At 55.2% G+C, this 230,686-nt stretch carries 204 protein-coding genes, 4 tRNA genes, 1 other RNA gene and 1 pseudogene (1 of these 210 cut by a window edge); 130 read left to right on the plus strand and 80 right to left on the minus strand.

Translation table 11 applies throughout. The features are described from left to right. Positions 1–201: 201 nt before the first annotated feature. The 3 genes from M8T91_RS04625 to M8T91_RS04635 are packed head-to-tail and all read right to left on the minus strand — an operon-like array spanning position 202 to position 1,714. A complete protein-coding gene (locus M8T91_RS04625; RefSeq protein WP_301417279.1) occupies positions 202–1,221 on the minus strand; it encodes a Vgb family protein in 1,020 nt (339 codons plus the stop codon). A 38-nt stretch (positions 1,222–1,259) separates the two neighbouring features. Continuing rightward, entirely contained in the window at positions 1,260–1,427 is a 168-nt protein-coding gene (locus tag M8T91_RS04630; RefSeq protein ID WP_301417281.1) for a hypothetical protein, read from the minus strand. 41 nt (positions 1,428–1,468) lie between these two features. After that, a complete protein-coding gene (locus M8T91_RS04635; protein ID WP_301417283.1) occupies positions 1,469–1,714 on the minus strand; it encodes a hypothetical protein in 246 nt (81 codons plus the stop codon). A 1,317-nt stretch (positions 1,715–3,031) separates the two neighbouring features. Here M8T91_RS04635 and M8T91_RS04640 point away from each other — a divergent pair. Continuing rightward, positions 3,032–9,208, plus strand: coding sequence for an RHS repeat-associated core domain-containing protein (locus M8T91_RS04640; RefSeq protein ID WP_301417285.1), 6,177 nt, complete (start codon positions 3,032–3,034; stop codon positions 9,206–9,208). Positions 9,209–9,928: 720 nt separating this feature from the next. On the opposite strand, the gene M8T91_RS04645 is transcribed toward M8T91_RS04640, so the two are convergent. Further along, positions 9,929–10,543 (minus strand): HAD family hydrolase, encoded by a 615-nt coding sequence (locus M8T91_RS04645; protein WP_301417287.1) that lies wholly within the window; start codon positions 10,541–10,543, stop codon positions 9,929–9,931. A 710-nt stretch (positions 10,544–11,253) separates the two neighbouring features. Here M8T91_RS04645 and M8T91_RS04650 point away from each other — a divergent pair. Further along, entirely contained in the window at positions 11,254–11,961 is a 708-nt protein-coding gene (locus M8T91_RS04650) for a SapC family protein (RefSeq protein ID WP_301417289.1), read from the plus strand. 205 nt (positions 11,962–12,166) lie between these two features. Beyond that, positions 12,167–12,403, plus strand: coding sequence for a hypothetical protein (locus M8T91_RS04655; protein WP_301417291.1), 237 nt, complete (start codon positions 12,167–12,169; stop codon positions 12,401–12,403). Here the strand turns inward: M8T91_RS04655 and M8T91_RS04660 are convergent. From M8T91_RS04660 to M8T91_RS04715, 12 genes are all read right to left on the minus strand, one after another. Beyond that, positions 12,370–12,444 (minus strand) — tRNA-Gln (locus tag M8T91_RS04660). The two genes, M8T91_RS04655 and M8T91_RS04660, sit on opposite strands and share 34 nt — an antisense overlap. Positions 12,445–12,481: 37 nt before the next feature. Further along, positions 12,482–12,558, minus strand: a tRNA-Met gene (locus M8T91_RS04665). A gap of 86 nt (positions 12,559–12,644) precedes the next feature. Further along, the gene (locus M8T91_RS04670) at positions 12,645–13,604 is read right to left on the minus strand and encodes a DMT family transporter (protein WP_301417293.1); all 960 of its coding nucleotides are present in this window, start codon (positions 13,602–13,604) and stop codon (positions 12,645–12,647) included. Positions 13,605–13,661: 57 nt separating this feature from the next. After that, on the minus strand, positions 13,662–14,753 hold the full coding sequence (ychF, locus tag M8T91_RS04675) for a redox-regulated ATPase YchF (protein ID WP_301417295.1): 1,092 nt from the start codon (positions 14,751–14,753) through the stop codon (positions 13,662–13,664). 203 nt (positions 14,754–14,956) lie between these two features. Beyond that, positions 14,957–15,565 carry an aminoacyl-tRNA hydrolase gene (gene pth, locus M8T91_RS04680; RefSeq protein WP_301417297.1) on the minus strand — a complete coding sequence of 203 codons (609 nt, stop codon included), beginning with the start codon at positions 15,563–15,565 and terminating at the stop codon, positions 14,957–14,959. Between the two features lie 5 nt (positions 15,566–15,570). Further along, the gene (locus M8T91_RS04685; protein WP_301417299.1) at positions 15,571–16,206 is read right to left on the minus strand and encodes a 50S ribosomal protein L25/general stress protein Ctc; all 636 of its coding nucleotides are present in this window, start codon (positions 16,204–16,206) and stop codon (positions 15,571–15,573) included. A gap of 192 nt (positions 16,207–16,398) precedes the next feature. Further along, positions 16,399–17,328, minus strand: a complete 930-nt coding sequence (locus M8T91_RS04690; RefSeq protein ID WP_301419012.1) for a ribose-phosphate pyrophosphokinase — start codon at positions 17,326–17,328, stop codon at positions 16,399–16,401. Between the two features lie 95 nt (positions 17,329–17,423). Next, complete coding sequence (locus tag M8T91_RS04695; protein WP_301417301.1) at positions 17,424–17,705, minus strand: hypothetical protein; 282 nt, start codon at positions 17,703–17,705, stop codon at positions 17,424–17,426. After that, a tRNA-Gln gene (locus M8T91_RS04700) sits at positions 17,674–17,748 on the minus strand. Before M8T91_RS04700 ends, M8T91_RS04695 begins: the two co-directional genes overlap by 32 nt. A 10-nt stretch (positions 17,749–17,758) precedes the next feature. Continuing rightward, positions 17,759–18,661: a 4-(cytidine 5'-diphospho)-2-C-methyl-D-erythritol kinase gene (gene ispE, locus M8T91_RS04705; protein ID WP_301417303.1), complete on the minus strand. Its 903-nt coding sequence runs from the start codon at positions 18,659–18,661 to the stop codon at positions 17,759–17,761. Positions 18,662–18,725: 64 nt separating this feature from the next. Beyond that, positions 18,726–19,367 carry a lipoprotein insertase outer membrane protein LolB gene (gene lolB, locus M8T91_RS04710; RefSeq protein WP_301417305.1) on the minus strand — a complete coding sequence of 214 codons (642 nt, stop codon included), beginning with the start codon at positions 19,365–19,367 and terminating at the stop codon, positions 18,726–18,728. Beyond that, the gene (locus tag M8T91_RS04715; RefSeq protein WP_301417307.1) at positions 19,351–21,153 is read right to left on the minus strand and encodes a tetratricopeptide repeat protein; all 1,803 of its coding nucleotides are present in this window, start codon (positions 21,151–21,153) and stop codon (positions 19,351–19,353) included. The genes lolB and M8T91_RS04715 overlap by 17 nt, the downstream gene beginning before the upstream one ends. A 235-nt stretch (positions 21,154–21,388) precedes the next feature. Here M8T91_RS04715 and hemA point away from each other — a divergent pair, with 235 nt between their 5' ends. From hemA to M8T91_RS04735, 4 genes are read left to right on the plus strand one after another with little or no spacing between them, the layout of a single operon-like run. Further along, complete coding sequence (hemA, locus tag M8T91_RS04720; RefSeq protein ID WP_301417309.1) at positions 21,389–22,666, plus strand: glutamyl-tRNA reductase; 1,278 nt, start codon at positions 21,389–21,391, stop codon at positions 22,664–22,666. After that, complete coding sequence (gene prfA, locus M8T91_RS04725) at positions 22,663–23,745, plus strand: peptide chain release factor 1 (RefSeq protein ID WP_301417311.1); 1,083 nt, start codon at positions 22,663–22,665, stop codon at positions 23,743–23,745. The genes hemA and prfA overlap by 4 nt, the downstream gene beginning before the upstream one ends. Before the next feature lie 39 nt (positions 23,746–23,784). Beyond that, entirely contained in the window at positions 23,785–24,636 is an 852-nt protein-coding gene (prmC, locus tag M8T91_RS04730; protein WP_301417313.1) for a peptide chain release factor N(5)-glutamine methyltransferase, read from the plus strand. Between the two features lie 30 nt (positions 24,637–24,666). After that, on the plus strand, positions 24,667–25,569 hold the full coding sequence (locus M8T91_RS04735; protein WP_301417315.1) for a cation diffusion facilitator family transporter: 903 nt from the start codon (positions 24,667–24,669) through the stop codon (positions 25,567–25,569). An 8-nt stretch (positions 25,570–25,577) separates the two neighbouring features. On the opposite strand, the gene M8T91_RS04740 is transcribed toward M8T91_RS04735, so the two are convergent. Then, positions 25,578–27,014: a succinylglutamate desuccinylase/aspartoacylase family protein gene (locus M8T91_RS04740; protein ID WP_301417317.1), complete on the minus strand. Its 1,437-nt coding sequence runs from the start codon at positions 27,012–27,014 to the stop codon at positions 25,578–25,580. 88 nt (positions 27,015–27,102) lie between these two features. Further along, positions 27,103–28,503: an MATE family efflux transporter gene (locus tag M8T91_RS04745; RefSeq protein WP_301417319.1), complete on the minus strand. Its 1,401-nt coding sequence runs from the start codon at positions 28,501–28,503 to the stop codon at positions 27,103–27,105. Between the two features lie 428 nt (positions 28,504–28,931). Between M8T91_RS04745 and M8T91_RS04750 the strand changes: the two genes are divergently transcribed. From M8T91_RS04750 to M8T91_RS04760, 3 genes are all read left to right on the plus strand, one after another. Beyond that, positions 28,932–29,561, plus strand: coding sequence for an HvfX family Cu-binding RiPP maturation protein (locus tag M8T91_RS04750; RefSeq protein ID WP_301417321.1), 630 nt, complete (start codon positions 28,932–28,934; stop codon positions 29,559–29,561). A gap of 47 nt (positions 29,562–29,608) precedes the next feature. Beyond that, positions 29,609–31,126, plus strand: a complete 1,518-nt coding sequence (gene rhlB / locus M8T91_RS04755) for an ATP-dependent RNA helicase RhlB (RefSeq protein WP_301417323.1) — start codon at positions 29,609–29,611, stop codon at positions 31,124–31,126. Between the two features lie 285 nt (positions 31,127–31,411). After that, the gene (locus M8T91_RS04760) at positions 31,412–32,560 is read left to right on the plus strand and encodes a hypothetical protein (protein ID WP_301417326.1); all 1,149 of its coding nucleotides are present in this window, start codon (positions 31,412–31,414) and stop codon (positions 32,558–32,560) included. A gap of 173 nt (positions 32,561–32,733) precedes the next feature. Here M8T91_RS04760 and M8T91_RS04765 read toward each other — a convergent pair whose 3' ends face one another. From M8T91_RS04765 to gatC, 6 genes are all read right to left on the minus strand, one after another. Continuing rightward, positions 32,734–33,825: a glycosyltransferase family 4 protein gene (locus M8T91_RS04765; RefSeq protein ID WP_301417328.1), complete on the minus strand. Its 1,092-nt coding sequence runs from the start codon at positions 33,823–33,825 to the stop codon at positions 32,734–32,736. A gap of 148 nt (positions 33,826–33,973) precedes the next feature. After that, complete coding sequence (cysZ, locus tag M8T91_RS04770; RefSeq protein WP_301417329.1) at positions 33,974–34,813, minus strand: sulfate transporter CysZ; 840 nt, start codon at positions 34,811–34,813, stop codon at positions 33,974–33,976. Between the two features lie 21 nt (positions 34,814–34,834). Further along, positions 34,835–35,134 (minus strand): PA4642 family protein, encoded by a 300-nt coding sequence (locus tag M8T91_RS04775; protein WP_301417331.1) that lies wholly within the window; start codon positions 35,132–35,134, stop codon positions 34,835–34,837. A gap of 77 nt (positions 35,135–35,211) precedes the next feature. Beyond that, a complete protein-coding gene (gene gatB, locus M8T91_RS04780; protein ID WP_301417333.1) occupies positions 35,212–36,663 on the minus strand; it encodes an Asp-tRNA(Asn)/Glu-tRNA(Gln) amidotransferase subunit GatB in 1,452 nt (483 codons plus the stop codon). 17 nt (positions 36,664–36,680) lie between these two features. Continuing rightward, positions 36,681–38,132, minus strand: a complete 1,452-nt coding sequence (gatA, locus tag M8T91_RS04785; RefSeq protein ID WP_301417335.1) for an Asp-tRNA(Asn)/Glu-tRNA(Gln) amidotransferase subunit GatA — start codon at positions 38,130–38,132, stop codon at positions 36,681–36,683. 71 nt (positions 38,133–38,203) lie between these two features. Continuing rightward, the gene (gene gatC / locus M8T91_RS04790; RefSeq protein ID WP_301417337.1) at positions 38,204–38,491 is read right to left on the minus strand and encodes an Asp-tRNA(Asn)/Glu-tRNA(Gln) amidotransferase subunit GatC; all 288 of its coding nucleotides are present in this window, start codon (positions 38,489–38,491) and stop codon (positions 38,204–38,206) included. 354 nt (positions 38,492–38,845) lie between these two features. Between gatC and M8T91_RS04795 the strand changes: the two genes are divergently transcribed. The 7 genes from M8T91_RS04795 (at position 38,846) to msrB (ending at position 48,574) form a co-directional block, all read left to right on the plus strand. Continuing rightward, complete coding sequence (locus tag M8T91_RS04795) at positions 38,846–39,880, plus strand: rod shape-determining protein (protein ID WP_301417339.1); 1,035 nt, start codon at positions 38,846–38,848, stop codon at positions 39,878–39,880. Between the two features lie 118 nt (positions 39,881–39,998). Then, a complete protein-coding gene (mreC, locus tag M8T91_RS04800; protein ID WP_301417341.1) occupies positions 39,999–40,841 on the plus strand; it encodes a rod shape-determining protein MreC in 843 nt (280 codons plus the stop codon). Next, positions 40,828–41,307 carry a rod shape-determining protein MreD gene (mreD, locus tag M8T91_RS04805; protein WP_301417344.1) on the plus strand — a complete coding sequence of 160 codons (480 nt, stop codon included), beginning with the start codon at positions 40,828–40,830 and terminating at the stop codon, positions 41,305–41,307. Before mreC ends, mreD begins: the two co-directional genes overlap by 14 nt. A gap of 95 nt (positions 41,308–41,402) precedes the next feature. Next, positions 41,403–42,014 (plus strand): Maf family protein, encoded by a 612-nt coding sequence (locus M8T91_RS04810; RefSeq protein WP_301417346.1) that lies wholly within the window; start codon positions 41,403–41,405, stop codon positions 42,012–42,014. Further along, positions 42,011–43,498 carry a ribonuclease G gene (gene rng / locus M8T91_RS04815; protein WP_301417348.1) on the plus strand — a complete coding sequence of 496 codons (1,488 nt, stop codon included), beginning with the start codon at positions 42,011–42,013 and terminating at the stop codon, positions 43,496–43,498. The genes M8T91_RS04810 and rng overlap by 4 nt, the downstream gene beginning before the upstream one ends. 48 nt (positions 43,499–43,546) lie before the next feature. Next, positions 43,547–47,764, plus strand: coding sequence for a YhdP family protein (locus M8T91_RS04820; RefSeq protein WP_301417349.1), 4,218 nt, complete (start codon positions 43,547–43,549; stop codon positions 47,762–47,764). A 276-nt stretch (positions 47,765–48,040) separates the two neighbouring features. Beyond that, positions 48,041–48,574, plus strand: coding sequence for a peptide-methionine (R)-S-oxide reductase MsrB (msrB, locus tag M8T91_RS04825; RefSeq protein WP_301417351.1), 534 nt, complete (start codon positions 48,041–48,043; stop codon positions 48,572–48,574). An 83-nt stretch (positions 48,575–48,657) separates the two neighbouring features. Here the strand turns inward: msrB and yjgA are convergent, their stop codons facing one another. The 12 genes from yjgA to M8T91_RS04885 all read right to left on the minus strand — a co-directional run bounded on the left by yjgA (position 48,658) and on the right by M8T91_RS04885 (position 58,166). Further along, on the minus strand, positions 48,658–49,197 hold the full coding sequence (gene yjgA / locus M8T91_RS04830) for a ribosome biogenesis factor YjgA (RefSeq protein WP_301417354.1): 540 nt from the start codon (positions 49,195–49,197) through the stop codon (positions 48,658–48,660). Between the two features lie 80 nt (positions 49,198–49,277). Then, positions 49,278–50,645: a magnesium transporter gene (gene mgtE, locus M8T91_RS04835; protein ID WP_436970322.1), complete on the minus strand. Its 1,368-nt coding sequence runs from the start codon at positions 50,643–50,645 to the stop codon at positions 49,278–49,280. 107 nt (positions 50,646–50,752) lie between these two features. Continuing rightward, entirely contained in the window at positions 50,753–51,022 is a 270-nt protein-coding gene (locus M8T91_RS04840) for an HPr family phosphocarrier protein (RefSeq protein WP_301417356.1), read from the minus strand. A gap of 25 nt (positions 51,023–51,047) precedes the next feature. Next, entirely contained in the window at positions 51,048–51,908 is an 861-nt protein-coding gene (rapZ, locus tag M8T91_RS04845) for an RNase adapter RapZ (RefSeq protein ID WP_301417358.1), read from the minus strand. Positions 51,909–52,047: 139 nt separating this feature from the next. Beyond that, positions 52,048–52,509 (minus strand): PTS IIA-like nitrogen regulatory protein PtsN, encoded by a 462-nt coding sequence (gene ptsN, locus M8T91_RS04850; RefSeq protein WP_301417360.1) that lies wholly within the window; start codon positions 52,507–52,509, stop codon positions 52,048–52,050. Positions 52,510–52,512: 3 nt separating this feature from the next. Continuing rightward, complete coding sequence (gene hpf, locus M8T91_RS04855; RefSeq protein ID WP_301417362.1) at positions 52,513–52,803, minus strand: ribosome hibernation-promoting factor, HPF/YfiA family; 291 nt, start codon at positions 52,801–52,803, stop codon at positions 52,513–52,515. 251 nt (positions 52,804–53,054) lie between these two features. Further along, on the minus strand, positions 53,055–54,515 hold the full coding sequence (locus M8T91_RS04860) for an RNA polymerase factor sigma-54 (protein ID WP_301417364.1): 1,461 nt from the start codon (positions 54,513–54,515) through the stop codon (positions 53,055–53,057). 152 nt (positions 54,516–54,667) lie between these two features. Continuing rightward, on the minus strand, positions 54,668–55,393 hold the full coding sequence (gene lptB / locus M8T91_RS04865; RefSeq protein ID WP_301417366.1) for an LPS export ABC transporter ATP-binding protein: 726 nt from the start codon (positions 55,391–55,393) through the stop codon (positions 54,668–54,670). A gap of 96 nt (positions 55,394–55,489) precedes the next feature. After that, positions 55,490–56,035 (minus strand): lipopolysaccharide transport periplasmic protein LptA, encoded by a 546-nt coding sequence (lptA, locus tag M8T91_RS04870; RefSeq protein ID WP_301417368.1) that lies wholly within the window; start codon positions 56,033–56,035, stop codon positions 55,490–55,492. Continuing rightward, the gene (gene lptC / locus M8T91_RS04875; protein WP_301417369.1) at positions 56,022–56,591 is read right to left on the minus strand and encodes an LPS export ABC transporter periplasmic protein LptC; all 570 of its coding nucleotides are present in this window, start codon (positions 56,589–56,591) and stop codon (positions 56,022–56,024) included. Before lptC ends, lptA begins: the two co-directional genes overlap by 14 nt. Next, positions 56,591–57,130: a KdsC family phosphatase gene (locus tag M8T91_RS04880; RefSeq protein ID WP_301417371.1), complete on the minus strand. Its 540-nt coding sequence runs from the start codon at positions 57,128–57,130 to the stop codon at positions 56,591–56,593. The genes lptC and M8T91_RS04880 overlap by 1 nt, the downstream gene beginning before the upstream one ends. Before the next feature lie 64 nt (positions 57,131–57,194). Then, the gene (locus M8T91_RS04885) at positions 57,195–58,166 is read right to left on the minus strand and encodes a KpsF/GutQ family sugar-phosphate isomerase (RefSeq protein ID WP_301417373.1); all 972 of its coding nucleotides are present in this window, start codon (positions 58,164–58,166) and stop codon (positions 57,195–57,197) included. A 595-nt stretch (positions 58,167–58,761) separates the two neighbouring features. On the opposite strand from M8T91_RS04885, the gene M8T91_RS04890 reads away from it, so the two are divergent. The 5 genes from M8T91_RS04890 to hisD all read left to right on the plus strand — a co-directional run bounded on the left by M8T91_RS04890 (position 58,762) and on the right by hisD (position 63,091). Continuing rightward, positions 58,762–59,415: an MlaC/ttg2D family ABC transporter substrate-binding protein gene (locus tag M8T91_RS04890; protein WP_301417375.1), complete on the plus strand. Its 654-nt coding sequence runs from the start codon at positions 58,762–58,764 to the stop codon at positions 59,413–59,415. 141 nt (positions 59,416–59,556) lie between these two features. Beyond that, positions 59,557–59,736, plus strand: a complete 180-nt coding sequence (locus tag M8T91_RS04895) for a BolA family protein (RefSeq protein WP_436970323.1) — start codon at positions 59,557–59,559, stop codon at positions 59,734–59,736. 42 nt (positions 59,737–59,778) lie between these two features. Next, positions 59,779–61,041, plus strand: coding sequence for a UDP-N-acetylglucosamine 1-carboxyvinyltransferase (gene murA / locus M8T91_RS04900; RefSeq protein WP_301417379.1), 1,263 nt, complete (start codon positions 59,779–59,781; stop codon positions 61,039–61,041). Positions 61,042–61,110: 69 nt separating this feature from the next. Next, on the plus strand, positions 61,111–61,752 hold the full coding sequence (hisG, locus tag M8T91_RS04905) for an ATP phosphoribosyltransferase (RefSeq protein WP_301417381.1): 642 nt from the start codon (positions 61,111–61,113) through the stop codon (positions 61,750–61,752). Positions 61,753–61,768: 16 nt separating this feature from the next. Further along, a complete protein-coding gene (gene hisD / locus M8T91_RS04910; protein ID WP_301417383.1) occupies positions 61,769–63,091 on the plus strand; it encodes a histidinol dehydrogenase in 1,323 nt (440 codons plus the stop codon). Between the two features lie 197 nt (positions 63,092–63,288). Here the strand turns inward: hisD and M8T91_RS04915 are convergent, their stop codons facing one another. Beyond that, positions 63,289–63,720, minus strand: coding sequence for a nuclear transport factor 2 family protein (locus M8T91_RS04915; RefSeq protein ID WP_301417385.1), 432 nt, complete (start codon positions 63,718–63,720; stop codon positions 63,289–63,291). A gap of 13 nt (positions 63,721–63,733) precedes the next feature. Continuing rightward, positions 63,734–64,876, minus strand: a complete 1,143-nt coding sequence (locus M8T91_RS04920) for a S1C family serine protease (protein ID WP_301417387.1) — start codon at positions 64,874–64,876, stop codon at positions 63,734–63,736. A gap of 301 nt (positions 64,877–65,177) precedes the next feature. On the opposite strand from M8T91_RS04920, the gene sat reads away from it, so the two are divergent. Continuing rightward, positions 65,178–66,368, plus strand: coding sequence for a sulfate adenylyltransferase (gene sat / locus M8T91_RS04925; protein WP_301417389.1), 1,191 nt, complete (start codon positions 65,178–65,180; stop codon positions 66,366–66,368). An 85-nt stretch (positions 66,369–66,453) separates the two neighbouring features. Here sat and M8T91_RS04930 read toward each other — a convergent pair whose 3' ends face one another. After that, on the minus strand, positions 66,454–66,894 hold the full coding sequence (locus M8T91_RS04930) for a Z-ring associated ZapG family protein (RefSeq protein WP_301417391.1): 441 nt from the start codon (positions 66,892–66,894) through the stop codon (positions 66,454–66,456). 381 nt (positions 66,895–67,275) lie between these two features. Here M8T91_RS04930 and zapE point away from each other — a divergent pair, with 381 nt between their 5' ends. The 9 genes from zapE to M8T91_RS04975 all read left to right on the plus strand — a co-directional run bounded on the left by zapE (position 67,276) and on the right by M8T91_RS04975 (position 75,664). Beyond that, complete coding sequence (zapE, locus tag M8T91_RS04935) at positions 67,276–68,400, plus strand: cell division protein ZapE (RefSeq protein ID WP_301417393.1); 1,125 nt, start codon at positions 67,276–67,278, stop codon at positions 68,398–68,400. A 121-nt stretch (positions 68,401–68,521) separates the two neighbouring features. Continuing rightward, positions 68,522–68,950: a 50S ribosomal protein L13 gene (rplM, locus tag M8T91_RS04940; protein ID WP_301417395.1), complete on the plus strand. Its 429-nt coding sequence runs from the start codon at positions 68,522–68,524 to the stop codon at positions 68,948–68,950. 15 nt (positions 68,951–68,965) lie between these two features. Beyond that, on the plus strand, positions 68,966–69,358 hold the full coding sequence (rpsI, locus tag M8T91_RS04945; protein ID WP_301417397.1) for a 30S ribosomal protein S9: 393 nt from the start codon (positions 68,966–68,968) through the stop codon (positions 69,356–69,358). A 296-nt stretch (positions 69,359–69,654) separates the two neighbouring features. Then, positions 69,655–70,254 carry a ubiquinol-cytochrome c reductase iron-sulfur subunit gene (petA, locus tag M8T91_RS04950; protein ID WP_301417399.1) on the plus strand — a complete coding sequence of 200 codons (600 nt, stop codon included), beginning with the start codon at positions 69,655–69,657 and terminating at the stop codon, positions 70,252–70,254. Continuing rightward, positions 70,251–72,452, plus strand: a complete 2,202-nt coding sequence (locus M8T91_RS04955) for a ubiquinol-cytochrome c reductase (protein WP_301417401.1) — start codon at positions 70,251–70,253, stop codon at positions 72,450–72,452. The genes petA and M8T91_RS04955 overlap by 4 nt, the downstream gene beginning before the upstream one ends. A gap of 106 nt (positions 72,453–72,558) precedes the next feature. After that, the gene (locus tag M8T91_RS04960; RefSeq protein ID WP_301417403.1) at positions 72,559–73,185 is read left to right on the plus strand and encodes a glutathione S-transferase N-terminal domain-containing protein; all 627 of its coding nucleotides are present in this window, start codon (positions 72,559–72,561) and stop codon (positions 73,183–73,185) included. Positions 73,186–73,212: 27 nt separating this feature from the next. Next, the gene (locus M8T91_RS04965) at positions 73,213–73,608 is read left to right on the plus strand and encodes a ClpXP protease specificity-enhancing factor (protein WP_301419016.1); all 396 of its coding nucleotides are present in this window, start codon (positions 73,213–73,215) and stop codon (positions 73,606–73,608) included. 138 nt (positions 73,609–73,746) lie between these two features. Then, positions 73,747–74,967: a GGDEF domain-containing protein gene (locus M8T91_RS04970; RefSeq protein WP_301417405.1), complete on the plus strand. Its 1,221-nt coding sequence runs from the start codon at positions 73,747–73,749 to the stop codon at positions 74,965–74,967. 73 nt (positions 74,968–75,040) lie between these two features. Then, positions 75,041–75,664 carry a Yip1 family protein gene (locus tag M8T91_RS04975; RefSeq protein WP_301417407.1) on the plus strand — a complete coding sequence of 208 codons (624 nt, stop codon included), beginning with the start codon at positions 75,041–75,043 and terminating at the stop codon, positions 75,662–75,664. A 32-nt stretch (positions 75,665–75,696) separates the two neighbouring features. Here M8T91_RS04975 and M8T91_RS04980 read toward each other — a convergent pair whose 3' ends face one another. Both M8T91_RS04980 and M8T91_RS04985 read right to left on the minus strand, forming a co-directional pair. Further along, on the minus strand, positions 75,697–77,616 hold the full coding sequence (locus M8T91_RS04980; RefSeq protein ID WP_301417409.1) for a M48 family metallopeptidase: 1,920 nt from the start codon (positions 77,614–77,616) through the stop codon (positions 75,697–75,699). 3 nt (positions 77,617–77,619) lie between these two features. Continuing rightward, positions 77,620–78,216, minus strand: coding sequence for a LemA family protein (locus M8T91_RS04985; RefSeq protein WP_301419018.1), 597 nt, complete (start codon positions 78,214–78,216; stop codon positions 77,620–77,622). A gap of 184 nt (positions 78,217–78,400) precedes the next feature. Between M8T91_RS04985 and M8T91_RS04990 the strand changes: the two genes are divergently transcribed. Continuing rightward, positions 78,401–79,591 (plus strand): acetyl-CoA C-acyltransferase, encoded by a 1,191-nt coding sequence (locus M8T91_RS04990; RefSeq protein ID WP_301417411.1) that lies wholly within the window; start codon positions 78,401–78,403, stop codon positions 79,589–79,591. A 107-nt stretch (positions 79,592–79,698) separates the two neighbouring features. On the opposite strand, the gene M8T91_RS04995 is transcribed toward M8T91_RS04990, so the two are convergent. From M8T91_RS04995 to M8T91_RS05010, 4 genes are all read right to left on the minus strand, one after another. Then, entirely contained in the window at positions 79,699–80,289 is a 591-nt protein-coding gene (locus tag M8T91_RS04995; protein WP_301417413.1) for a BON domain-containing protein, read from the minus strand. A gap of 3 nt (positions 80,290–80,292) precedes the next feature. Beyond that, positions 80,293–80,883: an SIS domain-containing protein gene (locus tag M8T91_RS05000; RefSeq protein ID WP_301419020.1), complete on the minus strand. Its 591-nt coding sequence runs from the start codon at positions 80,881–80,883 to the stop codon at positions 80,293–80,295. Positions 80,884–80,946: 63 nt separating this feature from the next. Then, positions 80,947–81,267, minus strand: coding sequence for a YraN family protein (locus M8T91_RS05005; RefSeq protein ID WP_301417415.1), 321 nt, complete (start codon positions 81,265–81,267; stop codon positions 80,947–80,949). A gap of 50 nt (positions 81,268–81,317) precedes the next feature. Further along, the gene (locus M8T91_RS05010; protein ID WP_301417417.1) at positions 81,318–83,195 is read right to left on the minus strand and encodes a penicillin-binding protein activator; all 1,878 of its coding nucleotides are present in this window, start codon (positions 83,193–83,195) and stop codon (positions 81,318–81,320) included. A 39-nt stretch (positions 83,196–83,234) separates the two neighbouring features. Here M8T91_RS05010 and rsmI point away from each other — a divergent pair, with 39 nt between their 5' ends. The 3 genes from rsmI to M8T91_RS05025 all read left to right on the plus strand — a co-directional run bounded on the left by rsmI (position 83,235) and on the right by M8T91_RS05025 (position 85,159). Beyond that, positions 83,235–84,089: a 16S rRNA (cytidine(1402)-2'-O)-methyltransferase gene (rsmI, locus tag M8T91_RS05015; RefSeq protein WP_301417419.1), complete on the plus strand. Its 855-nt coding sequence runs from the start codon at positions 83,235–83,237 to the stop codon at positions 84,087–84,089. 58 nt (positions 84,090–84,147) lie between these two features. Continuing rightward, positions 84,148–84,501: RNase P RNA component class A (gene rnpB / locus M8T91_RS05020), an RNA gene on the plus strand. A 340-nt stretch (positions 84,502–84,841) separates the two neighbouring features. Continuing rightward, a complete protein-coding gene (locus M8T91_RS05025) occupies positions 84,842–85,159 on the plus strand; it encodes a BolA family protein (protein ID WP_301417421.1) in 318 nt (105 codons plus the stop codon). Between the two features lie 106 nt (positions 85,160–85,265). Here M8T91_RS05025 and M8T91_RS05030 read toward each other — a convergent pair whose 3' ends face one another. Continuing rightward, on the minus strand, positions 85,266–86,003 hold the full coding sequence (locus M8T91_RS05030; RefSeq protein WP_301417423.1) for a TIGR04219 family outer membrane beta-barrel protein: 738 nt from the start codon (positions 86,001–86,003) through the stop codon (positions 85,266–85,268). Between the two features lie 953 nt (positions 86,004–86,956). Between M8T91_RS05030 and M8T91_RS05035 the strand changes: the two genes are divergently transcribed. Beyond that, positions 86,957–88,498 (plus strand): sigma 54-interacting transcriptional regulator, encoded by a 1,542-nt coding sequence (locus M8T91_RS05035; RefSeq protein ID WP_301417425.1) that lies wholly within the window; start codon positions 86,957–86,959, stop codon positions 88,496–88,498. 471 nt (positions 88,499–88,969) lie between these two features. Then, on the plus strand, positions 88,970–91,450 hold the full coding sequence (locus M8T91_RS05040; RefSeq protein ID WP_301417427.1) for a serine/threonine-protein kinase: 2,481 nt from the start codon (positions 88,970–88,972) through the stop codon (positions 91,448–91,450). Between the two features lie 361 nt (positions 91,451–91,811). On the opposite strand, the gene M8T91_RS05045 is transcribed toward M8T91_RS05040, so the two are convergent. Both M8T91_RS05045 and M8T91_RS05050 read right to left on the minus strand, forming a co-directional pair. Next, on the minus strand, positions 91,812–92,579 hold the full coding sequence (locus M8T91_RS05045; protein ID WP_301417429.1) for a hypothetical protein: 768 nt from the start codon (positions 92,577–92,579) through the stop codon (positions 91,812–91,814). A 73-nt stretch (positions 92,580–92,652) separates the two neighbouring features. Beyond that, positions 92,653–92,799, minus strand: a complete 147-nt coding sequence (locus M8T91_RS05050) for a hypothetical protein (protein ID WP_301417431.1) — start codon at positions 92,797–92,799, stop codon at positions 92,653–92,655. 96 nt (positions 92,800–92,895) lie between these two features. Here M8T91_RS05050 and M8T91_RS05055 point away from each other — a divergent pair, with 96 nt between their 5' ends. Beyond that, a complete protein-coding gene (locus M8T91_RS05055) occupies positions 92,896–93,516 on the plus strand; it encodes a hypothetical protein (RefSeq protein WP_301417433.1) in 621 nt (206 codons plus the stop codon). Positions 93,517–93,845: 329 nt separating this feature from the next. Here M8T91_RS05055 and M8T91_RS05060 read toward each other — a convergent pair whose 3' ends face one another. Then, a complete protein-coding gene (locus M8T91_RS05060; RefSeq protein WP_301417435.1) occupies positions 93,846–94,718 on the minus strand; it encodes a LysR family transcriptional regulator in 873 nt (290 codons plus the stop codon). A gap of 188 nt (positions 94,719–94,906) precedes the next feature. On the opposite strand from M8T91_RS05060, the gene leuC reads away from it, so the two are divergent. The 7 genes from leuC (at position 94,907) to truA (ending at position 104,890) form a co-directional block, all read left to right on the plus strand. Beyond that, entirely contained in the window at positions 94,907–96,355 is a 1,449-nt protein-coding gene (leuC, locus tag M8T91_RS05065) for a 3-isopropylmalate dehydratase large subunit (RefSeq protein ID WP_301417437.1), read from the plus strand. Further along, entirely contained in the window at positions 96,355–97,002 is a 648-nt protein-coding gene (leuD, locus tag M8T91_RS05070) for a 3-isopropylmalate dehydratase small subunit (protein WP_301417439.1), read from the plus strand. Before leuC ends, leuD begins: the two co-directional genes overlap by 1 nt. A 30-nt stretch (positions 97,003–97,032) precedes the next feature. After that, positions 97,033–98,091, plus strand: a complete 1,059-nt coding sequence (gene leuB / locus M8T91_RS05075) for a 3-isopropylmalate dehydrogenase (protein ID WP_436970332.1) — start codon at positions 97,033–97,035, stop codon at positions 98,089–98,091. 39 nt (positions 98,092–98,130) lie between these two features. After that, positions 98,131–99,246 carry an aspartate-semialdehyde dehydrogenase gene (gene asd, locus M8T91_RS05080; RefSeq protein WP_301417443.1) on the plus strand — a complete coding sequence of 372 codons (1,116 nt, stop codon included), beginning with the start codon at positions 98,131–98,133 and terminating at the stop codon, positions 99,244–99,246. Between the two features lie 186 nt (positions 99,247–99,432). Beyond that, entirely contained in the window at positions 99,433–100,428 is a 996-nt protein-coding gene (locus M8T91_RS05085) for an Asd/ArgC dimerization domain-containing protein (protein WP_301417445.1), read from the plus strand. A 198-nt stretch (positions 100,429–100,626) separates the two neighbouring features. Beyond that, positions 100,627–103,863, plus strand: coding sequence for a motility hub landmark protein FimV (locus M8T91_RS05090; RefSeq protein WP_301417447.1), 3,237 nt, complete (start codon positions 100,627–100,629; stop codon positions 103,861–103,863). A 133-nt stretch (positions 103,864–103,996) separates the two neighbouring features. Then, positions 103,997–104,890: a tRNA pseudouridine(38-40) synthase TruA gene (gene truA / locus M8T91_RS05095; RefSeq protein WP_301417449.1), complete on the plus strand. Its 894-nt coding sequence runs from the start codon at positions 103,997–103,999 to the stop codon at positions 104,888–104,890. A gap of 321 nt (positions 104,891–105,211) precedes the next feature. Here truA and M8T91_RS05100 read toward each other — a convergent pair whose 3' ends face one another. Then, positions 105,212–105,553 (minus strand): hypothetical protein, encoded by a 342-nt coding sequence (locus M8T91_RS05100; protein ID WP_301417451.1) that lies wholly within the window; start codon positions 105,551–105,553, stop codon positions 105,212–105,214. 8 nt (positions 105,554–105,561) lie between these two features. Further along, positions 105,562–106,337, minus strand: a protein-coding gene (locus tag M8T91_RS05105; RefSeq protein ID WP_301417453.1) for an IS5 family transposase whose coding sequence is annotated in 2 segments (ribosomal slippage) — positions 105,562–106,022 and positions 106,022–106,337 — 777 coding nt in all. Because the reading frame shifts where the segments join, the coding sequence is not laid out codon by codon here. A gap of 698 nt (positions 106,338–107,035) precedes the next feature. Between M8T91_RS05105 and M8T91_RS05110 the strand changes: the two genes are divergently transcribed. The 14 genes from M8T91_RS05110 to M8T91_RS05175 all read left to right on the plus strand — a co-directional run bounded on the left by M8T91_RS05110 (position 107,036) and on the right by M8T91_RS05175 (position 122,237). Then, entirely contained in the window at positions 107,036–107,647 is a 612-nt protein-coding gene (locus M8T91_RS05110) for a phosphoribosylanthranilate isomerase (RefSeq protein ID WP_301417455.1), read from the plus strand. Between the two features lie 181 nt (positions 107,648–107,828). Next, positions 107,829–109,046 carry a tryptophan synthase subunit beta gene (trpB, locus tag M8T91_RS05115; RefSeq protein WP_301417457.1) on the plus strand — a complete coding sequence of 406 codons (1,218 nt, stop codon included), beginning with the start codon at positions 107,829–107,831 and terminating at the stop codon, positions 109,044–109,046. Positions 109,047–109,138: 92 nt separating this feature from the next. After that, entirely contained in the window at positions 109,139–109,948 is an 810-nt protein-coding gene (gene trpA / locus M8T91_RS05120) for a tryptophan synthase subunit alpha (RefSeq protein ID WP_301417459.1), read from the plus strand. A gap of 160 nt (positions 109,949–110,108) precedes the next feature. Next, a complete protein-coding gene (gene accD, locus M8T91_RS05125) occupies positions 110,109–110,963 on the plus strand; it encodes an acetyl-CoA carboxylase, carboxyltransferase subunit beta (RefSeq protein WP_301417461.1) in 855 nt (284 codons plus the stop codon). Positions 110,964–111,045: 82 nt separating this feature from the next. Further along, complete coding sequence (gene folC, locus M8T91_RS05130; protein ID WP_301417463.1) at positions 111,046–112,329, plus strand: bifunctional tetrahydrofolate synthase/dihydrofolate synthase; 1,284 nt, start codon at positions 111,046–111,048, stop codon at positions 112,327–112,329. Beyond that, positions 112,298–112,951 carry an SPOR domain-containing protein gene (locus M8T91_RS05135; RefSeq protein WP_301417465.1) on the plus strand — a complete coding sequence of 218 codons (654 nt, stop codon included), beginning with the start codon at positions 112,298–112,300 and terminating at the stop codon, positions 112,949–112,951. The genes folC and M8T91_RS05135 overlap by 32 nt, the downstream gene beginning before the upstream one ends. Before the next feature lie 247 nt (positions 112,952–113,198). Beyond that, positions 113,199–113,693, plus strand: a complete 495-nt coding sequence (locus M8T91_RS05140) for a CvpA family protein (protein WP_301417469.1) — start codon at positions 113,199–113,201, stop codon at positions 113,691–113,693. A 43-nt stretch (positions 113,694–113,736) separates the two neighbouring features. Beyond that, positions 113,737–115,224: an amidophosphoribosyltransferase gene (gene purF / locus M8T91_RS05145; RefSeq protein ID WP_301417471.1), complete on the plus strand. Its 1,488-nt coding sequence runs from the start codon at positions 113,737–113,739 to the stop codon at positions 115,222–115,224. A gap of 98 nt (positions 115,225–115,322) precedes the next feature. Beyond that, positions 115,323–116,504, plus strand: a complete 1,182-nt coding sequence (locus M8T91_RS05150; protein WP_301417473.1) for an O-succinylhomoserine sulfhydrylase — start codon at positions 115,323–115,325, stop codon at positions 116,502–116,504. A 176-nt stretch (positions 116,505–116,680) separates the two neighbouring features. After that, positions 116,681–117,592, plus strand: a complete 912-nt coding sequence (locus M8T91_RS05155) for an AAA family ATPase (protein WP_301419023.1) — start codon at positions 116,681–116,683, stop codon at positions 117,590–117,592. 4 nt (positions 117,593–117,596) lie between these two features. After that, positions 117,597–118,574, plus strand: coding sequence for a DUF58 domain-containing protein (locus tag M8T91_RS05160; protein WP_301417475.1), 978 nt, complete (start codon positions 117,597–117,599; stop codon positions 118,572–118,574). Continuing rightward, the gene (locus M8T91_RS05165; RefSeq protein WP_301417477.1) at positions 118,574–120,604 is read left to right on the plus strand and encodes a transglutaminase TgpA family protein; all 2,031 of its coding nucleotides are present in this window, start codon (positions 118,574–118,576) and stop codon (positions 120,602–120,604) included. Before M8T91_RS05160 ends, M8T91_RS05165 begins: the two co-directional genes overlap by 1 nt. 3 nt (positions 120,605–120,607) lie before the next feature. Beyond that, entirely contained in the window at positions 120,608–121,849 is a 1,242-nt protein-coding gene (locus M8T91_RS05170; RefSeq protein WP_301417479.1) for an MFS transporter, read from the plus strand. An 88-nt stretch (positions 121,850–121,937) separates the two neighbouring features. Further along, positions 121,938–122,237 carry a DUF3175 domain-containing protein gene (locus M8T91_RS05175; RefSeq protein WP_301419025.1) on the plus strand — a complete coding sequence of 100 codons (300 nt, stop codon included), beginning with the start codon at positions 121,938–121,940 and terminating at the stop codon, positions 122,235–122,237. A gap of 29 nt (positions 122,238–122,266) precedes the next feature. Here M8T91_RS05175 and sppA read toward each other — a convergent pair whose 3' ends face one another. The 4 genes from sppA to arsC form a co-directional block, all read right to left on the minus strand. After that, positions 122,267–124,135 (minus strand): signal peptide peptidase SppA, encoded by a 1,869-nt coding sequence (gene sppA / locus M8T91_RS05180; RefSeq protein ID WP_301417481.1) that lies wholly within the window; start codon positions 124,133–124,135, stop codon positions 122,267–122,269. 85 nt (positions 124,136–124,220) lie between these two features. Continuing rightward, positions 124,221–124,568 (minus strand): DUF2069 domain-containing protein, encoded by a 348-nt coding sequence (locus M8T91_RS05185; protein ID WP_301417483.1) that lies wholly within the window; start codon positions 124,566–124,568, stop codon positions 124,221–124,223. Beyond that, positions 124,565–125,203, minus strand: coding sequence for an NAD(P)H:quinone oxidoreductase (gene wrbA, locus M8T91_RS05190; RefSeq protein ID WP_301417485.1), 639 nt, complete (start codon positions 125,201–125,203; stop codon positions 124,565–124,567). The genes M8T91_RS05185 and wrbA overlap by 4 nt, the downstream gene beginning before the upstream one ends. Then, positions 125,203–125,547 (minus strand): arsenate reductase (glutaredoxin), encoded by a 345-nt coding sequence (arsC, locus tag M8T91_RS05195; RefSeq protein WP_301417487.1) that lies wholly within the window; start codon positions 125,545–125,547, stop codon positions 125,203–125,205. The genes wrbA and arsC overlap by 1 nt, the downstream gene beginning before the upstream one ends. Before the next feature lie 127 nt (positions 125,548–125,674). On the opposite strand from arsC, the gene M8T91_RS05200 reads away from it, so the two are divergent. From M8T91_RS05200 to M8T91_RS05235, 8 genes are all read left to right on the plus strand, one after another. Next, positions 125,675–127,063 (plus strand): YihY family inner membrane protein, encoded by a 1,389-nt coding sequence (locus tag M8T91_RS05200; protein ID WP_301417489.1) that lies wholly within the window; start codon positions 125,675–125,677, stop codon positions 127,061–127,063. Positions 127,064–127,076: 13 nt separating this feature from the next. Continuing rightward, on the plus strand, positions 127,077–127,439 hold the full coding sequence (locus M8T91_RS05205) for a TlpA family protein disulfide reductase (protein WP_301417492.1): 363 nt from the start codon (positions 127,077–127,079) through the stop codon (positions 127,437–127,439). A gap of 117 nt (positions 127,440–127,556) precedes the next feature. Beyond that, positions 127,557–128,921, plus strand: coding sequence for an L-cystine transporter (locus M8T91_RS05210; protein WP_301417494.1), 1,365 nt, complete (start codon positions 127,557–127,559; stop codon positions 128,919–128,921). 183 nt (positions 128,922–129,104) lie between these two features. Further along, positions 129,105–129,653 carry a glycine zipper 2TM domain-containing protein gene (locus M8T91_RS05215; protein ID WP_301417496.1) on the plus strand — a complete coding sequence of 183 codons (549 nt, stop codon included), beginning with the start codon at positions 129,105–129,107 and terminating at the stop codon, positions 129,651–129,653. A gap of 64 nt (positions 129,654–129,717) precedes the next feature. Then, positions 129,718–130,035 (plus strand): PepSY domain-containing protein, encoded by a 318-nt coding sequence (locus M8T91_RS05220; RefSeq protein WP_301417497.1) that lies wholly within the window; start codon positions 129,718–129,720, stop codon positions 130,033–130,035. A 46-nt stretch (positions 130,036–130,081) separates the two neighbouring features. Beyond that, positions 130,082–130,756: a response regulator transcription factor gene (locus M8T91_RS05225; RefSeq protein WP_301417499.1), complete on the plus strand. Its 675-nt coding sequence runs from the start codon at positions 130,082–130,084 to the stop codon at positions 130,754–130,756. A 12-nt stretch (positions 130,757–130,768) separates the two neighbouring features. Next, a complete protein-coding gene (locus tag M8T91_RS05230; protein ID WP_301417501.1) occupies positions 130,769–132,121 on the plus strand; it encodes an ATP-binding protein in 1,353 nt (450 codons plus the stop codon). A 578-nt stretch (positions 132,122–132,699) separates the two neighbouring features. Next, a complete protein-coding gene (locus tag M8T91_RS05235) occupies positions 132,700–133,608 on the plus strand; it encodes a DegV family protein (RefSeq protein WP_301417503.1) in 909 nt (302 codons plus the stop codon). A 102-nt stretch (positions 133,609–133,710) separates the two neighbouring features. Here the strand turns inward: M8T91_RS05235 and M8T91_RS05240 are convergent, their stop codons facing one another. After that, complete coding sequence (locus M8T91_RS05240; RefSeq protein WP_301417505.1) at positions 133,711–134,070, minus strand: globin family protein; 360 nt, start codon at positions 134,068–134,070, stop codon at positions 133,711–133,713. Positions 134,071–134,367: 297 nt separating this feature from the next. Between M8T91_RS05240 and M8T91_RS05245 the strand changes: the two genes are divergently transcribed. The 4 genes from M8T91_RS05245 to M8T91_RS05260 all read left to right on the plus strand — a co-directional run bounded on the left by M8T91_RS05245 (position 134,368) and on the right by M8T91_RS05260 (position 138,662). Beyond that, positions 134,368–134,829, plus strand: a complete 462-nt coding sequence (locus tag M8T91_RS05245) for an HIT family protein (protein ID WP_301417507.1) — start codon at positions 134,368–134,370, stop codon at positions 134,827–134,829. 308 nt (positions 134,830–135,137) lie between these two features. Continuing rightward, the gene (locus M8T91_RS05250) at positions 135,138–135,947 is read left to right on the plus strand and encodes a GIN domain-containing protein (RefSeq protein ID WP_301417509.1); all 810 of its coding nucleotides are present in this window, start codon (positions 135,138–135,140) and stop codon (positions 135,945–135,947) included. A gap of 253 nt (positions 135,948–136,200) precedes the next feature. Further along, positions 136,201–137,523 carry a YcjX family protein gene (locus M8T91_RS05255; protein WP_301417511.1) on the plus strand — a complete coding sequence of 441 codons (1,323 nt, stop codon included), beginning with the start codon at positions 136,201–136,203 and terminating at the stop codon, positions 137,521–137,523. Continuing rightward, positions 137,520–138,662 (plus strand): TIGR01620 family protein, encoded by a 1,143-nt coding sequence (locus M8T91_RS05260; protein WP_301417513.1) that lies wholly within the window; start codon positions 137,520–137,522, stop codon positions 138,660–138,662. Before M8T91_RS05255 ends, M8T91_RS05260 begins: the two co-directional genes overlap by 4 nt. A 156-nt stretch (positions 138,663–138,818) precedes the next feature. On the opposite strand, the gene M8T91_RS05265 is transcribed toward M8T91_RS05260, so the two are convergent. Further along, on the minus strand, positions 138,819–139,319 hold the full coding sequence (locus M8T91_RS05265; RefSeq protein ID WP_301417515.1) for a hypothetical protein: 501 nt from the start codon (positions 139,317–139,319) through the stop codon (positions 138,819–138,821). 250 nt (positions 139,320–139,569) lie between these two features. On the opposite strand from M8T91_RS05265, the gene gorA reads away from it, so the two are divergent. Beyond that, positions 139,570–140,928, plus strand: a complete 1,359-nt coding sequence (gene gorA / locus M8T91_RS05270) for a glutathione-disulfide reductase (protein ID WP_301417517.1) — start codon at positions 139,570–139,572, stop codon at positions 140,926–140,928. Between the two features lie 150 nt (positions 140,929–141,078). Here the strand turns inward: gorA and M8T91_RS05275 are convergent, their stop codons facing one another. Next, on the minus strand, positions 141,079–141,432 hold the full coding sequence (locus tag M8T91_RS05275; RefSeq protein WP_301417519.1) for an HPF/RaiA family ribosome-associated protein: 354 nt from the start codon (positions 141,430–141,432) through the stop codon (positions 141,079–141,081). Positions 141,433–141,910: 478 nt separating this feature from the next. Here M8T91_RS05275 and M8T91_RS05280 point away from each other — a divergent pair, with 478 nt between their 5' ends. Further along, positions 141,911–142,900 carry a coiled-coil domain-containing protein gene (locus M8T91_RS05280; RefSeq protein ID WP_301417521.1) on the plus strand — a complete coding sequence of 330 codons (990 nt, stop codon included), beginning with the start codon at positions 141,911–141,913 and terminating at the stop codon, positions 142,898–142,900. A gap of 18 nt (positions 142,901–142,918) precedes the next feature. On the opposite strand, the gene thpR is transcribed toward M8T91_RS05280, so the two are convergent. Next, entirely contained in the window at positions 142,919–143,509 is a 591-nt protein-coding gene (gene thpR, locus M8T91_RS05285; RefSeq protein WP_301417523.1) for an RNA 2',3'-cyclic phosphodiesterase, read from the minus strand. Between the two features lie 150 nt (positions 143,510–143,659). Here thpR and M8T91_RS05290 point away from each other — a divergent pair, with 150 nt between their 5' ends. Continuing rightward, positions 143,660–144,127, plus strand: coding sequence for an Hsp20 family protein (locus M8T91_RS05290; protein ID WP_301417525.1), 468 nt, complete (start codon positions 143,660–143,662; stop codon positions 144,125–144,127). Between the two features lie 309 nt (positions 144,128–144,436). Here M8T91_RS05290 and M8T91_RS05295 read toward each other — a convergent pair whose 3' ends face one another. Beyond that, positions 144,437–145,423 (minus strand): GlxA family transcriptional regulator, encoded by a 987-nt coding sequence (locus tag M8T91_RS05295; RefSeq protein ID WP_301417527.1) that lies wholly within the window; start codon positions 145,421–145,423, stop codon positions 144,437–144,439. A 140-nt stretch (positions 145,424–145,563) separates the two neighbouring features. Between M8T91_RS05295 and M8T91_RS05300 the strand changes: the two genes are divergently transcribed. From M8T91_RS05300 to M8T91_RS05350, 11 genes are all read left to right on the plus strand, one after another. Continuing rightward, positions 145,564–147,423, plus strand: coding sequence for a beta-ketoacyl synthase (locus M8T91_RS05300; RefSeq protein ID WP_301417528.1), 1,860 nt, complete (start codon positions 145,564–145,566; stop codon positions 147,421–147,423). A 96-nt stretch (positions 147,424–147,519) separates the two neighbouring features. Then, positions 147,520–148,170 (plus strand): helix-turn-helix domain-containing protein, encoded by a 651-nt coding sequence (locus M8T91_RS05305; RefSeq protein WP_301417530.1) that lies wholly within the window; start codon positions 147,520–147,522, stop codon positions 148,168–148,170. A 255-nt stretch (positions 148,171–148,425) separates the two neighbouring features. Further along, complete coding sequence (fadB, locus tag M8T91_RS05310; protein ID WP_301417532.1) at positions 148,426–150,582, plus strand: fatty acid oxidation complex subunit alpha FadB; 2,157 nt, start codon at positions 148,426–148,428, stop codon at positions 150,580–150,582. A gap of 11 nt (positions 150,583–150,593) precedes the next feature. Continuing rightward, a complete protein-coding gene (fadA, locus tag M8T91_RS05315) occupies positions 150,594–151,769 on the plus strand; it encodes an acetyl-CoA C-acyltransferase FadA (RefSeq protein WP_301417534.1) in 1,176 nt (391 codons plus the stop codon). A gap of 180 nt (positions 151,770–151,949) precedes the next feature. Continuing rightward, a tRNA-Leu gene (locus M8T91_RS05320) sits at positions 151,950–152,034 on the plus strand. A 191-nt stretch (positions 152,035–152,225) separates the two neighbouring features. Next, positions 152,226–153,536, plus strand: coding sequence for a trigger factor (tig, locus tag M8T91_RS05325; RefSeq protein WP_301417536.1), 1,311 nt, complete (start codon positions 152,226–152,228; stop codon positions 153,534–153,536). Between the two features lie 188 nt (positions 153,537–153,724). Further along, complete coding sequence (gene clpP / locus M8T91_RS05330; RefSeq protein ID WP_301417538.1) at positions 153,725–154,366, plus strand: ATP-dependent Clp endopeptidase proteolytic subunit ClpP; 642 nt, start codon at positions 153,725–153,727, stop codon at positions 154,364–154,366. A 164-nt stretch (positions 154,367–154,530) separates the two neighbouring features. Continuing rightward, positions 154,531–155,817, plus strand: a complete 1,287-nt coding sequence (gene clpX, locus M8T91_RS05335; RefSeq protein ID WP_301417540.1) for an ATP-dependent Clp protease ATP-binding subunit ClpX — start codon at positions 154,531–154,533, stop codon at positions 155,815–155,817. A 261-nt stretch (positions 155,818–156,078) separates the two neighbouring features. After that, positions 156,079–158,484, plus strand: coding sequence for an endopeptidase La (gene lon / locus M8T91_RS05340; RefSeq protein ID WP_301417542.1), 2,406 nt, complete (start codon positions 156,079–156,081; stop codon positions 158,482–158,484). A gap of 256 nt (positions 158,485–158,740) precedes the next feature. Further along, positions 158,741–159,013 carry a non-specific DNA-binding protein Hbs gene (locus M8T91_RS05345; protein WP_301417544.1) on the plus strand — a complete coding sequence of 91 codons (273 nt, stop codon included), beginning with the start codon at positions 158,741–158,743 and terminating at the stop codon, positions 159,011–159,013. 119 nt (positions 159,014–159,132) lie between these two features. Then, the gene (locus M8T91_RS05350) at positions 159,133–161,016 is read left to right on the plus strand and encodes a SurA N-terminal domain-containing protein (RefSeq protein WP_301417546.1); all 1,884 of its coding nucleotides are present in this window, start codon (positions 159,133–159,135) and stop codon (positions 161,014–161,016) included. An 84-nt stretch (positions 161,017–161,100) separates the two neighbouring features. Here the strand turns inward: M8T91_RS05350 and M8T91_RS05355 are convergent, their stop codons facing one another. Together M8T91_RS05355 and gloB are read right to left on the minus strand one after the other, a co-directional pair. Further along, a complete protein-coding gene (locus M8T91_RS05355) occupies positions 161,101–162,669 on the minus strand; it encodes a LysM peptidoglycan-binding domain-containing protein (protein WP_301417548.1) in 1,569 nt (522 codons plus the stop codon). Between the two features lie 340 nt (positions 162,670–163,009). Continuing rightward, positions 163,010–163,819 carry a hydroxyacylglutathione hydrolase gene (gloB, locus tag M8T91_RS05360; protein ID WP_301417550.1) on the minus strand — a complete coding sequence of 270 codons (810 nt, stop codon included), beginning with the start codon at positions 163,817–163,819 and terminating at the stop codon, positions 163,010–163,012. Between the two features lie 177 nt (positions 163,820–163,996). Between gloB and M8T91_RS05365 the strand changes: the two genes are divergently transcribed. From M8T91_RS05365 to dnaQ, 3 genes are read left to right on the plus strand one after another with little or no spacing between them, the layout of a single operon-like run. Next, complete coding sequence (locus M8T91_RS05365) at positions 163,997–164,785, plus strand: class I SAM-dependent methyltransferase (protein ID WP_301417552.1); 789 nt, start codon at positions 163,997–163,999, stop codon at positions 164,783–164,785. Positions 164,786–164,836: 51 nt separating this feature from the next. Continuing rightward, positions 164,837–165,274 (plus strand): ribonuclease HI, encoded by a 438-nt coding sequence (gene rnhA / locus M8T91_RS05370; RefSeq protein WP_367317746.1) that lies wholly within the window; start codon positions 164,837–164,839, stop codon positions 165,272–165,274. 12 nt (positions 165,275–165,286) lie between these two features. After that, positions 165,287–166,021 (plus strand): DNA polymerase III subunit epsilon, encoded by a 735-nt coding sequence (dnaQ, locus tag M8T91_RS05375; RefSeq protein WP_301417554.1) that lies wholly within the window; start codon positions 165,287–165,289, stop codon positions 166,019–166,021. A 110-nt stretch (positions 166,022–166,131) separates the two neighbouring features. Here dnaQ and nhaB read toward each other — a convergent pair whose 3' ends face one another. Continuing rightward, the gene (nhaB, locus tag M8T91_RS05380; RefSeq protein WP_301417556.1) at positions 166,132–167,667 is read right to left on the minus strand and encodes a sodium/proton antiporter NhaB; all 1,536 of its coding nucleotides are present in this window, start codon (positions 167,665–167,667) and stop codon (positions 166,132–166,134) included. A 384-nt stretch (positions 167,668–168,051) separates the two neighbouring features. On the opposite strand from nhaB, the gene M8T91_RS05385 reads away from it, so the two are divergent. From M8T91_RS05385 to M8T91_RS05420, 8 genes are all read left to right on the plus strand, one after another. Beyond that, on the plus strand, positions 168,052–169,776 hold the full coding sequence (locus M8T91_RS05385) for a FimL-related protein (RefSeq protein WP_301417558.1): 1,725 nt from the start codon (positions 168,052–168,054) through the stop codon (positions 169,774–169,776). Between the two features lie 13 nt (positions 169,777–169,789). After that, on the plus strand, positions 169,790–170,644 hold the full coding sequence (gene nudC / locus M8T91_RS05390; RefSeq protein WP_301417560.1) for an NAD(+) diphosphatase: 855 nt from the start codon (positions 169,790–169,792) through the stop codon (positions 170,642–170,644). A 6-nt stretch (positions 170,645–170,650) separates the two neighbouring features. Further along, the gene (locus M8T91_RS05395) at positions 170,651–171,301 is read left to right on the plus strand and encodes a cation/multidrug efflux pump (RefSeq protein WP_301417562.1); all 651 of its coding nucleotides are present in this window, start codon (positions 170,651–170,653) and stop codon (positions 171,299–171,301) included. A gap of 83 nt (positions 171,302–171,384) precedes the next feature. Continuing rightward, positions 171,385–172,536 (plus strand): protease SohB, encoded by a 1,152-nt coding sequence (gene sohB / locus M8T91_RS05400; RefSeq protein WP_301417564.1) that lies wholly within the window; start codon positions 171,385–171,387, stop codon positions 172,534–172,536. A 305-nt stretch (positions 172,537–172,841) separates the two neighbouring features. Beyond that, positions 172,842–173,855 carry a YhdH/YhfP family quinone oxidoreductase gene (locus M8T91_RS05405; RefSeq protein ID WP_301417566.1) on the plus strand — a complete coding sequence of 338 codons (1,014 nt, stop codon included), beginning with the start codon at positions 172,842–172,844 and terminating at the stop codon, positions 173,853–173,855. Between the two features lie 282 nt (positions 173,856–174,137). After that, positions 174,138–175,400 carry a patatin-like phospholipase family protein gene (locus M8T91_RS05410; protein WP_301417568.1) on the plus strand — a complete coding sequence of 421 codons (1,263 nt, stop codon included), beginning with the start codon at positions 174,138–174,140 and terminating at the stop codon, positions 175,398–175,400. Between the two features lie 171 nt (positions 175,401–175,571). Then, on the plus strand, positions 175,572–175,715 hold the full coding sequence (locus tag M8T91_RS05415; protein WP_301417570.1) for a hypothetical protein: 144 nt from the start codon (positions 175,572–175,574) through the stop codon (positions 175,713–175,715). Positions 175,716–175,751: 36 nt separating this feature from the next. Then, positions 175,752–176,501, plus strand: coding sequence for a DsbC family protein (locus M8T91_RS05420; protein WP_301417572.1), 750 nt, complete (start codon positions 175,752–175,754; stop codon positions 176,499–176,501). Positions 176,502–176,547: 46 nt separating this feature from the next. Here the strand turns inward: M8T91_RS05420 and aspA are convergent, their stop codons facing one another. After that, positions 176,548–178,014, minus strand: a complete 1,467-nt coding sequence (aspA, locus tag M8T91_RS05425; protein WP_301417574.1) for an aspartate ammonia-lyase — start codon at positions 178,012–178,014, stop codon at positions 176,548–176,550. A 140-nt stretch (positions 178,015–178,154) separates the two neighbouring features. Next, positions 178,155–179,171 carry a type I asparaginase gene (locus M8T91_RS05430; RefSeq protein ID WP_301417576.1) on the minus strand — a complete coding sequence of 339 codons (1,017 nt, stop codon included), beginning with the start codon at positions 179,169–179,171 and terminating at the stop codon, positions 178,155–178,157. Positions 179,172–179,532: 361 nt separating this feature from the next. Between M8T91_RS05430 and M8T91_RS05435 the strand changes: the two genes are divergently transcribed. From M8T91_RS05435 to lysS, 9 genes are all read left to right on the plus strand, one after another. Continuing rightward, positions 179,533–180,867: a homoserine dehydrogenase gene (locus M8T91_RS05435; protein ID WP_301417578.1), complete on the plus strand. Its 1,335-nt coding sequence runs from the start codon at positions 179,533–179,535 to the stop codon at positions 180,865–180,867. An 86-nt stretch (positions 180,868–180,953) separates the two neighbouring features. Beyond that, positions 180,954–182,354, plus strand: a complete 1,401-nt coding sequence (thrC, locus tag M8T91_RS05440) for a threonine synthase (RefSeq protein ID WP_301417580.1) — start codon at positions 180,954–180,956, stop codon at positions 182,352–182,354. A 49-nt stretch (positions 182,355–182,403) separates the two neighbouring features. After that, on the plus strand, positions 182,404–184,131 hold the full coding sequence (recJ, locus tag M8T91_RS05445; protein WP_301417582.1) for a single-stranded-DNA-specific exonuclease RecJ: 1,728 nt from the start codon (positions 182,404–182,406) through the stop codon (positions 184,129–184,131). Between the two features lie 80 nt (positions 184,132–184,211). Then, the gene (locus M8T91_RS05450) at positions 184,212–185,123 is read left to right on the plus strand and encodes a DMT family transporter (protein ID WP_301417584.1); all 912 of its coding nucleotides are present in this window, start codon (positions 184,212–184,214) and stop codon (positions 185,121–185,123) included. A 34-nt stretch (positions 185,124–185,157) separates the two neighbouring features. Beyond that, positions 185,158–185,933, plus strand: a protein-coding gene (locus M8T91_RS05455; RefSeq protein WP_301415796.1) for an IS5 family transposase whose coding sequence is annotated in 2 segments (ribosomal slippage) — positions 185,158–185,473 and positions 185,473–185,933 — 777 coding nt in all. Because the reading frame shifts where the segments join, the coding sequence is not laid out codon by codon here. Positions 185,934–186,010: 77 nt separating this feature from the next. Next, positions 186,011–186,571 (plus strand): LysE family translocator, encoded by a 561-nt coding sequence (locus M8T91_RS05460; protein WP_301417586.1) that lies wholly within the window; start codon positions 186,011–186,013, stop codon positions 186,569–186,571. Positions 186,572–186,611: 40 nt separating this feature from the next. Then, positions 186,612–187,064, plus strand: coding sequence for a hypothetical protein (locus M8T91_RS05465; protein WP_301417588.1), 453 nt, complete (start codon positions 186,612–186,614; stop codon positions 187,062–187,064). A gap of 567 nt (positions 187,065–187,631) precedes the next feature. After that, positions 187,632–188,727 (plus strand): peptide chain release factor 2 gene (gene prfB, locus M8T91_RS05470; RefSeq protein ID WP_301419029.1). Its coding sequence is split into 2 segments (ribosomal slippage): positions 187,632–187,703 and positions 187,705–188,727, totalling 1,095 coding nucleotides; the frame shifts between segments, so codons are not numbered across the junction. Between the two features lie 72 nt (positions 188,728–188,799). Beyond that, positions 188,800–190,284, plus strand: coding sequence for a lysine--tRNA ligase (gene lysS / locus M8T91_RS05475; protein ID WP_301417589.1), 1,485 nt, complete (start codon positions 188,800–188,802; stop codon positions 190,282–190,284). 632 nt (positions 190,285–190,916) lie between these two features. Here lysS and M8T91_RS05480 read toward each other — a convergent pair. The 4 genes from M8T91_RS05480 to M8T91_RS05495 form a co-directional block, all read right to left on the minus strand. After that, a complete protein-coding gene (locus M8T91_RS05480; protein ID WP_301417591.1) occupies positions 190,917–191,927 on the minus strand; it encodes a lipid A deacylase LpxR family protein in 1,011 nt (336 codons plus the stop codon). A 241-nt stretch (positions 191,928–192,168) separates the two neighbouring features. Continuing rightward, positions 192,169–192,780: a TPM domain-containing protein gene (locus M8T91_RS05485; RefSeq protein WP_301417593.1), complete on the minus strand. Its 612-nt coding sequence runs from the start codon at positions 192,778–192,780 to the stop codon at positions 192,169–192,171. After that, the gene (locus M8T91_RS05490) at positions 192,780–193,526 is read right to left on the minus strand and encodes a TPM domain-containing protein (protein ID WP_301417596.1); all 747 of its coding nucleotides are present in this window, start codon (positions 193,524–193,526) and stop codon (positions 192,780–192,782) included. The genes M8T91_RS05485 and M8T91_RS05490 overlap by 1 nt, the downstream gene beginning before the upstream one ends. Beyond that, entirely contained in the window at positions 193,523–194,128 is a 606-nt protein-coding gene (locus M8T91_RS05495) for a hypothetical protein (protein WP_301417598.1), read from the minus strand. Before M8T91_RS05495 ends, M8T91_RS05490 begins: the two co-directional genes overlap by 4 nt. A gap of 82 nt (positions 194,129–194,210) precedes the next feature. On the opposite strand from M8T91_RS05495, the gene M8T91_RS05500 reads away from it, so the two are divergent. The 5 genes from M8T91_RS05500 to ung are packed head-to-tail and all read left to right on the plus strand — an operon-like array spanning position 194,211 to position 197,510. Next, positions 194,211–194,762 carry a YaeQ family protein gene (locus M8T91_RS05500; RefSeq protein ID WP_301417600.1) on the plus strand — a complete coding sequence of 184 codons (552 nt, stop codon included), beginning with the start codon at positions 194,211–194,213 and terminating at the stop codon, positions 194,760–194,762. Further along, positions 194,762–195,244 carry a YajQ family cyclic di-GMP-binding protein gene (locus M8T91_RS05505; protein WP_301417602.1) on the plus strand — a complete coding sequence of 161 codons (483 nt, stop codon included), beginning with the start codon at positions 194,762–194,764 and terminating at the stop codon, positions 195,242–195,244. The genes M8T91_RS05500 and M8T91_RS05505 overlap by 1 nt, the downstream gene beginning before the upstream one ends. Positions 195,245–195,255: 11 nt before the next feature. After that, positions 195,256–196,188: a YjiK family protein gene (locus tag M8T91_RS05510; protein WP_301417604.1), complete on the plus strand. Its 933-nt coding sequence runs from the start codon at positions 195,256–195,258 to the stop codon at positions 196,186–196,188. A gap of 9 nt (positions 196,189–196,197) precedes the next feature. Then, the gene (locus M8T91_RS05515) at positions 196,198–196,782 is read left to right on the plus strand and encodes a uracil-DNA glycosylase family protein (RefSeq protein WP_301417606.1); all 585 of its coding nucleotides are present in this window, start codon (positions 196,198–196,200) and stop codon (positions 196,780–196,782) included. Positions 196,783–196,784: 2 nt separating this feature from the next. Then, positions 196,785–197,510 carry a uracil-DNA glycosylase gene (gene ung, locus M8T91_RS05520; protein WP_301417608.1) on the plus strand — a complete coding sequence of 242 codons (726 nt, stop codon included), beginning with the start codon at positions 196,785–196,787 and terminating at the stop codon, positions 197,508–197,510. 503 nt (positions 197,511–198,013) lie between these two features. On the opposite strand, the gene M8T91_RS05525 is transcribed toward ung, so the two are convergent. The 7 genes from M8T91_RS05525 to agaR form a co-directional block, all read right to left on the minus strand. After that, positions 198,014–198,364 (minus strand): hypothetical protein, encoded by a 351-nt coding sequence (locus M8T91_RS05525; RefSeq protein ID WP_301417610.1) that lies wholly within the window; start codon positions 198,362–198,364, stop codon positions 198,014–198,016. Positions 198,365–198,660: 296 nt separating this feature from the next. Then, entirely contained in the window at positions 198,661–199,647 is a 987-nt protein-coding gene (locus tag M8T91_RS05530; RefSeq protein ID WP_301417612.1) for a hypothetical protein, read from the minus strand. Between the two features lie 168 nt (positions 199,648–199,815). Next, the gene (gene nagA, locus M8T91_RS05535) at positions 199,816–201,012 is read right to left on the minus strand and encodes an N-acetylglucosamine-6-phosphate deacetylase (protein WP_301417614.1); all 1,197 of its coding nucleotides are present in this window, start codon (positions 201,010–201,012) and stop codon (positions 199,816–199,818) included. Positions 201,013–201,025: 13 nt separating this feature from the next. Then, a complete protein-coding gene (locus M8T91_RS05540; protein WP_301417616.1) occupies positions 201,026–201,937 on the minus strand; it encodes an ROK family protein in 912 nt (303 codons plus the stop codon). After that, entirely contained in the window at positions 201,934–203,061 is a 1,128-nt protein-coding gene (locus M8T91_RS05545) for an SIS domain-containing protein (RefSeq protein WP_301417619.1), read from the minus strand. The genes M8T91_RS05540 and M8T91_RS05545 overlap by 4 nt, the downstream gene beginning before the upstream one ends. Before the next feature lie 14 nt (positions 203,062–203,075). Next, positions 203,076–204,350: a D-tagatose-bisphosphate aldolase, class II, non-catalytic subunit gene (locus M8T91_RS05550; protein WP_301417621.1), complete on the minus strand. Its 1,275-nt coding sequence runs from the start codon at positions 204,348–204,350 to the stop codon at positions 203,076–203,078. A 34-nt stretch (positions 204,351–204,384) separates the two neighbouring features. Continuing rightward, positions 204,385–205,155: a transcriptional repressor AgaR gene (gene agaR / locus M8T91_RS05555; RefSeq protein ID WP_301417623.1), complete on the minus strand. Its 771-nt coding sequence runs from the start codon at positions 205,153–205,155 to the stop codon at positions 204,385–204,387. A gap of 259 nt (positions 205,156–205,414) precedes the next feature. On the opposite strand from agaR, the gene M8T91_RS05560 reads away from it, so the two are divergent. The 4 genes and pseudogenes from M8T91_RS05560 (at position 205,415) to M8T91_RS05575 (ending at position 212,364) form a co-directional block, all read left to right on the plus strand. After that, positions 205,415–206,791, plus strand: coding sequence for a Gfo/Idh/MocA family protein (locus M8T91_RS05560; RefSeq protein ID WP_301417625.1), 1,377 nt, complete (start codon positions 205,415–205,417; stop codon positions 206,789–206,791). A gap of 96 nt (positions 206,792–206,887) precedes the next feature. Beyond that, positions 206,888–209,725 carry a TonB-dependent receptor gene (locus M8T91_RS05565; RefSeq protein WP_301417627.1) on the plus strand — a complete coding sequence of 946 codons (2,838 nt, stop codon included), beginning with the start codon at positions 206,888–206,890 and terminating at the stop codon, positions 209,723–209,725. 268 nt (positions 209,726–209,993) lie between these two features. Continuing rightward, positions 209,994–211,319: a sugar MFS transporter gene (locus tag M8T91_RS05570; protein WP_301417629.1), complete on the plus strand. Its 1,326-nt coding sequence runs from the start codon at positions 209,994–209,996 to the stop codon at positions 211,317–211,319. 270 nt (positions 211,320–211,589) lie between these two features. Continuing rightward, positions 211,590–212,364: pseudogene (locus M8T91_RS05575) on the plus strand (IS5 family transposase). 195 nt (positions 212,365–212,559) lie between these two features. On the opposite strand, the gene ygfZ reads toward M8T91_RS05575, so the two are convergent. After that, positions 212,560–213,600, minus strand: a complete 1,041-nt coding sequence (ygfZ, locus tag M8T91_RS05580; protein WP_301417631.1) for a CAF17-like 4Fe-4S cluster assembly/insertion protein YgfZ — start codon at positions 213,598–213,600, stop codon at positions 212,560–212,562. Positions 213,601–213,712: 112 nt separating this feature from the next. On the opposite strand from ygfZ, the gene M8T91_RS05585 reads away from it, so the two are divergent. After that, positions 213,713–213,958, plus strand: a complete 246-nt coding sequence (locus M8T91_RS05585; protein WP_301417633.1) for an FAD assembly factor SdhE — start codon at positions 213,713–213,715, stop codon at positions 213,956–213,958. Next, a complete protein-coding gene (locus M8T91_RS18865; RefSeq protein WP_367317747.1) occupies positions 213,933–214,385 on the plus strand; it encodes a protein YgfX in 453 nt (150 codons plus the stop codon). Before M8T91_RS05585 ends, M8T91_RS18865 begins: the two co-directional genes overlap by 26 nt. A gap of 25 nt (positions 214,386–214,410) precedes the next feature. Here M8T91_RS18865 and nadB read toward each other — a convergent pair whose 3' ends face one another. Next, positions 214,411–216,018 (minus strand): L-aspartate oxidase, encoded by a 1,608-nt coding sequence (gene nadB / locus M8T91_RS05595; RefSeq protein ID WP_301417637.1) that lies wholly within the window; start codon positions 216,016–216,018, stop codon positions 214,411–214,413. Between the two features lie 178 nt (positions 216,019–216,196). Here nadB and rpoE point away from each other — a divergent pair, with 178 nt between their 5' ends. From rpoE to ycjG, 5 genes are all read left to right on the plus strand, one after another. Then, a complete protein-coding gene (rpoE, locus tag M8T91_RS05600) occupies positions 216,197–216,811 on the plus strand; it encodes an RNA polymerase sigma factor RpoE (protein ID WP_301417639.1) in 615 nt (204 codons plus the stop codon). Between the two features lie 117 nt (positions 216,812–216,928). Continuing rightward, positions 216,929–217,633 carry a sigma-E factor negative regulatory protein gene (locus M8T91_RS05605; protein WP_301417641.1) on the plus strand — a complete coding sequence of 235 codons (705 nt, stop codon included), beginning with the start codon at positions 216,929–216,931 and terminating at the stop codon, positions 217,631–217,633. 1 nt (position 217,634) lies between these two features. Continuing rightward, on the plus strand, positions 217,635–218,753 hold the full coding sequence (locus M8T91_RS05610; RefSeq protein WP_301417643.1) for a MucB/RseB family sigma factor regulatory protein: 1,119 nt from the start codon (positions 217,635–217,637) through the stop codon (positions 218,751–218,753). Then, positions 218,740–219,210: a SoxR reducing system RseC family protein gene (locus tag M8T91_RS05615; protein WP_301417646.1), complete on the plus strand. Its 471-nt coding sequence runs from the start codon at positions 218,740–218,742 to the stop codon at positions 219,208–219,210. The genes M8T91_RS05610 and M8T91_RS05615 overlap by 14 nt, the downstream gene beginning before the upstream one ends. Before the next feature lie 38 nt (positions 219,211–219,248). After that, the gene (ycjG, locus tag M8T91_RS05620; protein ID WP_301417648.1) at positions 219,249–220,196 is read left to right on the plus strand and encodes an L-Ala-D/L-Glu epimerase; all 948 of its coding nucleotides are present in this window, start codon (positions 219,249–219,251) and stop codon (positions 220,194–220,196) included. On the opposite strand, the gene mpaA is transcribed toward ycjG, so the two are convergent. Beyond that, positions 220,184–220,888, minus strand: coding sequence for a murein tripeptide amidase MpaA (gene mpaA / locus M8T91_RS05625; protein ID WP_301417650.1), 705 nt, complete (start codon positions 220,886–220,888; stop codon positions 220,184–220,186). The two genes, ycjG and mpaA, sit on opposite strands and share 13 nt — an antisense overlap. A gap of 173 nt (positions 220,889–221,061) precedes the next feature. Here mpaA and M8T91_RS05630 point away from each other — a divergent pair, with 173 nt between their 5' ends. The 8 genes from M8T91_RS05630 (at position 221,062) to acpS (ending at position 228,565) form a co-directional block, all read left to right on the plus strand. Further along, entirely contained in the window at positions 221,062–222,462 is a 1,401-nt protein-coding gene (locus M8T91_RS05630) for a Do family serine endopeptidase (protein WP_301417651.1), read from the plus strand. A gap of 132 nt (positions 222,463–222,594) precedes the next feature. Then, a complete protein-coding gene (gene lepA, locus M8T91_RS05635; protein ID WP_301417653.1) occupies positions 222,595–224,400 on the plus strand; it encodes a translation elongation factor 4 in 1,806 nt (601 codons plus the stop codon). A 49-nt stretch (positions 224,401–224,449) separates the two neighbouring features. Continuing rightward, positions 224,450–225,217, plus strand: a complete 768-nt coding sequence (gene lepB, locus M8T91_RS05640; protein ID WP_301417655.1) for a signal peptidase I — start codon at positions 224,450–224,452, stop codon at positions 225,215–225,217. 52 nt (positions 225,218–225,269) lie between these two features. Further along, positions 225,270–225,710 carry a DUF4845 domain-containing protein gene (locus M8T91_RS05645; RefSeq protein WP_301417657.1) on the plus strand — a complete coding sequence of 147 codons (441 nt, stop codon included), beginning with the start codon at positions 225,270–225,272 and terminating at the stop codon, positions 225,708–225,710. Next, positions 225,703–226,383: a ribonuclease III gene (gene rnc / locus M8T91_RS05650; protein ID WP_301417658.1), complete on the plus strand. Its 681-nt coding sequence runs from the start codon at positions 225,703–225,705 to the stop codon at positions 226,381–226,383. Before M8T91_RS05645 ends, rnc begins: the two co-directional genes overlap by 8 nt. A gap of 118 nt (positions 226,384–226,501) precedes the next feature. Then, positions 226,502–227,401 carry a GTPase Era gene (era, locus tag M8T91_RS05655; protein WP_301417659.1) on the plus strand — a complete coding sequence of 300 codons (900 nt, stop codon included), beginning with the start codon at positions 226,502–226,504 and terminating at the stop codon, positions 227,399–227,401. Positions 227,402–227,432: 31 nt separating this feature from the next. Continuing rightward, positions 227,433–228,182: a DNA repair protein RecO gene (gene recO, locus M8T91_RS05660; RefSeq protein ID WP_301417660.1), complete on the plus strand. Its 750-nt coding sequence runs from the start codon at positions 227,433–227,435 to the stop codon at positions 228,180–228,182. After that, positions 228,179–228,565, plus strand: coding sequence for a holo-ACP synthase (acpS, locus tag M8T91_RS05665; protein ID WP_301417661.1), 387 nt, complete (start codon positions 228,179–228,181; stop codon positions 228,563–228,565). The genes recO and acpS overlap by 4 nt, the downstream gene beginning before the upstream one ends. 21 nt (positions 228,566–228,586) lie before the next feature. Here acpS and M8T91_RS05670 read toward each other — a convergent pair whose 3' ends face one another. Continuing rightward, a protein-coding gene (locus M8T91_RS05670) for a response regulator (protein WP_301417664.1) crosses the window boundary here: on the minus strand, positions 228,587–230,686 show its 3' portion. The gene runs 732 nt beyond the window's last position; only the last 2,100 of its 2,832 coding nucleotides appear in the window; its start codon lies off the right edge, out of view; its stop codon occupies positions 228,587–228,589.

The raw sequence follows: 230,686 nt of genomic DNA on the forward strand, positions 1-230,686 counted from the left end.
CCAATGGCCAGGAGACCGCTTTAAGGGCGGTTTCTTGGCCACTCCTGTTTGAAAGGTGAGCCGTATTTTGGGGATGCAGTATCTGATGTTCGGATTAGTGTAGTCACGTAGCTTTTTATTGTAGTTTTATGTCTGGCTAATGTGCTTAACGATTCTGAAAATCGTGAATGACAAATTAGTAGGAAACAAAGTCCTGGAGAGTCACTGCTTGGGTATCCCCTGATCCAAGGACCCGGTATCCACCCCAAACCAAAAGCTGCCATCCTTGTTATCAAAATACATATGCCGGATATTTCCACCGCTGGGCACTGAGGTTTCGCTGATAAACTTCTCCGATTCTGTATCAAAAGCCAAAATGATATTCGGGATATTTCCTGTGTTCGCCACCCAGATTCGCCCCTTGTTGTCCAGTGCCATACCGTAGGGGCGCGGGTTTTCGCCGGGGAGTTTCCACTCTGTAAACGCCTTTGTGTCTGGCATATACCGGCCCAGGTAACCGCCCGGATAATCCACATACCAGATATTGCCAGAGGGGTCAATTTCCAATCTTCGTGGGCGGGCACTGGTGCGGGGGAGGGAGATTTCGGATACGGACATACTTTTTGGATCTACCCAGGCCAGCTTGTTGGTACCAAACAGTGCTACCCAGGGACGATTCTGTGGGTCTATTTTGATGCCGTAGGGACGTGCCCTGGCAGTTTGAGGCGTAACAACCCGAACTTCCCCATTACTGACATTCAGTAGGCCGATGCGATTGCTCTGTTGCGCGGTGAACCAGATATTACCTTCCCGGTTAAAGACCAGTGTGTGGGGATCATCGACGCCCTTGGGCATCGGGTATTGCTGGATTTTACCGCTTTCCGGGTCCAGGCGCCCGATATGCGCATTGCGATTACCGGCGTACCAAACCTGATCCTGTTTATCCACAATCAGATTGTGCGGATGGGTACCTTCGGGTACCTCATACTGCTTGAATTCCTCACCGGTTGGCGTAAACCGGCCGATATAGTTGCCCGCCTGTCCGCAAAACCAGATGCGTCCTTTGTGGTCAACATAAGGGTCTCTTGGCAACCCCTCCCACGGTACCTTCCATTCCTTGAGTGTCAATTGGTTTGGCAGGCTGGCTTCCTGCGCCAGCGTATGAAATGACGTCAAAATAGATAGCGCGAGGTAAAGAATGGCTTGCTTTAGCAGGCCAAAGTGCTTTTTGTTTGTAAGCATTTACTTACTCCAGGGGCTTTTTGTTAATGATTAAGCTGTCACAGGTGATCCGATACCAATTTTCCGCGCATAAAACAGTGCCTGTGGGGATGACGGTAGTTGGGAACAGCATAGGCGAAGACGTGGCAGTTTTTTCTAAACAGGTCCACACCACTGAGTGATCCAGCGCCGTTTTCATCATACTCCCCGGCCATTTTATTGCTCAAGGTATCCCTTGTCCTAGAAACCCAAATTGCCTCACCTGCTGTTATTGTGCCCCTATGCTATACAACCTGTGATGGCCGGAAGCTTCCTGTTGATGCTTGCGTCCAACATGCCACCATCCGTTTTTGTTTGGAATCCGCTGCTCAATAAATTTTTGATCGAGAAAGGCGCCTTTACCAATATCGTTATTGGTTTTTGCAGAACGTGTGTAACGTTTGTAGCTTTCTCGTCGTCCTGATGGCCTTTGTTTTGCTATTGCTCCGGAAGCAGCTGTCGGCACTGCTGTCATTAATGGTAAATCGTTTGCTTATTCGCCAGTTTTATACTTTGAACTTAAGTACTAGTTCTGCTCTATCTATATGGTACGGAAGTCTTCCCATTCGTTCCTGTTTTTCAGTACATTGAAAAATGTTTGCATATCCAATCCATGGTGGGGTTGTTGGATATCAAGAAATCCGAATTGCATCACAAATAGGAACTTGGATTTTTCCTGGATAAGGGTATTCTAGTGAAAGTTACTTTCTGGAGAGATATGCAAGTTTCATTTTCTGGTGTATGTCGCGATTGATGGCGCATATGGAACTAAAGTACCAATGGTATTTTGTAATTATATCTGTTCAATATGATCGGTGGCTTGAAGAGAATGGTCAATCCCATGGGGTTAACTTTTCAAAAAATATTGATCTGGAGATGGGATTTGGCTATTAGGCGCTGTCTTAGCCTGTTGCTCAAATTACCAAAACCATGGATTCACTATTGTATTTCTTGGAAGTAGGGTCATGTTTGTAAAATAAAGATCATCTTCCTGATTGTCAAAAATATTATGTGATTATGACTCGAAAAATGTTCAGTGTTTTTCGAAAGAAATGTTTTTTATTCTTGAATCATTAGTTGTACTGCCTCATGTTGTTCCTGAATGCCCCTTGCTACATTCCGTTATGTCCAGTTATAGAAAACCCAGTCAATTGCTATAATAAAGTAAGTGGTAATAAGTTATTTGCAACTTTCAGATTTCAGTTCCCACTTCAGATAATTATTCCGCCAAATACTGTTCTATTTTTGTCTTTGTTACTTAATAAAGCGGGTATTAAATCATCTGAATTACTTCATGAAAATAAATTCACTGTTTTGACATGGGTGTCAAAAGGCTGTGTGCAGACAGCGCTTTGTGTTTTTCAAATAGTTAAAAAGTTATCAAAAATATCTATGTTCGCAAGGAAATGGGGGTTTTGGATTTATGAGTTTTAAAAATAATCTCCAACATTTTTTACAGGTAATGACATTGTTTCAAGTGCCTAGAGCCATAATAATATAATTGAGGGGGTATGCATAATACAGAGAAAACAACAATCAATAAATAATTAAAAATTTCACATTCATTATACTGGATTAAATGATGTTAACTAGATTTATAATTGCTCTTTCATTCTTTATGCTGTCTGGTTTTGGCTATTCGTTGCCTAAGCCGCCCGATAATGACTGTACAGGCCGAGCTCCGCTGGTTTCCAATGTAAGTTTGCCGAGTTCGGACGCAGACGGTAACTACGATTTAAAATTTTATCTTAATCCGAGATTCTTTACACCTTGTAGCGAAGTGGTTACAGAAGTGAGTAAGGATGGTGGCGCTTATAAGGTATATAGTCACTATGTCAAGTCGGGGGAAAGTATCCTTAATGTTAAGAATATGGATTCCGGTATTTATAAATACCGGATCAAACACTATTACGTTGGTGATATTAATGGTTCCAACTGGGTGTACACCGATGAAATTAAGGTAATCAGGAAACCCAACACGTCCGGCAGTGTCAGTTTTTCCAATAATGAAGGCGGTACCGACAGAAACGGTGTGTTTACTTTACAGTGGGGCGCTCCACAAACACCACCGAAAATTAGCGGGTATCATGTGGATCAGTGTTTAACCTCTTGCGATAGCAGTGGTAGCTGGAATCGTATCTATTCATCATCCAGCACTGGGACAAAATCCATTAGAGTTCCCTCATCAGGAAAAATAGGTAATGGTAAATACCGCTACCGCGTGCGTGCTTATGTCAAAGTGGGTAATACTGTAAAGGGGGGATCCTGGAAATACAGTACATACCTTACGGTTAATCGAAAACCAGACGCGGTAACAAATTTTACCCAGCCAAGCGGCGGTACACAGACGGGTAATTTCCAGGTGGCCTGGAGTGCGCCCACAGGTGCCTTCGATCCAATCACACAGTATCAGATACAGTGCAGTAAAGATGGTGGCAGTTTTACCTTCAATAACTGCGGCGACAATAATACCGGCACAACCACCACCTTACCGGTTAATTTACCATCAGGCACGGCTGGGACCTATCAATTTCGAGCGCGTGCATACAATACCGCCGGCTGGGGGCCCTGGACACCTTCTGCGAATTATAAAGCAGTCTCGGTGAATATCCCACTGCCTAAACCTACCGGTGTATCCATTACTACGCCGGAATCCAGCGATTTTGGTGACTACGATATCAGCTGGAATGCATCCGGGAATGTAACTGCTTACCAGTTGCAAAGGGAATGTAAAACCGGTACAGAAACCTGTGGCGCAGATGGTTGGCAAACTGTGCAACTCAACAACGCCACTGCAAAAACCTATGAGGTGCGTGGGCAGATCGCCGATAAATACCGCTATCGGGTAAAGGCCTGCAATGGCAATCAATGTACGGGGTGGCAAACCAGCAGCTGGGTGAAAGTGCATAATCTCGATGGTATCGAGCCTGCGGTCGTGCTTACTGGTGGCGGCACGCCTGGACAAATGGCTTACTCGACCAATGTCACCAGAACTGGCGATGCGATCATTAATATTCCTGTAGAAGTGGCCCCCGGGGTCAATGAGCTTACCCCTTCGGTCAGTATAAACTATTCGGGTGCGCGCTTTAGGCAACGCAAAAATGAATCTTTGCCGGAAGATTATTTGGGCTATGGTTGGCGTATTGGTGGCTTTGGTGCTATTCGCCGCTGCGTGGTTGGCAGACCCAATGCCGATAAAATACTGTTGAGTAACTCGGACTCTATTTGCCTTAATGGCGAGCCGCTTGTTATGGTATCCGGCAGCAAATGGAGTGCAGGCAGCAAATATCGCACACAAAAGGATAGCTTTCACCTTGTCACATTGAAAAATGAAAACGGCAGGAAATGGTTTGAGGTACAAACCCCTGACGGTAAGGTGCAGGAGTATGGCAGAACCGGTGACAGCCGTTTAAAAGTTGGACTGTCCACGCATTTTGGCTGGACACTCAATAAAGTGACTGATGCTTTCGGTAATACCATCAACTATACATACCACCGCGATACAGTAGAGGGTATTAACTACCCGCTGGAAATAACTTACGGTAACGACTCAGATGCTCGGATCTTGTTTGAATACGGCACACGCAGCGATGCACCGCCCCAACCGCTGGATTCTGGTGATATACAGCAAGAGCAACTGGTTTTACTGCATCATATCAAAGCACTTTATAATAATAAGCTGGTCAGAAAATATAAATTAATCTCTGAAGATGAAGGGGAGATAGAAGATTACCGACGTTTAAAGTATGTCCAAAAATGTGCCTTCGACGCAAACGGCAATAATGAATTATGCTTGAATCCTATGGCGTTTGAGTGGGTTGTACCTGACAACGAAAATCCTATTGACTTTAATACCGGCGTTTCTGAAATTATCGATACCCTGGGTCAAAGTACGCGCTTTTATCATGCGATGATTGCGGATAATTCCAATGATGGCTTGTTTTCTGAAAGGCCTTTTGGTCAAGGCACAACGCCGGTCAATGGCACTCCCCTGGCTGCGGTGGATGGAAAATACCGCTCGGTGGTTTCCGAGGTTTGGCGCTCTAACGGTAATGTCAACGGTTGGCATAAAACCAGCTATGCATACCAGGGTAATGGATTTGTCAGCAACAACCGGCGCGGATTTTTGGGCTATCATGCACAAAGAGTCCACGACTTGAGTTCTAATATTGTTACTTACAGGCAATTCCGTCTGGATTATCCCTATACGGGTCGTATTGCCAGGGAAGTACAATATGCGGGTGTCTATCCTGGCAGTAACGAGTTGCTGGCAAAGCGTCAACTCAGGTATGGTAATTTAGACCTTTCAGCGGGCTTGAACTCTACCAAATACATTTATGTTAAGCAGAGCCTGGATTGGGTTATTGAAAACGGGCAGACACTTGGCTATAACTTTTACACCCACTTGCCCCAAAAAGCCAACTATGGCGATCATGGGGAACTTGTAGGTAACATGGTAAAAACCGCTCGTTTTGCGCTTTCCGCCACTGTGCCAGCCGATCAGGATTTTTGGGGTGAGGTTAAATCCATTTCTGTCACTGGCATCAAGCGCAGTCAAGAAACCATTACAACCTATAGCAACAGCACATCTGACTGGTTGATCAGTTTTAAGGAGGCAGAGCAGGTTAGCCACTTTAATGGCCCTTTAAACCGGCAGGCTGATGTTGTGCAAAGCGTCGTCTATACACGCTTCGGCGATACAAATAAAGTGGGCACGGTTACACGCTTCCCGGATGACGCAAACTACGAATTGACAACGGAGTATGACTATGATGCAAGCGGTAACATAATATCGGAAACCGTGACCGGTGCCGGTATTGCAGAGCGTACATCAACGGTCAATAACTATGTTGATAAGCGTTACCCAACTACCATTGCTAACGCACTGGGCCAAGCTATGTCGCTAGACTATGACAAGCGCTTTGGTTTGGTGAAATCCATTCATTTTAATAACCGGACCACCACAATTCACTATGATAATTTTGGGCGGGAGAAAAAACGGATCAATGCCGATGGTGTAGGCTTTAGTACCACACGGGAATTTTGCTATGCGGGTAGCTGCCCGGTATATGGTGACCAGCTTACTGCTTACCAGATCACCACGGATTCACCCATAACACCAAGCAGTACGCGTTATTACGATGTTCTGGGGCGTATGGTCCAGCAGGATACCCAGGCCTTTAACGGTGTGGATACAACAAGGAAGGAATATAATTATGATTCCCTGGGCAGGATGTATTTAGAAACCGCGCCCTATTTTGTCGGTGACGAGAAGCCGCTGACTACCTATCAATTCGATATCAGAAATCGAATTACCCAAATTGACCGCCCCGATGGTTCCCAGGTTCGCACCACCTACGCACCGACCAGTGGTGCCGGGCAATATATGATGACGGTGGAGGAGGATGTTTTAAATGGTTCTGGTGATTTTCAGGAGACACAGGTAAAAACCACCACCTTTAATTTCCTTGGTGACCTGCTGCTGACGGTGGATGCCGTGGGCACTTCCGAGCGGGTAGCCACCAAGTACACTTACAACGGTGCGGGCCAATTGGCTTCTGTGTTAGTCAATAATGACGCTTCGACAGAAACCCTGTTTGACTATGATTCAGCCGGCTATCAAAATGCAATGACCACCCCGGATACGGGCTTGATTACCAGTGCCTATAATGCACTGGGGCAGCTGGTAAGTCAGACCGACAACAGTGGTCAGTCTGTCAATAGCAGTTATGACAAGCTGGGCCGCCTGCGCTTTAAGGAAGACGGCCAGGGCGTTGCGGAATGGATCTATGACCCCGTAAATGGTATAGGACTGCTGGGGAGTCGTACTTATACCAGCGGCGGTAGCCAGGTATACCAGGAGGTCAACAGCTATGACACAGACGCAAAGCTGGTAAATACCCATACGCGCTTACAGGCAGGCGGTCTTGTGCGCAATTACCAACAGGACTACAGCTACGATAGCCGGGGCCGTATGGCTTCTGTAACCGATCCTTCAGGCTCGGTTGTACATTACCAGTACAATGGCCGGGGATACCTCCATCAGCTTACCGACGGCGCCAGCGTACTCAAGGCCTTCGACAGTGTAAACGCGCTAGGACAGGCCGGGGAAGAGCATTATGGCAATGGCATTGTGACAACCAGGGTGTATAACCCTGACAGTGGCAGGCTGGAAAGTATCGTATCCACAGGTGCCCAGGAGATACAAAACAACACCTACCACTGGCGCAGCAATGGCACCCTGGAGAGCCGTATAGCGAATGGTGCAGGGTCAACCACCAAGCGGGAGACATTTGGTTATGATGGATTAAACAGGCTGCAGACGGCGCAAACCTGGTTGAATAATACCAGTCAACGCACTTTGACCACGCTTTTCGACAGACTTGGCAATATCCAGAGCAAAACCAGTAGCATTGCCAGTGATACCGCTGTAACAGACTATCAGTACGGGCAAGCTGCCAACGCGGGAGCACATGCGGTAAGCTCGGCTACAATCAATGGCATCAGCTATACCTTCCGGTATAACCAAAATGGGGCAATTGTGCGCTATGACGCGGCAACCGGGGATGATAAATGGATCAGCTGGAATGCCAGGGGGCTACCTACAGAAATTGTAGTAGGCGACAGCCAGACCACACAAACCCCCACGGCCCGCGACCGCTTCAGCTATGGCCCGGGCGGCCAGCGATTCTATCGCGAAAGCAGCTACTGGGATGAGGGCCAGCAACAGCTGGTAACCGATAAAACCTTTATTGTTGGTCACTTTGAGGATTTCCTGCCAGGCAATGATGCGGAGTACAACCGGATACAGAAAACCCGGATTGGCGATACGATTATCCTGGTGACTGCCACCGATCACGCCGGGCTTTCCATCAATACGGTGGAATATCTGCACCGCGATCACTTGGGTTCTGTGGAGAAAATCACCGATGCAGAGGGCAACCTGTTGTTAGGTGCATCGGAAACCTTGGCGTATGACCCCTACGGCAGTCGCAGGAGTGGCGACTGGTCCGGGGATATGAGCGATAGCGACTTACAAGCGCTGTTAGCGGCCCAAGGCCTCAGTACCAATCGCGGTTTTACCAACCATGAACAATTGGACCGTACTGGGTTGATCCATATGAACGGTCGTATCTATGACCCCATTCTCGGTCGTTTCTTAAGTCCTGACCCGATTGTGCAGGCACCAACCCATAGCCAAAGCTGGAATCGTTACAGCTATGTAATGAATAACCCTCTCAGTTTGACAGACCCTAGCGGTTTTGTATGGATGGAAGAAGTCACCGTAACCGGGCATTATCATGAGCCTGACTTTTCCTGGCTATGGTCAAGTTCACTGTTCGGTGGTGGCTACGATAACTGGGATAGCTTCAATGGTGGTTGGGGTGGAGGTAGTATTTCTGCGCCAATCAGCCAGAAAAGTCAGGATAACAAAAAAGCCACGGAAAAAGCTAAAGATGATCAGGAGGAAATGGAAGAAGTTAATGTTGAACTCACCTGCGAACAGCAAGCGGCAGCGGGTGTTCCCTGTAATGGAGATGCCTCGTCAGGATCAGCTTCAGAGTTCGCATCAGGATTTCTATCCTATTTTACTGGAGTTGCTGGTACTTTCCGCTACGCGGGGAGACGGCAAGGTTTTTATGGTGATATTGAAAAGCAGCAAGCGGAACTTGAGCAAGTGGTTTTAGAGGAAGTTGCTAATCAAGTTCTTTCCAATGAGTTCATTAGAGAGCAAGCAGCACAAGCGGCCATAAATTATGCAAAAAATAACCCTCATCGCGTAGCCGGTAGAGGCACGGCGATTGTGGTGGTCGGTATAGTTACTTCCACGGTAGGTGCTGGTCCTGGCATGGTTCTGGGGGGCTTGTTGGGTGTAACAGCGGTACACGGTAACTCGAGAAATGCGGTGGAATCAGGTGTTGATACAGTAAAAGGTGTTACTAACGCTGTTGTCGGCGGCACTCATTGATTGAATCAATAATGCATGAGACTATGGAAATGAAATTTAAATGCGTGAGTTGCAATCAAAAAACAATTTCATTTTTTGAAAAATGGCGATCCGGGATATTTTCTAAAATTGTTTGTAGTAACTGTGGGGCAAAACAATACGCAGGCAGTCTGCTATTTAGTTTAATTCAAGGAGTTTATACCCTTCTGGTTGTGGTAGGATTGTTTGCTTTGTTCCTGTATCCTTACTGGTGGTTAATGTCTCTATACGTGTTGATAATAATCATATGTGAGTATGTGAAAACTATCCTGGTGCCGTTAAGAAAGGTTAGTAATTCAACTTAATTTGTTATTGCTTTAATTCCCACTTCCCCTCAGGTTTAGGCTTGGGGGGTTGTTGGTTTACATTTATAGGAGGTGGTGTGGACTCTGTAAGTATTTGCTATCCTGGGGTATTTTTTCGGAGTTTAATTTTACGACTGTTCCTCTAAAATTCTCTTATATTCCAGATCGGATTTTATTGATGTGGTGAAAGCGCCGACTCTCCAACTCTTTTTATTCTGTGAAGCTAAAGGGGTCGCCGCATTATGCGTACAAAGTGCCGGTGCCCAGATTCAGGTTTTGATTTTATGTGATACACACAGACTACCTGATGATATGTCTCCGATGATAGGAAAGATCACTCTGTGTTAAGAGGAGAGCAGAGTTTACCAAATCGCCGCTCCCTTAGGTATTGCACTTTTTATTCGAAATCCTGACATCTTTCAGGTTTACTTGACAGCAAAATGCCCTCAAGTATATTTAAAGTGGATTGCACTCCCTGAACAAGATAAGCCTGCATGCCTGCTATTCTGGCGGTGGCGACATTGCTGGCATTATCATCGAAAAATACAATTTTTTTAGGGTGGATTTTTAATGTTTCGATAGCGAATAGAAAAAACGCTATCTCCGGTTTTGCCATTCCAATTTTATGTGAAGCAAAGATATGTTCAAAATAGTCATGGGCGCGAAATTCCAGTGTGATTCTTGGCCAGTGGATGGCATTCGTATTGGATAGTGCAGATACACCGAACTTTCTGCTGATATCCACCAGTAGTTCCGTTGCGCCGGGATAGAAGCCTTTTGGCCATTGCTCAAAGTGGGAGAGAATTTCATCAACCGTGTGATCCAGCTTCAAGTCTTGTTTTATCCTATGGGCAAACTCACTTGGGGAGATAAGCCCTTTCTCGAAACTCCTTGCAGGTTCTGTTAACAGCCAATCAGAAACCGGCATTTTCTGGGCAGGGAGCGGCGAGCCTGAAAGCTCTATCAGGACACCGCCAAGGTCAAACAGTATCCATTCTATCTCCCGGCCCATAGCGTACCTGTGTTGTGGGGCATTGTTGCAGTGGTTCCTGTTATCCCCACTTTCCGCCCGTTTCTTACCTGCAGCAGTGTGTCAATGTAAGACAACATTTCAAAATTTCTAACGATGGATCATGTTTGTTTAATTTGTACTATTGTGCCGCTTGTCTGAAATTGTCGGTCCATCACTCTCAGCGGGTTTATCAACGCACAGGGGGTTCGCAATCGCTGGCAAACGGCAGACAGGCCCAAACTGAAAGGTTTCCGGCTCTCTCTCGTGGTGAAGAATCTACTGGTGAATGCTGACCAACCCATTGTCCCACAGGAGAACCCCTAACCGAAGAGGGTATATTTGAGTCGGGCAGGGAGTGGCCTTTTGGCAGGATTTGTATTTAGTATTTATTTATATGGCTTAAAACTGAGATTGGTTTAACCAATAATGGCTGTATTGCCTGCTTTTTTGCTATCTGCCCTGTTTCGTGGTGATAATTCTCTCTACGCATCTGTTACCGATACACTATTGAAACTGTCTGGGGCTTCGGTCTCCTGGCCAAGAGCGTATTTGCGCACACCGCCCGCCTTGTGCGGCTTGGCGGATGATCCGCAGGATGTTGTTTGCCGGTGGGCGGGGATCGTGTCTCTTATCGTTAATTGGTGCATAAAGTGGTACGGTAGGCACCCCTAATAATTGAATAACACTTTATGTGGCTAGGAGTTGTACTTATGGCACAGATCAAAGCTTTGGATAAAAAGGCACATGCCAACCTGAAATTCACACAGGACATCACGTTTGACCATGTCAGTGGCAATCACATCCTGCCGCTGGTAGTCCAGGAGATGGTGCAGGCGAGCCAGAGCTACCCGATCCTGTTCGTAAAAGACCAGAATACCGATCAGTTCAAAGTGGTTGCCCTGACAGGCCTGCGCCCCGGTGAAAACCTCTTTTCCGGTAGTGAGGGCTGGAATGGCAGCTATGTTCCGTTGCAGGTACGCACCTACCCCTTTGTACTGGTGAAGAATCCCGAAGATGCTGATCAGGCAGTGCTCTGCATTGATGAAGATTCCGGGATGCTGAGTGAATCCGAAGGTGAGCCACTGTTCGATGCGGATGGTGAGCAAACTGACTACCTGAAAAACTGTGCCCAGGCAGTTGTAGAGGCCGCCCAGCGTGTGAGTGTTACCGAGCAGTTTGTCGAATTCCTGGTATCCAAGGATTTGCTTACCCAGAAGAAATTGACCCTGCGTGTTACCGAGAGCGACAAGCCCTACGATCTCACCGGCTTTTTCGTGGTGGATGAAGAGAAACTGAATAAGTTGTCCGATGAGGATTTCTTGGAACTGCGCAAACGTGGCGCGCTGCCGGCCATCTATGCCTCCATAATGTCTTCCATGCAGGTCCAGAGCCTGATTCGCAAAAAGCGGGCCGGTTAATAATCGGTCTTGCCTGTCTGCGCTGCGGGTTGCCAGTGATATGCCTATGGCTACCGCTGCACTGGGTGCGATAATGCCCCCTCTCTCAAAGGCTCGTGCTTAGACAAGATGAAAGCGGGGTGGGGTTTTCCGGCTGGCGCTTTTCCCAAGGGGTGTGCCAGATCAGCCGGGATCACACGCCTATTCCGACACTGGAGCGCCGGCCATGGCGCTCTGCAGTGATGCTGCAGGCGTCACGCCTGTGGGCGGCAGCACGGTCGGTTTTGGTGCTGCTGTTTCGTTGCCCGCCTGTCTTGGCCGCGGCGCAGTCACGCCATTGATTCCCAGGATGCCATTGTCGGGCCAGGGCTTTTTTCTGCGTCTGGTTTGGTATTTGTGCTGCAAAGGAGGGGAGCTGGGCAAAAGAGATGGCTGGGGCGGTAGGATTCGAACCTACGCATGACGGGATCAAAACCCGCTGCCTTACCGCTTGGCTACGCCCCAGTTTCTAATCTGTACAAGGTGGACCTTTGGCTTGAAGTGGTAGCAAGGGGGAGACTTGAACTCCCGACCTCAGCATTATGAGTGCTGCGCTCTAACCGGCTGAGCTACCTTGCCATTTTCCCTGTTCTTGCCCGGGCCTGACCGAGGGCGCGCATTATCGTTCTCCCGGTTGGGTGTGTCAACTCTTTTTTGTATTCTTTTCAGTTAGTTAGGAGGTTTTCTTTGGCGTCCGGCGCAGGGCCCGGACGACGCCTGGGGCCGCTGATGGCGGCGAGGGCGGAGCCCGCCACCACGGCGCCGGCGCCGGTCCAACTGATCCAGTTGAGGGGCTCTACAGCGATGTAGTCCGGCCAGGTGGCGCTGATCAATGTGCTCAATAGCAGGGTAATAACCGGCACCAGTGACAGGGTGGCGCTGACGCTGGATGCCTCCCAATGGACCAGGGCCTTGCTGAAGGCGCCGTAGGCGATCAGGGTGTTGGCGGTGAGGAAAGCCAGCAGCGCCCACTCGAGCCCGCCGAGGTGTGTGACCGCCAGCGGGTCGGCCATGGGCAGGAAGCAGAGGGTACCGGCGATGTAAATCAATACCAGGAGGTCCTGTGGTGTGGCCCTGCAGAGAATCTTTTTCTGGAAGAAGCCGTATACGGCCCAGGCCACAGCGGCCACCAGGATGTACCCCAGACCCAGAAGATAGTCTTCGGCGCCGTCGGTCAGGTTGCCCAGGCGCTGATTGAAAAAGAGCAGCAACCCGGTTACCACCATGGCCACGCCGCACCACTGGCGCGGCGAGAAGTGCTCCCCAAGCCAGAGTACGCTGGAAATCAACAACAGCAATGGCGCCAGTTGAATCACAATTTGCGCAGCGCCAGGGGTGATGTAATCGAGGCCACTGGCATAGGTGAGGTAATTGACCAACAGTCCCACAACGGCCAGCAGGGTAAAAGGCAGCAGGCCGCGGCCAAACAGTGCCCCGAGCTTCAGCTGTCGCGATTGGCCATAGTAGACGCCCGCCAGCACAGCGGCGCCGGCAAAGCGGTACCAGGTGGCCGTTTCCGGACTGATATGCTCCAGCAGGCCTTTGAGGGCGATAGGCAGGGCGGCCCACATAAAAACGGTTACCAGGGCCAGGGGCAGACCGATTTTCCAGTTTGATTGCGCCATGGGTTCCAGGTCGGTGGAAAGCCGCCCCGGCGACAGGGCGGCGAAAAAAGAAAAGGGTCAGACGTTAAAGCGGAAGTGGATGACGTCTCCGTCCGCAACAATGTAATCCTTGCCCTCAAGGCGCCACTTTCCGGCTTCCCTGGCGCCGGTCTCCCCGTCACAGCTGACAAAGTCGCTGTAGCCAACCACTTCCGCGCGAATAAACCCTTTCTCGAAATCAGAGTGGATCTTGCCGGCAGCATTGGGCGCCGTGGCACCGAGGGGGATGGTCCAGGCGCGCACCTCTTTGACACCGGCGGTGAAGTAGGTATGCAGGCCCAGCAACTGATAGCCAGCGCGAATCACCCGGTTGAGGCCGGGTTCCTCCATACCCAGTTCGTGTAGAAACTCCTGTTTCTCGTCGTCGTCCAGCTCGGCGACTTCCGCTTCCAGCTTGTTGCAAATGGGTACCAGCACGGCATTCTCTTCCGCGGCAATAGCGGCGACCGCATCCAGGTGTGGATTCTGCTCGAAGCCCTCTTCGTGTACGTTGGCGATATACATGGTGGGCTTCACGGTGAGCAGGCTCAATTCGCGCAGCTCGGCCAACTCCTCTTTTGCCAGGCCGAGGGAGCGCAGTGGCCTGGCTTCGTTCAGGTGCGGCTGGATCTTTTCCAGCAGCGCTTTCATTCTGATCGCGTGCTTGTCCTGCCCCTTGGCGGCGCGTGTATAGCGCTGCAGGGCCTTTTCCACGGTATCCAGGTCGGCCAGGGCCAACTCGGTATTGATCACCTCGATATCGGACAGGGGGTGCACCTGGTTGGCTACGTGGATCACGTTGTCGTCCTCGAAACAGCGTACAACGTGGGCGATGGCGTCGGTTTCGCGGATATTGGCGAGGAATTTATTGCCCAGGCCTTCACCCTTGGAGGCACCCGCGACCAAACCGGCGATGTCGGTAAATTCCATTGTGGTTGGAATCACCTTCTGCGGTTTGACAATCTGCGCCAGCTTGTCGAGGCGGCTGTCCGGAACCGGCACAACGCCGGCGTTGGGTTCGATGGTGCAGAAGGGGAAGTTCTCAGCGTCGATGCCCGCCTTGGTCAAAGCATTGAACAGGGTGGATTTGCCCACATTGGGCAGGCCGACAATACCGCAAGTAAAACCCATAGTGCTATTTTCCCGTTTGCCTGGGGCGTGTCTGCACGCCCTGCTGGTCTGCGTTGGAGAGTCCGGTCGTGACAGTGCTGGCGGGAGCCTGGATGAGCGGGGTGTATGGCCATCAAACAACCGGGCCAGCCGGCGCAATACCGGCGATTTGGCGCAGCACACTATCAAGTTTTTGGGACAAAAAGCAAGCCGGTCAACAGGGCCTAACTGCCGGCCGGAGTCGCCGTATGCAGCGCCTTCATGGCCGCGCCCCAGTCGCCACTGGCGGCAGTGGGCAGTACCCTGATTGCGCGATCAATGGCCTCGGCCAGTATTTCCTGTTCCGCTCTGGGGGCCCGCTGCAGGACGAACCGGACCACTTCGCCGCCGCGGCCGGGATGGCCGATGCCGAGCCGCAGGCGCATAAAATTTCGGTTGTTGCCCAGTGCGGCAATGATATCCCTCAGACCGTTGTGTCCACCGTGGCCGCCGCCGGACTTCAGGCGTGCGGTACCGGGGGGAAGGTCCAGTTCATCGTGTGCGACCAGGATGGCCTCCGGGGGAATTTTGAAAAAGTGCACCAGAGGGGCTACCGCCCGGCCACTGCGATTCATATACGTGGTGGGGATCAACAGGCGAACATCCCGGCTGCCGATGCGCAGGCGGCCCGTGAGGGCGTGAACTTTGCTGTCCGGGTTGAGCTGGACGCCGTGGTGACGGGCCAGCTCGACAACAAAATCGGCACCGGCGTTATGCCGTGTCCGGTCGTATTCCGGGCCGGGGTTCCCCAGGCCGACAATCAACTGGATCGGGGTGTCCGGTGCCGCTGTCAAAACGTTTACTCTTCGCTTTCGCCAGTCTCGCCGTTTTCGGCTTCGGTCTCACCTTCAACGACGCCGCGTGGCTTGTGAATAGAGGCGACAACCAGATTGTGATCTTCGCCGTGGCTCAGATCAACCGATTCAACCGCCGCCGGCAGTTTCAGGTCGGAAATGTGCAATACGTCGCCCATTTCCAGGTTCGCCAGGTCCACTTCGATAAACTCGGGCAGCTTGGCGGCGGGAGCTTGTACTTCCAGTTCGGTCAGCGTGTGGGAGACGATACCGCCGGCTTTCACCCCTTTGCAGGTGTCTTCGTTGAGGAAGTGCAGGGGCACTTTCACGTGTACCTTGGTGTTGGCGGAAACGCGCTGGAAGTCAACGTGGAGAAGCAACTGCCTGGCCGGGTGGCGCTGCAGATCGCGCAGGATCACTTTCTCTGTCTTACCGTCGATATCCAGGGTGAGCATGGAAGAGAAGAAGGCTTCGTTTTCCAGGGCCTTGGACAGGTCTTTGTGCAGCAGGGACACGGATTGCGGCTCGGCCTTGCCGCCGTAAATGATGCCGGGTACACGGCCCTCCAGGCGACGCAGGCGGCGGCTCGCACCTTTCCCTTCATCGCTGCGGGCAATGGCGTTCAGTTTGATATCAGACATGGGTTAAACCTCGGATTGTCTGTCCAGGGCGACCTGCGACCGGACCGCGCTGGTGTGGTTGAAATTGGGCTTGTGCCCAACAAAAAAGGAATCGCCCGGCCTTGCCGGGCGGGCGCGTATTCTACGGCAATCGGCGCCGAAGGCAAAGTGCGGGCCGGCACGGATAGGCCGGCAGTCGCTGGGGCCGGACGCCTAGCGAAACATTGCGGAGAGGGACTCCTCGTTGCTGATGCGGCGCATGGATTCGGCCAGCATCGCAGACAGGGTCAGCTGGCGTATCTTTGGGGCTTTTTCCATCTTGTCGCCCAGCGGGATGGAGTCGGTCACGACAAGCTCGTCGAGTACCGAATTGTTCAGGTTGTCGATGGCGTTACCCGATAGCACCGGGTGGGTGCAATAGGCGACAACTTTCTGGGCACCGTGCTCCTTGAGGGCACTGGCGGCATTGCACAGGGTGCCGGCGGTGTCCACCATATCATCCACCAGCAGGCAGGTACGGCCGCTGACTTCGCCGATGATATTCATCACTTCCGCCACGTTATCGGCGGGACGGCGCTTATCGATAATGGCCAGGTCACAATCGAGGCTCTTGGCCACAGCGCGGGCGCGCACCACGCCGCCGATGTCCGGGGAAACGACCACCAGATTCTCGTATTTCCGGCGCTCGATATCGTCCAGCAGCACAGAGGAGCCGTAGACATTGTCCACGGGTACGTCGAAGAAACCCTGGATCTGCTCGGCGTGCAGGTCTACGGTCAATACGCGGTCAATGCCCACGCTGACCATCATATCGGCAACCACTTTGGCGGAGATGGGTACACGCTGGGATCTGACGCGGCGATCCTGGCGGGCGTAGCCGAAGTAGGGCACTACGGCGGTAACGCGGCCGGCGGATGCGCGGCGCAGGGCGTCCACCAGCAGGATCAGTTCCATCAGGTTACGGTTTGTGGGCTGGCAGGTGGACTGCACCACAAAAACGTCGCGGCCGCGCACGTTATCGGTAATTTCGACGGCAATTTCCCCGTCGGAGAAGCGTTTGACCACGGCTTCCCCAAGGGGGATTGCCATATGGTCGACGACTTTCTGTGCCAGCTCCGGATTTGCATTGCCGGTAAAGACCATTAAGTCAGCCACTGCGAGTTCCTTTAGTTTGTCTTGAAGTGTAGGTGTGTGCACAATTTTGCCAGCAGTTGGCGTCGGGCATTTCCCGTTCTTGCCTATTGCAGGAGAGGCGGGGCGGGATAGGGGTATTCTGTTGGCCGCTCCCCGTCATCCGGATAGTTGCGTCGACTTTCACGGAGTCCCCCGGTCGTCGACAGGGATTTGCGCGCAAGTTCGCCTTCGCCATTGTGGAATGGGGGGCGGGCTGTGTTCAGCCCTGCACGGGTAACCTGGGCCGGCTGGATCGATGTCGACTGAAACATGGGGAACCGGTTTTCAATAGCGCCACTGCCAATAAACAGAAAGTGGCTGGGGCGGTAGGATTCGAACCTACGCATGACGGGATCAAAACCCGCTGCCTTACCGCTTGGCTACGCCCCAGAGTCTGTCCTCATTCGCTTGAGGTTAATTTCGCGAGCACCTGGTGAACGGGAGAAACTGGTACACCGGATGCTATAAATCCCCGCCATTTGCCTGGAAGCTGTGCAAACACCGTACTGGCAGCGCATGCGGTATGGAAAGCTGCGAATACACAGCCGCCGGTACCGGTGAGTTGTGCCGGTGCGAATTGCTCCAGCCACACTCTGGCATCGCGGACCTCAGGGTAGAGATGCTCTACCAGTGTCTGGCAGTCGTTACCGGGAAAAATTTGCCGCTTTTCTTCGCTCAGCGCTTTCTCCGAGCGCAGCTTCTCGCGAAGGGCCGCTAATGTAATTGGGGGGGAATCCCTTGTCAAACGCGGGTCGCAAAAAATGTTTGCAGTGCGTACTTGGCAACCCGGTGACACCACCAGATAGTGGCGTTTTAGCGTTGCGACCGGGGTTAATTTCTCCCCGACGCCCTCGGCCCAGGCGGTGCGCCCGCGCACAAATACCGGAATATCTGCACCCAGCTGACGGCCCAGTTCGGCCAGCGCGTCGATGGACAGGCCGCACTGCCACAGGTGGTTGAGACCCAGCAGTGTGGTGGCGGCATCGCTGCTGCCGCCACCGATACCGCCGCCGTGGGGCAGATGTTTGATCAGTCGAATATATGCGCCCGGTACCTTGCGATTGTGGTTCAGGGATTGTTCCCGCAGCAGCCGGGCTGCGCGGTATACGAGGTTGTCTTCCAGCGGGATTTTCAGTGCACCGGCATCCACGCGGATTTTACCAGCTTCACACAGTGAGAATGTCAGTGTGTCCCCATAATCGAGCAATTGAAACAGTGTCTGCAGCTCGTGGTAGCCGTCCGCACGTCGGCCGAGTATACGCAGGAACAGGTTGAGTTTTGCGGGCGCGGGTAACTGCAGCATGAGGGAGGGTTGGGCCGGTTAAATCTGATCGACTCATTTTACCTTCTTGCGGGCCTTTCAGCATTCAAAATTCCCACGCCTTGATCACCAGAGTGACCTGCACAGGCCCGGCGCTGGCGTTGGTCTGTGCCTTGATGCGGGTGGGCAGACGGTAGGGGCCATTTTGGCGGTAGTCGCTGAACCGGAGCAACCAGCCGGATTGCTGCAGGCTCAGCAGCTGTCCCTGTGCATTGTGTCTCTCAGCGCCTTTGGCTCCGGGGGCCGGCAGTCCACGCACCCAGTAAAACATCTCGGCAGCGGGCAGAGGCCAGCCCAGGGTTTGTGTGGTGAGTTGAGAGGCGCTGCGCGCCACAACCGGGGGTTCATCGCCCCGCACGAGGCTGACGCCGCCGGCGGAGCCGGTAATGACCGTTGTGCCGGCGCCGAGAGGACCACTGAGGTGAAGCCGGTAATTCTGCACACCGTTTTGTGCCCAGGTCAGGTTGGCGCTGCCGTTATCCTTTGGAGAGCGCACACCCAGCTTTCCCCTGATAGTCCACTGCTCTAACTGTGCTACCGTTTTTGCTGTGGTTGTTTCCCGCGGCACATCCGGTGTGCGCTGTTCCCTGGTTTTCTGGCTGGCACAGGCAGAGAACAGGAGGGTGAGAGCTGCGACCAGCAGAAAAAAATAGTTGCGGGCGGAGGGGAATTCAGTGATCGGATACATGCTGTTGTAATGACTCTTTGATTTGCAGACGTTTCATTGCGGCCGGAATCATTTCACTGTGGGGGTGGGTTGCAAGCCCGTCTTTCCAGACCTTGAGGGCACCCATGCGATCTCCCTGTACCCAGAGCACCTCGCCCAGGTGGGCAGCGATTTCATGATCGGGCAACTTCTCCAATGCCCTGCGCAAATAGGTTTCTGCCGCGCTGTAATTACCCAGACGGTACTGCACCCAGCCCATGCTGTCGAGGATGGCGGGATCTTCCGGTTTCAACGCCAGGGCCTTGCTGATCAGCTGAAGTGCTTCCCCGCGGCGCGACGGGTCGTCGATCAACTTGTAGCCCAGAGCGTTCAGTACAGTGGCGTTTTGTGGGTCGCGTTTGAGTAAACTGCGCAGATCGCGCTCAAAGGCCGCGGCATTGCCGAGTTGATCGTTGAGTAAGGCGCGGGCATAGATCAGGCGATGACTGGCACTGTTGGCTGTGAGGGCCTGTTCGACCCGCTCCAGTGCCAGTTGCGGCTCGCCGTTCTTGCGCAGCAGTTCAACCTCCATGAGGTAGAAGTGTTCCTCCTGCACAGGGTGTTGTTGGCGAAGCTCGGCAAACCACTGCCGGTTGTCCTTGTGCTGGCCAGTGGCGGCGAGCAACCGGGTACCGCGGGTGATGGCTTCCAGGTAATCGTTGCCCGGTTGGACCTGGCGAAAATGTTCGACAGCGGTGCTAACCTCCTGCTGCTTCTCGGCTAGGCCTCCCAGATAAAAATGTGCTGAAGATTCGTGTTGTCCCAGTTCCAGCAATTTTGTAAACAGTGGCTTGGCCGCGTCTATCTGGTTGGTCTCATATTCAATCAGGGCGAGGGACAGGATCAGATTGCCATCTTCGGGGCGCTGTTTGACCAGTTCGGCAAATTGCTGGCGTGCCAGGGCCAGGTTCTCGCGGATCAGCAGGCGTGCATATTGCAGGCGCAGACGGCTCTCATCGGGGTGGATGTTGACCAGATTTTCCAGGAGTTCGATCGCGTCGCGACGCTTGCCGAGGTCAACCAGCAGTTGGCTTTCCAGCAGCGGCGCATCGAGCTGGTCGGGGTGCTGTTGCTGGACCTGGTGCACCAGGGTGAGGGCGCGACCGTACTGCTTGCCGGCACGCAACGCCATGGCATAGGCCAGAATCACCTCGTCGTTGTTGGGGTATTCCTGAGCCAGATGGGCAAGATTTGCCAGGGTTTGTGCATCGAGTTGCTGATGTGCGATGGCAGTGGAAGCGAGGGACTGCAAAGGCGGCTTGCCGCCCAGTGCCAGGGCCTTTTCTGCATGGGCCAGGGCGGCCGGCAAATTCCCGGCCAGAGTCAGTTCCGCAGTTACCGCCAGGTGAGCTTCAGTATTTTCCGGCTCCAGTTCGACCCACAACTGGGCGGAACGCAGGGCGGCCTGGCGGGCATTGAGGAAGCGGGCGATGCGCGTAGCGCGGGCGGCTACGCCGGCATCCTGAGTGACCTTCGCCTGGCGGTAGTAGTTGGCGAGAGCGACATCGTAGTGCTTGCGGATACCGGCAACTTCCGCCACCAGCAATGTGTAGAAGGTATCGATGGGAAAGGCCCGTGTGTCGGCCGGCCGGGATGAGACGGCTGTTTTTGTCTTTTGGTCCTGCACAGCCTGGCTGGGGGGTTCCCCGGTACCCCCCGGTGATGGTACCTGGGTACAGGCCCCCACCATGAATAGAGAGCAGAGGCCAAGGAACAGGGGGAGACCGGCGGCCCGGGGCTTTGGGAATAACAGGCAGGGTGGGAGCATAGATCGTGTCCATACGTTGCTGGGCGCGGGAGCGGGGTACGAGTGACGTGTTTTAACCGATTAACGCCATATAATTCTAGTCGTGAATCGTTCTGCGAACGGCAGGCTCCTGGCCTCCTGGCCAAATCAGCGCGCAATTTAACCGTCAGCCGGTCTTGCAAGAGAGACGGCGGCCCCTGAAAATGCGCCCCCAATGTGAATTTCGCACTTCGAGATTGAGCAACGACGAAACGCTATGCCATTTGTTATCCTGGGTATCAACCACGACAGCGCGCCCATAGAGGTGCGCGAGCGGGTGGCTTTCGCGCCCGAGGCGGTGGCCGGTGCCTTGGCAGATGCGCGCACATTGCTCGACTGCCGGGAGCTGGCCATTCTCTCCACCTGCAACCGCACCGAGATCTATGGGACCATCGACGCAGAGCCACTGCTCCGGTGGCTCGCTGAGTACCAGCGTATACCGCTGGAACAGTTGAAAAGCTGCAGTTACCGCTATAGCGGAGAGGCGGCAGTGCGGCATATGATGCGCGTCGCCTGCGGCCTTGACTCCCTGGTCCTGGGTGAGCCGCAGATTCTCGGGCAGATCAAGTCTGCCTATGCGGTGGCGCGGGAATCCGGCAGTGTCGGCGGCGAACTGCACCGGGTATTCCAGAGGGTGTTTACCGTTGCGAAAAAAGTGCGCACTGAGACAGCTATCGGTGAAAACCCGGTGTCTGTAGCCTATGCCGCGGTATCCCTGGCCTCGCGTATTTTTACTGATCTGAAGAGGCAGACGGTACTGTTGATCGGCGCCGGTGAGACGGTCGAACTACTGGCACGATACCTGTTGGATCAGGGCATCAGGCAGTTGATTGTGGCAAACCGGACCCTGAGTCGCGCCCAGGTGCTGGCGGAGAATTTTGGCGCGGAGGCAATTTTGCTTGCCGATATTCCCGAACATCTGGACCGCGCAGATATTGTCATCAGTTCCACCGCCAGCCAGCTGCCCATTCTGGGAAAGGGCGCGGTGGAATCCGCGTTGCGCAGACGACGCCACAGCCCGATGTTTATGGTGGACATCGCCGTACCGCGGGATATAGAACCCCAGGTGGGAGAGCTCGATGATGTCTACCTGTACACGGTGGACGATCTGCGCGGTGTGATTGATGAAGGCATGCGCTCCCGCGAGAAAGCCGCCGAGGCTGCAGGGGCGATAGTGGACACCGCCGCGGCAGAATTTACCAAAGAGTGCCGGGCACTCGGGGCAGTGGATACCATTCGCAGCTACCGCCAGCGCGTCCAGGAAATCAGTGGTGTGGAACTGGAGCGGGTGCTGTTGCAACTGGACAAGGGCGGGGACCCACGACGCCTGATGGAACAACTGGTCCGGACACTGACGAATAAACTGATCCACGCGCCCACGGTCAGCTTAAAGAAAGCCACTGCCGATGGCGATCTGGAGCGCCTGCGCATTGTGCGTGAGGTGGTGGGGTTGGACGACCTCGCCGAGATCCCATTAGAGAAAAAGCACAAATGAAAGAGTCGCTACTGAACAAACTGGATCACCTGCAGGAGCGCCACGAGGAGATATCTGCGCTGCTCGGTGATGCCGGTGTCATCGCCGACCAGGAACAGTTCCGCGACCTGTCGCGAGAGTATGCCGAACTGGAAGAAGTGGTGAAATGCTATGGCCGTTACCGGCAGCTGCAAGAGGACATGGCGGCGGCGCGGGAGATGCTCAGTGAGCGCGATTCTGAATTGCGTGAGATGGCGCAGGAGGAATTGAGCGAGGCGCAGCGCCAAGTGGCGCCTCTGGAGCGCGAACTGCAGGCCCTGCTGCTGCCCCGCGACCCCAATGACCGCAAAAATGTCTTCCTGGAGATCCGCGCTGGCACCGGTGGTGATGAGGCGGCGATTTTTTCCGGCGATCTGTTTCGCATGTATTCCCGCTATGCGGAAAAGCAGGGCTGGCGCCTTGAAATTATCAGTGAAAATCCCGGTGAACACGGCGGTTACAAGGAAATCATTACCCGCGTGGCAGGCGAGAATGTCTACGCAAAGCTCAAATTCGAGTCCGGTGCCCACCGCGTCCAGCGGGTTCCGGAAACCGAGTCCCAGGGGCGTATCCACACCTCCGCCTGCACCGTGGCAGTCATGCCGGAGCCGGATGAGCGCGATGCCATTGAGGTTAACCGGGCCGATTTGCGCGTGGATACCTATCGCGCTTCCGGCGCCGGTGGCCAGCATGTGAACAAAACGGATTCCGCCGTGCGCCTGACCCATATTCCTTCGGGTATCGTGGTGGAGTGCCAGGACGAACGCTCCCAGCACAAGAACCGCGCCAAGGCAATGGCACTGCTGCAGGCCAAACTGTCCAGCGAGCAGGAGGCGGCTGCGGCGCAGGAAATTTCTGATGCACGCAAAAGCCTGGTGGGCAGCGGTGACCGTTCCGAGCGTATCCGCACCTACAATTTTCCCCAGGGGCGGGTGACTGATCACCGTATCGGCCTGACCCTGTACAAACTGGATGAAGTGATGCAGGGTGCGCTGGAGACTGTGATCGAGCCGTTGCGCACCGAGCACCAGGCGGACCAGCTCGCGGCTATGGGCCAGTAATGCGGATGTTTCTAAGCCGCCATAGATAGCTGTTTGCGTATGGCCAGTGTCAAGGACAATATTGCTCGCTGGGTGGAATTAACCCACAGCGAGTCGGCGCGATTGGATACAGAGGTTCTGCTCGGCCATATCCTTGCGCGCGGGCGCGCCTGGCTCTACACCTGGCCGGAATATCAATTGACGCCGGCCCAACAGAGCGCATTTGATGGACTACTGGCGCGGCGCCGAGATGGGGAGCCGGTGGCACACCTGACCGGAGAGCGGGAATTCTGGTCCCTCAGATTAAAAGTCGATGCCTCCACCCTGATTCCCCGCCCGGACACCGAGCTGCTGGTGGAAACGGCCCTGTCGCTCTGTCCGCAGCAACAGCTGTGTGCGCTGGATCTGGGCACCGGTACCGGGGCCATAGCACTGGCGCTGGCTGCGGAGAGGCCGGGTTGGCGGATTATTGCTGTGGAGAAATCGGAAAGAGCGCTGGTGCTGGCCGAGGAAAACCGCCGTAACCTCGGCTTTCACAATGTGGAGATACAACAGAGTGACTGGTTTGCCCAACTGCAGCCGCAGCGTTTCGCGCTGATTATCAGCAACCCCCCCTATATCGACAGGGCCGATCCACACCTGCAACATGGCGATGTGCGTTTCGAACCGCACTCCGCACTGGTGGCGGGACGCCGGGGCCTCGCGGATATCGAGCATATCGCCACGCGCGCTGTCGATTACCTGGAAGTGGGGGGCTGGTTACTGGTGGAGCACGGCTGGCAGCAGGCGGCGCGGGTGCGGAGGATTTTTAGCGCGGCTGGTTTTGTCGATGTACAAAGCCGCAGGGATTTTTGCCGCCGGGAAAGAATCACGTTGGGGCGAACACAGCCACAGTTGTCCGCCGGAACATAGAGCATCCCGGCGCTGAGAAAAGGGGGGTCTGTGCACGATCACGTCCACCATCGCAACGGCAATGGCGCCTTGCGCCCGCTGCTGATTGCTTTCCTGCTCACACTGGGTTTCTCCTTTGTGGAATTGGTGGGAGGCTGGCTGTCCGGTTCCCTTGCACTGCTCAGTGATGCCGGACATATGCTCACGGATGCTTTTGCTCTGGCGCTCGGGGCTGTCGCTGCGGCGCTGGCAAAAAAACCGGCGGATCGCGATCTGTCTTTTGGCTGGGGCCGGGCGGAGGTGTTGGCGGCGGTGATCAACGGTGTGATTATGCTGCTGATCGTCGCTGGTATTTCCTTTGCCGCGATTGACCGGCTGCGCAACCCACAGCCGGTGCAGGGCGCTACAGTGATGCTGATTGCTGCTATCGGGCTGCTGGTCAATGTCCTGGCAGCCTGGACACTCTACCGGGGTGAGCGCACAATCAATATCCGCGGGGCTCTGCTGCATGTCATGGGGGATTTGCTGGGCTCGATGGCTGCGCTGGTCTCCGGTGCGGTGATCTACCTGAGCGGCTGGTTACCCATTGATCCGTTACTGTCCCTGTTGATCTGCCTGCTAATCCTGATTTCCTGTGTGCGCTTGCTGCGCGATGCGGTCGATGTATTGATGGAGCGGGTACCGCGGGAGCTGAGTCTGCCGGTGGTGGGTGAGACTCTGGCGCAGGTCAGCGGAGTGCGCTCCGTGCACGATCTGCATATCTGGCGGTTGGATTCCAGTACCGTTTCGCTTTCAGCACATATTGTGGTGGACGACCTGTCGGCCTGGTCGGCGGTGCTGGAGCGCCTGCGGGAAACCCTGATCAAGCGCTTTGGTATCGAGCATATTACCCTGCAACCGGAACCGATTGATCAGGTCGGGCCCGTGATTATCGACAGGGTCAGCACACCCTGATACCGGGTTCAATCTTCATCGTTGAGGGATTCCGGGACCGTCTCAGTGGGGAATGTGTGTGCCGGTTTGACTACCCCGGCCTGCTCGGCTGCGGGGGCCTCTGTGACCACTTTCTGAGGTTTGCTGATCTGTTCTTCCGGCGCCTGGATACCGATATGGTAGGCCGCGAAACCGGGCTGTACCACCTGGTTCAACGCCATACCGAGAATACGCCCGTTGTGTTCTGAGCGAATTTCGGTGCGCACATTGGTAATGGGGTTGGTGACCGTGCCGAGCAGGTCTCCCCGGCCTATAAACTCGCCGAGCTGCACTGCACTGAAGATGATGCCGCCGGTGGTGGCGCGCTGCCAGGTGGAATTGTAATACACCGGCTCCGGGTCACCCCACAGGCGAAATTTGTGCACCATACCCAGTTGGTTCAGGAGGGTGCGGATTCCTTTCACACTGTGGCTGACGGATGGTTCGTCGAGCACCATGGGTGCCCCCGCCTCCAGCGTAACGGTAGGAATGCCCACCTCGACAGCGGCGCGGCGCAGTGTGCCTTTGGCACCGGTACTGTGCAGCACCACGGTGGCACCGAAGCCCTTGGTCATTTGCACGACTTTCGGATTGCTCAGGTCGCCGCGCAGCTGGGGCAGATTGGTTCGATAAAAAGAGCCTGTGTGCAGGTCGACCACGGCATTGCAATGGCTGATCACTTCGTGAAAAAACGAATGGGCGATGCGTGAGGCAGAAGAGCCATGGGGGTCGCCAGGGAAGTGCCTGTTGAGATCGCGACGATCTGTGAGGTAGCGGGAAGCGCGGTGAAAGCCCTGCAGGTTCACGATAGGCACCCCGATAACGGCGCCGCTCAAGTGTTCGGCATTCAGGTCGTACAGCACCCGCCGTACGGTTTCTATACTGTTGAGTTCGTCGCCGTGCACCGCGGCGGTAAGGCACAGTACCGGCCCCGGTCTGGCTCCGTTCACCACCAGTACCGGGGTGGGGCTGTAGACGCCTTCAAAGTGTTGGCTGGGAGACCAGGCCAGGCGGGTAGCGGTTGCCGGGGGTACCTCGGTACCGAGCAGACGCAGGGGCTTGGCGGTTTCCCTGGGTCCTGGTGAGAGGGTTTCCGCTGTGGTGATTTCCTGCACAGGTTGCTCCTGCGCCTCTTGCTTGGCGGTATGTGCGGGCTCCATGTTTGCGATGGGCTGGTCCAGCTGCAGGTTTTCCGCCTGGGGCAGGGGTGTCTGAGAACTGCTGTCCGGACCCGCATCAGGTGGGCGCGGCGTATCACCGCTGGGCACTGGCGGTGCGGGCAGAGTGATGTCCGGCTGCAGGTTTTCCACCTCGGGCACAATCGAATGTTGCGCCGGATCGGTTCCTCCCAGGCCCTGAGAAGCGGTCACCAGCAGGGAGAGGCCCAGCAAGCACTGGATTCTGCTTGGGGAGAGGCGCGGGATCATGGTTTCCTCCGGTCAGTCATTGAGTTTGTACGGCGCCGACGGTAGTGTTTTTGCCCGACACAGGCGCACACTTGGAGCGCGGGCCCGATCAGGATGTTCCCCGCAGTTGAGAAGCCTCCCTGGCGATAGATGGCCTCCGGGCCATGGTGATGGCCCTGCGGCTGGTGTGCCAAAAGCGCATTGCCAGCAGGATTGAGGCGGTGCCGAGGCCGATACAGACCCCGGTCCAGTAGCCATACACTCCCCACAAGTTTTCCCCCAGCCAATAGGCGCTGGAGAGCCCCACCAGCCAGTAGGAGAAAAGCTGGATAAACATGGGCACGCGGGTGTCCTTGTATCCCCGCAGGGCGCCCCAGGTCATGGCCTGGGCGACATCAACCAGTTGGAATGCCGCACAGAGCAACAGCAGATTGGTGGCAACGGCGACAATCTCTGCACTGCTGGTGTAGATCTGTACAAAAACACTGCGCAGGCTGATCAGCAGGACCCCGGTGCCCAGCGCGTAAAGTACTCCAGTACCAATCCCCACCTTGCCCGCAAACAGGGCCCGTTTGGGCCGCCCCTGACCCAGTAACTGGGCAGTGCGGATACTCAGGGCCTGAGCGAGCGCCAGAGCCACCAGATAGAAGATTGAGCCCACGTTCATACCGATCTGGTGGGCGGAGAGGATCGCCGCACCGTATGGTGCCAGCAAAACGGTCAGGCTCGCAAAGAAAGTGACCTCACTGGCGGCACCGACACACACCGGCAATCCCACTGCCAGCAGGTGCAGGAGGGTGGGCCAATGGGGCTTGGAGGGTGTCAATTTGAGTTTAAGCGCACGGTATGCGGGGTCGCTGCAGGCGTGCCAGAACAGCGCCAGGGCAATCAGGCAGCTGAGCGCGGCAGTGGCCCAGCCACAGCCGGCACCACCCATGGCAGGTATCGGGCCGGCGCCAAACACAAAGAGCATATCCAGCGGAATGTTGAGTATCGCTGCGGCGAGGTAGATGCGCATAACCGGGCGCACCTGTCCCATGCCCTCGCAGTAACCGCGCAGGGCTGTGCCCAGGGCGAAGGGCAGGGTGCCGACGGTCAGGGCCAGGATATAGCTTTGTAGTACCTGTCGTACAGGGGCTTCCGTGTCTATCCACTGACTCCAGACCGGTACCGCCAACAGGGCCAGAACCACCAGGAGGCCGCCGACGAATGCGATCCACAGCCCCTGGTGCAGCTGCCGTGCGCAGCCTTTTTCATCCCTCGCACCGCGCAGGTTAGCCACAAGCGGGGATACCGCTGCGAGCAAACCGATCAGGGTCACAGCGCATACCGCCCAGATACTGGCGCCGAGTGCCAGGCCTGCCAGGTCCACTTCCCCGGCGCGACCGGCCACGATGGTATCCACAACACCCATGCTCACAACGGCCAGGTTACTGACCGCCAGGGGCCCACCCAGCGTGGCCAGGTGTGACAGTTCAGTGGAAATGGCGTGTCGATAAAGCTTCAACAAAGAAAAAAACCAGATTTCAGCGCTGTATACCAGTCGAAGATCGAGGGCAATCAGCCAAAGAGTGTGGTATTGGTAAACCGGCTTTGCAAAAGGGCCGCCAGTAGATCGCCGTGGCCAACCAAAAGGCAGTTGACCGCACGGGTCTCCCGTCACCAACTAAAGAACCGGCTATTTTACGGCGAAACCCGGATTTGGCCCAGTGACTATTGGGATCGGTCCGGGCACGACCTGTGGAGCGAGGGTGCTGCAGCTGCAGAATTTGTTCACAATGGCCAGTTTCTGATATCAAGATATCCATTCCTGCAGATGGCAGCAATGAAAGTAACCTTTGCGCTGACCTGCGCGTTTGGGGGTGAAGCCCCTGTGTAACAGATGTTGTGCCCGCTCGACTAAAGTGAACAAATAGACCGAAAGGGAGAGTGAAGATAATGAGTGGTGCGATGAATAGCCTGGGGCGCTGGTATGCTTGCTTCCTGCATTTTGTGCGCAAGATCGACTGGTTGGGCCCACTGGCTTTGCGTATCTATTTGGCGCCGATATTTATTATGGCCGGCCTTAACAAGATGGGCAGTATTGAAGATGTTGCGGCATGGTTTGGCAACCCGGATTGGGGCCTGGGACTGCCCGCCCCGATGTTGATGGCCTGGCTGGCGGCGCTGGTGGAATTCTTTGGTGGTATTGCCATTTTGGTGGGCTTTGGCACCCGTCTGGTGGCGATTCCGCTGATGTTTGTGATGGCGATTGCGGCGCTGACGGCGCATTGGGAAAACGGCTGGTCAGCGCTGCCGGATAAGACCCTGACAGCGCCCTGGGAGTGGCGTGAGGATCTGATCGACGATGCGGTCCTGCGCAAGGAGCGGGTGGTTGCACTGTTGAAGGAACACGGCAACTACGAATGGCTGGTGGAAGCTGGCAATATCACCATCCTGAAAAACGGTATTGAATTTGCTGCGACCTATTTCATTATGTTGCTGGCATTGCTCTGCAGCGGAGCGGGCCGTTTTTTCAGTATCGATTACTGGCTGTGCCGACGCTATTGCGGGCGGGACCCCAGCTAGAGATGGTATACTCGCCAGCTATTTGAATATTTGAGCGAGTATCTCCCTTGATAGGCAAGCTGTTTCGCCGTTCCACCTCTACTGAGGACAAAAATCCCCCCCGGGGCAAAGAGCGCTCCCGGCGCTCTAACGAGGGTCCGGGATCGCCTGGCAAGGCGCCCGAGCATAAATCCGGCCGGAGCGGGGAGCAGCTTCGCCAAAGCGGTGGCAAGTCGTCCCACAGCAGGGGGCGTCAGCGCAGTCGCAGATCTCAATCTGAACGACTCGCCACCCCCTGGTCACTGGATGCATTCCAGGTTCCGGAGCAGGCGGGCAAGGTTCGCTTCCACGATCTGAATCTGCCCCTGGAGCTGATGCGTGGTATTTACGACCTGGGCTTCCAGTACTGTTCGCCTATTCAGGGGCGGTCTCTGCCACACACCCTCAACGGGCATGACCTGGTGGGCAAGGCGCAGACCGGCACCGGCAAGACCGCGGCTTTCCTGATTACCGTTATCGACGACCTGCTGCGCCACCCCTTTGATGGAGAGCGTTATGCCGGTGAGGCCCGCGCTTTAATCATCGCCCCGACCCGTGAACTGGTGATGCAGATTGCCGATGATGCCAGGGCACTGTGTAAATATACCGGCTTGGAAATCCACACCCTGGTGGGTGGGATGGATTACGACAAGCAGCAGCGCAACCTGAATGAGCGTTTGGTGGATATCCTGGTCGCCACGCCCGGGCGACTGCTGGATTTTGTCGGCAACCGCGACTGCTATCTGGACCAGGTGGAGGTTCTGGTGATCGATGAGGCCGACCGCATGCTGGATATGGGCTTTATTCCCCAGGTGCGTCGTATCGTGCGCCAGACTCCGCGCAAAACCCACCGCCAGACTATGTTCTTTTCTGCGACCTTTACTCCCGAAGTTGATGCTTTGGTTGAACAGTGGACCGATGACCCGGTCTTGGTGGAAATCGAGCCGGAGCGGGTGGCCACCGACTCCGTAGAACAGCACGTGTACTTAGCCGCAAGCGAAGAAAAATATGCCCTTCTGTATAACATACTGCAAAGTGGCGATGTGGATAGCCTGATTGTATTCGCCAACCGCCGAGACCAGTGCCGCCGCCTGCACGAACACCTACTGGCCCACGGTATCTCTGCGGGCCTGCTCTCCGGCGAAGTGGCGCAGAACAAGCGCGTGCGCACCCTGAACGACTTCAAGTCCGGCAAGACCAAAGTGTTGGTGGCCACCGATGTTGCCGGCCGCGGTATCCATATCGACGGCATCAGCCACGTGGTGAATTTCACACTGCCAGAGGAACCGGAGGATTATGTGCACCGTATTGGCCGTACCGGCCGTGCCGGTAAAACGGGTACCTCTATCAGCTTCGCCTGTGAAGATGATGCTATGCGCCTTGAGCCGATAGAACAGTTACTGGGGCAAAAACTGAAATGCGAGGTTCCACCGGAAGCGCTGTTACAAAAGCCCCCTGTGGTTGAAGTCCGCCATGGCGGGGGTGACAGGGGCCATAGAGGCGGCCATGGCGGACGTCGCGGCGGCGGTCGAGGCCGTCCCCGGTAATCCGCCCTTTGACTGCACACAGGGTAACCCGATCCAGCGACACTGCCGAATAATCCAAGCTTCCGGTCCAGGTAGTGTTGAAACTGTGGTGAAAGTATCAGTTTTCACTGTCTCGCTCTTCTTTTCCTTCACGCCGTTTATTTCTGTCCTAGAATCTTACAGTCACTCCCTGTGACTGGGGTAATCACACTATCGGCATTCCGTAGGCTTGAGCGGCTCTCTTCGTATTGGAACCTGCCTTGCATTCGGCTATTTTCCCTTGCAAGTGAAATGACTGGATTTTGGATGCGTACGCTCTATCTCCATATTGGCTTTCACAAAACAGGCTCCAGTTCCCTGCAACTGGCTTTAAAGCACTACGCCGAGCAATTAAAGACTACAGGATTTGAGTTTCTGTCCCTTGGTAAAAAGGGGAATTCCTCTGCTGCCGTTGAGGTTTTTAAGCGCAGTGGGCGCGTGTTTTTCAGGCTGAATCAGCACCTTGACTTGCTGCTGGCAAGCAGTACCGGTGAGAGCACAATCGTTTCTGCCGAGCACCTGTGTTTCTTGCATATGCACAGGGATATAGAGCAGGTCTACGCAGTCTGCTCAAAATATTTTGACGATATCCGTGTCGTTATGTATCTGCGCAGGCAGGATTTGCAGGCCGTTTCCTTTAAAAAACAGTCTGCGCGCGGATGTGTTTCGAACATGAGTTCTTCGAGCAAGCTGTTTGGACACAGTGAAGGTGCTTTTCCCCGGTTAGATGAAAATATTAAAATTTATTATGATTATTTTGCCAAACTGCAACTGTGGGAAAGGGTTTTTGGTAGAACATCACTTACGATCAGGGAGTTCTCCAGTGAGACGCTTAGGGGTGGGGATATTATCAGTGACTTCTCGATGTTTCTAGGGCGGGATCTGGTCATTCCCCCCTGCCGGGTGAATGAGGGTATAGGCCGTAAACAGTTCCTCTTGACCCACAAGCTGCTTGAATTGGGGGTGGCGGAATCTGAGATTAAAAAACTCAAGCCGGTAATGGTCAGTGACAAGACGGTGTTGAAACCTTCTCGCAGTGCTGCAGTGGATTTTTTTATGCAGTTTAAACAATCCAATCAACTGCTCAATGACCACTACCTGCAACATGGTTCCGGCCTGGCATTTAACGGCGATTTCAGCAGTTACCCTGAGCGGGGTAATGACCGCCTGTGCTTACAGGATCTGGCTGCCTGGGTTCCCGAACTGTTTGCTGCTGGGTTGCAGGCGCCGGAGGGGCTGCGGGACACACTGCTTATTGGCCGGATCAGGACACTGTTGATGGAGGGAGTAATAGATGCCGCACTGGCAGGGGAGCTTGAGGGCTTGGCACAGTGCCTGACCCCCACAGCACATATCGCCCAGGTGCGGAAACCATGGTACCGGCTGATCAAGGGAAGAAAGCGCTCCGGGAGATAGATTTTACACGGATTTGACTCAGGTCCATGGCTGGAAACACAAGTGGAAAGCCTGTGTTGAGTGTTTGCAGTGCATCATTGGTGGGCCTGGAAAGCGGGTGGGGGAAGGGATAATCATCCTGCCGCTGTTTTTTCGCAGATAGATCTTTCCCGGCATCGTAGAGGGTCGAATTGCTATGCGACCAATGTCCTTGTGTAAATAGTGAGAGTTTGCTGGGCAATTTTTTCCCAGGTAAATTGTTCTCTTACGGTCTTGAGTCCACAACTTCCCATATCCCTGCTGAGTTCACGGTTGTGCAAAAGTCTCAGAATTGCATTTGTTAGGCCCTCTGATGACCCGGGCCTGGTTAATATCCCGGTGACGCCATCTTGAACAATGTAAGGTGTGCCGCCAACGTCAGACGCGATAAGCGGCAATCCCGACGCCATGGCTTCGAGCCCGGCAATACTCATTCCCTCCATAAAAGAAGGGAGTGAAGAGGCGTCTGCCCCCCTATAGATATCGGACATTTCCCGGTGGCTGACATTTCCTAAAAAGTGAGCATGTCCGGACTTTATTTTATTTTTTAAGATGTCTCTGATCCCGGCGGATTCACTGCCCTCGCCGGCGATGACTAGATGCAAACGGGAATCGTCGATGGCGGCAACAGCCTGGGCAAGGAAGCGTACCCCTTTCACTGGTTCGAGCCGGCAGCCGATAGCGATTATGTAGGCACTCTCGGGAATAGCCAGTCTAGTTCTTAAAGACGATTCACCTGGATGGAAGACGGAGGTGTCAACACCATTGCCAGTGAAAAGGATAGGCTTTTGGTAGCCGGTTTCCTTGGTTTTTTCGATCAGGATCTCACTGACAGCCAGTGTCGCTGAGGCGACCTCCAGCTGTCTCAGCATTTTCCTGCGGGTTTTCTCCCCTCCCTGTGCCCTCTTGATAAATGAAGAGGTGTGGTTGGTAAATATTACCGGGATGGATAATCCCCTGCAGGCATTCAAGGGGCGCATTCCGTGTACGTGAATGATATCTATCTGGTGTGCGCGGACTGTTTGCCGAATACGCCTTCGGAGCAGCCAGTCATACAGTAAATGGCTGTTGGGTAATGTGAGACGCTCTACGCTCACTCCGTCAAAATGGTCACGAAGGGGTATGTTACCGTCTGGTTTTCGGGTCAGTACCTGGACGTGATGACCGATCTTGACCAGTGCTTTGGAAAGTTCGAGTACATGTGTCTGAACTCCACCGATAGAGGGCGGGAATGTATTGCTGATCATTAAAATATTCATGGCAGCGTACAACAATTTAGCTGGCCGAGGAGGTATTGGCTACAGCGGAGATGACTGAGCGCGGCGGAACGGGGGTTCTGCCACGGGTTTGTGTGGCGCGCAGCGTCTAGCGGGCAGCATGTATTTCCACCAATCCCTAGTGGGGTTGTATGGCAGAATGCGTTTTTGTACCAGGGTCTCCCTCCTTGCGCAAGCGCTCAATCCACAGCGCGGTACCGCCCGCTACAGCGGCAGGCATCACGAAAATATTTAAAATCGGAACCATCTTGGCAAGCATGACGGTTCCGCCAAACGCGAGGCTGGTGAGTTTGCGGCGCCGCAGCACGCTTTTTAATTCATAGAAGGGGCGCTGGTGATTGTCCAGTGGGTAATCCACATATTGTATCGCCATGCACCATGCGCCCCAAAGCGCGGTGAGTACTGCGGGAAGAATGATGGTCCAACTGGTGACGGTGGCGATCAGGAAAATAACCAGACCCCAGGCAATAAAATATCCCAGCTTGCGCAATTCCCGCCCGAGTGTGCGCCAAACCATACTCAGCAGGGGTTCGGTCGGCGGCGCCTTGCCAGTCAGCAGCGCCTCCACTTTTTCCGCGAGCAGGCCGTTAAATGGAGCGGCGATGATATTTGTGATAATGCCAAACAGGTAGCCGTATACAAGCAGAAACAAGAACAGTACCAGCAGGGCAATGGTCCAGGCGAGCCAGCGAAACACACTGGCTGCCCAGGCGGCGCCCTTGGCCATGATTGTTTCCCACCAGGACATATTTTCGGTGTCAACCGGTGTGTGGGTGAGCAGGCTGCCAAGATAGTCGGTGAGGCCGCCGAGTTGCGAGATCATAATGGCGCTGATGACAATAAACAAAACAAGGTTGATCAGCAGTGGCACCAGAATAAAGGGTCGCAGCTCACGGCGGGTGATAAGGTGAGCACCGCGCAGCAAGGCGTCGATACCGTGTACAGGGTTGGAAGTCATACTGTTACCTCTTGCCAGCTGTCAGGAGCGGGCGCCGGCGGCTTTCAGGATTTCGCTGTAGCCGCCACCCAGACGGTGCTCATTGATGCGGGCCAACAGGGTTTTGCCATCCGGGCCCGGACAGTCCAGGTCCAGCCCCTGGGCTTGAAAAAGCTGTACAAAAGTGGCGAAGTTCTCTACCCGCATACTCCGATAAGCGCGCTCTAGAAGATGGTAATCCCGGTTAATGCCTTCAGGTGCCTCGCCAACCAGGAAACCGGCGATGCGTTTCTCATCAAAGAGTTCCCCTAGGACCTTTTGCTTGTCTTTTTTAAGGTTCAAAATCCAATCCTTATTTCATGCAATATGATATGCGGTAGTTCTGGCCAGCCAACCAGCAGGGTTTCTGCTATCGGCGCTCAAAGCAGGGCATCGAGCTTTTCCTTGAGAATCTTGTTGAGCATTTGCGGATTGGCCTGCCCACTGGAAGCTTTCATGATCCGACCAACAAAATAGCCCATCATTTTTGGCCGTTTGGCTTCGTCCGCCTTGCGGTAGTTTTCCACCTGCGTGCTGTTGGTTGCGATCACCTCATCCACCATTTTCTCGAGCGCACGGCTGTCGGATACCTGTGTGTAGCCATGTTTCTGGATGATCTCATCGGCCATGTCCGCGCTCTTTGTCATAGCTTCAAAGACTCGCTTTGCAATCTTGCTGGAAAGGGTATTGTCCTTGATACGCACAATGAGGCTGGCCAGTTGTTGTGGGGAAACCGGCGATTGGGAGATGGTGATCTCCTGGCGCTTCAGCAACGCGCTTATCTCTCCGGTAATCCAGTTGGCTGCCAGTTTGGGCGCATTGCAAGCCCTGCTGACGGTTTCGAAATAATCGGCAGTGGCGCGCTCCTGAGTGAGCAGGTTGGCATCGTAGGTGGAGAGTGAGTACTCGGACTGGAAGCGCGCGGCCTTGGCGTCAGGTAACTCGGGGAGCTGGACGCGGAGTTGTTCGATATAGTCGTCACTGAGTATAACCGGGAGTAAATCAGGGCAGGGGAAATAGCGGTAGTCATTGGCCACTTCCTTGCTGCGCAGTGAGCGTGTTTCATCTTTGTCGACGTCGTAGAGGCGGGTTTCCTGCACGATATTGCCACCGTCCTCCAGAATATCAATCTGGCGCTCAGCCTCCGCCCTGATGGCGCGTTCAACGAAACGGAAGGAGTTGATGTTTTTCAATTCCGTGCGTGTGCCCAACTCAGTTTCGCCTTTTGGCCGCAATGAGACGTTGGCGTCGCAACGCATGGAGCCCTGGGACATATCTCCGTCGGAAATGCCCAGATAGGTTACAACAGAGTGGATTTTTTTCAAAAAGGCAACCGCTTCGGTTGCACTGCGCATATCGGGTTCCGAGACGATTTCAATCAGAGGCGTGCCGGCGCGATTGAGATCGATACCAGTCATGCCGTGGAAGTCTTCGTGCAGAGATTTGCCGGCATCCTCCTCCAGATGGGCGTGGTGGAGACGCACGGTTTTGTTGCCGCCGTCTGCAAGATAGATTTCCACTTCACCGGCACCCACGATGGGCTGATTCAGCTGGGTGGTCTGGTAACCTTTGGGCAGATCCGGATAGAAATAGTTTTTGCGCTCAAAAACGGAGCGTTTGCCGATGCGTGCCTGCATGGCCAGGCCGAACATGACCGCGTAGCGGAAGGCCTCTTCATTGGGCACCGGCAGGGTACCCGGCATGGCCAGGTCGACGGCACAGGCCTGGGTATTGGGCTCTGAACCGAAGCGGGTGCTGGCACCGGAGAAGAGTTTCGACTTGGTGGATAGCTGGACGTGTACTTCCAGCCCGATCACAATTTCCCATTCCACGATGAAGACTCCTTTCCTTATACAGCGATAGCGCTGGCAGTGTGCCAGTTGGTGGCCTGCTGATAGCGGTGAGCGATATTGAGCATGCGCGCCTCATCCAGGTAGTTGCCTATGATTTGCAGGCCTACAGGCAAATTGTCAACCAATCCGCAGGGGATGGACATACCTGGCAGCCCCGCCAGGTTGGTGGCGATGGTGTAGATATCTTCCAGATACATAGCCACGGGGTCGGCACTTTTGGCACCCAGTTTAAAAGCCGGGGCGGGCGTAGTGGGTCCCATAATCACATCTACTTGCTCGAAAGCGCTGGCAAAGTCCTGTTTGATCAGGCGGCGCACCTGTTGAGCCTTGTTGTAATAGGCATCGTAATAGCCCGCGGACAGCGCATAGGTGCCGACCAGAATGCGGCGTTGCACCTCCTCGCCGAAGCCCTCGCCGCGGGAGCGTCTGTACAGGTCGCGCAAATCCTCAGGAGTCTGGCAACGATATCCGTAGCGTACCCCGTCGAAACGGGACAGGTTGGCGGAGGCTTCTGCCGGCGCGATCACATAGTAAGCGGGAATCGCCAGCTTGCTGTGGGGCAGGCTGATGTCCAGCAATTGTGCCCCGAGCCGCTCGTACTCCCGGAGGGCTTCCTGTATGCAGGCAGCGGTGCGGGGGTTTAGTCCCTCCCCAAAGTACTCGGTGGGAATGCCGATCTTGAGCCCGGTAAGGGCATTATTCAGACCTTTGCCAAAGTCGCTTTGTGGTCGATTCAGGCTGGTGGAATCCCTGGGGTCGTAACCGGCCATGGCGGAGAGGAGGTAGGCTGCATCCTCGGCGGTGCGCGCAATGGGTCCGGCCTGATCCAGGCTGGAGGCATAGGCTACAATACCCCAGCGTGAAACGCGTCCGTAGGTGGGCTTCAGGCCGGTGGTATTGGTCAGGGCGGCCGGCTGGCGGATAGAGCCGCCGGTGTCGGTTGCGGTAGAACCTGGTACCAGCAGAGCCGCCACAGCCGCGGCAGAACCCCCGGAGGAGCCGCCGGGGACACAGCTGGTGTTCCAGGGGTTTTTTACCGGGCCGTAGTAGCTGCTTTCACTGGAGGAGCCCATGGCGAACTCATCCATATTGGTTTTCCCCAGGGTGACCGCGCCTGCCGCATTCAACTTTTCGACAATGGTGGCATCGTAGGGGGGCACAAAATTATCCAGCATTTTAGAAGCGCAACTGGTGCGCACGCCGCTGGTGCAGATAATATCCTTGTGGGCGATGGGTATGCCACACAGCGCCGGTGCTTCCCCGCCGGCCAGGCGCTGGTCGGCAGCTTTGGCCTGGGTCAGGGCCCGCTCTTCGGTCACCGTGATAAAACTGTTGAATCCACTGTCCAGCTGCTGAATGCGGTCGAGTAAATGGCGGGTAAGTTCGGTACTGGAAAACACCTTTCTCCGCAGTCCGAGGATGATCTCGGCGATAGTGAGCTGATGCATAGTATTCCTTTTAGACTCTAAACAAACCGGGGACTGGGGATTGTCGGGCGGAGTTTGTTGATAAAACCCATTCAATCGATCACTTTGGGCACCAGATACAGACCCTCCTCTGTCTGCGGCGCCAGGGCGAGAAACTCTTTGCGCCTGTCGGATTCCGTCACGGCGTCAATGCGCAGCGTTTGTTCCTCTTCCAGAGGATGTGCCATGGGTGCGATGCCGTCGGTATTGACTGCCTGTAACTGATCCACCAGTTGCAGGACCTCGCCGAGACGGTGGCTGACCTCTTCCAGGGTTTCTTCGGATATGTCAATGCGGGCCAGTTCCGCCAGCTTCTCTACGGTTTGCGTATCCACAGCCATGGCGATGAAGCTCCTCCTGTTGGGTTGCGAATCGAAGACCGTTGCGCCGGACTTCGGGCAGGGCCGGTCAATTTAGCACAATGAGCCGTCATTCTCATCGACTGCGGTGCCCATGGCCGGTTGTCATCGATTGGCCCGGCTTCAGCCTTGCTCTGAGTCGGTGCGGTTGTTAGAGTTTGCCGAATCCCGCCGGGCGGTGGGAGATTCCGGTCAGTTGTGTAAATCCCGGCCTGAAATGCGGCTCGGAACTCAGATTTATTCAGGTAGACTAACTAAAATTTCCAGCCATAAAATTAGCCGCATTTGCCGTGCCCGGCCCGGGGGCTGACTAAGACTACAAGGTAATCGAATTCCATGTTTAAACGTTTGCGGGGTATGTTTTCCAGTGATCTCTCCATCGACCTGGGGACCGCCAATACGTTGATTTACGTTCGCGATCGCGGCGTTGTACTCGACGAGCCCTCCGTTGTCGCTATCCGTCATTACAATGGCCAGAAAATCGTTGAGGCCGTGGGTGTTGAAGCCAAGCGAATGCTGGGCCGTACTCCCGGTAATATCTCCGCAATCCGCCCCTTGAAGGATGGCGTCATCGCCGATTTTCAGGTTACGGAAAAAATGTTGCAGCATTTTATCAAGAAAGTGCATGAAAACAGTTGGATGCGCCCGAGCCCGCGGGTACTGGTGTGCGTGCCCTGCCAGTCTACTGAAGTGGAACGTCGCGCGATCCGTGAATCCGCCCTGGGTGCCGGTGCCCGGGAAGTGTCCCTGATTGAGGAGCCCATGGCGGCGGCGATAGGTGCCGGTTTGAATGTGGAAGAAGCCAGCGGTTCAATGGTGGTGGATATCGGCGGTGGCACCACTGAGATCGCGATTATCTCGCTCAATGGCGTCGTCTACTCAGATTCGGTCCGCATCGGCGGTGACCGTTTCGATGAGGCCATCGTGAATTATGTGCGCCGCAACTACGGCAGTGTAATCGGTGATGCCACTGCAGAGCGGATCAAAGAGGAGATCGGTTGTGCTTATGCGGGCAGTGAAGTGCGCGAAATCGATGTGCGCGGACGCAACCTGGCCGAAGGGGTGCCACGCAGCTTTACCCTGAATTCCGATGAAATTCTCGAAGCCCTGCAGGAGCCTCTCACCGGCATCGTGCAGGCGGTGAAAAGTGCCCTTGAGCAGTCTCCTCCGGAACTGGCCTCCGATATCGCTGAGCGGGGTATGGTACTGACCGGTGGCGGTGCCCTATTGCGCGATCTGGATCGCCTGCTAATGGAAGAGTCCGGTCTGCCGGTGATTGTTGCCGACGACCCGCTCACCTGTGTGGCCCGCGGCGGTGGCAAGGCGCTGGATATGCTGGATCGGAGCCGTCTGTATCTAATGTCGAACTGATAAATCTGATGTCACTTTAAACGCTCTGCATAGCTGCCGGTGGCCAGTGACACAGTTTGAACGACATCCGGTCTATGGTGACACCAATTTTCATTGACCTGTACAAAGGGAGCTGCTTTTGAAACCGCTGTTTACCCGCGGCCCCTCCCCTGAGTTTCGCCTGCTGCTACTGGGCTTGCTGGCGGTGGTACTCATTGCAGCGGATCACTATACGAATTGGCTCCAGTCCACCCGTGAGCGTCTCTTTGGGTTTGTTGCGCCAATGTACTGGCTCACCGGTGCACCGGAGCGTGTGGGTGAATGGGCAGGTGAACAGCTTCGCTCCCGGGAAGAGCTGCTGGAAGAAAACAGCCGCCTCAAGCGTCAGGTGCTATTGCTGGAACAGCGCAGCCAACTGCTGGCGGCGGTGAAGGCGGAGAATACCCAGCTTAAGGAATTGATGAATGCAGCGGAAATGGTCGACGACCGGGTTTTGGTGGCCCAGGTGATCGGCATTTCTCCCGACCCGCTCGAGCATGTGCTGCTGATTGACAAAGGCCGGGATGATGGCCTCGATGTGGGTACACCGGTTATGGACGCCAGCGGTCTGCTCGGGCAGGTGATTGAGGCGGGGGATGCATTCTCCCGGGTTCTTCTGATCACAGATGCCAGCCACGCCATTCCCGTGCAGCTGCTGCGTAACAGTATGCGCTCTGTAGCGGAGGGCACGGGGGATCTCTACCATCTCAAGCTGCGCCACCTGGCCACGACCAGCGACATCCGCGAGGGGGATCTCCTGCTCAGCTCCGGCCTTGGTGGCCGCTTTCCTGCGGGTTACCCGGTGGGTGAGGTGATTTCAGTAACGCGGGACCCCGGCCGGCCCTTTGCCGAGGCGGAAGTGCTGCCGCGCGGACGCATGAATCGCAGCCGTTTTGTACTGGCCGTCATTGGTGACAAGGGGCAGGGTCTTGCAGGCGAATAATCGTTGGTTTGTCGCCGCCACCATTTTTTTGTCGCTGCTGCTTACTGTGATGCCCCTGCCGCAGCAATGGCTCTGGTTCCGGCCGGCTTTTCCCGCCCTGCTGGTCATTTTCTGGATTACCCAGCTACCCCAGGCCCTGGGTGTGGGCTTTGCCTGGATGGTGGGTATCCTTGAAGACTTGGCCACAGGGGCCAGTTTTGGTACTCACGCCCTGGCCCTGGCAGTACTGGCCTATTTCAGCCTGTTGACCTACCAGCGCACCAGGGCCTTTAATCCACTGCAACAATTGCTGTGGGTCTTTGTACTGGTTGGTATCAATCAAGTTGTGGGCAATTGGGTGCATGGTTTGGAAGGGAAAACGGTGCCGGGATTGACCTTTCTCTGGCCAGCGCTCACCACAGCACTACTCTGGCCCTGGGTAGCACCACTGTTGCGGGGCATGTCCAGGCGTCTGGGTATTCGCTGACCAAAAAGTCAGCTGTAAAGCAGAGTAAAATTTCGATCAAAATTTAAACACTTCCGCTATAATCAGCCGCTGGCCCACAGGGAATATGCAGTAGAGTGACGAATACTAGCACCGCAAACCGTCTACTTCTCGCCTCGGGATCACCGCGCCGGGCACAATTGCTCACCCAGATTGGGGTTCCGTTTTCTCAATTTATCCCCTCGGTAGCGGAGCAGCGGCAGCGCACAGAGAGTCCCCAGGACTATATTCAGCGCCTGGCCCATGATAAAGCCGAGGCTGGCCTGCTGGCGGCTTCGACCCCTCCAGAACTCTGGGCCCTGGGCGTCGACACGGTGGTGCTTGCCGGGGAGACCGTGTTGGAGAAGCCCCGGGATTACAGTAATTTTGAATCCATGATGCTGGCTCTGTCGGGGGTTGAACACTCCACCTTGAGTGCCATTTGCCTGCGCAGTAAAAGGAGACAGTTCAGCCGCCTGGTGGAGACACGGGTGCGCTTTCGGCACCTGTCCAGAGTGCAGATCCAAGCTTACTGGCGCACCGGTGAACCTGTGGACAAGGCCGGTGGGTATGGCATTCAGGGAATGGGTGCTGCGCTGGTGGAATCCATTAGTGGCAGTTACAGCAATGTGGTTGGCCTGCCGCTGGAAGCCCTGGTCCCCATGCTGGAGCACGCCGGGATTCCCTACTGGCAGGGGACCCGGCTTTGAGTGAGGAACTGTTGATTAATGTCGCGCCCACAGAAACCCGCGTTGCGGTGGTGGAGAACGGTGTTTTGCAAGAAGTGTACCTGGAGCGCAGTGCGCGCCGAGGTATTGTTGGCAATATTTATAAGGGCAAGGTGATCCGTGTACTGCCGGGTATGCAAGCAGCCTTCGTGGACATTGGCTTGGAGCGCGCCGGGTTTATCCACGCCTCGGATATTGCGCCGCTGGATGACGAGGGGATGGAAGCGCGTGACTCGGAGGTGGCAGATATTCGCGCACTGGTGCGCGAGGGCCAGCCTCTGGTCATACAGGTGGTCAAGGACCCAATCAGTAGCAAAGGTGCACGACTTACCACCCATCTGTCGGTATCCGCACGTTACCTCGTATATATGCCGCAAACCCGCCATATCGGGATTTCCAACCGAATTGAGGGGGAAGATGAGCGCGAACGGTTGCGCCAGTTGGTTGAGGCGGCCTCATCCCAGCTTGCCCAGGATGGGCTCTCAGCGGATGGTGGTTTTATTGTACGCACGGTGGCCGAAGGGGTGAGCGGGGAAGAGCTGCTGCGGGATATCCCGTTTCTCTACAAACTGTGGGCGGAATTGGAGCAGAATATCAAGGTGCGGCCGGTACCGTCGGTCATCTACGAGGACCTGCCGTTGTCTATGCGCGCGCTGCGCGATCTTGCGCGCCCTTACACAGAAAAGATCCGCATAGACTCCCGCGAGGCCCACGGTCGAGCGGCGGAGTTTGCCGGCAAGTATGCGCCGGAAATTGCGGGCCGCTTGGAGCACTATCCCGGCGAGCGTCCCCTGTTTGACCTGTACGGTGTAGAGGAGGAGATAGGGCGGGCACTGCAAAATACAGTGACTTTGAAGTCCGGCGGTTACCTGATCATCGAACAGACAGAAGCGATGAGCACTATCGACGTCAATACGGGCGCATTTGTCGGTCACCGCAATCTGGAAGAGACAATCTTCAAGACCAATCTGGAAGCCGCTACTGCGATCGCCCGCCAGTTGCGCCTGCGCAACCTGGGGGGGATCATTATTATCGATTTTATCGATATGAAAGATGCCGAGCACCAGCGCCAGGTATTGCGGACACTTGAGAAGACGCTGGAGCGGGATCATGCGAAATCCAGTATCACCGGTGTTTCCGAACTGGGGCTGGTCGAAATGACCCGCAAGCGGACGCGGGAATCCCTGGGCCAGATACTGTGTGAGCCCTGCCCCGTTTGTAAGGGCCGCGGTACGTTGAAAAGTGCGGAAACGGTATGTTTCGAGATATTCCGGGAGATTATCCGCGAGGCGAGAGCTTACGACAGCGAAAAGATCATGGTGCTGGCAAGCCAAGTGGTTATCGACCTGTTACTGGATGAGGAATCGGCCAATGTCGCCGATCTGGAAGAATTTATCAGCCGCCCCATACAGTTTCAGGTTGAACCCATCTACAACCAGGAGCAGTACGATATTGTGCTCGTCTAGCCTTCGTCTGCGCGTGCTTTCGTTGCGCTACACCAAGGGTGCAGGGGCTTGCCGCTGCCCGGTGCTGGGGAGGCATTGCTGATGGTTGTGGTGCGCTGGCTCGCGAGAAAGTTCTGGCTTCTGATAGTCAGCCTGGTAATCGTTCTGGCAATCACTGTGCAAACCGGACGTCTGTTGTCCCCCCAGGTGGAGAACTACCGGCCGCAAATCAGTCACTGGCTTTCCAATCGTCTGGGTGTGCCGGTGCAGATGGAACGTATCTCTCTGCGCTGGGAGGCCCTGGAAGTCGCATTGCAATTGGATGGGTTGCGCCTCGGCAGCAATGGAGAACTGCGTATGGAGCGCGGTCTCTTTCAATTGGATTTGCTTGCCACTTTGTGGAACCGGGAGCTGGTATGGAAGGATCTGCAAATACATACTTTTGCGGCTGGTCTTATTCGCGATAAACAGGGGGAATGGCGACTCGACGGTTTCCCGGGCATTTCCCTAAAGTCCGGTGGCGACCTCACAACAGGCCCGAGTGCCGCGGACCCTGCACGTATTTTTCAACTCAGCCCCAAAATCCAGATACGCGATGCGGCGATCACCGTACAACTCCCGGACAGCCAATTGGCCGAGATCAGCCTGCCCCAGATCCAGCTGGAGCATCGGGGTGACTTCCGCCGCCTTATCGCCCGCGCCTTTATCTCCCGCGAGGGCGAGCACAAGCGGGTTGATTCGGAGACATTGCGGTTGGTTCTTGAGGGGCGCGGTAATCCCCGAGAGAAAAGACATTTCTCTCTGCGCGGTTACTTGCAGTTGAATGAGCTGCTGATTGATGACGATATCGTCACACTTTTGCATGAACTCACACCATTGCCGGATCGCTTCCACTGGCGCGGCCGCAAGTGGGCGGACGGGCGCCTGTGGCTGCAGAAAGATGCTGATAATGGGTATCGTCTGTTGGGGCGCGTGGATCTTGCCCAGGTGGAGAACCTGGAAAAAGCCCTGGGAACGAAACAGGGTACTGCAACCGATAGCGACCGGATTATGGCTCCACTGCGGGCCTTTTCCGGGGATATATCCGGGCGCTGGCTGCCCGGCGAACTCTGGCAGTTGACCCTGCAGGATATACAGATCGGGTGGCAGAACCTGCAGATGCCGCCACTCAACCTGCAGGTGAGTAGTGACCGGCACGGGCTGGCCCTGGCGGCGGATGTGATTGAACTGGGAGGCTGGCGCGAAATCGTCAAGCGGTTGGAACTTCTGGATGGCGTGGCCGATGACTGGCTGCGTGCTCTGGAGCCCAGTGGCCAGCTGCACCGGGTGCAACTACTGCAGAATACGGAGGGGGGGGGTATCCGCCTGATCGCTAACCTGCGAGATATCAGCACCCGGGCATTCCGGGGTGCCCCCGCAGTGTCTGACCTGAGTGGCTATCTGGAACTCAATGGCGCTGATGGTCGGGTGGAGTTGGATGGTACCGCGCTGGGGGTCGATTTTCCCACTTTGTACGCCAAGGCTTTCTCTTTCGAGCGGGCCAGCGGTACCGTGGCTTGGGCCGTGGAAAAGGAAGCGAATGAGGTCAGCGTGCTTTCGGGGCCTCTGCAGCTGGACAGTGCCCTGGGTGAGGTCAAGGGGCAGTTTTTGCTGGCATTGCCTTTTCAGGCACAAAGTCGCGCAACGGATTTTGTCTTGGCTTTGTCGCTGCGCGATGCGCCGGCCTCGGCACAGAAACTGTTGGTGCCCAAGACGGTCAGTGGGGATCTGCGCAGCTGGTTAAATAAGGGCTTGGGTACGAACAATCCCGGACGCGTGGAGAGCGCCGCATTTATCTACCGCGGCAGCAGCTATTCAAAACAGGGCAAAAGTGATGCCCTGAGGGCACTGGGGGCCCATAACAAGCGCCAGACTGTGCAATTGGTGGCAGATTTTGCCGATGGCAGCCTGAAATATGCTGACGACTGGCCCTCTGCCAGGGACGTAGAGGGCCGCCTACTGGTCAATGACGGTACTGTACTGGTCAATGCCAATCGGGCCGCACTGTGGGATATCGATGCCAGTGACATTCTTGTAGGGGTCACACCACTACCGGGCAAAGGTTCCCAGTTGGACGTGAAAGCCCAATTATCAGGCCCTGCTGCCGATGGTTTGCGCCTGCTGCAGGAATCGCCACTGCGCCAACAATTGGGCAGTGCCTTTGATGATTGGCAAATGAGGGGTGATATCCAGGGGGGGATCAGCCTGTCCCAGCCCCTTGGAGGTGGTGCCCTGTCTCCCAGCCAGCGGGTTGAACTGCAATTGCACCATGGGGAGCTGCTGTTGCAAGACCTGCGATTGCACGCCAGAGCCTTGCACGGGGATATCGTCTACGACAGCGGTAACGGGCTTGCTGGAACACGGTTGGACGGCAAACTCTGGGGGCGGCCGATCGCCGCGCATATCCGCCATTTTGGCGAGGGGAATTTACGCGATACCCAGATTGTTGTGGATGGTAGTGCTACCGCTGAGTCTATCGCCGCCTGGGGCAGGCGGCCGGAGCTTGATTGGCTGGATGGTGTTCTGGATTACCAGGCATTGGTCACTATTCCCGCTAAAGAAAAGGGAGCGCCCTATGCTGCGATTTTCGAGCTGACATCCAATTTGGCCGGTGTGGCGGTTAACCTGCCGCAGCCGCTGGGAAAAGCGGCCCAGAGCGAAACAAATTTCGTACTGCGCGCACCGATTGGCACGCAGGGCAGCCTGTTTCACCTGGATTATGGTGAGCACCTGCAGGGGCAGTTCTGGTTGGTAGAGGGTGTTCTGGACCGCGCGGCTATCGCTTTGAATGCCGAGGCAAAATTACCCGCGCAGCGGGGGCTGGCGATCACTGGAGACATATCCAGTATCGATTTGCCGCGCTGGCAAAAGCAGTTGGATGTCTATTTCAAGGAGGGGGATGCTCCATCTAGTCTAACTGGGGAAGTGAGTAAAAACTGTATATCTGACCAGAGCCCGGAATGTGCCGATCGTGACGGTGGTTCCATTGTAAAAACTGCACCCACATCGCTGCCGGTTAGCCTTGATCTCAGCACCGACCGCCTGCAGCTGGGCGCGGTTGATATTGAACATATCCATATCACCGGGCAAAGTGTCGGCACCAAATGGCAGCTGGATTTTGACAGTGAAATGGCGGCGGGCAATATTGCCGGGGTGCTGGATAAGGAGGTGCCGCTGCGATTGCAGTTGGCCCATTTGCGTCTACCAGCCCCGAAGCAGGGAGAGGAATTGTCCAACAATACACCTGTCCCGCACCCCTTCCTTGAACAGAGAGAAGATCCCTGGGCAGATTTTGATTTTGAAAGTTTGCCCGCCATCGACTTCAGTGCAGAGAACCTGCAACTGGGTGACGAGGCGCTGGGGCGCTGGTCCTTTCGCGTGCGGCCCTCATCGGACCGCCTCGTATTGAGCGATATCCGCGGAGCAGTGCGCGGCTTGCGCCTGGAAGGACGTGGTACCGGGGAGGCACGCCTCGGGGCTCAGCTGATGTGGATGCGCGATGTCGAGGGCAACAGTGCCTCCCAGTTTATCGGTCGCCTGGTTGCCGATGACCTCGCCGATATCCAGCGCTCCATGGGACACCAGCCCCTGATTGAAAGTAAATCCGCCAGCTTCGATACCGCCTTGCGCTGGGATGGTTCACCGGTGCAGGTGAAGGGCAGTCTGCTCTCAGGGACTTTAAAAATTGACATCAGGGATGGCCGTTTCCTGCGTTCCACAGGCACAGCGGGCTCCACGGTGTTGCGTTTGTTATCCCTGTTTAACTTTGACACCTGGGCGCGCCGTTTGCGACTGGATTTCTCCGATCTGTATAAAAGTGGCATGGCCTTTGACCGGGTTCGCGGTGAAGTGGTGTTCGAGGGAGATGGCCAACTGTTGATCGCAGTGCCGATTCAGGTGGAGGGACCCACCAGTGAACTGCAGATGGCGGGCAGGGTCAACTTGCTGAAAGAGGATCTGGATCTCACTCTGGTGGCAACGCTGCCAGTGGGCAACAATCTCGCCCTGGTCGCCGCGTTGGCCGGCAATCTTCCCGCCGCTGCGGGAGTTTACCTGATCAGTAAGGCTTTTAAGAAGCAGGTAAATAAAATGGCCAGTGTCAGTTATCGTATCAGCGGCGACTGGGCCGAGCCGCAAATCCGTTATGACAGGCTCTTTGATGGTGATGGTGCCAAGCGTGAGGGCGTGATCTCCGGGCAGCAGCAGAATCCACCACCAGGGGAGCAAGCGGGCACCGGCGGCCGGTAATTGCACCAAGACGGTTAACCCGGTAATCCGTTGCGTTTTCCATAACTGGGCGCATAGCTGCTCTTGCATGCCTGGCGCGGTTGGCTGGGGTTTTTATACTTTCAACGGGTTGCCCCAACCTGCAGTCAACAGGGACACTGCCGTATGCCTCCACTGGGGGTACAGCCAGGGAAATCCCCGCCGATATGGGCTGCCAGTATTTTCACTGAACTGGCACCATCTGCCACACTCTAACTCTAGGGTAATGGCTAAACACTGAAGAGAGGAGTTTCCACGATGGAGAAGTCCCGTGTACTTGGTCCGCTGCTGGTTGCAGTTCTGGCGGTTTCAGCCTGTTCCGAGGCTGATGAGCGGCAAACCCAGACCATGACAGTGGATGAAGCCAAGGTGCGTATCAGCGAGGGCAAAGACTTGGAGCAGATACCAAAATCGGTCTGGAAGCAACTTTTGCCGGAAGACCGGTACAAGGTGCTTTGGGAGAAGGATACAGAGCGGGCTTATAGTGGCAAGTTACTTTACAACAATGAAGAGGGGGTGTATGTCACTGCAGGTTGTCGCCTGCCGGTGTTCAGTTCGGCGCAAAAGTATAAATCCGGTACAGGCTGGCCCAGTTTCTGGGATGTGGCCTACCCGGAAAATATTGTCCTGAAAGATGATTTTAGCTGGGGCTTGAGGCGTACCGAAGTGTTGTCCAAATGTGGTGAGCACCTGGGACATGTCTTTAAGGATGGACCCGCACCGACCAATCTGCGTTACTGCCTGAACTCCCTGGCACTGGATTTCGAGCCGGCCATGGAAAAAAAGCCGTAGTGTCGATTGTCTGTGGGACTGGTCGGCAGGCGTTGCCTGGTTCGACCTAATGTCGTCTACTTTCCGTAAAAGCCAGTGTCGACTTAGTCCCGATTATCCCGTTGACCCTGCCCCGACTTGTCCTGGGCTTTTCGCGAAAAGAAATCCCGCAGATAGCGAAACAACTTGCGCTGGTTGGAGGGGGGCAGGCTGTTTTTCATTTCCCGACTGGCGTTGCGCACCAGTTGGCGCAATTGCTGGTGGTTTACTTCTGGGTACTGATTAAAAAAGTCCCCCTGAGCATCGGTGCTCTCTTTCAGGAGGCGATTGCGCCAGTCCTCGGCCATTGTATCGAAGGGCAGGTGCCGACGGTCAAGCTCCTTGAACCTCTCCAAAGCAGCACTTATGGCCTCGTGATCAACACTGCGCATTAATTTTCCGATGTATTGCATCTGGCGGCGGCGGGCTTCATTGGATTTGATGCGAGCACAGGTCATGATTGCTTCCCGCAGAGTGTTACTCATCGGCACTTCGGCCAGGCGGGCTTTGGAGAGTTCAGTCAACTGTTGTCCCAGCTGCTGCAGCTCGTGCATTTCCTTTTTGAGCTGGGTTTTGCTCTTCGACAGGTCGTTGTACCCGGTCATTGTGGACTCCGTGTGTTGGAAGGCTATCCCGACTCTGCTAGGCCTGTAGCGGTGCTCCGTCACAGGCTGTTTTTGCCCATTTAGCCAAAGTACCAGGTGGCGAGCCCGAGGAAGGACATAAAACCCACAACGTCTGTCACCGTTGTGAGTGCCACGCCACCGGCCAGGGCGGGGTCAATATGTATGGCGCGCAATACTACTGGAAGTATGGCTCCGGCCAGAGCCGCTGTGATCAGATTGATCACCATCGCCGCGACAATGATCAGGGCGATGTGTAGGTCGCCAAACCACAGAGCGGCGATCAGTCCAATCACCAGAGACCAGAGAAGGGCATTCAGGGCAGCCGAACCCAATTCCCGGGAGAGCAGCCAGTTCAAGTTGCTTTTTCCGATTTGCCCAAGTGCCATGCCCCGGATGACCACGGTGAGCGTCTGGCTGCCGGCCACGCCGCCCATACTGGCGACAATGGGCATCAGTACAGCCAGGGCCACTACCTTCTCCAGGGTATTCTGAAACAGGCTGATCACCCAGGAGGCGAGGAGGGCAGTAAGCAGATTGATACCCAGCCACAGTGCGCGCCTGCGCGCGGTGCGCCGTACGGGCGCAAAGGTGTCCTCCTCCTCATCTAGACCGGCGAGACTCATCAGCGAGTGATCGGCGTCCTCGCGAATCACATCCACCACGTCATCAATGGTGATGCGTCCCAGCAGGCGGTTCTCTTCATCCACCACCGGAGCCGTGATCCAGTCGTATTTCTCAAACAGTCGGGCAACTTCGGTATCGGGCATATCCGCGGGGATGGGTTCCACATCGGTATTGACCACCTCGCGCACCGTGACCGAAGGATCTGTAGTAAGCAGTTTTGACAGGGGTAGCAGGCCGATATATTCCCCTTTGCGGTTTACGACGAACAGGCTGTCAGTGGATTCCGGGAGTTGTTCGTGGCGGCGCAGGTAGCGCAGGACGACATCCAGACTCAGGTTGGGGCGCACCGAGATGGTGTTGGTGTCCATCAGGCCGCCGGCGGTATTCTCATCGTAGGCGAGTACACTCTCCACCCGCAGGCGGTCCGTCTCGCTCATGGATGAGAGCACTTCTGCGACGATGCGCTCGGGGAGTTGCTGGAGGATGTCAGCGATATCGTCCGCATCCAACCCCTCCATGATCTCCACCATTTCCTCCGTATCCATGGTGTTGAGGATCTGGCTGCGCACCTCGTCGCTGAGCTCCTGCAGTACCTCACCTTCGATATCCCGGTCGATAAGGCCCCACAGAACCTGGCGGATACGGGGGGGGGAACTTTCCAGCAGTTGTGCGATGCTCTGGGGTGTCAGAGTTTTGAGCATGCGCCGGACTTCCTGCCCTGTGCCGCTATCGAGCGCGGCAAACAGCGCGCTCAACTGGTTTTGGGCGCGGAACTTGATTTCGGCTTGGGGTGGGCTGGACACAACGAATCCTTACTGCAGTGGTTGGAAAGGCGGCAGCCGCCGGGATAAAGCTGCGGCGATTTTATGTGCTTCGAGGGGCGCAAGCCAGTGGTGCCTGTCTTTGCAGTCTACTCGGCTTCTCCAAAGCGATCCGAGATCAGGTTGCAGATGGCGCTGAGTGCTTCGTCTTCATCGGGACCGTTAATTTCCAATGTCAACTCGGTGCCCTTGCCCGCTGCCAGTAGCATCAGCGCCATGACACTTTTGGCATTGACGGATTTGCCTTGGCAATGCACCTGGATATCGGAGGAAAAGCGCGCTGAAGTTTGTGCGAGTTTGCTGGCTGCGCGAGCGTGTAAGCCGAGCTTGTTGATAATGGTGAGTTGCTGTTTATGCATAGGGGGCTTTCGCGCAATGGAATGGCTATCTCCGTTGCTCGCGATGGCGGATCTGCAAGCTGTCGAATTGCGGTGAGAAGGTTTTGGCCAATTGTTCCACCATGTACACCGAGCGGTGGCGTCCGCCGGTACAGCCAATGGAGATGCAGGTGTAGCTTCGATTGCTTTTTTGGTAGGAAGGCAGCCATCGCTGCAGGAACTGGGTGATGTCGGCCTCCATCTTATCGGTTTCTGGGTGGGCGCGCAGAAACTGTATCACCTCGGGGTCCCTGCCGGTTTTCTTTCTCAGGGCCGGCTCCCAATAGGGATTGGGAAGACAGCGCAGATCGAATACCAAGTCCGCGTCTACCGGTACACCGTACTTGAAGCCAAATGACTGGAATAGAATGGCCATGCCATTGGAGTGTTTGCCCACCACCCGGTTTTTAACCAGTTCACGCAGTTCGTGCAGGCTCAGGCTGCTTGTGTCGATCACCATATCTGCCATGGCTGCGATAGGGGAGAGCAGTTCCCTCTCCTGATTGAGGGCTTCGAGCAGATGAGTGCAGTTATTGCTAAGGGGATGTTTGCGGCGGGTTTCACTGAAACGTTGCACCAGTATCGGCTCGCGCGCATCCAGATAGATCACATCGCATTGCACTTCATTTGCTCGCAGGGATTCAATCACCTGAGGTGCCTGTTTGATATCCTGCCACAGGTTACGGGCATCAATGCCCAGGCCCAAACGGGTATTTTCCTGTGGCGGCTGGTCTCCAGCCCATTTGACCAGTTGGGGCAGCAGGCTGGTCGGCAGATTATCAATGCAGTTAAATCCCACATCCTCCAGCAACTGGAGAGCGGAGCTTTTACCGGAGCCGGAACGGCCGCTGATGATCACCAAGCGCATAGAGAGTCCCTTTGTGAGGTCGGCACACTGGCGTTGTAAACTGGAAACAATGTATCACTGTTTACTTGCGGTTTGTGGTGCACACATACCGCCGTTTCCACCGGGCATGGGTTGCTTGGGCTGAAGTTTAGCGTTCAGTTCAGGCGGCTGCGGCGCTGTCTATGGCCAGTGCGTAGAGTTCATCACTGGTTTTCGCCTGCCTTAACTTATCCCTTATCCGGTTATCGGAAAACAGGGCGGCAATTTGTGCAAGTGTCTCAAGGTGTTGTTGCTCTGCATCTTCAGGTACCAGCAGGGCAAACAGTAAATCCACAGGTTGGCGATCTGTAGCGTCAAAATCTACTGCAGGCTTGATGGTGCAGAGCACGCCAATTGGCTGGCTGCAACCAGGCAGGCGACAGTGTGGTATGGCAACACCCTCCCCGATGCCGGTGGAGCCGAGGCGCTCGCGGGCAATCAACTGATTGAAGATGGTATCGGCATCATGTTGGGAATATTGCTCGGCGATCGCCTGGGCAATATTGAGCAGTAACTTCTTTTTGCTGCTCCCTGCCAGATGGCAAAAGCTGAGTTGGGGGGAAAGTAATGCTTCGAGTGTCATAATTCAGCGGTGGCTTTGCAACTTCTCTTTGTGCTTTTTGAGTTGGCGGTCCAGTTTGTCCGCGAGCGCATCAATGGCCGCGTACATATCACTATCCTCAGAGCCTGCACAGAGGTCATGGCCATTGATGTGTACCCGGGCTTCGGCTTTCTGGATCAGTTTTTCAACGGATAGGATGACTTGGGCGTTAGTAATGTTGCCGTAATGCCGAGACAGCTTTTCCAATTTGTTTTCGCAGTAACTGCGCATGGGAGGGGTGATATCGACGTGGTGACCACTAATGTTGATCTGCATGGATTTCTCCTTACCGAGTGCACCGCATACCGGCTAACGGCTTCCTTTCGGGCCGCAACCCTACTAGGAAGTGGGCCAGAATGGAAGCATATACTCAAAGTTTGGGTTTTGGTTGGGGATTGAACCTTCAGGGCGCCAGTCAGTTTGTGACTGCATGTGAAGCTTGGGTCGAGTAGTCAGCCAGTGCCGGCTGGGGGGTAATGAAACCGAGCGCTGGGCAGCATTGCCGTGTAAGAGTGGATAGTGGCGGGTCAGGCTAAGCGTTTGCGCTCACTGGAAGAGGGGATTCCCATGGACTCCCGGTATTTTGCTACTGTGCGGCGTGCTACCTTGATTCCCTGCCTGTCGAGTTCCTGGGCGATTTTATTGTCCGAAAGGGGCTTGCGTGGGGCTTCGGTATCAATCAGCTTGCGAATCATTGCGCGAATGGCGGTTGACGAGGCGTCCTCGCCGGAATCGGTGCTGACATGGCTGGAGAAAAAATATTTGAGCTCGTAAACGCCCCGGGGAGTCAGCATGTACTTCTGGGTGGTGACTCTGGAGATAGTGGATTCATGCATGCCAATGGCTTGGGCAATATCTGCCAGTACCATCGGTCTCATGGCCTCGGGACCCTCTTCGAGGAATCCCTGCTGTTTCTCAACAATACAGGTCGCCACCTTGAGCAGGGTATCGTGGCGGCTCTGCAGGCTTTTCAAAAACCAGCGCGCCTCCTGGAGGTGGTCCCGCAGGAAGCTGTTTTCTCTGGAGTTATCTGCGCGCCTGACCAAGGCGGCATAGTGATTATTAATACGGATTTTCGGGGTGATTTCCCCATTCAGATCCACCTGCCAGCGCAACCCTTTGCGGGAAACGAGGATGTCAGGAATGACGTAGGCGGTCTCCTCTCTGCCATAGCGCTCCCCGGGGGTGGGGTTTAGGGTCTGGATCAGGCGAATTACCGCGCCTAACTGGGCCTCATTCAGGTTTGTGCGCCGGCTCAGTTGGCGGAAGTCCCGTTTGCCGAGCAGACCGAGATGGCGTTCAATAATGTCCTTGGCCTGTTTAAGCCAGGGTGTGCTGTCTGGCAGCTGCTGCAACTGCAACAGCAGACACTCCTGCAGGTCCCGCGCGCCACAGCCAGTGGGCTCGAACTGCTGGATCGCTTTGAGCACGGCGAGGACCTCATCCTCTTCAACATGGAGGGACGCTGTGATCTGAGCAATGGGGGTTCCCAGCAGTCCGCAGGGCTTGATCGCATCAATCAGGTTTTCACCGATCCACTTGTCATGCGCAGATAGTGTGGTGAGGTTGAGTTGCCAGTGCAGGTGATCCTGCAGACTGTCTCCGGGAGCACTGTGCTCAAACTCTAATTTGTCACCATCGAACCCACTGCTGTAGTTGCCGTAGATTTCGTCCCAGCGGGAGTCCAGCGGCAACTCGTCGGGAATATTCTGGCTCCAGCTGTCTTCACTGAGTTCGTGCTCACCACTGGAGGAGGCGATTGCACTTTCTGAGCCAGCTGTCGGCTCCTGCTGGGCGTTGCTCTCTGCGATATTGGCTGTAGAGAGAACCTCGTCAGTCTCAACTTCCAGCATGGGGTTGCCGTCCAGAGCGGCCTGGATCTCCTGTTGTAAATCCATTGTCGACAGTTGCAACAGGCGTATTGCCTGCTGCAACTGCGGGGTCATGGTCAACTGGGTGCCGAGCTTAAGCTGAAGAGACTGCTTCATAGTGGGGCGCTACAAACCGAGGTGGCCGGTATTCACCAAAAGTTACCCATAATGGCGCAGACTACCCCGCTTGTCGGGATAACACAAGCAATAAACGTGCCTATAAATCTTGCCCAGTGCGGAATTTGAGCGCAAAAATGGCAGCTTTTCCTCTAGATGGTAAATTCGTGCCCCAGATAGACCTCGCGCACCTGCTGGTTCACGAGCACTTCTTCCGGAGTGCCGGCGGCGATAATATGGCCTTCACTGACGATATAGGCGGTTTCACAGATATCGAGGGTTTCGCGCACATTGTGGTCGGTAATCAGGACACCAATACCCCTGTTGCGCAGGTGGCGGACAATGTCCTTGATATCGTTGACCGAGATCGGGTCTACCCCAGCAAAAGGTTCGTCCAGCAATACAAACCTGGGATTTGTGGCGAGTGCGCGGGCGATTTCCACCCGGCGGCGTTCTCCCCCGGAGAGGGCCATCCCCAGACTGTGCTCGATATGGGTAATATTGAACTCACTGAGCAGTGCCTTGGCCTGCTGCTGGCGTGCAGGGCGGGACAGGTCCTTACGGGTCTCAAGGATGGCGAGAATATTGTCGCGCACCGACAGGCGACGGAATACCGAGGCCTCCTGGGGCAGATAGCCGATCCCTTTGCGTGCACGACCATGCATGGGAAGGCCGGTGATGTCTTCATCATCGATTAATACCCGCCCGGTATCGGCCCGGACCAGGCCGGCGATCATGTAAAAGCAGGTGGTTTTCCCGGCACCATTGGGGCCCAGAAGGCCAACTATCTGACCACTGGTGACGCTGACGGAGACATCCTGAACGACTTTTCTTTTCTTGTACTGCTTGGCGAGGTGTAACGCTTTGAGCGTTGGCATAGTGTGTTCCGAAATCTTTCCCTGCCGTGGGCACAGAGTGCCTTCCGGTAAAGGTTTGACAGTGAATTAGTACTGTATACGGGCTCGGGTAGGGACCTATTGGCCCCCTCTCCCGTTGTCGGGGGATTCTTTCTTTTCCGGCTTCCAGATCATCTCTACGCGACCTTTCCCGGTCTGTCCCCGGGCACTCATTTGTTCGGTGGTGAGGTCATAGTTGATCTTTTCTGCTGCCAGGGTATTGCCATCCCGGTCCACTAGGGCCTCGCCGGTAAGGAGAAGTTCTTCCGAGCTGACAGAGTATTCTATGCGCTGGGCGCGCGCCTTGACGGGGTTTTCCCCTGCGAGGATCTTCTGCTCGAAGTGAGCGGGTTTTCCCTCAGCGATGACGCGCCGGACCTCCTTGTCGGTTGTGAAGTAGACCTCGACACGATCCGCGCGTATTTTCAGGGAGCCTTGGGTAATGACAACGTTATTGCTGTAAACGACCAGGTTACTGCTCAGAGCGGCATTCATCGCATCAGATCTGATATTCACGCGCTGTTCGCGGTCTTCAGGTAATGCATCTACCCCCGCGGTGAAGAATAACAGGGCTGCAGCGGTGGAAACCTTGCACAGGTGACGGAATAGGTTAGTCGGTGTCATAGCTGCTCTTAACGTCCGATAGGATTTCCACCCGGTCTTCACTCAGATAGGCGCGCATGCCCTTGCCGGTGGTACGGTTGGGGCCGGAGGTGATAGTAACAACTTTGTCGGTTTCGGCGAACTCCCTGTCTGGCAGGAGAGTAATGCTGGGTGTTTCCAATTTGATACCACCTGTGGCGGGTAGTTCATCAATCACCGCTTCTCCTTCCAGGACTACCCGTTCACCGCGATTGTAGACGGTACCCCACCTGGATTCAGCGCGCCATTTAGGCTGGTCATCCTCGTAGAAGAGCAGGCGTGGCTCTGTTAGATCGGCCCGGTCACGGCGTTTGAACTGGTAGTAGGTAATCTGCTGGGCATCCACCCGGTAGGCCAGGTTACCCTCTTGATCAAAGTGCCGGGTTTTGGCGTTGCGAATGATCAGTTCGGCGGCGCGGTCCTGCTGTTGGGGCGTTGGGCGGATGCTCAGCAACTGCTCCGGCGGGCTTTCGGAGAACCAGAGCCCCACACTGATCAGCAGTATAACCAGTAGTAACGGCAGCCAAGTGCGGCGCATCAACCTTCTCCAAGGTAGGGGGCAAGCGCCATATCAAATGTCCCCTGAGCCCGCATGATGTGATCACAGACTTCGCGCACAGCACCCTCACCGCCGCAGGCATCCGTGATCCATATAGCATGCTCGCGCACGGGTTGGGCTGCATTGGGCGGTGCAATTGGACAACCAATGCGCGTCATGACCAGAAGATCGGGATAGTCATCGCCGATATAGGCGATCTCCTCAAGCCGACAGGGCTCATCGGCCAAAAGCTCCTGCAAGGCGTGGAATTTATCTTCTCGACCCTGGATCAACTTGCTGATGCCGAGTTCGTGTGCGCGGCGCTCGACCACACTGCTGCGCCGGCCGGTAATAATGGCCACATGCACACCGGATTTCTGCAGCATTTTTATGCCATGCCCATCCAGAGTGCTGAATGTTTTGAGTTCGTTACCACCGTTGTCGAAGTAGAGTTTGCCGTCGGTGAGGACGCCGTCTACATCCAGTACCAACCAGCGAATGCTCTTCAATGCACTGTTTAACCGTTCTTCTGGGATCACTGGAGTATCCTTGTAGGTTAGCGACGGCTGCGGCACTTTTCCGCTCCGTACAGGATTGTTTATTTCAGATGACGCCGGCGCGCAGTATATCGTGCATATGTAGTATGCCGATCGGAATATGTGTTGCATCTTCCACGACAAGAGCGGTGATCTTGTAATCTTCCATAATTCTCAGCGCTTCCGCGGCCAGGGTTTCGGCGGAAACCGTCTTCGGACTGCGGCTCATCACTTGCGTCATGGTCGCCTGGTCAAATGCCACTTTCTGATCGATTACGCGGCGCAGGTCGCCATCGGTAAATACACCCAGTAATTTCCCACTGTGGTCGATAACCGTAGTCATGCCAAAACCCTTGCTGGTCATTTCCAGAAGAGCTTTGGACAACAGGGTTTCCGGGTGCACTCGGGGCAATTCTTTCCCGGCGTGCATCACATCTTTAACTTTGAGTAGCAAGCGTCGCCCCAGGGCTCCGCCGGGATGCGAAAAAGCGAAATCCTCGGCGGTAAATCCCCTGGCCTCAAGCAGGGACACTGCCAATGCATCACCCATCACGAGGGTGACGGTGGTAGAGGAAGTAGGGGCCAGGTTGAGCGGGCAGGCCTCTGTTTGTACCGAGATGTCCAGATTGACCTCGGCAGCCTGAGCCAGGGACGAGTCTGCTTTGCCGGTCATACTGATCATTGGGATGCCAAGCCGTTTCAGCAATGGCAGCAGGGTGAGTACTTCCGTCGAGGAGCCCGAGTTGGAAATCGCGACTACCAGGTCGTCGCGGGTAATCATTCCCAGGTCCCCGTGACTGGCCTCGCCCGGGTGAACGAAGAAACTCGGTGTACCAGTGCTGGCCAGGGTTGCGGCTATCTTGCGTCCAATATGCCCGGATTTTCCCATTCCGGTCACGATGGTGCGGCCAGAGCACTGCAAAATCATCCTGCAAGCCTGTTGAAAGTCGCCATTAATTCTTTTTTCCAGTCCGGCGACAGCCTCTGCCTCCATGCGAACGGTGCGTCGTCCTGCCTGCAATATCAGATCCTGAGTCATCAAATGCCTCTGGTTTGCTAACGTCTATCTACGTAAGGTTTGTACAAATAGTAATCTTCCCCAGCCAGGATAAGCTGCGGGAACGATTTGACACAGGGACGTGTCGCCCCTGGTCCGGAACCAGTGAAAGCGCTGGAAACACCTGCATCAGCGCATATTTGCGGTAGTTTTTCAATAAAGCGGTGATCCAATCGATGCTGGAAGACTGGTTGGACTGCCAGAATTAAGTGGCCAACTTGTGATAGTGCTGCCAGTCTCTGCCAGCGGCATCGCGCAATCTTTGAAATACGCTGTCCGATCGGGCCGGTTTTCCTCCCCCTCCTGCTCTTCTACTGTCGTGCTAATCTATATTATTAGCGGGCTACTGGCGCGGGAACCCGCCGAACAACCGGGAGGGGTGATCAAATGACATTCCAGTACACCCCCCACATCTTCAGGCGCGGTCATGGTATAGTCTGCCGCCGCTGCTGTCAGCTTTGTCATTCAATGGATGAACGGCAAAGCCCTTCTTCTCAGGCATCGGGCGGCATGATCGATATGGCACTTATTTACGCTGTTTGCGTCCAAGGAAAAATTGGATAACAGGAGACTCTTTGTGAACACATCATTTTGGATTGATCGGCAAGGTTTGTCACAGTGGCTAAAGTGTGTGCTCTGCGCATTCCTGGTATCTGCGGCAAGCTCTGCAGCGAATGCCGCTCAAAATCCCTATGTGGTGATCGAAGGGGTATCCCAACAATTGTTGAGTGTGATTCGCTCGAATGCGCCATATGCCAATAGTGACCCGCAGAGATATTACAGCGCCGTAGAGAACGTGCTGATACCGATTGTGGATTTTGATTTTATTGCGATCGGTGTAATGGGGCGCTACGCCAAACAGGCTACAGCGAGCCAACGCTCGCGTTTTACCAATACGTTCCGTCGGGATCTGGTAGCAACCTTTGCCCGCGGAGTGGCGAATTTTGGTGATCTGGATGTGAAAGTGGTGAATCCGGGAACGGTTCCCATCGGAAATCGGGTCAATGTCCTGCAGGAGGTGCGCAGTAAAGAGGGAATTACCAAGGTGTCCTATACCTTGGTACGCAATCGCGCGGGGCAGTGGAAGTTGATCAATGTGATTCTCAACGGGGTCAATCTGGGTAAAACGTTCCGCAGTCAGTTTGCCCAGTCAATGCGGACCCATGGCGATATCGACAAGGTAATTTCCAATTGGTCCGCAGCACAGGATGTTGCTGATCAAGTGAGCTAATTGGCGGACGTTGGGGCGTTCTGCTGCGTGTCCTGCGCGAATCGGGTACACTTGCGTACCGTTTTTACATCAACCCAAATCCCGCCTATGCAACCTGATGAAATCAAAGCCCTGATTGAGGGACAAATCCCAGAGAGTAATGTGAATGTTGCCTTTGAGGGCAGCCACCTTGTGGTGACTGTAGTGAGCAGTGCCTTCGAAGGCCTGACCCGTTTAAAGAAACAGCAACTGGTTTATGCAGCGCTCAGCGAAAAGATTGCCGATGGCACTTTACACGCCGTCCAGATGCAGACTCTGACCCCGGAAGAAGCCGGTCGTTAACCTGCCCCATGAGTACTGGTGGCACCCCAACTATGAGACCGAATGGATAAGTTATTAATTGAGGGCGGCAGTCCGGTGTCCGGAACATTGCGAATCTCCGGTGCAAAAAATTCAGCTCTGCCTATTTTGGCTGCAGCCCTGTTGGCAGACGGGCCGGTACATATTCGCAATCTTCCGCACCTGAATGACATCACCACCATGATCACGCTGCTGCGCTGTATGGGCTGTGATGTCACAATCGATGAGCAACTGGGTGTCGAGATTGACCCCCGCCCGGTCAATGATCTGACAGCGCCTTACGAGTTGGTAAAAACCATGCGCGCATCGATTCTTGTGCTGGGCCCCCTGCTGGCACGTCACGGTGTGGCCAATGTTTCCTTCCCGGGGGGTTGTGCCATCGGCAGTCGCCCGGTGGACATCCACCTCAAGGGCCTGGAGGCCATGGGTGCGGAAATCACCATTGACGGCGGCTTTATCCGTGCGCGTTCCAATGGCCGTTTGAAAGGCGCCAACATCGTGATGGAGAAAGTCACTGTCGGTGGCACAGAGAACCTGTTGATGGCCGCTGTGCTGGCTGAGGGCACAACTTTGTTGCAGAACGCCGCACGGGAGCCCGAAATTGTCGATCTGGCAGAATTCCTGATTGCCATGGGTGCGCAGATTGAGGGGGTGGGTACGGATACCTTGCGTATTCACGGTGTGCTCAAGTTGCACCCTTGCACCTTTACGGTGATGCCCGATCGCATTGAAACCGGGACCTTTCTTGCAGCCGCTGCCGCAGCGCGGGGCCAAGTGCGCCTGCTGCACACCCGCGCGGATATTCTCGATGCCGTGTTGCTCAAGTTCGAGGAGGCCGGTGCGCACCTGAGCTGTGGAGAGGATTGGATTGAGCTTGATATGAAAGGCAATCGTCCCAAAGCGGTCAGTTTTCGCACAGCACCCTATCCGGCATTCCCCACAGACATGCAGTCGCAGTTTACCGCGATGAATGCCGTAGCTGAGGGTAAGGGTGCGGTGGTAGAGACGATCTTTGAAAACCGCCTGATCCAGGTACACGAGCTGAACCGCATGGGAGCGGATATTGCCCTGGAGGGCAATACCGCGATAGTCACCGGGGTAGAAAAGCTTAAAGGGGCTCCAGTGATGGCCTCTGACCTGCGCGCCTCGGCGAGTCTGGTTATAGCGGGTATGGTTGCCGAGGGAACGACCACCGTCGATCGCATCTACCATATCGATCGGGGATACGAGTGCATTGAGGAAAAATTACAACAGTTGGGGGCGAATATCCGCCGTCTGGCCGGTTAGAGATAGAGCAGTGCCAGCCTTCATATTGCAGAGGTGGCAATCAATCGGGAAGCTGCGCAAACAACACCAATGACTATGCCAATCACCATCGCCTTAACCAAGGGAAGAATCCTGCGGGAAACCCTGCCAATACTCACCTCTGCTGGACTGGCGCCCTTGGAGGATCTTTCAAAGAGTCGCAAGCTGACGTTTCCCACGGAATGCGCGGGGGTGCGCCTGCTTCTCCTGCGTGGTGTGGATGTGCCTACCTATGTCCAACATGGTGCGGCGGATATGGGGGTAGCGGGCAAGGACACCTTGTTGGAGCACAGTTCCGATGGCCTCTATGAGCCCCTGGATCTCGGGGTCGCCCGCTGCCGCCTGATGACAGCCGGTATCAAAGGGACGGAACTGCCCCATGGCCGGATCCGGGTGGCGACCAAGTTTGTCGAAAGTGCCAAACGCTATTACGCCGCCAAGGGGCGCCAGGTCGATATCATCAAATTATACGGTGCTATGGAGCTGGCGCCGCTGATGGGGTTGGCCGATGAAATCGTCGATATTGTGGACAGTGGCAACACGCTGAAAGCCAACGGCCTTGAGGCGAGAGAAACCATTGCACACATCAGCAGCCGTCTGATCGTTAACAGGGCCGCCATGAAAATGAAATATCACCTGATTGGCGATCTGATTGAAAAGCTGGCAGCGGCGACCACCCGCACCCAGGGTTAGAAATTTTCCAGATACTATGACAAGTCAGTGCATTCGCCGGCTGAATACAGCGGAAAAAAACTTTGATACGCAGCTGGACCAATTGCTGGCCTGGGAAGCGGTTACCAGCGATGCAGTAGCGTCCGTGGTTGCAGAAATACTGCAACAGGTGCGCAGTCGGGGCGATGCCGCAGTCATCGAGTATACCAATCGCTTCGATCGCCGCGAGTTGGTTCGGGCAGGTGACTTTATTGTGGCATCCGCCGATCTGAACGCGGCCCTGCAGCGTATCAGCCCCGAGGACCGTGAAGCGCTTGAAGTTGCCGCCCAGCGGGTGCGGGACTACCACTACCACCAGGTGCAGGAATCCTGGCACTACATTGAAGCTGATGGCACAGTGCTGGGGCAGCAGATTACCCCGATGGCGCGGGTGGGGATTTACGTCCCCGGCGGCAAGGCTTCATATCCCTCCTCGGTTTTGATGAATGCCATTCCAGCCAAGGTTGCCGGCGTTGATTGTGTGAATATGGTGGTGCCAGCGCCGGATGGGAAATTGAATGATCTGGTTCTGGCGGCTGCGGGGATTGCGGGTGTCAATCAGGTGTATACCATCGGTGGTGCCCAGGCGGTGGCGGCACTGGCATATGGTACCGAGACCATTGCTGCAGTGGATAAAATTGTCGGTCCTGGCAATGTTTATGTGGCTGCTGCCAAGCGCGCGGTGTTTGGCCGTGTGGCCATCGATATGATTGCGGGGCCATCGGAGATACTGGTGATCTGTGACGGCGGCACCGATCCAGACTGGATTGCCATGGACCTGCTTTCCCAGGCCGAGCACGATGAGATGGCGCAGTCAATTTTGCTGTGCCCGGATGCACAATTCCTCGATAAGGTGGCGGTTTCTCTGCAACAGCTGCTGACCGATCTGCCCAGGGCGCCGGTCGCACGAAAATCCCTGGCCAAACGGGGGGCCTTGATTCAGGTTGGTTCGCTGGAGGAGGCAATAAGGCTTTCCAATCGCATAGCCCCTGAACACCTGGAGGTTTCTGTCGCCGATCCCGAGCGTTTTCTGCCGCAAATATGCAATGCCGGCGCTATCTTCCTTGGTCGCTACACCGCGGAAGCATTGGGGGATTACTGCGCAGGTCCCAACCATGTGCTACCCACCAGTGGTACTGCCCGATTCTCATCGCCGCTGGGGGTGTATGATTTCCAGAAGCGCAGTTCCGTTATCTATTGTTCCGCCGAGGGCGCTGACAAACTGGGCCGTGTTGCCGGGACGCTCGCCCGCGGCGAGGGATTGGAGGCCCACGCCCGCTCCGCCGCGTTTCGCATCAAGGGTGATACCCCCGGCCAATAAACCGCTCCTCAATGGCCCGGCGGTGGATATTTAACGTCGTTTTTGAGTGGCTGGCGTAGTAATGGTGAGACATTCCCAGTGCTTTTCAAGGTTGCGTAGCGGTTATACTTTGAGCACCCATAGTGCAAAACTACAGAGATTGCCGAGTCAACAGCGCTTTTTTCCCTGTATGGGTATTACATTGAGCCCGGGCTGACTCAGTCAATGTGCGGAATTTTTGTCGCCTGCCAGGCAAGTGCGCGCCACTCGCCTTGTTGTTTGACAAAGGTTCCGGTGTTGAAATAGTGATTGGCTTCCCCGCTGGTACTGTCATCAGCCAGCAACTTGAATGCCACAATGGCGGTATCTCCCAGCAGTCGGATATCAATGTCTTCAGCGGTGTAACGCACGGATGCCGGCTCACTGCCTGGGTTTTCCAATCCCTGCATAATCTGGTGCTTACCGAATCGCTTGCCAGCTGAGCTGGTATAGATCAGGTCTTTGGCCCAAAAGCGGCGGTGGACTTCCGCATTGCTGGCGGCATTATTGAGAAAGTGAATAAGAAGCTGCTTCAGTTTCTCCTGATCGCCAGCTTGGGTCGGAGCGGTGGCCAGTACCAGAAGCAAGGCCAGGGATAGTGCGCGCATCATAAAATCTCAGTGGTTAATCTGTGGCGGTGGATGGCTTGGGTTTGACTGAGACTGTTGCTTCCACGGTATGCGCGGAACCGTCGCGGACAAAGGTGATGGATACGGTATCGCCAGGCCGCAAGGTTGCCATTGTCGCCTCGCCCTGCTTGCCATCGCCGATTGGGAGGCCATCAATATGTGTAATGACATCCCCCGGCTTGAGCCCTGCAGTGTGGGCGGGGCCTTCATTGTAGATGGCCGTGACCATGACCCCCCCCGCTGAGCTCAGGTTGAACTCCCTGGCCATCTGCGGGCTGATGGCACTGGCCTCTATGCCAAGCCAACCGGGCACCACCCGACCGTAAGCAATAATGTCCTGCATCACCTTAAAGGCGATGTTGGCGGGGATGGCGAAACTGATGCCTCCTGAGTACCCGGATTGGTTGAGAATTGAGGTATTGATCCCCAGCAGGCGTCCCTGTGAGTCAACCAGGGCGCCGCCGGAGTTGCCGGGGTTTACCGCGGCATCCGTTTGTAGGAAATTCTGCAAATACCCACCTCTGCCAGAGTTCTCCAGATGGCGTCCCTTGGCGCTGATGATCCCCTGAGTCACTGTCTGGCCAACTCCAAAGGGATTGCCTATCGCCAGAACGATATCCCCCACCTGAGCGGCTTCGGGTTTCCCGACGGCGATTGAGGTGAGATCGGTGAGTTCAATCTTCAAGACCGCCAGGTCGAAATCTGCGTCGCTGCCCACTAGCCGCGCCTGTGCCTCCCGGCCATCTGCCAGCAGGATTACAATGGCGTCGGCCTGGTCGACCACATGGTGATTGGTGAGGATATAGCCTGTATCGCTGACAATGACACCAGAGCCCAGGTTGGATTGCATCCGCTCCCGCTGGGGTACATTCATATTATCGAACAGCCGGCGGAACAGGGGATCGCTAAAAAGGGGATGCCGCCGCTGTGGCACGGCTGTACGGGTATAGATATTGACGACGGCGGGGCCGGCGAGATTCACTGCGCGGGCGTAAGATACGGGGCCTTGCCTGTCTTCCATTGCAGGGGAGGGCGCGCTGCCGCGCAATTGCGGAAAGACAACCAGTAGCAGGGCTGCTATGGCAACGCCTACCAGCGCGGGTAGGGCCCAGTCCCATATAAAGCGATTTTGCGACACTCTCGACTCCTCCTTGCGCCGATTATACACACGTCTTCATGAGGATTCGCAGGGAATCGGACGCGGTTGTTCCGGGGAAGCCGTTCGGCGACAGGCGGTACACGATGGCCTGGCATACCATTCTTGGAATTTGGTGCCGCGGAAATTCTGTTCTGTTGCTCATCTACAGCACAGTGTTGCTCACCCTGTAGTGTGCGGAAATTTTTGTATGTGTGTGGCATTGGTGTGCCTGAATGGATGCGTATAATGGCCGGTCGAAAATTTGAGATTAACCGGTAACTTTTGTTTTTGGAGACCAGACATGTCCCTAGTTCGTCCCCACGGCAGTGTTGAGCTGCAGCCGCGTTTTGTCTATGACAGTGAGCGGCATCACCGGTTAATGCATGAAGCGGAATCTTTGCCCTCTATCGTGGTGAGTTCTGCTGCCGCCGCCAATGCCGTGATGCTGGGCGCGGGTTACTTTAATCCTCTGCACGGCTATATGAATCTCGCAGATGCCCTGAGTGTGGCGGAGACACTGCGCACGGTGGATGGCCTGTTCTGGCCGGTGCCCATATTAAATCTCGTAGAGGATATCAGCGCGATTGAAGGGGCCTCCCGCATTGCATTGCGCGACCCGAATGTCGAAGGAAACCCGGTGTTGGCAGTGATGGATGTGGAGGCCATTGAAACCCTATCCAGCGAGCAAGTGAGCCTTATGGCCAAACAAGTTTTTGGTACCCTGGATAAGCAGCATCCCGGCGTAGCGACTTTTCAGTCAACGGGCCGCAAGCTGGTTTCCGGCCCCATTGAGGTGCTCAACTTCAGCTATTTCCAAAATGATTTTCCGGATACTTTTCGAACCGCGGTTGAAATCCGCAATGAATTTACTGAGCGTGGCTGGAACCGGGTTGTCGCTTTCCAGACCCGCAATCCCATGCATCGCGCCCACGAGGAACTGTGCAAAATGGCTCTGGAGGGTGTGGGAGCAGATGGTGTCCTGATTCACATGCTGCTGGGGCAGTTAAAACCGGGGGATATTCCCGCACCAGTGCGCGATGCCTCTATCCGCAAGATGGTGGAATTATACTTCCCGGCCAATACGGTGATGGTGACTGGTTACGGCTTTGATATGCTCTATGCGGGCCCGCGCGAGGCAGTACTGCATGCAGTATTTCGTCAGAACTGCGGCTGCAGCCACCTGATTGTCGGTCGTGATCACGCAGGTGTAGGTGACTACTACGGGGCCTTTGATGCACAGACTATCTTTGATGAGCAAGTACCCGATGGTGCCCTTGAGATCGAGATTTTCCGAGCTGACCATACAGCCTACTCAAAGAAGTTGAATAAAGTTGTAATGATGCGCGATGTGCCGGATCATACCAGAGAGGATTTTATTCTTCTGTCCGGCACAAAAGTACGCGAAATGCTTGGTGGCGGTATTGCGCCTCCGCCGGAATTCTCCCGCCCGGAAGTGGCTAAAATCCTGATGGATTACTACCAAAGCCTGTAAGGGCAGAAACAAAAAAGGCGGATCGTCCCCGCCTTTTTTGTTTGCAGTTCAGGCCACTCCACTCCTGTTCCTGGCGTGGGAACTCTCAGCTTCCGGCATGGGCCTCTTTGTCCAGGCCGTAGTCCTCGGCCAGGGTCCCTTTGGTGCCCGGTTCTTTCGGCGCCCAATCCCGGGGTGGCTCCATATCCTTCAGTTGACTATCGTCATTTTGCAGCTTGCCGCTGCCGGCTTCGAGCATTTGCCGCCCGATATCCTGATTGGAGAGGCGCAGGGCGCTATTGGCCAGGTATTCGTGAACGTCCCTGTAGCTCTCAGTGAGGTTGTGAACCAGTTGGGCGGTCTGGTCAAAGTGCTCGTTGACCTGGAGTTGGAAATCCCGCAATTTGTCGTTGGCTTCTTGCAGGCGCTGCTCCAGTTCCTGAGAGCGCTCTCCACTGGTACGCCCGCGGACTGTCAGGAATGCCAGAAAGGCGCCCAGTATCAAGCCGAGGATGCCAACTAGAATTAATACCGATGTAGAGTGCACTGACTACCTCCTCAACTTTCCGTATAGGCACCGGCGATCCGAGTTTGATATTGCAACGGTCGCCATCGGGTTGGTACTTCGCTCCATGACTTGGGCGATGTTCCCAAAGGCAACCCCCAACTCCATGTGAACGGGTCCAGTATACGTGATTATTCACCCGACAATTAGACTGCTTGGCCAAAGTCGGCACAAAGGTCAGCCGCCACTCCCGGATTACTGCCAATTTCTGCCCAAGTGGGTGGGGTAGGGGATTGGGCAGCTGCTATTGAACTGGGGAGAGCCGGTATCATTCCGGCTTGTGGGTGTCGGTACCTAGGCGGTTTCGCAGGGTATTTGTTAGAGTGCGCGCCGATAAACCCGTTGTTGAAGACCTTTTTCCCTATGTTGTCTGCCAGACCATCTTTAGCTTCCCCTATTGAGCGTTACGAAAGTGATTTGCAGCGCCCGGATTTTACCCTGGATCTATCCCAGCGGGCCGCGGTGCAGGCGTTGCAGGATTTGTACCTGCGCTTGGTTGCCCGGGCCGAGCGGGGTGCTATTGCCCGCCTGGTGTCGCGCCTGAGCGGAAATGCGGCGGTGCCGGAAACGGGGCTCTACCTCTGGGGCGGGGTCGGTCGGGGCAAGACGTATTTGATGGATGCTTTTTTTGAATCTCTGCCATTTGCACAGAAACAGCGTACGCACTTCCACCGCTTTATGCGCCAGGTGCACAGAGAGTTGAAAGAGTATACAGGGGAGAAGAACCCCCTGGACAAGGTGGCTGACAAGATTGCCCGCCGGGTGCGGGTGTTATGCTTTGACGAATTCTTTGTGTCCGATATTGCCGATGCCATGATCCTGGCGGGTTTGCTAGAGGCGCTGTTTAGTCGGGGAGTGTCTCTGGTAGCCACTTCCAATATTGAGCCTGAAGGGCTTTACAAGGATGGCTTGCAAAGAGTGCGGTTTTTGCCGGCCATCGATTTGCTTCAGTGCAACACCAAGGTGGTCAATGTTGATGGCGGTATCGACTACCGCTTGCGCACCCTGGAAATACTGGAACTCTACCACACACCTTTGGGCAGGGCGGCAGAGGACAGCCTGGCCTATAGCTTTGCGCAGTTGAGTGTGGATGGCTGTGAAGTGCGCAGCAATGTGCAATTGCAGGTGGAGGGGCGGCCCATTCTGGCCCTGAAAGTGGCGGATGATGTCGCTTGGTTTAACTTTGCCGACTTGTGTGATGGCCCCCGCTCCCAGAATGACTATATAGAACTGGCGCGGGAGTTTCAGACCATACTGCTGGCGGCGGTTCCCAGGTTTGATGCGCGAATGGATGCCCAGGCAAGGCGTTTTATTCACTTGATCGATGAACTCTATGATCGCTGCGTCAAGCTGGTGGTCTCTGCCGAGGTGCCGGCTGAGCAGCTATACGGTGGACATCACCTGTGCTTTGAGTTTGAACGCGCGGTCAGCCGGTTGCTCGAAATGCGCTCCCGCGAATACCTGGAGCGTGCACACAGACCTGGATAAGGCCGGTGAGGGCGGTTGGCTCAGGATGAAAATGGCTTGAAATGCCAACACGCCTTTTGTACTATCCGCGCTCTTTTGTGGGACGGCCCCCAATCCAGGGGCACATACAGGTGTTTATAACATGAAGACTTACAGTGCCAAGCCAGAAGCGGTAAAGCGCGACTGGTACATTGTTGACGCTGCGGACAAGACTCTCGGCCGTATTTCTGCCGAGATCGCCCACCGCCTGCGCGGCAAGCACAAGCCTGAATATACGCCCCACGTGGACACTGGCGATTACATCATCGTGATCAACGCCGAAAAGGTCCGCGTGACCGGCAACAAGGCCATAGACAAGATCTACCATAGTCATTCCGGCTACCCTGGTGGCCTCAAGTCCATCAGCTTTGAGAAGTTGATTGAGAAGGCCCCTGAGCGCACGATTCAAAGCGCCGTTAAAGGCATGCTGCCGAAGGGCCCGCTGGGCCGCGCCATGTTCAGGAAGTTGAAAGTGTACAGTGGCAGTGTACATCCACATGCGGCTCAACAGCCGATTGAACTGGCGATCTAAACGGGAATAATTCTGATGGCAACTACTCAATACTATGGTACCGGTCGCCGCAAGACCTCCACCGCCCGCGTGTTTGTCGTGCCTGGAGAGGGAAAGATCACCGTGAATGGTCGGGCCCTGGACGAATATTTCGGTCGTGAAGTGGCTCGTATGATCGTGCGCCAACCGCTGGAAAAAGTCGATATGGCAGAAAAATTTGACATCAATGTCACGGTAAAAGGCGGTGGTTCCTTTGGCCAGGCGGGTGCTATCCGCCACGGCCTGACCCGTGCTCTGATGCAGTACGACGAGGCGCTGCGCCAGCCGCTGCGCAGCGCAGGCTACGTGACCCGTGACGCCCGCGAAGTAGAGCGTAAAAAGGTGGGTCTGCGCAAAGCGCGCAAGAAGCCACAGTTCTCCAAGCGTTAATTTTTGGGCCCGGCATCTGCCGGGCTTTTTTTATTCCGCAGTTTGCCTGTCGCGCGTATCTTGACGGATTTTGCTTGGCTTGTCGCAGTTTCACTGCGCGATTTCCGGTGCCTCCATGTCTTTGCCTTGTATCAAAATGGCATTTTCTTTAACATTGCGCGGATTTGTATCCGCTTGATTTGTGGGGTTTATTCGCGCAGGCAATAAGCCGGGGCGGGACTGCTTTCAAGACTTTTTGAGTTTGGGCCAGCGCTTCCCCTGTGTATCCGGGATCGCTGTGATGGGAGAATTAGGTCATGAGTGATGACGGTGTAAATGCAGGACGGCGCCGTTTTTTGACCGCTGCCACCTCAGTTGTCGGTGGTGCGGGTGTGGTTGGGGTCGCTGTCCCTTTTGTCGCCTCCTGGAATCCGAGTGCCAAGGCAAAAGCTGCGGGTGCTCCAGTTAAATACAATATCAACAAGCTGGAACCGGGCCAGATGGTGACTGTTGAGTGGCGGGGCCAGCCGGTATTTGTGGTGCGCAGAACCACCGAGGCACTGCAGAACCTGGAAAAAGTGGTGCCGCTGCTGCGTGACCCGGACTCAGAAGAATCCATCCAACCGGCGTATGTCAATCCGGAAAACCGCGCTATCAAGCCGCATTTGCTGGTTTTGGTTGGCCTGTGTACCCATTTGGGCTGTGCCCCCATTTACCGGCCTGAAGTTGGTGCCACTGATCTCGGTGGCAGCGAGTGGCTCGGTGGCTTCTTTTGCCCCTGCCACGGTTCCAAGTACGATATGGCCGGCCGTGTGTATAAGGGTGTGCCCGCACCGACCAACCTGGTGGTACCAGCGTATTCCTATGAGAGCGATGACGTCATCGTAATCGGCGTAGACCAGGAGGATGCCGCATGAAATGGCTGGCAAATTTCGGTGACTGGGTGGATCAGCGCCTGCCGATTTACCAAGCGTGGGACAGGCATATGGGCAAGTACTACGCGCCCAAAAATTTTAACCTGTGGTATTTCTTTGGGGTTTTTTCCCTAATCGTACTGGTCAATCAGTTACTGACCGGTATCTGGCTGGTCATGAGCTACAACCCCTCTGCTGAGGGCGCCTTCGCCTCCGTCGAGTACATTATGCGTGATGTGGACTGGGGTTGGCTGATCCGATATCTGCACTCCACCGGTGCCTCTGCATTCTTTGTGGTGGTGTATCTGCATATGTTTCGCGGTTTGATGTATGGTTCCTACAAGCCACCGCGGGAACTGGTGTGGATCTTCGGGATGTGTATCTATCTGGTGCTGATGGCTGAGGCATTTATGGGCTATGTATTGCCCTGGGGCCAGATGTCCTACTGGGGAGCCCAGGTGATCGTATCCCTGTTTGGTGCGATACCGGGTATTGGTGAGAGTCTGGTAGAGTGGATCCGGGGGGATTACCTGATCTCCGGTATTACCCTGACCCGCTTTTTCTCCCTGCATGTGATTGCACTGCCGTTAGTGCTGGTACTGTTGGTTGTGCTGCACATCCTTGCGCTGCACGAAGTGGGTTCCAATAACCCCGATGGGATTGAGATCAAGAAAAACAAGGACGAGCGGGGCATTCCCAAAGATGGTATCCCCTTCCACCCTTACTACTCTGTTCACGACCTAGTGGGTATCGCGGTCTTTCTGTTTATCTTTGCTACCGTGGTGTTCTTCTTCCCGGAGATGGGAGGCTTCTTTCTAGAGCATGCCAACTTTGAGGAAGCCAACCCGCTGAAGACACCACCGCATATCGCGCCAGTCTGGTACTTTACCCCTTTCTACGCTGTACTGCGGGCAGTGACCATGGATATCGGGCCGCTGACGGCAAAGTTCCTTGGTCTAGTGGCAATGGGTGCTGCGATTGCCGTCCTGTTTGTACTGCCGTGGCTGGATAAAAGCCCGGTGCGCTCGATCCGTTACAAGGGCTGGCTGCCGAAAGCGCTGTTGCTGGTATTTGTTGCCGTATTTATTATCCTCGGCTACCTGGGTGTTAAGTCCCCGACACCTGCACGCAACTTTCTGGCGCAAGTGGGTACCCTGTTCTATTTTGCCTTCTTCCTGACCATGCCGGTTTGGACCAATCCCAAAGTGCGCAAAGGCATGGGTTCCTGGATTGTGAGTATTGTTTTTGGTGTGCTGTTCCTTTGGATGGCCGTTGAAAACTATACCGCGAGTACCTTTGTCGCTATTGTGACTGTACTGCTTGCTCTGTTCTTCGCTGCATTGCCCTGGATTGCCAGTCGCGATGAGGTGTATCCGGAGCCGGAGCGTGTCACCAGCCCCTCTGGTGGCAAGACATTCGCAATCCTGTTTATGGGTTTGATCGTGGTGGGCCTGTTGACGGTGGTTCCCATCAAGGCAGTGGGTGCCGAATCAAACATTGAATTGGACCCTATCAACATCGACTTGCAGGACAAGCCGTCGCTGCAGCGCGGTGCCAAGTACTTTGTCAACTACTGCATGGGCTGCCACAGTGCCGATTACTCTCGCTGGGAACGGGTGGGCACCGATCTGGATATCCCCACTGAGCTGATGTTGCAGAACCTGGTTCTGGGTAATGATAAGATCGGTAGCCTGATGCAGATTGCCATGCGTCCGGATGACTCCAAGGTATGGTTTGGTGCCACACCGCCCGATCTGACACTGGTAGCCCGCTCCCGCTCCCCGGAATGGCTCTACACTTACCTCCGCAGTTTCTACCGGGATGACAGTCGTGCAACCGGAGTGAATAACAAGGTCTTCCCCAGCGTGGCCATGCCCCACGTATTGCTTGAGCTGCAGGGGCTTCAGGAGTGTGCCCCCGGGCCAAAGCGCGACCACGGCAAGATCGTGCGCGATGAGCTGGGCAATCCGATAATGGATGCCGATTGTGGTAGCCTACAGGTGGGCAAGATCAAGGGTTCCATGAGCCCTGAAGAGTTTGACCAGGCCATGTATGACCTGGTGAACTTTATGGAATACATTGCCGAGCCGATGGCAGAGGAGCGCAAGCGAATCGGTTTTTACGTGTTGGCGTTTATTGTTGTCTTTTTTGTGTTCGCCTGGTTGCTGAACCGGGAATACTGGAAAGACGTACACCACTGAGGTTCGCCAGTAACTGTTTGACGGGTGGTGGAATTGCTGCGCTGCCCTTTTATCTTTTGATTACAGGCCGGCGCTCGCTGGCCGACAAGTTTGAGGTAGTTTGACTATGGGTGTGCCTACCAACAAGCGCTCCTCTATGACCTTCTTTTCCGACGGCCAGAGCCATTACAGCCACCGGGTACGCATTGTGCTTGCCGAAAAAGGGGTGTCTGTGGATATCATAGATGTGAGTGCAGACGATAAACCTGCCGAACTCGCTGACCTCAACCCCTACAACTCCCTGCCCACTCTGGTGGATCGGGATCTGGTGCTGTTTGAAACCAAGGTGATGATGGAGTATCTGGACGAGCGTTTCCCGCACCCGCCGCTGCTGCCGGTTTACCCGGTTGCCCGCGCACAGAGCCGCCAGATTATGTATCGCATCGAACGCGACTGGTGTCCGCTGGTTGACAAGGTTCTCGCCGGTGGGAAAGATGCCCCTGCGGCACGCAAAGAACTGCGCGACAGCCTGGCTGGTATAGCGCCGATGTTTGACGACTTGCCGTATTTCTTCAATGAGGAGTTTTCACTGGTGGACTGCTGCATGGCACCGCTGCTGTGGCGCTTGGAACAATTTGAAATCAGTCTGCCCAACACCAAGCAGGTAAAACCGCTGCTGGACTATATGGACCGTCTGTTTGCCCGTGATGCCTTCCAGCAGAGTCTCACCGAATACGAACGGGAAATGCGCTGAGGACAGTTTGGTGTGAGTAAGTCGGCTATGACATCCAACCGCCCCTATATTCTGCGGGCATTCTATCAGTGGATAACCGATAACCGCTGCACACCCTATATCCTAGTTGACACCCACCTGGCTGGCGTGCTGGTGCCCCAGCAACATGTCAATGACGATGGTCAGATTGTGCTGAATATTTCTGAGAGCGCGGCTGCCAGCCTGACTATGGATAACTATGCCATCCGCTTCAGTGCCCGTTTCAGCGGTGTACCCACCGATATACAAGTACCGGTAGGAGCGGTAGTTGGTATTTATGCCCGCGAGAACGGTCAGGGGATGGTGTTTGAGGCAGAGGAAACTCCCGAGCCACCTGAACCCACACCACCCACCAGCCTGGGGAAAAAATCGATGAAGAAACCGGCCCTGCGGGTTGTGAAATAACAGAATCACGGGTTCAAAGTGCCGCATAAGCGCTCCTTTTATTGATAACAATGTGTTCTTCTTTTGTGCGGTGAGTCCGTGCATACGCTGCTGCAAGCTGCGTATAATGGCCTGTTATTTTTCCAACGCTGACTTGTCATGCCGTCGTATCTGCAGTGGCTGCGTTTTTTCTGGCTGCCCGGGCTGATTCTGATACTGCCCTTCGCACACTATCTTCCCTGGCTGGATCTCGGACCTCTGTACAATAAACAGTTGCCATTTTTTCTGTTGGGCGCTGCGCTGGTACTCAGTGTTCTATACCGTTCCAGCCGGGTTGCACTCGCCGCCGGGCTTTTCTTGCTCTTGTATGCTGCCACCAGCCTTGGGCTTCTACCGGAGGGAGCGCAAGGATTGCCTCTGTATCTGGCGTTGATGGCACTCAACCTGATGCTGATTGCCTGTGCCCGGGATCGCGGTGCCCTGAGCCTTATTGCGCTTGCTTGGTTGTTAGTACTGATTGCGCAGGGAATGGCTCTCTTTTTATTACAGGAGTGTTGCGGCCCCCTTTCCCGTCAGTTTGTGCTGGAAAACCTGCCTGTCTGGGTATCTGAGGACAGGGATGCGTCTGTGATATTACCACTGCTGGTCTGTGTCGCGGCAGCTGTGGGCGCGTCTCTTTTGTTCATCCTGTTCCCCGGCCCCACAGTGGCGGGACTGTTTAGTTGTACCCTGCTTCTGGGCTACGGAATTTGGACCGGGTTGCCACTGGTGCCTATTGCATCTGCGGCCGGTTTGCTCCTGATCCTCTCTTTACTGGGAGCCGGATATGAATTTGCTTTTCGCGATGCGCTGACCGGGCTGTTGTCGCGTCGTGCCTTTTACTACCATATGCTGGCGCCGGGTCGCCACTACAGCCTGGCGATGATTGATATTGACCATTTTAAAAAGCTCAATGACCGGTTTGGCCACCAGACCGGAGACCAGGTGCTGCGCATGGTGGCAGGCCTGATCAACCGACACACCACCGGGCGGACATTCCGTTTTGGCGGTGAAGAGTTCGCGGTGGTGATACCCGGCCGGGACCGCATGGGCGCCGAAAAAGCATTGGGGCACTTGTGTGGGAAAATCGCTGCTTACCCCATGCGGTTACGAGCCGCTGGCCGCCTTCGGGATCGCATGATTCCAGGCCGAAGCGGCCAACGGATCAAGGTCACGGTCAGTATTGGTCTGGCCCATCGCGAAAAATCCTTGAAGAAGCCAGATGCGGTCTTGAAAGCAGCAGATCTGGCCCTGTACAAGGCCAAGCGCAGCGGTCGCAATCGCCTGTGCGTTCACGTTGAGGCGAGAGATCAATCAACAAAGTGTAAAAGTGGCACTTAATTTCTTGTTTGTATTGGTGAATACGCTGGCCCCCCCCGATACTGCAAAACAGGATAAAGCAGGGAGATTCGACGTGCGATTACTCAGTCACACAATCGGAATCCTCACCAATCCGGAAAAGGCCTGGAAAGCCATCCGAGCGGATCGACATTCATTCTTTCTGGTATTCGTGACCCATGTACCCTTCCTCGCCCTGATACCTACGGTTGCCGGTTATTTCGGTGTCACCCGAGTGGGATTCCAGGTGGGAGGGCACTTGGCCAGACTGACGCCGGAGAGCGCTGCAGTATTGTCTGTGGTCACCTATTTTGCCCTGCTGGCCGGGGTTTATTGTCTGGGAGAGTTTATTAATTGGATGGCCAGATCCTATGGTGTTGAAGGGGATGAGCCCACCCGGCACTATGAAGGGACGGCACTTGCGGTATTTATCACAACGCCAATTTTTTTCGCCAGTATTGTGGTGCTTTACCCGCACCCGTGGCTGACTATGGCTGCAGTGGGCATCGCCGGTGTCTATTCCATCTACCTGGTTTTTGCCGGGATTCCGATTTTGATGAATATGAATAAGGAGCGGGCCTTCCTCTACGCCTGTGCCGTGCTGACTGTGGCCCTGGTCATGATGGTGACCGTGCTGATCACTTCGGTAATTTTATGGAGCATAGGTATTGGTCCTGTTTACCAGCATCATACCCCGTGACGGGAAAACCAGTTGGGCATATGCCGGTTTGTTTATCGGGAAGAGGCTCTCTCCGGGTTGCTAGACAACAGTGGAGGAATTGGACAGTCCAGGCTGTCGGCTACCGCACGCAGCAGCTCAATCTCCTCGGCTTTAACCACCCCGTTATGGTTCAGGGTACACACCATCGCCTTGAGCAGCGTAGGCTTTTCCAGCGGCTTCATTTGCCCCGCAATAGCGATGGCCTTATCCAGGCGTGGTAGATTGATGTCCTTTTTGCTTGGCAGTGGCGTAACTTCCAGCGCCATTGCCTTGAGCCCTTGTTCGTAGGCGCGTTTCGCCGGTAAATACTGATTGTTGCCAGAATGGGCAATGGCCGCGAGAAGAAAGCGGGCCGCATCCTGACTGGCTCCCTTTTTCCTGGAGCGGCGCTGTAGGTCGGGGGTATCCTCCAGGGCGTGTACCAGCACCCGATACAGTGCCCATTCCCAGACTTCGATTTTTCCGTCACTGTGCAGCAGTTTGATCAGATTTCTCTTGAAAATTTGATATTGCTGAGGAACCAAAGCCCTCAGGGCAGGGACGCAGAGGTCCAGCAGCGCCAGGCGCACCGTATTGGGCAGGGGCTGCAGTTGTGGTTCCAGTTGTTGCATTTCTCGCACAACAGCGGGGTGGGCGATTTTTTTCAGCAGCTGACGTTGAGCCTGCTGTTCGTCAGCATCCTCGTGTAGCAACAGGAGGTAGACCAGAGCCCGCGCAGCAAAAGGGTCGTGGGCTGCCTGCTGGATACCGGCGGAAATGGTCTGCAGCAGCCGCTGGCCGAACTGCACCTGCTGTTGGTTAGGGTTGGCAATACTGTTGTTCACGGCCTCCAAGGTGACCTGAAACGGTGCCGATTGAACATTGCCCGATCGCTGTGCGGGGTTTGGTGTGGGTGTGAGTGATGATAAAGCGGCACTACCTGTACTTGAATTGGTGTAAAGGCCGTTCCAGTCGGGATCGAGGCGCAAGATACGATCTACCAGCGGTGGATGGGTGGCGAAGAGGGTGAACAGCGAAGGCTTCATACCGCTGGCAAAAAACAAATGGCTGTACTCGGCTGCCTTGCCATTACTCAGTGCAGAGCCGGCGCTGGACCCACCGATTTTTTTCAGGGCGCTGGCAAGGCCGGAATTGTCGCGGGTAAATTGCACCGCCGAGGCATCTGCGAGGAATTCCCGCTGGCGGCTGAGTGCGGATTTGATCAGGTTCCCCAAAAAGGTTCCGGTATAACCCGCGATCATCAGAGTGGCACCGAACCCAGCCAGGACGGCGCGACCGCGATTGCCTCTACTGCTGGGGTAAATGCCGCGTACAAGCCAAAAACCGAGCAAACCAATGACCAGAATACCGTTCAAAAGGCCCACGATACGGATATTCAGACGCATATCACCGTTGAGAATATGGCTGAACTCGTGTGCAGCAACGCCCTGTAGTTCATCCCGGTTGAGTTTTTCTATACAGCCGCGGGTGAGGCCGATCACCGCGTCTGTGGGGTTATAACCTGCGGCAAAGGCGTTAATGGCATCCTCTTCGATCAGATAGACATCCGGCACCGGAGTGCCCGAGGCAATGGCCATCTCCTCCACCACATTCAGGGCGCGTCGTTCACAGGCATTTTGTGGAGCAATATTGAGCTTGCGACCACCCAGTGATTCCGCCACCGCACTGCCGCCGGCACTGAGTTGGCGCAGCTTGTACAGGCTGCCGAGGGCCACAATGGCAGCAATGGTCAGGGCGATGCCAAGAATGGTCTGCCACCCCAGCACCTGTTCGATATCTGCCAGTGAGAAAGCCTGGCCGCGGGACAGTGATACCGCCGCCGCGGTGGCGAGTGTGGTAAGGCCGACCAGCAGGGCCACTGCCAGGGTGAATAATCCAACCAGCAAGCCACTGTTACGCCTGGCGCGATTTTGGTACTCGAAGAAGTTCATTGCTCAAAATTCAATGCGGGGCGCTGTCTGAATGACCTCGGTATCGGCAAATTCCAACAGGCGGCCGTCGGCGCGATGGCCAAAGAATGCGGCCAGCAAAACCGGGGGAAAGTGCTGCTTGTAGATGTTGTAACTGGTTACGCAATCGTTGAAAGCCTGGCGGGCGAACGCAACCTTGTTTTCGGTACTGCCCAGTTCCTCGGTAAGCGCCATCATATTGTGGTTGGCTTTCAGATCGGGGTAGGCCTCCATGACTGCGCTGAAACGCCCCAGGGCGTCAGTCAGGGTGCTCTCGGCTCGGCCAAGGTTGTCGATGGCACTGGCACTCGACGGGTTGGACGCCGCTGTTTTGAGATCATTGATGGCAGAATTGCGTGCGCTGGTTACGGCGTCGAGAGTTTCCCGCTCATGTTTCAGATAACCTCTGGCGGTTTCCACAAGGTTGGGAATCAGGTCGTGGCGCCGTTTCAGTTGTACCTCAATCTGGGCAAAGGCGTTCTCATTGCGGTTTTTGAGGGAAACCAGCCTGTTGTAGATGCCGACAATATAAAACAACAGTGCGGCAGCGATGACCAGCGTGATGAAGCCTGTTATTTCCATGGGCCCTACCACCATTTTTCTTCTCTGTATGGCGCCGATAATAGCATGCCCCTCAGCTTCGGGCAGGGAGGGTTGTTGCCCACTTTCTGGCAAAGCAGCCCACTGCTTCGGCTATAATGCCGCGACATTAGCAACCCGTGCCGCCACAAACAGGGGTGTCGGCACAGAATGTGGAGCAGACAGAATGAGTGACATAACTTCAGACCCCGTAGTGATCGCCGGGATGGCGCGCACACCAATGGGCACCATGCAAGGTAGCCTGTCGGCACTGAGTGCCCCGCAATTGGGTGCAGCTGCCATTCGCGCAGCCCTCGAGGATGCAGGTGTGGCGCCCGCGGATGTGGATGAGGTTCTGATGGGTTGCGTGCTTCCGGCGGGTGTCGGGCAGGCGCCGGCGCGCCAGGCTTCGTTGGGCGCGGGAATTCCTGACAGCACGCCCTGTACCACCGTCAATAAGGTCTGTGGTTCCGGTATGAAGACCGTGATGATGGCGCGAGATGCCTTACTGCTGGGTGAGGGCAAGGTCATTGTTGCCGGTGGTATGGAAAGCATGAGCAATGCACCCTATCTGCTGGCAAAGGCCCGCGCCGGCATGCGCCTGGGGCACGGAGAAGTGAAGGACTCCATGTTTCTCGACGGCCTGGAAAATGCCGAGGATGGGAAGCTGATGGGCACCTTCGCCGAGAGTACCGCCGACAAGTACGGTTTTACCCGTGAGGAGCAGGATGCCTTTGCCATGGAATCCCTGGCGCGCGCCCAGGCGGCGATAGAAAAGGGGGACTTCACTCGTGAAATTGCCCCTGTGACGATTACCACGCGCCGTACGGAGGTGAAGGTGGGCGTGGATGAAGCTCCAGGCAGTGCCCGTCCCGACAAGATTCCCCAATTGAAGCCCGCTTTTCGCAAAGATGGCACAGTCACAGCAGCCAACGCCAGCTCTATCTCCGATGGCGCTGCGGCCCTGGTACTGATGCGCAGGAGTGAAGCGGACAGGCGTGGTCTCAAGGTACTGGCGATTTTGAAAGGCCAGGCCCAGTTTGCCCGCGAGCCGGAGTGGTTTACCACCGCCCCTGTGGGCGCTCTGCACAAACTGCTGGAAAACACGGGCTGGTCAGCAGTCGATGTTGACCTGTTTGAGATCAATGAGGCTTTTGCGGTGGTGACCATGGCGGCCATGCGGGAATTGGACCTGCCCTGGGAAAAGGTCAACGTGAATGGTGGTGCCTGCGCCCTGGGCCATCCACTGGGTGCCAGCGGTGCCCGTATCCTGATCACCCTCTTGGCAGCAATGGAAAAGCGCGATGCCAAGAAGGGCATTGCCAGCCTGTGCATCGGCGGCGGCGAGGCCACCGCAGTGGCCATTGAGCGGGTCTAATCTGCACCGCTGATGCTATCTTGCCGATCAAAACGGAAGCTGGGGCTTCCGTTTTGATCCGATGCCAATACCCGGTGAATTTTTTTCTGTCCGGGACCGATGCGGAGCTAGTTGATGTACTCTACCGCTTTCACCACTTTTTGCACCCCACCGATCGAACGGGTCACATCTGCCGCGCGCTCGGCTTCCGCCTGGGTCAACAGTCCCATCAGGTAAACCACCCCATTTTCTGTAACCACCTTGATGCGCCCGCTGTCAATTTCCTTATTGGTGAGCAGGTTGGTTTTCACTTTGGTCGTTAACCAGGCATCGTTGGTGGTGGCGAGCAGGCTGACTTTGCCGCGGACCTGGGTTTCATTGTACACCTGGCGCACATTCTGTACCTGCCCCGCAGTACGCCCAGCGAGCAGGCGCAACTCCTGATCGGGAATTTGCCCGGTAAGTAGTACCACCCCATTGAAAGAAGTGACACCAATATCTGCGGCTTTCAGGTCCGGATGTGCCTTATTGATATTCACCTTGACGATCGTCTCGATTCTCTGGTCATCAATATAGGTGCCCAGTGAGCGCTTGCCGGGGTCCTGTTGGATAGGGCCGTCATGTGTGGCCTCCAGCACGGTACTGCACCCGGCAAGTAGAAAAAGTGCAGAAACCATCACTAAAAGGCGTTTTTGCAAGGATCGCTGTCTATTTTTCATGGTTTAGTCCTCATAGCCACCGAACAGGCTGCTGTCGATTAAGTCGGAGAGGCAAAATATCGTCAGCAGGTGTACTTGATGTACCTCAGCCGAGACCTCAGAAGGCACGCGCAGTTCAATATCGTGTGTATTCAACAGGCTTGCGCAGTCGCCACCATCACCACCGGTAAGGGCCAGTATACCCATATCGCGGTCCTGCGCAGCGCGCATGGCCTGTACCAGGTTGGGATCGCGGCCGTGGCTGGTGATAATGACGAGCAGGTCACCTGGCTGGCCCAGGGCACGCACGGGGCGGGCAAAGGTATCGGCAGGGCCATGGTTTTCCGCGACAGCACCCATAGAGACTCCATCGCTGTTCAGGGCCATTGCCGGTAGGCCGGGGCGTTCGCGCTGGAAGCCCCCGGTAAGCTGCGAACTGAAACTCTGCGCAAGGGCACCGCTGACACCATTGCCACAGAGCAGCACTTTGCTCTCAGCCAGCAGTGTGTGTACTACCATCTGGCTGGCTTCCGCGATCAGCGGTGCCAGTATTTCACCGGCGTTCATGGTGGCTTCCAGGCTGTGGTGAAAAAGGGTTACGACTCGCTGTTCCATTGTGTCCTTAATTCGGGCGAAGTGTTGTTCGCCACTTTCTGTCACGGTAACTCTCGGTGCTGCTCAGGCTTCAAAGGCATTCTTGATCCACTGGATGTTTTGCGCATTGCCGTCTATGGCAAGGACATCAAAGCGACAGGGACAGTCCAGTTTGTGTTCTTGTAGAAAGCCGCAGGCGGTGGCAAGCAGCTTCTGCTGCTTGCGCGCATCCACGCTGGCACCCGCACCACCGAAGTGATCACTGCGGCGAAAGCGGACTTCTACAAACACTACAGTATCACTGTCCCGGGCGATAAGGTCTATTTCTCCGAAGCGGCTGCGGTAGTTGCGCTCGATGACAGCCAATCCCGCGCGCTGCAAGTAGCGTGTGGCTTTGTCTTCCATCCGTGTGCCGACAGTGTCACTGGTGTGCTTACAAATTTCGCTGTCCTCGTCTATTGGCCGCTTTCCCGCAATGCGGGAAGCGATTCCACAGTGGTAATCGGCACCGGCACTCCCTTTTCAACCTGCGCCCAGGTCTGCTCGCGCAGGATACGGCCATCTGCGCTCAGGCTGAGGGCGCCGGTGAGGCCATACAGCTTGTACCGGGGAAACTGGCGCAGTAGGGGGAGGCGTGGGTAGAGGCGGAAAGCATCGGCGCCAAGGGCGTAGAGGCGGGCAAAGGCCGGTGCCGGATCAGTCTGCAGTTCGATATCCCGCTTGGTCTGGTTGTTTTCAAACAGCCAGGGCAGAGCGGTAAAGCGAATGCCGTTGATGTCTCTATCGGGGTGGTTGTTGCCCACAAACACCTGGGAGGTGGCATACACCGGCAGATCCCCAGCGTAATAGTAAGTCAGCATGGGGTTGATCTGGCGCGCCTGTTGGGGGAGCGCCGCCAGAAATACCATGTCCACATCGTCGCGGCGGCGTGGAGTGAATGCCAGAGGTGCAGACAGGCGGCCTTGCAGTGCTTTCTTGCGCGCCTCACTGGCGGGGATTAATAGGGCATCACTGACCAGGTTGGAGAATTTGCTGTTGGGGGAGAACGTTTTACTGACGGCGACAGTTCCGCCGAGTTGCTGCCACTCTTCCTGAAAGGCCTGCGCACCGCGCTGCCCCCAGCTGCTGTCTGCCGCGAGTACCATCGCCTGGCGGTGCCCTTGGTGATAGGTGTGTCGGGCGATTTGGCGTGCCTCGTCCTCCACAGCCAAGCCGAACTGTACCAGGTCTTCGCTGATGCGCCCCCGATCGCCATAGTTCAGGGCCAGGGTGGGTACCGGCAGCTTCTCTGTGGCCAGCAGGTTGGCTACCTTACTTTTGTCCAGGGGGCCGATAATCACTTTGGCTCCGGCGTTCACGGCGTTCTGGTAGATTTCTTCGAAAGGCTGCTCACTTCCGGTGTCGTACACCATTACGCTGGGGGTAGCAGCACCGGCATTCAGAGCGGTGTAGTGTGCCGCCATAAAGCCGTCCCGGATAGCGCGCCCGGCGCTGCCGAGGGGGCCTGAGAGCGGAAGCAGCAAAGCAATGCTGTCCACTCGCTGGCCTGCCAGGCGCTCCAGCAGCTGCAGGGCTTCTGGGGGGTGGATACTCGCAGGATGTGTCGGCCAGCGTTCGCGCCAACGCTTGAGGGCAACCAGTTGTGAACTGATGTCGGTCTGGGTATCGCGGCCCAACAGAGCGAGCTGGTACCAGCCGCGCATCTGGGGATCGCTGCTACCAGCGGCGCGCGTCTGCAGTTCGCTGGAGGGCAGTTGAGTCAGTAGCTGCCAAAGGCCGTTGTTGTTCTGCGTGATTGCCTCGTCGGTTTGCGCCAGAAAAGCAATCTCCCTGCGCTCAATGATGGCGTTGTCCAGATTGCCCAAAAGACCCCACAGGTCTGCGCGCAAGCTGCGTAGGGGCAGTGCCGTCGATTGCGGCAATCGGGGCCAAACTGTGTCCAGGCGCGGCGAGGTTGCCAGTGTGAGAGCCTCAAAGAAATCGTCACTGTCGACGAGCAGATTGCCGTAAACCTGTGCATAGCTGGCATAGAGAGTGTCATCCAGTTGCGCGGGAATAATGCCGACCACAGCTTCCCTGGCTGTCTCATTATCCCCCAACTCGCGTAGAATGGCGGCCGCTTGCAGGCGCTGCTGGTCCCTTGCGGGAGCGGGCAATGCCTCCGCACTGTGCAACAGATGCACGGCATCATTGTGGCTGATTGAGTGGCTCGGGGGGTAGGACGGCCGGTATACCCCCGATCGCGGGGCTGGGGTCTGGCAAGCAGCCAGCACCAGTGCGACAGCTGCCATACTGGCGATCACAGTAGAGGTGCGCCTGGAAGAGGCGGACATAATCTTCTCCCGCAATAATGATATTTGGAGTGAACACCTATGGGGCCTGAATTGGGGCTGCTTTATATTGTCGCTACACCCATTGGCAATTTGGCCGATATGGTACCGCGAGCTGTCGAAGTTCTACAATGTGCCGATCTGGTTGCCGCTGAGGACACACGTCACAGTCAGAAACTCTTATCCCATTTCAATATCGATTCTCCGCTGTTGGCATATCATGAACATACCGATGCCAGGCGCACTGGGCAGATACTACAGCGCTTGGAGCAGGGGCTGACGGTGGCGCTGATCTCGGATGCAGGTACCCCGCTGATTTCCGATCCGGGCTATCGATTGGTGCGCACAGCGCGCGAGCGAGGCATTCGCGTGGTACCAATTCCCGGTGCCTGCGCTTTCATTGCGGCCCTGAGTGCCGCTGGCCTGCCCAGCGACCGCTTCAGTTTCGAGGGGTTTTTACCCGCTAAGGGTGGTGCGCGGGAACGGGCGCTGCGGGAGTTGGCACGGGATACCCGCACCCTGATTTTCTACGAGGCGCCCCATCGGGTGGCCGATACCCTCGAGGCTATGGCTGCGGTTTTTGGGGGAGAGCGCGAGGCGGTGATTGCCCGCGAGGTCAGCAAAGCCTTTGAGACCTTCCAATTGATGCCACTGCGCCAATTGGCCAGTTGGGTGCGTGCAGACAGCAATCAGCAGCGCGGAGAGATAGTAGTACTGGTGCGTGGTAACGAGCGTCGTTGTGAGAGCGCGCTTGATGATGAAGCACAACGGGTCATGTCCCTTCTGCTGGCTGAATTACCCCCGAAAAAAGCCGCCGCTGTGGCAGCGGAAATCACCGGGGTGCCCAAAAAGGTACTGTACAACTGGAGCCTGTTGCGAAAAAAAGAGGGCGATTGATAGTCCCCTGCGGGATAAGCCTGTTGCAATCTGCCAGACGTCTCATTACTCTTCACGGCGAGCTGGCCGGGCAATCGCCATCGCCTTGTGCGGTGGAGGAAAGTCCGGGCTCCATAGGGTGGAACGCCAGGTAACGCCTGGGGGGCGCGAGCCTACGGAAAGTGCAGCAGAGAGTAGACCGCCGATGGCTCCCTCGGGAGCACAGGTAAGGGTGAAAGGGTGCGGTAAGAGCGCACCGCGCAGCTGGCAACAGCCTGTGGCATGGTAAACCCCGTTCGGAGCAAGACCAAATAGGCCCTCTACAGGTGTGACCCGCACTGAGGGTGGGTAGGTCGCTTGAGGTGTCTGGTGACAGGCATCCCAGATGAATGATTGTCCTCGACAGAACCCGGCTTACAGGCCAGCTCGTTTGTCCTATCGCTTGCCTACCGCGGTAGCTTGTTGGCGCGCTGCGGCCCGGTTGGGGCGTGTATCATTTAACCACTGTTGCACACATACACTTTTGCCATAGTCCATCATCGGTACTCGTGTATCCCTCTAATGCTCTGATCTGATACGAAACAGAGATAGATGTATGTCGGGTCATCCCATGATGGTGAATAATCGCTGTGCAGCCCCTGGTATGAGTGCGAATTCAACTCCTTCTATTAGGTGGCCACGCGTGAGTTGGTGATAGGGGTTGCTTAATACGAGATTTCGGCCAAACAACCATAGGTACCTTGTCACAATAGAGTAACCGGTTGAGAGTTTCTATGTCCCTTGCGAAACAGATCGAAGAAAAACTTACGGCGAGTTTTGCCCCAGAATACATTGACGTCCAGTGCGAAAGCCATATGCACAATGTGCCGGAGGGATCGGAAATGCACTTTCGAGTGGTCCTGGTCAGTGAGGCTTTTCACTCACTGGGAAAAGTGCAGCGGCACCAGGCAGTCTATTCTGTCCTTGGCGAGGAAATGGCTGGTCCTATCCATGCACTTGCCTTGCATGTCTATGCGCCGGATGAATGGGAAGGTGAAGCCCCTGTAAGCCCCGAATGCCAGGGGGGCGGAAAAAATAAAGGGCAAATGTAGCCCCGTACACTGCAGGCAATGCCACACACTATTGCATCAATATCTAAGCGCGATTGTTATACCGCGCTTGGCACTTTCGCGTCAGGCAGGAAGTCGGAGGATTTGGCTACAAATGCAGGTTGAGGCCAATATAGGGACCTTTGATGTCAATATCGCTCTGCAGATCGTCCAGTTCTTCCAGGTCCAGGCTCATTACCCGGTAGCCGGCCTCGAAAGCCAGGTCCAATACCGGTACAAAATTCCAACGTACCTTGGCGGTCAAGTCGGTGTGGGTGTCGCCGCGATAGGCGGTGCCGTTACCCTGGGCAATCAAAGACCAGCCGGTAAATGGCAGATCGAAGCGCGCCATGGCATAGACCATGGGCAGATAACCGGTAAGATCGACGGTTTCTGACTGGGTTTCACTGACAGCAGTAAATTCACCACTGTACCTGCGCGCAGTCAGGCCCAGGTCCAGATTGACCCAATTGTCCAGCACCTCGTAGTAAAAGGTGGCATCGGTGTGGCTGAGATTTAGATTGGTGTTGATTTCGGAGCCCACTGCGAAGGTTTCGTCATCAAAAGTGACAGCGCTTATCAGATGGGCGCTGCCATCGGTGTCAATGTTGCTGTGGGCGAGCAGCACATTGGGTACCAGTGGAATTGGGTGTTCCAGGGCGGCCTGAAAGGTGGTGATGTTGTCCTCACTAAGGGAGAGGTTGTCCAGATCATAGTTATCGCTACCGATAGCACCGGTATACCCCGGTAGCCAAACGCCGGCGGTGGCATCAATGCCGAGAATCGTATCTGCGCTGGCGGCGTTAAAGGCGAATAGGGCGCACAGGGTAATGGCGGATTTGTTCATGGATTTTCTCTGTGATGAATTCGCCGAGGAGTGTACAGATAAACCGCTTCATTGCCATTATAGGCCGCACATTTTTTTACATTTCTTTTTGCGTGGATTAGCATAGAAAGCGATTTGGGCCAGTGACATCTCCGTCGACAGTCTGTTCGGGCTTTACTCTCCTCCAGGTCCGGGCAGTTCCGGAAATAGTTCCGCTAAGTCTATCCAAGTGAATTTCAATGCCTTTGATGTGTAGTATTACAATTGATGCTGTGCATACTCCTGAACGGTTATACAGAGTGTCTGGTAGACAGTATTGATCACACCCAATGGATGCTGATGATACTCTCTACTCCAAATTTGAAACCCCCAAATGTAATAAGGATGCAACTTTCAAATCCTGCCAACAGTGTGCGGGCCATCTGGTTCCAAAACAAAAGTACGAGCGCACTGGGCAAAGGGCTGCGGCTTGATGGATGGATATTGGGTGGTGTTACCATATAACTGCAACAACTATTTCCTTTGGTAGAGAGAGGGAGCGAGCTGGAATCCCATCAGGTTTTTTTCACTGTATGCAAGATATATTGTGTATTTTTTTATTAAGTGCCAACGTGACAGGCCAAAATCCAACACTCTGGCACACCCGGTCAAAGCAAGTATCCTGTGCGAAGGTTCGAGAGCAGTGTGCATCGCAGATCCACTGCTTGAGTAGTGCACTTCTATAGGGAGGCATGAATCGAGGTACGAAAGTACTATATTGCAATCATATATTTTGTGGCGAGTACGATAGGACAACACTCAGCCCCACAATCCGCATTTTGCATGATTCATGAACCAGCAATATTCTTTGGGTTGAATGCCTAGCTATGGCTATTTTTACACCATCAAATAGTATTTGGAATGATGCTGCTTGGAAGGCTATGGCAATTCCATCATAATCCCCTGGCAATGATTCTACGCAAGAGCCCAGAAACATGTCGTGTGAGGAGGGAAAAAGTGATCTATTGGAGGACACCCTGAATGCCTCCAATCACTTCCAGTTTGAAGATGCGCTACGGCTTGCCACTTTCACCATTATTTGGCATCCAAAGCGTCATCGTATTGGTGCCAGTGCCCACTTGCTGTGGGATCAGGCCGGTAAATTTGAATTATCTCGCTGGACTCCCCGGTTTCAACATGGCGATAACTGCGAGTATCCCCTGGATGATCGCCGTATTTCTCGCAGTCCGGTATTATTCAGGAAAGTGTCGCAAGGAATTGTGATTCACCCTCCCAACACCGACATGCCTGTACAAATCGGTGCGATGCAAATTGAGAATCCCATTACCCTGGAAGAGGAAGCGCTGGAAGAAGGCGTTGTTTTCTGCTTGGGGCGTCGGATCACCCTCTGTCTCCACTGGGCCCCACCCCGATGTCCAGAATCGCACAAGCTTGGACTGGTCGGAAGTGGTCACCAGTTGCAGCGGATAGGAAAGCAAATTCGCAAAGCGGCGCAAATCAATGCCAGCGTACTCATTCGCGGTGAAAGTGGAACCGGTAAGGAACTGGTGGCACACGCAATTCATGATCTGAGCAGCCGGTGTGGGCGATCAATGGTCTGTGTGAATATGGCTACGCTGGGTGGTGAACTGGCAGTGGCAGAGCTTTTCGGTGTGCGTCAGGGCGCCTACACCGGTGCTCGTGCGAATCGACCGGGCCTGATTGGTGAGGCGCATGGATCAACATTATTTATGGACGAAATTGGTGATGCCCAGCCACCCGTACAGGCAATGCTGCTGCGGGTTTTAGAGAGTGGTACACTGCGGGCTTTGGGTGACAGCCGTGAACGCAATGTCGACGTGCGCTTTATCGCTGCCACTGACCGGCCCCTTGAGGCTGGCTCTGCGCCGTCTTTTAGCCAGCCACTTCGGCGGCGCCTGGAGGCAGTGTGTATCCAACTTCCACCTCTGCGTCGGCGGCGCGAAGACTTCGGAGAATTGTTACTCAAATTTCTTGTTGAGGCCGAATGTGAACTGGAGCAGGTTATTCACCTCCCTGCGGATCTCGTTTGCATTCTCGCAACCCGGTCCTGGCCCGGTAATGTGCGTGAGTTAAAAAACTTCGTCACCCGATTGACTTTATATATACAGCCAGATGGAACTCTTCTCTTGGGAGAGGACCTGGCCGAATATTTGCAGCAGGAGGTTACGACTGAAATTAAGCCCGCCATTGCAGCTACTCGCTTTCCCGCCCGCTACCGTGACCCTGCCACGGTATCGGAGTCCGATCTTTTGCAAGCGCTCAACACCAGTGGCTGGCGGATTATGCCTGCCGCCCGTACCTTGGGCATTTCACGTACCTCCATGTATGCACTACTCAAACACAGTACAGAAATTAGATTCGCAGATGCAATAGCCAAGGAAGAAATTCAGCAGGTTATGCAGGAGGGTTCGGATCTGGATGCTTGGGCTGAACAATTGAAAACTCCACGGGAGGGGCTGAAAAGACGCCTGAACGCCCTGGCTCTAAAAAGGTGACAAGCTGAAGAACCTGGCTTGGCGTGCCTGCCTGATTCAATGCTGTCACAATAATGCGAAGCTATTATAAGATTACATAAAGTCTAGATGATGTCAGCCATTGACCATCCAAAAAATATATAAAGTGTTACTGATCAGTGATGAGAAGAATCCTAATGTTGCATTAAAGTCCTTGATGAATCTGTTTGGTCTCCCCTTCCATACACTTTATGTATGATCACTTCATAAATTTGAAGGGGTTTAATTTTTTCAGAAAATAAGGTCTAAGGGTTTTTACACGTAAAATGGTTGAGAGCCGAATGCGGTAGGAATTTTACTTGGTGCCCTGCGGAATATTTCTTTTTTCACGTCAAGTGAGATTTTTCCTGAGATCTTGAGAAGATTGGTTGCCGGTGAGTTGTGATGGAATTGCCACCAATCTCCAGACGGTGATATGTAAATAGTAATTAAGAAAATAATCGGAGGATAGTATTGGACCCGAAGAGTATTGCTGGTTATCGGATCCTGGAAAAGGTCGGTTGTGGGGGGATGGGAGTTGTCTATCGTGCTCGCGATGCGGTACTTGATCGCGATGTCGCACTGAAGTATATCAATTCGCCTTCATCTTGCACAGATGAACTTGTAGAAGGATTGATTCGGGAAGCAAAAATTGCTTCATCCCTGAAGCATCCAGGCATCGTTGCCATCTATGGGTTTTTCCGCGAAGGACCCTGTATTGCCATGGAATACATCTGTGGAGACCCTCTTTCAACTCTTGTGACCGATGGCGGTATCAATTTAAATCAAATCGTAAATCTTGCCTTGCAAGTTTCCGAGGCGCTTCACTATGCCCACCGGTCGGGAGTGGTGCACGCAGATCTCAAGCCTTCCAACATTATGCTTGATTCCAATGGGCGTGCCAGAATATTGGATTTTGGCTTGTCACGCTGGCGCTTGACAGAGGAATTACGCACGGTTTCCTACAGTGGAAAGCACCTCCAACGCCTTACTGGCACTATTCCTTATATGTCGCCAGAGCTGGCACTGGGACAGCCTATCGATTACCGCAATGATATTTTTTCTCTCGGCTGCATATTATTTGAAATGATGACCGGACAACGACCCTTTGATGGCAGTAACCCGGCGGCGATTCTAAACAATCTGCTCAATAATATGCCTCAGGGGATAGATATTCTAAGACAAAATGTTCCGGAAGCGCTGGCCAGCTTGGTTCTAAATATGCTGGAAAAGAATCCTGATCGGCGTCTTTCCTCCCTGGCTGACGCTATTGTGGTATTGAAAAAATTTTCTATTGCTTCATCCCAGACCCGAGAAAAAGTGAAACGCCGGAGATATTGTCGAAAGTGGACGAGAAAGGGTTTGCCGTTAGCGCTTGCGTTTTCTGTTATTTTGGCATTGTATTGGATCTTTCATCCGGCTGATGCCAAGCACCAAGTGCGTGTTTTTCTGGCTCAGCCTGAAAATTATCAAGATGGCGGAGGAGTGCCTCTGGATGGGGTAATCTGGAGCAGTGTAGTCAACGGGTTGCATACGCTGGGATCGGTGCAACCTCTGCTTCGCTATCAGCCTTCTTCAAAAAGTGAGAATCTTGCTGAGTTGGCAAAAGATGCCGGATCTGATGAATGGATTTTTATCCGCTATCAGCCCAATACTTCACTAAACAATATACATTTACAGCGGATACGTACCGAAGATAGCGCTTTACTAAGGCAAGTATATTTTACATTGCCGTATTCCTCCAAACAACAAAGTGCTCAGGCGGTATTTTCTCAGGTTCTGGCACTTTACAACGATATAGAGGTATCGGGATCAAAGAGTTTCGCCAATTTATCTTATGGAACCTACCAGCAATTTGCGAATATTTACTCCAGCTTACATCGAGGCGTCGGGAATAGAGAAACGCTATTCGAGGACTTGCTCTCTTTGATCAATCAATCAAAGGCATTTCCGGCAGCAGAGTTTCTGGCCGTGGATTTGGCCTATGATTTGTATATGGATAGCGGAGTTTCAGACTATCTGTTACGCGCCGAGAAATTGCTGAGCGATTTGCGTGCTTATCATCCAAACTCAATTCTTCTTTTGCAGAGAGAAGCTTGGCTGGCAATTGGTAAAAGGGATATCCTGCGTGTTGAGGAGATAATAGAAGAATTGTCAGAACTTTCTCCTGGAGACCCGGAAATACTGTTTTTGCGATCTAGATTAGCTGAGTTGGAAGGGAAATTAGATCTTGCTAATATTTTACTTTTGCAGGCTTCCGAAATCATCACTCTACCTATTAGTGAACTATATCGGGCGGCGACATTGGCGATACGTGTTGGAGATGTGCATGCTGCAAGGACATACCTCACCCAGATTCTGCAATTGACTCCAGGAAATACCATAACTATGGGCAGGTTAGGCTTGCTGGAACTTCTCTATGGAGATGTAAATCGTGCCATAGCTATTTATAATGAATTGTTACAGCACAAACAACATAGAAGCTACTTGGTCAATATCGGCTTGGCCCTTATGCTACAAAAAAAATACCACGAGGCGCGTCAAAGATTTATACATGCTCTGGAGTTGCAGCCAGGAAGCCGTGTCGTCAAGATAAATCTTGTGGATGTCGAATTAGTATTGGGAAATCGAAAAGAGGCTGAGACATTGTGTGAAAGTCTACTCAGGGACTACCAAGCCATGAAAGATATTGGCGCTAGTGATAAAATGATACAAGCCCAGTGCCTTGCACATCTGGGTCGTTACAAAAAGGCGATTGCGATTACTCAGAAAGTTCTTGCCGAGCTGCCGAGTGATGCCGAAATTGCCTATCAGGCTGCAGTAGTTTACATTTTGTCCGGCGAGAAAAAATCTGCCCTGATGAATGCTCGTAGAGCCTTGAGAAAAGGCATGGATCGGCGTTGGTTTGATTTGCCGGTATTTGCAAATACGCCAGTGGCCGGTCTAAGATCATAAATGACCTTTTCATCACTGAATTCTGGGGTTTAACTCTCTATTCAGGTTGCCGGGAGCAGAGAGATTCGGGCTTGTCAGTAGGTATTCAAATAGCTGTCCGATTGTTTAAAATGAGTGTTTTTATTTTCAACGTGCTTATCCAAAAAATAGTCTTTAATCACCTATTGAACGCCGAGTTATTAAATCAGTCCTCCGTAACTGCTATGATTATTGTTCTTGAAGAGTTAGTATAGTTGCGTAAAGTTGATTGAGCCTCAAATACCCATGTTGATTTACAGCTAATCAACAGGAATTACCTCCCCCCCTTCCCCCAATATTATCGCCATATGGTACAGCCCCATTGGTATGGCTCGACGATGCTTCAGTTGGAACTTCTTATCTCACCTTCATTATCAGTCTGGGGATCTCCGCTCGATCTCACACTGATAGCTCGGGTACGAATGTCGATCAGATAGACTCCGTAGCGATAGATGCCCTTGGTTCCATTGTTACCGTTACCCTCAACCTGGGTGTTACCGCGATAGACAAAACTCTCGTGGGGACCAAAGAACTCCTGAGAGTCGATAGGTGGTTGCTCCAATAGTGGCCGTCCGTAGACTACCAATGGCTGGTGGTACTCTTTCGCGACTTCACTGAAATCCCAGATAACCCGCATGCCGCCCTCTATCGTAATTTGCAACGGCTCGACCCTGAGATTTTCTCCATCTGGAAGCACTTTTACCTCGACCAGGCGCTCTTGCTCGGATTTCCTCTTCAGGGCAAAGGGAAGCCAATGGGAAAAAATAACGGCGGCATTATGATCGCTGTACTCGCCAAATCCTCGCTGGATCAGTGTGCGGAAATGAAATTGTGAGGTGTCGGATTGTGCATTGACAGCCAGTACCTGATTGCGCCCCACCACAACCTGTTCAAAGGGGCCATTGGCAATGATGGTGTGACCGTCGTTGTTGCTGAACTCCACCATGGGAGACCAGCCTGCAGGCAGATTTTGAAAGCGCAGCAACAGATTACTGCCGGTGAGGATCGAGAGCGCTTGCACAGACATACTTAATTCGAGTGTCTCAGAATCGAACTCCACATCGACAATGTAATCCGGTGCGGCAGTATCGAGCGTTTTGATAGTAGACATTTGTCCTCCTTTTTGACAATCGCCACTTGGTTTGGCTTGTTTATTTTTTCCAGTCATTTTGCCGGCCCCAAGATTATACCCACTGGCCATATTGCCACAAGGCTTTGCTGCCGGCAGTGTCGGCAGTGTCGGCAGTGTCGGCACTGACACTGCCGACACTGGTTCGAATCACCTGATAAGAGCTTAACTTATTGTTTTTAATGGTTTTTAAAATTGGCATAAGTTTTGATTCCCATGCTACTGCCATGCGGCGTGCGGCGTGTGTCCTCAGGAACAGGCTGCAACAATTTATTTTATTCAAACAGGAGTCTTACCAATGCCTACCTATACTCTCAATATCGACTTTTGCAAACAGGACCTGGACACACTGTACAAGGCTGGAGAAAAGGTCACCCTGATCAAGCAGTCTTCCAACGGACAACCCGTTGCCTGGGTGGCCTTCTACCCTTTTGAAAACAACACCGTCATCTGGGAGCAGGAGTATGCCCTCTATGCTTCCACCACCCAGATTGAAGGCGGAGCCACAATTCACAAAATGTCAGATGATATGGCTCAGGAGCAGATGATGTACGCTTTTCAAAACGGTAATTTTGGGACACCGCATGCGTCTAGTCAGTTGTCCGAGGGCCAATATGGTGTCGCCAATCAGACACCTATTGATCAAGCCGCAGGTCTTACCTTCGGCCTGGCGCAGAGCGTGCAGGTGAATGGCAGCGCCTATCCAAACAAGCCGATTAATGCGGACTGGGTACCCAGCAAGCACGTGGCGACTTTTACGCCATACGAGAATATCATGCTGTTTATGAATAATAATATTCAAGACGGTATGGTGGTGACGGAAATTTTCAGCCCAAGCCTCACCTTGACCTTTGGCGGCGCCACTACGGAACTCACTGCCAACTACAACGCTGCTACCGGCAGGTTTGCGCAGGCGTAATATTCTTGCCCTGGAGGGCCTCCGTAACGGGGCCCTATTCAAAGAAGAGTGCAAACGAATTTTGCAGACAGTAGTACAATCGTACTGACAAAGGTATTGTTGATCTGCGAGAGTAAGGTTTCTCTAATAGGTGCATGAAGGTATGAGCCAATAATTTAGAGAAGTTACCGAACTCAAAAATACCCATGCGAAACAGGCGTTGTCGATTTGAATCATGATCGGCTATCGACCGAGTGTGACCGTCGTTACCCATAAGACGTTGTATCAAGCTCTGCGCTGAAGCTATAACGGTTACAAATGCGGGTAAGTTTGATATTGAGTGAATTTATTCAATTTGCTGCGTCGAACAGCATCTGCTGCAGTGCACTGGCGGCGTTACTCAGGGTGCGGCCGCGGTGGCTGATCACGCCGAGGTTGCGCAGGATCTGTAATTTTTGCACGGGTAAAATTGCAAGGCTGTTATCCACCAGGGTGTGCGGAAGCACGCTCCAGCCAAGCCCCACACAGGCCATCATCTTGATGGTCTCCAGGAAGTTGGTGGCCAGCTTGGTTGAAAGCTTCAATCCGCGGGCATCAAACTCCCGCTTGATCAGGCGCCCGGTGTAGGTATTGAGATCCGGCAGTATGGCGGGGTAGTTGGCCAGATCGGCCAGCGCCAAATCGGCAATCTCTGTCAGGGGATGGTCCGGCGCCGCCACCACGACACAGGGGTCGGGCCAGATAACCTGTGCATTGAGTTGTGGGTATTCCTTCTGGGCCAGTGTGACTACAGCCAACTCGTATTGGGCTGCCATCAGCGCTTCATAAGCTTGTTCGGAATCCACGAAATCGATGTCCAGGGTTACCTGTGGATAGCGATTGCTGAATGCCCGGAGTACTGGCGGCAGGTGATGCAGGCCCACATGGTGACTGGTGGCGATACGCAGGCTGCCGTTCACGGAACTGCCGAGCGCGCGCAGTTCCCGCTCAGTATCGCTGATCTCATTGAGGATATGGCGGGCTCGGGGAAGCAGGGCCTGCCCGGCCTCGGTCAGTTGCAGGCGCCGTCCAATACGGTTGAACAGAGTAGTGCCAAGTTGCTGTTCGAGGGTCGCAAGACGCTTGCTCGCTGCGGGTTGCGTCAGGTGCAACTGAGCCGCTCCCTCTGAGACGGAGCCCCGCTCGGCAATTGCCAGGAAAGCCCTAAGCCATTGAATTTCCAAGCGCAGTATCCCTCTCGATGCTCTGCAGTGACAGAGTGGACTAGTGGTTGTTGAGTACCTGAGGATACATATTATCCCAAGTAGAATTTTAAATTCCATTAGGGAATACATTTAATAATAAATATAAATTGGTGTTATTTATTGCTGCTGGGTAGACTCAGCCTCTCACCCAACTGAGAGGACAGGCTGTGGCTGGGCAGACACTCTACGATAAACTGTGGTGTGACCATCTGGTCAAGACCCTGAATGATGGCTCCGCACTGATCTATATTGACCGTCACCTGATTCACGAGGTGACCTCACCCCAGGCTTTTGAGGGCCTGCGGCTGGCGGGGCGCCAACCCTGGCGCAAGGATTCGCTGGTGGCCACACCGGATCACAATGTGCCTTCCGAGAGTGCCGAGCGCGCCGCCGGAGTGAGCGGTATTCGTGACGATATTTCCCGCATACAGGTACAGACCCTGGACGAAAACTGCCGGGATTTTGATGTGGTGCAGTTCGGCATCAATGAACCGGGGCAGGGTATTGTGCATGTTATCGGTCCGGAGACCGGGGCAACACTGCCCGGTATGACCGTGGTCTGCGGTGATTCCCATACCTCCACCCACGGTGCCCTGGGCGCATTGGCTCACGGCATCGGCACCTCCGAAGTAGAGCATGTGATGGCCACCCAGTGCCTGATCCAGAAAAAAATGAAAAATATGCTGGTGCACGTAGACGGTGCCCTGTGTCCCGGTGTTACTGCCAAGGATGTCGTACTGGCGATTATCGGCAGGATCGGCACTGCCGGTGGTACTGGCTATGCGATCGAATTCGGCGGTGAAGTGATCCGCAGCATGTCCATGGAAGGCCGTATGACCGTGTGCAATATGGCCATTGAGGCCGGCGCACGTGCGGGCATGGTGGCAGTGGACCAGATCACCCTCGAGTACGTAAAGGGCAAGCCCTATGCCCCCAAAGGCAAGCAGTGGGACAGGGCCGTTGAGGCCTGGAAGCACCTGCACTCCGATGTCGGTGCCAACTTTGATATGGTGATCAAACTGCGCGGCGAGGATATCGAGCCCCAGGTCAGTTGGGGAACTTCACCGGAAATGGTAGCGCCGATCAGTGCCCGGGTACCGGATCCCGCTGCCGAGGGTGATGCCACCAAGCGCACCGGCATGGCGCGTGCCCTCGAATATATGGGACTCGAGGCGGGGCAGAAAATCAGTGATATCAAACTGGACCGGGTATTTATCGGCTCCTGTACCAACTCCCGAATCGAAGATCTGCGTGTTGCTGCGGCACTTGCAAAAGGCCGGCGCAAGGCAGACAGCGTCAAGCAGGTGCTGATTGTGCCCGGTTCCCAAGCGGTGAAGGCCCAGGCCGAGCGGGAGGGGTTGCACGCAATTTTCACGCAAGCGGGCTTTGAATGGCGCGAACCTTCCTGCTCCATGTGTCTGGCCATGAATGCAGACAAGCTGGGGGCTGGTGAGCACTGTGCCTCAACCTCCAACCGCAATTTTGAAGGTCGCCAGGGATACGGTGGCCGCACTCATTTGGTGAGCCCGGGTATGGCAGCGGCGGCTGCCATTGCCGGGCACTTTGTGGATGTGCGCGAAATGGTGCCGGTGCAAGCGGAAGAGGAGACGGCCTGATGAAAGCGTTTACCCTGCATGAAGGGCTTGTGGTGCCCATGGACCGCGCCAATGTGGATACGGACCTGATCATCCCCAAGCAATTCCTCAAATCCATCAAGCGCACCGGGTTTGGCCCCTACCTGTTTGATGAACTGCGCTATCTCGATGAAGGCTATCCCGGGCAGGATTGCTCCTGCCGCCCGTGCAATCCGGATTTCCCCCTGAATTTCCGCCGCTACCAGGGCGGCTCTGTGTTGCTGGCGCGGGAAAATTTCGGTTGCGGTTCCAGCCGTGAGCACGCTCCCTGGGCGCTGGATGACTATGGTTTTCGCGTGATTATTGCCCCCAGTTTTGCCGATATCTTTTTCAACAATTGCTTTAAAAATGGCTTATTGCCAATTGTGCTGCCGGAAGAAGTCGTGCATTGCCTGTTCGAGGAAACCCATGCGCAGGAGGGGTACAGGCTCACTATTGATCTGGAGCGGCAGCACCTGCGCAAGCCCTGTGGTGAAGTGATCCCCTTCACAGTGGATGCATTCCACAGGCACTGCCTGCTCAACGGTCTGGACCATATCGGCCTGACCCTGGAGCACTCGGAAGACATTCGGGCTTTTGAAACGGCGCGGCGGGAAAAGGCCCCCTGGCTTTTCGATGCAGTTCAATAATTAAAGGAAATTGACGTGACAAAGAAAGTAATGATTCTGCCCGGTGATGGCATTGGTCCGGAGATTGTTGAGCAGGCGATGACAGTACTGGAAGTCGCGTCTGGCAAATTGAATCTGGGGCTGCGTTTTGAGCAGGGCCTGATCGGTGGTGCCTCGATTGACGCCCACGGCGAGCCACTTACTGATGCAACGCTCGAGGCTGCAGGCGACTGTGATGCGGTGCTGCTCGGCGCCGTGGGTGGCCCCCAGTGGGACACCCTGGCGCGGGAAATCCGCCCGGAGAAAGGCCTGTTGAAAATTCGCAGTGGTTTGGGGCTCTACGCCAATCTGCGCCCGGCGATACTCTACCCGCAGCTGGCCGGTGCTTCTTCATTGAAACCGGAAGTGGTTTCCGGACTGGATATCCTGATTGTGCGGGAGCTGACCGGAGGCATTTATTTCGGGGAACCGCGGGGTATCCGCACCCTGGAGAACGGTGAGCGCCAGGGTTTCAACACTTATGTATACAGCGAATCGGAAATCGAGCGTATCGCGCGCAGTGCGTTTGAGGCGGCACAAAAGCGCAACGGCAAACTCTGCTCCGTAGATAAGGCCAATGTGTTGGAAGTGACAGTGTTGTGGCGCGAGGTACTGGATCGCTTGGCACCGGAATATCCGGATGTGTCGCTGTCCCATATGTACGTGGACAATGCAGCCATGCAGTTGGTGCGCGCGCCGAAGCAGTTCGATGTCATGGTAACCGGCAATATGTTCGGGGACATTCTCTCCGACGCTGCCGCCATGCTCACCGGTTCCATCGGTATGCTGCCATCGGCATCCCTGAATGAAAGCGGTTTTGGCCTGTATGAGCCCTGCCACGGCTCTGCACCGGATATTGCCGGCCAGGGCGTTGCCAATCCGCTGGCCACCATCCTGTCCGCCGCCATGATGCTGCGCTACTCCCTGGATATGGGCCCAGCGGCGGATGTCATTGAGGCCGCGGTGCATACAGTGCTCGATCGTGGGCTGCGCACCGCCGATATTCATACCGAAGGGTGCCGGAGGGTTTCCACTGCTGAGATGGGCGCCGCTGTTGCTTCTGCCCTGTAACCGACGCGCCTGTTGATCACACCACGCAAGGACATCGCAATGCAAAAAATTGGATTTATCGGCTGGCGCGGTATGGTCGGCTCGGTATTACTGGAACGTATGTGTACAGAGGGCGACTTCGCCCACATCGCCGAACCAGTATTCTTCTCTACCTCCAATGCCGGTGGCAAGGCACCGGATATCGGCCGTGATTTGCCTGCCCTGAGAGATGCCTACGATATCACTGCACTGGCGCAGTTGGATGGGATTGTCAGCTGCCAGGGTGGCGAATACACCCGGGTGGTATGCTCCCGCTTGCGCGAAGCGGGATGGAATGGGTACTGGATTGATGCCGCCTCCAGCCTGCGCATGCAGGATGATGCGGTGATTGTGCTGGACCCTGTCAACCGGGAAGTGATCGACCGGGCAATTGATGCGGGGCAAAAGCGCTTTATTGGTGGCAACTGCACCGTGAGCCTGATGCTGATGGCCCTTGGGGGTCTGTTCAAGGCGGAGTTGGTAGAGTGGGTCAGCGCCATGACCTACCAGGCCGCCAGTGGTGCCGGTGCGCGCAATATGCGTGAGCTGATTGCACAGATGGGCACTATTCGCGATGGGGTTGCCACTAAGCTGGCGAATCCTGCCAGCGCCATTCTGGAGATTGACCGCAAGGTGGTCACTGATATGCGTTCGACCGAATTTCCCACAGAAGCATTCGGTGCCCCCCTGGCCGGAAGCCTGCTGCCCTGGATCGACACCCGGATGGGCAACGGTCAGAGCAGGGAGGAGTGGAAGGCCCAGGTAGAGGCGAACAAGATCCTGCAAACCGCCAGTCCGGTTCCGGTGGATGGCACCTGTGTGCGGATTGGCGCAATGCGCTGCCACAGCCAGGCTTTTACCGTGAAGCTGAACAAGGATCTGCCTCTGGCGGAGATCGAGCGCATTCTCAGCAGTGCCAACGATTGGGTCTGTGTGGTGCCCAATGATCCCGAGGCCACTCTGGCGGCACTGACGCCCACGGCGGTGACTGGCAAGCTGACTATTCCGGTGGGCCGTCTGCGCAAATTGCATATGGGGCCCGAATACCTGAACGCCTTTACGGTGGGTGATCAGTTACTCTGGGGGGCAGCCGAGCCACTGCGCCGCATTCTGCTGATTTTACTGGGCAAGCTGTAACGGGCGTGGGCCTCGCAGAGGCCCCGGAGGCCGCGCTTTTCGGTGTCTGTTAGTAGAGGGCTTTTTGCCAAGCTGTGAACTCCTTCGCGTTAAAAGCTGCAACGGGTTGTCATAGTGGCTTTTTCGACTTTTCCCCGCAGGTATAATCGCCCCTCGCTTTTTCCCAATCCAATCAAGTGAATCGTCATGTCAGAAACCGCTCGCGAACTGGTCATTGTCGGTGTCGATAACGCGGCCTTTGCCCCTCTGCTGGAAATACTGGAAGAGCGGGAAATGATCTCCGCCGAGCAGCTGAGCCTGCTGGAGATACAGGACTGCGAAGTGGACCCGCAGGTATTTGCCAATCGCACGATTCCCGTACAGTCCTTGGGAAAATTTGTTTTTAACGAGGCGCAGGTGGTAATTCTGCTGAAGTCAGGTGACGCTGCCGACGCCGCCATGTCTGCTGCTGAACAAAATGGGGCCTGGGTACTGGATGCCGCAGCCATCACCCGTGGCGACGAAAGCGTGGTGTTGATCCATCCGGTGTTGAACAGTGCGGAATTGGCACATGTTGGGCGCCGGGTTGTGGCACTGCCCAGTGCCGGTGCTGCCATGGTGGCCGAGGCGCTGGCACCACTGAGAGACAGGCTGCGGTCTGTGTATGTGCAACTGAACCAACCGATATCTGCGTTGGGCAAGGCCGCCATCGATTCCATGGCCGCGCAAACAGCGCGTATGTTCAGCGGCCAGGATACTGAAGTTGATCCCGCCATTGGTCACCGTCTCGCATTCAACCAATTGAGTGCCAGCGAGGCTCCGCTTTCCAGTGGTCATACCCTAAGTGAGCTGACTCTGATCCACGATTTGCGCCACCTGCTGGGTGAAGAAGTGGCATTTGACGCTGGTATCAATACGGTTGCCGTATTCCACGGGCAACTGGCCAACATGGGCGTGGTGTTTACAGAGGATATCGATCTGCACAAAGTGCGCGCTTTGTTGGGCAATGGCGCGCGCCTGCAGTTGGCGGAGCAGCCCTCAACAGAAAATGCTGTGGGCAGCGAGGTGACACTCATTGGCCGTTTGCGCCAAAGTCTACTCGACAAGCGCCAGTTCAACCTCTGTGCGGTATCTGACAATCTGCGCAAGGATGTTGCGATAAACTGCGCACAAATTGCTCACTTGTTGCTAAAAAACTACTGATATTTAATACTTAGCCGCCATAGTGAAGGTGTAGTCTTAACTTGGGTGCGGCTGGGAATGGCGAGCTATTCGTCGCAGTTGGCGGCTGCATGCACGGCGGTCAAGATAGTCGAACGATTACCGTTCAGTAATGGGGATGTTCTGAGGGTGCGCTTTTCGGAAGCCCTGGGCAGATTCTAACAATAAAGGGAATCGGATATGCGTGTGCGTAAGCTGGCACTTGCAGTTGGTTTAGTTGGTGCACTGGGAAGCAGCACGGCCCTGGCGCTCGGGCTGGGGGAGATCAAACTCAACTCCACCCTCAATCAGCCGCTCAATGCGGAAATCGGATTGCTGCAGACACGCGGTCTGGATGATACGGAGATCATGGTGCGCCTCGCGGAGCCCGAGGAATTTGAACGTGCGGATGTGGAGCGTTCCTACCTGCTCACTTCGCTGCAATTCGATGTGGATTACTCGGGCAGCAGTCCGGTGATTCGCATATCCAGTCGCGAGCCGATCCGTGAACCCTATTTGAATTTCCTTGTTGAAACCCGCTGGCCCAGTGGACGTCTGTTGCGCGAGTACACCCTGTTGATGGATTTGCCAGCATTTTCGCCCACTACGGCCCAGCAGCCGGTGCGCGCTGCAGAGCGCGAGCGCCAGCAGGTGCGCCGCGACACGCCCGCTCAGAGACCAGCACAACGCCCGGTAGAGTCAAAGCAGCAGCCGGCGATCCAGCCCGAGGTTGACCAGCCCCGTGAAACGCCGGCGGTGCAACAAGCCGGGCCCGCGCGCCACCAGCCCCAGCGCAGCCCGGTAGAAAACACGCACAGTAGCAGTCAGGTCTACGGTCCTGTTTCCTCTTCGGATACGCTGTGGGAAATTGCCTTAAAGAATCGGGTTAGCCGGGCGTTTTCTGTGCAGCAGACCATGCTGGCCATTCAGCGCCTGAATCCCGAAGCCTTTATCAACAACAACATCAATCTGTTGAAAAAAGGTGCCGTATTGCGCCTGCCCAATGCCGATGACCTGCGCGGCGTGAGCCTCACGGAGGCGATTTCACAGGTTGCCGAGCAGAATAATTCTTGGCGCCAGCGCAGTGGTGTGGAGGAAATAGCCACAGGGGCGCCACTGGACGCCCGCGCAGTACAGGAAGAGGATGACGCCAGCGGTGGAGTTGAAGGCCGTGTCAGTCTGGCTGCACCGATGAATAATGAATCTGTTATCTCCGGTTCCGGCAGTGGCGCTGGGGATCATGAGGCATTGGAAGGCAACCTGACCCTGGCCGAGGAAGAGCTGGATAAATCCCAACTGGAAAATACGGAGTTGCGCGAGCGCATTTCAGAGCTTGACGAGCAGATAGATACCATGGAGGCCCTGGTCGAAGTCTCCAATGAGGAGATGCAAGCACTACAAACCGCCGCCGAGCAGTCTGATCTCCTGCTTGATCCCACTGACATGGATGTCGCAGAGGGTGAATCCTCCACGGATGGCACGCTTGCCGCCGATGCAAGCAAATCGCTGAGTGCCTCCACAGAGCAGCTCGGGGTGGAAACTGCAGCCGCGGCGCCTGAAACGCGCAATCGCGTAGTCTCCGTACAGACCAAGCCCGAGCCCACCCTGGTGGAAAGGTTCGGTGGCAATATGCAGCTGATTGGTATTGGTGCCGCAGGCCTCCTAGTAGTGATATTCGGCCTCTTTACCTGGCGCCGTCGCAAAGCTGAGCAGGAGGCGGTTGAACAGCCACTGGAACCATACAGGGTCCCTGAACAGGAACCGGTGGGGGCTACCGAAGAGATGCTCGAGCCGGATCAAACCCTGGCCACTGTGGAGAGTATGGAAGCGGATGATACCTTCGATCTCGCTGACCTTGAGGATGTAGGCACCGATGATCCGGTTTCGGAAGCGGAAATTCACCTGTCCCTGGGCCAGTATGAAGAGGCGGAAAGCAAGTTGCTGCTGGGACTGGAAAAAGACCCACAGGTGGTGGATGCGCGCCTGATGCTGATGGAAGTGTACGCCCACAACCAGGATGTGGAGAAATTCGACGAACACTACCGCCAGCTGCTGGCAATCAGCGACGGCCCGGCCACCGACCGCGCTGCCCGTTTGCGCGAAACCATCACGGGAGCACCGGATTTTGAAGCGCCCGCTGGAGATTTTTCCAGCGAATCTCTGGAAGCCGCGCAATTGGATGCAATTGGTGCTGATCGGGATCAGGACCAATCCTGCGAAACGCTGGTTCTGGATGCCAGTGCCGAACCGGTGGCCGCAGACCCGGGCGATGCGCTTGAGGAAGATACCGCACTGCTCGATGAACTGACCATGGACTTGGCCCTGGATGATGGCAAAGGCGCTGGCAACACTGCCGGGCAGGCTTTATCCCTGGACCTGGAGTTGGATCTGGATACAACGCCCGAGGAGCAGGTCGGGACCGCCGGAGAAGTGGGCGCATCCCCGGATATTGCGTTCAATTTGGATGAATTGGACCTGGACAGTGCCCTTGCTGACAATACCATTCAGCCTGGTGTTGAGACTCAGGGGGAAGCGGATCACGAGTTGAACCTTGATGATCTGGAGCTGGATTCCCTGGAACTGGATACGGTGACTTTGGAAGCCGGGGCCGATGTCACCGATAGAATTGAGGTCACAGAGGGCGATGCCGGGCAGCCGACGACCGGCGCTTCAAGTAGCGGTCTGGATTTTGAACTGGACCTGTCCCTGGTGGAGGATCAAACGGGGACTAAGGAAGAAGAAAGCCCCCTCCTCACCGCTGATCTTGCCGACTCCCTTGTTCTTGAAAACACCCTGGCAGTGGAATCTACTGATGAGGGTAATTCCGGGTTGGAAAACAAGGTTGCGGGTGATGAGGAAAGCCTGCCTCTGGAAGCGGTTTCCGAAGACGATCTGGCAATGATCGGTGGTGAACTGGAATCGGAACTGGATCTTGACAGTATCGACCTGGACGATATCGCCAAGGATTTGTCCTCCATGGAGGTGTTGTCAGAGCAAACGGATATAATTTCTGACAGACCAGCCAGCGGTGGTGAGGAGTCTTCAAGTGGGGATTCCATCGGAGAGCCTCCCCCCCTCAAAGATGCATTAGCACCGATAGATGCATCCAGCGCTGGCGGTCTCGCCCTGGAAGAAGAGCAGGAACCCTCGGCTGGAGCCGCGGCTAATACCTCACCGCAGCTTGAGACTGTTGCTGAGAAAGAGCTGGGTGTGGAATCTGATTTTGACGATCTGGATTTCAACCTGGAAAGTGATCTCAATCCCGAACTGAGCCTGCTGGAAGGGGGGGATGAGATGGAAACCAAGTTGGAACTGGCGCAGGCCTATCTGGATATGGGCGATGAGGATGGTGCCAAGGATATTCTCAAGGAGGTGGCCCAGGATGGTGGTGGTGAACACAAAAGCCGGGCCGAGAAAATGCTGGAGCATATGGTGTAAACGGCGACTGCACTTCATATTAAAAAAACCTCGCACTGGCTGCGAGGTTTTTTTATTGTGCCTTATGGGGTGCGTTTACAGATGGCAACACATCCCCTGAAGCTTGTCGGTATTGAAGAGTAATTGAAGATATATGGGTCAGTCGATACAGCCTGAATACCGTTATAAGCCCAATGGCGAAGTGCCCCCCGGTGAGAAGCTGCCCCGGGGCCTGCATCGTATTGCCCTGGGCATTGAATATTGCGGTGCCCGGCTGCACGGTTTCCAGAAACAGAAATCTACCGTGGAAACCGTACAGGCCCATCTTGAGCGGGCCCTCTCCGTGATTGCCGCAGAGCCTGTAACCCTGGTCTGCGCCGGGCGCACCGATGCCGGTGTGCACGCCACACACCAGGTCATTCATTTTGACACCCGTGCCCGGCGCCCACAGCGGGCCTGGGTTCTGGGCGTGAATACCAAGTTGCCCGAAGCGGTACGGGTGCGCTGGGCCCAGGAGATGCCGGCACAGTTCCATGCCCGCTTTTCCGCCCTGGCGCGCAGTTACCGCTACCTGATCCACAGCGCGCCCACCCGCACTGCCCACAGTGCCGCAGAGGTCACCTGGACCCAACACCCCCTGGATCTCGCTGCCATGCGCGAGGGTGCAAGCCACCTGCTGGGCTGTCATGATTTCACCAGCTTCCGCGCCTCCCAGTGCCAGGCCAAAAGCCCCGTGCGAAAAATCACCCGTTTGGATATTGCCCGCGTCGGGTACCTGGTTGTGTTGGAGGTCAGCGCCAATGCTTTCCTGCACCATATGGTGCGCAATATCACCGGAGTGCTGATGTCGGTGGGACAAGGTGCAAATCCGCCGGAATGGGTGAAAATCGTGCTCGATCAACGTGATCGCTGTGCCGGCGGTGTTACCGCACCGCCGTTTGGCCTCTACCTGGTGGATGTGCAATACCCGCAAGCGTTTCAGCTGCCCCGGTGCGCGCCGGGACCGCTGCTGGTGCCTTTACCACTGGGGGAGTTATTACAAACTTAATTTTGGGGTGTGTCCTTGCAACGTCGGATACGCGAACTGGGTTGTATTCTGGGCGGATCAATCAACTGTTTCGCCTTCGCAAAATAGTACCGCCCCTTATCATTGTGCGGTGAATGGGTTTTTAGGTGTCTGCGCATGTATTTTCTCAAGCAGTGGCACAAATTCCGAATGTGTGTCCGCAATCTGATCAAGCTGGAGGTACAGTTACGCCGGGGTCATATCTCCCGGATTGCGTTCCAGGGAGCTGTACCGCGTGTGTGCCCGCAACTGCGCTGGTGTTGGTAGAGCGGGCCAGAAACCCGCCTTTACCCGATGATACATTTAGTGCTTATATTCGATGGAATGAACTTCACATACGGTGTTACTGGAGTTTGACCAGCGACTATTTTCATTGGCAGAGATATAGATTGGAGTCTTGGCCTGATAAGCCGCCAGCAGCATGCTCAGTTGCCCCTCAAAGCCCTGGCTATTTTTATTAACGAAATACCCGTAATTGCATGTAGCTCCATTTGTTGACAACGAAATAAATACATCCCCATTTCCAACACTAGAATACGATACCAATCTATCTACCGTGCCAGGACCTGACTTTTCGATTGCTTGCGCACCCAAACTATTTAACAAAACACTCAATAAAAGTAATACTGTTGATTTTCTTTTCATTTTTTTCTCTAGGGCCTGTTCACACTAATTAAAGTATCGACAATAAGCGCAAAGTGAATAAAAAACGTGAAAACGACATCCAGTTTGTCAAAACGAGAGAAAATTCTTCTGAAGCCCTTCAGGCGTCGAAACAGCCTCTCCACTTCATTTCGTTTTTTGTACGCCTCTACGTCGTATTTCCAGGTGCTCAATCGGTTACTCTTCGGTGGCACGACAGGTTCCATGCCCAGATCGAATACCAACTGCCGGGTTTCATTACCCTCGTAGGCCTTGTCCATGATCACTTTGGCACCATCCCAACCGCGGTTCTCAAGGCCTTTCAGCAGCTTTCGGCCCTCCGGAGCGTCTCCAGCCTGCCCCGGTGACAGAGAAAATACTACGGCGCGGTTGTGGCCGGCTGCAACCATATGAATCTTGGTGGTCCATCCTGCTCGTGATTTGCTGATAGATTGAGGACCGTTTTTTTTAACGCGCCAGCGCCATCTGGATGAACTTTAACAGCCGTAGAATCAAGAGAGATATGATCGACCTGGATATTGATCACATTATTTTCCTGGAGGGCCAGAAAGACCCTATCCAGTACACCTTGCTTGGCCCAACGATTCGCTCGCATGTAGACGCTGTGCCAACGGCCGAATTTCTTCGGCAGACCTCGCCATTTGCAACCATGCTCGGCTATGTAAAGAATGGCGTTCAGTACCTGTAAGTTGGATATTTTCACGTTGCCGCGCTGAAGGGGCAGAAAATCTTCGATAATTTTGTATTGTTGCGCTGTAAGTTCCATGAAGGGATTATACAGGATTTAGTGTGAACAGGCCCTAGTTCATTGAAATTTAGTTGCCTGACTTTGGGACGGACTTGGAACTGCGAAGCAGCGGAAAGGGCTTGCCAGAGCCGAAGGGGCGACAACAGCCGTTTGTTAACAGTTTACGTAGAGCAGTAACCAACAATCTTTATTACTTAGTCCTTAAAAATAGTTTCGGGTCCCAGCCCCTTTCCTTCAGGGCTTACCCTATCCTCGCCGGGTGGTGTTCGCCCACCTGCGAGAGGGGGGAGTGACCACCGTAGACAGCCAAGGACTACCCCGCGCAAGCGGCTGCATTTTCCCTAGACTGGCGAATTTGGCAGAAAATCGCAAAGTGTTTCTATTGGCGTGTTTCGGGTAAGGTATTTTTTGTATAAAAGTGGTCTACAAGGCAGTGGTCCAACCGATGCAGCTCACAGGCTATCGTGAATCAATATCATTGGCCCTGCGCAACTGGGGGTTGATATGCTCCCGCGCTGGAATGTCAAATCCCCATGTTCCGATTGTCATGAGCCGTGGGGGTCTATGATCAGCAAAGGGTGAGACGTGGGGTACTGGAGATGGGGAGGGCAGAGTGAAAGCGTGTATCCAAGACCCCGTTTCAGGCCCTGTACCAATCTGCTAGTATCCCGAATCCCCCATTTCTGTTGGCCGCCCGGATGGCTTCAGGTTAAACGATGCAAGTAAAGATTTGCGGCATAACCCGTGTTGAGGATGCCCTTGGGGCTGTTGATGCCGGTGCGGATGCGCTGGGTCTGGTGTTCTACAAGGCGAGCCCGCGCTATATTGGCTTTCAGACTGCTGCTGCTATTGCCGCTGCGGTGCCTCCCTTTGTTATCCTCACCGGCCTGTTTGTGGATGCTGCCCAGAGCGAGGTGGACCAGGCACTGGAGTGTGTACCGCTTAACCTCTTGCAGTTCCATGGCGAGGAAGGCGCGCGCTATTGTGAGCAGTTTCGACGACCCTATATCAAGGCCCTGCGTATGAGAGAGGGTCTGGATGTATCCGCAGCAATGGCACAGCACCCCAGGGCACGGGGCTTCCTGTTGGACGCCTATTGCCCAAGCGTTCCCGGAGGCACCGGAGCGACCTTTGACTGGGACAGGGTGCCGCAAAACAGCGGCTGCCCGATTGTCCTCGCCGGTGGCCTGAAGGCGGAGAATGTCGCTGCGGCAATCGCTGCTGCCCGCCCCCAGGGGGTGGATGTCAGTGGTGGGGTAGAGCAGTCGCCGGGCCTTAAAGACCCGCGCAAAGTCAGTGCCTTTATCCGTGCGGCGAAGGGCCACTAGGCCGGTAAACCAGGGCGCGATAAGTGGCACTGGGCAGTGCGCCCGGCAGCAGCCGGCGCGGGGCTGAAAAGACCAGCAGATCCACGCCTCTGCGCCAGTCTTTACAGGTGACATTCAGGGTTCAGGGCGAACCCTTTGCAGGTGGGTAATAAAAAACCCCAGAGATCGACGGAGTAGTAATGTGAGTAAGCCAGATACTATTGATTTCTCCACTTTTCCGGATGCCAGTGGGCATTTCGGCCCCTATGGCGGCCGCTTTGTTTCGGAGACGCTGGTCAGCGCACTGGATGAGTTGCAGGCGATGTACAGTCGCCTGAAAGAGGATCCGGAATTTATCGCCGCCTTTGACCGCGATCTGGCCCACTATGTGGGGCGGCCATCGCCACTGTATCTTGCCGAACGCTTGTCAGAACAGGCCGGTGGCGCGCGGATCTGGCTTAAACGCGAAGATCTCAACCACACCGGTGCGCACAAGATAAACAATACGGTTGGTCAGGCCCTGCTGGCCAAGCACAGCGGCAAGACCCGGGTCATTGCCGAGACCGGGGCTGGCCAGCACGGTGTGGCGTCGGCTACGGTCGCCGCACGCCTTGGGCTGCAGTGCACCGTGTATATGGGCTCGGAAGACGTAAAGCGCCAGTCACCCAATGTATACCGTATGAAATTGCTTGGTGCCGAAGTGGTGCCGGTGGAATCCGGTTCCAAAACCCTCAAGGACGCCATGAATGAGGCCATGCGCGACTGGGTCACCAATGTGGATAATACTTTTTATATCATCGGCACCGCAGCAGGCCCCCATCCGTACCCGCAGTTGGTGCGGGATTTCAACGCCATTATCGGCCGTGAGGCGCGCAGCCAGAGTCTGGTGCAGTTTGGCCGCTTGCCCGATGCCCTGGTGGCCTGCGTTGGCGGCGGGTCTAATGCCATCGGTCTGTTTCACCCTTTCCTGAATGCGGCCGAAGTGCAGATGTATGGCGTCGAGGCCGGTGGCGAGGGGCTGGCTTCCGGTCGGCACGCGGCCCCCCTGAATGACGGTATTCCCGGAGTGCTGCACGGTAACCGCACTTACCTGATGGAGGATGAGGACGGCCAGATTATCGAGACCCATTCGGTATCTGCGGGGCTCGACTACCCGGGGGTGGGTCCAGAACACGCCTGGCTGAAGGATATCGGGCGGGTCCACTATGTCACCGCTGATGATACAGAGGCGCTCGACGCTTTCCGGCGCCTCACCCGTACCGAGGGCATACTGCCGGCGCTGGAGTCCAGCCATGCGGTGGCTTACGCGCTGAAACTGGCGGCTACTATGGCACCGAAGCAAAATATCGTTGTGAACCTCTCCGGTCGCGGCGACAAGGATATTTTCACCGTTGCCGCAATCGACGGGATTGAGGTTTAACCATTCCAAAACCACTTTACAGTGTCGGTTTGGGGTGCGCAAAATCGATTGAATGCCCTGGTATCAGGCCGGGAGTAGCTCAGGGAGTACATGTGACAGAACAAAACAGAATTGATCGCCGCTTTGCTGCGCTGGGCAGGGAGGGCCGCAAGGCCCTGGTAACTTACCTCGTTGCCGGGGATGGCGGGCTCGGGAATACAGTTCCCCTGATGCACCAGTTGGTGGCGAGTGGCGCGGATGTGATTGAGTTGGGGGTGCCTTTTTCCGACCCCATGGCGGAGGGGCCAGTGATCCAGAAAGGCCATGAGCGGGCCCTGGCCAATGGCGCCTCGCTACGCAAGTGCCTGGCACTGGTGCAGGAATTTCGCCAGAGGGATGATGTGACTCCGGTGATCCTGATGGGCTACGCCAACCCCATCCAGCGCATGGGTGAGTGCGCCTTTGCTGATGCCGCCTGTGAGGCCGGAGTTGACGGCGCGCTCACCGTGGATTTGCCGGCGGAGGAAGCGGGGCCACTCAATGCGCTGTTGGCGGAGCGCGGTCTGCGCACTATTTTCCTGCTGACGCCCACCACCAGTGATGCGCGTATCCGGGAGATTTCCGCGCTGGCCAGTGGTTTTGTTTACTATGTATCCCTGAAAGGGGTTACCGGAGCCGGCCACCTGGACCTGGACTCTGTACGTGATAAGTTAGCCCATATTCGCCGTTTTACCGGCCTGCCCCTGTGCGTGGGCTTTGGTATCAAGGATGGTGCATCGGCACAGGCTGTCAGCGCCCACGGAGAGGGTGCGGTCGTGGGCAGCGTATTGGTGTCGGCGATTGGTGGGGCACCGGACGCGACAGCCGCGAGGGAGCGGGTTGGGGCGATTGTCGGCGAAATGCGCCAGGCCCTGGACCGGTAAGCGCGGTCCTGTGTTCAGGCTCAGGACTGGCCAAAAAGCCAAAAACAGCGGCTGATGTGGCCGGGTTTGGTGTTCGACTTAGTGTTTTAATTCGCAGCCTGAAACTCACCGGTCGGTACAATGCACCGGCCTACTGGAAGCATCCGGATTTGGAAACGAGATGAGCTGGTTAGAGAAGATTGTTCCCGCAGTCATTCGTACCGAGCGCCGCACCGGCGGCAGCAAGGTGCCCGAGGGTGTGTGGAGAAAGTGTGTCAAGTGTGCTGCGATGCTTTATCGCCCGGAGCTGGAGCGCAATCTGGATGTTTGCCCCAAGTGTAATCACCATATGCGCATTGGTGCCCGACGCCGGCTGGATATCTTTCTCGACGAGGCGGGACGGGAGGAACTGGCCAGCGATGTGCTACCCGTGGATCGCCTGAAGTTCAAGGATGTGAAGAAATACAAGGACCGCCTGGTGCAAGCGCAAAAATCCACCGGGGAAAAGGACGCGCTGGTGGCCATGCTGGGTACCCTGGAGGGGGCACCACTGGTTGCAGTGGCGTTTGAGTTCGCTTTTCACGGCGGTTCCATGGGCTATGTGGTGGGAGAGCGATTTACCCGTGCGGCCCAGCGTGCCCTGGAGGAGCGGATACCGCTGGTGTGCTTTTCTGCGACCGGCGGCGCGCGGATGCAAGAGGCGTTGATCTCATTGATGCAGATGGCAAAGACCTCCGCGGTGCTTGAAAAGCTGAAGATGGCGGGGGTGCCCTATATCTCCATTATGACCGATCCGGTCTACGGCGGTGTCTCCGCATCCCTGGCGCTGCTGGGGGATATCAACGCAGCTGAGCCCGGTGCCCGCGCCGGTTTTGCCGGGCCCAATATCATTGAGCAGACTATTCGCCAGAAGCTGCCCAAAGGGTTCCAACGCAGTGAGTTTTTGCTGGAGCACGGCGCGATCGATCTGATCATTCCGCGCAGGGAGATGCGGTCAACGGTATCGCGCCTGCTGGGAAAGCTGAGCGGCCATTGATGCCCGGTTATGTCGTGGCCAGGCGGCCGCTGTGCCGATCGTTTTTACAACTGCGCTGGCCCCCCTTGTGACTTGCCCAACGATGCTCTCATTACAAGACTGGCTCTCCCGCCTGGAACGCTTGCATCCCACTGAAATCGAGCTGGGTCTGGAGCGCGTCTCCCGTGTGGCCAGGGCTTTGGGCGTACAGAAGCCCGCACCCACGGTGATTACGGTTGCCGGAACCAATGGCAAGGGAACCTGTGTGGCTGTGATGGAAGCCCTTCTGTGCAGCGCCGGTCGATCTGTCGGCGCTTACAGCTCCCCGCATCTGTTGCGCTTTAATGAACGGGTGCGCATCAATGGCAGAGCGGTGCCTGATAAAGACCTGGTCAGGGCCTTCGAAGTGGTGGAGGCCGCCCGTGGCGAGACCAGCCTGACCTACTTTGAGTTCACCACCCTGGCGGCCCTGTGGCTTTACCAGCGTGCCGGCATCGAGTTCGCACTGCTGGAAGTGGGCCTCGGGGGGCGCCTGGACGCGGTCAATCTGGTGGATACGGATCTGGCCATTATCACCAGTGTGGCCATGGATCACGAGGACTGGCTGGGCAGCGATCGGGAAATGATTGGGAGCGAAAAGGCCGGAATTTTGCGACCGGGTATCCCCTTTGTCTGTGCGGACAGGGCACCGCCGCGATCCGTTGTGTCCGCAGCGGAAAATCTCGCTGGTTTCAGCTACTTTATTGATCGGGATTTCACTGTAGCGGCTGGCAGTGGCGGGGGCCTCTATCGGTTTGGCGCGCTGACGCTGACAATCCCGCCCATCAACTTGTCCTATGCCAGCACTGCTGCTGCAATCACTGCCCTGGCACTGCTCAATGCATTGCCACAACAGGGCATCGGGGTCGTATTGTCCCGTATAGCACTGCCGGGACGCTGTCAGCAGGTGCAGTGGCGTGAACGCACCTTGTTGCTGGATGTTGGCCACAACCCCGCCGCTGCGGCTCACCTGGCGCGCTGGCTGGAATCCCACCGGGTGACGGGGGAGACCCATGCCCTGGTGGCAGCCATGGCGGATAAGAACCTGGGTGGTCTGTTTGCCCCACTGGCACTCCTGGTAGACCGATGGCACCCGGCATTGTTGCCGGACAATATCCGAGCTGCGGGGGCAGGGGCTCTCTGTTCTGGTCTGCGAGCGGCGGGTATTGAGGTAACGAAAGTGGATAGCCGCTGTCCAACGGTTGCCACTGGGTTGCAACAGCTGTTGCTGACTATAGGGCCGCAGGACAGGTTGCTTGTATTTGGATCCTTCTTTACTGTGGCGGAAGTTCTGCAGCAGATACGAGACGAGGGTAATGGAGAATTGCGAGGACAAGTCCTCCCCTAGGGGACGGCTGAATGACGGTTTCAAGCAGCGTATTGTCGGTGCGCTGGTGCTTGTTGCTCTCGCTGTGATCTTCCTGCCGAGCCTTTTGCATCGCGAAGCCGCGAAAGGCTATATCAGTGAAGTGAGCCAGATTCCCTCAGAACCGGATATTCACCCCATCGAGATTGCCAAGCCGGAGCCTGTGGTGGATGTGGCCCCGGCGCCCGCGCCTGAGGCGGCCTTCCAGCCGGCTGTGCCCGAGCAGTTTTCCAATCCGCCGGCGCTGGCTGAACAGAACACCGGTTCTCCGCCTGCCGACAAACAGGCCCAGGACAGCCCTGCACCCAACACCAATACCTCCACTGTTCCCAGCAAGGGCGCCTCGCCTCTGGCGGATGCCCAGGGCCTGCCAATGGCCTGGGTTGTACAGGTGGCCTCTTATCGGGAGGCCACTCGGGCGGAGCAACTGCGTATACGCTTGATGGATAAAGGTTTCCGGGCCTACACTCGCACTGTGCAGACCGACAAGGGGCGTCTGGTGCGGGTCTTTGTCGGGCCCAAGATCAATAAGGCGGATGCCCAGGCCCTGAAACGCAAACTGGATACTTTGCTGCAGACGCAAACCCTGATCCTGCGTTTTTAAGGTTCTGTACATATATGATCGCGGTACCCCCTCTGCCTGGGCATCAGCAGGGTGTGAGGGCACCGGTTTGCGGTTGTGTGTTTGCATTTTTATTCGGTAAAAACTCATGGCTGTATGGCGAATCGCCCAAGGAGCTTTGTTCCTGGGGGATTAAATTCCAGTGGGTTGGCCTACAGCTTCACGCGCTTGGTCCCATAAGTTAGAATGCGCGCTCTTTGCGGCAACAGCCGCCACGCAGGTGGGTTGAATGAATTGGGCTGACTGGATCATTCTGGCAATTGTGGGTATCTCCACGCTCATCGGGCTCGGTCGGGGTTTTGTGCGTGAAACCCTGTCACTACTCACCTGGGTCGCCGCTTTTATTGTCGCCATGCTGTTTCGAGACCAGTTGGCGCCACTGCTTTCCAATCTCGTCGATACCCCTTCCCTGCAGGTGATTACCGCTTTTGCCATCCTGTTTTTCGGCACACTATTAGTTGGTGCCGGTCTGAATACGATGCTCTCCGCTTTTGTCGAGGCCACCGGTTTATCCGGCACCGACCGGGTGCTGGGGGTGCTGTTTGGCCTGGTGCGTGGCGGTATTGTAGTGATGGCCCTATTGATACTGGCGCCGGCGCTGGTACCGGTGGAACAGGACAGTTGGTGGGGGGATTCGGTGTTGATTGCCCATTTCCTTGAGTTCGAGGGCAGTACGCGGGCGCTGGCCAAGTCCGTCATGGACTTCTTCGTAACGTTGTTTTAATCGGCTGCTAGCGCCGCTTTCTCGATCAAGTAAGGTCAAAACTATGTGTGGTATTATCGGTGTCGTCGGTAAGAGTGACGTCAATCTGCAGCTCTATGATGGCCTCACCCTATTGCAACACCGGGGGCAGGATGCCGCCGGCATCGTGACCTGTGACGATGACCGCTTGAACCAGCAGAAAGCCAATGGTCTGGTGCGCGATGTATTCCGCGCGCGCCATATGGAGCGTTTGAAGGGTAATTTCGGCATCGGTCATGTGCGCTATCCCACGGCGGGCAGTTCCGGTCCCGCACTGGCGCAGCCGTTCTATGTGAACTCCCCCTACGGCATTGCCATGGCTCACAATGGCAATCTGACCAATATGCGAGAAGTGGTGGACGAGATCTTCCAGCAGGACCTGCGCCATATCAATACTGATTCCGATTCCGAAGTCCTGCTGAATGTCTTTGCCCACGAGCTGCACAAACTGCACAAGCTGCAGCCCAAAGCGGATGATATTTTCACTGCCATGCGCGGCGTGCATAAGCGCGTGCGCGGTGCCTATGCCTGTGTGGCCCTGATTGTGGGTTACGGCATCGTCGCCTTCCGCGACCCCAACGGCATCCGCCCGCTGGTGTATGGGAAACGTGAAACGGAAAAGGGTACCGAGTATATGGTGGCTTCCGAATCCGTGGCCCTGGATGTGCTCGGTTACACCCTGGTGCGGGACGTGGCGCCCGGTGAGGCGATTTATATCGAGCTGGACGGCACAGTGCACTCCGAGCAGTGTGCCGGGGACCCGTATCTGACTCCCTGTATTTTTGAACATGTGTACTTCGCGCGCCCGGACTCCATTATGGACGGTGTGTCTGTACACAAGGCGCGCCTGCGCCAGGGCGAGCACCTGGCAGACAAAATTCTGCGCCTGTGCCCGGACCACGATGTCGACGTGGTGATCCCCATCCCCGATTCCGCCCGCACTGCCGGCCAGACAGTGGCCCACCGCCTGGGTGTGAAGTTCCGTGAAGGTATGGTGAAAAACCGCTATATCGGCCGTACCTTTATCATGCCCGGACAGAGGCAGCGCAAAAAATCCGTGCGCCAGAAGCTCAATGCGATCGAACTGGAATTCCGCGGCAAGAATGTCCTGCTGGTGGATGACTCCATTGTGCGTGGCACCACCTGCAAGCAAATTATACAAATGGCCCGCGATGCCGGTGCCGCGAAGGTGTATTTCGCCAGCGCCGCCCCCGCGGTGAAATACCCCAATGTATACGGTATCGATATGCCATCCGCCAATGAACTGGTGGCCCACGGCCGCACCACCGAGGAGATTTGTGCGGAGATCGGTGCCGACTGGCTGATCTATCAGGATCTGGAGGATCTGGTACTCAGCTCCAGCAGCGGTAACCAGAAAATCGACCGTTTCGATTGCTCCGTGTTCGACGGCAACTACATTACCCGCGATGTGGACGATCAGTACCTCGACGACCTGCACACGGCGCGCAACGACGAGGCCAAGCGCAAAAAGGTTGATACCAGTGCCCTGTAGGTGACCTCCAGCGCGCTCTTCACAGCAGAAGAGGGCGCCATAGAGCACCATTTCGGGTAAGATGACCGCTTCGGTAAATACTGACCGGGAAGCGGTATATGCTTGAAGACGACAGTTACGCTCTAGAAACCCTGGCGGTGCGCGCCGGGCAGGTCCGCTCGCCGGAGGGGGAGCACTCAGAGGCGCTCTATCTCACCTCCAGCTTCGTTTTTCCCTCCGCCGCGGAAGCCGCCAGGCGTTTTTCCGGCGAGAGTGCCGGAAACGTCTACTCCCGCTATACCAACCCCACCGTGCGCATGTTTGAAGCGCGCATCGCCGCTTTAGAGGGTGGCGAGGCCGCGGTGGCGACGGCCAGTGGCATGGCCGCCATTCTCAGTATTTGCATGGCCCTGCTGCAAAGCGGCGACAGCGTGGTCTGCTCCCGCAGTGTGTTCGGCACCACCACAGCGCTGTTCGGGCGCTATATGGAAAAATTCGGTGTGGGTGTGCGCTATGTGGATCTCACCGATATGGAGGCGTGGGAGCAGGCGGTGGATGCCTCCACCAGGCTGCTGTTTATGGAAACCCCCTCCAACCCGCTTTGCGAGGTGGCGGATATCCGCGTCCTGGCGGAAGTGGCCCACAGTGCCGGTGCACTGCTGGTGGTGGATAATTGTTTCTGCACCCCGGCCCTACAGCGCCCACTGGCGCTCGGTGCCGATCTCGTGGTGCACTCCGCCACGAAGTTCCTCGATGGCCAGGGACGCGCCCTGGGCGGTGTCGCCGTGGGCAGGGAGGTAATCATAGACGAGTTGGTGGTTTTCCTGCGCACCGCCGGACCCAGTATGAGTCCGTTTAACGCCTGGGTGTTCCTCAAGGGGCTGGAGACGTTGAGCCTGCGGATGCAGGCCCACTGTACCAACGCGTTGGATCTGGCCTGGTGGCTGGACGAGCAGGAGGTGGTGCAGCGGGTCAATTATACCGGCCTGCCCAAACATCCCCAGCACCGACTTGCCCGAGAGCAGCAGACCGCTTTTGGCGCGGTATTGAGTTTTACCGTGCGCGGTGGTCGCGAGCAGGCCTGGACAGTGATCGACAGCTGCAGAATCCTGTCCTGCACTGCCAACCTGGGTGATGCCAAGAGCACCATCGTGCACCCGGCCACCACCACCCACGGGCGCCTCAGTGAAGAAGATAAAAACCGTGCCGGCATCACGGAGAACCTGATCCGCATCTCCGTAGGGCTCGAGCATGTAGAGGATCTCAAGCGCGACCTGATGCGGGGGTTGTCCCGGCTGTAAGTGTCGCGATTTACCGCTAGCACGGTGGGGGCGGGGCCCCTGCGCCTATGATGAATAGTGGGGCGACATCAACCGGCGCCGGACGGGCGATTGGGTGGCCGTCCCTGCTGGTGATGGGGGAGCCGACACGGGGCCGCAAAACGGCCAGAGCAATATTGAGCAGTATTGGATTTGCCGTGCAAAAAATAGTTTCCGCTATCGTTTCCGATGTTGGCCGTGTTCTGTTGGGCAAAGAGCGCCAGGTGCAGTTGGCGCTAGCCTGCCTGCTGTCCAGGGGCCACCTGCTGATTGAGGACCTGCCCGGCATGGGCAAGACCACCCTGGCGCACGCGCTGGCGCAGGTGCTGGGCCTCTCCTACAAGCGGGTGCAATTCACCAGTGATATGCTGCCGGCGGATATCCTCGGCGTGTCGATTTTTGATCGGCAATCGGGCCAGTTCCATTTTCATGAAGGTCCGGTGTTCAGCCAGGTGCTGCTGGCCGACGAGATCAACCGCTCATCGCCGAAAACCCAGAGCGCCCTGTTGGAGGCCATGGAGGAACGCCAGGTTAGCGCGGATGGTGAGACGCGGTTGCTGCCGCAGCCGTTTTTTGTCATCGCCACCCAGAACCCACTGCAGCAGTCGGGTACCTTCCCCCTGCCGGAATCCCAACTGGACCGCTTCCTGATGCGGATCAGCCTCGGCTATCCTACTCGTGAAGCAGAGCGGGCTCTGTTCCTGGGTACTGACCCCCGCCGGCAACTGGCCGAAATAAAACCGCGCATCGATATCAGCACCCTGAAGAAAATGCAGCATCTGGTGGGTCAGGTGAAAACCTCTGAAAGCCTGCTGGATTACCTGGAGCGGCTGGTGCTGTACACACGCCGTAGTCCCGACTGCACCGTGGGTCTGTCGCCGCGGGGTGCCCTGGCGCTATTGAGTGCGGCGAAAGCCTGGGCCCTGATCCACAACCGCGGCCATGTGTTGCCGGAGGATATACAGGCGGTTCTACCCTCCGTAGCCGGACACCGCCTGCAGAGCGACAGCGGCAATGGCGACCATCTGGTGGAGCGCCTGATGCGCCAAGTGGATATTATCGCGGCCTGAGCAGATGAGTGTGACCCGCAACACCGCAGGTAACCCTTTCCGCGCGCTGGCTGAGCGCTGGCTCAACCGGCGTGCGCCCCGCGCCCGCGCTATCGTCCTCAATCACCGCCGCCTGTTTATCCTCCCCACCCGTGCGGGGCTCGGCTTCCTGCTGATGATCGCACTGTTGTGGCTGTTGGCCACCAACTACGAAAACAATCTGGTATTTGCCCTGACCTTTTTACTGGCCAGTGTTTTTGTGGTTTTACCGGTACATACCTTCGCCAACCTAGTGGATTTGCATTTGCAACTGCTGAGCACCCGCCCGGCTTTTGTGGGAGATTTTGCCGAGGCGGACATCAATGTCCGCCGTGAAGGCAGGCGTAAACGGGAGCGGATACAGCTGGGTTGGCCTCCGGAAGGGGGGAGGTATGTGGACCTGTATGACCAAGCCGGCACAAATGTCTGCATTACTGCGCCCGTGGTGGCGCGGGGGCGGGTGCAGGCTCCGCGCCTGCGTATAGAGAGCCGCTTTCCCCTGGGCCTGTTTTGCTGCTGGAGTTGGCTCGACCTGGATGTGGAGTTTCTGGTGTACCCGCGGCCGGTATCTGCCGGTCCACTCCCTGTGGGTGTTGCGCAGAGCGAGGGCGAGAGTGGCGAAGTGCACCGCGGGCACGATGACCTCAACACCCTCAAGCCGTATCAGCCCGGCGATTCACTGCGCCACCTGGCCTGGAAACAATACGCTGCCGGGCGGGACCTCTACAGCAAGGAGTACGAGAGCCGCACTGACGGGCGTCTGTGGCTGGACTGGGAGTTGCTCAACGGACGGGATGTGGAGACCCGCCTGAGCAACCTGTGCCATTGGGCACTGCAGGCGGAGAGACAGCAGCTTGCCTACGGCCTGCGCCTGCCCGGTACCCGTATTGCGCCTGCCCTGGGGCCGAAACATCAGCAACAGGTACTTCAAGCCCTGGCCCTGTTCCCGAAGTGGGGGAGCTGATGGAGAGCGCCAGGGAATGGTTACCCCGCGAGAGCCTGGTGTGGATTTTTGCCGCGCAGTTTGTCGCCCTGCTGCCCCAGTTCACCCAGCTGCCCCTGTGGATTCCCTTTGCCTGGGCTTTTGCGGTTTACTGGCGCCTGGAGGTTTTCCGTGGGCGTCGCGACCTGCCTGGGCGTACCCTGAAACTGCTGGTGATTTTGCTGACCACAGCAGGACTGTCACTGTCCTACCGACGCTGGTTTGCACTGGAACCCATGGTGGCGCTGCTGGCACTGTCCCTCACCCTGAAAAATCTGGAGCTGGTGAGCCGCCGCGACGCCTTTGTCAGTCTGCTGCTGGCCTATTTCGTGGCGGCGACACTGTTTGTACGGGAGCAGACCATTCCCTATGCCCTTTACGGCCTGCTCTGTGTGGTAGTGATTACAGCCGCATTAGCCGCACAGTCGGGCGGCTTCAGTGCGCGCCCGCGCCGGGCCCTGGGTCTCTCAACCCGCCTGCTGGCCCAGGCTGCGCCGCTGATGTTGCTGCTGTTTGTGGCGATGCCGCGCCTGGGGCCACTCTGGTCTGTGCCCCAGGACACTGCCGCGGGACGTACCGGGGTGAGCGATTCCATGGCGCCGGGGGACTTTACCCGCCTGTCCAAATCCGACAAACCGGTGTTGCGCATCGCTTTCGACGGCCCCATACCGCCGCCGGAACAACGCTACTGGCGCGGCCTGGTCTACTCCGAATTTGATGGACGCACCTGGCGCCAGGGTTTTGCTGTCGACCCTCGCAACGGGGGGCGAGTGTATTGGAAAAGTGGCGAGCGGCCCCTGCCACAAGTGGGTCCGCGCTATCGCTACCAGGTGATCCAGGAGCCAAGCCGTGTCCCGTGGCTGTTCGCGCTGGCACGCCCGGCTTCCGACAGTGCCGGGGTAGGGGCCACCACCGATGATCGCCTGGTCAAGCGCACGCCGGTTTTTAGCCGTTTCGCCTATGACGTGCGCTCCTGGCCCAGGGATTCCCAGGGTCCGCCGGTGCCGCTCAGCAGCGCCGAGCGACGTCGCAATCTGCAGCTGCCGCCGTCCGGCAATGCGCGCACTCGCGCGTGGGTGGTGCGCCTGCGCCGGCAGGGCCTGGGTGCCAGTGATATTTCCGCACAGTTGCTCGCGCGCTTTAACCGGGAGTTCACTTACACACTGAGTCCTCCGGCCCTGGGTAGCGACAGTGTGGACGCGTTCCTGTTCGACAGTCGTCAGGGCTTCTGTGAGCATTTTGCCGGCAGCTATGTTTTTGCCATGCGCGCTGCGGGCGTACCCGCGCGGGTGGTGGCCGGTTACCAGGGCGGGGAATGGGTGAGCGGCGAGGAGTACCTGCTGGTACGGGAATACGATGCCCACGCCTGGGCGGAGGTCTGGCACCAAGGGCGCGGTTGGCTGCGGGTAGATCCGACAGCGGCGGTAGCACCGGAACGGGTGCGCGATGGCCTGGAGAGTGCGGCAGGGGCGGAGTTTATGCAGGATGCCCTGCTGCCTTGGCACCGTGTGGATATTGTGATGAAACTGCGCCTGCAGTGGGACAGGATCAACTACCGTTGGTACCAGACTGTTGTAAGTTTTGATGGGGACAGGCAGCGGGATTATCTGCAACGCCTGTTGGGCGAAATTTCCCCGCTGCGCATGGCGCTGTTACTCGCCGTGCCGACCGCAGTGGTACTGCTGGGCCTACTGCTATGGATTTGGCGCGGTGGCCAGGGGGGCAAGCTGTCCCCGGCAGAACGCCTCTATGATAAATTCTGCCGGCGTATGGCGCGCGCAGGACTGGTGCGTGGCACAGGCGAGACACCGCGGGACTATGCGCGGCGTATCGGCGAGGCCAGACCGCAGCTGGCAGCTCTGGCCCAAGGTGTCACCGACGCTTTCGAGGGCGCGGCTTACGGTGAAGATCAGGCCGCGCTGAGCACTTTGCGCCGGCTGTTGCGATGGCGCCTTATGTTGCCTGGATCGATCCAGCGTGCGCGGGATGGACAGGCGCTGACAGAGCAATAACCCTTGGACAACCTCTCTCTCAAGATACCGCTCAGGCTGCAGCGATTCCTGCTGGGCTACAGTGGTACTTCCCTGGCCACCGGTCTGCAGGTGATTCTGTTGCCCTGGATCGCCCTCACGGTGGTGAATCTGCCGGCGTTACAATTGGGTTGGGTACAGGCATCGGTGTTGCTGCCGAATCTGCTCCTGCTGCTGTTTGGGGGTGCCGTGGCGGACCGGCGCGATCCCGCCGTGGTGTCGGCGCTGGCCTGCTTCGGCCTGTCCCTGTGCCACACAGCGCTGCTGCTGTGCTTCACCCTGTCTGTTATCAGTTTGCCGGTGCTGCTGGCCTATGGCATTTGTCTGGGAATCTGCAGTGCTTTTTTACAGCCGTCGCGGGACAATCTGGTACAGCGCAGTGCCCACAATCCAAAAGGGCGGTCCTCGGAGCGGTGTGTGCAGACAACGGTTACCTGGATGATGCTGGCACAGTACGGAGGTCAGGCTGCCGGCATGCTGCTGGCCAGTCGTTTTGATCAGTGGGGGCTGGAGTTCCTTTTGGGGGTGCAGATTGCAGCGTTGCTGCTCTCTGCAGTTTTCCTTCTCTCACTGCGGGAGCGCGATGTCAGTGTGGATGTGGTGGAACAACGCCCGCATGCACTGATTCTCGACGGTCTTTCGCAGACCTGGCGGCGTCCGGTACTCCGCGAACTCACAGCATTGATGGCGTTTAACGGGTTTGTGCACATCGGCGTATTCCTGGTAGTGCTGCCACTGCTGGCTGAGGGCTACGGTCGCGGCGCCAGTTACTATGCAACGCTACAGCTGGCCTTTGTGGCCGGTACGGTCACCGCCACAGTGACCATGTTACGCCGTGGCCAGGGTCCGGAGCCGGGGCGGGGTATCCTGATGTGCCTGCTTTACAGCGCGGCTCTGTTGGTTGCCATTAGCTTCGGGCCCACGCCTCTGGGCCTGATCTTGCTGTGCCTGTGCTGGGGTGCTGTTGCAGCGGCCTCTGCGGGGTTGGGGCGCGGTATCGTCCAGTTACTGGCACCGGCGGATTACCGCAGTCGGATCATATCCATTTACCAGTTAGCCCTGTTTGGTTCTGCAGCGCTCGGTGCTCTGGCGGCGGGTGTGTTGAGCGAATACGCAGCGCCTCTAACCACCCTGCTGTGGGCTGGTATCCTGAGTTTTGTGGCGTTTGTGCTGGCGGCGGTAAGCGGGGCACTGCGCCGAATAAAAGTGCCCGATAGTACAGCGTGAGGCCTGCCGCCAGAGAGCATGGGCAACTGCCAAGCGCACACCCTACCATTAGCAGTGAAGCCCGGTTTGCCGGAGGTTTTCGTTGAGTGTGGTGAAAAGTAAAAGTACCAGTAGCAATTGGTCTGAGCGGGTGACACGCAGCAGCCATGCCCTGGATTTGCGCGAAGGACTGTTCAACCTGGATGACCCAAGAGCCATTGCGCGGGCATTGAAAAGGGCGGCTGAGACCCGTGGGCAGCGCAAATCCGATCCCTACCGTTCCGCCATGGCGATGCTGACGTTCTATATCAATCGTGCAGGCAAGCGCTTGCCTGCACGCAGGCGTCGGGTACTGGAAGCGGCCAAGGCCGAATTGCGCGGGCTTTATGGGCGTGAGCGCCGGCATTGAGCCGACGCACAGGGGGTAGCTTACGGGACTCAGGGCGCCTGGCAGGGCAGGCAGTGCAGATAAAGGGCGCGGGGGTCGCGGTAGCTTTGCAGTTCGGCAATTGGCGCCAATACAGGCTGTACGCTGTTCAACCAAGCCCCTAAAGGCAGATTGGCTTCAAGGCGTGCGGCGAGCTGTGCGTCCACATTGTCACTCAGGGCACGCAGAAACTTTTCGCCTGGGGTCATTTCTCGCTGAATCTCTAGGATATCGTATTCTTCAACGCCAGCAAGTTGTGCCGCGTCGGCGACGGCATCACTGAGATTGCCCAGGTCATCCACCAGCCCCAGCTTCTTTGCGGCGCGTCCGGTCCACACCTGTCCCTGGGCAATTTTGTGTACTTCTTTCGGGGTGCTGCCACGGGCTTCGGCGACAATGCGCAGAAAGCGTGCGTAGGTGTTGTCGACCCCCTGTTGCAGTATGCTGGCGGCCGCTTCCGAGAGGGGGCGGTCCAGGCGCATGCTTCCGGCCAGGTCCGTGGTGCCCACGCCATCGGTGTAAATACCGATGGATTCAAGGGAGTCCTCAAAGGTTGGGAAGGCGCCGAATACGCCGATTGAACCTGTGATGGTGGCGGGGGAAGCCCAGATGCGGTCGCCAGCGGTGGCGATCCAGTATCCACCAGATGCAGCCACGCTGCCCATGGAAATCACCACTGGAATATCCGCTTCGCGGGTGGCTAGTAGTTCCTGCCGAATTTCCTCCGAGGCGAAGGCGGAACCGCCACCGCTATCGATACGCAGTACCAGGGCATCCACTTTCTTCTCGCGCGCCTGGGCAATCAGCTTGCCCAGACTCTTGCTGCCAATTCTGCCGGCGGGGGCCTGGCCATCGACAATGGTGCCACTGGCGGTGATTAGACCGACTTTGCTGGATTGCTGGAGTTTCCTGGCGGTGTCGGCGAGGGTGCGGCTGCGCAGGTAATTGAGGGCATCGATGGATTTGTACCTACGTGTGTTCTTTTCATCCTCGCCGATGGCTTTTTTCAGTGCTTCCATGGCCTCGTTGCGGCTGGCGAGTTGATCCACCAATTTATTGGCCAGTGCCGCCTCGGCCCAGCTGCCCCCGTGCTGCGACAGCTTCTGAGGCAGCTCATCGATAAACAAATCGATACTTTCGGCGGGCAGGTTGCGCAGACCGGTCACCTGCTCGGTGTATTCACCCCAGAGTTCGCGCAACCAGCGCTGGTTGTTCTCGCGAGAGGCGGGGGACATGTTGTCGCGGGTGTAGGGCTCGATAAAGTCCTTGTAATCCCCCACACGGAACACATGGAAATTCACCTTCAGCTTGTCCAGCGCGGTTTTTACATAATTGCGGTAGACCCCAAAACCGGTGAGTATCACCGAGCCCATGGGGTTTAGATAGACCTTGTCGGCGTGGCTGGCGAGAAAATACTGGGCCTGGGTATAGTTGTCCCCCACCGCGTAAATGGGCTTGCCGGCGGCTTTAAAGCGCTGCAGGGAGGCGCCAATTTCGTCCAGTTTGCTGAGGCTGCCCCCCACCATCTGATCCATTTCCAGTACCAGTGAGGAGATGCGCTTGTCCTTGGCGGCATGGTCGATTGCATCGACCAGATCTTTGACGCGAACCTCCATAGGGCTGTTTGAGCCTCCCAGGAAGATTGGCAGCGTGGCGGGTTGGGAGAGTTCATCCACAAGAAAGCCGCTGGGCGCCACGCGCAGAGCGGCGCCCTGGGGGACAGCCAGTTGGTCATCTTTACTGAAGATGGCGATACCGAGAAACAAGAGCACCAACAGGAACAGCAGGTTGGTGAACACACGTCTCAACCAAGTAATGGAAGCGCCAATAGCACTGAAAAAACTGCGCACAAGGCCTTTTTGGGGGGGTGAATCAGTCAAACCTCAAAACTCCTTAGCGCGTTGGGGGTTCAGTCGTTTTCGCGCATCTTTCTTTTGAATCATAGGTAGGGTGTCTGCCAAGGGGCTACTGCAGGCGATGCCAGCGACTGCTCATCATTGCAGAAAAGAATAGAATAAGGCTTAAGACCAGCATGGCGCCATCCTGCCAGCCGCGTGTAGGCATCATTACGTCGACAATACCGGTGGTGATGTACAAAAGCAGGATGAAACAGAGCCACAGATAGCTGCGGTAGCGTTGTTGCATCAAGCCGGGCAACACCAGCAGTAGCGGTAGGGTCTGTATGCACCACAGCGGGATGGAACCGCCCTCCAAAAACAGGTTCCACACCGCAAACAGCACCAGCAGGCCGATATAACAGAACCAGTTGATGGTCAGTGCCATTTTCAGCTTGTACTGCACGGCTTGGTTCACTGAGAGCCCCCAATCCCGCCACTGGTTGGTGTTTGTCGCAAAGTCCCGGCCAGCCTGCCGATGCGGGCACCGAGTGCCCGGCACAGGGTAATTTCATCCTCACTCAGTGTGCTGGTACCGTTTCTGGCCCAGTGCGAGGCACCGTAGGGAGTGCCGCCTGTGTGGGTGCGATTCAGCCCCGCCTCGGAATAGGGGATACCGGCGATCAGCATGCCGTGGTGTAACAATGGCAGCATCATGGAGATAAGCGTGGTCTCCTGCCCGCCGTGCAGGCTGTTGCTTGAGGTAAATACTGCAGCGGGCTTGCCAGTCAGGCTGCCCTCCAGCCAGAGATCGCTGGTTTGATCGAGGAAATAGCGCATCGGAGAGGCCATGTTGCCAAAGCGGGTGGGGCTGCCCATGAGCAGGCCGGCGCAGTGGCGCAGATCCTCGAATGTACAGTAGGGGGCGCCCTCACTGGGTACCGGCGCCAAGCTGGCCTCGGTGTCAGGAGATACACTGGGCACTGTGCGCAGGCGTGCGGTCATGCCCGATGACTCCACACCGCGGGCAAGCTCTGCACCCATACGCTCAGTGGCGCCGGTGCGGCTGTAATAGAGCACCAGAACATAGGCAGCCGGTAAACCCGCATCCATTACATCAGCTCCAGTACCGCTTCCGGTGGGCGTCCGATGGCAGCTTTTTCGCCCTTAACAACAATCGGGCGCTGGATCAGAATGGGATTCTGCACCATTGCATTGATCAGCTGTGCTTCACTCAGTGTTTTGTCCTGCAGGTTCAACTGCCTGTAAAGTGGCTCTCCGTGACGCATTAAGTCACGTGCGCCGGTGCCGAGCTTGGCAATTATCTCCTTGAGGGTCTGTGCCGACGGTGGTGTTTCCAGGTAGAGGACCACTTCCGGCTCCAGTCTTTGTTCCTGTAATAGCTGCAGGGTCTGGCGGGATTTTGAACAACGAGGGTTGTGGTAAATCGTCCACATCTTGGCGATATCCTGTTAATGTTTGGCGTATTCTAACCGAATAACCTTGCGGAGTTCTAAGCTTGGGCAAGTACTGCCCTGTTGTGCAAGCGTTCGCACAGCGCAAGATATCAAAACGGGAACCACCATGCGGAACTGGGTGAATCACTGGCGGCGCTTTGCGGTGTCACTGTGGACACTGTTCAACGAGAAGGGCTGCCAGCGGAGCGCGGCGGCCCTCACCTATATCACCCTGTTCGGGATAGTACCGCTGGTGACTGTGAGCTATGCGATGTTGTCGTTGTTTCCGGACTTTGCTGGCCTTCAGAGCAAGTTGCAGGAGCAGATTTTTTCCCACTTTGTGCCCCAGAGCGGGCGTGAGGTGCAGGAATATATCAGCAGCTTTTCCACCCAGGCCCAGCGCCTCACCGGTGTGGGCATCGCCATGCTGATTATTACTTCCGGACTGATGCTGCGCAGTATCGAAGGAACTTTCAATTCCATCTGGGACGTATCCCGTGGACGCAGTGGGGTCTCCAGTTTCTTGCTCTATTGGGCGATACTCAGCCTGGGGCCGATTCTGTTGGGCGCGGGGTTGGCCACCAGTACCTATCTGTTGTCCCAGAAACTGTTTCTGGGCGGAGAGGATGGTTTGGGTTTGATGGCGGTTGCGTTGAGGCTGCTGCCTTTTATTTTTACCAGTGCCATCTTTACCCTGCTTTTTACCGCGGTACCCAACTGTTACGTGCCCCTGCGCCACGGGATTGAAGGTGGTGTTATTACCTCAATCGCCTTTGAGGTGATGAAATACCTGTTTGGGGTCATTGTTGCGCGCAGTTCGGTGCAGGCGATTTATGGGGCCTTTGCTTTTGTGCCGCTGTTTCTGCTGTGGATTTATCTGATGTGGATGCTGGTGCTGGCGGGATGCGTGCTTGTGCGCACCCTTTCAATGTATCAGTCGGCGACTCAGGGGCGCCGGCATACGGACCTGGTGGCAACCCTGATTGTACTTTGGCAGCTGTATACCGGCGGCCGGCATGGGCAGCCTTTGCGCGAGCGGGATATTGCTCTGGTGGGTATCAAGTTTGGCCAGTGGCGGCGCCTGAGCAAGGTACTGCAGGATCACGGGGTTCTCACCCGGACCGACAGGAATGATTATGTCCTGATGCGCGACCTGAACACTGTTCCACTGATGGAATTGACCGCCTGGCTCAGTCCCCAGTGGATACCCGGTGACATTCCGGAGGACCTGCCGGGGTTGCGATGGTACAGCGAGGTGGAGCGGCGCCTTTCCAAGACGCGAGATTTTGCCAGCGAACAACTCAGGGTTACTATTGGAGCGCTGTTCAAGGCTGCCTGTGATTGCGAAGATGCAGCGCAGCACGGTGCTGCGCCTGTGGGCGAGGCTGAAACCAATAGTGGTGAAGCAGCCCGGTATGAGGGGGGAAACGATGTGTCTGACAACGATAAAAGAAAAGCTGAAAAGCACCCTGGGGGCCGTCTTTCTGTGCTCGGTCGGCGCAATAAGCGCCTGTGATACAGACAGGGTTTTGAAAACTGTTGGTGGAGAACCGATTGATACGGAGGGAAAGATTTTACTGGTTAATTACTGGGCGCTGTGGTGCAAGCCTTGTCGTGAAGAGGTGCCGATACTGAACCAGTTTGCACAAAGCCAGGAAAATATTGTGGTGGTGGGGGTGAATTTTGATACCCTGCCGATTCCTGTCGTTACTGGGCAGATGGCCAAGCTGGGGATTGAATTTCCAGTGCTGTCCTCTGAGCCTGCCGGGCGTTGGGGGCAGCCCCGGCCCGATGTGTTGCCGACAACCCTGATTATCAATGCCGATGGCACCTGGAAAAAAACATTGGTAGGCCCCCAGACCGCTGCAGAGTTCAGGTTGGCACTGCAGTAATCTGTCCGATTCACGATGTACTGTATAAAACTATAACTATTGCAACTATAGGGCTTTGGCGCATCACTGATAGCATGCCGCCACTTTCCAGTTTGCCCGGGGTGGGATTCATAGATCATGCATATCAGCTCCTTCGCTCTACTGTTTTTCTTTGCGGTTTTGTTATACGTCCTGCACCGCTGGCACAGGGGAACCGATTCTCTTGCACCGGCAGTCTTTGCCGGCCTGCTCCTCGGGTCTGTGTTCGGAGCAACGCTGCAGTTGTCACGGGGATGGGGGGCCATGCCCGGGGAGATTTTGCCCTGGATAGAGATGTTGGGAGACGGTTATGTGAGTTTGCTGTACATGCTGGTGATGCCCCTGGTGCTTACCTCTATTCTGGTAGCAGTGGTGAAGGTGAGTCACACCCAGGCATTGGGTAAAATCAGTGTTTCGGTGCTGGCGGTGTTACTGGGCACAACGGCAGTGGCAGGGCTGATTGGCGTGACTATGGCGGAGTTGTTCGGATTGTCCGCTGCCGGTTTGGTTGAGGGTAGTCGTGAGGCTGCACGGGCTGAAGTTCTCAATGAGCGCATCGGACGGGTGAGTGACCTCGCGATCCCGGAGATTATCGCCTCGTTTATCCCGCGCAATATTTTTCAGGACTTGACCGGAGACCGCTCTACTTCGGTGATTGCAGTGGTTATTTTCGCAGTGCTACTGGGACTTGCTGCACTGGCGGTGCGCCGCGAGTTCCCGCAAGAGGGGGCGGCTATAGAGCGCTTTGCGCATGTGGCACAGGTTTGGGTGATGAAACTGGTGCGCCTGGTCATGAGCTTCACACCTTATGGTGTAATGGCTTTGGTGGCCGGACTGATTGCCAAATCCAGTTGGGGCGATATTGTCAACTTGCTCGGCTTTGTACTGGCTTCCTTTTGTGCGATCGGCTTGATGTTTTTGGTGCATGGCCTGTTGTTATGGATCAACGGCGTAAACCCGCTGCATTACTTTACCAAGGTGTGGCCGGTGCTGGTATTCGCTTTCAGCTCCCGTTCCAGTGCCGCCACTATCCCGCTCAATGTGGAAACCCAGGTGGATCAGTTGCGCAACTCCCCGGCAATTGCCAATTTCTCCGCATCCTTTGGTGCGACCATAGGCCAGAACGGCTGCGCGGGGATTTATCCGGCGATGCTGGCTGCCATGGTAGCCGTGCCACTGGGGATCGATGTCTGGAATCCCCTGTGGCTGGGAACACTCATTGCCGTGGTGGTAATCAGTTCCTTTGGTATAGCCGGTGTGGGTGGCGGTGCCACTTTTGCCGCTCTGGTGGTTCTGCCTGCAATGGGCTTGCCAGTGACCATCGCAGCGCTATTGATATCCGTGGAGCCCCTGATCGATATGGCGCGGACGGCACTCAATGTAAATGGAGCCATTACAGCGGGTACATTGACCCAGCGCTGGCTGGGAGATGAGGTACCCGGAGCAGAAGTTGTAGAGGGGTAACTGATCAGTATATAAAATCGGCTGAGTGGTCAACCTATGACTGGGAAAGGTTTTTCCGGCAGGTAATTGGGTATTTGGTACGGGAGGGAGTTGGTTTCCCGTTGCCTGCCTGGTGTAATTCAGCGTCTATTCAGGCCGAGTTGCTTAATCTGACCCCCGTTGATAAATAGCGGGAGATTGATTGTGCAATGCTTTAAACAGCTTGTGGCCGGTGCGGCCATTGTGACACTGCTGAGTATGAGTGTTTCTGCCAAAGCGGGGCCGGGGGTCTATACAGATTCCTATGATGCCGATATCTACGACTATGCACCGGTGACAGAAGTCATTCCCGTCTATACCGATGTACAGGTGCGCACACCGCGCACCCAATGCCGTGAGGAACAGGTAGCCTACCGTGAACCAGCGTCCCCCGCCGGTACCCTTGTCGGCGGCCTGATCGGCGCGGCAATTGGCAACAATCTGGGCAGCCGCCGCCACCATCACCGCGGCGGTGCCACAGTGGCAGGGGCGGTGGTGGGTGCTCTGGTCGGCAACCAGATCAGTCGTACTAACGCGCCGGTTTACTACACTACGGAACCCCGCTGCCGGGTTGTGGATGAATTCACTACACGCAGGGAACTGGTCGGATACGATGTGCGCTATCGGTATAATGACCGGTCGTATCTGACCCGTACCGATCACCATCCTGGAGATAGCATCCGGGTTCGTGTCGCTGTCTCACCGGCGCCTTGAGTCAAAGCGAGGGCGGCCGGACTCAGCCAAGGGTGGAAATTTGGATATCCACAGGAGCCGCATCGTGAAACCTAGCAGCACTTTTTTACGGACTTTTTTTCTAATACTTGCCCTGTTTCCCGGATTAGGTTCCGCCTCTGTGCGCGGTTTGCCGATTTCCGAACGGGAGGCGCACAAGCCTGAATACCATCATGTACAGGGGAGAGAGATTTCCCGTGAAGCGGCGGCCTCTCTGGTGAAACGGCGCTATGGAGGCAAAATACTGGCAATCTCTGAAACCCGTAGAAATGGACAGGCGGTGTACCGGGTAAAGGGGTTGTCGGATAAGAGCCAGGTTTATGTGGTCTATGTGGACAAGCAAAGCGGGCGCATCTCCCAATAAACGCCCGCTGCAACTACTCCAGACCAACTGTACAAAGGGAAAGCAAATGCGCGCACTTTTAGTCGAAGATGAAGCACTGCTCAGACAGCAACTGGCGCAATCGCTGCGCGATGCTGGCTACACGGTGGATGAGGCCCCCGATGGAGAGGAGGCGCTCTACCTGGGCCGCGAATATCCCTATGACATTGCGGTGATGGATCTGGGCCTTCCAAGAATGGACGGTATCCAAGTGATACAGAGTCTGCGCAGTGAAGAGAGGCATTTCCCCATATTGATCCTAACCGCCCGCGGTCACTGGCAGGAACGGGTGGCCGGGCTGGAGGCCGGCGGCGATGACTACTTGGTAAAGCCCTTTCATACAGAAGAGTTGCTGGCCCGACTCAATGCGCTGGTACGTCGCTCAGCGGGATTTTCCTCTCCCACCATCAAAGCCGGTCCCATCAGTCTGGACACCAGCTCCCAGCGGGTAGTGGCCAATGGTGTGGAGCTGGAGTTGACTTCTTTTGAGTACAAGGTGCTTGAATACCTGATGATGCACCCCGATGAGGTAGTTTCCAAAACCACCCTGACCGAACATATCTACGAACAGGATTGTGATCGTGACAGCAATGTGATCGAGGTGTTCATCGGACGCTTGCGCAAGAAAATCACTGCGACAACCCAGTGCAACCCTATCGAAACCCTGCGTGGGCGCGGCTATCGCTTTGTCATCCCCCGATAAGTCCGGATGTCGATGCGCGTGATGGCCCTCTGGTCCAGTTCCCTCAAGGGCCGCCTTGCGCTGGTCACCAGCCTGGTGCTGGTGGGCTTTGTGCTGTTGATTTCGGGAGTGCTGGAACACGCCTATCGCACCTCTCTGGATGAGGCGAAGCAACGGGAATTGCAACTGTATATCTACACTTTACTGGCGTTAGCGGAACCGGAGGGTGACAGTTTGGTGTTGCCCCCGGAGCTACCCGAGCAGCGCTTTAACCAGCCGGATTCCGGCTTGGTAGGTGCGGTGATCAATGGCGAAGGGCAGATTGTTTGGCGCTCTGAGTCGGCCTTGGGGATGCCGGAGCTGAAATTCTATCCACTATCTCAAGGGCAGCAGTCTTATATGCAAGTTGCTCTGCCCGGCGATGTTGCAAATTACAGTAGCTTTCGCCAGGGTGTAGCCTGGGGACTGGATACTGAGCACCCGTTTACCTTCATTGTATTGGAAGATGCGGGCCCCCTGCAGGCGCAGATCGGTCAGTTCCGCTCCACCATTTGGCGCTGGCTGGGCGTGTGTGCACTGTTACTGATGCTGGCCCAGTGGCTGGTGCTGCGCTGGGGATTTGCACCGTTGCGAGTACTTGCGCATGCACTGCGGGAAATACAGTGCGGTAGCAGCGACCGCCTGGAGGGCAGCTTTCCGCGGGAATTGCGTCCCCTCACCGATAATCTGAATCTACTGATTGAAAACGAGCGTCGCCAGCGGGAAAAAACCCGTCACACCCTGGCGGATTTGGCGCACAGTTTGAAAACCCCACTGGCGGTATTGAAAGGATTACGCTTAACTGGCGATTCACAGCCCGCGTTCAAAGTTTTGACCGATCAAGTGCAGCGTATGGACAGTATTATCAACTACCAACTGCAGCGGGCGGTGACCAGTTCGCCCAAGTCTATTTTGCGCGGTATCCCAGTAGCTCCACTGATGTACAAAATTCTGGATGCGCTGGAAAAGGTATACCGCAACAAACCCAGTGATGTGCGCAGTCACTGCAGCGAGAAAACGCTGTTTTACGGTGATGAGGGGGATCTCATGGAATTGCTCGGCAATCTGCTTGATAACGCCTACAAGTACGGCAATGGCCGGGTTGACGTGACTGTCGAACAAATGCCCGACGGACACAATCTGATGGTCCGAGTCGTCGACAATGGCCCAGGGCTTGATCGCGAAACCTGGAAGGCGGTTACCCAGCGCGGCGTGCGTGCCGATCAGCAACAGCCAGGACAGGGGATTGGCCTTGCTGTGGTGGTGGATATTGTCGAGAGCTACCAGGGACACATCAATGCAGAGTCACTTTCTTGCGGAGGAACAGCAATTACCGTAACCCTTTAGTTCCCATTGAAAATGAAAATTTGCACTGCACCGTTCTCCGAGGCTCTAGGATGGGGCTCCAGGTTTTATATGGCCTCTTCACTTCGAAAGATAAAAAAGGTGAGTTGTTGCGGGTAAACGACTGGCTTGTTATTCAGGGCAGCCAGTCTGCAATCCAATTTATTTACTACAGTGCTGCGGCGGGCACTGGCAACAGGTCTTACCGATGCCCACTAATGGATGCGCAAGGTGTTGATCAAATGGGATGTGTTTCGTTGTTTGGAGCACTGGTACCATTTACTTCCGCATTTTGTCTTTGACATTCTCATCTGTCGCGGATGCATTGGAGTGCTGGTGATAGCTCGTAGAATGTGAGCAACCTCACACTGGTGAACCATTCTCTTTCAAACGGAAGGGTGACAAGTCAATTGGTCAGAGTTAGGCTGTTAACTTGCCAGATTGATAAGGCCACTGTAGCTTGTTGTCGTCGGTGATTTTGCAGTATCTCCGGATCATTTTTTCCTGCTATGGCTGGCTTGTGTTAACGTTGGCAGTCATAACAGAAAAAAGATAACAAATACTGTCCTGCAGAGCATTTTATGGTTCAGTTAGTCATAGATTCTGGCTGCGACCTGCCAGATGATTTTTTGCGTAAGTTCTCCATTCCGGTATTGCCCCATACCGTGAGTGTTGGCAAAGACACTTTCGATGATCGACGCAACCCGGCCCAGATGGCCCACTTCTATACCTTGTCACTGGTGGACCGCTCGCACCAGATTGTCACGGGACCTGCCTCTTTTGCTGAGGTTGAGCGGCTCTTGAATGGTCTGGTGCAGGATGGGCATCGCGATATCGTGGTGCAAACCATCAATAGCGCCAATAGCCCAACTTACCAGAATGCCGTTGCCGCTGCCGATACATTGTGTGGTCTTCCCGGTAACGAGGATGTGCGGGTACATACTATCGACTCGCATACGCTTTTTAGCGGGCAGGGATTGCTGGCACTTTATACACTGTCGCTGATCAAGCGCGGGTTGACTGGTGAACAGGTACGGGTACAGGTAGAGCGCTTTCGTCGCAAGGTCCACGGCTATGCGGCAATCAGGGATGTCTATTATGTGCGCGAGCGTGCACGCAGTAAAAATGAAAACAACATCAATTGGTTTAAGGCCAAGATTTCCAGCTTGCTCAAGCTGCATCCGATCCTCTCTATCCACCACGAGGGCAGTACTGTCACAGATATAGTACGGGGCTATGCGCGCTGCACTGAAACTTTGTTTCAGATCGCAGTTGACAAAATCCGTACAGGAGAGTTGGTCGTTCCGATCCTGATGGTAAGCATTGCCGGCAAACTACAGGATCTTGAGAAAATTCCTGGCTTCAAAGTGCTGCTGCAGGTTGCCGCGGAGCACCAGGTCAAAGTGTATAAATCCATGATGAGTCTTTCCGGCGGTATCAATCTTGGGCCGGGCACTGTGGCAATGGCATTGGCTGCCGAGAATCCCTGACTTTAGCGTCTAGCGCGCTCACTTTCTCTAAAAGTCGCGGGGCCTACCCTGTTGAGATAACTAGGGCATGCCGATACTACATCCTATTGCGTGTCCGAACAGTCAACAGGCGATAGAAAGATCCTGCTCGCATCCGCCATATAAACGGCTGGCAGTTTCAACAAGGTGGGTGCTTAACTGCCAGGAAAATCCCAGTTCCAGCATGCGCGCTTCGAGGTACTCCAAAAGCGCATCAAACAGAGCGGGATTCAGTCCCTTGGCAAGGAAGCTTGCACGGCTGCTGCGATCTGGCTCGGGTTGGATAGAGAGCGCATGGCTGAGGAACTGGGCTTGCCGGCTCTGCTGTTTACGGTGTTCGCCGATATCATAGCTGGTAAGCTGGCGGCCTATGGCCTGGTAGAATTCACTGACTGTGCGGTTGACAAATTGAGCACCACCGACCTGATCCAACAGGCTGTTCATGTCTCCCCCCCCGGCGAGCATTGCGTACTGAAATATAAAATTGTACTGAGCCAAAAAAGAGCTTGGTAACGATTCGTGCACAAAATGCGCCGGCTCAATGATGGTAAGGCTTTAATTGGTGTGGAGCCTAAGACATATTCTCCTAGTATGCCAACTTGCCATAAGAAAATTGTCATTCTGTTCGACAGGTTGTTCTGGATGTTGTTTTTACGCACGCCAAATAGAATATTGGTATTTACTTGTAGATTTCCCGTCACTTGACATTGTGTTTTTTTGTCTCACGATTAGACTGCACGATTGAACCAATTACACATTTTCAACGGGGTGGGACGATTGATGGCAAGTATTTTTACTCAAATTATCCATGGGGATCTACCGGGGCATTTCCTCTGGCGCGATGAAAAAGCTGTTGCAATTATGACCATCTCCCCGATTAAACCCGGGCATTGTTTGGTCATTCCGGTAGAGGAGATTGATCACTGGGATGATATGCCGGCTGATCTTGCAGCGCACTTGATAAGGGTCGCACAAAAAGTCGCCAAAGGTCTGAAGACAGTTTACTCGCCCAAGCGGGTGGGAATGATGATTGCCGGACTGGAGGTGCCCCATACGCATTTGCATCTGATACCTGTTGATCAGTTGACAGACTTTGATTTCTCTTTACAAGGGCCGGCTACTCCAGAGCAGCTAGCCTCCGAGGCCGGGAAAATCCGCAATGCGTTGCTTGAGCTCGGTTGCGTAGAGGCGGGGTGTGTATAGTGGGCCTTTCGGCAATTTCTTCTTATGACTAGTTGGTCTCAATATATGGCGGTATTATGACTGCAGTAGGCCTTTTGGTGTGGGGAAGGGTTGTCGCTTATGCACTGGTAAGCAGGTTGCCCAGTTGGTTTTGCCAGGGCCTTCGCTATCCGTATCTGGCAGATATTGTATCCTTGTAGCGTTACCCCATCAGCCTTTCGATTGTTGGAGCCACGGTATCTCCAATATCGTTCAGACAGTGCTGCATCCAAACCGGTTTTCCGAGTAGTCTAGTGATATGTAATACTGATAATGATGAGAACTTCACAATGACAACTGTGACTAAAGCTTTGCTGGCCCCATTGTTTGCGCTGGTGGCTGTATATTTAGCCTTCAGTGCTCTCGCCCAGGCTCAGGAAATGGACTCCAAGCGTTTCGATGTCGATGGCTTTACCCGTGTTTCACTTAAAGGCAGCTCTCATGTGGAAGTGATTCAGGGGGAGAATTTCTCGGTGAGTGTCACTGGCCCGGCCGTGGCGATGCCTTACGCTAAAGCTGTGGTGAAGGGGGATACCTTGGAGTTGTCGGTGGAGGACAACAGGCAGAACTGGTTTGGAGTGGTTACTGTCACTTGGGGTCAGGATCAGGAAGTGAAGTTCTCGGTCACCATGCCCCAGGTGGAGGGAATACTGGTTTCCGGTTCCGGAGAGGCCAGTGCAGAGAGGATTGAGGGTGAAAGTCTTGACCTGGGAGTCAGTGGTTCTGGCAAAGTGTATGTAAACAAGGCGGCAGCGGAAACCCTGAGTGCGTTTGTCACTGGCTCTGGCGACCTGATTCTGGACCGGGCCCTGGCGATCAGCGGTGAAGCCTCTCTGACCGGTTCTGGCGATTTGCATATTGGCAGTATCGCCGGTGAACAACTTTCCGCTGAGATCAAAGGATCTGGTGATATGCAGATCAACGGTCGGGTTGCCGATGTGACTATTCGCATCATGGGCTCAGGGGACTTTGTTGGCCGCAGTCTGTACGCGGACAGTGCCGGCGGTTCGGTGATGGGCTCTGGGGATATTGTCTTAAAGCGCCCGCGCCGAGACGCCTTTTCTGTGATGGGCTCCGGAGATGTGGCTCTGATAGATTAAATCTCGCCCTGAATGTGTTAAGGCGCGCCGCCATCAGGGCGGTAGCTAACTGGCGGGAGTTATCCCCATCAGGTCTTTATTTTTGATTTGGGAAGTTGTCTCCCCGATGAGATTACCGATAACAGGGTCCGCATTTGAAACGCCTGTGAACTCTGCTGATCATGTTACTAAGCGCAGAAGGCGCTTCAGGGAACAGTGGCGCCGCTGGAGACAAAGCGCGCATGAAAAGTCTCACTGGGTGACGGAGCGGCTGATGGATCGCCGGATTTGCGTTGGTGTCACCGGTTTCAGTGGTGCCGGCAAGTCAACCTTGCTCACCAGCCTCATCTATCAACTCAGCCACCCCCAAAAGGCCCAGCTGCCGGGGTTTGCCCCTGCGCTTACGGGTGATTTGCTCGGTGCGGAATTAAAACCCGCCCTCGACTCCGGCCTGCCGCCATTTGACTATGGTGGTTGCCTCGATGCCTTGATGTCACAACCGCCCCGTTGGCCGCAAAGTACCCGCGATGTGTCGGCCTTGGAGCTGCACATCCATCTGCGCAGCCACCACCGATTTCGGAATGCGGGCACCAAAACCCTGATTTTGGAATTGCGCGACTATCCTGGGGAATGGCTGATGGACCTGCCGCTGCTGCGCTTGGACTATCGAGAATGGTGCCGACATCAGTCACATATTATCAATGACGACTCGCGAGCCAGATTGGCGCCACAATTGATTTCAAGGCTGGCAGCCCTCTCCCCTCAGGCCCCAGCGCAGGAGGCCCAACTGGCGGGACTTTGGGGGGAATACCGTCAATTTCTGTTGAGGTGCCGCACGCAAAGCAAGCTAAGTTATCTGCAGCCGGGCCGTGCACTGCTCGAGAAAAAAGACTACGGTTTGCTGCCCCTGCTCGACCTGCGTGGTATGAGCGCAGAGGCGTTGGCGGCCATGCCGGACAACAGCAATTACCAGGTCCTGCGTCGACGCTATGAAGATTATGTGCAGGAGCAGGTCACCCCTTTCGTGAAAAGCCATTTCCGCCATCTGGACAGGCAATTAATACTGGTGGATATAATCGGTACGCTGTTCGCCGGGGAGCAAGCTCTGGACGATATGTGTCTGGCGTTTGCACATATCGCCGATACTTTCCGCTATGGGAAATCCGGTCGACTCAACAGGCTGTGGAAGCCAAAAGTGGACCGGCTACTGTTTGCCGCCACCAAGGTGGACCAGGTGCTCGCAGCGGATCACGATGCGTTGCGCCAGCTACTGGGGCAGCAGCTGCAGCAGACCTTTAGCGGAGCCCGCCATCGCGGTCTGCCCATTTTCAGTGAGGCAATTGCTGCCGTGCGCTGTTCCCGGGAGGATCAGCGCAGTGGCCGGCGCATGCTGGTAGGGCACGACCTGCAGGGGCGCTATCTCGGCTTTGAAAATGCAGAAATATTTTCCCAATTGCCAGCGGACCAGGCGGGTTGGAACCACTATACCGGGGCCGCGCCACCACAGCTGCGCCCACCCTTGGGTATGGCGTCTGGCCATATCCCGCATATTCGCGTTGATGCGCTGCTAAATCTGCTGTTGGGAGACAAAGTGTGACAAACGGTGACAACAAAGCCCCGCTGCGATGCACAACACGAATTGAGCCACTGGAAGAGTTGGGAGTGGAAGCGCCTCAGCGGGATACAACGCGGGTGGAAGCGCTGATTGGAGAGTCTGAGGAGATACCCAGATCAATTACCACGGGAGAATCCCTGCCAGACCGTATCGCTTTTTCTGAATTGCGCCTGCCGTCGTTTCACCTGAGATGGCTGAGGCCAGCATCGTTGTCGATAGCCGGACTTGTACTGGCTGTGTTGGCCTGGGAGTTGCGCCAGTTATACACATGGGCGGTGGATAAGCACTGGGCCCTCGGAGTGCTCGCCGCTCTGGTGATCGTCGCCTTCGTATTCACCATTGTCAGTTCGGTATGGGAATTTTTTCGAGCCGGACAGCCTTTGCGCAAACTTGAGAAAACCCGGGTGATGGCCGCGCAGATGCGTGACTGTCGCAGCCATGAAGAGGCAGAGATTTTTCGGTGCCAGTTACAGGAGTATTTTGTCGGTAAGCCCCAGGGAGCTTTACTAGACCGGGTGTTGGATGTGGCCCCCGATTACTATGACAGCAGTGAACTGTTGCAGTACCTTGAGACCGCTTTTCTCCATGCCCTTGATCAGGAGGCGCTGAGACGCGTAGTGCGCCATTCCACCACGACGGGGACCCTGGTTGGTTTAAGCCCGTTTGCTAGTATCGATATCCTTGTTGCCTTGCGCCAGGCTCTGCGCATGATTGATGATGTGGCGCAAATCTACGGTATACGACCCTCAATGGTGGTGCGCTGGCGCCTGTTTAAAAAGGTCCTGGCTCTGGTGGCCTACAGCGGTGCCAGCGAGTATGCAATTTCTGAGCTGTGGCCTGAGTTGGTTGGTGACAGCGTGCTATCAGCTATTTCCGTGCGTCTGGGGCAGGGGGTTGGTGCCAGCCTGTTTGTGGCCCGTATTGGCTTAGCAACCCTGCAGGGTTGCAGGCCCATCCCTTTTGCGGGCAAGCAGGGGCCCCGGTTGGGGACGGTGATAGGGAATATTGGTGCTGGACTGAAAGAGCGTATGCCCGGGGTCTTTTCGGCAGTCGCTCGTGGCCGTTACGGGACGCAGCCTGTGACCCCAGGCACCTGCCAAAGCACCCAGGACAGGCCTTGATCTTGGCTAGATTACTTAGAAGCCACGAAAGACGCCAAGTCCCCGGCGGGGTGGGTACACCAATGGCGGGGATTCCCCCTTATGCTTTTGCATAAGAAATCTCCACAGGCCACGAACCCGATACTGGTCGGGATTTGGGTGACTCTGGCTGCGGTTTTACTGAAACTGCCTCTGCATCAACATGCGTGTATGATGCCGGTCTAACAGCTGGGCCAGGTCCCTATAGCGGCGTTTTATGAAGGGGGCTGGGTTGTTGTTTCCGGCATCATCCCGGTATTCAACACCAGAGCGGACATGCTGCAGCTCCCGAGCTAAGGCATTGATAGCGGTAAAGATATTCTGTGTGTCTTCCTGATTGTGGAACACATGGGTGTTGGAGGTGTCCATCAGGTAATCATTGCACTCGGTCAGCCATTCCAGTCTCTGCTCCAGAAACCTTATGGTATTGCGGATACCCCCTGTGTACTCCAGGTTGAAATGCTCGTTGATATACTTGTCGAGGCTGCGCATACCTGAATCGATAAATTGTTCCACGACACTGTTACAGTAGTCGTTGGTCAGGTAGGCGGGATGGGGATTGGCGTAGCTCTGGCTGTTGGCAATAAACAGGATCAATAGCCCAAGGGCTCGCTGAGTCGCTCTAATAGGAAAGTTCATGATCATGCTCAGGAGTTGTTTTTTTAATGATGGTTATTCTATCTGCTAAACATACTGTCTGAATTGTGACTTTGTTTCCGGGCTGCTTTTTGTGACAGCCTTCACATGAATATCTAAAGTGCGAAAGGGTGTCAACGATTATTAAGTACAGAAAGTCATTTCTGTTCCAGACTAGATTGAGAGTAGAGTTTTCTTTTCGACTGCTGCTCCCGAAGCTGCAGAATAGTTGAACGAATGGTGGGGGTTTGCTTTGGCAGAATACGAATTTGATCTTTTTGTAATCGGGGCGGGTTCCGGTGGCGTGCGCGCTGCAAGAATGGCCGCGGAGCAGGGTATGAAAGTGGCTGTGGCGGAAGACCGCTACATGGGTGGAACTTGTGTCAATGTGGGCTGCGTCCCCAAAAAGCTGTTTGTTTATGCCAGTGGCTACAGCCAGGATTTTGTCGATGCCAGAGCCTATGGTTGGAAAAATCCGGGTGCAGAGTTCGACTGGCCGACATTGAGGGATAATAATGCACAGGAAATTTCCCGTCTCAATGGAATCTATCGTAGTCTACTGGACAATGCTGGGGTCACAGTGTTTGATGGCCGAGCCAGTATTGTTGATCCCCATCGCATTGTCGTCAACGAGTGGTCGTTCACAACGAAACGTATTTTAGTGGCGACAGGTGGCTGGCCATTTGTACCGGAAATACCAGGCCGCGAGCTTGTGCTGACCTCCAATGAAGTTTTTTCCATGCCGGACTTTCCCCGGCGTGTGCTTGTGGTTGGTGGTGGTTATATCGCCGTGGAGTTTGCTGGCATTTTCTCGGGCCTGGGGGCGGATACGCACCTCTCCTACCGCCGGGATTTGTTCCTGCGCGGCTTTGACCGGGATATTCGCAATTTTGTGCGCGATGAAATGATCAAGAAGGGTGTGGACTTGAAATTCAATCACAATGTCAGTGCGATTGAAAAACTGCAGGATGGCAGTCTTCTTGTGCATGCTGCCAATGGGTCTGGCCTGAATGTCGATATGGTTCTTTATGCCACCGGTCGGGTGGCTAATACTGCAGGCTTGGGACTGGAGAAACAGGGTGTTGTCCTGCACAGAGACGGCACCATTTCGGTGGATGACAACTTCCGCACCAGTGTGGACTCCATCTACGCTCTGGGCGATGTCACGGGAGAGCCCCAACTGACACCGGTAGCACTGGCGGAAGCCATGGCCCTGGTAAGGCACTGGCAAACCGGTAACACTGCTGAGATTGATTACAACAATATTCCAACGGCTGTTTTCTGCCAGCCAAATATTGGAACTGTGGGGCTTTCAGAAGAGGAAGCCAGGGATTCGGGTATCCCGGTAACAATTTACAAATCCGAATTCCGACCAATGCGCCATACGGTGAGTGGCAATAGTGAGCGAACGCTGATGAAACTCGTTGTGAACACCAGTACCGATAAGGTCATTGGCGTACATATGGTGGGCGAAGATGCCGGGGAGATCATTCAGGGAATGGCGGTGGCCCTCAAGGCGGGCGCGACGAAAAAAACCTTCGATGAGACGATCGGGATTCACCCGACTGCAGCTGAAGAATTTGTCACCATGCGCTCTCCGGTGGATGGTTAAATGCATCGACCCGAGAGAGGGAGTTGGTTATCTCCTGGAAGATATCAGTGAGGCGGAGTGGATTCTCCGGCCTCGGCTGGGAGTTGATACTAAAGAAGAGGCATACATCTGCTCTGCAGGGCCTCTTTTAAATGCTCGCTTGCTTCATTTTCACTGTTCTTCAACAGCTTCGCGAAGTGATTGGTGGCGCCGGGCCTTCTTGCGCTCACCGCGTTCTTTCAGGCAGCGTTCGGCGGAAGCAAATGTGTCGTTGACTGCCCGATGAATGGATTCGCTCTCGCTGCTGATGGTCACGGGATTACCACTAATGGCAAGTTCAAGGGAAGCCTTAAAATGTTTGCCTTTGCTCTTGTGTTGGTGGGGGGCTTCCAGAACTACGCGACTGTGTATGATGTCGCCACAATAACGTTCCAGCTTATGTAACTTTTTCGATACCGTGCTAGCCAGGGCGGCTGATCTGTCGATATCGCGGAACACAATGTTATCGTTAGGCGTTGATTTCATGGGCAATTACCTCCGGTTAAAAGAAACCATGCAGGCCGCTTTTGCGGATTGCTACGAGAAGGAAGGGCGCCCTAGCGGGAGGGGTCGAGCCTGCAGCAGTGGAAGTACCGAGCCGACGGGAGCGTAACGAAAATTTGCTGACAAAGCAGCCAGAGTGTTTTACGTCCGGGTCGGGATTCCGCTGAGTTCAGCGACCTTCTCCCTGATACTCATAATGCTTCCGCTAAAAAAAAAATCAAGCGCTATTGCAGGAAATTGTCACATAAACTTTGATAATGCGCCTTTTACTTGATTTGAGGCACTCAATCGGGTGTATTGACCAAACTGGTTCCCCAAGTGGATGTAAGGTCATTGCCCATGTGCTGAGGCCCGCGTAAGATTGTCAGTAACACGCAGTGACTTCTGGGGTTTGTGCAAAAAATAAGCTCTGCGTTTTTATCTTACAAGTGATACGAAATCGGTAAATAGGTTCTGAGCAATGGCGGTAAAGCGATATTGTCTGCTATTTTTGGCGGGTTTGGTAGTTTTTGACGGAGCTGTGGCTCAGTCACAGCCAACCCTGATGGTGGAAAGGAACCGGCTGGCGCGTCTGGAGCAGTCCCTCGAGAACAGACTGGTGGTACAGGAGGATATTGAAAACGAGCTTCTGTCCTATGAATACAAGCTTGAGCGCGCCCGTGAATCTCTCGAGAGCCTCCACCAGAAGTATGAAGAAAGCCGCCTGGAATTGGCTAAGGCGCAACAGAATTACGATTCCAGCCCCAATGTGGATACTCAACGGCAGTTGACCAAGGCAAAACACAGTTTTGACATGGCTGAGCGAGGCGTTGACAGCCGTAGCCGTCGCCTCAAGTTTATTCAGGCAAACCACGGGACCTTGCGGGCTAAGCTGGCAGAGGAGGAGTATGCCATTACTGAGACTAGGGCCAGGATTTCCGCACAACAGGAAACTGTAAACCAAATGGTAAAGGCCATGCTTGCTCAGGCAGAGGAATCAGAGCGGAGAGCGGCCCTGGCGAAGAGTGCCGTCCGGTTGGATAAGCCCGAACTCAAGTCCGCCCCCCTTCAAGAAGCTCCAAGGCCAGAGGTTATGCCTAGACCTGTACCGGTTGCAGCTGAGCGCGAGGTGGATTCGGAATTACTGGCCTATGTACAGCGGGAGCAGGAGCGTTTGCGCAAACTGCTGGCGGATGAGAACAGCGAGAACAGGCAGACGTTCAACAGCCTGGAATTGAGATCCTCCGGTGGCAAGCGCCTGCCGTTTGAGTTCCTCGGGAAAGATCAATACCGCTTAGTGACTACTGTCGACGCGGGCAGGCAGACCTATAAAATCAATTCTTGGAAGTTTCGCCGGACTGTTCCTGCGGAAGATGACGATACGCGCTATGTGTTTGTCTTTGATGCACGCCGACTCTCCCGACCTCGACTTGTCATGTACCCCGAGTATGCCCTAGAAGCACTGAACTAGGTGCTGGTCAAGCCAATGCTATAATGGTATTCCGCAAAGGGCTGTCTCAAATAGGCGCTGGTAGTGGCTGCTGTCCGGTGCCGGAATGCTTTTATAAAGGGCGATAGTATTCAGAGGCATGGAATAATCCAAGTGTACCGGCACAAGCCCGCAAAACCCTTCCCTACCCCGCGCCAAGGTGATATGTGGTCGATAGCTGCGCCGCCCCGGTGTCATGCCCAAGTGGATAATGAGTTGCTGGCAGAGTTGATGCAGTTTTTGCAGATTCGGGTCGCCTGTAAGCTCTGCCGCTAATAAGTGGGCGTTTTGTGCCGGGAAGGGGGTCAGGGAAAACAGGTGCCCACTAGCGCGGGATACTGTTCCTGCAATTTGCACCAGGCCCTGCTCGATAGAGGGGATCAGGTAGTCTGGGGTTTCCCCCAGAAATCCAAGTGTCAAGTGCCTGTCATGCGGGCGGGTCCAGTGAATCTGATTCCGTTGTTGTTGCTCAATTCTGGCCCTGCAACGGCGGATCAATTCATCAAAATACGCCTGTGTTGAACCGCAGGGGGGAATGCCGATAAACAGCCGCGAGGTTGCTTTTCCCATCCTGGTTTTCATTTTTGACATGTTATTTCCCACTCTTACCCTTGAATGTCATTTTTACGCCCATATATTCTCATTGTGGGTGGTAGCTGACTTGTGAAAGTACTATCCGCGTAAACGCTCGGGCTTTTTGGCGAGCGAAATTTAATATTGCTCTGAATTGAGGATATGACAATGCGTAATTTTGATTTTACCCCCTTGTACCGTTCTGCAATTGGCTTTGACCGCATGGCCAGTTTGCTCGATACCATGGCTTCCGGTGAGCAGAAGCAGCCGGCCTATCCCCCCTACGATATTGAGCTGACAGGCGAGGACAGTTACCGGATCAGCATGGCCGTAGCTGGTTTTGAGCAGTCAGAGCTGGATATTCAGGTCGAGCAAAACCGCCTTATTGTCAGTGGAAAAAAACCGGAAGAAACGGCACAAAGGAACTTTTTGCATCGCGGCATTGCCGCGCGAAATTTTGAGCGTCGCTTCCAGTTGGCCGACCACGTCAGGGTAACCGGTGCGAAGCTTGAGAATGGACTACTACACATTGAATTGATGCGGGAAATTCCCGAGACGATGAAGCCGCGCAAAATTGAAATTGGTGACAGTAGTCTGCTTCGACATGCAGAAAGTGAAAAAAATCCAGCACAATAGCGGCCAGATTTACCTTATTAATGTGTACTGTACCGCCATATGGCGGTACAGTGATACCACACTCTATCCGCACTATTGCTATTGTCATCGCTTTGGTCGGGTAATTGTCCCCTCAAACCCCGCCTTTCTACCGCCGGGGGACTCGTCTGGTATAAATTCCATGAAAACGCGATGGTAGATATTGGGTATTATCATAATCCGGGACCAAGCACGCTCGAATTTTTCATTGCCAGAATTTCCTGACGGTGCACACAGAGGGTAAAGACCGACCTGCCATTTGCTGGTTGCAATGTATTTTTTGTGCGAAGGTCAGGTGTTTACACGGAATAATTTTGCCCTGACTGTGGTGCGATACTCACTGGGGGTGGTGGCCAGGAATTTTTTAAATAGCGCCGTAAAGTGCCCCATGTCCTGATAGCCAACTTTTTCCGCAATCTCATTCACGGACAAGTTGCTTGATTGCAAAAGCTCCCGAGCCATATCCACGCGAACATTCTGCAAGTACTGCAGAGGAGTCTGCCCGGTAGCCAATTTAAAGCGCCGGTTAAATGAGCGTACACTCATATCAAATAATTTCGCGACCTCACTCAAGCGTATTTCCGTATTGCAGTGCTCTTTCAGCCATGCCTGTGCCTGTACAATATCTTCGTCCGGATGCAGATGCACAGCCCCCTCTGAGTAGGCAATCTCCTCGAATGGGCGCCGTATCTCGTGGGAAAAGTTGCGTTCTACGTGGCTGGCCACGGCGGGTCCGAAGAGCTGGCGAATCATATGCACTGTGACATCCGCCAGGGCATTGATACTTGCAGCGCAGAACAGTCTGTCTGCCTGTGTAATAAAATACTGCCGTTTAAGTTTGACCTCAGGGTAATCCAGGCTGAATTGTTCAAAATAGTGCCAGTGCGTCGTTGCTGGTTTACCGTCCAGCAGGCCTGCTTCCGCAAGAAAGCAGACGCCGGTGCCCACCGCATTGATAACGGCCCTCGATGCAGCTTGGGCCCGAAGCCATTTCAGGAGCTGTCCGCTACGCTTAAGGGCAGGGCGTGGATTTCGCCACAGGGCAGGAATATAGACGAGGTCACTGTCCGATGTATCACCCAGAGCTGCATCGGGCTGGAAGGCGAAGCCGCAGCGGGTCTTTACTGGACCTCCATCGAGACTGGCGGTAATCAGTCGCAGGGGGGTACTCTTGCTTTCAAGGCGAGCGCGACTCTCGGCGCCACGAAGCATTTCTAACGGGAGAACCGTGCTGGTTGCCAGCATCTGATCGATCAGGAGAAAGGTAACCGTTCGCATTACATCTCTAAACGCACTTGCGCCATTGGCCAAAACACTCAATTTTTTTGGCCAGTATGCCCATAACCGGGCAGAATCGCCACCCCCTACACTTCCCTGTACCAATTCATGTTGTTTTTCGCGTTTGCCTGGAGGTCAGGATGCAGCGCCTTCCCGTAATTACCGCATTTGGGGGCTTTAACCCCGCGGGGCGTAGTTCCTTCCACCGGGGTTACGCCCGTCTGGTGCTGGACAGACTTGGCCATCAGGAGCGCATTGAGACGTTATCTGATCTGGCTGCGTTGATGGGGCTGCGCACCGGTGCCGCCGCCGGAGGTCCTTTGGAGGCCGATCTTGAGCGCCGTGTATTGCAGGGTACGCTGGTGCGGGAACTGGAGCAGCGGTTTTACGACTACCGCAATTGTCATTTCCATCAGGCGGCGATGTTGAGCAATGCCAATGGCCTGGAGTTTGAAATGCCCACGCGTCAGCTACCGCACCCTTTGCCAGAAGGTTGGCAGGTGGAGGCCAATGCCAGCGGTGGCAAGGTGCGGGTGACCACAGCAAGCCTCTCGGTAATGCTGGATAGTTATCGGGAAATCCCTGTTGCCTCTGGAGGCCAGTTACCCACCGGTTTCGAGCCCGGTGAGCAGTACAATTCGCGCTTTCATCCCCGTGGCTTACAACTGGCAATAGTCGGGGCTTCCGATGCGGTGCAGTCTATGGGGATCAATTGGGAAAAGGTAGTGGCTGCGGCGGGGCCAGACAATATTTCGGTCTACGCTTCTTCGGCAATGAGTCAATTGGATCCTTTTGGGAATGGGGGACTATTACAGTCCCGCTTGCGTGGTTCACGGGTCACCTCCAAGCAGTTAGCGCTCGGTCTGAACAGCATGCCGGCGGATTTTGTCAATGCTTATGTGTTGGGTAATGTGGGATCCACTGGCGCCGTGGCTGGTGCCTGTGCCAGCTACCTGTATAACTTGCGTGCCGGGGTGGAGGATATTCGCTATGGACGTGCCAGGGTCGCCATTATCGGCGCAGCTGAGGCGCCTTTCGTGCCAGAGGTGGTGGATGGCTATTCGACCATGGGCGCTCTGGCGACAATCGACAATCTGCGCAGGTTGTTTGCAGGGTCGGTGGATCTTCGCTGTACCAGTCGCCCCTTTGGGGAAAACTGCGGGTTTACACTGGGGGAGGGGACCCAATGGGCTATCCTGATGGATGATTCCCTGGCATTGGAGTTGGGTGCGAACATCCACGGCTCAGTTGCCGGTGTCTTTACCAATGCCGACGGCAATAAAAAGTCCATTTCAGCTCCGGGTCCAGGTAATTACTTGACTGTAGCGAAGGCGATGGCGCAAGCTGAGGCAATTGCCGGCAAGGAAAGCCTGCAAAGGCGCAGTTTTGTACAGGCCCACGGTTCAAGTACGCCACAAAATCGTGTGACAGAGTCTGCTATTCTCGATCGGTTGGCCGCTACTTTCGGAATTGATCGCTGGCCGGTATGCGCAGTCAAAGCCTATGTCGGGCATACCGTTGCTGCAGCCAGTGGTGATCAGCTGATTACTGCGCTGGGTATCTTTCAGCGGGGTATCTTACCGGGAATTGTCACTGTAGACCGTGTGGCCGATGATGTGCATCGGAAGAATCTCGATATTTCCCTGGCGCATGTCGAACGAGACCCGAATACCCTGGATCTTGCGCTGCTTAATTCCAAAGGCTTTGGTGGCAATAATGCTACGGCGCTTGTTTTATCGCCTCGTCTGACACGTTCCATGATTGAGAAGCGCCATGGCGCGGGGTTGATGAAAGCTTACAACAAAAATAATGATGCGGTTGTTGAGAAAGCCGCTGCCTATGATAAAAACGCCTGCCGAGGAGAATTGAACGCGATTTACAGGTTTGGCGAGGCGCTTGTGGATGAGCGTGAAATACACTTGTCGACCGATGCGGTAACCCTGCCGGGATTACCAGCGGTTAAACTTCCCAGGAACAATCCTTATGAGGATATGGTGTAGTGTAGGGAAGAGTAGAGGTGACCACCATGCTTTCAACAGTTTGAGGTGTTCGGTTACAGCAGGGATTTATAAGCCTCCAAATTTACAGGAAGTGAAATGGTGGATACGGAAGCAAGTCATGAGTCAGAAGATAACAGTGATGTGGGTGTGCGCCTAAAACTGGTGCGCAAAATCTACGGTATATCCCAGAGAGAATTGGCGCGGCGGGCAGGTGTGACCAACGCTGCAATCTCTTTTATTGAGCAGGGGCGTGTCAGCCCATCCATTGGGTCTCTTGAAAAAATATTGGGCAGCGTCCCCATGTCACTGGCCGATTTTTTTTCTCTGCAATTCGTCGAACCTGGCCAGGTTTTCTTTCGAGCCCGTGAAATGCCGGATATTGGCAACGGGCGGGTGCGCTGCCAGCTTCTCGGCGGGCATCGGGCAGGGCGTTCAATGTCCATACTGCGCAAGGTATTTCCGGTTGGCCAGGACTCTGCATCCAGCCTCTCTATCGTCGATGGTGAGGTGGGGGGTATTGTGGTAGCGGGCGAATTGGAGGTCACTGTTGGCACTGATTCGGCGCTACTAAAAGTGGGGGACGGCTATTATTTCAGTGGCAGGCGCCCCCATCGATTCCGCAATCGAGGACAAAGTGACTGTATCGTCGTGAGCGCAACGACCCCCCTGTCTCCCCGCTTATGCAGCCCCCTCCTAGAGCTGGAGCCTGAGCGTATAAGGGGTAAATTATGCCAACCCACTGATTAATCGGGCAGATCCGGGATACACTCTTGCGGTTTTCGTTCCCGACAGGTGCATTGAGCTGGCTGCTTTCTGTACCTGGGCGCTGTTGGCGCCACTCCATTTGTAAGAAATAGTATTCAAACAATTGTTTGAATCTAGCTATACTACGGCTGACCGTATTGGGCCCAGGTGTCACCGCACCCAGCGGCGCGGCCCAAGGTTGCATAAAATTCCGACCCCGGGTCCAGGATTGCGGCCCAGAATAAAAGAGGTCAATCAATGTTATTTAATGGCAAAGCGCTTACGGTGCAAATGCTCGACAACGGCATCGTAGAGCTTAAGTTCGACCTGCAAGGCGAATCCGTCAACAAGTTTAATCGTCAAACGGTTTCTGAGTTTTCTCAAGCGCTGGATGTTATCGAGACAGCAGAAGGCGTTAAGGGGGTGCTGCTTACCAGTGGCAAGAATGTCTTCATTGTCGGTGCCGATATCACCGAATTTGGCAGTGCCTTTTCCGCTGGTGCAGAGGGTGTTGCTGATCTGATGAACCAGAATAACGAAAATATCAACCGCCTGGAAGATTTGCCGGTACCCTCCGCAGTAGCGATCAATGGGTACGCACTGGGCGGGGGGTTCGAGGTATGTCTCGGCTGTGATTTCCGTGTGATGGGTGAGGCGGCCAAAGTGGGCCTGCCTGAAGTCAAGCTGGGGCTGATTCCCGGGTGGGGCGGCACTGTGCGATTGCCCCGCCTTTTGGGTGTCGATGCGGCAGTCGAGTGGATTGCTGCAGGGAAAGAACAAAAGCCCGCTGCGGCGCTTGAAGTGCACGCTGTGGATGCAGTGGTGCCGACCGATGAATTAAAAAGTGCAGCGCTTAAACTGCTTGAGCGCGCGATTGATGGAACACTGGACTACAAAGCCGGTCGTGTGGTTAAAAACTCTCCAATTCCGCTAAATGACACTGAAGCTCTGATGGCTTTCTATACCACCAAGGCATTTGTTGGTCAGCAGGCAGGTAAAAACTACCCGTCTCCAGTTGCTGCAGTTGAATCCATTGAGCAGGGTTATAAATTAACCCGTGATGAAGCGCTGAAGATTGAGCAGGAAAAGTTTATCTTCTGTGCCCAAACGGGCACTGCCAAGTCACTGGTAGGCCTCTTCCTGAACGATCAGGCAGTTAGCAAAACGGCCAAGCGCTGGGAGAAGAAGGCGAATAAGCCGGTCGAGCGTGCCGCTGTCCTCGGTGCGGGTATCATGGGTGGAGGCATCGCTTACCAGTCTGCCTACAGAGGCACGCCCATCAAAATGAAGGACATCGATCAAAAGGGGATCGACCTCGGTCTGAATGAAGCCAATAAACTGCTGACCAAACTGGTTGAGCGCAAGCGTCTCACCCCGGAAAAAATGGGTGAGGTTCTCAATCGCATCGAACCGACTTTGAGTTATGATGGCTTTGACAATGTCGATGTGGTGGTAGAAGCGGTTGTTGAAAACCCGAAAGTAAAGCACTCGGTTTTAAAGGAGGTGGAGACCAAAGTCAGCGAAGATACCGTGATTGCGTCTAATACCTCCACTATCTCCATCAATTACCTGGCTGAGCCATTATCCCGCCCGGAAAACTTCTTGGGCATGCACTTCTTCAATCCGGTACACAAAATGCCGCTGGTGGAAGTAATTCGTGCAGACAAGACTTCCGATGAGGCAATCGCACGGGTGGTTGCCTACGCGAATAAGATGGGTAAAAAAGCCATTGTTGTACGCGATTGCCCTGGGTTCCTCGTAAACCGCGTGCTTTTCCCATACTTTGCCGGTTTCTCACTGCTGGTGCGCGACGGTGCCGATTTCCAGTCGATCGACAAGGTGATGGAGCGCTGGGGGTGGCCGATGGGTCCGGCTTATCTGATGGATGTCGTAGGTATTGATACCGGCGTGCATGCGGAAAGTGTTATGGCGGAGGGCTTTCCGGATCGAATGGGTAAAACCTTTACTGCGGCATCCGATGTGATGTACCAAGCCGGTCGCTACGGCCAGAAGAATGAAAAGGGCTTTTATAATTATGAGCAGGATAAGAAGGGCAAGCCCAGGAAAGTGGCCACCAGAGAATCTTACGATCTGCTTAAGCCCCATGTTGCCGAGTGCCGTGAATTCGAGCGCGATGAGATTGTTGAGCGCATGATGGTGCCTATGGCGACTGAACTGGCCCGCTGCCTGGAGGAGGGTATTGTTGGCTCTCCGGCCGAGGCGGATATGGCGCTGATTTACGGCATCGGTTTCCCACCTTTCCGCGGCGGTATTTTTGCCTGGCTAGACACGATCGGCCTGGATGAATTTGTGAAAATGGCCGGCAAGTATGCAGAATTGGGTGAGCTGTACAAACCGACTGAGCGCATGCGTGAAATGGCCGCAAGTGGCGAAACCTACTACGGCAACAAGTAAGGAGAAGAGCGATGGGTTTAAATCCTAGAGATGCCGTGATCGTTGACTACGCGCGTACGGCCATGGGGCGTTCAAAAAATGGCGTTTATCGCCATGTGCGCGCCGACGATATGTCTGCGGAGCTGCTGAAGAAGTTCCTGCAGCGCAATGACAAACTGGATCCCGCGGAGATTGATGACCTGATCTGGGGCTGTGTGATGCAGCGGGACGAGCAGGGCTTCAACGTGGCGCGCTTTATCCTGTTGCGTGCTGGACTGCCTCATACCATACCAGCGCAGACGGTCAACCGCCTATGTGGCTCCTCCATGTCCTCGCTACACACCGCCGCGGCCAATATCCAGGCCGGTGTGGGCGATGTGTATGTGGTGGGGGGGGTAGAGCACATGGGCCACCTGAATATGATGGAGCATGTCAGTCCCAACCCTATGCTTGGTCGCTATATGGCCAAAGCAGCTGGTTCCATGGGCATGACCGCGGAATATTTGGCAATGATGCACGGTATTCAGCGCCGGCAAATGGATGAGTTCGGTGCTCGTTCTCACCAGCGTGCCGCAGAAGCGACCCGGACCGGCAAATTCAATCGCGAGATTATTGCCATCGAAGGTCATGATGATGACGGTGTGCCTATTCTGGTGGAGACCGATCAGACCATTCGACCGGACACCACCGTGGAAGGTCTCGCAGAATTGAAGCCGGCGTTCGATCCCAAGCACGGCCAGGTGACAGCGGGGACTTCATCTCAGATCACTGACGGTGCTTCAGTGATGCTTGTCATGTCGGCTGAGCGCGCCGAGGCCCTGGGCATGACCCCGATCGCCCGTGTAAGGGAGATGGCTCTGGCCGGGGTTGATCCCTCCATCATGGGATACGGACCTGTTCCTTCCACTCACAAGGCACTGAAGCATGCGGGTCTTGGTATCAATGATATCGACAAGGTTGAGTTGAATGAGGCATTTGCGGCGCAGGCACTGCCGGTGTTGAAGGATCTCGATCTGCTCGAAAAAATGGACGAAAAGGTCAATCTGTACGGTGGTGCCATCGCTCTAGGTCACCCCTTTGGCTGCTCCGGGGTGCGTATCACCGGCACCCTGCTGTCCGTTTTGCAGAACGAGGGCGGAACCCTGGGGGTTTCCACGATGTGCGTTGGGCTGGGGCAGGGTATTACCACGGTTTTAGAACGGGTATGAGCCCTCCTCTGCTCTGAAAAGGCGTCGTTAAGACGCCTTTTTTAATTTTGTGGACTTAGTAACTGGCAAGCTGTTGAAGCCTGTAATACGCTGTGGCACAATCTCGCTCCTTGCTGCGTCGGCCTTTTGTTTAAGTGTGAAAATTCATATATTTCAAAGAGTTAGCGGCGAAGCTGTTCTGGGGACGTGGTGAAATTGGTAGACACGCCAGATTTAGGTTCTGGTGCCGCAAGGTGTGGGAGTTCGAGTCTCCCCGTCCCCACCAAATCAAGAGTCCTGGAGTCCGCCGGATCTGCCCCGAGAAGGGTGGGTGCGGACTTCTTGTATTTGGTATGGGCGGGAATTTACTTTGTAAGTTCGCTGAATATGCCTTTGAGGTGGCCGGCTCAGTCTCCGGCGCCCGATATTCGTTGGCGCTGTGGCGCGATATAAAGAGAGAGTCTCACGAGGATAAACATGCAGGTTTCCATCGAAACTACTTCGGGTCTGGAGCGCCGTTTAACGGTTAATTTGCCGGCGGAAATCGTCGATAGAGAGGTGGACAAGCGACTTCAGCAGGCCGCTAAAACAGTTCGCGTAAACGGTTTTCGCAAGGGCAAGGTGCCTATGAAGCTGGTGCGCCAGCGCTTTGGCGCCGGTGTGCGCCAGGAAGTGCTTGGTGAAGTGATGAGCCGCTCTTTCCACGACGCTGTTCAGAATGAACAATTGAGGCCCGCCGGCCAGCCGAGTATTGAGGCAAAGGAAACTGCCGCGGGGAAGAATCTCGAATATGTCGCCACTTTTGAAGTTTATCCCCAAGTGGAGTTGGCCGACCTCGCCGAGATCAGGATTGAGCGTCCGGTAGCGGCGGTTACCGATGCCGACATCGAGAACATGGTTGAAGTACTGCGAAAACAACAGTCTTCCTGGAAAGATACCAAGCGTAAAGCCCAAAAGGGAGACCGGGTCACCATTGATTTCGTTGGCCGTAAGGACGGTGAGGCGTTTGAAGGTGGTGAGGCCAAAGACCATCAGTTGGTGTTGGGTTCAGGACAGATGGTCCCCGGTTTTGAAGATGGCATCCTGGGCATGAAACCGGGGGAAGAAAAAGAGGTTGATTTGACATTCCCGGCAGACTACCAGTCCGAAGCGTTGCGCGGTGCAGCAGTAACCTTCCACATTAAGGTGAACTCCGCCGAAAAGCCTGAATTGCCGCCATTGGATGACGCGTTTTTCAAAGCTTACGGCGTCGGGGGTGGCGGGGAAGAAAAGTTCCGTGAGGAAGTGCGCAGCAATATGGAGCGGGAGCTTAAGAACGCCGCCTTGAACAGAGTGAAGACCCAAATTATGGATCAGCTTTTCGAAAGGCATTCACTTGAGCTGCCATCCGTGTTAGTGGCAGGAGAAATCGGCACCCTCCGTACCCAAATGACCCAGCAGTTCGGTGGTCAGGTTAAAGCCGAGGATGCCGAGCGCATGCTGCCGGACACCATGTTTGAAGAACAGGCCAGGCGCCGGGTAGTGCTCGGCCTCGTGGTGGGTGAGATTGTCAAGCAAAATGACTTGGTTGTGGACGCAGAACGTGTGAAAGCGAAGGTCGAGGAACTGGCTTCTACTTACCAGCAGCCGGAAGAGGTGGTTGAGTACTACTACGGCAACCGCGAACTGCTGGCGGGCGTTGAGTCAGTGGTTCTGGAAGACCAAGTGGTCGATTTTATTCTGGTTTCTGCCAAAGTACAGGATGTTGAATGCAGCTACGATGAGGTCATCAAGCCGCAACAGAACTAAATTTTAACTTCCCTACAAAGATAGGTGGCCCCGCTTCGGTGGGGCTCCGCTGCATCCCCTACCCCTAGCGTCGGCTGGCTTTATCCCGTCTGACCGGTTAAGCTCTGAAAACCGATTTTTTCAGCATCGGTGGCAGTCGCCCGTTTGCTGACCCGCGGAAAACGCCAAAAAAGGAAGCAATGGTACCTATGGCACGAATTGATTTTCCCCGAGCCTCTATAGACCCTTTGGGAACGGGTTTGGTGCCCGTAGTGGTCGAACAAACCGCCAGAGGAGAGCGCTCATTTGACATCTACTCCCGTTTGCTCAAAGAGCGGGTTATCTTCCTTGTTGGGGCGGTTGAAGACCATATGGCCAACCTGGTGGTTGCTCAGCTGTTGTTCCTGGAGGCTGAGAATCCCGACAAGGATATCCATCTCTACATTAATTCTCCCGGTGGTTCTGTAACTGCGGGCATGTCAATTTACGATACAATGCAGTTTATCAAGCCGGATGTGAGCACCATGTGTATTGGCCAGGCCTGCAGCATGGGGGCTTTTCTCTTGACCTCAGGGGCTGTTGGCAAGCGATTTGTGACCCCTAATTCCCGTGTGATGATCCACCAGCCCAGCGGTGGTGCTCAGGGACAGGCCAGTGATATCCATATTCATGCCCAGGAAATCCTGAAAATTCGCCACCGCTTGAACGAGTTGATGGCGCATCACTCCGGACGACCGGTCAGCGATATTGAGCGGGATACGGAGCGCGATCATTTCCTCAGTGCTGATGAAGCCAGGGAGTATGGCCTGGTAGACGAAGTATTGTCACGTCGGCAGGCGTTGGAGAAATAGTGAGTGCAACTGAAGATCTGTCAGTGGCGTTATCTTTCAGTGGTGCGTTCTAGGATTATTTCCCCTCGGTAAAAGGGCTTGAAAAAGGCGCTAAAAAGCAGCATCTTGCTGGAGTACTTGTATTTGAGAGGGCCCTGGCCGGGCAGTGACCACGGAGTATTTTGATGACCGACAAAAGCAGCGGGGAAGACAGTGGCAAGTTGTTGTACTGCTCTTTCTGTGGCAAGAGTCAACAGGAAGTGCGGAAGTTAATCGCCGGGCCGTCCGTCTTTATCTGCGATGAATGTGTCGAACTCTGCACTGATATTATTCGCGAAGAGGTCCAGGAAACCGCGGAAGGCCCAGAGGGACGCCTGCCCACTCCGCGTGAAATCACCGAGATCCTCGATCAGTATGTGGTAGGGCAGGAGGGCGCCAAACGCGTGCTGGCGGTAGCGGTATACAATCATTACAAGCGCCTGCGCAGCAAAACTGCCGTGAAAGGCAAGGACGATGTTGAACTCAGCAAATCCAATATCCTGCTGGTAGGTCCCACCGGCAGCGGTAAAACCCTGTTGGCTGAGACACTCGCGCGCCTGCTCAATGTGCCTTTCACAATTGCGGATGCGACTACGCTCACTGAAGCTGGCTATGTGGGTGAAGACGTTGAGAATATTATTCAGAAGCTGTTGCAGAAATGCGACTACGATGTTGAAAAGGCTCAGCAGGGCATCGTTTATATCGATGAAATCGACAAAATTTCCCGTAAATCTGATAACCCTTCTATCACCCGTGATGTCTCCGGCGAAGGCGTGCAACAAGCACTACTGAAGTTGATTGAGGGAACCGTGGCCTCTGTACCGCCCCAGGGCGGGCGCAAGCATCCCCAACAGGAATTTCTGCAAGTGGATACCGCCAACATTCTGTTTATCTGTGGTGGCGCCTTTGCGGGGCTGGACAAAGTGATCCGAGATCGCTCAGAGAAGGGCGGCATTGGGTTCAGTGCCGAAGTAAAGTCTAGCGATGACAAGAGTAATTTTGGGGAAATAGTCAAGGGTCTGGAGCCAGAGGATCTGGTTCGCTACGGTTTGATCCCGGAGTTTGTGGGCCGCCTGCCGGTCACAGCCACACTTGAAGAACTGGACCGGGAAGCTCTGGTGCAGATCCTCACCGAGCCCCGCAATGCCTTGACCAAGCAGTACGCGAAGCTTTTCGAGATGGAAAATGTAGAATTGGACTTCCGCCCGGATGCCCTAGACGCGGTGGCAACCAAGGCCATGGAGCGCAAAACTGGTGCACGCGGGCTGCGCTCTATCATGGAATCTGTGTTACTGGAAACCATGTACGATATTCCCTCCGCTGATAACGTCGCCAAAGTGGTTATTGATGAGCCGGTCATTAGGGGGGAGTCGGCGCCCCTGCTGGTTTACGAGAGCGAAACCAAGCCGCAGAAAGCCGTGCCGGAAGAATAGTGCTCAATGTGCCAAGCAAAACCCCAAAATGGGGTTTTTTTATAGCATTTTTTTATCATTAACAAAACTTGTGGCCATTTTCTTAAGACATAAGGGAACAGTCTTCTGTAGTGCATTTGAAGTCGGTACACATTGGATGCGAGATTAGACTTGTATTCGGGGCGATCTCCCCCATTTCCTATAACTGAAAGGCGGTGGTCCAATTCAAGCAGCAATATGGTGCTGTGCCAAATACCCAGTGATTGGGCTGAGAGGAGTTCTATGGATCAGTCATCCGACACTACACTTGCATATCCATTGTTGCCACTGCGGGATGTCGTTGTTTACCCACATATGGTGATCCCGCTGTTTGTCGGCCGGGAGAAGTCCATAAAAGCCCTCGAAGAGGCTATGCGCAGGGATAAACAGGTGTTACTCGTAGCGCAGAGAAAGGCATCGGAAGATGACCCCGGCGCTGAGGATATCTACCGGATAGGCACAATCGCCAATGTTCTACAGCTTCTCAAACTTCCCGATGGCACTGTAAAAGTACTAGTGGAAGGGGGAGAGAGAGTCAATATCCTCGGTGTTGAGGAACATGAAAACCACTTTGAGGCTCGCGTGGAGCCCATGGAAACGCTGGAATTGCCGGAGGGAGAGGCGGAAGCCCTGGTGCGCTCTGTGATGGCTCAGTTTGAGCAGTATGTCTCTGTCAGCAAAAAGGTACCTAATGAGGTAATTACCTCACTGGCAGGGATTGATGAACCAGGCCGCCTGGCGGATACCATTTCGGCCCATATGTCTTTAGAACTCGCGCAGAAGCAGGAGCTTTTGGAAACGGCCAGTGTCAAAGAGCGCCTCGAGCATTTGCTCGGTCTGATGGATTCTGAAATTGACTTGATTCAGGTTGAGAAGCGGATCCGTGGCCGTGTGAAAAAACAGATGGAAAAAAGCCAGCGCGAGTATTATCTGAATGAACAGATGAAAGCCATTCAAAAAGAGTTGGGTGAAATTACTGAAGAGCCTAATGAAATTGAAGAGCTGGAAAACAAAATTCGCGATGCCGGTATGAGTGCTGAGGCGGAAAAGAAAACCCGTACGGAGTTGGCTAAACTGAAAATGATGTCGCCAATGTCCGCAGAGGCATCGGTACTGCGCAGCTACATCGACTGGATGCTGAGTTTGCCCTGGAAAAAAGGCAGCCGGGTACGACATGACCTGAATAAGGCCGAAGAAATTCTTGAGGAAGATCACTACGGCTTGGAGGAAGTCAAAGAGCGTATACTCGAATATCTCGCAGTGCAAAAGCGGGTAAAAAAAGTGAAAGGTCCAATTCTGTGTCTGGTGGGCCCGCCCGGCGTTGGTAAAACCTCTCTGGGACAGTCTATCGCCCGCGCGACCAATCGCCGTTATGTGCGAATGGCTCTGGGCGGGGTGCGGGATGAAGCAGAAATTCGAGGTCACCGTCGCACCTACATTGGTTCACTTCCGGGTAAGCTGATACAGAAAATCTCCAAGGCTGGTGTGAAGAACCCCCTGTTTCTGCTGGATGAAGTAGATAAAATGGGTATGGACCAACGCGGTGATCCTGCATCGGCACTGCTGGAAGTGCTCGACCCTGAGCAGAACAAAAGCTTTAACGACCACTATCTGGAGGTGGACTATGACCTCTCTGATGTGATGTTTGTGTGTACCTCAAACTCCATGAATATACCGGGTCCGCTACTCGACCGCATGGAAGTGATACGCCTGCCCGGTTACACCGAAGATGAAAAACTCAATATTGCTCAGCGCTATCTGGTGCCTAAACAGCGCAAAGCGAACGGGCTCAAAGAGGATGAGTTGGCACTGTCTGATGATACGATCCGGGACATAGTCCGCTACTATACACGTGAGGCGGGAGTGCGTGGACTGGATCGGGAAATCGCCAAAATTTGTCGCAAGATTGTCACTGAACATGTGCGCAATCCGTCAGATAAAAAAGCTATGGTGAAACCCGAGGAGCTGGAAGAATTGCTGGGTGTGCGCAAGTTTGATTTTGGTCGTGCAGAAGAGGAAAACAAGATCGGTATTGTAACCGGCCTTGCCTGGACCGAGGTGGGTGGTGAGCTACTCAATATTGAGGCATCTGCGGTGCCCGGCAAGGGGCGCATGATCAAAACCGGTTCCCTCGGCGATGTGATGCAGGAGTCAATCCAGGCAGCGCTGACAGTGGTCCGCTCTCGCTCCCAGGCGCTTGGCATAGGGCCTGATTTCCACGAGACACAAGATATTCATATTCACGTTCCTGAAGGCGCTACACCTAAGGACGGCCCATCGGCGGGTATAGCCATGTGCACCGCATTGGTTTCTGTACTGACTAATATCCCGGTATGCTCAGAGGTTGCAATGACGGGTGAAATCACTTTGCGCGGAGAGGTACTGCGCATTGGTGGTCTCAAGGAGAAGTTGTTAGCGGCACACAGAGGCGGTATCAAAACGGTACTGATTCCTGCGGATAACGAGCGGGACCTAAAAGATATTCCCGACAATATCCTTCAGGATTTGGTGGTTAAACCGGTTAAGTGGATTGATCAGGTACTTGAGCTGGCACTTGAGCATAAACCGGAATCCTTATCGGACGAGGAATACTCTGCCTTACAAAAGCAAGCTGAAGAGCGCTCTCAGCGCTCAATCCAGACCCACTAAATACCTGTGCGGGGTGGCTTTTGTCACCTTGAAACAATTTTCAGGGTCAAAATATAGCCGGTCACCCGGATTCAGCTGCCTGAGGAGTACCCGGCCAACCGGAAACCCCCATGGTTCCTTGACCCGCTACGGGGCAGTTGGTATAAAACAAGGCTTGCTACCCGGCATGTGAGTGGCTGGTGGTCAAAAAGTTACAACTAAGGGTGCCCAGCTTGAGGGTATCCGAAGCATATTGAAAAGAACAGAGGGATTAAGCGTGAACAAGTCCGAATTGATTGAAGCAATTGCCGCATCTGCAGATATTCCAAAAGCAGCTGCCGGTCGTGCTTTGGAGGCAATAGTTGATAGCATTACTGATGCGCTTAAGAAAGGCGATCAGGTTGCCTTGGTGGGCTTTGGCACTTTTGTAGTTAAAGAGCGCGCTGCCCGTACTGGTCGCAATCCGCGCACGGGCGATCCAATTGAAATTGCTGCGGCAAAAATTCCCAGCTTCAAGGCCGGTAAAGCCCTGAAAGACGCCGTAAACTGAGTTTGTCAGTGGTGTCCCCGGCTTTGTAAATAACTGGAACTTCAACAGGCGTGTCAACTCGGATACGCCTTTTTTCTATCTGCACAGTCAAATAACAAACTCAACTTTCGGAGCTGAGCATGCTTCAGTCCATGCGCGACAACCTGAAAGGCACAGCGGCAATCATTCTTGCGGCCTTTTTTGGTTTTATTATGGTTATTGGTGGAATCGACTTTTTCACCGGGGCCAGTGGCGGTGCTGCCGATGCGGTTGCCGAGGTCAATGGTGAGAAGATTACCAATCTGGATTTGCAGCGCGCAATCCAAAATCGCCGTAATATGATCATGAGCCAATATGGTGAAAATGTTCCTGCAGATCTTATTAGTGATCAACAGCTGCGCGAACCGGTGTTGCGTCAACTGGTATCCAGCGCCGTACTGCGCCAAGCTGCACAAAGTAGCGGCATGGTGATGAGCACGACAACTGTGAACAAAGCCATCACGGATATACCTGCTTTTCAGGTGAATGGTAATTTTGATCCGCAACTCTATCGTGACGCTTTGCGCCGCATGGGCTATAACACGGCGAACTTTCCTCAGGTTATCGAAAGTGATCTTGCTTTGCAGCAGTATGCTGACAGCGTCACCGGGAGTGCCTTCACCACAGAGGTGGATGCCAAGCAGATTGTGGCGGCTTCTATGGAGGAGCGCGACTTCGATTACGTCGTGATGCCCGTACAGTCGCTGTTGGCCGGTATAGAGGTCAGCGATGGCGAGGTGGAGCAGTATTATCAGGAGAATCAGAGTCAGTACCAGCGTCCCGAGCAGGTGGCGGTTGAATACATCGAGCTGACGCCTAGCATATTTGCCGCCAATATCGATATTACGGATGAGGATATACGCGCTCAATATGATCAGGAGATAGCCAGTTTTAGCGCTAAGCACCGCCGACGGGCCGCCCATATCCTACTGGAAGATGCCAGTCAGGATAAAATTGCTGAAATTCAGGGCAAGCTGAACGCTGGTGAGGACTTTGCCCAGCTGGCAAAGACCTATTCGGAAGATATCGGCTCCCGGGATGAGGGTGGTGATCTGGGTTTCACCACCGGGGATGTCTTTCCCAAGGATTTCGAGGAGGCGCTAGCCTCTCTGGAGGTGGGACAGGTATCGTCTCCGGTAACTACTGAGAGCGGTACCCACTTTATCAAGCTGCTGGAGATTGAAGAGAGCGAACCCCCTACTTTTTCAGAGCGTAGAGGTGCGATTGAAAGCCAACTGCGCAGCGTCGCTGCAGAGCAGGAGTTCGTTGATGCCCTGAGCCGGTTGGCCGATCTGGCCTATAACGCCGAGGAACTCTCCGGCCCGGCCGAGGAGTTGGGCGTGCCCTTACAAACTAGTGACCTTTTTTCCCGTACCAGTGGTACCGGTGTGCTGGCAGAGAGTCAGGTGGTCGATGCGGCTTTCTCTCCTGAGGTCAAGGAAGACGGTAATACCTCCGATGTGTTGAATCTGAACAATGAACATTCGCTGGTCCTGCGTGTAACCGAGTCCCAGGCAGCCGGTACCTACCCATTGGAGGAGGTGCGCGAGCAAATCGTTGAACGCCTCAAGCGCGACAAGGCCAGTGCACAGCTTGTGCAACAGGCGCAGGCACTTAAGGAAAAGCTGACCGCGGGAGAAGACTTTGCCGAGCTTGCCAGGGATCAGGGGCTGACCTTTGAGACCAGTGATAAGACTCGCCGCGGCGGCTTCGGTGAGCGCGGTGAAATTAATAATAAAGCCTTCTCGTTGCCAGCGCCTTCGGGGGGGGCGACTAGATTAGTGGTGTTTGCCACCGATAATGGAGACCAGGTGATTCTCAAGCTGCGCAATGTTCGCTCAGGCAGTTTGTCGCAACAGAACAAAGAGCAGCGCCAGGCACTGATGCAGCAGTTGGCCTCCGTCACTGGCGGTGCTGAATTGGCTGCCGTGCAGCGCTACCTGTCAGATCAGGCTAAGGTTGAGCTTTTTACTAACGGTGAGTAACCTGGTTTGATAGGCAATAAAAAACCCGGTGTTTTGCCGGGTTTTTTATTGCCAGAAGCCCTTCAAATTATTAAATAGACTTGCTTAGAAAGGTTTACGCTGGTTACCGGCGCTATCCACAAACAGGGTGAGGCGCTGGCCGGGCTGTAAATATTTCGATTTGGTCAGTTTGTTCCAGCGTAAAATGTCATCGATTCGTATACTGAATTTGCTGGCTATCCGGTAGAGAGAGTCACCGCTTCTCACCCTGTAAGAGACCTTGCGTGTGGTGCGGCTGTTGTTGTCCGGAGTGCTGCCGTAGGCAATCAGTATACGCCCGGGGCGCAGGGTGTCGCTGGGGGCCATGCTATTCCAGCTGGCCAGTGCTTTCACACTGACTTTCAACTTGCGGGCTATTGCCCAAAGACTGTCGCCGGGTTGAACGGTATAGCGGGTCTTTTGTCCATGCCCGGAGGACTGGCGGTGCCTTACACGCTGGTCTAGGGCATAGGCATACTGCCCGGCGGGGCCGGATGCGCTGGGGATCAGCAGGGTTGTGCCGGCACGGATATTGTTGTTGTGGAGCTTGTTGGCCTCGCGTATCGCCGAGACGGTTGTCTGGTAATCGCGCGCGATTGTGGAAAGCGTGTCGCCTCGAACGATAGTGTAATGCTGCCAGGTTACCCGCTGATTTTTTGGCAGCAGCTTCAAGGCGCTTTCAAACTGCTGGTGGCTGCCAATGGGGATTAGTAATTGGTGATTGCCGTTGGGATCTGTTGCCCAGCGATTGTAACCGGGATTGAGCAGGTACAGCTCCTCGATTTCGATCTCGGCCAAGTCTGCGGCTTGAACCAGATCAATCTGGCTGCCGACATCTACACGAACAAAGTAGGGCTGGTTGGCTACGTCGTGTAATGGCACTTGATATTGCTCGGGGTGCGATACAACCTCTGCCAGGGCCAGCAGCTGGGGGACATAGTGCCTGGTTTCCCGCGGCAGTTTGAGATCCCAGAAGCGGGTACCCAGTCCCTTGCGCCGGTTGCGTTCAATGGCTCTGCGCACAGTGCCCTCACCGGAATTGTAAGCCGCTAGAACCAACTCCCAATCGCCGTCAAAACGCTCGGATAGATAGTTAAAGTATTTGATCGCGGCGCGGGTGGATTCGTGAACATCGCGTCGCCCGTCGTACCACCAGTTCTGTTGCAAGCCTAACGAGCGTCCAGTAGAGGGAATAAACTGCCACATACCGGAGGCTCGGGCGTGGGAATAGGCAAAGGGGTCGTAGGCGCTCTCAACGATCGGCAGCAGAGCCAGTTCCAGCGGCATATTAGCCTGATCCAAAGCCTCTGCAACATGGAAAATATAACGGCGGGCGCGTTGGGTAACACGGGCCATATAGCCTTCATTGCGAGAAAAATACGCAATGTAGTCCTCTACCCTGGGATCGCTAGTATGGTGGTTGAGCTGAAAACCCCGGCGCAGGCGATCCCATATATCCTCCGGTGGCAACGACTCTTCAGTGTCTACCAAGGTGGGCGTGTCAGTGCTCTGCGTATTAGAGGTTTCTTGTGCCGGAATGGGTTCGCGCTCGGGGAGTGCGTCTTTAGTCGGTATTGGTGAGCAGGCCCCGACCGTGGCTGCCAGCAATGCCATGGTAAAATTCTTGTGAACCATGTTGGGTATATCCGCGCGTACTTCTTCTAATTCCTGGCCCAGACTGCGCTTAAGCGCTTATTTTTGGGGGTGCTGAGCATTTAATCATATCCATGTGATTCTAAATAGCCGAAATAGTTTCGGTCAATGCAGGCGGATAAGAAATATGCAACTGATTTGTGACACGATCTAACAGACAAGTAAGCGGATATTGAAAAGGCCATTTGAACCGTCATCCTTGAAATACCAGTGTATGTGTTGGGTGCTCTCTTGCTGGGCCTTCCTGAGCCGTTTACCCCGGCAATCGAAAGCTTTGTCGACAATACAATGCGTGATTAAAGTCTAGCCGATGACTACTTCTCTAGAACTGGTCTTTCCATTCGCGCAAGATTGCAAATATGGTGACTTGATCCAGAGTTGAGGGGTGAGGTTGACCCGCGTGGTGGGCTGCGCTTTTTATCACCTCGGGCACTTTGCAGCGCAGAAAGGGGTTGGTTGCTAGTTCCTGGGCGATGGTGGAGGGGAGAGTGGGTTTGTTCGCATCCCTGAGTGCCTGGCAACTAGAGAGCCGCTGTTCTATGGCTGTGTTTCCGGGCTCGACGATTTTGGCGAAATGCAGGTTGCCCAGTGTGTATTCGTGAGCGCAGTAGACTCGGGTGGTGGCGTCCAGTGTGCTCAGTTTTGCCAGGGAATGGAACATCTGCTCCGGAGTGCCTTCAAACAGGCGACCACAACCGGCGGCGAACAGTGTGTCACCGCAAAACAGATGGGTTTGCACAGAGCGCTCGGAAACCGGTTCCCGCAGGATTAGTGCCAAGTGGTCCAAAGTGTGACCCGGTATATTGCAGACCCCGAGGGGCATGCCCAATACGGTTACCCCACCACCCCCGGTCAATGGGGTTGTTACCCCCTCGACGGATGCGGGGCCAAGGACCGGGCATTGATACTGTTTAAACAGTGATGTGATACCGCCGGTATGATCCAGATGATGGTGAGTAATGAGAATGCCATTGAGCGAAGCCCCCCGGAGGGCTTTAACAACCGGTTCGGCCTCTCCCGGGTCCACAACCCAGTGCTCATCGCCTTGCTGGAGATGCCATATATAGTTGTCGCTGAATGCGGGGATAGGGGATATAGATAGCATTTTGGCTGCGCCTGTCAGATGGATCATGAAACGATACCATGTAGGATAGGGATTGGTGCGTAATCTAGACACAGGAAGAAGGTAAAACGGATCTGTTGTCACCAGATGATTGAGATGAATCAAAGGATTTACACTCAATGGTGCTCCCCCGGTTAGGGGGCTGGCACAGAATGCAGGTTCTGTCGATGTTCAAAAGGAGACGCAATGACAGAAAATTCCAGGCCACGGAGCCCAACGGAGCTGGCGTCATTGGCAAATGCCTGCCCGGCGCTGTCCCACTGGTTTTCCAGTGCTCTAGGGCAGGAGATCCTGTCCCAACAGCTTGCCCTGGCGCAGCCATTGGTGGAGGGGTTGTTCGGCTACCATCTGATGCAGGCAGGTGTCACAGATGCGGTGGATTTTGCCGCATGCAGCCGAATCAACCACCGATTTCGCTTGGCTACTTGCCTGGAGCAGTCCGGCGCCGCCTTGGTGGAGTTTGAGCAGTTGCCCCTTCCCTCCGAATCCATCGATATAGTTCTCCTGCATCACCTGCTGGACTTCTCCCGTCACCCCCACCAGATATTGCGCGAAGCCGCCCGGGTATTGATACCCGGAGGACGCTTGCTGCTGATGGGCTTCAATCCCTTCTCTCTGCTGGGCCTATCTCGCCTGTTGTTCTCTCGCGGAGCTTATCAACAGGGTAACCAGTTGCGTGCGGCGCGGGTGGCCGACTGGATGAATTTGCTGGATCTGCAGGCAGAGCGGGTCGAAAGGGGTTTTTTTCGACTTCCTCTTCAGCAGCGTGACCTCCTTGATAAAACGGCCTGGATGGAGCATCTGGGCTCCCGTTGGCGCTTGCCTTGGGGCGGCTTTTACATCATAGTCGCGCGCAGAGAGGTGGCGCGTGTTCGTACTATCAAGATGCACTGGCATACGAAGCGAAAGCCTGCGCTGACGGCGACACCCACAAGCCCCCGCGTTGCAGCGCGAGGAAAACATCAAAAACGCTGATCTTGCGGGGTTGTCCTGCAACTCGGTTGCATTCCTATATTGGCATTGATTTTGAAGCAAATTACGATCTACACCGATGGGGCCTGTCGCGGTAATCCGGGGCCTGGAGGCTGGGGTGCATTGTTGGTTTATGGGGAACGGGAAAAAGAACTGTTTGGCGGAGAAGCCCATACGACCAATAATCGGATGGAGTTACTGGCTGCAATCAAGGCTCTTGAGGCCTTGAAACAACCCTGTGAGGTGGATCTTCATACCGATTCCCAATATCTGCGCCAGGGGATTACTGGTTGGATCAACAATTGGAAGAAAAACGGCTGGAAAACCGCCAACAAGAAGCCGGTCAAGAATGCCGATCTTTGGCGACAGTTGGATCAAAATGTATCCAGACATCAAGTGCGATGGCACTGGGTCAAAGGCCATGCTGGTCACCCCGGTAATGAGCGGGCGGACCAGTTGGCTAATCGCGGTGCCGATAAAACGAAATCCTGAAAGGAGTCGGAAATGCGTCAGGTTGTCCTGGATACCGAAACTACCGGCCTTGACCCCAAAAGCGGTCACCGGATTATTGAGATTGGCTGCGTGGAGTTGGTTAATCGCAAACTGACTGGGCGCCACTACCACCAATATATCAACCCACAGCGGCGGGTGGATGATGGTGCTGTTGAAGTCCACGGGATCACTAATGAGTTTCTCGTGGACAAGCCGGTCTTTACACAGGTTGCCGATGAGTTTATGGATTTTTGTGAGGGCGCCGAGTTGGTTATTCATAACGCGCCTTTTGATGTTGGATTTATTGACGCCGAACTGGCTTTGCTTGGCAGCTCGCGCTGGCAAAATGTGAGTGCTCACTGCGCTGTATTGGATACTCTGGCGCTGGCACGGGAGAAACATCCTGGCCAGAAAAATAATCTGGATGCATTGTGCAAACGCTATTTTGTCGATAACTCCCAACGCGATCTGCACGGTGCTTTGCTGGATGCAGAGATTCTCGCCGATGTTTATCTCCTGATGACCGGCGGCCAGACGGATCTGATGCTGGCCCAGGGGAGTGATGCCCTCGATCCCGATGCCGGCGAAAGAAAGCGGGGGCCGAGTGATGCGGATTCCCCTGCCATCTGCAGGCTATCGAGAGATCGGTCATCGCTCTCCGTCATCCATGCCACAACCCAGGAGATTGAGGCCCATCAAACGATGCTGGTGTTGCTGCAAAAGTCTGCCGGTAAACACTTCTGGTAAATTGGGGCCCGGTGAACGGAGTCCCTAGAGATCTCCGCAGTGTTGTTTATCATTCCCGGCGTAAGCATTGAGCCAGCCCTCGCTTGATCCAATTCCTTGTAAGCCTTGTCCTAGATAGCGTATATCACAGAAAGCAGTGCCACAGTGCTGAGAACAATGGTATAGGGCAGCGCCATCAGTACCATGCGGCCATAGGAGAGCCGGATCAGTGGCGCTAGCGCGGATGTCAGCAGGAACAAGAAAGCCGCCTGGCCATTGGGCGTTGCAACACTGGGCAAGTTGGTGCCTGTGTTGATAGCGATAGTCAGTTTGTCAAAGTGCTCCCGGGTAATATCACCCGCTGTAAGGGCCGCTTTCACTTCGTTGATGTATACCGTTGCCACGAAAACATTGTCACTGATCATAGATAGCAGGCCGTTGGCAAGAAACAGTAATGCAGGCTGCTGTTCGGGTTTTTGTGACAGGACAAAATGCGTTACCGGCTCGAACAGGTGCTGCTGGTGAATGACTGCCACGATGGCAAAAAAGACCACCAGTAGGGCAGTAAAAGGCAGTGCTTCCTCGAACGCGTGGCCGATACGCGCCTCTTGCACAATGCCGTTAAACGCGGTTAGGAGAACGATAATCATCAGACCGATAATACCAACCTCGGCCACGTGAAATGCCAGTGCGAGTACCAGCAATACGGCCACGATACCCTGTATCCAGAGTTCAGCCACCTGGAAGGGGGTGCGTTTTTTTTCCTCTTCGTGGGAGAACTGCATGATCACCTCCCGCACTGCCTGGGGCAGCTGGGCACCGTACCCAAACCGCTTGGTTTTTTCCAGAAGCACGCAGGTCATTAGTCCGGCCAAAAAAGTGGGAATTGTGACCGGGGCCATTATCAGGAAGAACTGCACAAACTCCCAGCCCGCTTTCTCCGCGATCAGCAGGTTCTGGGGTTCGCCCACTAAAGTACACACTCCCCCCAGGGCTGTTCCTACGGCACCGTGCATGATCAGGCTGCGCAGATATGCGCGGAACTGGTCGAGATCTTCCCGATGATACTCCACTACATGCTCGTCATTGGAGTGGTCATGGCCGTGGTGATGGTGGGGCTGTTGAGATGCGACCCTGTGATAGACTGCATAAAACCCCACTGCTACCGCGATTAAAACCGCAGTGACTGTCAGGGCGTCAAGGAACGCTGAAAGCACAGCGGATACTGCGCAAAACAGCAGAGACAGGATCGATTTTGATTTTACATGGATTAAGATTTTGGTGAAAACAAACAGCAGCAGGCTTTTCATAAAGTAAATGCCGGCTACCATGAACATCAGTAACAGTATTACCTCGATGTTTTCTATCACCTCGTGATAAATCGCATCGGTGGTGGTCATCCCCATCAGGACTGCCTCAATGGCGAGTAGGCCACCCGGTTGCAGGGGATAGCATTTCAGGGCCATGGCCAGGGTAAAAATGAATTCACCAATCAATACCCAACCGGTGACAAAGGGACCGCTGACGTAAAGCACTAGGGGATTCAAAAGAAGAAAGACGGCTATGGTCAGCTTGTACCAGTCCGGTGCTTCACCGAGAAAGTTACTGGCAAAAGCCCGGCTAAACCCGTTGCCTGAGGCGGTGAATGTGTTGTTGTATGTATTCATCAATGGTTTCCCTGGTAACCCCATGGGTATAAGAAAAGTTGGAGTGCCGGGTATTTTATGCCCTGCGCAGCAAGGATGAGGCCTCAGCTACGGTGTTCACACACTCTGCATTCAAACCGTACGAATTGGTTACTTTTTGCACATAAGCGCAAAGGCACACCGCGGTAAACTGGAAAGTAGCAAACGCTAACGGGTTTGCGGGAAAATTCAAGTTATTTAGGCAGGGCGCAGCCGTGTTGGAGGATTTGTCGAGCATTCGATGGAAATTGTCTGTGGAAAGGTGGACTCTTTCTGCTATTGGTATAAATTGCTTTTTACCAAGTCAAATCCTGTATGTCTTGGTTGATTTTTATTCGATTACAGGAAAAATTCAGCGGTGCGGCAATGACTGAATTGCATACGATCAATATCACTTCTGTCAATGTGGTCAAAGAGGAGCTGGTTGTTGCGCTTGATAGCGCCGCTTCTCACCTGGACAAATTTGTCGCAGATACTACCCGCAAGTTGCCACTGGAGCAGTGTCTTGGCAACCTGAAACAGGTGAGCGGCGTACTGCAGATGGTGCAGCTGCGCGCCGGGGAGCTATTGGCCCAGGAACAAATTACCGCTCTGACGGAGGTTCTCGAAGAGCGTCAGCAGGCAAGTGAGGAGTTGTTGGAAGCCCTGGGTACCGGATTCTATGTTCTGAATCGGTATCTCGACTTTGTACAGAATCGTGCAATAGCTCGACAGGAGCTGCTGATTCCTTATATTAATCAATTGCGTGCGGCGCGCTCGCAGCCGCCAGTGCCCGAAAGCCATTTCTTTCGCTGCAAGGTGAATGCCCCGGTACCGGGCATGGATACTTCGGCGGTAATGTCTGAGGATTTAGGCAGCTTTGTACGCCGGTTTCGCCATATGTACCAGGTTGGTTTACTGGCGCTGTTGCGCGGCAAGCCCCGCGGCCCGGCTTATACCATGATGGCCCGCGCTTTGGAACGCATTGCGAGTATCACCATGGGGCGTCCCAATGGGCGCTTGTGGCTGGTGGCGGGGACTGCTCTCACCGGTATGGCGGCCAGCGAAATGCGTATCAGCCGTTCCCGGGTGATGGTGTTCAGTTTGTTCGACCGCTGGTTGCGTGCCTTGCAAAAGGGGTCCGATACCGCCCTGGACCAGCCCGCGCCCCCAATTCTGCTGAAAGAATGCATTTACTGGCTCGCGCTCTCGAAGCCTGAGGGTACCGGTGCAAAGCTCCTTGAAACCTTTGCAGCACAGCCGCTAGCCTATACAGAAGAGGAGCTCGAGCGGGAGCGTGCAAGCCTGGGTGGCCCGGCCGCCACCGCGATTTCAGCGGTGGCCAGCGCGCTGGATGAAGAGCTTTCCGGTGTGCGCAGGATGCTGGATGATATCGAATTGATCGGAGATTCCGCAGCCGACGAGACTGATGGCCTGGCCGTCACCTTGCAAAGGGTCGCGAGCACACTGCAGATGCTCAACTTCAAGCGCGTGGGTGCAAGTTTGAGCAGCGCCCTAGCAGAATACCAGAGTGCCGCTGGTGCCGCTGGTGCCGCTGGTGCCGCTGGTGCCGGTGGCTCAACTGTGGATTCTGCGCTGCAAAAGCTGACAGGCCAGGTACTGATGGTCGATAACACGGTGCGTGCCCTGAAGCAGAGCGGCTCTATCGATCTGGATGAATACGGCCAGGCGGATATTGCCTTTGAACACAGTCAACTGGCCGAGGCGGAAGTTGCCGTCCTGAAGGAGGCTGAGGCGGGACTTGCGCTGATCAAGCGGGCGCTCGCTGCCTACGCAGGTTCGGGCTTCGATCACGGACATATTCGCAATGTGTCTACCACACTCAACTCTGTTCGCGGCGGACTGATTGTGCTCAACCTGCGGCGTGCAGCTGCGGTTGTTGGGGGGCTGCTCAACTTTGTAGAAACCGTGGTCGACCGACAGGGTGCCCCACCGAATGTCGAGCAGCTGCTGGATACCTTTGCAGATGCCATTATCAGTCTCGAGTATTATCTCAACGAAGTGAAGCTGCACCGTCAAGCCGATGCCCAGTCACTGAATCTGGCAGTCGAGAGCCTGGCAGTACTTGGCTATCCCGTTGAGGCGGCATAAACAGGAGGCTTTTTTGGTTGAATCCTTTGCCCCTGCGGCGAATGTGTGGGCGGTACCGGAATTTTCCCGGTGCATTGTCGTGGCGGAGGGAATGATACTGTGTCGTGGCAACCGCTTTATTCACGCAGCCGACCTGTTCCTGGCCGGGGAGGTCATTTCCCGCCATTACCTGGGTGAGCTGGGAGGACAAAGCTGCGGGGTGCATGTTTTCTCCAGTCAACTGGAGATTAACGGGTATGACTGGCGCAACTTGCGCAGCCTGCTCACATCTGCAGAAGAACCGCTTTTTGCGCTGGCGGGACGCGCCCTGCAGGTTGCCCACTGGGATCGTGACCATCTTTTTTGTGGCCGCTGTGGCAGGGCTACCCAGTATCATCCATTCGATCGCGCGCGCACTTGCCCAAACTGCCAGCTGTCGGTGTACGCGCGGATTAGTCCCTGTGTTATTGCGCTTGTTATCCGCGGTGACCAGTGCCTGCTCGCTCGCCATGCGAATCGGCGCAACAGGACTTTCACGGCTCTGGCGGGCTTTATCGAACCCGGGGAAAGTGCTGAGCAGGCGCTGGTGCGTGAAGTTCGCGAGGAAGTGGGGCTTGAGGTGGGCAATATGCACTATGTTGGCAGCCAGCCCTGGCCATTTCCGGGGCAGTTGATGCTGGGTTATCTGGCCGAGTGGGCGGGGGGAGAATCCTGCCCCAACCCCAGTGAGATAGAGACGGCACAGTGGTTTGACTATCGATCACTACCGGACATACCACCGCAACAAACCCTGTCAGGGCAGCTGATCCGCACCTTTGCAGCGCAGGTAGCGGTCGGGGAGCGACCCTGGACTCTCCGAAGCTGTGCTGGATGGGGGTCAAGGAGTTAACAAATTATGTATATCGCACTGGCCCTCTTTACCATCCTGCTGGCATTGCTGCTGGTTTTTTGGGGTGGGCAGGTATTGCTGAGTGGCCGTTGGCTGGCGGGATTTATCCGGGGCCTGGTTGGGTTGTCCTTTTTGGGGTTGGCCCTAGGTACCGTGTTGGTGGCAGCCGATGTATTCAGTTACCGCAACCTTGCGCGGGAGCACAGCGTCGGTACGGTATCGTTTCGAAAAGTTGCGAAGCGGCAGTTTGAAGTCAAATTTTCCGATGCAGATGGTATTGCGCAAACGTTTGAGCTCCACGGTGATCAGTGGCAACTGGATGCGCGTGTGCTGAAATGGCAAGGCCCCCTGGCCCGCTGGGGTGTACAGCCGGCCTACCGATTGGACCGCCTCAGTGGCCGCTATCTGACCCTGCGGGATGAGCGGACCCAGGTGCGCTCGGTACACCAGATCAGCGGCAGTAACTATGGAATCGATGTGTGGCACTTTGTACGCAATCTGGGCAACCGCCTTCCATTTGTCGATGCCGTATACGGAAGTGCCACGTTTTTGCCCATGGAGGATGGTGCGGTGTTTGATGTTCGCATCAGTCACAGCGGACTGCTTGCGCGGCCGCTGAACCAGCGGGCAGTTTCTGCGCTGGATCATTGGCAGTAGAATAATGCCCTACTGGCTTGGTAATGTTGATTACCAGTCAATACATACATCCCTCAATCGCAAGATGGCAACCTGGAGCTTAAGTGGAATTTCTAATTGAATACGGCCTGTTTCTGGCAAAAATCGTCACTGTTATTGTGGCTCTGATGGTGTTAATTGGCTTTGTCCTTGCCAACCGGGAGCAACTTAGGGAGCGTCTTCAAGGACATATCAGTGTTACTCATTTGAATGACCGCTATGAACAGTTTAAGGAAACGCTGCTCGAAGCGGTCATGGAAAAACACGAGTTTGCCCGGCGCAAAAAACAAATTGCCAAAGAGAAAAAAGCGCAGGAAAAAGCTCTGGTCAAAAAGCACAAGGCCGAATCCAAAAAGAAAGCTGAGAAAAAGGTTGACTCTGACAAAGTGGTTCCCGAGAAAGCGGAAATGGATTCAGAGAACGGGCAGAAGGCCTCTCTTGGATTGGCCAGTGAGCGCAGGCGTATATTTGTCACGCATTTTAGTGGAGATATCAAAGCGAGTGCGCTTTCCCGGTTACGCGAAGAAGTCACTGCAATTTTGCAGGTGGCGGAATCCGGTGATGAAGTCTTGCTCTGCCTGGAGAGCCCCGGCGGAATGGTGGCCAATTACGGCCTTGCGGCAAGTCAGCTGGCGCGGGTGCGCAGCGCTGGAATACAGCTCACTATTGCAGTGGACAAGGTGGCCGCCAGCGGTGGATATATGATGGCTTGTGTGGCCGATCGTATCCTCGCAGCACCATTTGCAATGCTGGGCTCCATTGGCGTGTTGGCTCAGCTCCCCAACTTTAACCGGCTGCTCAAGCGTCACGATGTGGATTTTGAGCTGTTTACTGCAGGTGAGTACAAGCGCACGGTAACCATGTTTGGGGAGAATACCTCGGAGGGTCGGGAGAAGTTTCAAAGTGATCTTGAGGATATTCACGTGCTGTTTCAGCATTTTGTGAGTGAGTATCGCCCGAATCTGGATATTGCCAAGGTGGCTACCGGTGAAGTCTGGTTTGGTCAGAGGGCTCTCTCTCTCGGGCTTGTGGATGCGTTGAAAACCTCTGATGAGTACCTGACCCACTGTGCAGAGAGTGCCGACCTCTATCAAGTGGAATACAAGGAGAAGAAAAACATTGCCAAGAAAATGGGGTTGGCAGCGGAGGCGGGAATGGAGGCTGCACTGACCCGCCTTTTGTCAAAACTGGCCGCTTGGCGTCATCAAGCACAATAGAATGTATGTCGCGCCAGGGAGGTGACCTTTGCATTGTTGGATCCCTAAGTCAGGCAGTTGCCGGATGCGAGCCTTGAACCACAAGAAACGCTGCGCGTTTGCGGCAGTATTTCTCAGTCGGTCATTTAGTGGGTCCTGGAGGATTTTATGATTGCTGGCTGTCAATGGAGTGACAGAAAGGGGTGCCCGTCTCACAGGCGGACTAGGCACAGATACCTTTTTTCAGCCTTCAGAGATCTATGCGCAGCCTTTCCCGGGAGGGTAGCCTTTTGGCTAGAAAATAGAGAAGGTATGGAGACCTACAGATGGAAAATAATGGGGATGTAGTGTTCAGGGCCATTCAGATCGTGGAAGTTGCCGCTGGTAAATTTGACCAGCTGCTTGTCCAGAGGCGCCTCTCTGATCTGCCGGACAACCCTCTGGTTATGGCGGTTTCCCACTCTTCGCTGAACTACAAGGATGCGCTGTGTGCATTCGGCAACCCCGGTATAGGGTGTGAATACCCTCACACGCCCGGCATGGATGCTATCGGTAAAGTGGTTGTAGACCACAGTGGCACCTTTTCCCGGGGAGATGAACTATTGGTAACCGGCTACGATCTGGGGATGCATACACCCGGAGGTCTGGCTGAGCGGATCGCGATTCCCCCGGGCTGGGCCTTGGTTTTGCCACAGGGACTCAATGCCAGGGAGTCTATGGCATTAGGTACAGCGGGTTTAACCGCCGCACTGTGTGTGGAGAAGCTTCTCGATTCCGGTGCCACTCCGCAGGATGGTGAGGTGTTGGTGACCGGGGCTACCGGCGGCGTGGGGTCTATTGCTGTTGCACTCCTGGCCAAACTCGGTTTTCGGGTTGCTGCCGTGACCGGTAAGCTGGAGTCGGCAGATTTTCTTGCCGCGTTGGGTGCCTGGAAAGTCATCGATCGAGAGACTCTGGCCCCGTTTGCCAGCAAAGCCATGACAAAGCCTCCTTGGGCTTGGGCGGTGGATACGGTGGGCGGGGAGACCCTCTTTAATGTTATCAAGTCGCTGGCTTATGGCGGCGGCGTCGCCGCCTGCGGCATGGCCTCCGGGGCCCAGTTTCATGCCAGTGTTTTGCCATTTATCCGACGTGGTATCAGCCTTCTCGGTGTGGACAGTGTGGCGTTGCCTATAGAGAAGAAGGCCGGTGTCTGGCACCTGTTTGCGGATCAATGGTCTATCGGTGACCAATTGAATCGTATTGCCGAAGATATCTCTCTTGGGCAGGTGCCGGAATATCTGGCCCGTCTTCACAGGGGGCATGGCATTGGTCGCTATGTTGTGGATATGTCCCTCTAAGACCGCGAAGGAATGTTTTGGAATATACAGTACGGCATACTGAGCCTCCTGTTGATTATTTCCAAATGGCACAATGAATCTAGCGGAAATTGTTTTATCTGTGCCGTTGAGACAACTCAAAGTTGTTGGTATTTCAATAGGTTGCACCGTGTTGCCCTGGAAGTCTTCGGTGCTAGAGGTACAACAACCAAAGCTAAAGGCAGTGTTTGTCTGTGCGCTTTTTTTTCAATAGTCTTGTAGCAGGTGTTGCTGGTTGCAGCCTGTTTTTCTCGGAAGAGCACATTGTCTAAAGGTAACAGCGAATCAATACCTCCCGGTCAGAACAGCGCACTGGTACTTTCCGGTGGGGGCGCCCGCGCGGCCTACCAGGCCGGGGTGCTCAAAGCCCTGGCAGAACTCGTGCCCAAAGATAACCCGAGGCCATTTACAATTATCTGTGGAACCTCCGCCGGTGCCATGAATGCGATGATGCTCGCTTCCCATCCAGGCACGTTTAAAGAGGCGGTTGACACTATGTGTGCGCTCTGGATGGATTTATGTGTGGAGCGAATTTATCGAACCAGTTGGCATAGTCTGCTGGGTAATTTGATTTCCATCAGCCGCTCGCTGTTTAACCAGGGTGTAGGGCGGGAGAAGCCCCTGGCGCTCCTCGACAACTCGCCATTACGCAAATTGCTTGAGGAGGAGATTGCCCTTGGGAATATCCAAAAAAATATTGATGCGGGTCACTTACATGCGGCTTGTGTGAATGCCCTCTCCTACAGTGAGGGTGAATCTGTCAGCTTTTTTCAAGCTGCAGAAGGGGTAAAGGGTTGGCAGCGGTTTCGGCGTTTTGGAGTTCCAACCCGGTTGACTACGGATCACCTGATGGCATCGGCTGCCATTCCCGCAATCTTTCCCGCAGTAAAAATTGATGATGTGTATTTTTGCGATGGCGCCATCCGTCAGATGGCACCGATCAGCTCCGCGTTGCACCTGGGCGCTGGGCGCGTATTCATCGTTGGTGTATCCGATAACCGCTCACCGGTACACTGGGGCAGTCGGCGCAGCAGTGTCCAGCAGCATTCGCCATCCATGGCGCAAATAGTTGCTCAATTGTTCAATGCTGCATTCATTGACAGTCTGGAAGGGGACTTGGAACACCTAGACCGGGTTAACACATTGCTGGGCTCTGTTGATAAGGAGCACTATGTCCAGTTGGCCCCCCTGCGCCCGGTTGAGTCAGTGGTGATTGAACCTTCGCAGAGCCTCGGTCGACTGAGTGGCCGAAAGCTTCGATACCTGCCTTCCGCGCTGCGCTGGTTATTCCGTTCCACCGGTGCAACGAATGCTGGTGGTGGGGTTTCCGCGGCCAGTTATCTGCTTTTTGAACAACCCTATATTGAAGAGCTAATTGAACTTGGCTATCAGGATGCCATGTGGGAAAAGGATAAGCTGCGCCATTTTTTGCAACCTTTGCCTGGGGTGGCAGAGGAGCGAAAAGGCTTGTTTGGGGTGCGAGGAAAGGCCTCTGAGAAGGGCGCTGATAGTGGCTCCGGGCCTTGACTCTTGATGGAATAGCCCCGTCAGCGCAGGCAGAGGGGTGCCAGCGACTGACCGTTGTGGGATCCTCTGTCTACAGGCAGCCCATGGGGTTCTGTTAACCTGTCTGAGAAGACATCCTGGGGAAGCGTGCGGCTACTGGTGCCTTGGGCCTTGAGGGTCCCAGGAGCTTCCGTGGCAAATCGCTCTGCCAACCCCGTAACGCGTGTACCAGAGCGTGGCTCCCCGCGCTCGAATATGTTAAAAAAGCGTCATCCAGACCGGATGCGCTGGAGAGATGCCATACTGGACTGGCTGGAACTGTATGCCGACTTGTGAGTCGAAGCCCATTAGGAATGTAAGGAGCTATCGGTAATGACGCTTATCAAGAAGCCACTGGCCCTCGTTGGTGCGCTGCTCAGCCTGCTGGCATCTGTGGCCCTGGCAGAAGTCGATCCGGAGGTTGCAAAAACCATCAAGGCTCGCCTCCAGGCCGGCAATCCCATGTCCTCTTATGGCGACGTGCGCGAGAGTCCGATAAAAGGCCTTTACGAAGTTGTGGATGGCAACAACAACAGCCTGTTTGTCACTGCAGATGGCAGCCATTTTATTTTTGGGGATTTATTTGAAGTGGATAGTGGCGGAAGGTTCGCCAACCTCTCTGAAGCGCGCAGGGCCATTCACCGGTCAGAGGCCCTGGGTGCCCAAAGCGTTGAGGATATGATCGTTTTTTCGCCGAAAGGGAAGACAAAGGCGCGTATCTATGTCTTTACCGATGTGGATTGTGGTTACTGCCGAAAACTGCACCAAGATATGCCCGAATTGAACAGGCGCGGCATCGAGGTGCGATACCTGGCTTTTCCCCGGACGGGCCTGCAATCTTTGGGCTACCGCAAACTGGCCACAGCCTGGTGCTCGGAGGATAGTAACAAAACCCTGACAGCGCTGAAAAATCGCGAAAATGTACCCCTGAATGTGTGCAAAGACAATCCGGTTGCGGCGCACTTCAAACTGGGTAACGAGACCTTTGGCGTGCGCGGTACACCCACAATCGTATTGGAGGATGGCAGAGTGGCGCCCGGTTACCTGCCCCCGGCGACTTTGGTGAAAGAGCTGGGAATTTAATCTATTGTCCAAAGCGCCGACAGCCCTGGGCTGTCGGCAGTCTCGTTTAGGTCGGGTTCGTGTAGAATACCTTTCTCGGCTGGGTCATTTTCTCCGGTGCGAGGATATCAATGAGTTCCTCTTCACTGAGCAAACCTTCTTCAAGAATCAATTGCTTGACGCTCGCACCGGTAACCAGTGCCTGCTTGGCGATGCGGGTGGCATTCTCGTAGCCGATAAATGGGTTGACCGCTGTGATCAGACCGATGCTATTTTCCACCATTTGCCGGCAGTGCTGCTCATTTGCGCTGATGTTGTTGACGCAGCGCTGGGTGAGGGTATGCATGGCCTGGGTCATCAGGCGTATCGACTGAAGCAGGTTGAAGGCGATCACCGGTTCCATCACATTCAGTTGTAACTGGCCGGACTCCGCTGCCATGGTAATAGTCAGATCGTTGCCGATGACCTGATAGGCCACTTGATTGACCACTTCGGGAATGACCGGATTCACTTTGCCGGGCATTATCGACGAGCCGGGCTGCATGGGTGGCAGGTTTATTTCGTTCAGGCCGGCGCGGGGGCCGCTGGAAAGCAGGCGCAAGTCGTTACAGATTTTTGAAATTTTTACCGCGATACGTTTCATCACGCCAGAGAACATCACAAAGGCACCGGTGTCGGAAGTGGCTTCAACCAAGTTTTCTGCACAGACAAAGTCAATCGAGGATATTTCTGATAGTGCCTTGACGACGAGTTGGCGGTACCCCGGATCGGTATTGATGCCCGTGCCTATAGCGGTGCCACCCATATTGATTTCCCTAAAGAGGGTTACCAGTTCTTTGACTCTGGCAACATCTTCGCGAATGGTTGCGGCAAAGGCGGCGAACTCCTGTCCCAGTGTCATAGGAACGGCATCCTGCAGTTGCGTACGCCCCATTTTTAAGATTCGCGCAAAAGTCTCAGCCTTCTTATCGAATTCAATACAGAGAGCTTCCATGGACCGTACCAGATCATTGTAGCTGAGCAGTATGGCTAAGTTGATAGCGGTGGGATAAACATCGTTGGTAGACTGCGACAGGTTGACATGGTTGTTGGGGTGGACCACTGTGTAGGTGCCCTTTGTGTGACCGAGCAACTCCAGAGCACGATTGGCGACAACTTCATTGGCATTCATATTGGTGGAGGTGCCCGCGCCCCCCTGAATCATATCCACCAGAAACTGATCATGTAGCTTGCCATCAATTATTTCATCGCAGGCTTCGGCAATGGCATCTTGTATAACGGGTTCCAGGTAGCCCAATGCGCCATTGGCCAGAGCAGCCGCTTTTTTGACCATCGCCAGGGCTTTGACCAGGCAGGGGAAGTGATTGAGGGCGATCCCGGTGATCTGGAAATTTTCCAATGCGCGCAGGGTCTGAATGCCGAAGTACACATCGGCGGGTACATCGCGTTCCCCTAGTAAATCCCGCTCCCGGCGTGTCTCGCTATCAGTGCTGAATATGGGTGTGGATTTCAGGGTGTGAAAATTGTTTTTCATGCTGTTTCCTGTGTTCTCAGTGGCTGCGCACAGACATGTACGTAGATGTATTGAGGTATTTAAAAATCTGATCACCGGGCAGGTTGGGGGATTGTGTGGTGTGGGTTGCAATGGTCGCCTACCAGAAGTCCGCTGTTGGCTTAGCGGTAGAGGGGAGTGCACTCCCCGCACAGTGAGGTCCCCATCAATACTTTGATTTCGTCTGCGGGGTAGCGCATGGCCAACAGATGGTTGAGTTTCGCAAAACAGGCGATGCTGGTCATATCCAGGCCACTCACAACACCGCTGCGCAGCAGAGCAGAGCCCGTTGCATACTTGCCCAAATCCACCTGATTTTCCAGGCACTGGGAAACAGCCACACAAATAATGCCCGCTTCTGCCGCCGTTTTCAGTTGCGCTGTAAAGGCGGTGTTATTTGTGGGGGCGTTGCCAGTTCCGTAGGTTTCGATCACCAGCCCGCGGGGGCGATACTCGACAAGCTTACTGAGGAAAAGTGGAGAGATACCCGGAAACAATTTCACAAGTACCACCTTGCCATCGGCAGACTCGGGTGTTTGAAATTGCGGGCTGTTGACGGGGTCCAATAGCACATTGGGGTCAACACTAACCTGAATACCCACCTCTCCCAGGCTCGGGTAGTTGGGGCTGGCGAAAGCATCCAGTGAACCGGAACTCACTTTTACTGCACGGTTACCACGTAGTAATTTGCCGCTGAAGTAGAGACAGACTTCCTTGATATCCTCTGATTTGCTCAGCAACAGGGCCGCGATCAGATTGTTGTAGGCGTCGCTGCGCATTTCCCTCAGGGGAATTTGCGAGCCGGTTACCAGAACCGGCTTGTCCAGCCCCTGCAGGGCAAAAGACAATGCGGAAGCGGTGTAGGCCATGGTATCGGTGCCGTGCAGCACGACAAAACCCGTGTAATGGTTATAATTGTCGCGTATTTCGGCAGCGATGCGGTACCAGTCCTGCGGTTGCATATCGGCGCTGTCCAACAGCGGTTCGAGGGTCTGAAAATCGACCTGTGGGAGCTGATCAACAGTATCCTCAAGAAGGCGTTGCAACGCGCTCTCCAGATGCGCATCCGGCACATAACCGGATGCGCTGCGACGCATTCCCAGGGTTCCGCCGGTATACAGGATAAGGGTTTTCTTCATTACTCGACCGCTATCAGTGTTTCATTCAAGATGCCCCCTTTTTTGGAGGCAGGCACAGTGGATGCAATTTCGCCGGCTGTTGGTATCTGGTGCCAGGAGATGCCTTTAATGCATCTGCAGAGGATGGTACCTGTTTCAGGAGGGGTTTTAAAATGATAAAACTCTCGCCTGGCCTGTCCCCTGGCTGCTGGTGTGGGCACGCAATTTTATTGACTTTTTCTCTTTTCGCTCGGTAAGGTTGCCGATCCTTTGTAGATTTTAGTGGCATTTATTGCACGGGCTTTTGCACTGCAATTACCGTGTGTCGGGTCGTGAGGATGGGAGGAAAGTTGTGAGCGCAACAGTTGAAAGAGCTGCTCAGATGAAGGGCCAAGAGGTTGCGGGGAGCCCCGCGCGCGCGGTGCGTATCGGCGTGTGCGGCCTGGGTACTGTGGGTGGCGCCACCATCAATGTCCTGGCGCGCAATGGGAAAGAAATCGCCGCGCGCTGTGGACGGCCAGTGATTATAGAGGAGGTCGGTGCCCGTCGTGATAATCCCGACTGTGATACCAGCCGGCTGAAAGTCACCCCGGATATCTTTGCTGTCGCCAACAACCCCGACGTGGATATTCTGGTAGAGCTGGTCGGCGGGACAGGCGTGGCGCGGGATCTGGTATTGACAGCCATTGACAATGGCAAGCATGTCGTCACCGCCAACAAGGCGCTGATTGCAGAACACGGCAATATGCTGTTTGAGTTCGCTGCCCAAAAAGGGGTCACGGTGGCCTATGAGGCTGCCGTGGCGGGAGGGGTGCCCATTATCAAGTCTCTGCGCGAGGGTCTTGCGGGTAACCGGATTCAGTGGATCGCCGGTATTATCAATGGTACCGGCAACTATATCCTCACGGAGATGCGCGAAAGTGGGTGCAGTTTTGCCGAGGCCCTGGGCCAGGCGCAGGCTTTGGGCTACGCAGAGGCAGACCCTACCTTTGATGTTGAGGGGATAGACGCTGCGCATAAACTGGTCATTATGGCCTCCCTGGCATTTGCCATACCGCTGACTTTTGACAAGGTCTATACCGAGGGCATTAGCCGGATTTCCAGGGAGGATATCCGCTACGCGGATGAATTAGGCTATCGCATCAAGCACCTGGGAATTGCCCAGCGCAGGGGCCAGGGGGTGGAGTTGCGTGTGCACCCGACCCTGATACCGCAACGCCGGCTCATCGCCAACGTCAACGGTGTCATGAATGCCGTCCTGGTGAGTGGCGATGCCGTCGGTCCCACCCTCTATTACGGTGCCGGCGCCGGTGGCGAAGCCACGGCCTCTGCCGTGGTTGCCGATATTGTGGATGTGGCGCGGACGCTTGAAGCCAGACCGGACCAGAGGGTGCCGCCGGCCGGTGTCGCGCTCCATGAGCTGGGTGAAACCCAGGTGCTGCTACAGGAAGAGGTAGTCACCAGCTACTACCTGCGGATCTCCGCGTGTGACAAGCCCGGTGTCATGTCGGAACTTGCCACTATCTTCAGTGACTGGGGCATCAGTATCGAAGCGTTGATCCAACATGAACCGCAGGAGGGTGAAAGGCTTGTGCCGGTGGTTATTCTCACCAGTCGCGCGCGAGAGGCCAGCCTGTGTGGGGCGGTCGCACAGATTCAGGCCCTGCATACCGTCGAGGGAGAGGTGGTGCGAATCCGTGTGGAAAGTCTCGGCTGAACCCGCCCAGTATGTCCTGGTCATGCCAACCCTTGAGGGTGGCCTGTGTTTATAACTCCCGCTAGATTCTGGGGCTAAAAACGATTGTGAAATATGTCAGTACCCGCGGCCGTGCGCCGTCACTTTCTTTTATTGATACCGTGCTCACGGGCCTCGCCACCGACGGTGGTCTCTATATGCCGGAGACTTTGCCACAGTTTTCCCGGGCGGATATTGCCGCTATGGGGATGCTGGATTATCAGCAGTTGGCATTTCGGATTATCCAGCCGTTTGTGGGTGAGGATCTCAGTGATAGAGCGCTGCGGGAGATTATCGATCGCGCTTACCGACCGTTTCGTCACCGAGCGGTGGCGCCGCTGGTGCAGACAGATACCAACGAATGGATACTGGAGCTTTTTCACGGACCGACTTTGGCCTTCAAGGATTTTGCCCTGCAGTTTCTTGGTCAGCTGTTCGACCACTTGCTGAAGAAGCGCGGTGAGCGTGTGGTAGTGATGGGGGCTACGTCAGGAGATACCGGTTCGGCAGCAATTGAGGGCTGCCGTCACTGCGAGAATATCGATATTTTTATCCTGCATCCCCACAAGCGGGTTTCCGAAGTGCAGCGCCGGCAGATGACCACGGTACTGGCGGACAATGTGTTCAATATTGCCCTGGAGGGCAATTTCGACGATTGTCAGAACATGGTGAAGGCCAGCTTTGCCAGCCAGTCTTTCCTGCCCGACGGGCGCCGCCTGGTGGCAGTGAACTCCATCAACTGGGCGCGCATTATGGCGCAGATCGTTTACTATTTTTATGCGGCACTGCGTTTGGGCGCGCCGCACAAGACAGTGAACTTTTCCGTGCCCACCGGAAATTTTGGTGATATTTTCGCGGGCTACCTGGCTCGGCAGATGGGATTGCCTATTGATCAATTGGTGATCGCCACCAATACCAACGATATTTTGCACCGCTGTCTCAGTGATAACGACCATACCCTCAAACCCCTGGTGCACAGCCTGTCACCTAGTATGGATATCATGGTGTCGAGCAATTTCGAGCGATTGCTGTTTGATCTGTACGGGCGCAATGGCGCTGCTGTAACGGAGCTACTGACGGATCGCAGTGCCCCTTTGCATTTGAGTGAGCAGGCCCTAGCACGCGCACGGCAGGTGTTTTCCAGCTATCGGGTCGACGATACGCGTACGGTAGCGGTGATCCGCGAGCAGTTTGCGGCCAGTGGATACCTGCTCGACCCCCACACCGCGATCGGTGTCGAGGCTGCACGGCGGGTGCGTCTCTCAGCCGAACAGCCCATGGTTTGCTTATCCACCGCGCACCCGGCAAAATTCCCCGAGGCTGTGGCGCAGGCGCTGCCACAAACCACAATTCCCTTGCCGGCCCATATGCAGGATCTGTGGCAGCGCGAAGAGCGACTCGAGGTACTGCCGAATAGCCTGTCCCAGGTGCAGGACTACATGGCAGCCCTGTTGTCTGCTGGGAATTAGTTACCGGTATCCGGTTCTGTTTGCCGGATTTGAATTTAGCTGAGAGACAATGAGTACAAGAATTCAGCGGCGGCCAGTGGATTTTTCCTCTGGCCGTTTTGCTTCTGATACGCCGAAAATCCTGCAGAGAGTGCTGCTAGGTCGTGGCATCGTCAGCGAAGAGGCCCTGGATCACAGCCTCTCCAGGTTACAGAAACCCGAGACAATGCGCGGCCTGGATACCGCCGTGACATTGCTGCTGGAGGCTGTCCGGGCCCGGCAGAAAATTGTGATTGTTGGGGATTTCGATGCGGATGGGGCCACCAGTTGTACACTCGGGGTACTCGCACTCAGTGCCATGGGGGCCCAGGGTGTGGAGTTCCTGGTACCCAACCGCTTCGACTTTGGTTACGGGCTGACTCCGGAAATTGTCGAGGTGGCCAGGGAATCTAGCCCGGATGTGCTGATTACGGTGGACAACGGTATCAGTAGTATCGACGGGGTGGCGGCGGCCAAGGCAGCGGGGATGACGGTGATAGTGACCGATCACCATCTGCCGGGCAGCGAGCTGCCGGATGCGGATGCCATTGTCAACCCGAACCAGCCGGATTGCGACTTTCCCAGTAAGCACCTCGCCGGTGTTGGCGTTCTTTTTTATCTACTCAGTCGTCTACGAACTGCCCTGCAGGCGTGTGGCTGGTTTGAGCAGAGCGCTATGGCCCCGCCAAATATGGCCGAATACCTCGACCTGGTGGCACTTGGCACTGTGGCGGATCTGGTACCGCTGGATCATAATAACCGCATACTGGTGCACCAGGGTATCGCGCGAATCCGCTCCGGTCGCTGCCGCCCCGGAATTTGTGCGCTGTTGGAAGTGGCCGGGCGCGACCAGCGCCGGCTGTCCACCACCGATATTGGGTTTATCCTTGGGCCTCGTATCAATGCGGCCGGGCGCTTGGATGATATCGGTACCGGTATTCGCTGTCTCCTGACCGGTGACACGGATGAGGCCCGTGTACTGGCGGGGGAACTGGATAGGCTCAATCGTGATCGCAAGGCGATAGAGCAGGGCATGCAGCGGGAGGCCCTGACAGCGCTGGAAGCGTTGCGTCTCGAAGGGGATATCCCCTGGAGCCTGTGCCTGTACGATGCCAACTGGCACCAGGGTGTGGTGGGTATTCTTGCCAGTCGTATCAAGGAAAAGTTTCACCGCCCGGTGATCGCCTTCGCCGAAGGTGACAACGGCCTGGTGAAAGGTTCCGCGCGCTCCATCCCCGGCCTGCATATCCGCGATGCCCTGAGTGATGTGGCTGCGGCCAATCCCGAACTGATCAGCAAATTCGGTGGCCATGCCATGGCTGCAGGGTTGAGCCTGCGGGCGGAAAATCTCGGTGTCTTTCGTGACGCTTTTGAGCAGGTGGTGCGTAACAGGCTCGATAAAAACCAGCTGCATGCCGTGATCGACTCTGATGGAGAGCTGGATATCCGGGACTATAACTTGCAGACTGCAACACTGTTGCGTGCCTGCGCACCCTGGGGGCAGGCCTTTCCCGAGCCAATCTTCGATGGCGAATTCCTGTTATTACAACAGCGCATCGTGGGAGAGCGCCACCTGAAGATGGTGTTGTCACCGCCGCAGGCGCCACAGCTGGTGCTCGATGCCATCGCCTTTAATGTGGATACCAGTCTGTGGCCGCAGGCTGTGCGGAGAGTGCGCCTGGCTTACAAATTGGACGTGAATGAATTTCGCGGGCGGGAGTCTCTGCAGCTGTTGGTGAACTTGTTGGAGGCGGTATAGGGGTTGCCTTTTTCGAGAGCTGTGGGATCTATGGAGTTGCTCGTAGCTGTGATTAAAACATGTGATTGTAAGTGGGAATCGTGAAGCGCAAACAGATCCAAGCTGAAATCCTGTTGTTGTTGGCAGCCCTGTTATGGGGTGTTGCCTTTGTGCCACAAAAAATGGCCATGACGGATATAGAACCGCTGGCGTTCAACGCTTGGCGCTTTATCCTTGGTGGCCTGATTTTGATTCCGGTTGTCTACTGGCTGTCCGCCCGCAGGGATGCCCAGCCCGGTTCAGTGGGCGGCAAGCAGGTCGATCACCGCTGGAAAGCCTGCTTGCCCGGCGGTGCTGTGCTTGGTTTCTGGTTGTTTCTCGGTGCGGCATTACAGCAGGTGAGCCTACTGTATACCACCGCCGGTCGCGCCGGGTTCATTACCGGTTTCTACTTGCTGCTGGTGCCAGTGATCGGCCTGTCACTCGGGCATAAGACCAATCGCTGGACCTGGATGGGTACTGGCCTGGCCCTATTTGGTCTTTACTGGCTGGCGGATTTCAGCCAGGCGTCGCAGTTGATTGGCGACCTGATGGTATTCGCCAGCGCCTTTGTGTTCGCCATCCAGGTACTGTCTGCCGATCACCTGGTGAAGCGCTACGATGCACTGCGTCTTGCTTGTATCCAGTTCCTGGTGTGTGGTCTGCTGTCGGCACTGGCATCGTTGTTGAGCGAGAAGCCGACACTGCAGTCGGCCTTGGATGCAGCCTGGCCTATCGCTTATATGATGATTTTTTCCACTGCACTGGCATTCACCTTCCAGCTGCTGGCCCAGCGCTACGCGGCACCTTCCCACGCTACGGTGATTATGAGCCTGGAGGCGGTATTTGCTCTGGGAGCGGGTTGGTTGTTTCTGAATGAAGTGCTCAACACTCCCGAGTTGATCGGTTGTGGCCTGATGTTGGCGGGTATGCTGGTCAGTCATTACGGGAATCACAGCGGTACCCATCACTAGGGCCTGTTCACACTAAATCCTGTATAATCCCCTCATGGAAATTACAGCGCAACAATACAAAATTATCGAAGATTTTCTGCCCCTTCAGCGCGGCAATGTGAAAATATCCAACTTACAAGTGCTGAACGCCATTCTTTACATAGCCGAGCATGGTTGCAAATGGCGAGGTCTGCCGAAGAAATTCGGCCGTTGGCACAGCGTCTACATGCGGGCGAATCGTTGGGCCAAGCAAGGTGTACTGGATAGGGTCTTTCTGGCCCTCCAGGAAAATAATGTGATCAATATCCAGGTCGATCATATCTCTCTTGATTCTACGGCTGTTAAAGTTCATCCAGATGGCACTGGCGCGTTAAAAAAAACGGTCCTCAATCTATCGGCAAATCACGAGCAGGATGGACCACCAAGATTCATATGGTTGCAGCCGACCACAACCGCGCCGTAGTATTTTCTCTGTCACCGGGGCAGGCTGGAGACGCTCCGGAGGGCCGAAAGCTGCTGAAAGGCCTTGAGAACTGCGGTTGGGATGGTGCCAAAGTGATCATGGACAAGGCCTACGAGGGTAATGAAACCCGGCAGTTGGTATTCGATCTGGGCATGGAACCTGTCGTGCCACCGAAGAGTAACCGAATGAGCACCTGGAAATACGACGTGGAGGCGTACAAAAAACGAAATGAAGTGGAGAGGCTGTTTCGACGCCTGAAGGGCTTCAGAAGAATTTTCTCTCGTTTTGACAAACTGGATGTCGTTTTCACATTTTTTATTCACTTTGCGCTTATTGTCGACACTTTAATTAGTGTGAACAGGCCCTAGGGAATACCATGGATCTGTCAGTACTTACACTCTTGGTTCCCGCCAGTTTTTTTGTCTCGGTAACCCCGGGGCTTTGTATGATGTTAGCACTCAGTTTGGGCATTACTGTGGGGGTGCGCCACACCCTCTGGATGATGGCAGGGGAGTTGGTGGGGGTGGCCCTGGTGGCGTTGGCAGCGGTGCTTGGTGCTGCGGTACTGATCATGCAGCATCCCGCAATATTCCAGGTGCTGAAATATTGTGGTGGGGCCTACCTCGCCTGGATGGGGGTGCAAATGTGGCGCTCGCAGGGGCAACTGGCCATATTGGATGAAGCGGAACGGGGTGTCGCGTGTGCGCGGCCTTCGGCGGGAACGCTGATGGCGCAGGGGTTTGTTACCGCTGTAGCCAATCCAAAAGGCTGGGCTTTCTTTATGGCTCTGTTGCCGCCCTTTATTAACCAGAGCAAACCACTGGCGCCGCAACTTTCGGTGTTGGTCGCCACCATACTGCTGCTGGAAACCCTGTGTTTACTGATTTACGCTGGGGGTGGCCAGGTGCTCAGTCGACTGCTGGCGCGAGCTGAAAATGTGCGCCTGATTAACCGCGTTTCTGGTAGCTTGATGTTGCTGGTTGGAATCTGGTTGGCGCTATCCTGAGTCAGGCTGCCACAGATTGATGAATTTTGGAGACATTTCGATGATCAGAGACGCTGTGCCTGCATTGCTTACCCTGTTATTGGTGTTGGCAGTGAGTGCTTGCGGGCAACCCAAGGAGGAGCAGGCCGTGGAGAAGGAGCCCCAGATTGCCGAAGATCCTGCCCAGGCGGAGGTGGCTGCAAAGCCTACTGTGCCGGATCCCGGAGTCCTGGTGTGGGTGTATCGTGCAAGTGGTCGCAAGCAATGCGAGGGCGGCGGTATGACAATGCAGCAGAGCCTGGCGAGGCTGCAGGAAAATGGTGTAATGGTGCAGGCGTCCCGCTGTGGCATGCGCACCGATAGAATGTACCCCTCGATGTGTGGTGCGCCTACGGGAGATATACTGCTGCACCAAGTCAGTATGGATGCCCTGGAGGCCACTCTGGAACTGGGCTACAACCCGGCCGAGCAGGTGCAATACCAGACTGTCGAGTGCCGGGACAATAGCGCTTAGGTTTTGAGTGTCCTAGCAGATACAAAAATGGGGGGCAAGTTGCAAGTTCGTCATCTAACTGTTCCCGATGGCTTATGGCACATTTTGCGGGGTACTTATAACAGTCTACTTTGGAGAAATGGCAAAGGGCTCCGACTGTGCCGCAAGCCGGTTCATCACTTGGCGGTTTGGTTTGGGGACAGCTTTGTCAGGCCGAAAGGGTTGTGGTAATAGCACGGCGAATAGGTGTCTCTGTGCTATGGACAATGCCTCTGTATTTTCTACCACATGCACGTGAGCGCTTCCCAGACTGGACAATAAAACCTCAACAGCACAGCCTGTAAACCGGTATTTGGGAGTAGTCGGTTGCTTCAGGTCCGGACTGTCTTTGCAGAGCTTGCACAACCTTGCGCAATAGCAGGCAGTTGTGCCGGTAGCGAGCTTGGTAAAGTGCAATTTCGCTGACGGTGCCTGGTCGGGCTGAAGGATGTGCCAGGGACCCTTCCGAGCCGCCGCTTGACTGGCAGAGCCCTTATGGCTGGGGTAGAATGCGCGCCGTTTTTTATTTTGCCGGAACACCGAGAGTTCATGGAAATCAATCCCTTCCTCAATCAATTGAATGACCTCGAAGAGCGCACCGATGTTCTCAGGGGGTATCTTTGACTATGCCAGCAAGAAAGAACGCCTGACCGAGGTCGAACTGGAGCTGGCAGAGCCGGGTGTCTGGGACGACCCGGACCGCGCACAGGCCCTGGGACGCGAGCGCTCTTCCCTGGAAGCTGTGGTGGCCACCATTGAAAATCTCGATTCCGGCATCTCCGATTGCCGCGAGCTGCTGGAGCTGGCGGTTGAAGAGAATGATGAGGACTCTGTGAATGAAGTCTCGGCGGAGATCGGAGGATTGCAGCAACAGCTTGGCATCCTGGAGTTCCGTCGCATGTTCTCCGGTGAGAACGATGAGAACAATGCCTATCTAGATATCCAGGCGGGGTCCGGTGGTACCGAGGCCCAGGACTGGGCGGAAATGCTGTTGCGCATGTATTTACGCTGGGGGGAATCTCACGGTTTCAAGGCCACCCTGGAAGAGGTGTCCGCCGGTGAAGTGGCGGGTATCAAGAGCGCCACTGTGCATTTCTCCGGGGATCATGCCTTTGGCTGGCTGCGCACCGAAACCGGTGTGCACCGCCTAGTGCGCAAATCCCCTTTTGATTCAGGTAACCGCCGCCATACTTCTTTTTCTTCCGTGTTTGTGTCCCCCGAAATTGAAGACAACATCGAGATTGAAATCGATAAATCCCAGGTCCGTGAAGATACCTACCGCGCATCCGGTGCCGGCGGCCAGCATGTCAATAAAACCGACTCCGCGGTACGCTTGACGCATACGGAATCCGGTATCGTGGTGCAGTGCCAGAGCGAGCGTTCCCAGCACCAGAATCGCGACAAGGCCTGGAAGATGTTGCGCGCAAAAATGTACGAGCAAGCAATGCTAAAGCGCAATGCGGAAAAACAGGCCATGGAAGACAGCAAGGCCGATATCGGCTGGGGCAGCCAGATTCGCTCCTATGTTCTGGATGATCAGCGCATCAAAGACCTGCGTACCAGCGTCCAAACCAGTAACTGCCAGGCAGTACTGGACGGAGATCTGGACCAGTTTATCGAAGCCAGCCTGAAAGCCGGCCTCTGATTCAAAGTCTCCATCTTCACCGTGCCCTTCGGCGATGGGGGGCAAATTCACTCACATAACTGATAGACCACCATGACTGATTTCCAGCAAGACGAAAACAAACTGATTGCCGAGCGCCGCACCAAGCTCTCCGCTCTGCGAGAGAAGGGCAACGCTTTCCCCAACAGTTTTCGCCGCGAGAACCTCGCTGCCGACCTGCAAGCTGAATTCGGCAATAAACAGAAAGAGGAGCTGGAAGAGCTGGGTAAAAGCGCATGCGTAGCTGGGCGTATCCTGGCGAAACGCGGTCCCTTTATGGTAATCCAGGATGTGTCCGACCGCATCCAGTTGTATGCGGACAAAGCGGCACAGAAAGACATTAAAGCGCGTTTCGGTGCCTGGGATATCGGTGATATCGTCGGTGTAAAAGGCACATTGCACAAATCTGGTAAAGGCGATCTCTACGTCAACTGCGAAGAGTACACTCTGCTCACCAAGGCGCTGCGCCCACTGCCGGAAAAATTCCACGGTATTGCCGATCAGGAGTTGCGATACCGGCAGCGCTATGTGGACTTGATCGCCACACCGGAATCCCGCGAGCTTTTCCGCCTGCGCTCTCGGGTGATTGATTACATCCGTCAGTTTATGAATAGCCAGCAGTTTATGGAGGTGGAAACTCCCATGCTGCAGGTGATTCCCGGCGGTGCCACTGCACGTCCCTTTGTAACGCATCACAATGCGCTGGATATCGACATGTATCTGCGCATTGCTCCGGAGTTATATCTGAAGCGCCTAGTGGTGGGCGGTTTCGAGCGGGTTTATGAAATCAACCGCAATTTCCGCAACGAGGGGCTGTCTACTCGCCACAACCCCGAGTTCACCATGCTTGAGTTTTACCAGGCCTACGCGGACTACAACGACCTGATGGATCTCACAGAAAAGATGCTGCGCGGCATTTGCGAGGAGGTACTGAATACAACCACGCTGGAGTATCAGGGCCGCAGCTACGACTTTTCCCTGCCGTTTGCCCGTCGATCTGTGTTTGATTCCATCCTGCATTTCAATCCGGAGCTGACTGCGAGGGATATTGATAATATCGAATCCGCTCGCACTCTCGCGGAGAAACTCGATATTCCGCTCAAAGACAGCTGGGGCTTGGGCAAGGTGCAGATCGAAATTTTTGAGAAAACTGTGGAGCATCGGCTCGACCAGCCTACCTTTATTACCGAATACCCTACCGAGGTTTCTCCGCTGGCGCGTCGCAATGACGATAATCCCTTCGTGGCCGACCGCTTTGAATTTTTTGTGGGAGGCCGTGAAATCGCCAATGGTTTTTCTGAGTTGAATGATCCGGAAGATCAGGCAGAGCGCTTCAGGGCTCAGGTGGTTGAGAAGGAAGCGGGTGATGATGAGGCCATGCACTATGATGCCGATTACATACGCGCCCTGGAGTACGGCCTGCCGCCTACTGCTGGCGAGGGTATTGGTATCGACCGTCTGGTGATGCTGTTGACCAACACCCCGTCTATTCGCGATGTGTTGCTGTTCCCACATATGCGCCCGGAAGCCAGTGACTGATTGACCTGGGCACTGGTTGCGGTGCGTATCGCCGCCGCGTGAGTGGTCCACGCGGCGGGATTTTCTTTTTGCCGCCCTGACTACCGCCACGTCGATCTTCCTAAGCGTCCTGTGTAGCTGCTGTTATTTTCCCTTTGAGCCGGGCCCGGTTGGTGTCGGAGGGATCCTAGGGGGAGTTCTGGGTGGCCACCTCCCTGCATTTTGTGTAACAGTATCGATTATTCCACTGTGCTGCCCGACGGAAAATTAACTTATGCTATCTCCCAGCACGCCCCTTATAATGCGTTAACTTGACGCTGTTAAATTGGTAAAGCCGACTTTGATCTGTTTACCAATTCAAAGGCTATGCTCATACAATAGTCGTATTATTCAACTCATTCAGCTCAATTCCAAACTCCATTGTGAAGAGCTGGGCATAAGTAATTTTGATAACTTCCGCTAAGCATGCTTCCCGTTTGCCTGGAACAAATTTCCCTCGCCACATTCTTTACTCTAGGGCGGGACAGTACTTCTTACTCCTTGATTCAACCGGCAGCAGCGATCCGGGAAGCCTGGGTTACACTTACGGCTCGATAACACCTGAGTTCTCACCGGCAACGGGTGTCGTCCAACGGGGGTTATGTACCACGTTATTACCAGTGGTAAGTCAGTGCCAATGAGCCGTAGTGATCGGGGACCTGTTGTACATCATAGGAATCTGAAACAGCACTTAGCGTAAAATTAACGGTAAATTGGTAAAGTTGAATGGCCCCGCCTGCTGTTGCAACGCTTTGATATTGCTGCAACTTAACTGAGTGACTATTGCTGAAGGTATTGCCATTGAGGGTGATATCATGAATAACATAATTACCCATACAGGTGACAAATAAATGCCAATCCCCGTGTTTTGGCAACATGGCCGGATTCATATTGGCGGCTGGATTCACCGAGGTGTTCAGGAAGCTGTTGGCCAGTCCCGAACCTATGCGCCACCCGAAACCCAGGCCAAAATCAGTTTTTCGGTTGCCCACTCCCCCTTGGGCAAGGGCGATAAAATCCATCTCGTGACCACTGCCAATGGCGGTACTGGCGAGGCGCCAGACCCGTTCGACCTCCAGCCGGAAAATCGGCTCGGTTTGGAGTTGATTTTTCCATCCTTTGGGGGCATTGGCTCCGATAAGGCTGTGAGCGGCTTTTTGCGACTGTTTGGCTAGAGAAGGCGGACCAACAAAACCCAGCAGCAGACTCAGGCGATCGTTGATAAAGTGGTTTCCAGCAAACATATTGCCCTGCCAGTAGAGTAGGCCCGCATAGGGCCTGTCCTCCGTATTAAGAGCACTTCTGGAGGTGTGGTCAGGTGTGTACATTTCCTGCATTATCTTATAGGAAATTGCCCGCTGTTTGTTTTTCATGGTGGCGATAGGCGTATTGCGGGTTATACGATGAATCCAGTTGGGAATATTCTCGTCGTTAAAGCCTTCCTTGCCTATACTGTAGCCCCAGGTATAAGAAAAGCCATTGGTATAGTCACCATCGTCGTTTACCCAAAAATCATTTTCCCAGTTATAGGACCACAGGTTTGCACTTTGTTCGTCATTGGCGTGATTGTGTAGTGAATAAACTAAAAGGCAGGTCGCTAAAACCGACAATAAAAATCGTATCATAGGGCGCTCTAACCTATCGCCTAAATCATGATTAATGGGAATGTAGTAACAGCGCAGGAGCGGTTCTTCTATGAAGTATAGATAAACCGTGATAAATCACATCGACGATTATTGCTCAGCGAATAAGTTATCCCTGTGTTGTGAATACATATGAATGAGTTTTTGACAGTTCTGATATAGAAATGCATATCAGAAATAAATATGTATTATTGCTTTAGTGAGGACTGGATTTGGGTTTTTCTCAACTCAGCAGAATAAGGTGATTGGGTAGTCCGTCTTTTACTTTGCTGGCGGGAGCGACATCATGAAGCAATTCTCCACACAGGGCAATACACTGTAGAAGAGCCTCTCCAGCTTTGCCCCGCTTGATTTCACGAATAAAGGTTTCAACGATTGCCTGCCAGTTTTCATTGGTAATCTGTTGTGCGAGACCTCGGTCTGCCAGTATTTCTACATATTGCTCTGCCTCGCACACAAAAATTAAAAGCCCGAGTTGATTTCGCGTGCTGTGTAATTCCTGCTCGAGAAACTGTCGCCGGGCAAGATTTGAAGCCCGCCAGTACTTTATTTTCCTGGGAACCAGTTTCATGGTAATGCGTCTCCAGCGAAATAGGATGGCCAGGGCGATAAAAAAAATCCACTGGATCATAAAGGCCTGTTGGAAGTTGATCCACCAGGGAAGAAATTGAAGGAGAGGAGAGAGCAATAGTGCCAGGAAAGCGGCCCACAGCGTGGAAATGTATAAGTAATTATCTGCCTTTTGTGCCACCACTGCTATCACTACGGCATCGGTGTGTGATTCAACTCCCTTGATTGCTTCGACAACTTGGCGCTGATAGCTGTTGCTGAGCATTACCATCCTCCCGATGCGCCCCCACCACCGAAACCGCCGTCACCTCCGCTAAATCTGTCCCCGGAACGCTGGCTGGGATAACCACTCCCAAAACCGCCGCTGCCATAGTAGCCGCCAAAGCGCCCGCGCTTGTAGCCAGGCCCGTGTATCGGCGAACTGAGTATCGAAGTGCCGAACAGTTGCAGCATGATTAGAATCAGGAGTAGCCCGAGCAAAATTGTCATGCGCCGGTCTTTCTTGGTCTCCAGAGGCGCGGTCACATACTCATTCTTGGTGGCCGCGATAATGGATTGCACTCCGACGTTAATCCCTCCGGCAAAGTCGCCGCTTTGAAACATCGGCAGCACTTTGGTCTGAATAATGTTGGCGGCCAGGGCCTTGGTAAGGGTGGACTCCAGTCCATCACCAACTTCAATACAGACTTTACGCTCCCTGGGGGCCACTAAAAACAGCACCCCGTTGTGTTTCCCTTTGTGTCCCAGTTTCCAGTGACGGGCCAACTGATGGGCGTATTCCTCTATGGTGATTCCATGCAGCTCTGGCAGGATGGCAACCACCAGTTGGTTGCTGTTGTCGGATTCGTATTGCTGGATCAGCTCAGTCAGTTGGTATCGCTCATCAGCAGCCAGCAATTTGGCCCTGTCCACGACGTGACCGGATAGTGGGGGATAATAGATATCCGCCTGTGCCGCCAGAGTGAAGAGCAGTGCCATTACGGAGAGGGTGACTGGACCGGAGCCATTCATTGTGTGATTGGACACCCCCTGGCTTGCCCTCGGGTTGTCAGGAAGCTCTTCCCTTGTGACAGACCGCTTAAGCATCGGTGGTGCCAGCCATGTCCTGAGGTGGTACACTTTTTCCAATTGTAGTGCTCGGCAATCTGGATATAATTCCGCCTCGTCACCTTGATCCAAAACGCCGTGTCCTCAAATGGGGGTTGCTGACTGAAGTACGACGGACTCACATTGGCGCTGAGATAGCGATTTAACGCCAATATTAAGTAGATCAGGGCATATACTAGGCGGGCCTGAACGACATCAAACTGCGGTTGTTTGGCGAGGTGATTGAGCAGGTTGATCTCAAATTGCTGGGTGCTGGATTTTTCGCCGGCTTCGATAACGACCCGACGGGCCTTGTGCCCGCCCTTCGCGTAAGCCTGTACAGTTTTAACAGGGCTGGGTATCTGCTCTGAGCAGCGCTGGTACGGGTTTTTTACCCGGACCCAGAGTACTACCGGCTTCTTACTCAAGAAGGTTTTGTTGATGCCACAGCCGCTAAAAACTTTCGCTAGCAGACGAGGCAGGGCGCAGTGTCTGGTTGTGGGGCTGCTGCCAGTAGCAGAGGTCATGTAGAATAGCCTTATTCTTCCATGAGCCAAGAATAGTCCGCCTTACCCCACTTGCTGGCGACTGCAGGAAGTTGTAGAAGAAATGGCGCTAAAGGCAACAATTTTTAAGACCAATGTGCAAATTGCTGATCTGGATCGGGATTATTATGCCCGGCATCAGTTGACTTTGGCACGGCATCCATCAGAAACGGATGTGCGTATGATGGTGCGTTTACTGGCCTTCGTGCACAATGCAACGGCATCATTGACATTCACCCGAGGCCTGTCTTCAGTTGAGGATGCGGACCTTTGGCAGAAAAGCCCCAGTGGTGATATTGATCTTTGGATAGAGGTAGGTCTGCCTGCAGCAGAACGTTTGCGCAAGGCCAGCAATCGGGCCGGGCGGGTTTTGGTTTATAGCTTTGGCGGGCGTGCTGCGTTGGTGTGGTGGCGGAAACTGGGAAGCCAGCTCGCACACTTTGACAAGCTTGAAGTTTTTCACCTCTCGGCCCATAGCACAGCGCAATTAGCGGACATGGTCGAGCGCACTATGAATTTCAGCATCACCATTCAGGATGGACATTTTTGCTTCGCAGCCCGCGATCACAGTGTGGAGTTATCCCTGGAAATCTGGAAACAGGAGCAGAGAAGTTAATGCCTTCATTTGACATAGTATCTGAAGTGGACAAACACCAATTGACCAATGCCGTGGATCAGGTGAACCGCACGGTGAGTAATCGCTTTGACTTCAAAGGCGTGGATGCTGAAGTGGAAATGCGTGATTTTTCCCTGATGGTGTGTGCCGAGGCCGATATTCAACTCGATCAGATGGTGGATATGCTGCGCGGTGCACTGGTGAAGTGCGATATAGACCCCCTGGCCATGCAAATCGGTGGGAGAGAGCAGTCCGGCAAGCAGATCAAGGTAGGCATAACCTTGAAAAACGGTCTCGATAAAGCGCTATCAAAGAAAATTGTGAAGCTGATCAAAGATGAAAAGCTGAAGGTACAGGCGGCCATTCAGGGTGAGCAGGTGCGGGTTACCGGCAAGAAGCGCGATGATCTGCAACGGGTCATCACATTGCTCAAAGGTACAGCGCTTGAGCAGCCCTTACAATTCAATAATTTCCGCGACTGACAGGGGATAACGTGATTAAGCGTCTTCTCTCTAGTATAGCCTGTGTCCTGTTGTCGCCCTTGGCGATAGCCACTGATATCAGTTCCGCTAGGTTGTTGGCGAGTTATTGGGTGGATGGTAGTGCGGGCTTGGATCTATCTGGTTTGAGCTTTTGTGCCGGCAAACTGCTCACGGTTTCCGATCGAGCGTCCAAGCAGATTTATGCGATTCAGCTTATGGATGGGCGCGCTGAACTGGTGCCCTACTTAAAGCTCTCTGGGCTGCGAGTGCCGAAAAGAAGCCAGGCGCACAGTCTTTGGTCCTTTATCCCGGAGTTGTTTCGGCCGGCCAGGGATCTGGATTTTGAAGGGATCACCTGTGGTGAGAATGGTATCTATCTTTTGAGCGAGCGCTACAACCGCATTGCGATGGTTGAGGGGCCGGGCGAGGCCCGCTGGCTCGAAAATCTGTGGTCTCCCGAAGTAAAGGCGCGGGGATACCTGCAGGCCCCAAATGTTTCCAGCGAGGGGCTGGTAAAAGCCGGTGACCAGTTTTGGCTGGCCATTGAGCGAGAGCCCCGCGGTTTGCTCAGGCTTAGCCCCGGTGGTGATGCACAGGTATTTTCACTGCCCCCTGTAGGGGGTCTGGATTTTCGCGGCAGCCCCGAAGATCTTACCGGTCTCGCATATTTCGATGGCGCGCTCTTTACCCTTGAAGGCAATGCCCATGCAGTATGCCGAAGGACCCTGCCGAGCTTGAAAGCCGAGTGGTGCCTGGATTACCGAGCATTGGAGAAAGCACCGGAGCGGATGTACGAAGTGGCCCTCCGTGGCAGGGGTGGGGGGCTGGCTGTGAACGAGCAGGGTATCTTTGTGGTATTCGACAACGATAATACCGCACGCGCCCAATATCCCGGGGACCGGCGCGCGCTGTTGTTGCACCTGGCTTTTCCCGACAGTTTATAGGCGGTAGTGATGGAAAGGCTGTCGGCGCTGTTAGCGGAGATCCGTGCCTGCCATCTGTGCGAGGCGCAGTTGCCCCTGGGCTCCAATCCCGTGCTGCGGGCAGCGGCGTCGGCTCGTCTGTTGATTGTCGGGCAGGCACCGGGCACCCGTGTACATGCCAGCGGTATACCGTGGAATGATCCTTCCGGCAATCGGTTGCGCAGTTGGCTATCGATTGATCGGGAAACTTTCTATGATGCGTCCCGCATAGCCATTATCCCAATGGGCTTTTGCTATCCGGGTCGCGGAAAGAGTGGGGATTTGCCGCCGCGCCCCGAATGTGCCACCAAGTGGCACCAGCGCCTGCTGGCGCAGTTGCCCAATGTGCAACTGACCCTGTTGGTGGGACAATACGCCCAGCGCCACTACCTGCCGCACTGGTATGGCAGTATTAGTGAGAATGTGTACCGCTTTCGCGACGCGTTGCCGGCCCGTTACTTTCCCCTGCCGCATCCCAGTCCGCGCAATACCCTGTGGTTACGCCGGCGGCCCTGGTTTGAAGAGGCAGTGGTGCCGGAATTGCGGCGACATACAAATAAGATACTCAGAGTGTAGACATGCCGGTTACCAATAATATCAAGATTCATCCTTCCTGGTTCGCTGTGCTGAGGGAAGAGTTTGAACAGCCCTACATGGTCCAGTTGCGCCAGTTTTTGAGAGGAGAGAAGGCGGCCGGCAAGAGGATTTACCCGCCGGGCGGGCAGATTTTTAATGCGTTTAATTCCACCCCGTTTGATCAGGTGAAGGTGGTGATACTGGGGCAGGACCCCTACCATGGCAGCGGCCAGGCCCACGGTCTGTGCTTCTCGGTGTTGCCCGGAGTGCGCATTCCGCCGTCCCTGCAAAATATCTATCAGGAGTTGCACATGGATATGGGCATAGTGCCTGCGCACCACGGCTGCCTGCAACCCTGGGCCGAGCAGGGGGTATTGCTGCTCAATACCACCTTGACAGTGGAAGACAGCAGGGCAGGTGCGCACCAGGGACGTGGCTGGGAGCGGTTTACCGATGTAGCGATCCACAAACTGGCGGAACAGCGCGAGGGGCTGGTATTTATCCTGTGGGGCAGCTACGCACAGAAAAAAGGCGGCTTTATCGATCGCAACAAACATCTGGTGCTGCGTGCACCGCATCCCTCACCCCTCTCGGCTCACCGCGGCTTTTTTGGTACCCGGCCCTTTTCCCAAACCAATCACTGGTTGCAGCAACGGGGGCAGACGCCCATTGACTGGCAATTACCGGAGGTAAATGGGTTGCAGAGGACTGCAGTGGAAATTTGGTAAGTGCTGGTTTTTGTTATTTTATCCCCTGTACTTCATTTGGATGGGGGCTGTCCTGGCTTTCAGACTTAAATCACCTAGAGGCTAAGCATTACAATATAAAAATTCGCTTCTGGTTATGTGAATCGACTGGCTAGTTTTGAACTCTCTTCAATTCACAATGATGGAGGCCACTTTAGCTTACTCCAGTTCTTTCGTGGCTGCTTTGAGTCAGCGGTCAACTGGTTCGTGTGGAAGTCTGCACTTTTGGTAACCTTGGTTCGAGAGAAATCCCGGGTTATTAACCTTTGAACTAAATGAGATTTTCTTCAAGCACCTCTTGAGGAGGCTTTCAGGCGTCAATTTTCTTTCCTAGTATGAGGCCTTATGCCGTATGGAATATACTTCAAGCTTATGTGAAAAGATAATGATAATTGCCGCCCAAGTTGTTTGAAAAATGCCGAGATGCTTAAATAAATAGTCGTTAGACTACAGATGCTTAGCATCTGTTTGAATAGGTTGTTTAACTATCTAAGCCTTATAGCATTAATCTGGCATAATTTACTATTAGAGGTACCACTCCACAATTTATCATCATAAATTTGAAATTGAACATTTTGTTTGGAGGCATAGGCTGTGAGTAAAAATGAAGTGATAGTATTATAGCCGGGCGATGAAGGAGAAAGCCAAACGCCATCATCACAACCTGCAATGCCAGTTTGCATCCAAACAGCAATATCGGTCCCTTCGGTCCCGGTACTTGAGCCAAGGCTATCATAAGTAAACATGCGCTCTATAGTACCCGTATTCGTTGTTACCACACTCGCATTGACAGATAGACAAGAAAATAGAGTAATTAGTATTATATAATTCTTCATGGTTAATCTCTTTGAAGGCATAGAATTAAGCTGTTAGGGCATTTCTAAAAGATACTATTTAAGAATCCTACTTTACCATATTCTGGAGGCTTTCTGGCTAGAGAAGGCGGAAAATATGTAATTTGTAGAGATCCTTCTGATTTGGCTTGTGCGCGGCGAATCGTAAAACCAATATCTACTTTTCAGCTATGTCAGTCTGGAATCTCGGATTCCATTAAGCCACCGATCAGAGCGGTCGAAAATAGCCCATGTGGCACGGAGCGCTCTGGAGGCAGCCTTGATAAACTTCTTGATTTTCATCTGAATTTTGAAATTGCAATACCTATTTTTTCGTATTCTTTACGCAGTTTATTTTGATCTTCTACCCCCTTAAAGATATATTGATCATATTCATAGCTATCCCAATGGTAAGGGCGAAGCACTTGTACATCCGGGTGCGAAATAGCAAAATTATAAGCCTGTCTAGCCTTGTTAATAAGCTGTTCCTGGGAGAGATAAGCGGCAAAGGTTGAATCATTGGTCCAAAATGCCTGAGGAATCAAATAATATTTGGCATCTAGATGCTCTGTCTTATCCATTAAATCACGTACAACCGTGCTCGAAAAATCTATCCCTCGATAATCATCTGCTCCAAATAGGTTGTAATTCCAGGGTATATTCTGGGAAAACCAACTTTTTTCTAATGTCCACGCTGTGAAAGTCACAGCTCTTTTCGCGTTGGGGAAATCTTTTTTAAGAATATGTCCAATGTCAATTAGGTAATTTGATAAAGCTTCCTCCGGCATTGTTTCTCTTGTATTCCAAAATGGTTCATCCAAAGGGTCAAAGGCGTAGATTATATTCTCAAATAATTTGAGATTATCCTTTGCGGCCTTCCAATGTTCCAGATAATCCTGTCGTTTAATCCAATTACCTGATTCCCTGGTAAAAAATACTCGACGTACATCGACCCATAATTTTAGACCTTGCATTCTTGCAATCAGCATTTGGTCGATATTATTGTGTCTTACATCAACAAATGTGGCGAATGAGGCTACAGTCGAAATATCCTCGTCATCTGCATAAAGACCGGTGCGGTATAATCCAAACTCCTGCAAATGTTCAGGTACAGCATTTTTGTCGGATGTTAGAATTGGGGTCGCAATTTTGCCATGCACAACTATTATTTTTGGCAGTGTTAGGTCTTCGGCTGGAGTATATTGTTGCTCCTGTGCCAGGGCAAAGAGAGGCAATATTATTGATAAAGTAACAGATGCTGCCTTAGTGGATAAGCCTCCTTGCATTTCTAATCTCCGTTTTAAATAGGAATAAAGGCCAAATTTCAGAAACTCCGTATGGAGTTAATCATTTATTTTCAAGCGTTTAAGATCGATTTCTAATGGTATCATTTTTGTAGGAGTGGTCCATGGCCGCGATCGCATTATAACGTCGATCGCGGCCATGGACCACTCCTACAGGGTATTTAACCGATTGGTAAACCGGCCACGCATATTTTTGTCGCAATAGATCAATTCACCGCGATACAGCGTCGCCCGCACATTCCCGTTACCGTCGAGCACGGCGATATCCGCATCCTTGCCGCAGGCAATCGATCCGGTGCGGTCGTCAATACCCAGAAACTTTGCCGGCGACAGGCTGGCCATATGCACCGCATCGCGAAAGTCGATACCCGCCAGCCTGTGCAGGTTAGCCACCGCCCTCTCCAGGGTCAGGGTGCTGCCGGCCAGTGAGCCGCTATTGGTCCTGGCGATACCCTGTTTCAGATCCACTTCCATTTTCCCCAACATGTAACGCCCGTCCGTCAGGCCACCGGCATTGATACAGTCGCTGATCAGAGTGATTTTCCTCGGTTCCTTTAATTTGCAGATCATCTGCAGTATCGCCGGGTGCAAGTGCACACCGTCGGCGATCACTTCCACATTGACATCTTCCATCAGCACGGCGCCAGTGCAGCCGGGGTCGCGGTGGTGGATGCCGCGCATGCCGTTGAATACGTGCACGCCACCGCAGGCGCCGGCGGCCAGTGCCGCGACGGTCTGCTCGTAATCTGCGTCGGTGTGCCCCAGCATCACCTTTACGCCTTTTTCCGTCAGGTAGGGGATTATCTCTGTGGCCCCTTCAATTTCGGGCGCCAGAGCCAGCACTTTCAGTTGTCCGTGGGCGGCCTTCAGCAGTGCGTCGATACGCTCACGGCTCGGAGTGAGGAAGTAGTGCTCGTTGTGTGCGCCCTTGTGTTTGCAGGCAAAGAAAAGTCCTTCGCTGTAGCCGCCCAGCACCTGGGCACCGGGCTGGGTGGTCAGTGCGGCGCGGCCAAGGTTGTCCATCGCGGCCAGGGTCTCTTCCCAGCTGCTGGTCACGGTGGTGGCGAGAAAGCCGGTGACGCCGTGGCGGGCCAGGGAGCGGGAGATGGTATCCAGCGCTTCCGGAGTGGCGTCCATCACGTCGCAGCCCTCACGGCCGTGGATATGCAGGTCGATCATGCCGGGAACCAGGATCGCGCCCGGCAGTTCTATCAACGGCAGTTCGCCACCGGGTGTGTCGGTAATGTCGGCGATACGGCCGTCCTCTATGCGCAGGCAGTGATCGGCCAGGTCCTCTGTTTCGGTGATTGCGCGCGCGGCCCTGAGGTAATAGTTGTCAGTCTTCATCCGTAGGTATTTTTTATTCCGGAGCACTGGGGAGGGCGAGCAGGGCGGCGCCGCGGGCGCCACTGGCATCGCCGAATTTAGGCGGCACTACTGGCGGGGCGCTGAAGCCGGGGAAGAGTTGATTTTCTATGGCGCCGGGCAGATCCCGGTAGAGTTCCTGTATGTGGGACAGGCCGCCGCCCAGAACGAAGATATCCGGGTCGTGCGCCATTACCAGATTGGCGAAGGCCGCGCCCAACAGGTCCAGGTGCACGGCTTTGGTATTCAGCGCCCGCGGGTCTCCGTCGCGCCAGCGCTGCACCAGCGCCGGTATTTCGATTTCCTCGCCCCACAGCTGTCGGTGCAGCGCCGCCAGGCCCGGACCGGTGATATAGGTTTCCAGACAGCCCAGCAGTCCGCAGCCGCAGCGAAGCAGCGGCAGCTGGTACTTTTTCCGCAGGCCGGCCGGTAGTGGATGGTGGCCGTATTCGCCGGCGATACCCTGGCGGCCGCGGTAGAGTCTGCCGTCGATCACCAGGCCCCCGGCGGCGCCGGTGCCGAGCACGGCGCCGTACACATGGCGGAAACCCTGGCCCGCGCCGCCGCGGGATTCGGACAGGGCGAACAGGCGGCAGTCGTTCTCTACGACTACCCTGTGCCCGAGTCTCGCCGCCAGCGACTCCGCCACTTTTTTGCCACTGGCGCAGGCGATATTGGCGGACAGCGAGCGCCCCTCGGCATCGATCAGGCCCGGCATGCCGATGCCGACTTTGCCCTTGCAGCGGTGGCGGCGATTTGCGTTCTCCACCAGTCCGACGAGTGTATCGATAAAAATTCCATAGTCATCGACAGGTGTGGTCAGCCGCTCGCTTTCGAGTTTGTTCAAGTCTGCGTCGAAGCAGGCAAACTCTATCTTGGTGCCGCCGATATCTACGCCGTAAATCAACGCCTATTCCCCGTGGTAAATGGATGGATGGTTACGCCCTGGACTACCCGGTTGACCTCGCCGGTGGGGCAGGGGTTGTCCGGCGTGATGCCCAGCGCAAGAGATTTGTAGAAGGCCAGCAGCTGCGCGAAGACGATGTAGTAGAGGGCCAGCCAAGCGTCCTTGAGGCCGCAGGTGTCGACCAGGTCCGCCGGGCACGAAATCCAATCGGTAGTGCCATCGCGGCGCAGTTCTTCGAGCAGATCGTCGTCGTAGCCGCGGCAGTAGCTGTCGTTGCTCTGCAGTAGAAGCACCAGGGTGGATTTGTTGAGCATCGACTTGGGGCCGTGGCGGAAGCCGAGCGGGCTCTCCGCGTTGCAGTCCACCTTGCCCGCAGTCAGTTCCAGCATCTTCAGTGCGGCTTCCGTTGCTATGCCCCTCAGGCCGCCGGAACCGAGGAATACCACGCGCCGGAAGTCCCGCTGCGCCAGTACGCGCACTATGTCGAGCCGGGTTTCGAGAAGCGTGCGGGTGTTTCCGGCCAGGGTTTCCACCTGCCCCGTGCCGGGGACAAATACTTCCAGTGTGCCGACGAGCATGGCGGTAAAACTGCTAGTCATGGCGAAACTCTGGTCGAGCGTCTCTGCGAGCATCAACAGCGAATAGCTGTTGTTTCCGCTGCGCGCGCGCGCGGCAAGCTTGCCGTTGCGGTTGCAGGTGATGACCAGGTGGTAGCAGTCGTCGACACACTGATCGGCCAGGTCGTAGGCGCCGACACTCTCCGGGCTATTGCCGGAGCGGGCGTAGGAGATCAGCAATGTGGGCTGTTGCCGCAGCAGATAGTCCTGCGGGTTGCTGACCAGGTCAGTGGTGCTGATCGCCTCGACGCGGCGCTCCATCACCCGGGTCAGGTAGGGCGCCAGAGTTTCGCCCACATAGGCGGAAGTGCCCGCACCGGTCAGAATAATGCGCAGGTTGTGCCGCTCGAGCAGGGGCTTGAGCCAGCTGTCGAGTTCGCCCCGCTGCTGCAGAACCAGTTCGGCCGTGCCCAGCCACACATCCGGTTGCTGAGCAATTTCCCGTGCTGTGTGCTCGCCGTTTTGTGTGCGCAGTTTGGCCTTGTTGATCGCTAAATTCTCGTACATCGTCCGGGTCCTTTTTACTGCTTCCAGCAGGCTTCGGCGTAGGCGGCGGTGACCTTGCGGATGCGCGCTTTCACCAGCGCGTGCGGTTCGTTAGGGAGCCGGCCCTCGCGAATCTCCCGGTACTCCTCCGGGAAGTACTGGCTGGCCAGCGGCAGCGGAATCGGTTTGTCCGACAGGTTGTGGAGCAGCCGGGCGCTGGCTTGCTGTACTTCTTCGTCGGGCCAGTAATAGCGGATGCGGTCGCTGTAACTGTAGTTGCGGTATAGCGGCAACTGCTCCGCTGCCACTTTGTAGAAGGCCTGCCAGTATTTGGGCTGGTCCCGCATGCGCTGTTCGCAGACATAGCGCAGGTTGGATTTCTGCGCGATGCCGGGCAGCTCCTCCTCGATATGACTGAGGGCAAACAGGGCTTCGCGCAGGGCGAAAGTCAGCTGGGGGCCCACTTTCAGTATTGCGAAGTGGTCGCGCACCAGTTGCCGGTAGCTCTGCAGGGTCTGGTAGTCGGTGGAGTGGGCCTCGAAGGCGATGCCGCCCGCCTCTTCGGCCAGCGCCTTGAGCTTTTCCGCTTTGGCCGGCTGGTAGTCGATGACGGATGTGTGATCGAACTCCACCCCCGGCTGCACCACAAGGCCGATCACGCGCTGCCACGCTTCCGTTAGCCCCAGCTTTTCAAAGGCGGCGCGGTGTAGCGCTATGGTGTTGCGCGCCTGGGACGGGGCCGTCACTTCCAGCTCGGCAATCGCCTCTCTGGCGCCACCGGGCGGCGGCACTTCGGTGCCGATGATATAGACGATTTTGCTCTTGTTACCGCGGCGCTTGGCAGCCTCTTCGGCGACGCGGCACAGGTCGGCGGCGCGGGCGGCAATAATCTTGTCCGCCAGCGGTAGCCGGTCGTCGGCGCAGGGCATGCTGCAGTCCAGGTGAATCTTGCTGAAGCCGGCGGCCACATAGGCGTCGATCAGGTCGCGGGCTTTCTGCATGGCCGTCTCGGCGGGCTCAGACTGCCAGCACACGGGCCCCAGGTGATCGCCGCCGAGCAGTACCCGTGCAGAATCCAGCCCGACCCCGTCGGCCAGCGTGATCACATAGTCGAAGAAGTCCACCGGCCGCATGCCGGTATAGCCGCCGAACTGATTCACCTGGTTGGCGGTAGCCTCGATCAGCAGGGGTGTGCCGTCCGCCAGCGCCTGCTCCATGGCCGCCTCCAGCACCAGGCCGTGGGCGGAGCAGACGGAGTAGATGCCCCGCGGCTGTCCGCTGAGATTGGCGGTAATCAAATCTTGCAGCATAGGAATCCCTTGTTGTTACTTTTTCTGAATGCATTCAGTCGACGATCACCACCTTCACACCGACCTCGGAGATCGCCTGGTGAAAGGTGTCGGGTATGCCGGCGTCGGTGATCAGTATGTCGATGTCGGCAAAATCGCAGATCTTGTGCACGCCGGAGCGGTTGAACTTGGAGGAGTCGGTGACCGCGATCACCTGGCGGGCCACCTTGCACATCAGCCGGTTCAGGTTGGCCTCGTACTCGAAGTGGGTGGTGATGCCGCCCTGGAAGTCGATGCCGTCGACTCCCAGGAATACCTTGTCGAAGTGGTAGCAGCGCAGCATTTCCTCGGCCGGGCGGCCGTAGAAGGAGAGGGACTTCTTGCGCAGGGTGCCGCCGGTCATCAGCACCTCTATCCCCTCGGCGTCGAGCAGCTGCTGGGCCACATTGAGGCCATTGGTCATGACCAGCAGGCGCTCGAAATCCCGCAGCTGCCGGGCTATTTCGGCGGTGGTGGTGCCCGAGTCCAGGATGATGGTGTCCTGCTCACGGATCTCCTTGACGGCGGTCGCGGCCAGCCGGCGCTTGATGTCCAGGTGCTCGGTGACCTTTTCCTGCACCGACAGCTCCTGGGTGACCCGATTGCTGGCCACGGCGCCGCCGTGGGTACGCACCAGCAGTCCCTTCTTGTGCAGGTAGTTGAGGTCGCCGCGGATGGTCACCGCAGAGACGCTGTACTTCTCTACCAGTTCCGAAACCTGCACGCGCCCGGCATCGGCGGCAGTCTGGATGATGTCGTGTCTTCTCTCAATCGTGTTTGTGGGCACGGCTCTTTCTCGCGGGGAATCTGTCGTTATTCTACGAAACTTTCGTTTTCTTTCAATAAAATTTTATTTTTTATATGCTTTCATTTTTTGAAAATATTTATTATTCAACAGGTTATATAAAAATTTAGGCGTCGAATTGATTTCTTCTGATCAAAAAGTGAAAGTTTTCGAAGCATTTTTTAGTTGAACGATGGGTTTCGCTTGGTTATTGTCGGAAGCCTGCGAATTCCGACTGTCTGGACAAAGGGTGAATATAAAAATGAGTTCGATCGATCGTCGCAATTTCCTCAAAGCGAGCCTGGCAGCGGCCACCGCCGCGGCCACCGCCGGCTGCGCAACTACTACTGGTAGAGGGGTGATAGGCGGCTCCCCGCTGACCGGCCAGAAGTCGGTGATGGGGCTGGTGGTGCCGCCGATGGAGACAGTCCGGGTCGGCTTTATCGGTGTTGGCCAGCGCGGCGTCGGTGCGGTCAAGCACTTCTGCAATATCGACGGAGTCGAGATTAGGGGTATTTGTGATATCGATCAGCAGGTACTGGATCGCGCCGTCAATATAGTCACGGCCAGGGGAATGCCACGCCCGGCGGCCTACGGCAAGAATGCGTATGCCTACCGCGATCTGCTGGAACGCGACGATATCGATATGGTCATCATCTCCACCCCCTGGCGCTGGCACACGCCGATGGCAGTGGAAACCATGCTGGCCGGCAAGCACGCCATGGTGGAGGTACCGGCGGCGCTGACCATCGATGAGGCCTGGCTACTGGTAGACACTGCCGAGCAGACCCAGAAGAACTGCATGATGCTGGAGAATGTCTGCTACGGCCGCGACGAACTGATGGCCCTGAATATGGTGCGCAAGGGCCTGCTCGGAGATCTGCTGCACGGCGAGGCCGCCTATATCCACGAACTGCGCTGGCAGATGAAGGAGGTCGACCGCAAGACCGGTTCCTGGCGCACCCGCTGGCACGCGCTGCGCGACGCCAACCTATATCCGACCCACGGCCTGGGGCCCATCGCCCAATACATGAACATCAACCGCGGCGACCGCTTCGATTACATGAACTCCATGAGCAGCCCGGCGCTGGGGCGCGCCGCCTATGCCGAGCGCGAGTTTCCCGCGGATCACCAGCGCAACCGGCTCAACTATATCGCCGGTGACATCAATACCAGTCTGATCAAGACGGTGAAGGGCAGGACCATTATGGTCCAGCACGACACCACCACGCCGCGACCCTACAGCCGCCACAACCATATCCAGGGTGCCAACGGCGTCTTTGCCGGCTTCCCCAACCGCATCGCTCTGGAGAAGGGCGGTCGTAAGAGTTTCCACGAGTGGGACTACGACATGGATTACTGGTATGAGCGCTACGATCACCCACTGTGGCGCCGTATGGGTGAGGTGGCTGAGCGCAACGGCGGCCACGGCGGCATGGACTTCCTGATGTTCTGGCGATTGGTCTATTGCCTGCGCAACGGCCTGCCCCTGGACCAGGATGTCTACGATGCGGCCGCCTGGTCCGCGGTGACCCCGCTGTCCGAGGCCTCAGTGAAAAACCGCGGCGACAGCGTGGACTTCCCGGACTTTACCCGCGGCGCCTGGAAAACGGCAATACCCTTGGGCGTCGTCAGCTGACCGCGGCGGGCCCCGCGCCCGCTCGATGCATCAGCTCGTATAAGCCCGCCGAGTTTCCAAACCATTCATAAAACTATAAATAAGGGAAGGTGAACCATGATTAAAAGTAAAAAGCACGTCCTCAGCCTGGCAATCGGCGCTCTGGGCTTGGCATCGCAGGGTATGGCGCAGGAGGCGGAAGCGGAGCGGACAACCGACGACCTGAAGCCGGAATCGGAAGAGGTGGTGGAAGAGGTGGTGGAAGAGGTGGAGGTCTACGGTATCCGCAGCAGCATCAAATCGTCGCTGGATATCAAGAAAAACTCGGTCAATGTGGTGGACGCCATTATGGCCGAGGATATCGGCAAGTTCCCGGACCAGAATATCGCCGAGGCGCTGCAGCGCATGAGCGGCGTCACTATCACCCGCAATGCCGGCGAGGGGCAGAATATCACCGTGCGCGGCCTGGGCGGCGACTACAACGTGACTACCATCAACGGCCGCCGCATGGCCTCCGAGCACAGCAGCCGCGATTTCAACTACGACCTGATTGCCGCTGAACTCTTGAAAGGTGTCGAGGTATACAAATCGCCGGTGGCCAAAACCCAGGAGGGCGGCATCGGTTCGGTGGTCAATATCCAGACCCGGCGCCCGCTGGATTTCTCCGGCCTGACCGTGTCTGGGTCGGTCAAGGGCATCTACGAGGATCGCACCGAGGAGATGAATCCCCAGGCTTCCTTCCTGGTCAGCAACACCTTTGCCGATGGCACCTTCGGCGCGCTGCTGACCGCGGTCTACTCGGAGCGCACATTGCGCACTGACGCCTACCAGGGCCAGGGTTTCTACAACCGGGGCAACGAGGACTCGATCACCGTGCGCCAGGATGTGGACGGCAACGGCGAATTCGATCCGGCGGTGGACAACGAATACGGCTCCATCATTCCCGGCTATGTGCGCTACACCAACTGGCAGGATACCCGCGAGCGGATCGGTGCCAGCCTGGCATTGCAGTGGCAACCGCGGGGCGATGTCGAAGTGAATTTCGACAGCATCTACTCCGCCTACGACACCAACGGCGAGCAGTACGAAATCTCCTTCGTCACCTATGACGAGGACTGGACGCCGGGCATTCCCAATGTCACCGACCTGGGCTTCGATGAGGATGGCCTGGTTAATGCGCTGACCCTGAGCGACGGCGCCATGGCCGAGCTGCTGAACACCTCGCTCCCGCGCAAGACCGAAACCTTCCAGGTCGGAAACAATGTGGCCTGGCATGTCCGCGACAACCTGACCCTGGCCGTGGACGTCTCCCACTCTGAATCGGAGAATACCAACAACGGCGACAACCGCTATGTAGTCGCGCGTGGCTTCGTGGACGAGATCCGCATCGACCAGTCCGGCGGCAACCTGCTGCCGGATATCACCATGACCCCGGCCCTGTCTCACAACTCTCCGTTCGGTGCCCACTACAGCTACAACTACGGCAACGAGATCCGGGACAAGGTGACCGAGTTGAAGTTCGACGGCGACTGGGCGCCGCTGGACTCCATCGTCTCCTCGGTGCAGTTCGGGATCAACTATGGCGACCAGGCCAAGGAACGGGATTCTTACAGTTCAGTCAATGCATCCATCTTCAGCAATGCCGGCGAGCAGTTCGAAAACTACCCGCAGTATTTTCCGGATATGTCAGCGGCGGAGAATATTGCGGGCTTCGATCTGTTCCGCCTGCCGGCGAATGTTCTGGTGGCCCCGCGTTTCGACAATTTCCTCGACGGTGAAGCTGGCTCTCACCCGGCGCCCTGGGCCAGCTTCGATTACGACAAACTGTTCGCCTTCTATGAGTCGATCAGCGCCGATGCCGCCAATGATCTAGTCAAAGCCCAGTTCCGCCCCAACGATTCCTTCACCGTGGGCGAGTCCACCCTTGCGGCCTATGTGCAGGCCGATCTGCAGAGCGAGCTGTTGCAGCGGCCCTTCACCCTGAACCTGGGACTGCGGGCCATAGAGACCACAGTGACCAGCTCCGGCTACTCGCTGGACGTGGACGCGGTGCGCTTCGAGGCGGGGGATGAACCCGGCGAGCTGCAGTATGTCGGTGATGAGTCAGATTACCAGCGCCAGATGGATTTCGAGGATTCCTACACGGATGTGCTGCCGAGCCTGAACTTCAAGTGGAACCTGCGCGATGACCTGATCTACCGTTTCAGCGCGGCCAAGGTGATCACCCGGCCGCAGATAGATTCCCTCACGGCCTACAGCTACCTGAACCTGCGCGAGTTCGAGCTGCACAGGTCCAACCCCGGGCTGGAGCCGATGCGCGCGAGCCAGTTTGATACCGGTCTCGAGTGGTATTTCTCCGACTACGGTGCGGTGACCGGTACCTTCTTCCTCAAGGATATCGAGTCCTTTATCGAGTCGGGACGCAACGGCACACGCATCATCGACGGCCGCAACTTCTCTGTCTACAGCGCTATTAACGGAGAAGAGGGCGCGGAGATACGCGGTACCGAGCTGGCTTATCAACAGTCCTTCGCCGGCATTCTGCCGGGTGTTTTCGGTGGCCTCGGCATACAGTTGAACTACACATATGTGGACAGCGAGTACGATGACCGCGAGCGCCGCGCCGCGGGCCTGCCTTTCCGGGGCATGCCGAAAAACTCCTACAACGCGGTACTTTACTACGAGGGCGACGCCCTCCAGGCGCGGCTGGCCTACAACTGGCGCGGCAAGGTGATGACCAATCCCGAAGACTGGGGTGGCCCCAGCTGGGATGCGGACTACGGCCAGTTCGACTTTAGCGCTGACTATGACTGGACGGACAGCATTAATGTGAGTCTCAGCGTGAACAACATCACCAACGAGCGCAACTGGGGCTACATACTGCGCCCAGATCAGGTCAGCCACCTGGCGCGCTACGGGCGTCTGGTCAACCTGGGTGTAAGTGCTAATTTCTGATTCACATCCCGGGCCGCCGGGACTATCAGAAGCCCCTTGAAATGGGGCATTTTCGTCCCCTGCGCCCGTAAGGGAGGCCCGGGCGCCCCTGCTACTGCTGGAAGTTTGCGTGACACGCTGTGATACATCCGTGTACGCTATCCACGGCCATCCGTGGCCGTGAAATATGCCGCAAACTTCCCGCCGTCATCAGGGCCTTCGCGTCCGGCTCTTGTATGCTTTTCCGGCAGCCGGGATTGGTTACAAAAAAATATAGGCGGGAGCGCCAATGAGTACCCCTGTTTCTCTCGAAAATATCTCCAGCGAGTCGAAGGACAGCCTCCTGCCGATGGCGATTATCGGCCTGCTGTTCTTTATCTTCGGCTTTGTCACCTGGCTGAATGGTTCGCTGATTCCATTCCTGAAAATTCTCTGCGACCTGAACGATTTCCAGGCGCTCCTCGTGACCTTTGTCTTTTATATCGCCTACACCGTTATGGCGCTGCCCATGTCCTTTATCTTGCGCCGCACCGGCTACCGTGACGGCATGGCCATAGGTCTCGTCATCATGGCGGTGGCGGCGCTGGTGTTTATTCCCGCAGCGCAGACCGGCAATTACGCGATTTTCCTGCTGGGTCTGTTCGGCCTGGGGGCTGGCCTGACGATACTGCAGACTGCGGCAAACCCCTATGTGGTGAAAGTTGGTCCGGTGGAGAGTGCGGCTACCCGCATTGCCGTGATGGGAATTATCAACAAGAGTGCCGGCGTGCTGGCGCCGTTGGTATTTACCGCCCTGGTATTGTCTGGCCTTACGGAATTCAATGCTGAGGCGGTCGCGCAACTGGCGGAAGTCGATCGCAGGGTAAAAATGGAAGAGGTGGCCAACCGACTGGTGGTGCCCTATACCGCCATGGCGGTACTGCTGTTTCTGCTGGTGGGGCTGGTGAAATTTTCCCGGTTGCCGGATATCGGGGACGAAGCGCCGGTGGACGGAAAACCCAAGTCCGGGATTTGGCAGTTTCCGCAGCTGGTGTTGGGCGCCCTGGCGGTGTTTGCCTACATGGGCGTCGAGGTGATTGCCGGCGATACCATCGGCCTCTATGGCGAGCGGCTTGGGCTGGCCAACTTTGCGTCGCTGACCTCCTACACCATGGCGTTTATGGTGGTGGGCTACCTGGTTGGTGTCTTCGCCATTCCGCGCTTTATCAGCCAACAGCAGGCTCTGCTGGGCTCGGCGATTGCCGGTGGTTTCTGCGTCATCGGTGTGCTTTTCGGTTCCGCGGAGAGTTCGGCGATTGCCGGCGCCTTGTGGGGCTGGACCGCTATTCCGGTGGTGCCCGATACGGTAACTTTTGTCGCACTGATGGGGCTGGCCCACGCGCTGGTGTGGCCGACGATATGGCCGCTCGCCCTGGATGGCCTGGGCAGATTTACCGCCCAGGGCTCTGCCTTGCTGATTATGGGCATCGCCGGCGGCGCAGTGATACCTTTGGCCTTTGGTCGGATTGCCGAGGCCGGCGGCGGCATAGTGAATGCTTACTGGATAGCGCTGCCCTGCTACCTTTTTATCCTGTTTTACGCCGTTAAGGGATGCAGGCTGCGCAGTTGGACGTGACCTCTCAACAGTACCGAGTTCCCTGTAACTTATTGCTTTTAAAGGTTTTTTTAGTTTTGAGCATTTTTGGAAAAACCTTATAAATCAATAGGTTGGAGTGTTCTCCCCAAGAGCTTGGTACTCTCAAGTATTTTGGTAGGAATTATTCGTATCGCTAAACTATAGGCATTCCGCCATCCGCATTGACCCATCTTTGGAAAATAAGACGCTACCACCACCATAGGTATTAACTAGGGCCTGTCTACACAAAGTTTGTTACGATTTGCGCTTATGGGAATTACAAAAGTGCAATTCGAAGTTATTGAACACCTTTTGCCTGTATAGCGTGGTAACGTCAAAATACCGAATATAGGAGTCATTAATGCCATTTTTTACATAGCTGAGCATGGCTGCAAGTGGCGAGGTCTCCCGGAACGGTTTGGCAAGTGGTATAGCATCTACAAGAGCTAATCGCTGGGCTAAAAAGGTGTTTTGGACTATGTTTTTGCAGTACTACGGGAGGTGGACGTTATCAATATTCAGGTTGATCAGGTGTCTCTGGATAGCACGATTGTTAAGGTCCACCCAGACGGCACAGATGCATTAAAAAACGCTCCTCAAGCCATCGGAAAATCAAGAGGCGGATGGACAACTAAAATTCACATGGTAGCCGCGGATGACAGGACCGCGGTGACATTCTCTCTGTCTCCCGGTCAATCTGGTGATGCGATGCGCCAGAGGTAGAAGCTTGCTGAAAACGTTGGAGAATAACGGCTGGGGAAGTATTAGCGTCATCACGGATAAAGCTTAGGAGGGAGATGAAACCCGACAGCTTGTACTGGATTTTGGTATGACTCCGGTTGTCCCTCCTAAGGTAAGTCGACTGGCACCGTGGGAATATGACCGTGAAATGTACAAAAAAAGAAATGAATTTGAGTACTTGTTCCGTCAATTAAAGGGATTTCGAAGGATATTCAGCTGTTTTGACAAGTTGGATGTGATTTTTCGTTTTTTCATCAGCTTTTCATTGATTGCAGATAGGTTGAATTGTGTAGACAGGCCCTAGAACAACGCCATCCGCACGCTTTTATGCACTGGAGAGAACAAGCAGGGTGGAATGATGAAAGCAGTATAACTCGAAAGTGTCAACTACAGTTCTGCGTGGATTGCAGATTAAAGTCCACCTGCCTACTCATCCGTTTGTGCGTACTGAAGCTGGGTCATATAGTCATCTTTTTTTTCCATAAAACGGCAATATTAATCAAGCTAACGGGTCGGCATCTGCGTCGTAGGGCAGTTCCTGAATTTCCAGGATTCGGCCGTCTTTGAGTCGCAGGGTTTCGCCGGCGGCTACTTTGGCGGTGGTGAGCACAGCGAGAAGCTGTATTCCATCCTGACTGTGGCAGGCCTCCACCAGGTTGCCGATGCTCTGCTTGCCTTCTCCGTAGATTTCCATTCCGCTGGCCGGGAGATCGCCGCCAGTGCATTTTGCCCGATAGAGGCGGCGCTTTGTTGCGCCGCGGTATTGCATACGGGCCACCACCTCCTGGCCTGTATAACAGCCTTTTTTGAAGCTCACACCACCGAGTAGATGCAGGTTGGTCATCTGCGGAATAAACATTCCCGAAGTGGCGGCATTGATCTGAGGGATACCGGCATCAATTTGTCCTTTTTGCCAGAGGTCATAGCCGGTTACTTCGCATAGTGGGGCGAGCGTTTGCCAGAGCTGCTGCGCCTTGGTGACTGGCACCAGCAGGGCCAGTTGGCATTCATTGACTGACTGGGCGATACAGCGCTCACCTGCAAAATCAAAGGCCACAACCGCACCGGTGGCAGGTGCGCTGCAGCCAAGCAGTCGCGCGGCGCGCTCCGCTGCATCCTGGCCCTGTAAGCCGAGCCAGAGGGATTTTTCGCTGATATCTTGCAATTGCGTATTAAAGAAAACGGCGTACTTGGCCAGTGCCTGTTGTGCAATAGGCCCAAGGTCCCGCAGGAGCCGAAAAATAAACCTGCTCGGGGACACTTTCAGGGCGCTAAAGGTGCTGATTATACGGCCCTTGGGATTGCAGTGGGCGCCTAGGGTGCTGTGCCCATCAGGCAGGTTCACCAGGTCGCAGGTGATCTGACCCTGCAGAAATTTTTGGCTGTCGGGGCCGTGGATGGAGATGGCGCCGATGGGGCTGAGATCAATCAGGTGCAGACCCTGTGGGTCGTCACTGCTGGTAAGAGGAAAATGGGCCTTCTCGCCCTCCCAGATGGCACCTTGGCCACTAAGGAAATCCTGCCATTGTTGCCGGTCCATAGTATTCCCACCTGCGGTTGTCTGGTGGCAGTATTTGGGGGGCTTTGCGTCTTTTTCAAGTTTACTGGGTTGCGGGTATACTGCGCCCTTTATCTGGATTGGAAAGCGTCTTATGGATCGCAACCGCCTGTTTTGGGCCAGTCGTCGCGGCATGTTGGAACTGGATTTGGTGTTGCTGCCATTTTTAGACAATGTTTACGATACCCTGGCACCTGCAGACCAACGGCGCTATATCCAGTTGCTGGAAGAACAGGATCAGGATCTATTCGCCTGGTGCCTGCGTCGCGAGGATCCTACTGACCCGGAGCTGCTCCGTATCGTGCAGATTATCCGTGACAACACCGGTCTGCAGGAATAGGCGCTCTCCAGGTCACTTTGAACGCTGCGCGCGTTTGAGCTGCGTTGTCGTTGCCTCCCCTCTGTTGTTGTTGCTTTTGCTTCTGGTTGCCCTGCAAGCGGTACTGTTACTGTGGCTCTGCGATTTGCCCCCTTGGCTGTTCTGGACTGCAATGCCGTGGGTATGTCTTTACGTCGCCTGGGAAAAGCGCCGTCTGGAGCGTATGACGGGAAGGTTATCGACCCGAGAGCGCCGCTGGTATTGGCGGGCAAGAGGGGAGGAAGTGCGGGAGTTCGGCTTATGTGGTGAACTGGTGCTGTGGCGCTGGCTGCTTGTGATCAATGGCCGGGATTGGTATGGCAGGCGGGTGTGCCTGGTGTTGGCACGAGATGCATTACACGCCGACGACTGGCGCAGATTACAGGTAGCACTGCGTTATTCCCGCTAGAAGTGGCGCCCACTTGTCTATGGGATTAAATAAACTGCCGTTGGTTGGCGAAGTTCTCCGGAACCAGAATCGTATCCATAGCGAGCTCCCGCAGCTTCGGATAATCCAGCGAGTAGTGCAGGCCCCGGCTCTCCCTGCGCTCCAGTGCGGAGCGGATAATCAGCTCGGAAACCAAAGCGAGATTGCGCAGTTCTACCAGGTCGTTAGTGATTCGGTAGTTGGCATAGAATTCACGAATTTCCCGTTGTAACAGTTTTACGCGGTGCTGGGCGCGGAGCAGGCGTTTGCGTGTGCGCACGATTCCCACATAGTCCCACATAAAACGGCGCAGTTCGTCCCAGTTATGGGAAATCACCACGTCCTCGTCCGAGTCTGTGACTCGCGAAGCATCCCAGGGTGGAGCAGGGCGGGGTGACTGTACCACCTCCAGGTGTGCGTCGATGTGTCTGGCGGCGGAGCGGGCATACACCAGGCACTCCAGCAGGGAGTTGCTGGCCAGGCGGTTGGCGCCGTGTAGGCCGGTAAAGGTGGTTTCACCAATAGCGTACAGCTGGTCGAGGTCAGTGCGCCCGTAGCGGTCCACCATAATGCCACCACAGGTGTAGTGCGCCGCGGGTACCACCGGTATGGGTTCACAGGTGATGTCGATACCGTATTGAAGGCAGTTGCTGTAGACCGTGGGGAAGTGCTCGCGGACAAAATCTGCTTCTCGGTGGGAGATATCCAGGTAGAGGCAGTCCGCGCCGAGGCGCTTCATTTCATGATCGATGGCTCGTGCGACGATATCCCGCGGCGCCAACTCGCCGCGCCTGTCAAAGCGATCCATGAAACGGCTGCCGTCCGGTAATTTCAGATAGGCACCCTCGCCGCGCAATGCCTCTGTTACCAATAGGGCCTTGGCCTTGGGGTGGTAGAGGCAGGTTGGGTGGAACTGGTTGAATTCCATATTGGCTACCCGACAACCGGCGCGCCAGGCCATGGCGATACCATCGCCGCTGGCGCCATCGGGGTTACTGGTATACAGATAGGCCTTGCTGGCGCCGCCGGTGGCGAGCACAACAGCTCTGGCCTGAAACAGCACCACCTCTCCCGAACTGCGGTCGAGTACATAGGCTCCGCCACAGCGAAAGCGGCCCTCCTGCGGGTCGGGCTGGCGGATCAGATCGACCGCCAGGTGCTGCTCGAAGCAATCGATATTGTCGCTGCCGCGCACTCGGTCAATCAAGGTGCTGTGCACCGCTCGACCGGTAGCATCGGTGCTGTGAATAATGCGGCGATAGCTGTGTCCACCCTCCTTGGTCAGGTGATAGTCACTGCCCTCGCGGGTAAAATCCACCCCTTGGTCGATCAGCCAGCGGATAGCGGCAGTGCCTCCCTCGACAGTGAAGTGTACAGATGACGGGTGGCAGAGTCCGGCACCCGCGTCTAATGTGTCTGCAATATGCGACTGCACTGAATCCGTTTTATCCAGCACTGCAGCTATGCCCCCTTGGGCAAACCAGGTGGAACCATCTTGCAACCGCTGCTTGGAAATCAGGGCAACACGGTACCGGGCTGCGAGATGCAGCGCCAGGGTGAGGCCGGCAGCACCGCTGCCGATAACGAGAACGTCGTAGTTTACCTGGGCATTCATAGATTTTATTTATGATCTGGGGTCGCGTAGTATAGCGCTTCTTGACTATTCGTCGATTCGACCTGGAACTTATGTGCAATTGTCAGTGTCCTCAACACAGTAGAAAAAATGCCTGCGCCGGTAGCCTCTCAATAAATGGAAAAGGCCTCCGCAGTGGGGCTGTGTATGGGAGTTGGGGATGACAGCGCATCAGGCGGGCGCGAGTGACCGTGAACTGGTGGAACGGGTTCAAAAGGGGGATAAACGCGCTTTTGATCTTTTAGTACTTAAATACCAACATAAGATCGTTGCGGTAGTCAGCCGGTTTATCAAGGACCACAGTGAAGTACAGGATGTTACGCAAGAAGCTTTTATCAAAGCCTACCGGGCGCTGGCCAATTTCCGGGGGGAGAGTGCCTTTTACACATGGATGTATCGGATTGCGATTAACACTGCCAAGAACCACTTGGTGTCCCGCAGCCGCCGTCCACCGTCCTTTGATGTGGATTTGGAGGACGCAGAATTCTACTCGGGTGCCGATTTGCTCCGGGATAACGAGACACCGGAAAACCAGATGTTTCGCGACCAATTGGAAACGGCGGTACATGGCGCCATTCGCGCACTGCCAGAGGACCTGCGCTCAGCAGTTACCCTGAGGGAGCTGGAGGGATTGAGCTACGAGGAAATTGCCGAGGTGATGGGATGTCCGGTGGGCACGGTACGCTCGAGAATATTCCGTGCCCGGGAGGCAATAGACCGGACAGTCCAGGCTGTAATGGCGGGGGAGCCGGAAACACTGGGTGACAGAGGCTGAGTTTGCGGGAAATTTTCCCAACAGGGGAAACAAAACGCCGGGAGCCCGGTCATAAATGATACTAATGAGGGTGCGTGCGGGCACCGAATAAACCATTGCACTAGAGAGAAAGCCCCTATGTCCCACGGGAATCATCAGGAACGTCTCAACGAGTCGCTATCGGCGTTGATGGATGGCGAAGTCGATGAACTGGAGCTGCAGCGGATCCTGAGGGCCACAGCGGCCTCCGGAGACTTGAGTGCGTGTTGGTCACGTTATCAACTGGCGGCGAGTGTGATACGCCGCGAGCAGGTTGCTTCTGTCGACAGTGACCTGTCGGCCAGTATATCGTCGGCGATTGCTCTCGAAGCACCGCTCTCACAAACAACCGGGGACGGCCGTATTACAGCGACCCTTGGGCTTGCTAACCACCGTTGGTGGCGCTCGCTTTCTCATGGTGCAGTGGCGGCTACTGTGGCGTTTGCCGCCATCCTCGGAGTACAACAGATTACCGGTATCCAGCAGAACACAGTGGAAGCTGTGCCGCAGCTGGCGAAGACCGAGCGTCCCGCGCAACCAGTTGTTCAATCGGCGCCGCAGCCTTCCGGTTTTTATGTGCCCGCACCCTCCACACGCTCGGTCAGCACTGCGGTTCCGCGCTTTGTACCTGAACAGCGTTCCGGTGCTGTGGGGCAGGCGGTCATTCAACAAGCACCAACACCGGAGCTGATGCGCCACCTGAATCGTGTGATGATTCAGCACTCCGAGCAGGCCGCACATATTGGCAGCCAGGGTATGGTGCCCTTTGCCCGCGCGACCTACGGCGAACAGGTTGGAATGTAGTGTGGTGAACATCGTAATGCGGGAGAGCCTTATCCGTATCGGGTGTACTCTGTTTCTGGCTTTCTCTCTGCTGCCACCGCTGTTATTGGCACAGGAGCTAGACGACACTGATGCCAACGATTCCACTACAGTAAAACTTGAAAGGCCTAGCGCGCCAGTGGTCAGTCCTTTGCCGGTCGATGCCAATGCGCCCGGTGCTATCGCAGTGGATGCCCCCACAGCGACATCCAATTCCCAAGCCAGCTCCGACTTGACGAATACCCGCGTGTTGAACAATGAGGTCGAGCAGTGGCTCGGCAAACTCGCCCAGGCCATGAACGAGCTGGAATACAGTGGACTGGTGACTTTCGAACACGCCGGCCTGCTGGAGACCTTACAGGTGGTGCGCGCGGTGCGCGGTGGTGAGCAGGTGGAGCGGGTGCGCTATCTGAGCGGTGCGCCGAGGGAGCTGATCAGCTACGGCAGTGGTGGCCACTGTGCATACGATGCTTCTCCCAGCATTAGAGCCACCCTGTTGAATGCGGCTGGCCAGCAGCAGGTACAGCGTGCCTATCAGTTTATTCTGCGTGGCAAGGAGCGCATTGCGGATCGGGAGTCGGTGGTGATCGAAGCTAGACCGCGAGACCGTTATCGCCTGGGCCTTGTGGTCAGTTTGGATCGCGAAACCGGGCTGCCCCTGAAAAGTATGCTGGTGAGCACACAGGGACGTGTGCTGGAGCGCTACCAATTTGTTCAACTGGACTTGTCCCCGGTGAAAGACTCAGCTCTTCAGGCGGTATCCAGCCATGCACGGCGCATTGATAACCGCAACGGCTGTGATACCTCTCAGAGCCGTTGGCAGGTGCGCTGGCTGCCGGAAGGCTTCAGGGTGGTTTCCGTAAAGCCATTGCCCGATGGGGATATGATGGTATTCAGTGATGGGCTCGGTGTCTTTACCGTGTTTGTTCAACGCCTCGGCCCCGAGTTGGAGGATTTCAAGGGGCGTGCTATCCGCGGTGCCACTGTGGCTTATATGGATCGTATGGAAGTCAAGGGTGTTCCTTACACTGTAACCGTCGTCGGTGAGATACCCGATGCCACCGCGCGCAGAGTAGCCAGCTCTATCGTTGAGAAAGGCTGACGGGGTGCTTGAGGAGCGCGGTCGTATCGTGGCCATAGAGTCCGATGCTATCTGGGTGGTAACCTATAAGCGCGATGCTTGCAATGGTTGTGCGGCCAAACCCGGTTGCGGCACGGGCCTGCTCGGTGAGTTCTTTTCTTCATCAGCACGGCTACGAGTGGCCTTGAATGGCTTTCGCGCCGATCGGATTGCCTTGAACGATACAGCGGTAATCGGTATCGCCGGAAATGCGCTCACCAGCAGCGCCCTGCTGGTTTACCTGGTGCCACTGGTCTGCCTGATGCTGTTGGCGCTGGTAGGGGATGTCTTGTTCGCAGAGGTCGGCGCGGTGTTTGGCGCTCTGGCTGGTCTGATCGGCGGTGCGCTCAGTGTTCGTTGGTACAGCCGTCGTCAGCGCTCGAATCCTGTCTTTACCCCGGTGCTCCTGCGCATTGAGCCCGGCGGCGATCATTCCTAGCCTAAACTGATATTCCAAATCCTGATTGGAGATATTCCATGCAGGCCCGCTGCTTTGCTGAGCGCTGGCCTCTGCGCACGGCCTTTGCGATTTCCCGCGATGTCCGCACCGAGGCCCAGTTGGTGGTGGTAGAGGTTCGTGGGGAGGGGGTAGTGGGTATTGGCGAGTGCACACCCTATGCCCGCTATGGTGAGAGCGTTGCTTCAGTTATGCAACAGCTTCGGCCCCTTTTCGCGGAGGTGGCTGCGGGGCTGGATCGCACACTTTTGCAATCGCGTTTACCCGCCGGCGCTGCTCGCAATGCCCTGGATTGTGCGCTAGCAGACTGGGAGTTTAAATGTCGCGGTGCCGTTTTCACCGGGCCAGAATCCCTGCCCAGCATGCAGACCCTGGTGATCGATGATCCCGCGGCAATGGCTGTGGCGGCGCGTAATGCCATCGCACAAGGTGCAGATACCCTGAAACTGAAGCTGGATGATCAGCAGGTTTACCAGCGGGTGGCGGCGGTAAGAGCTGCTGTGCCCGCAGCGCAGTTGGTGATTGATGCCAACGAGGCCTGGCGGGCAGATACTCTGGTGGATCGCTGTAGTCAGTTAGAGGAATTGGGCGTGGCCATGCTGGAGCAGCCGCTGCCTGCCGGTGACGATGAATTCCTGGGCACTTTTCCCCACCCTCTGCCGATCTGTGCCGATGAGAGTTGCCATAGCCGCGAGGACCTGCCGCATCTGCTCGGGCGCTATGAAATACTCAACATCAAATTGGACAAGACCGGTGGCATCACTGAAGCCAGGGCCCTGGCAGAGGAGGCTGAGGCACAGGGGTTCCAGTTGATGCTGGGGTGTATGCTGTGTACCTCGCGGGCCATCCGTGCGGCCTGGCCTCTGGGAGAGCGGGCGTGCTTTTTGGACCTGGATGGCCCAACCTGGTTGGCAAAGGATGTAGAGTTCCCTTTACGTTTTGGCGCCGGTCGGGTTTACTGGTCGTAACTGATCAGTCCGACCAGGGGGTGCAGATACTTCTCGCTGGCAGCATCCGGGGAAATAGGCGGGAATTCCAAGGTGATACAGGGTAGCGCCTGTTGGGCGCACCAGGTTCCGAAGGAGCCCGGGGTTTGGTAGCCGACGTCTTTTACCAGTGGCAATTGAAACCGACTCGCCAACCAATTGCCCAGATCGCTGGTCCCGGGGTCTTCCACACAGGCCAGCGGCTCGTGTATGGATACTGCCCAGGCTGGCTGCAGCTTGGCAATCAGCTGGCAAAGCGCCCGGGTCTCGGGCTCAGAAGCCGGGCTCTGACCGGTATAGAGTTTGACATCCCGGCTGTCGGTGGCGCTGTTCCAGCGGTAGGCACTGTCACCACCACCCCAGTTTTTTGTGGCAAAGTTGCGGTTGAGATCGACACCGCGTGCATTGCAACGGGTACCGAGTTGACAGCCGTCGGGATTGACCGCCAGTATCACATGGTGGCGGAGCTGGTCTGGGGCCAAAGAGCGCAGGGCACAGGACAGAGTGACAACTGCGACGATTTCATCGCCGTGGGTGCCGGCCAAAACCAGGCCGTGTGTATTGCCGGATTGGGCGGGAAAGTATAGTAATGGGGCACCTAGTGCGCTGTGGCCGTACAGCACCCTGTCAAGGTGCAGTTGGCCGCGCTCGGGGCGCGGGCGCAGTTTGGACATCGTTAACCCTTTACACAGATTTACACCCCGCAGCAGAACTTTCGTGCCTAAATCGCCACTAAATCGTTACTGATCGTCCTACAAGGGGGCCTTGATAAGCGATGGCAAGCCCTGGAGGGAACTCAAATTCCACAGGTTTCATATTAGAAGGGATCAATAAGGGTAACAAACCTATGATTAAACGCTGTACGCAATATCTCCTGCTGTTCTGTCTGTTGGTAGTAACGGGCACGGCCAGTGCCCGAGGTCTGCCTGAACTGACCGAACTGATCGAGGAAAATTCGCCCGCAGTGGTGAAGATCAATACACTGGATCGCAGCCGTGTGGCGCGTGGCAATAATGCGCCACAATTCCAACAGGATATTCCCGATATCTTTCGTCACCTGTTTGAGCCGCGCCGGCGCCAGCAGCGCCCGGTAGCCAGTATGGGTTCCGGCTTTATCATCTCCGATGATGGGTACATCGTGACCAATAACCACGTGGTGAGTGGTGCGGACCAAGTCACCGTCACCCTGACCGATCGCCGCGAGTATGAGGCCGAAGTGATTGGCACCGATGTGCGCTCGGATCTGGCGCTGCTCAAAATAGACGCCGATGACCTCACAGCCGCGCGCTGGGGGGATTCAGAAGAACTGCAGGTGGGAGAATGGGTTGTCGCCATCGGCTCGCCATTTGGCCTGGACTACTCCGCCAGTGCCGGCATTGTCAGCGCTATGGGACGCAGTATCCCCAATGAGAGCCGTGAGAACTATGTACCGTTTATCCAGACAGATGTGGCGATTAACCCGGGCAATTCCGGCGGTCCGCTATTTAATCTGGAAGGGCGGGTTGTTGGCATCAATTCCCAGATCTACACCCGCAGCGGTGGCTCAATCGGTCTCTCCTTTGCCATTCCGGCCAGTCTCGCCCAGGATGTAGTGGCACAGTTGAAAGAGAAAGGGCGTGTAGACCGCGGCTGGCTGGGCGTGGGCATCCGCAACGTGGACCGGGATATGGCTGAAGCGATGGGGCTGGACAAGCCGGTTGGGGCACTGGTAGAACAGGTCAGCCCCGGCGCGCCCGCTGCCGAGGCCGGGATTATGCCTGGAGACGTTATCACTCGCTTCAACGGTCAGAGAATTGGTGTACACGGCGATCTGCCCCATTTGGTTGGCCAACTCCGCCCCGGCACCGAAGTTTCGCTGGAACTGATGCGTAACCGCAAGTCTGAGAAGCTCAAAGTGATCGTTGGTACCCTGCCGGGCGCCGATGATGAGGGCGTACAGGCCACGGTCAAGCCAAGCTCGATTATCGGTGGGCGCCTGGGCATTGTGGTTGAACAGATCCCTGAGGGCGTGAAGCAACGCTGGAATGTGGATACCGGTGTACTGGTCAAACAGGTTGTCCCGGGTAAGCCGGGCGCCAAAGCCGGTCTGCGCAGTGGTGACATTATCGCCCAGTTGGGATTTGAAGAAGTGGGGGACATGGAGGATTATAAAACTGTGGTTAAGGAACTCCCCAAAAATGAGCTGTTGCCGATCCGCTTCTTCCGCTCGGGCCAGTCAACTTTCCGCACGATTAAGATTGAAAGCTGAGAACCGGGGTCGAATGGTGGCCGAATAGGCCGCCTGCCTCTCACCTCGGACCACGAGTTCTGTTAGACTTGCGCCACACAGTTGGTATGCCTGCCAACTAATTGTCTGATTTTAAAGGGTTTTTATTCCGTAGTGGCCACAGATCTATCCCATATCCGCAATTTCTCCATCATTGCCCATATCGACCACGGAAAATCTACCCTGGCTGACCGTTTCATCCAGGAATGTGGCGGCCTCTCCGATCGCGAAATGGCCGAACAAGTACTGGATAGTATGGAGCTGGAGCGGGAGCGGGGGATCACCATCAAAGCCCAGAGTGTCACGCTCGACTACAGGGCGCGGGATGGCAAGACGTATCAGTTGAATTTTATTGATACCCCGGGGCACGTGGACTTCTCCTATGAGGTCTCCCGATCCCTGGCGGCCTGTGAGGGTGCGCTATTGGTGGTGGATGCGGCCCAGGGCGTAGAAGCGCAGTCGGTTGCCAATTGCTACACCGCGATTGAGCAGGGTCTGGAAGTCATTCCGGTACTCAATAAGATGGACTTGCCCCAGGCGGACCCGGATAGGGTCGTCGAGGAAATCGAAGACATTATTGGCATAGCTGCCAGTGAGGCTACGCGCTGCAGCGCCAAATCCGGCATGGGTGTGCAAGAGGTGCTGGAGGATCTGGTGCGCCTGGTGCCGCCACCGGAAGGAGATGTGGGGGCGCCGCTGCAGGCGCTGATCATTGATTCCTGGTTCGACAGCTACCTCGGAGTAGTGTCTCTGGTTCGCGTGATGCAAGGTACCTTGAAAGCCAAAGACAAAATTGTTACCAAGTCTATTGGTCGTGCTCATGTGGTGGACAGTGTCGGCATTTTTACCCCGAAGCGCTGTGAGACTGGTGTGCTGCGTGCCGGAGAGGTGGGCTTTGTGGTGGCCGGCATTAAAGATATTCACGGCGCACCTGTGGGTGACACCCTGACCCATGCCAAGGGTGCGCAGGACATAGCGATGCTGCCGGGGTTTCAGAAGGTCAAACCGCAAGTGTATGCGGGCCTGTTCCCGGTCAGTTCCGATGACTACGAGGCTTTTCGCGATGCCTTGGAGAAGCTGTCTCTCAACGATGCCTCCCTGTTTTACGAACCGGAAACCTCCGATGCCCTTGGTTTTGGTTTTCGTTGTGGTTTTCTCGGTATGCTGCATATGGAGATTATCCAGGAGCGCCTGGAGCGGGAATATGATCTGGATCTGATTACCACTGCACCCACCGTGGTGTATGCCGTAGAACAGAATAATGGCGACGTGGTCATGGTGGATAACCCGTCGCGGCTGCCGGATGTGGGCAGCATTCGGGAAATGCGCGAACCGATTGCGGAAGTAAATATCCTGGTGCCCCAGGAGTACCTGGGTAATGTGATCACCCTCTGTGTGGAGAAACGCGGTATACAGAGGGATATGCAGTACGTGGGTACCCAGGTGTCCCTGCGCTATGAGTTGCCCTTGGGCGAAGTGGTGATGGACTTCTTCGATCGCCTCAAGTCAGTGAGCCGCGGATTTGCTTCGTTGGATTACAGTTTTGTGCGCTTTGAAGCAGCAAAACTGGTGCGCTTGGATATCCTCATTAATGGGGATCGTGTAGATGCCCTGGCCCTGATCGCGCATCGCGAAAACGCTCAACAGAAAGGGCGCGCAATGGCGGAAAAAATGAAGGAACTGATACCGCGGCAGATGTTTGATGTGGCTATTCAGGCGGCGATCGGTGGTCAGGTAGTGGCGAGAACCACCGTAAAAGCTCTGCGCAAGAATGTGACTGCGAAATGTTATGGCGGCGACGTCACACGCAAGAAGAAACTGCTGGAGAAACAAAAAGCGGGTAAACGCCGTATGAAGCAACTCGGCCGTGTCGAAGTGCCCCAGGAGGCCTTCCTGGCGGTACTGAAAGTGGATCAATAGGGCGCAGCCGGTGCTTGATTCCGAGATTTGGGGATAATAGAGAATAGTGATGGATATTAATTTGCCTTTGATTCTGCTCTGGCTGGTTGTCGTCAGCGGTGGAATCTGGTTGGTCGACAGCCTGTTTTTTGCCCGCCGCCGGAGGAAGAAGACAGGCAGGAAGCGTGAAGACCCGGTTGTAGTGGAATATGCCAAGTCGTTTTTCCCGATTTTGGCCATTGTCTTCGTGCTGCGCTCTTTTATTCTGGAGCCCTTTCAGATTCCGTCTGCCTCTATGGTGCCCACCTTGCAGATCGGCGATTTTATCCTGGTCAACAAATATGCCTACGGCCTGCGCCTGCCGGTTTCGCGCACCAAGGTAGTGGATATTGGCGAGCCGCAACGCGGGGATGTGATGGTGTTTTTTCCACCACATATGAACGATACCTATTTTATCAAGCGGGTGATCGGCTTGCCCGGTGACAGGATCGAATTGAAGAACAACATGCTCTATGTGAATGGCGAACTGGCGCCACAGGAGCTGATTCAGGCGTTACCCCCGGCAAATCCGCAAGTGGAAATTCTGTGGGAAAACCTCTACGGCCGGCGCCACCTGATGGCGAAAAATGTGCACCCGGGCAAATACGGTGATTTCAGTGGTACTGTCCCGGAAGGCCATTATTTTATGATGGGCGACAATCGGGACAACAGTCTTGACAGCCGTGCCTGGGGCTTTGTGCCCGAGCGGGATATTGTGGGCAAGGCTTTTGCCATCTGGATGCACTGGGACAAACTGTTCAGTTTACCCAGTTTCGAGCGTGTGGGGTCCATCCAGTAATAAAAACCGGCCGGCTGTGCACCGGGTATCGGCGAGGAGAATTGAAGGCATCATGGGTAATACTACGCATTATTCGTTTCAATACCAGCGCGGTATGAGTTACTGGGGTTGGTTGTTGCTTGTGGCAGTGCTGGGTTTTGTCCTGACCTGCGCATCCAGGATGGCACCCGCCTATCTTGATGCACGCTACGTGACAGAAGGGCTGAAGATATTGGCTGAAAACCCGGATCTGGAAACTATGTCGGCGGGCCAGATCAAGAAAGAACTGGGCCGCTTCTTTCTAATCAACAATGTGCGTGGTGAGCCCACCGAGGCACTGCAGGTTGTTCGCGGTGCAAAGGGTACGCTGGTCAGCATCAATTACGAGTTGCGCCAACCACTGATATACAATGTGGATGTGGTGATGAAATTTAACAAACAGCTCAATACGGCCAGTCCCGAGCTGTGCTGCGATGCGCTGGTGGATCTGGAGCAATTTCGCAAACGTGACTGATCTTTTACTGGAACGCCTGGGCAAGCGTCTCGGCCACAGGTTCAGGCAGGATGCATTGCTGGAGCTGGCGTTGACACACCGCTCCCATGGTAGCCGCAATAACGAACGCCTGGAGTTTCTCGGAGACTCTATTCTCGGTTTTATCATCGGCGCGGCGCTTTACGAGCGGTTTCCCAAGGGACGGGAGGGGCAGTTGAGCCATTTGCGCGCGCAACTGGTCAGTGGTGAGACACTGGCGAAACTGGCACTTGAACTGGAGATTGGCGACTGCCTGCGTCTTGGCGAAGGGGAGATGAAAAGTGGCGGTTGCCGCAGGGCCTCCATCCTCGCCGATGCGGTGGAGGCTTTGATCGGTGCCATCTACCTGGATGCCGGTTTGGAAACGGTGCGCGCCAGAGTGCTGGACTGGTTTGCATCGCGTCTCTACTGTCTGTCTTTGGAGACGGTAAAAGATCCCAAGACCCGCCTGCAGGAATGGCTGCAGGCACGCAGGAAACCATTGCCACAGTATAGGGTCGTGGATGTCTCCGGTGTGGAGCACGCCCGGCAGTTTGTTGTCGAGTGCTGTGTTAGCGGGCTGGCTCAGCCGGTGCGCGGTGAGGCCAGCAGCCGCCGCGCAGCAGAAAAAGCGGCTGCCGTTGAGGCCTATCATCGACTTACCGGGCTGAGCTGATTTTACAATGTGGGGCGAGGCCGGTCGCTGTCTGTCTCCAAGTGGCGGACTTCAATACACGGGAGGCCGGTCCGGTTTCGGGCTCCGCGATTCCCTTTAACCCTTTCGGAGTGTTTTTTTGAGCGAACAACCCTCTCGCTGTGGCTATGTTGCGATTGTCGGCCGTCCCAATGTGGGAAAATCCACGCTATTGAACCACCTGTTGGGCCAGAAGCTGGCGATTACCTCACGCAAGCCACAGACCACCCGCCACAATATGCTCGGCATCAAAACAGAGGGACCGGACCAGATTATTTTTGTCGACACGCCCGGCCTGCACCCGGATCAGGAAAAAGCCATCAACCGCTATATGAACCGGGCTGCTGCCAGTGCGACACGGGATGTGGACCTGGTGGTATTTGTGGTGGAGCGCACCCGCTGGAGCGAGGGGGATCAGTTGGTGGCCGATCAACTGCGCGGTATCAGGTGCCCACTGGTTATCGCTGTCAACAAGGTGGACGAGTTGAGGGACAGGGCCGAGCTGTTGCCCCAGTTGCATGCCCTGGCCCAACGGTACCCCAAAGCGGAGATTGTACCTGTTTCCGCTCTGCGCAATCAGAATCTGGACACGCTGGAACAGGTGATTCTCACACACTTGCCCGAGGGGCAGCACTTTTTCCCAGACGATCAGGTTACCGATCGCAGCTCGCGCTTCCTCGCAGCAGAAATCGTACGGGAGAAAATCATGCGTCAGTTGGGCGCAGAGGTGCCTTATCAGGTTACTGTCGAGGTGGAGGATTTTGCCCAGGAAGGCAAAGTCCTGCATATCCGTGCGGCGATTCTGGTAGAAAGGGCTGGGCAGAAGCGCATTCTCATCGGCAACAAAGGCGAGCGCATCAAACAGATTGGCAGCCGGGCCCGTGAGGATATGGAGCGGCTTTTCGACACTAAGGTGATGCTGAATCTCTGGGTCAAGGTCAAGTCCGGCTGGTCCGATAACGAGCGCGCTTTGCGCAGTCTCGGCTATCGAAACGAGTAGAGTTCTGTTCCGGCGTATACCCGCTGATATCATGAAGCAGCCACAACCCGCACAACCAGCCTATATTCTGCACGCACGGCCCTACCGCGACTCCAGCCTGATTCTGGAGCTGCTGACTTCGGATTTTGGGCGTATTGGTTGTGTTGCCCGCGGTGCCCGGCGCGACAAGCGGCGGCGCCAGCAGGCACTGCAGCCTTTCTCCCCACTTCTGGTCTCCCTGTTGGGAAATGGTGCGTTAAAAACCCTGGGTTCTGTGGAGAATGTCGCTGCGCCACTCTGGCTGAAAGGTCGGGCCGTCTATGTGGGGCTTTATGCGAATGAGTTACTGGTACGCTTGTTACCGGAGGGGGAAGCGCACTATGCGCTGTTCGCCATGTACCAGGTGTTGCTGGAAGTGCTCGCGCAGTCGAAAGGCGACGATAGCAACCAGTTGGAAGGGCCCCTGCGCCGCTTTGAATTGCAACTGCTGCGGGAACTGGGCAGTTGTCCACCACTGGATTATTGTACCGGCAGCCAGGGTATTGTCAGCGAGGGGGTCCGCTATCAGCTGGAGATTGAGCAGGGATTTGTGCCTGTGTACCGCCAGGGAAGTAATGCTCAGCGCGATAATGAGTTCAGTGGTGAGGAACTGCTGGGTATCGTGCAGGCGCTGGAGAGTGGGAAATGGTCCGCCGGGCTGCTGCTCCCGGCAAAGCGCTTGACGCGGATTTTGCTTCAGGCCATGCTCGGGGGCAGGCCATTGCAAAGTCGCGCATTATTCAGACAAGTATACGGAAAATGATCGTCAGTATCGGTACAGATATTTGCAGCTATCATCGTATAGCAGTGGCTTTGCGGCGCCACGGCAACCGGTTTGTACGGCGGATATTGAATGACCGCGAGCGCTGTGACTTCGCCGGTCTGAGCGAGGCCAATCGCACAGCCTACCTGTGCAAACGTTTTGCTGCCAAGGAGGCGGTAGCCAAGGCCCTGGGCACCGGCATCGGCGACGGCATTTCCTGGCACAATATCGAAGTGCGGCGCCGCAAAAATGCTGCAGCGCAGGTTCTGTTAAATGGTGCGGCACGGGAGCGCGCCTGTGCTCTGGGTGTTGGGTCCATACACCTCTCCCTGTCGGATGAAAAAGACTTCGCCCTGGCGTGTGTGATTTTTGAAACTCGCTAGTTTGCTGTTGCAGACTTCTACTCAGGCAACTTCCAGCCCGAACAGCGCATCCAGATTCTGCTCCGAGGCCCATTCCCACAGGGCGCGCATTTCCCGAAATACTGCATCCAGTTTGCGCCGGTCAAATTCCGCCGGTTTTTTCTCTTGCAGGGTGCGCAGTTCCTCCTGGAGTATACAGGTGGCTTCACGCAGTCGAGCCACGCCGCAGTAACAACAACCGCCGTGTATACGGTGGGTCAGCTCGAACATGCCTTTGAGGTCGCCGGCACTCAGCAGCCGCTGTAACTCCCGTTCATCGGACACAAGCCCGTCCAGGAGCATTTGCAGCATATCCCTCGCCAGTTTCGTATCGCCATTGGCAAGGGTCAGGCTCTCACCAATATCCACAAGGCGCATCTGTTCCAGGCTGAGTTTCTCTATCACCTGTGGTGTGATGATCTTGAGCCAACGCTTGATCATGTGGGTAAGCTGGGCCTCGCTGACAGGTTTGCTCAGGTAATCATCCAGGCCGGCAGAAAGTAATCGCGCTTTCTCCTCGGCGCCTGCATGTGCAGTAAGTGCGATAATCGGTGTGCGCCGCCCGGCCTCTCGCTCACGAATGCGGCGGGTGGCCTCAATACCGTCCATGCCGGGCATTTGTATATCCATAAAGATGAGGTCAAAGGTGCTCTGCTGCCAGTGTTGCAGAGCCTCTTCGCCGCTGGCGGCAATGATCACCTCGATATCCTGGGTGCGCAGTAACTCACCGACCAAGCGCCGGTTGGCTGCGTGATCATCTACCGCCAGAATCCGCGGCGCCGCCGGCCAGGGCAAAGCGGGTACGGCCCCGCTACTGGAACGCTGCTGATTTTTTCGTGGCGCAGCTCTTTTTAAGGCGCGCAGCAGGTTCTCGCGGGTAACCGGTTTACCGAGGAAAGTCAGGGTACGGGTGCGTAGCTGCTCATAGCAACGGCGCAACTCGGCCGGGGCTCCCAGCACGATCACCTGGCATTGATAGGCGTCCACAAGAGACTGTACTTGTACGCTGAAATTGTCGAAGTCGCCCCTGGCGATAGCGGTATCGATAATCACGGCATCGGGCAGTGCGTCGTGCCGCCACATTTGTTCGACTACTGGTTGCAGGGTCTCTGTATCGCTGAGTTCTACGGGCTCCGCCTGCCACTGGCTGAGTAACTGCGCCACCTGGGTACGGGTCAAGGGGTTGGGATCGGCAATCAATATGCGGCAGCCGGGGCACTGAAACCGCGGAGGTACGCCGCGATTGCGCTCCGGCTGCAGAGACAGCTGTACCCAGCAGTGGCTGCCACCGCTGTCGGTTTCTTCTATACCAGTGCTGCCGCGCATACGCTCGACCAGACTGCGGGCAATGGACATACCGAGGCCATTGGCACTGATTTGCTGGCTGTGCTGTGGCGTTTTGGTATTAAGTATCTGTTGCAGTTCACTGCGGCCCGCTTCATCAATGCGGTTGCCCAGGTCGGTGACGCTGATACGCAAGACCAGCTCCGAATCCTTGCTGCTCACAACGCTGAGCTGTACGGGTATATTGCCGTTTTCTGAACTGCGAATCGCATTGCCTAGCAGATTGGTGAGGATTTGCTTGGTACGCAGTGGATCACCCACCTGGGTGGCGGGCAATTGGGGGTCAATCAAGGGTACCAGTTCCAGGTGATGTTCATAGGCATAAGGGGCCAGAATTTGCAGGGTTTCCTCCAGCAATTGTCCCAGGTCCATGGGAATATGGTCGAGCACCAGATTGCCGGACTCAATGCGGGAAAAATCCAGAATATCGTTAATAGTGGTAAGCAGGTTTTCCGATGAACGCAAAATAGTCTGCAGGTAGTCCTGCTGCAGCTCGTCGACCTCGGTTTTGAGCAACAGATTGGTAAAGCCGATAATACCGTTGAGCGGCGTGCGGATTTCATGGCTGGTATTCGCCAAAAAAGTCGATTTGATGCGGCTGGCTTCCTGGGCCCTTTTGCGGGCGAGATCAAGTTCGATATTTTGTTCTTCCATGCTGTCGAGGGACTGTCGCAGGTCGTCCATGGATTGCAGCAGGTTTGCCTTGTAGTCGCGTTGGTACTTGGCGAGGTTCTCGGCCATGTCATTAATCTGGTTGGT

This window comes from Microbulbifer sp. MI-G (assembly GCF_030440425.1).
GTDB lineage: Bacteria > Pseudomonadota > Gammaproteobacteria > Pseudomonadales > Cellvibrionaceae > Microbulbifer > Microbulbifer spongiae.

Excerpts from the sequence above, each read along its gene's own strand:
- M8T91_RS04625 (WP_301417279.1), bottom strand. The coding sequence starts at position 1,221 with ATGCTTACAAACAAAAAGCACTTTGGCCTGCTAAAGCAAGCCATTCTT.
- M8T91_RS04635 (WP_301417283.1), bottom strand. The coding sequence starts at position 1,714 with ATGACAGCAGTGCCGACAGCTGCTTCCGGAGCAATAGCAAAACAAAGG.
- M8T91_RS04645 (WP_301417287.1), bottom strand. The coding sequence starts at position 10,543 with ATGGGCCGGGAGATAGAATGGATACTGTTTGACCTTGGCGGTGTCCTG.
- M8T91_RS04650 (WP_301417289.1), top strand. The coding sequence starts at position 11,254 with ATGGCACAGATCAAAGCTTTGGATAAAAAGGCACATGCCAACCTGAAA.
- M8T91_RS04655 (WP_301417291.1), top strand. The coding sequence starts at position 12,167 with ATGGCGCTCTGCAGTGATGCTGCAGGCGTCACGCCTGTGGGCGGCAGC.
- M8T91_RS04670 (WP_301417293.1), bottom strand. The coding sequence starts at position 13,604 with ATGGCGCAATCAAACTGGAAAATCGGTCTGCCCCTGGCCCTGGTAACC.
- ychF (WP_301417295.1), bottom strand. The coding sequence starts at position 14,753 with ATGGGTTTTACTTGCGGTATTGTCGGCCTGCCCAATGTGGGCAAATCC.
- M8T91_RS04685 (WP_301417299.1), bottom strand. The coding sequence starts at position 16,206 with ATGTCTGATATCAAACTGAACGCCATTGCCCGCAGCGATGAAGGGAAA.
- M8T91_RS04690 (WP_301419012.1), bottom strand. The coding sequence starts at position 17,328 with ATGGTCTTTACCGGCAATGCAAATCCGGAGCTGGCACAGAAAGTCGTC.
- M8T91_RS04695 (WP_301417301.1), bottom strand. The coding sequence starts at position 17,705 with ATGCGTAGGTTCGAATCCTACCGCCCCAGCCACTTTCTGTTTATTGGC.
- ispE (WP_301417303.1), bottom strand. The coding sequence starts at position 18,661 with ATGCTGCAGTTACCCGCGCCCGCAAAACTCAACCTGTTCCTGCGTATA.
- lolB (WP_301417305.1), bottom strand. The coding sequence starts at position 19,367 with ATGTATCCGATCACTGAATTCCCCTCCGCCCGCAACTATTTTTTTCTG.
- M8T91_RS04715 (WP_301417307.1), bottom strand. The coding sequence starts at position 21,153 with ATGCTCCCACCCTGCCTGTTATTCCCAAAGCCCCGGGCCGCCGGTCTC.
- hemA (WP_301417309.1), top strand. The coding sequence starts at position 21,389 with ATGCCATTTGTTATCCTGGGTATCAACCACGACAGCGCGCCCATAGAG.
- prfA (WP_301417311.1), top strand. The coding sequence starts at position 22,663 with ATGAAAGAGTCGCTACTGAACAAACTGGATCACCTGCAGGAGCGCCAC.
- prmC (WP_301417313.1), top strand. The coding sequence starts at position 23,785 with ATGGCCAGTGTCAAGGACAATATTGCTCGCTGGGTGGAATTAACCCAC.
- M8T91_RS04740 (WP_301417317.1), bottom strand. The coding sequence starts at position 27,014 with ATGATCCCGCGCCTCTCCCCAAGCAGAATCCAGTGCTTGCTGGGCCTC.
- M8T91_RS04750 (WP_301417321.1), top strand. The coding sequence starts at position 28,932 with ATGAGTGGTGCGATGAATAGCCTGGGGCGCTGGTATGCTTGCTTCCTG.
- M8T91_RS04760 (WP_301417326.1), top strand. The coding sequence starts at position 31,412 with ATGCGTACGCTCTATCTCCATATTGGCTTTCACAAAACAGGCTCCAGT.
- M8T91_RS04765 (WP_301417328.1), bottom strand. The coding sequence starts at position 33,825 with ATGATCAGCAATACATTCCCGCCCTCTATCGGTGGAGTTCAGACACAT.
- cysZ (WP_301417329.1), bottom strand. The coding sequence starts at position 34,813 with ATGACTTCCAACCCTGTACACGGTATCGACGCCTTGCTGCGCGGTGCT.
- gatA (WP_301417335.1), bottom strand. The coding sequence starts at position 38,132 with ATGCATCAGCTCACTATCGCCGAGATCATCCTCGGACTGCGGAGAAAG.
- gatC (WP_301417337.1), bottom strand. The coding sequence starts at position 38,491 with ATGGCTGTGGATACGCAAACCGTAGAGAAGCTGGCGGAACTGGCCCGC.
- M8T91_RS04795 (WP_301417339.1), top strand. The coding sequence starts at position 38,846 with ATGTTTAAACGTTTGCGGGGTATGTTTTCCAGTGATCTCTCCATCGAC.
- msrB (WP_301417351.1), top strand. The coding sequence starts at position 48,041 with ATGGAGAAGTCCCGTGTACTTGGTCCGCTGCTGGTTGCAGTTCTGGCG.
- yjgA (WP_301417354.1), bottom strand. The coding sequence starts at position 49,197 with ATGACCGGGTACAACGACCTGTCGAAGAGCAAAACCCAGCTCAAAAAG.
- M8T91_RS04840 (WP_301417356.1), bottom strand. The coding sequence starts at position 51,022 with ATGCATAAACAGCAACTCACCATTATCAACAAGCTCGGCTTACACGCT.
- rapZ (WP_301417358.1), bottom strand. The coding sequence starts at position 51,908 with ATGCGCTTGGTGATCATCAGCGGCCGTTCCGGCTCCGGTAAAAGCTCC.
- ptsN (WP_301417360.1), bottom strand. The coding sequence starts at position 52,509 with ATGACACTCGAAGCATTACTTTCCCCCCAACTCAGCTTTTGCCATCTG.
- hpf (WP_301417362.1), bottom strand. The coding sequence starts at position 52,803 with ATGCAGATCAACATTAGTGGTCACCACGTCGATATCACCCCTCCCATG.
- M8T91_RS04860 (WP_301417364.1), bottom strand. The coding sequence starts at position 54,515 with ATGAAGCAGTCTCTTCAGCTTAAGCTCGGCACCCAGTTGACCATGACC.
- lptB (WP_301417366.1), bottom strand. The coding sequence starts at position 55,393 with ATGCCAACGCTCAAAGCGTTACACCTCGCCAAGCAGTACAAGAAAAGA.
- lptA (WP_301417368.1), bottom strand. The coding sequence starts at position 56,035 with ATGACACCGACTAACCTATTCCGTCACCTGTGCAAGGTTTCCACCGCT.
- lptC (WP_301417369.1), bottom strand. The coding sequence starts at position 56,591 with ATGCGCCGCACTTGGCTGCCGTTACTACTGGTTATACTGCTGATCAGT.
- M8T91_RS04885 (WP_301417373.1), bottom strand. The coding sequence starts at position 58,166 with ATGACTCAGGATCTGATATTGCAGGCAGGACGACGCACCGTTCGCATG.
- murA (WP_301417379.1), top strand. The coding sequence starts at position 59,779 with ATGGATAAGTTATTAATTGAGGGCGGCAGTCCGGTGTCCGGAACATTG.
- hisG (WP_301417381.1), top strand. The coding sequence starts at position 61,111 with ATGACTATGCCAATCACCATCGCCTTAACCAAGGGAAGAATCCTGCGG.
- hisD (WP_301417383.1), top strand. The coding sequence starts at position 61,769 with ATGACAAGTCAGTGCATTCGCCGGCTGAATACAGCGGAAAAAAACTTT.
- M8T91_RS04915 (WP_301417385.1), bottom strand. The coding sequence starts at position 63,720 with ATGATGCGCGCACTATCCCTGGCCTTGCTTCTGGTACTGGCCACCGCT.
- sat (WP_301417389.1), top strand. The coding sequence starts at position 65,178 with ATGTCCCTAGTTCGTCCCCACGGCAGTGTTGAGCTGCAGCCGCGTTTT.
- zapE (WP_301417393.1), top strand. The coding sequence starts at position 67,276 with ATGTTGTCTGCCAGACCATCTTTAGCTTCCCCTATTGAGCGTTACGAA.
- rplM (WP_301417395.1), top strand. The coding sequence starts at position 68,522 with ATGAAGACTTACAGTGCCAAGCCAGAAGCGGTAAAGCGCGACTGGTAC.
- rpsI (WP_301417397.1), top strand. The coding sequence starts at position 68,966 with ATGGCAACTACTCAATACTATGGTACCGGTCGCCGCAAGACCTCCACC.
- petA (WP_301417399.1), top strand. The coding sequence starts at position 69,655 with ATGAGTGATGACGGTGTAAATGCAGGACGGCGCCGTTTTTTGACCGCT.
- M8T91_RS04955 (WP_301417401.1), top strand. The coding sequence starts at position 70,251 with ATGAAATGGCTGGCAAATTTCGGTGACTGGGTGGATCAGCGCCTGCCG.
- M8T91_RS04960 (WP_301417403.1), top strand. The coding sequence starts at position 72,559 with ATGGGTGTGCCTACCAACAAGCGCTCCTCTATGACCTTCTTTTCCGAC.
- M8T91_RS04965 (WP_301419016.1), top strand. The coding sequence starts at position 73,213 with ATGACATCCAACCGCCCCTATATTCTGCGGGCATTCTATCAGTGGATA.
- M8T91_RS04970 (WP_301417405.1), top strand. The coding sequence starts at position 73,747 with ATGCCGTCGTATCTGCAGTGGCTGCGTTTTTTCTGGCTGCCCGGGCTG.
- M8T91_RS04980 (WP_301417409.1), bottom strand. The coding sequence starts at position 77,616 with ATGAACTTCTTCGAGTACCAAAATCGCGCCAGGCGTAACAGTGGCTTG.
- M8T91_RS04985 (WP_301419018.1), bottom strand. The coding sequence starts at position 78,216 with ATGGAAATAACAGGCTTCATCACGCTGGTCATCGCTGCCGCACTGTTG.
- M8T91_RS04990 (WP_301417411.1), top strand. The coding sequence starts at position 78,401 with ATGAGTGACATAACTTCAGACCCCGTAGTGATCGCCGGGATGGCGCGC.
- M8T91_RS04995 (WP_301417413.1), bottom strand. The coding sequence starts at position 80,289 with ATGAAAAATAGACAGCGATCCTTGCAAAAACGCCTTTTAGTGATGGTT.
- M8T91_RS05000 (WP_301419020.1), bottom strand. The coding sequence starts at position 80,883 with ATGGAACAGCGAGTCGTAACCCTTTTTCACCACAGCCTGGAAGCCACC.
- M8T91_RS05005 (WP_301417415.1), bottom strand. The coding sequence starts at position 81,267 with ATGGAAGACAAAGCCACACGCTACTTGCAGCGCGCGGGATTGGCTGTC.
- M8T91_RS05010 (WP_301417417.1), bottom strand. The coding sequence starts at position 83,195 with ATGTCCGCCTCTTCCAGGCGCACCTCTACTGTGATCGCCAGTATGGCA.
- rsmI (WP_301417419.1), top strand. The coding sequence starts at position 83,235 with ATGGGGCCTGAATTGGGGCTGCTTTATATTGTCGCTACACCCATTGGC.
- M8T91_RS05025 (WP_301417421.1), top strand. The coding sequence starts at position 84,842 with ATGTCCCTTGCGAAACAGATCGAAGAAAAACTTACGGCGAGTTTTGCC.
- M8T91_RS05030 (WP_301417423.1), bottom strand. The coding sequence starts at position 86,003 with ATGAACAAATCCGCCATTACCCTGTGCGCCCTATTCGCCTTTAACGCC.
- M8T91_RS05035 (WP_301417425.1), top strand. The coding sequence starts at position 86,957 with ATGTCGTGTGAGGAGGGAAAAAGTGATCTATTGGAGGACACCCTGAAT.
- M8T91_RS05045 (WP_301417429.1), bottom strand. The coding sequence starts at position 92,579 with ATGTCTACTATCAAAACGCTCGATACTGCCGCACCGGATTACATTGTC.
- M8T91_RS05050 (WP_301417431.1), bottom strand. The coding sequence starts at position 92,799 with ATGCCAATTTTAAAAACCATTAAAAACAATAAGTTAAGCTCTTATCAG.
- M8T91_RS05055 (WP_301417433.1), top strand. The coding sequence starts at position 92,896 with ATGCCTACCTATACTCTCAATATCGACTTTTGCAAACAGGACCTGGAC.
- leuD (WP_301417439.1), top strand. The coding sequence starts at position 96,355 with ATGAAAGCGTTTACCCTGCATGAAGGGCTTGTGGTGCCCATGGACCGC.
- leuB (WP_436970332.1), top strand. The coding sequence starts at position 97,033 with ATGATTCTGCCCGGTGATGGCATTGGTCCGGAGATTGTTGAGCAGGCG.
- asd (WP_301417443.1), top strand. The coding sequence starts at position 98,131 with ATGCAAAAAATTGGATTTATCGGCTGGCGCGGTATGGTCGGCTCGGTA.
- M8T91_RS05085 (WP_301417445.1), top strand. The coding sequence starts at position 99,433 with ATGTCAGAAACCGCTCGCGAACTGGTCATTGTCGGTGTCGATAACGCG.
- M8T91_RS05090 (WP_301417447.1), top strand. The coding sequence starts at position 100,627 with ATGCGTGTGCGTAAGCTGGCACTTGCAGTTGGTTTAGTTGGTGCACTG.
- truA (WP_301417449.1), top strand. The coding sequence starts at position 103,997 with ATGGGTCAGTCGATACAGCCTGAATACCGTTATAAGCCCAATGGCGAA.
- M8T91_RS05100 (WP_301417451.1), bottom strand. The coding sequence starts at position 105,553 with ATGAAAAGAAAATCAACAGTATTACTTTTATTGAGTGTTTTGTTAAAT.
- M8T91_RS05110 (WP_301417455.1), top strand. The coding sequence starts at position 107,036 with ATGCAAGTAAAGATTTGCGGCATAACCCGTGTTGAGGATGCCCTTGGG.
- accD (WP_301417461.1), top strand. The coding sequence starts at position 110,109 with ATGAGCTGGTTAGAGAAGATTGTTCCCGCAGTCATTCGTACCGAGCGC.
- folC (WP_301417463.1), top strand. The coding sequence starts at position 111,046 with ATGCTCTCATTACAAGACTGGCTCTCCCGCCTGGAACGCTTGCATCCC.
- M8T91_RS05135 (WP_301417465.1), top strand. The coding sequence starts at position 112,298 with ATGGAGAATTGCGAGGACAAGTCCTCCCCTAGGGGACGGCTGAATGAC.
- M8T91_RS05140 (WP_301417469.1), top strand. The coding sequence starts at position 113,199 with ATGAATTGGGCTGACTGGATCATTCTGGCAATTGTGGGTATCTCCACG.
- purF (WP_301417471.1), top strand. The coding sequence starts at position 113,737 with ATGTGTGGTATTATCGGTGTCGTCGGTAAGAGTGACGTCAATCTGCAG.
- M8T91_RS05150 (WP_301417473.1), top strand. The coding sequence starts at position 115,323 with ATGCTTGAAGACGACAGTTACGCTCTAGAAACCCTGGCGGTGCGCGCC.
- M8T91_RS05160 (WP_301417475.1), top strand. The coding sequence starts at position 117,597 with ATGAGTGTGACCCGCAACACCGCAGGTAACCCTTTCCGCGCGCTGGCT.
- M8T91_RS05165 (WP_301417477.1), top strand. The coding sequence starts at position 118,574 with ATGGAGAGCGCCAGGGAATGGTTACCCCGCGAGAGCCTGGTGTGGATT.
- wrbA (WP_301417485.1), bottom strand. The coding sequence starts at position 125,203 with ATGGATGCGGGTTTACCGGCTGCCTATGTTCTGGTGCTCTATTACAGC.
- arsC (WP_301417487.1), bottom strand. The coding sequence starts at position 125,547 with ATGTGGACGATTTACCACAACCCTCGTTGTTCAAAATCCCGCCAGACC.
- M8T91_RS05200 (WP_301417489.1), top strand. The coding sequence starts at position 125,675 with ATGCGGAACTGGGTGAATCACTGGCGGCGCTTTGCGGTGTCACTGTGG.
- M8T91_RS05210 (WP_301417494.1), top strand. The coding sequence starts at position 127,557 with ATGCATATCAGCTCCTTCGCTCTACTGTTTTTCTTTGCGGTTTTGTTA.
- M8T91_RS05225 (WP_301417499.1), top strand. The coding sequence starts at position 130,082 with ATGCGCGCACTTTTAGTCGAAGATGAAGCACTGCTCAGACAGCAACTG.
- M8T91_RS05230 (WP_301417501.1), top strand. The coding sequence starts at position 130,769 with ATGCGCGTGATGGCCCTCTGGTCCAGTTCCCTCAAGGGCCGCCTTGCG.
- M8T91_RS05235 (WP_301417503.1), top strand. The coding sequence starts at position 132,700 with ATGGTTCAGTTAGTCATAGATTCTGGCTGCGACCTGCCAGATGATTTT.
- M8T91_RS05240 (WP_301417505.1), bottom strand. The coding sequence starts at position 134,070 with ATGAACAGCCTGTTGGATCAGGTCGGTGGTGCTCAATTTGTCAACCGC.
- M8T91_RS05250 (WP_301417509.1), top strand. The coding sequence starts at position 135,138 with ATGACAACTGTGACTAAAGCTTTGCTGGCCCCATTGTTTGCGCTGGTG.
- M8T91_RS05255 (WP_301417511.1), top strand. The coding sequence starts at position 136,201 with ATGGATCGCCGGATTTGCGTTGGTGTCACCGGTTTCAGTGGTGCCGGC.
- M8T91_RS05265 (WP_301417515.1), bottom strand. The coding sequence starts at position 139,319 with ATGAACTTTCCTATTAGAGCGACTCAGCGAGCCCTTGGGCTATTGATC.
- M8T91_RS05275 (WP_301417519.1), bottom strand. The coding sequence starts at position 141,432 with ATGAAATCAACGCCTAACGATAACATTGTGTTCCGCGATATCGACAGA.
- M8T91_RS05280 (WP_301417521.1), top strand. The coding sequence starts at position 141,911 with ATGGCGGTAAAGCGATATTGTCTGCTATTTTTGGCGGGTTTGGTAGTT.
- thpR (WP_301417523.1), bottom strand. The coding sequence starts at position 143,509 with ATGTCAAAAATGAAAACCAGGATGGGAAAAGCAACCTCGCGGCTGTTT.
- M8T91_RS05290 (WP_301417525.1), top strand. The coding sequence starts at position 143,660 with ATGCGTAATTTTGATTTTACCCCCTTGTACCGTTCTGCAATTGGCTTT.
- M8T91_RS05295 (WP_301417527.1), bottom strand. The coding sequence starts at position 145,423 with ATGCGAACGGTTACCTTTCTCCTGATCGATCAGATGCTGGCAACCAGC.
- M8T91_RS05300 (WP_301417528.1), top strand. The coding sequence starts at position 145,564 with ATGCAGCGCCTTCCCGTAATTACCGCATTTGGGGGCTTTAACCCCGCG.
- M8T91_RS05305 (WP_301417530.1), top strand. The coding sequence starts at position 147,520 with ATGGTGGATACGGAAGCAAGTCATGAGTCAGAAGATAACAGTGATGTG.
- fadB (WP_301417532.1), top strand. The coding sequence starts at position 148,426 with ATGTTATTTAATGGCAAAGCGCTTACGGTGCAAATGCTCGACAACGGC.
- fadA (WP_301417534.1), top strand. The coding sequence starts at position 150,594 with ATGGGTTTAAATCCTAGAGATGCCGTGATCGTTGACTACGCGCGTACG.
- tig (WP_301417536.1), top strand. The coding sequence starts at position 152,226 with ATGCAGGTTTCCATCGAAACTACTTCGGGTCTGGAGCGCCGTTTAACG.
- clpP (WP_301417538.1), top strand. The coding sequence starts at position 153,725 with ATGGCACGAATTGATTTTCCCCGAGCCTCTATAGACCCTTTGGGAACG.
- clpX (WP_301417540.1), top strand. The coding sequence starts at position 154,531 with ATGACCGACAAAAGCAGCGGGGAAGACAGTGGCAAGTTGTTGTACTGC.
- lon (WP_301417542.1), top strand. The coding sequence starts at position 156,079 with ATGGATCAGTCATCCGACACTACACTTGCATATCCATTGTTGCCACTG.
- M8T91_RS05350 (WP_301417546.1), top strand. The coding sequence starts at position 159,133 with ATGCTTCAGTCCATGCGCGACAACCTGAAAGGCACAGCGGCAATCATT.
- M8T91_RS05355 (WP_301417548.1), bottom strand. The coding sequence starts at position 162,669 with ATGGTTCACAAGAATTTTACCATGGCATTGCTGGCAGCCACGGTCGGG.
- gloB (WP_301417550.1), bottom strand. The coding sequence starts at position 163,819 with ATGATCCATCTGACAGGCGCAGCCAAAATGCTATCTATATCCCCTATC.
- M8T91_RS05365 (WP_301417552.1), top strand. The coding sequence starts at position 163,997 with ATGACAGAAAATTCCAGGCCACGGAGCCCAACGGAGCTGGCGTCATTG.
- dnaQ (WP_301417554.1), top strand. The coding sequence starts at position 165,287 with ATGCGTCAGGTTGTCCTGGATACCGAAACTACCGGCCTTGACCCCAAA.
- nhaB (WP_301417556.1), bottom strand. The coding sequence starts at position 167,667 with ATGAATACATACAACAACACATTCACCGCCTCAGGCAACGGGTTTAGC.
- M8T91_RS05385 (WP_301417558.1), top strand. The coding sequence starts at position 168,052 with ATGACTGAATTGCATACGATCAATATCACTTCTGTCAATGTGGTCAAA.
- M8T91_RS05395 (WP_301417562.1), top strand. The coding sequence starts at position 170,651 with ATGTATATCGCACTGGCCCTCTTTACCATCCTGCTGGCATTGCTGCTG.
- M8T91_RS05405 (WP_301417566.1), top strand. The coding sequence starts at position 172,842 with ATGGAAAATAATGGGGATGTAGTGTTCAGGGCCATTCAGATCGTGGAA.
- M8T91_RS05420 (WP_301417572.1), top strand. The coding sequence starts at position 175,752 with ATGACGCTTATCAAGAAGCCACTGGCCCTCGTTGGTGCGCTGCTCAGC.
- aspA (WP_301417574.1), bottom strand. The coding sequence starts at position 178,014 with ATGAAAAACAATTTTCACACCCTGAAATCCACACCCATATTCAGCACT.
- M8T91_RS05430 (WP_301417576.1), bottom strand. The coding sequence starts at position 179,171 with ATGAAGAAAACCCTTATCCTGTATACCGGCGGAACCCTGGGAATGCGT.
- M8T91_RS05435 (WP_301417578.1), top strand. The coding sequence starts at position 179,533 with ATGAAGGGCCAAGAGGTTGCGGGGAGCCCCGCGCGCGCGGTGCGTATC.
- recJ (WP_301417582.1), top strand. The coding sequence starts at position 182,404 with ATGAGTACAAGAATTCAGCGGCGGCCAGTGGATTTTTCCTCTGGCCGT.
- M8T91_RS05460 (WP_301417586.1), top strand. The coding sequence starts at position 186,011 with ATGATGTTAGCACTCAGTTTGGGCATTACTGTGGGGGTGCGCCACACC.
- M8T91_RS05465 (WP_301417588.1), top strand. The coding sequence starts at position 186,612 with ATGATCAGAGACGCTGTGCCTGCATTGCTTACCCTGTTATTGGTGTTG.
- lysS (WP_301417589.1), top strand. The coding sequence starts at position 188,800 with ATGACTGATTTCCAGCAAGACGAAAACAAACTGATTGCCGAGCGCCGC.
- M8T91_RS05480 (WP_301417591.1), bottom strand. The coding sequence starts at position 191,927 with ATGATACGATTTTTATTGTCGGTTTTAGCGACCTGCCTTTTAGTTTAT.
- M8T91_RS05485 (WP_301417593.1), bottom strand. The coding sequence starts at position 192,780 with ATGCTCAGCAACAGCTATCAGCGCCAAGTTGTCGAAGCAATCAAGGGA.
- M8T91_RS05490 (WP_301417596.1), bottom strand. The coding sequence starts at position 193,526 with ATGAATGGCTCCGGTCCAGTCACCCTCTCCGTAATGGCACTGCTCTTC.
- M8T91_RS05495 (WP_301417598.1), bottom strand. The coding sequence starts at position 194,128 with ATGACCTCTGCTACTGGCAGCAGCCCCACAACCAGACACTGCGCCCTG.
- M8T91_RS05500 (WP_301417600.1), top strand. The coding sequence starts at position 194,211 with ATGGCGCTAAAGGCAACAATTTTTAAGACCAATGTGCAAATTGCTGAT.
- M8T91_RS05505 (WP_301417602.1), top strand. The coding sequence starts at position 194,762 with ATGCCTTCATTTGACATAGTATCTGAAGTGGACAAACACCAATTGACC.
- M8T91_RS05515 (WP_301417606.1), top strand. The coding sequence starts at position 196,198 with ATGGAAAGGCTGTCGGCGCTGTTAGCGGAGATCCGTGCCTGCCATCTG.
- ung (WP_301417608.1), top strand. The coding sequence starts at position 196,785 with ATGCCGGTTACCAATAATATCAAGATTCATCCTTCCTGGTTCGCTGTG.
- M8T91_RS05525 (WP_301417610.1), bottom strand. The coding sequence starts at position 198,364 with ATGAAGAATTATATAATACTAATTACTCTATTTTCTTGTCTATCTGTC.
- M8T91_RS05530 (WP_301417612.1), bottom strand. The coding sequence starts at position 199,647 with ATGCAAGGAGGCTTATCCACTAAGGCAGCATCTGTTACTTTATCAATA.
- nagA (WP_301417614.1), bottom strand. The coding sequence starts at position 201,012 with ATGAAGACTGACAACTATTACCTCAGGGCCGCGCGCGCAATCACCGAA.
- M8T91_RS05545 (WP_301417619.1), bottom strand. The coding sequence starts at position 203,061 with ATGTACGAGAATTTAGCGATCAACAAGGCCAAACTGCGCACACAAAAC.
- M8T91_RS05550 (WP_301417621.1), bottom strand. The coding sequence starts at position 204,350 with ATGCTGCAAGATTTGATTACCGCCAATCTCAGCGGACAGCCGCGGGGC.
- M8T91_RS05560 (WP_301417625.1), top strand. The coding sequence starts at position 205,415 with ATGAGTTCGATCGATCGTCGCAATTTCCTCAAAGCGAGCCTGGCAGCG.
- M8T91_RS05565 (WP_301417627.1), top strand. The coding sequence starts at position 206,888 with ATGATTAAAAGTAAAAAGCACGTCCTCAGCCTGGCAATCGGCGCTCTG.
- M8T91_RS05570 (WP_301417629.1), top strand. The coding sequence starts at position 209,994 with ATGAGTACCCCTGTTTCTCTCGAAAATATCTCCAGCGAGTCGAAGGAC.
- ygfZ (WP_301417631.1), bottom strand. The coding sequence starts at position 213,600 with ATGGACCGGCAACAATGGCAGGATTTCCTTAGTGGCCAAGGTGCCATC.
- M8T91_RS05585 (WP_301417633.1), top strand. The coding sequence starts at position 213,713 with ATGGATCGCAACCGCCTGTTTTGGGCCAGTCGTCGCGGCATGTTGGAA.
- nadB (WP_301417637.1), bottom strand. The coding sequence starts at position 216,018 with ATGAATGCCCAGGTAAACTACGACGTTCTCGTTATCGGCAGCGGTGCT.
- rpoE (WP_301417639.1), top strand. The coding sequence starts at position 216,197 with ATGACAGCGCATCAGGCGGGCGCGAGTGACCGTGAACTGGTGGAACGG.
- M8T91_RS05605 (WP_301417641.1), top strand. The coding sequence starts at position 216,929 with ATGTCCCACGGGAATCATCAGGAACGTCTCAACGAGTCGCTATCGGCG.
- ycjG (WP_301417648.1), top strand. The coding sequence starts at position 219,249 with ATGCAGGCCCGCTGCTTTGCTGAGCGCTGGCCTCTGCGCACGGCCTTT.
- mpaA (WP_301417650.1), bottom strand. The coding sequence starts at position 220,888 with ATGTCCAAACTGCGCCCGCGCCCCGAGCGCGGCCAACTGCACCTTGAC.
- M8T91_RS05630 (WP_301417651.1), top strand. The coding sequence starts at position 221,062 with ATGATTAAACGCTGTACGCAATATCTCCTGCTGTTCTGTCTGTTGGTA.
- lepB (WP_301417655.1), top strand. The coding sequence starts at position 224,450 with ATGGATATTAATTTGCCTTTGATTCTGCTCTGGCTGGTTGTCGTCAGC.
- M8T91_RS05645 (WP_301417657.1), top strand. The coding sequence starts at position 225,270 with ATGGGTAATACTACGCATTATTCGTTTCAATACCAGCGCGGTATGAGT.
- recO (WP_301417660.1), top strand. The coding sequence starts at position 227,433 with ATGAAGCAGCCACAACCCGCACAACCAGCCTATATTCTGCACGCACGG.
- acpS (WP_301417661.1), top strand. The coding sequence starts at position 228,179 with ATGATCGTCAGTATCGGTACAGATATTTGCAGCTATCATCGTATAGCA.